Source organism: Dokdonella sp. (assembly GCF_044227025.1).
GTDB lineage: Bacteria > Pseudomonadota > Gammaproteobacteria > Xanthomonadales > Rhodanobacteraceae > Dokdonella_A.
In genome coordinates this window covers 115344-346029 of the sequence record NZ_JBGAFX010000002.1, presented here as the reverse complement: position 1 = coordinate 346029, position 230686 = coordinate 115344, and the positions used below count along the sequence as shown (strand labels likewise).

At 66.3% G+C, this 230686-nt stretch carries 201 protein-coding genes, 4 tRNA genes, 1 pseudogene and 2 riboswitches (2 of these 208 only partly in view); of the genes and pseudogenes, 75 read left to right on the top strand and 131 right to left on the bottom strand.

The window, feature by feature from the left end:
• From moeB to ndk, 10 genes are all read right to left on the bottom strand, one after another.
• A protein-coding gene (gene moeB / locus ACILRJ_RS05835; RefSeq protein ID WP_395681316.1) for a molybdopterin-synthase adenylyltransferase MoeB crosses the window boundary here: on the bottom strand, positions 1–142 show its start. 989 nt of this gene lie to the left of the window's left edge; 142 of the gene's 1131 nt are visible here — the first part of the coding sequence; the start codon lies at positions 140–142; its stop codon lies off the left edge, out of view.
• 13 nt (positions 143–155) lie between these two features.
• Positions 156–1418, bottom strand: coding sequence for a gephyrin-like molybdotransferase Glp (gene glp / locus ACILRJ_RS05830; RefSeq protein WP_395681314.1), 1263 nt, complete (start codon positions 1416–1418; stop codon positions 156–158).
• On the bottom strand, positions 1390–1977 hold the full coding sequence (gene mobA / locus ACILRJ_RS05825) for a molybdenum cofactor guanylyltransferase MobA (protein ID WP_395681312.1): 588 nt from the start codon (positions 1975–1977) through the stop codon (positions 1390–1392). Before mobA ends, glp begins: the two co-directional genes overlap by 29 nt.
• Before the next feature lie 38 nt (positions 1978–2015).
• On the bottom strand, positions 2016–3416 hold the full coding sequence (gene der / locus ACILRJ_RS05820; protein WP_395681310.1) for a ribosome biogenesis GTPase Der: 1401 nt from the start codon (positions 3414–3416) through the stop codon (positions 2016–2018).
• A gap of 86 nt (positions 3417–3502) precedes the next feature.
• A complete protein-coding gene (gene bamB / locus ACILRJ_RS05815) occupies positions 3503–4699 on the bottom strand; it encodes an outer membrane protein assembly factor BamB (protein ID WP_395681308.1) in 1197 nt (398 codons plus the stop codon).
• Positions 4696–5391, bottom strand: a complete 696-nt coding sequence (locus tag ACILRJ_RS05810; RefSeq protein WP_395681306.1) for a YfgM family protein — start codon at positions 5389–5391, stop codon at positions 4696–4698. The genes bamB and ACILRJ_RS05810 overlap by 4 nt, the downstream gene beginning before the upstream one ends.
• A 132-nt stretch (positions 5392–5523) precedes the next feature.
• A complete protein-coding gene (locus tag ACILRJ_RS05805; protein WP_395681304.1) occupies positions 5524–6501 on the bottom strand; it encodes a helix-turn-helix domain-containing protein in 978 nt (325 codons plus the stop codon).
• Between the two features lie 156 nt (positions 6502–6657).
• Entirely contained in the window at positions 6658–7431 is a 774-nt protein-coding gene (gene pilW / locus ACILRJ_RS05800) for a type IV pilus biogenesis/stability protein PilW (protein WP_395681302.1), read from the bottom strand.
• Positions 7421–8533, bottom strand: a complete 1113-nt coding sequence (rlmN, locus tag ACILRJ_RS05795) for a 23S rRNA (adenine(2503)-C(2))-methyltransferase RlmN (protein WP_395681300.1) — start codon at positions 8531–8533, stop codon at positions 7421–7423. Before rlmN ends, pilW begins: the two co-directional genes overlap by 11 nt.
• Positions 8534–8543: 10 nt before the next feature.
• Positions 8544–8969, bottom strand: coding sequence for a nucleoside-diphosphate kinase (gene ndk / locus ACILRJ_RS05790; RefSeq protein ID WP_395681298.1), 426 nt, complete (start codon positions 8967–8969; stop codon positions 8544–8546).
• Between the two features lie 196 nt (positions 8970–9165).
• Here ndk and ACILRJ_RS05785 point away from each other — a divergent pair, with 196 nt between their 5' ends.
• From ACILRJ_RS05785 to ACILRJ_RS05775, 3 genes are all read left to right on the top strand, one after another.
• Positions 9166–9813 carry a TetR/AcrR family transcriptional regulator gene (locus ACILRJ_RS05785; protein ID WP_395681296.1) on the top strand — a complete coding sequence of 216 codons (648 nt, stop codon included), beginning with the start codon at positions 9166–9168 and terminating at the stop codon, positions 9811–9813.
• A 59-nt stretch (positions 9814–9872) separates the two neighbouring features.
• Entirely contained in the window at positions 9873–12248 is a 2376-nt protein-coding gene (locus tag ACILRJ_RS05780) for a 3-hydroxyacyl-CoA dehydrogenase/enoyl-CoA hydratase family protein (RefSeq protein WP_395681294.1), read from the top strand.
• 142 nt (positions 12249–12390) lie between these two features.
• Complete coding sequence (locus ACILRJ_RS05775) at positions 12391–13587, top strand: acetyl-CoA C-acyltransferase (RefSeq protein ID WP_395681292.1); 1197 nt, start codon at positions 12391–12393, stop codon at positions 13585–13587.
• Positions 13588–13706: 119 nt separating this feature from the next.
• Here the strand turns inward: ACILRJ_RS05775 and ACILRJ_RS05770 are convergent, their stop codons facing one another.
• On the bottom strand, positions 13707–14609 hold the full coding sequence (locus ACILRJ_RS05770; RefSeq protein ID WP_395681290.1) for a hypothetical protein: 903 nt from the start codon (positions 14607–14609) through the stop codon (positions 13707–13709).
• Positions 14610–14726: 117 nt separating this feature from the next.
• On the opposite strand from ACILRJ_RS05770, the gene ACILRJ_RS05765 reads away from it, so the two are divergent.
• The gene (locus tag ACILRJ_RS05765) at positions 14727–15152 is read left to right on the top strand and encodes a hypothetical protein (protein ID WP_395681288.1); all 426 of its coding nucleotides are present in this window, start codon (positions 14727–14729) and stop codon (positions 15150–15152) included.
• Here the strand turns inward: ACILRJ_RS05765 and ACILRJ_RS05760 are convergent, their stop codons facing one another.
• The 16 genes from ACILRJ_RS05760 to ACILRJ_RS05685 form a co-directional block, all read right to left on the bottom strand.
• Positions 15153–16355 (bottom strand): trans-sulfuration enzyme family protein, encoded by a 1203-nt coding sequence (locus ACILRJ_RS05760; protein WP_395681286.1) that lies wholly within the window; start codon positions 16353–16355, stop codon positions 15153–15155.
• Entirely contained in the window at positions 16352–16711 is a 360-nt protein-coding gene (locus ACILRJ_RS05755) for a hypothetical protein (RefSeq protein WP_395681284.1), read from the bottom strand. Before ACILRJ_RS05755 ends, ACILRJ_RS05760 begins: the two co-directional genes overlap by 4 nt.
• Positions 16711–17586, bottom strand: coding sequence for a UTP--glucose-1-phosphate uridylyltransferase GalU (gene galU / locus ACILRJ_RS05750; RefSeq protein ID WP_395681282.1), 876 nt, complete (start codon positions 17584–17586; stop codon positions 16711–16713). Before galU ends, ACILRJ_RS05755 begins: the two co-directional genes overlap by 1 nt.
• Entirely contained in the window at positions 17583–19466 is a 1884-nt protein-coding gene (locus ACILRJ_RS05745; protein WP_395681280.1) for a polysaccharide biosynthesis protein, read from the bottom strand. The genes galU and ACILRJ_RS05745 overlap by 4 nt, the downstream gene beginning before the upstream one ends.
• A complete protein-coding gene (locus tag ACILRJ_RS05740; protein WP_395681278.1) occupies positions 19456–20529 on the bottom strand; it encodes a glycosyltransferase family 4 protein in 1074 nt (357 codons plus the stop codon). Before ACILRJ_RS05740 ends, ACILRJ_RS05745 begins: the two co-directional genes overlap by 11 nt.
• A gap of 14 nt (positions 20530–20543) precedes the next feature.
• The gene (gene lapB, locus ACILRJ_RS05735) at positions 20544–21719 is read right to left on the bottom strand and encodes a lipopolysaccharide assembly protein LapB (protein WP_395681276.1); all 1176 of its coding nucleotides are present in this window, start codon (positions 21717–21719) and stop codon (positions 20544–20546) included.
• Positions 21716–21991, bottom strand: a complete 276-nt coding sequence (locus ACILRJ_RS05730) for a lipopolysaccharide assembly protein LapA domain-containing protein (RefSeq protein ID WP_395681274.1) — start codon at positions 21989–21991, stop codon at positions 21716–21718. Before ACILRJ_RS05730 ends, lapB begins: the two co-directional genes overlap by 4 nt.
• Positions 21992–22082: 91 nt before the next feature.
• Positions 22083–22388: an integration host factor subunit beta gene (locus ACILRJ_RS05725; protein WP_395681272.1), complete on the bottom strand. Its 306-nt coding sequence runs from the start codon at positions 22386–22388 to the stop codon at positions 22083–22085.
• 99 nt (positions 22389–22487) lie between these two features.
• Positions 22488–24152: a 30S ribosomal protein S1 gene (gene rpsA / locus ACILRJ_RS05720; protein WP_395681270.1), complete on the bottom strand. Its 1665-nt coding sequence runs from the start codon at positions 24150–24152 to the stop codon at positions 22488–22490.
• Positions 24153–24280: 128 nt separating this feature from the next.
• The gene (gene cmk / locus ACILRJ_RS05715) at positions 24281–24967 is read right to left on the bottom strand and encodes a (d)CMP kinase (protein ID WP_395681268.1); all 687 of its coding nucleotides are present in this window, start codon (positions 24965–24967) and stop codon (positions 24281–24283) included.
• 88 nt (positions 24968–25055) lie between these two features.
• The gene (gene aroA / locus ACILRJ_RS05710) at positions 25056–26384 is read right to left on the bottom strand and encodes a 3-phosphoshikimate 1-carboxyvinyltransferase (RefSeq protein ID WP_395681266.1); all 1329 of its coding nucleotides are present in this window, start codon (positions 26382–26384) and stop codon (positions 25056–25058) included.
• 84 nt (positions 26385–26468) lie between these two features.
• Positions 26469–27578, bottom strand: coding sequence for a histidinol-phosphate transaminase (hisC, locus tag ACILRJ_RS05705; protein WP_395681264.1), 1110 nt, complete (start codon positions 27576–27578; stop codon positions 26469–26471).
• Positions 27575–28678 carry a prephenate dehydratase gene (pheA, locus tag ACILRJ_RS05700; protein WP_395681262.1) on the bottom strand — a complete coding sequence of 368 codons (1104 nt, stop codon included), beginning with the start codon at positions 28676–28678 and terminating at the stop codon, positions 27575–27577. The genes hisC and pheA overlap by 4 nt, the downstream gene beginning before the upstream one ends.
• 4 nt (positions 28679–28682) lie before the next feature.
• Positions 28683–29849: a phosphoglycerate dehydrogenase gene (locus ACILRJ_RS05695; protein WP_395681260.1), complete on the bottom strand. Its 1167-nt coding sequence runs from the start codon at positions 29847–29849 to the stop codon at positions 28683–28685.
• Between the two features lie 132 nt (positions 29850–29981).
• Positions 29982–31064: a 3-phosphoserine/phosphohydroxythreonine transaminase gene (serC, locus tag ACILRJ_RS05690; RefSeq protein WP_395681259.1), complete on the bottom strand. Its 1083-nt coding sequence runs from the start codon at positions 31062–31064 to the stop codon at positions 29982–29984.
• A 70-nt stretch (positions 31065–31134) separates the two neighbouring features.
• Positions 31135–31941: an FHA domain-containing protein gene (locus tag ACILRJ_RS05685; protein ID WP_395681257.1), complete on the bottom strand. Its 807-nt coding sequence runs from the start codon at positions 31939–31941 to the stop codon at positions 31135–31137.
• Between the two features lie 130 nt (positions 31942–32071).
• Between ACILRJ_RS05685 and ACILRJ_RS05680 the strand changes: the two genes are divergently transcribed.
• Positions 32072–32347 carry a polyhydroxyalkanoic acid system family protein gene (locus ACILRJ_RS05680; RefSeq protein WP_395681255.1) on the top strand — a complete coding sequence of 92 codons (276 nt, stop codon included), beginning with the start codon at positions 32072–32074 and terminating at the stop codon, positions 32345–32347.
• A gap of 12 nt (positions 32348–32359) precedes the next feature.
• On the top strand, positions 32360–32794 hold the full coding sequence (locus ACILRJ_RS05675; RefSeq protein WP_395681253.1) for a hypothetical protein: 435 nt from the start codon (positions 32360–32362) through the stop codon (positions 32792–32794).
• 7 nt (positions 32795–32801) lie between these two features.
• Here the strand turns inward: ACILRJ_RS05675 and ACILRJ_RS05670 are convergent, their stop codons facing one another.
• Entirely contained in the window at positions 32802–34049 is a 1248-nt protein-coding gene (locus ACILRJ_RS05670) for a winged helix-turn-helix domain-containing protein (protein ID WP_395681251.1), read from the bottom strand.
• 31 nt (positions 34050–34080) lie between these two features.
• Positions 34081–35988: a M61 family metallopeptidase gene (locus tag ACILRJ_RS05665; RefSeq protein WP_395682046.1), complete on the bottom strand. Its 1908-nt coding sequence runs from the start codon at positions 35986–35988 to the stop codon at positions 34081–34083.
• Between the two features lie 163 nt (positions 35989–36151).
• Here ACILRJ_RS05665 and ACILRJ_RS05660 point away from each other — a divergent pair, with 163 nt between their 5' ends.
• Together ACILRJ_RS05660 and ACILRJ_RS05655 are read left to right on the top strand one after the other, a co-directional pair.
• Entirely contained in the window at positions 36152–38893 is a 2742-nt protein-coding gene (locus ACILRJ_RS05660; protein WP_395681249.1) for a WD40/YVTN/BNR-like repeat-containing protein, read from the top strand.
• Positions 38894–38959: 66 nt separating this feature from the next.
• The gene (locus tag ACILRJ_RS05655) at positions 38960–40207 is read left to right on the top strand and encodes a polyhydroxyalkanoate depolymerase (RefSeq protein WP_395681247.1); all 1248 of its coding nucleotides are present in this window, start codon (positions 38960–38962) and stop codon (positions 40205–40207) included.
• Between the two features lie 33 nt (positions 40208–40240).
• Here ACILRJ_RS05655 and ACILRJ_RS05650 read toward each other — a convergent pair whose 3' ends face one another.
• The gene (locus ACILRJ_RS05650) at positions 40241–40654 is read right to left on the bottom strand and encodes a DoxX family protein (protein WP_395681246.1); all 414 of its coding nucleotides are present in this window, start codon (positions 40652–40654) and stop codon (positions 40241–40243) included.
• A gap of 125 nt (positions 40655–40779) precedes the next feature.
• On the opposite strand from ACILRJ_RS05650, the gene ACILRJ_RS05645 reads away from it, so the two are divergent.
• Positions 40780–41697 (top strand): peptidylprolyl isomerase, encoded by a 918-nt coding sequence (locus tag ACILRJ_RS05645; protein WP_395681244.1) that lies wholly within the window; start codon positions 40780–40782, stop codon positions 41695–41697.
• A gap of 103 nt (positions 41698–41800) precedes the next feature.
• On the opposite strand, the gene ACILRJ_RS05640 is transcribed toward ACILRJ_RS05645, so the two are convergent.
• Entirely contained in the window at positions 41801–42676 is an 876-nt protein-coding gene (locus tag ACILRJ_RS05640; RefSeq protein ID WP_395681242.1) for a neutral zinc metallopeptidase, read from the bottom strand.
• A gap of 233 nt (positions 42677–42909) precedes the next feature.
• On the opposite strand from ACILRJ_RS05640, the gene ACILRJ_RS05635 reads away from it, so the two are divergent.
• From ACILRJ_RS05635 to phoU (ACILRJ_RS05595), 9 genes are all read left to right on the top strand, one after another.
• On the top strand, positions 42910–43602 hold the full coding sequence (locus tag ACILRJ_RS05635; protein ID WP_395681240.1) for a DoxX family protein: 693 nt from the start codon (positions 42910–42912) through the stop codon (positions 43600–43602).
• Positions 43603–43797: 195 nt separating this feature from the next.
• Positions 43798–44448, top strand: a complete 651-nt coding sequence (rnt, locus tag ACILRJ_RS05630) for a ribonuclease T (RefSeq protein ID WP_395681238.1) — start codon at positions 43798–43800, stop codon at positions 44446–44448.
• 37 nt (positions 44449–44485) lie between these two features.
• Positions 44486–44905 (top strand): hypothetical protein, encoded by a 420-nt coding sequence (locus ACILRJ_RS05625; protein ID WP_395681236.1) that lies wholly within the window; start codon positions 44486–44488, stop codon positions 44903–44905.
• 70 nt (positions 44906–44975) lie between these two features.
• Positions 44976–45260: a hypothetical protein gene (locus ACILRJ_RS05620; RefSeq protein ID WP_395681234.1), complete on the top strand. Its 285-nt coding sequence runs from the start codon at positions 44976–44978 to the stop codon at positions 45258–45260.
• A 213-nt stretch (positions 45261–45473) separates the two neighbouring features.
• Positions 45474–46484 (top strand): phosphate ABC transporter substrate-binding protein PstS, encoded by a 1011-nt coding sequence (pstS, locus tag ACILRJ_RS05615; protein WP_395682044.1) that lies wholly within the window; start codon positions 45474–45476, stop codon positions 46482–46484.
• A gap of 121 nt (positions 46485–46605) precedes the next feature.
• Complete coding sequence (gene pstC, locus ACILRJ_RS05610; RefSeq protein ID WP_395681232.1) at positions 46606–47604, top strand: phosphate ABC transporter permease subunit PstC; 999 nt, start codon at positions 46606–46608, stop codon at positions 47602–47604.
• Entirely contained in the window at positions 47601–48461 is an 861-nt protein-coding gene (gene pstA / locus ACILRJ_RS05605; RefSeq protein ID WP_395681230.1) for a phosphate ABC transporter permease PstA, read from the top strand. The genes pstC and pstA overlap by 4 nt, the downstream gene beginning before the upstream one ends.
• Positions 48454–49278, top strand: a complete 825-nt coding sequence (pstB, locus tag ACILRJ_RS05600) for a phosphate ABC transporter ATP-binding protein PstB (protein ID WP_395681228.1) — start codon at positions 48454–48456, stop codon at positions 49276–49278. Before pstA ends, pstB (ACILRJ_RS05600) begins: the two co-directional genes overlap by 8 nt.
• 36 nt (positions 49279–49314) lie before the next feature.
• Positions 49315–50043: a phosphate signaling complex protein PhoU gene (phoU, locus tag ACILRJ_RS05595; protein WP_395681226.1), complete on the top strand. Its 729-nt coding sequence runs from the start codon at positions 49315–49317 to the stop codon at positions 50041–50043.
• A 27-nt stretch (positions 50044–50070) separates the two neighbouring features.
• Here the strand turns inward: phoU (ACILRJ_RS05595) and rlmB are convergent, their stop codons facing one another.
• Positions 50071–50832 (bottom strand): 23S rRNA (guanosine(2251)-2'-O)-methyltransferase RlmB, encoded by a 762-nt coding sequence (rlmB, locus tag ACILRJ_RS05590; RefSeq protein WP_395681224.1) that lies wholly within the window; start codon positions 50830–50832, stop codon positions 50071–50073.
• Between the two features lie 199 nt (positions 50833–51031).
• Positions 51032–53413, bottom strand: a pseudogene (gene rnr, locus ACILRJ_RS05585) (ribonuclease R); the annotation flags it as partial.
• A 126-nt stretch (positions 53414–53539) separates the two neighbouring features.
• Here rnr and ACILRJ_RS05580 point away from each other — a divergent pair.
• The 3 genes from ACILRJ_RS05580 to ACILRJ_RS05570 all read left to right on the top strand — a co-directional run bounded on the left by ACILRJ_RS05580 (position 53540) and on the right by ACILRJ_RS05570 (position 58196).
• Positions 53540–53624 (top strand) — tRNA-Leu (locus ACILRJ_RS05580).
• Positions 53625–53752: 128 nt separating this feature from the next.
• Positions 53753–53840: riboswitch (glycine riboswitch) on the top strand.
• A gap of 1 nt (position 53841) precedes the next feature.
• Positions 53842–53948: riboswitch (glycine riboswitch) on the top strand.
• A gap of 47 nt (positions 53949–53995) precedes the next feature.
• Positions 53996–56893 carry an aminomethyl-transferring glycine dehydrogenase gene (gene gcvP / locus ACILRJ_RS05575; RefSeq protein WP_395681223.1) on the top strand — a complete coding sequence of 966 codons (2898 nt, stop codon included), beginning with the start codon at positions 53996–53998 and terminating at the stop codon, positions 56891–56893.
• Between the two features lie 121 nt (positions 56894–57014).
• Complete coding sequence (locus ACILRJ_RS05570) at positions 57015–58196, top strand: FG-GAP repeat protein (protein ID WP_395681221.1); 1182 nt, start codon at positions 57015–57017, stop codon at positions 58194–58196.
• Here the strand turns inward: ACILRJ_RS05570 and ACILRJ_RS05565 are convergent.
• Both ACILRJ_RS05565 and ACILRJ_RS05560 read right to left on the bottom strand, forming a co-directional pair.
• Positions 58169–58876, bottom strand: a complete 708-nt coding sequence (locus ACILRJ_RS05565; protein ID WP_395681219.1) for an alpha/beta family hydrolase — start codon at positions 58874–58876, stop codon at positions 58169–58171. The two genes, ACILRJ_RS05570 and ACILRJ_RS05565, sit on opposite strands and share 28 nt — an antisense overlap.
• A 5-nt stretch (positions 58877–58881) precedes the next feature.
• Positions 58882–59586: a DUF72 domain-containing protein gene (locus ACILRJ_RS05560; protein WP_395681217.1), complete on the bottom strand. Its 705-nt coding sequence runs from the start codon at positions 59584–59586 to the stop codon at positions 58882–58884.
• A gap of 24 nt (positions 59587–59610) precedes the next feature.
• Between ACILRJ_RS05560 and ligD the strand changes: the two genes are divergently transcribed.
• From ligD to ACILRJ_RS05545, 3 genes are read left to right on the top strand one after another with little or no spacing between them, the layout of a single operon-like run.
• On the top strand, positions 59611–62370 hold the full coding sequence (gene ligD, locus ACILRJ_RS05555; RefSeq protein ID WP_395681215.1) for a non-homologous end-joining DNA ligase: 2760 nt from the start codon (positions 59611–59613) through the stop codon (positions 62368–62370).
• Between the two features lie 55 nt (positions 62371–62425).
• The gene (locus ACILRJ_RS05550; RefSeq protein ID WP_395681213.1) at positions 62426–63331 is read left to right on the top strand and encodes a Ku protein; all 906 of its coding nucleotides are present in this window, start codon (positions 62426–62428) and stop codon (positions 63329–63331) included.
• A 6-nt stretch (positions 63332–63337) separates the two neighbouring features.
• Positions 63338–64147, top strand: coding sequence for a tetratricopeptide repeat protein (locus ACILRJ_RS05545; RefSeq protein WP_395681211.1), 810 nt, complete (start codon positions 63338–63340; stop codon positions 64145–64147).
• A gap of 11 nt (positions 64148–64158) precedes the next feature.
• Here ACILRJ_RS05545 and ACILRJ_RS05540 read toward each other — a convergent pair whose 3' ends face one another.
• The 6 genes from ACILRJ_RS05540 to ACILRJ_RS05515 all read right to left on the bottom strand — a co-directional run bounded on the left by ACILRJ_RS05540 (position 64159) and on the right by ACILRJ_RS05515 (position 76071).
• The gene (locus tag ACILRJ_RS05540; protein ID WP_395681209.1) at positions 64159–66540 is read right to left on the bottom strand and encodes a heavy metal translocating P-type ATPase; all 2382 of its coding nucleotides are present in this window, start codon (positions 66538–66540) and stop codon (positions 64159–64161) included.
• Positions 66537–66947, bottom strand: a complete 411-nt coding sequence (locus ACILRJ_RS05535; RefSeq protein ID WP_395681207.1) for a heavy metal-responsive transcriptional regulator — start codon at positions 66945–66947, stop codon at positions 66537–66539. Before ACILRJ_RS05535 ends, ACILRJ_RS05540 begins: the two co-directional genes overlap by 4 nt.
• 97 nt (positions 66948–67044) lie before the next feature.
• Entirely contained in the window at positions 67045–68796 is a 1752-nt protein-coding gene (locus tag ACILRJ_RS05530; protein ID WP_395681205.1) for a response regulator, read from the bottom strand.
• 9 nt (positions 68797–68805) lie between these two features.
• Entirely contained in the window at positions 68806–74505 is a 5700-nt protein-coding gene (locus tag ACILRJ_RS05525) for a HAMP domain-containing protein (protein WP_395681203.1), read from the bottom strand.
• Positions 74506–75278: 773 nt separating this feature from the next.
• Entirely contained in the window at positions 75279–75584 is a 306-nt protein-coding gene (locus tag ACILRJ_RS05520) for a hypothetical protein (protein ID WP_395681201.1), read from the bottom strand.
• 67 nt (positions 75585–75651) lie between these two features.
• Positions 75652–76071 (bottom strand): hypothetical protein, encoded by a 420-nt coding sequence (locus ACILRJ_RS05515; protein WP_395681199.1) that lies wholly within the window; start codon positions 76069–76071, stop codon positions 75652–75654.
• A gap of 200 nt (positions 76072–76271) precedes the next feature.
• On the opposite strand from ACILRJ_RS05515, the gene ACILRJ_RS05510 reads away from it, so the two are divergent.
• Positions 76272–77657 carry a sigma-54-dependent transcriptional regulator gene (locus ACILRJ_RS05510; RefSeq protein WP_395681197.1) on the top strand — a complete coding sequence of 462 codons (1386 nt, stop codon included), beginning with the start codon at positions 76272–76274 and terminating at the stop codon, positions 77655–77657.
• Between the two features lie 10 nt (positions 77658–77667).
• Here the strand turns inward: ACILRJ_RS05510 and ACILRJ_RS05505 are convergent, their stop codons facing one another.
• The 3 genes from ACILRJ_RS05505 to ACILRJ_RS05495 all read right to left on the bottom strand — a co-directional run bounded on the left by ACILRJ_RS05505 (position 77668) and on the right by ACILRJ_RS05495 (position 80761).
• Positions 77668–78402 carry a hypothetical protein gene (locus tag ACILRJ_RS05505; protein ID WP_395681195.1) on the bottom strand — a complete coding sequence of 245 codons (735 nt, stop codon included), beginning with the start codon at positions 78400–78402 and terminating at the stop codon, positions 77668–77670.
• 98 nt (positions 78403–78500) lie between these two features.
• Positions 78501–79766 carry a DUF3182 family protein gene (locus ACILRJ_RS05500; RefSeq protein ID WP_395681193.1) on the bottom strand — a complete coding sequence of 422 codons (1266 nt, stop codon included), beginning with the start codon at positions 79764–79766 and terminating at the stop codon, positions 78501–78503.
• 53 nt (positions 79767–79819) lie between these two features.
• Positions 79820–80761 (bottom strand): diguanylate cyclase domain-containing protein, encoded by a 942-nt coding sequence (locus ACILRJ_RS05495; protein WP_395681191.1) that lies wholly within the window; start codon positions 80759–80761, stop codon positions 79820–79822.
• Between the two features lie 273 nt (positions 80762–81034).
• Between ACILRJ_RS05495 and ACILRJ_RS05490 the strand changes: the two genes are divergently transcribed.
• The gene (locus ACILRJ_RS05490; RefSeq protein ID WP_395681189.1) at positions 81035–81268 is read left to right on the top strand and encodes a hypothetical protein; all 234 of its coding nucleotides are present in this window, start codon (positions 81035–81037) and stop codon (positions 81266–81268) included.
• 94 nt (positions 81269–81362) lie between these two features.
• Here ACILRJ_RS05490 and ACILRJ_RS05485 read toward each other — a convergent pair whose 3' ends face one another.
• The 6 genes from ACILRJ_RS05485 to ACILRJ_RS05460 all read right to left on the bottom strand — a co-directional run bounded on the left by ACILRJ_RS05485 (position 81363) and on the right by ACILRJ_RS05460 (position 88068).
• Positions 81363–82325 (bottom strand): hypothetical protein, encoded by a 963-nt coding sequence (locus ACILRJ_RS05485; protein WP_395681187.1) that lies wholly within the window; start codon positions 82323–82325, stop codon positions 81363–81365.
• A 455-nt stretch (positions 82326–82780) separates the two neighbouring features.
• Entirely contained in the window at positions 82781–84343 is a 1563-nt protein-coding gene (locus tag ACILRJ_RS05480) for a choice-of-anchor Q domain-containing protein (protein ID WP_395681185.1), read from the bottom strand.
• A gap of 81 nt (positions 84344–84424) precedes the next feature.
• Positions 84425–85426 (bottom strand): HEAT repeat domain-containing protein, encoded by a 1002-nt coding sequence (locus ACILRJ_RS05475; RefSeq protein ID WP_395681183.1) that lies wholly within the window; start codon positions 85424–85426, stop codon positions 84425–84427.
• A complete protein-coding gene (locus ACILRJ_RS05470; RefSeq protein WP_395681181.1) occupies positions 85426–86661 on the bottom strand; it encodes a HEAT repeat domain-containing protein in 1236 nt (411 codons plus the stop codon). The genes ACILRJ_RS05475 and ACILRJ_RS05470 overlap by 1 nt, the downstream gene beginning before the upstream one ends.
• Before the next feature lie 19 nt (positions 86662–86680).
• A complete protein-coding gene (locus ACILRJ_RS05465; protein WP_395681179.1) occupies positions 86681–87442 on the bottom strand; it encodes a hypothetical protein in 762 nt (253 codons plus the stop codon).
• 5 nt (positions 87443–87447) lie between these two features.
• The gene (locus ACILRJ_RS05460) at positions 87448–88068 is read right to left on the bottom strand and encodes an RNA polymerase sigma factor (protein WP_395681177.1); all 621 of its coding nucleotides are present in this window, start codon (positions 88066–88068) and stop codon (positions 87448–87450) included.
• Positions 88069–88134: 66 nt separating this feature from the next.
• Between ACILRJ_RS05460 and ACILRJ_RS05455 the strand changes: the two genes are divergently transcribed.
• Genes ACILRJ_RS05455 through ACILRJ_RS05440 form a run of 4 tightly spaced genes read left to right on the top strand, consistent with a single transcriptional unit; the run spans position 88135 to position 91961 of the window.
• The gene (locus ACILRJ_RS05455) at positions 88135–88686 is read left to right on the top strand and encodes an RNA polymerase sigma factor (protein ID WP_395682042.1); all 552 of its coding nucleotides are present in this window, start codon (positions 88135–88137) and stop codon (positions 88684–88686) included.
• The gene (locus ACILRJ_RS05450; protein WP_395681175.1) at positions 88683–89546 is read left to right on the top strand and encodes a hypothetical protein; all 864 of its coding nucleotides are present in this window, start codon (positions 88683–88685) and stop codon (positions 89544–89546) included. The genes ACILRJ_RS05455 and ACILRJ_RS05450 overlap by 4 nt, the downstream gene beginning before the upstream one ends.
• Before the next feature lie 5 nt (positions 89547–89551).
• On the top strand, positions 89552–90145 hold the full coding sequence (locus ACILRJ_RS05445; protein ID WP_395681173.1) for an IMPACT family protein: 594 nt from the start codon (positions 89552–89554) through the stop codon (positions 90143–90145).
• A gap of 52 nt (positions 90146–90197) precedes the next feature.
• Positions 90198–91961 carry an ABC transporter transmembrane domain-containing protein gene (locus ACILRJ_RS05440; RefSeq protein WP_395681171.1) on the top strand — a complete coding sequence of 588 codons (1764 nt, stop codon included), beginning with the start codon at positions 90198–90200 and terminating at the stop codon, positions 91959–91961.
• A 46-nt stretch (positions 91962–92007) separates the two neighbouring features.
• Here the strand turns inward: ACILRJ_RS05440 and ACILRJ_RS05435 are convergent, their stop codons facing one another.
• From ACILRJ_RS05435 to ACILRJ_RS05400, 8 genes are all read right to left on the bottom strand, one after another.
• The gene (locus tag ACILRJ_RS05435; RefSeq protein ID WP_395681169.1) at positions 92008–92868 is read right to left on the bottom strand and encodes an alpha/beta hydrolase family esterase; all 861 of its coding nucleotides are present in this window, start codon (positions 92866–92868) and stop codon (positions 92008–92010) included.
• A gap of 310 nt (positions 92869–93178) precedes the next feature.
• Positions 93179–93925, bottom strand: coding sequence for an S-methyl-5'-thioinosine phosphorylase (locus tag ACILRJ_RS05430; protein WP_395681167.1), 747 nt, complete (start codon positions 93923–93925; stop codon positions 93179–93181).
• Positions 93922–94464 (bottom strand): hypoxanthine-guanine phosphoribosyltransferase, encoded by a 543-nt coding sequence (locus ACILRJ_RS05425; RefSeq protein ID WP_395681165.1) that lies wholly within the window; start codon positions 94462–94464, stop codon positions 93922–93924. The genes ACILRJ_RS05430 and ACILRJ_RS05425 overlap by 4 nt, the downstream gene beginning before the upstream one ends.
• A gap of 1 nt (position 94465) precedes the next feature.
• The gene (nagZ, locus tag ACILRJ_RS05420; protein ID WP_395681163.1) at positions 94466–95485 is read right to left on the bottom strand and encodes a beta-N-acetylhexosaminidase; all 1020 of its coding nucleotides are present in this window, start codon (positions 95483–95485) and stop codon (positions 94466–94468) included.
• A 12-nt stretch (positions 95486–95497) separates the two neighbouring features.
• Positions 95498–95998 (bottom strand): CYTH domain-containing protein, encoded by a 501-nt coding sequence (locus ACILRJ_RS05415; protein WP_395682040.1) that lies wholly within the window; start codon positions 95996–95998, stop codon positions 95498–95500.
• 130 nt (positions 95999–96128) lie between these two features.
• Complete coding sequence (rlmD, locus tag ACILRJ_RS05410) at positions 96129–97424, bottom strand: 23S rRNA (uracil(1939)-C(5))-methyltransferase RlmD (RefSeq protein WP_395681161.1); 1296 nt, start codon at positions 97422–97424, stop codon at positions 96129–96131.
• 117 nt (positions 97425–97541) lie between these two features.
• Entirely contained in the window at positions 97542–98135 is a 594-nt protein-coding gene (locus ACILRJ_RS05405) for a YdbL family protein (protein ID WP_395681159.1), read from the bottom strand.
• A 20-nt stretch (positions 98136–98155) separates the two neighbouring features.
• Positions 98156–100906 (bottom strand): hypothetical protein, encoded by a 2751-nt coding sequence (locus ACILRJ_RS05400; protein WP_395681157.1) that lies wholly within the window; start codon positions 100904–100906, stop codon positions 98156–98158.
• Between ACILRJ_RS05400 and ACILRJ_RS05395 the strand changes: the two genes are divergently transcribed.
• Positions 100905–101714, top strand: coding sequence for a response regulator (locus ACILRJ_RS05395; protein ID WP_395681155.1), 810 nt, complete (start codon positions 100905–100907; stop codon positions 101712–101714). The genes ACILRJ_RS05400 and ACILRJ_RS05395 overlap by 2 nt on opposite strands.
• Here the strand turns inward: ACILRJ_RS05395 and recO are convergent.
• From recO to ACILRJ_RS05335, 12 genes are all read right to left on the bottom strand, one after another.
• Positions 101706–102425, bottom strand: a complete 720-nt coding sequence (gene recO, locus ACILRJ_RS05390; protein WP_395681153.1) for a DNA repair protein RecO — start codon at positions 102423–102425, stop codon at positions 101706–101708. The genes ACILRJ_RS05395 and recO overlap by 9 nt on opposite strands.
• A 15-nt stretch (positions 102426–102440) precedes the next feature.
• Entirely contained in the window at positions 102441–103343 is a 903-nt protein-coding gene (gene era, locus ACILRJ_RS05385) for a GTPase Era (RefSeq protein ID WP_395681151.1), read from the bottom strand.
• The gene (rnc, locus tag ACILRJ_RS05380; RefSeq protein WP_395681149.1) at positions 103340–104005 is read right to left on the bottom strand and encodes a ribonuclease III; all 666 of its coding nucleotides are present in this window, start codon (positions 104003–104005) and stop codon (positions 103340–103342) included. The genes era and rnc overlap by 4 nt, the downstream gene beginning before the upstream one ends.
• The gene (locus ACILRJ_RS05375; RefSeq protein WP_395681147.1) at positions 103998–104384 is read right to left on the bottom strand and encodes a DUF4845 domain-containing protein; all 387 of its coding nucleotides are present in this window, start codon (positions 104382–104384) and stop codon (positions 103998–104000) included. Before ACILRJ_RS05375 ends, rnc begins: the two co-directional genes overlap by 8 nt.
• Before the next feature lie 35 nt (positions 104385–104419).
• Positions 104420–105253: a signal peptidase I gene (gene lepB / locus ACILRJ_RS05370; protein ID WP_395681145.1), complete on the bottom strand. Its 834-nt coding sequence runs from the start codon at positions 105251–105253 to the stop codon at positions 104420–104422.
• Between the two features lie 108 nt (positions 105254–105361).
• Positions 105362–107152 carry a translation elongation factor 4 gene (gene lepA, locus ACILRJ_RS05365; RefSeq protein ID WP_395681143.1) on the bottom strand — a complete coding sequence of 597 codons (1791 nt, stop codon included), beginning with the start codon at positions 107150–107152 and terminating at the stop codon, positions 105362–105364.
• 137 nt (positions 107153–107289) lie between these two features.
• Positions 107290–108723: a DegQ family serine endoprotease gene (locus tag ACILRJ_RS05360; RefSeq protein ID WP_395681141.1), complete on the bottom strand. Its 1434-nt coding sequence runs from the start codon at positions 108721–108723 to the stop codon at positions 107290–107292.
• A gap of 117 nt (positions 108724–108840) precedes the next feature.
• The gene (locus ACILRJ_RS05355) at positions 108841–109803 is read right to left on the bottom strand and encodes a MucB/RseB C-terminal domain-containing protein (protein ID WP_395681139.1); all 963 of its coding nucleotides are present in this window, start codon (positions 109801–109803) and stop codon (positions 108841–108843) included.
• Positions 109804–109834: 31 nt separating this feature from the next.
• A complete protein-coding gene (locus ACILRJ_RS05350; protein ID WP_395681136.1) occupies positions 109835–110497 on the bottom strand; it encodes a sigma-E factor negative regulatory protein in 663 nt (220 codons plus the stop codon).
• Positions 110494–111087, bottom strand: a complete 594-nt coding sequence (gene rpoE, locus ACILRJ_RS05345) for an RNA polymerase sigma factor RpoE (protein ID WP_395681134.1) — start codon at positions 111085–111087, stop codon at positions 110494–110496. Before rpoE ends, ACILRJ_RS05350 begins: the two co-directional genes overlap by 4 nt.
• 63 nt (positions 111088–111150) lie before the next feature.
• Positions 111151–113754: an EAL domain-containing protein gene (locus tag ACILRJ_RS05340; RefSeq protein WP_395681133.1), complete on the bottom strand. Its 2604-nt coding sequence runs from the start codon at positions 113752–113754 to the stop codon at positions 111151–111153.
• Complete coding sequence (locus ACILRJ_RS05335; RefSeq protein WP_395681131.1) at positions 113751–114239, bottom strand: hypothetical protein; 489 nt, start codon at positions 114237–114239, stop codon at positions 113751–113753. Before ACILRJ_RS05335 ends, ACILRJ_RS05340 begins: the two co-directional genes overlap by 4 nt.
• A 179-nt stretch (positions 114240–114418) precedes the next feature.
• Between ACILRJ_RS05335 and ACILRJ_RS05330 the strand changes: the two genes are divergently transcribed.
• The gene (locus tag ACILRJ_RS05330) at positions 114419–116476 is read left to right on the top strand and encodes a 3-hydroxyacyl-CoA dehydrogenase NAD-binding domain-containing protein (protein WP_395681129.1); all 2058 of its coding nucleotides are present in this window, start codon (positions 114419–114421) and stop codon (positions 116474–116476) included.
• 16 nt (positions 116477–116492) lie between these two features.
• Positions 116493–117413 carry a sterol desaturase family protein gene (locus tag ACILRJ_RS05325; RefSeq protein ID WP_395681127.1) on the top strand — a complete coding sequence of 307 codons (921 nt, stop codon included), beginning with the start codon at positions 116493–116495 and terminating at the stop codon, positions 117411–117413.
• Here ACILRJ_RS05325 and phoU (ACILRJ_RS05320) read toward each other — a convergent pair whose 3' ends face one another.
• From phoU (ACILRJ_RS05320) to ACILRJ_RS05305, 4 genes are all read right to left on the bottom strand, one after another.
• Positions 117414–118127 (bottom strand): phosphate signaling complex protein PhoU, encoded by a 714-nt coding sequence (gene phoU / locus ACILRJ_RS05320; protein ID WP_395681125.1) that lies wholly within the window; start codon positions 118125–118127, stop codon positions 117414–117416. It abuts the gene before it with no gap.
• 72 nt (positions 118128–118199) lie between these two features.
• A complete protein-coding gene (pstB, locus tag ACILRJ_RS05315; RefSeq protein WP_395681123.1) occupies positions 118200–119015 on the bottom strand; it encodes a phosphate ABC transporter ATP-binding protein PstB in 816 nt (271 codons plus the stop codon).
• Positions 119012–120253 (bottom strand): PstA family ABC transporter permease, encoded by a 1242-nt coding sequence (locus ACILRJ_RS05310; RefSeq protein WP_395681121.1) that lies wholly within the window; start codon positions 120251–120253, stop codon positions 119012–119014. The genes pstB (ACILRJ_RS05315) and ACILRJ_RS05310 overlap by 4 nt, the downstream gene beginning before the upstream one ends.
• A complete protein-coding gene (locus ACILRJ_RS05305) occupies positions 120250–121323 on the bottom strand; it encodes a hypothetical protein (RefSeq protein ID WP_395681119.1) in 1074 nt (357 codons plus the stop codon). Before ACILRJ_RS05305 ends, ACILRJ_RS05310 begins: the two co-directional genes overlap by 4 nt.
• A 132-nt stretch (positions 121324–121455) precedes the next feature.
• Here ACILRJ_RS05305 and ACILRJ_RS05300 point away from each other — a divergent pair, with 132 nt between their 5' ends.
• Positions 121456–122598: a glycosyltransferase family 4 protein gene (locus ACILRJ_RS05300; protein WP_395681117.1), complete on the top strand. Its 1143-nt coding sequence runs from the start codon at positions 121456–121458 to the stop codon at positions 122596–122598.
• Entirely contained in the window at positions 122595–123137 is a 543-nt protein-coding gene (locus tag ACILRJ_RS05295) for a phosphatase PAP2 family protein (protein ID WP_395681115.1), read from the top strand. The genes ACILRJ_RS05300 and ACILRJ_RS05295 overlap by 4 nt, the downstream gene beginning before the upstream one ends.
• A 3-nt stretch (positions 123138–123140) precedes the next feature.
• On the opposite strand, the gene ACILRJ_RS05290 is transcribed toward ACILRJ_RS05295, so the two are convergent.
• The 10 genes from ACILRJ_RS05290 to ald all read right to left on the bottom strand — a co-directional run bounded on the left by ACILRJ_RS05290 (position 123141) and on the right by ald (position 132458).
• Positions 123141–124022: a carbon-nitrogen hydrolase family protein gene (locus ACILRJ_RS05290; RefSeq protein WP_395682038.1), complete on the bottom strand. Its 882-nt coding sequence runs from the start codon at positions 124020–124022 to the stop codon at positions 123141–123143.
• A 2-nt stretch (positions 124023–124024) separates the two neighbouring features.
• Positions 124025–124621 (bottom strand): GNAT family N-acetyltransferase, encoded by a 597-nt coding sequence (locus ACILRJ_RS05285; protein WP_395681113.1) that lies wholly within the window; start codon positions 124619–124621, stop codon positions 124025–124027.
• Positions 124618–125877, bottom strand: coding sequence for a TIGR03862 family flavoprotein (locus ACILRJ_RS05280; RefSeq protein ID WP_395681111.1), 1260 nt, complete (start codon positions 125875–125877; stop codon positions 124618–124620). The genes ACILRJ_RS05285 and ACILRJ_RS05280 overlap by 4 nt, the downstream gene beginning before the upstream one ends.
• A gap of 1 nt (position 125878) precedes the next feature.
• Positions 125879–126295 carry a ketosteroid isomerase-related protein gene (locus tag ACILRJ_RS05275; RefSeq protein WP_395681109.1) on the bottom strand — a complete coding sequence of 139 codons (417 nt, stop codon included), beginning with the start codon at positions 126293–126295 and terminating at the stop codon, positions 125879–125881.
• Positions 126296–126367: 72 nt separating this feature from the next.
• Positions 126368–126547 (bottom strand): hypothetical protein, encoded by a 180-nt coding sequence (locus ACILRJ_RS05270; protein ID WP_395681107.1) that lies wholly within the window; start codon positions 126545–126547, stop codon positions 126368–126370.
• Positions 126548–126653: 106 nt separating this feature from the next.
• Positions 126654–127286 (bottom strand): outer membrane lipoprotein chaperone LolA, encoded by a 633-nt coding sequence (gene lolA / locus ACILRJ_RS05265; RefSeq protein ID WP_395681105.1) that lies wholly within the window; start codon positions 127284–127286, stop codon positions 126654–126656.
• 144 nt (positions 127287–127430) lie between these two features.
• Entirely contained in the window at positions 127431–127847 is a 417-nt protein-coding gene (locus ACILRJ_RS05260) for a CBS domain-containing protein (protein ID WP_395681103.1), read from the bottom strand.
• 39 nt (positions 127848–127886) lie between these two features.
• The gene (locus ACILRJ_RS05255) at positions 127887–128948 is read right to left on the bottom strand and encodes a hypothetical protein (RefSeq protein ID WP_395681101.1); all 1062 of its coding nucleotides are present in this window, start codon (positions 128946–128948) and stop codon (positions 127887–127889) included.
• A gap of 14 nt (positions 128949–128962) precedes the next feature.
• Positions 128963–131290, bottom strand: a complete 2328-nt coding sequence (locus tag ACILRJ_RS05250; protein ID WP_395681099.1) for a DNA translocase FtsK — start codon at positions 131288–131290, stop codon at positions 128963–128965.
• A 106-nt stretch (positions 131291–131396) separates the two neighbouring features.
• The gene (ald, locus tag ACILRJ_RS05245; RefSeq protein ID WP_395681097.1) at positions 131397–132458 is read right to left on the bottom strand and encodes an alanine dehydrogenase; all 1062 of its coding nucleotides are present in this window, start codon (positions 132456–132458) and stop codon (positions 131397–131399) included.
• A gap of 213 nt (positions 132459–132671) precedes the next feature.
• Here ald and trxB point away from each other — a divergent pair, with 213 nt between their 5' ends.
• The 4 genes from trxB (at position 132672) to infA (ending at position 136106) form a co-directional block, all read left to right on the top strand.
• Positions 132672–133622 (top strand): thioredoxin-disulfide reductase, encoded by a 951-nt coding sequence (gene trxB, locus ACILRJ_RS05240; RefSeq protein ID WP_395681095.1) that lies wholly within the window; start codon positions 132672–132674, stop codon positions 133620–133622.
• Between the two features lie 172 nt (positions 133623–133794).
• A complete protein-coding gene (locus ACILRJ_RS05235; RefSeq protein ID WP_395681093.1) occupies positions 133795–134949 on the top strand; it encodes a GNAT family N-acetyltransferase in 1155 nt (384 codons plus the stop codon).
• 108 nt (positions 134950–135057) lie between these two features.
• On the top strand, positions 135058–135780 hold the full coding sequence (aat, locus tag ACILRJ_RS05230; protein WP_395681091.1) for a leucyl/phenylalanyl-tRNA--protein transferase: 723 nt from the start codon (positions 135058–135060) through the stop codon (positions 135778–135780).
• A 107-nt stretch (positions 135781–135887) separates the two neighbouring features.
• Entirely contained in the window at positions 135888–136106 is a 219-nt protein-coding gene (infA, locus tag ACILRJ_RS05225; protein ID WP_395681089.1) for a translation initiation factor IF-1, read from the top strand.
• Between the two features lie 178 nt (positions 136107–136284).
• Here infA and clpA read toward each other — a convergent pair whose 3' ends face one another.
• The gene (gene clpA, locus ACILRJ_RS05220; RefSeq protein WP_395681087.1) at positions 136285–138564 is read right to left on the bottom strand and encodes an ATP-dependent Clp protease ATP-binding subunit ClpA; all 2280 of its coding nucleotides are present in this window, start codon (positions 138562–138564) and stop codon (positions 136285–136287) included.
• 99 nt (positions 138565–138663) lie between these two features.
• Entirely contained in the window at positions 138664–138990 is a 327-nt protein-coding gene (gene clpS / locus ACILRJ_RS05215; RefSeq protein WP_395681085.1) for an ATP-dependent Clp protease adapter ClpS, read from the bottom strand.
• A gap of 120 nt (positions 138991–139110) precedes the next feature.
• On the opposite strand from clpS, the gene ACILRJ_RS05210 reads away from it, so the two are divergent.
• The 4 genes from ACILRJ_RS05210 (at position 139111) to acnA (ending at position 144354) form a co-directional block, all read left to right on the top strand.
• A complete protein-coding gene (locus ACILRJ_RS05210) occupies positions 139111–139602 on the top strand; it encodes an NUDIX hydrolase (RefSeq protein ID WP_395681083.1) in 492 nt (163 codons plus the stop codon).
• Between the two features lie 64 nt (positions 139603–139666).
• Positions 139667–140779 carry a tRNA 2-thiouridine(34) synthase MnmA gene (gene mnmA, locus ACILRJ_RS05205; protein ID WP_395681081.1) on the top strand — a complete coding sequence of 371 codons (1113 nt, stop codon included), beginning with the start codon at positions 139667–139669 and terminating at the stop codon, positions 140777–140779.
• Positions 140772–141395, top strand: a complete 624-nt coding sequence (gene hflD / locus ACILRJ_RS05200; RefSeq protein ID WP_395681079.1) for a high frequency lysogenization protein HflD — start codon at positions 140772–140774, stop codon at positions 141393–141395. Before mnmA ends, hflD begins: the two co-directional genes overlap by 8 nt.
• A gap of 208 nt (positions 141396–141603) precedes the next feature.
• Positions 141604–144354, top strand: coding sequence for an aconitate hydratase AcnA (acnA, locus tag ACILRJ_RS05195; RefSeq protein ID WP_395681077.1), 2751 nt, complete (start codon positions 141604–141606; stop codon positions 144352–144354).
• Positions 144355–144540: 186 nt separating this feature from the next.
• On the opposite strand, the gene ACILRJ_RS05190 is transcribed toward acnA, so the two are convergent.
• Positions 144541–144960 (bottom strand): hypothetical protein, encoded by a 420-nt coding sequence (locus tag ACILRJ_RS05190; RefSeq protein ID WP_395681075.1) that lies wholly within the window; start codon positions 144958–144960, stop codon positions 144541–144543.
• 155 nt (positions 144961–145115) lie between these two features.
• Here ACILRJ_RS05190 and ACILRJ_RS05185 point away from each other — a divergent pair, with 155 nt between their 5' ends.
• The gene (locus tag ACILRJ_RS05185) at positions 145116–146804 is read left to right on the top strand and encodes a long-chain-fatty-acid--CoA ligase (protein WP_395681073.1); all 1689 of its coding nucleotides are present in this window, start codon (positions 145116–145118) and stop codon (positions 146802–146804) included.
• Positions 146805–146908: 104 nt separating this feature from the next.
• Here ACILRJ_RS05185 and ACILRJ_RS05180 read toward each other — a convergent pair whose 3' ends face one another.
• Positions 146909–147256: a PilZ domain-containing protein gene (locus ACILRJ_RS05180; protein WP_395681071.1), complete on the bottom strand. Its 348-nt coding sequence runs from the start codon at positions 147254–147256 to the stop codon at positions 146909–146911.
• 303 nt (positions 147257–147559) lie between these two features.
• Between ACILRJ_RS05180 and ACILRJ_RS05175 the strand changes: the two genes are divergently transcribed.
• Positions 147560–148477 carry a crotonase/enoyl-CoA hydratase family protein gene (locus ACILRJ_RS05175; protein ID WP_395682036.1) on the top strand — a complete coding sequence of 306 codons (918 nt, stop codon included), beginning with the start codon at positions 147560–147562 and terminating at the stop codon, positions 148475–148477.
• Positions 148478–148512: 35 nt separating this feature from the next.
• On the opposite strand, the gene ACILRJ_RS05170 is transcribed toward ACILRJ_RS05175, so the two are convergent.
• From ACILRJ_RS05170 to carA, 11 genes are all read right to left on the bottom strand, one after another.
• Positions 148513–150654: an ATP-binding protein gene (locus ACILRJ_RS05170; RefSeq protein WP_395681069.1), complete on the bottom strand. Its 2142-nt coding sequence runs from the start codon at positions 150652–150654 to the stop codon at positions 148513–148515.
• 41 nt (positions 150655–150695) lie between these two features.
• The gene (locus tag ACILRJ_RS05165; RefSeq protein WP_395681067.1) at positions 150696–151784 is read right to left on the bottom strand and encodes an HD domain-containing phosphohydrolase; all 1089 of its coding nucleotides are present in this window, start codon (positions 151782–151784) and stop codon (positions 150696–150698) included.
• A gap of 94 nt (positions 151785–151878) precedes the next feature.
• Positions 151879–153405, bottom strand: coding sequence for a lysine--tRNA ligase (gene lysS / locus ACILRJ_RS05160; protein WP_395681065.1), 1527 nt, complete (start codon positions 153403–153405; stop codon positions 151879–151881).
• Between the two features lie 28 nt (positions 153406–153433).
• Entirely contained in the window at positions 153434–153826 is a 393-nt protein-coding gene (locus ACILRJ_RS05155; RefSeq protein WP_395681063.1) for a hypothetical protein, read from the bottom strand.
• Position 153827: 1 nt separating this feature from the next.
• Positions 153828–154953 (bottom strand): peptide chain release factor 2 gene (prfB, locus tag ACILRJ_RS05150; RefSeq protein WP_395681061.1). Its coding sequence is split into 2 segments (ribosomal slippage): positions 153828–154877 and positions 154879–154953, totalling 1125 coding nucleotides; the frame shifts between segments, so codons are not numbered across the junction.
• Positions 154954–155023: 70 nt separating this feature from the next.
• Complete coding sequence (locus ACILRJ_RS05145) at positions 155024–155545, bottom strand: hypothetical protein (protein WP_395681059.1); 522 nt, start codon at positions 155543–155545, stop codon at positions 155024–155026.
• 59 nt (positions 155546–155604) lie between these two features.
• Positions 155605–157380 carry a single-stranded-DNA-specific exonuclease RecJ gene (gene recJ / locus ACILRJ_RS05140; RefSeq protein ID WP_395681057.1) on the bottom strand — a complete coding sequence of 592 codons (1776 nt, stop codon included), beginning with the start codon at positions 157378–157380 and terminating at the stop codon, positions 155605–155607.
• Positions 157381–157423: 43 nt separating this feature from the next.
• Positions 157424–157903, bottom strand: coding sequence for a transcription elongation factor GreA (greA, locus tag ACILRJ_RS05135; RefSeq protein ID WP_395681055.1), 480 nt, complete (start codon positions 157901–157903; stop codon positions 157424–157426).
• Positions 157900–161139: a carbamoyl-phosphate synthase large subunit gene (carB, locus tag ACILRJ_RS05130; protein ID WP_395681053.1), complete on the bottom strand. Its 3240-nt coding sequence runs from the start codon at positions 161137–161139 to the stop codon at positions 157900–157902. The genes greA and carB overlap by 4 nt, the downstream gene beginning before the upstream one ends.
• On the bottom strand, positions 161123–161584 hold the full coding sequence (locus ACILRJ_RS05125; RefSeq protein ID WP_395681051.1) for a hypothetical protein: 462 nt from the start codon (positions 161582–161584) through the stop codon (positions 161123–161125). The genes carB and ACILRJ_RS05125 overlap by 17 nt, the downstream gene beginning before the upstream one ends.
• Before the next feature lie 5 nt (positions 161585–161589).
• A complete protein-coding gene (gene carA, locus ACILRJ_RS05120) occupies positions 161590–162729 on the bottom strand; it encodes a glutamine-hydrolyzing carbamoyl-phosphate synthase small subunit (protein WP_395681049.1) in 1140 nt (379 codons plus the stop codon).
• 204 nt (positions 162730–162933) lie between these two features.
• Between carA and ACILRJ_RS05115 the strand changes: the two genes are divergently transcribed.
• The 6 genes from ACILRJ_RS05115 to ACILRJ_RS05090 all read left to right on the top strand — a co-directional run bounded on the left by ACILRJ_RS05115 (position 162934) and on the right by ACILRJ_RS05090 (position 168527).
• Positions 162934–163656 (top strand): 2OG-Fe(II) oxygenase, encoded by a 723-nt coding sequence (locus ACILRJ_RS05115; RefSeq protein ID WP_395681047.1) that lies wholly within the window; start codon positions 162934–162936, stop codon positions 163654–163656.
• 7 nt (positions 163657–163663) lie between these two features.
• Entirely contained in the window at positions 163664–164395 is a 732-nt protein-coding gene (locus ACILRJ_RS05110; RefSeq protein WP_395681045.1) for a prolipoprotein diacylglyceryl transferase, read from the top strand.
• Positions 164380–165798, top strand: coding sequence for a radical SAM protein (locus ACILRJ_RS05105; RefSeq protein WP_395681043.1), 1419 nt, complete (start codon positions 164380–164382; stop codon positions 165796–165798). Before ACILRJ_RS05110 ends, ACILRJ_RS05105 begins: the two co-directional genes overlap by 16 nt.
• A 13-nt stretch (positions 165799–165811) precedes the next feature.
• Positions 165812–166138 (top strand): hypothetical protein, encoded by a 327-nt coding sequence (locus ACILRJ_RS05100; protein ID WP_395681041.1) that lies wholly within the window; start codon positions 165812–165814, stop codon positions 166136–166138.
• 95 nt (positions 166139–166233) lie between these two features.
• Positions 166234–167772 carry a trypsin-like peptidase domain-containing protein gene (locus ACILRJ_RS05095; RefSeq protein ID WP_395681039.1) on the top strand — a complete coding sequence of 513 codons (1539 nt, stop codon included), beginning with the start codon at positions 166234–166236 and terminating at the stop codon, positions 167770–167772.
• A complete protein-coding gene (locus ACILRJ_RS05090) occupies positions 167760–168527 on the top strand; it encodes a TatD family hydrolase (protein ID WP_395682034.1) in 768 nt (255 codons plus the stop codon). Before ACILRJ_RS05095 ends, ACILRJ_RS05090 begins: the two co-directional genes overlap by 13 nt.
• Before the next feature lie 94 nt (positions 168528–168621).
• Here the strand turns inward: ACILRJ_RS05090 and tcdA are convergent, their stop codons facing one another.
• Positions 168622–169407 carry a tRNA cyclic N6-threonylcarbamoyladenosine(37) synthase TcdA gene (tcdA, locus tag ACILRJ_RS05085; RefSeq protein ID WP_395681037.1) on the bottom strand — a complete coding sequence of 262 codons (786 nt, stop codon included), beginning with the start codon at positions 169405–169407 and terminating at the stop codon, positions 168622–168624.
• Between the two features lie 61 nt (positions 169408–169468).
• Here tcdA and ACILRJ_RS05080 point away from each other — a divergent pair, with 61 nt between their 5' ends.
• The 5 genes from ACILRJ_RS05080 (at position 169469) to ACILRJ_RS05060 (ending at position 174432) form a co-directional block, all read left to right on the top strand.
• Entirely contained in the window at positions 169469–169669 is a 201-nt protein-coding gene (locus ACILRJ_RS05080) for a DUF6116 family protein (RefSeq protein ID WP_395681035.1), read from the top strand.
• Between the two features lies 1 nt (position 169670).
• The gene (locus tag ACILRJ_RS05075) at positions 169671–170063 is read left to right on the top strand and encodes a hypothetical protein (RefSeq protein ID WP_395681033.1); all 393 of its coding nucleotides are present in this window, start codon (positions 169671–169673) and stop codon (positions 170061–170063) included.
• A 144-nt stretch (positions 170064–170207) separates the two neighbouring features.
• Positions 170208–171683, top strand: coding sequence for an efflux transporter outer membrane subunit (locus tag ACILRJ_RS05070; protein ID WP_395681031.1), 1476 nt, complete (start codon positions 170208–170210; stop codon positions 171681–171683).
• Complete coding sequence (locus ACILRJ_RS05065) at positions 171680–172867, top strand: HlyD family efflux transporter periplasmic adaptor subunit (protein ID WP_395681029.1); 1188 nt, start codon at positions 171680–171682, stop codon at positions 172865–172867. The genes ACILRJ_RS05070 and ACILRJ_RS05065 overlap by 4 nt, the downstream gene beginning before the upstream one ends.
• Positions 172868–172878: 11 nt before the next feature.
• Positions 172879–174432, top strand: coding sequence for a DHA2 family efflux MFS transporter permease subunit (locus tag ACILRJ_RS05060; protein WP_395681027.1), 1554 nt, complete (start codon positions 172879–172881; stop codon positions 174430–174432).
• A gap of 135 nt (positions 174433–174567) precedes the next feature.
• Here ACILRJ_RS05060 and ACILRJ_RS05055 read toward each other — a convergent pair whose 3' ends face one another.
• The 6 genes from ACILRJ_RS05055 to ACILRJ_RS05030 all read right to left on the bottom strand — a co-directional run bounded on the left by ACILRJ_RS05055 (position 174568) and on the right by ACILRJ_RS05030 (position 182250).
• Positions 174568–177777: a WD40/YVTN/BNR-like repeat-containing protein gene (locus ACILRJ_RS05055; protein ID WP_395681025.1), complete on the bottom strand. Its 3210-nt coding sequence runs from the start codon at positions 177775–177777 to the stop codon at positions 174568–174570.
• A complete protein-coding gene (locus ACILRJ_RS05050; RefSeq protein WP_395681023.1) occupies positions 177774–178526 on the bottom strand; it encodes a hypothetical protein in 753 nt (250 codons plus the stop codon). Before ACILRJ_RS05050 ends, ACILRJ_RS05055 begins: the two co-directional genes overlap by 4 nt.
• 132 nt (positions 178527–178658) lie before the next feature.
• Positions 178659–179765 (bottom strand): acyltransferase family protein, encoded by a 1107-nt coding sequence (locus tag ACILRJ_RS05045; RefSeq protein ID WP_395681021.1) that lies wholly within the window; start codon positions 179763–179765, stop codon positions 178659–178661.
• Positions 179766–179790: 25 nt separating this feature from the next.
• Entirely contained in the window at positions 179791–180093 is a 303-nt protein-coding gene (locus ACILRJ_RS05040; protein ID WP_395681019.1) for an Mpo1-like protein, read from the bottom strand.
• A 1-nt stretch (position 180094) separates the two neighbouring features.
• Positions 180095–180970 carry a pirin family protein gene (locus ACILRJ_RS05035; RefSeq protein ID WP_395681017.1) on the bottom strand — a complete coding sequence of 292 codons (876 nt, stop codon included), beginning with the start codon at positions 180968–180970 and terminating at the stop codon, positions 180095–180097.
• A gap of 128 nt (positions 180971–181098) precedes the next feature.
• Entirely contained in the window at positions 181099–182250 is a 1152-nt protein-coding gene (locus ACILRJ_RS05030) for a DUF4124 domain-containing protein (RefSeq protein ID WP_395681015.1), read from the bottom strand.
• A gap of 146 nt (positions 182251–182396) precedes the next feature.
• Here ACILRJ_RS05030 and ACILRJ_RS05025 point away from each other — a divergent pair, with 146 nt between their 5' ends.
• Positions 182397–182702: a hypothetical protein gene (locus ACILRJ_RS05025; RefSeq protein ID WP_395681013.1), complete on the top strand. Its 306-nt coding sequence runs from the start codon at positions 182397–182399 to the stop codon at positions 182700–182702.
• 43 nt (positions 182703–182745) lie between these two features.
• Here the strand turns inward: ACILRJ_RS05025 and ACILRJ_RS05020 are convergent, their stop codons facing one another.
• The 4 genes from ACILRJ_RS05020 to ACILRJ_RS05005 all read right to left on the bottom strand — a co-directional run bounded on the left by ACILRJ_RS05020 (position 182746) and on the right by ACILRJ_RS05005 (position 190201).
• A complete protein-coding gene (locus tag ACILRJ_RS05020) occupies positions 182746–183060 on the bottom strand; it encodes a YXWGXW repeat-containing protein (RefSeq protein ID WP_395681011.1) in 315 nt (104 codons plus the stop codon).
• Between the two features lie 197 nt (positions 183061–183257).
• Positions 183258–184304 (bottom strand): aminopeptidase, encoded by a 1047-nt coding sequence (locus tag ACILRJ_RS05015; RefSeq protein WP_395681009.1) that lies wholly within the window; start codon positions 184302–184304, stop codon positions 183258–183260.
• 6 nt (positions 184305–184310) lie between these two features.
• Entirely contained in the window at positions 184311–185075 is a 765-nt protein-coding gene (locus ACILRJ_RS05010; RefSeq protein ID WP_395681007.1) for an NAD kinase, read from the bottom strand.
• 185 nt (positions 185076–185260) lie between these two features.
• Entirely contained in the window at positions 185261–190201 is a 4941-nt protein-coding gene (locus tag ACILRJ_RS05005) for an NAD-glutamate dehydrogenase (RefSeq protein WP_395681005.1), read from the bottom strand.
• A 433-nt stretch (positions 190202–190634) separates the two neighbouring features.
• Here ACILRJ_RS05005 and ACILRJ_RS05000 point away from each other — a divergent pair, with 433 nt between their 5' ends.
• Genes ACILRJ_RS05000 through ACILRJ_RS04990 form a run of 3 tightly spaced genes read left to right on the top strand, consistent with a single transcriptional unit; the run spans position 190635 to position 196022 of the window.
• Complete coding sequence (locus ACILRJ_RS05000; protein ID WP_395681003.1) at positions 190635–191822, top strand: efflux RND transporter periplasmic adaptor subunit; 1188 nt, start codon at positions 190635–190637, stop codon at positions 191820–191822.
• 50 nt (positions 191823–191872) lie between these two features.
• On the top strand, positions 191873–195043 hold the full coding sequence (locus ACILRJ_RS04995; protein WP_395681001.1) for an efflux RND transporter permease subunit: 3171 nt from the start codon (positions 191873–191875) through the stop codon (positions 195041–195043).
• On the top strand, positions 195036–196022 hold the full coding sequence (locus tag ACILRJ_RS04990; RefSeq protein ID WP_395680999.1) for a DUF3187 family protein: 987 nt from the start codon (positions 195036–195038) through the stop codon (positions 196020–196022). Before ACILRJ_RS04995 ends, ACILRJ_RS04990 begins: the two co-directional genes overlap by 8 nt.
• A gap of 54 nt (positions 196023–196076) precedes the next feature.
• Here the strand turns inward: ACILRJ_RS04990 and ACILRJ_RS04985 are convergent, their stop codons facing one another.
• Both ACILRJ_RS04985 and ACILRJ_RS04980 read right to left on the bottom strand, forming a co-directional pair.
• A complete protein-coding gene (locus tag ACILRJ_RS04985; RefSeq protein ID WP_395680997.1) occupies positions 196077–196985 on the bottom strand; it encodes an adenylate/guanylate cyclase domain-containing protein in 909 nt (302 codons plus the stop codon).
• A gap of 86 nt (positions 196986–197071) precedes the next feature.
• Positions 197072–199336, bottom strand: coding sequence for a thiamine pyrophosphate-dependent enzyme (locus tag ACILRJ_RS04980; RefSeq protein WP_395680995.1), 2265 nt, complete (start codon positions 199334–199336; stop codon positions 197072–197074).
• Positions 199337–199629: 293 nt separating this feature from the next.
• Here ACILRJ_RS04980 and ACILRJ_RS04975 point away from each other — a divergent pair, with 293 nt between their 5' ends.
• Positions 199630–200094: an RDD family protein gene (locus tag ACILRJ_RS04975; RefSeq protein WP_395680993.1), complete on the top strand. Its 465-nt coding sequence runs from the start codon at positions 199630–199632 to the stop codon at positions 200092–200094.
• Positions 200095–200101: 7 nt separating this feature from the next.
• Here the strand turns inward: ACILRJ_RS04975 and ACILRJ_RS04970 are convergent, their stop codons facing one another.
• Genes ACILRJ_RS04970 through ACILRJ_RS04955 form a run of 4 tightly spaced genes read right to left on the bottom strand, consistent with a single transcriptional unit; the run spans position 200102 to position 203118 of the window.
• Positions 200102–200755 (bottom strand): glutathione S-transferase family protein, encoded by a 654-nt coding sequence (locus ACILRJ_RS04970; protein ID WP_395680991.1) that lies wholly within the window; start codon positions 200753–200755, stop codon positions 200102–200104.
• Positions 200752–201300, bottom strand: a complete 549-nt coding sequence (locus ACILRJ_RS04965; RefSeq protein WP_395680989.1) for a GNAT family N-acetyltransferase — start codon at positions 201298–201300, stop codon at positions 200752–200754. The genes ACILRJ_RS04970 and ACILRJ_RS04965 overlap by 4 nt, the downstream gene beginning before the upstream one ends.
• Before the next feature lie 5 nt (positions 201301–201305).
• Positions 201306–201926 carry a pilin gene (locus ACILRJ_RS04960; protein ID WP_395680987.1) on the bottom strand — a complete coding sequence of 207 codons (621 nt, stop codon included), beginning with the start codon at positions 201924–201926 and terminating at the stop codon, positions 201306–201308.
• 19 nt (positions 201927–201945) lie between these two features.
• Entirely contained in the window at positions 201946–203118 is a 1173-nt protein-coding gene (locus tag ACILRJ_RS04955) for an acyl-CoA dehydrogenase family protein (protein WP_395680985.1), read from the bottom strand.
• A 141-nt stretch (positions 203119–203259) separates the two neighbouring features.
• On the opposite strand from ACILRJ_RS04955, the gene ACILRJ_RS04950 reads away from it, so the two are divergent.
• Positions 203260–204093, top strand: a complete 834-nt coding sequence (locus ACILRJ_RS04950) for a polysaccharide deacetylase family protein (protein ID WP_395680983.1) — start codon at positions 203260–203262, stop codon at positions 204091–204093.
• On the opposite strand, the gene ACILRJ_RS04945 is transcribed toward ACILRJ_RS04950, so the two are convergent.
• Positions 204090–204590, bottom strand: a complete 501-nt coding sequence (locus ACILRJ_RS04945; protein WP_395680981.1) for a hypothetical protein — start codon at positions 204588–204590, stop codon at positions 204090–204092. The genes ACILRJ_RS04950 and ACILRJ_RS04945 overlap by 4 nt on opposite strands.
• Before the next feature lie 139 nt (positions 204591–204729).
• On the opposite strand from ACILRJ_RS04945, the gene ACILRJ_RS04940 reads away from it, so the two are divergent.
• Complete coding sequence (locus ACILRJ_RS04940; RefSeq protein WP_395680979.1) at positions 204730–205254, top strand: hypothetical protein; 525 nt, start codon at positions 204730–204732, stop codon at positions 205252–205254.
• Between the two features lie 5 nt (positions 205255–205259).
• Here the strand turns inward: ACILRJ_RS04940 and ACILRJ_RS04935 are convergent, their stop codons facing one another.
• A complete protein-coding gene (locus ACILRJ_RS04935) occupies positions 205260–206150 on the bottom strand; it encodes a 5'-nucleotidase (RefSeq protein WP_395680978.1) in 891 nt (296 codons plus the stop codon).
• A 63-nt stretch (positions 206151–206213) separates the two neighbouring features.
• Complete coding sequence (locus tag ACILRJ_RS04930) at positions 206214–206837, bottom strand: rhomboid family intramembrane serine protease (protein WP_395680976.1); 624 nt, start codon at positions 206835–206837, stop codon at positions 206214–206216.
• A gap of 200 nt (positions 206838–207037) precedes the next feature.
• On the opposite strand from ACILRJ_RS04930, the gene ACILRJ_RS04925 reads away from it, so the two are divergent.
• Entirely contained in the window at positions 207038–207910 is an 873-nt protein-coding gene (locus ACILRJ_RS04925) for a PhzF family phenazine biosynthesis protein (RefSeq protein ID WP_395680974.1), read from the top strand.
• A gap of 301 nt (positions 207911–208211) precedes the next feature.
• On the opposite strand, the gene ACILRJ_RS04920 is transcribed toward ACILRJ_RS04925, so the two are convergent.
• From ACILRJ_RS04920 to ACILRJ_RS04900, 5 genes are all read right to left on the bottom strand, one after another.
• Positions 208212–208421: a cold-shock protein gene (locus tag ACILRJ_RS04920; protein WP_395680972.1), complete on the bottom strand. Its 210-nt coding sequence runs from the start codon at positions 208419–208421 to the stop codon at positions 208212–208214.
• A gap of 288 nt (positions 208422–208709) precedes the next feature.
• On the bottom strand, positions 208710–209348 hold the full coding sequence (locus ACILRJ_RS04915; RefSeq protein ID WP_395680970.1) for a DUF1345 domain-containing protein: 639 nt from the start codon (positions 209346–209348) through the stop codon (positions 208710–208712).
• Between the two features lie 73 nt (positions 209349–209421).
• Positions 209422–209601, bottom strand: a complete 180-nt coding sequence (locus tag ACILRJ_RS04910; RefSeq protein ID WP_395680968.1) for a 30S ribosomal protein THX — start codon at positions 209599–209601, stop codon at positions 209422–209424.
• 95 nt (positions 209602–209696) lie between these two features.
• Complete coding sequence (locus tag ACILRJ_RS04905; protein WP_395680966.1) at positions 209697–210623, bottom strand: cation diffusion facilitator family transporter; 927 nt, start codon at positions 210621–210623, stop codon at positions 209697–209699.
• Positions 210624–210689: 66 nt separating this feature from the next.
• Entirely contained in the window at positions 210690–211079 is a 390-nt protein-coding gene (locus ACILRJ_RS04900) for a MerC domain-containing protein (protein ID WP_395680964.1), read from the bottom strand.
• 188 nt (positions 211080–211267) lie between these two features.
• Here ACILRJ_RS04900 and ACILRJ_RS04895 point away from each other — a divergent pair, with 188 nt between their 5' ends.
• Positions 211268–212284, top strand: a complete 1017-nt coding sequence (locus ACILRJ_RS04895; RefSeq protein WP_395680962.1) for a LacI family DNA-binding transcriptional regulator — start codon at positions 211268–211270, stop codon at positions 212282–212284.
• A gap of 3 nt (positions 212285–212287) precedes the next feature.
• Here ACILRJ_RS04895 and glk read toward each other — a convergent pair whose 3' ends face one another.
• The 4 genes from glk to gltX all read right to left on the bottom strand — a co-directional run bounded on the left by glk (position 212288) and on the right by gltX (position 215796).
• Positions 212288–213286: a glucokinase gene (glk, locus tag ACILRJ_RS04890; protein ID WP_395680960.1), complete on the bottom strand. Its 999-nt coding sequence runs from the start codon at positions 213284–213286 to the stop codon at positions 212288–212290.
• 15 nt (positions 213287–213301) lie between these two features.
• Positions 213302–213814 (bottom strand): transcriptional repressor, encoded by a 513-nt coding sequence (locus tag ACILRJ_RS04885; RefSeq protein WP_395680958.1) that lies wholly within the window; start codon positions 213812–213814, stop codon positions 213302–213304.
• 172 nt (positions 213815–213986) lie between these two features.
• Positions 213987–214385, bottom strand: coding sequence for a hypothetical protein (locus ACILRJ_RS04880; RefSeq protein ID WP_395680956.1), 399 nt, complete (start codon positions 214383–214385; stop codon positions 213987–213989).
• A gap of 10 nt (positions 214386–214395) precedes the next feature.
• Complete coding sequence (gene gltX, locus ACILRJ_RS04875; protein WP_395680954.1) at positions 214396–215796, bottom strand: glutamate--tRNA ligase; 1401 nt, start codon at positions 215794–215796, stop codon at positions 214396–214398.
• 121 nt (positions 215797–215917) lie between these two features.
• On the opposite strand from gltX, the gene ACILRJ_RS04870 reads away from it, so the two are divergent.
• Together ACILRJ_RS04870 and ACILRJ_RS04865 are read left to right on the top strand one after the other, a co-directional pair.
• The gene (locus tag ACILRJ_RS04870; protein ID WP_395680952.1) at positions 215918–217933 is read left to right on the top strand and encodes a bifunctional 2',3'-cyclic-nucleotide 2'-phosphodiesterase/3'-nucleotidase; all 2016 of its coding nucleotides are present in this window, start codon (positions 215918–215920) and stop codon (positions 217931–217933) included.
• Positions 217934–218169: 236 nt separating this feature from the next.
• The gene (locus ACILRJ_RS04865; RefSeq protein WP_395680950.1) at positions 218170–219975 is read left to right on the top strand and encodes a DUF885 domain-containing protein; all 1806 of its coding nucleotides are present in this window, start codon (positions 218170–218172) and stop codon (positions 219973–219975) included.
• Between the two features lie 131 nt (positions 219976–220106).
• Here the strand turns inward: ACILRJ_RS04865 and ACILRJ_RS04860 are convergent, their stop codons facing one another.
• Positions 220107–220544, bottom strand: coding sequence for a DUF4399 domain-containing protein (locus tag ACILRJ_RS04860; protein WP_395680948.1), 438 nt, complete (start codon positions 220542–220544; stop codon positions 220107–220109).
• A gap of 112 nt (positions 220545–220656) precedes the next feature.
• Between ACILRJ_RS04860 and ACILRJ_RS04855 the strand changes: the two genes are divergently transcribed.
• From ACILRJ_RS04855 to ACILRJ_RS04835, 5 genes are all read left to right on the top strand, one after another.
• The gene (locus ACILRJ_RS04855; protein ID WP_395680946.1) at positions 220657–222450 is read left to right on the top strand and encodes an ABCB family ABC transporter ATP-binding protein/permease; all 1794 of its coding nucleotides are present in this window, start codon (positions 220657–220659) and stop codon (positions 222448–222450) included.
• A gap of 126 nt (positions 222451–222576) precedes the next feature.
• A complete protein-coding gene (locus ACILRJ_RS04850; RefSeq protein WP_395680944.1) occupies positions 222577–223629 on the top strand; it encodes a hypothetical protein in 1053 nt (350 codons plus the stop codon).
• A 40-nt stretch (positions 223630–223669) separates the two neighbouring features.
• A tRNA-Ala gene (locus tag ACILRJ_RS04845) sits at positions 223670–223745 on the top strand.
• A 19-nt stretch (positions 223746–223764) separates the two neighbouring features.
• Positions 223765–223840: transfer RNA gene (locus ACILRJ_RS04840), tRNA-Glu, on the top strand.
• 51 nt (positions 223841–223891) lie between these two features.
• A tRNA-Asp gene (locus tag ACILRJ_RS04835) sits at positions 223892–223968 on the top strand.
• A gap of 209 nt (positions 223969–224177) precedes the next feature.
• Here ACILRJ_RS04835 and ACILRJ_RS04830 read toward each other — a convergent pair.
• Both ACILRJ_RS04830 and ACILRJ_RS04825 read right to left on the bottom strand, forming a co-directional pair.
• Entirely contained in the window at positions 224178–224654 is a 477-nt protein-coding gene (locus tag ACILRJ_RS04830) for a DUF1249 domain-containing protein (RefSeq protein ID WP_395680942.1), read from the bottom strand.
• A 201-nt stretch (positions 224655–224855) separates the two neighbouring features.
• Positions 224856–225671: a pyruvate, water dikinase regulatory protein gene (locus tag ACILRJ_RS04825; protein WP_395680940.1), complete on the bottom strand. Its 816-nt coding sequence runs from the start codon at positions 225669–225671 to the stop codon at positions 224856–224858.
• A gap of 247 nt (positions 225672–225918) precedes the next feature.
• On the opposite strand from ACILRJ_RS04825, the gene ppsA reads away from it, so the two are divergent.
• From ppsA to ACILRJ_RS04810, 3 genes are all read left to right on the top strand, one after another.
• Complete coding sequence (gene ppsA / locus ACILRJ_RS04820) at positions 225919–228291, top strand: phosphoenolpyruvate synthase (RefSeq protein ID WP_395680939.1); 2373 nt, start codon at positions 225919–225921, stop codon at positions 228289–228291.
• 145 nt (positions 228292–228436) lie between these two features.
• On the top strand, positions 228437–229285 hold the full coding sequence (locus tag ACILRJ_RS04815) for a hypothetical protein (RefSeq protein ID WP_395680937.1): 849 nt from the start codon (positions 228437–228439) through the stop codon (positions 229283–229285).
• Between the two features lie 352 nt (positions 229286–229637).
• On the top strand, positions 229638–230686 hold the beginning of the coding sequence (locus ACILRJ_RS04810; RefSeq protein ID WP_395680935.1) for a M4 family metallopeptidase. Its footprint extends 1180 nt past the window's final position; only the first 1049 of its 2229 coding nucleotides appear in the window; its start codon is at positions 229638–229640; the stop codon falls past the right edge of the window.

Genomic DNA, 230686 nt, shown 5'->3' with positions numbered 1-230686 from the left:
CTCGCGGCAGACCGATCGACCCACGCGCGTAGCCGGCGGCGCGCTCGAGATCTTCGCGCACGTCGAGCAGCAGGGCGCCGCGACGCTGATGCTCCAGCGCCATGCCCGGTTCGATCTCCAGTGAATCGACGGATTCGTGCATTCGATTGAACCCCTCAGCCTCCGACACATAGGCCAGGCAACGGAAGCATGTCCACGATGGTACCGGCTTCGAGTTCGCATGCGCCTTCGGGCAACGCGACGAGCACCTCGGCGTCGGCGACGCCGCGCAGCATGCCCGATCCCTGCTTCTCCACAGGCGTCGCCCAGCAGGTACCGTCGTCGCGCCACTCGACGCGCGCGCGCAGGAATTCCGCGCGCTCGTGCCGCTTGACGTGGCGCGCGGCGAGCCGTCCCTTCCATGGCGGAGCATCGGCCGCGCGCGCACCCTGGAGCGCGAGCAATGCCGGTCGCACCAGCAGCTGGAACGTCGCAAGCGTCGACACCGGGTTGCCTGGCAGCGCGAACACGAGCGCGTCGCCGATCCCGCCGCACAGGAACGGCATGCCCGGTTTCATGCGCACCTTCCAGAAATGGACGCGACCGAGCTCGGCGACGAGCTGCGGCATGTAGTCGGCCTCGCCGGCCGATACGCCGCCACTGCTGATGACGAGATCACAGCGCGACGCGGCATCGAGCAGCGCAGCGCGCAGCGTTGCCGGATCGTCGCGCAGGTGTTGCACGGGTTCCGGCTCGATGCCGAGTGCGCGCAGCATGCCGCCGAGGCTGTAGCGGTTGCTGTCGTGGATCTGGCCATAGCCGAGCGCCTGCTCCGGCGGCACGAGCTCGTCGCCCGTCACGAACAGGGCGACTCGCGGTCGTCGCGCGACGCGCGCAAACGCGTGACCGCAGGCCGCGAGCACGCCGAGGCGCGCGGGCGTCAGGGCGTCGCCGGCGCTCAGCGCGCACTCGCCGGCACGGATGTCCTCGCCGGCCGGACGCACGTTCGCACCGGCCTGCTCGCCTGCGGTGACGACGACGAAATCGCCGTCGACGCGTACGTTCTCCTTGATCACGACGGTATCGGCATCGCGCGGCAGCGGCGCACCCGTGGTGATGCGCACGCACTCGCCGGGGCCGAAGCGGACATCCGCGATGGCGCCTGCGAGCATCTGCGCGGCGACGCGAAAACGGCGCTCGCCGGCGGCCGGAAGCTCCGTTCCGCGCAGCGCGTAGCCATCCATCGCGGAGTTCGCGAACGGCGGCTGGTCGTGCGGAGCGAAGAGGTCGGTGGCAAGGATCCGCCCGAGCGCGTGTTCGAGCGCGACGTCGTCAGTGGCGCGCCGTCGCCCGGCGCACAATGCGAGCACGTGCGCCCGCGCCTGCGCGACGGACAGCCGGGTCGGGAACTCAGCCTGCGGTGCGGGACGTTGCGACATGTTTGGCGAAATCGTCCGGCGTGTTGAGGTTGTGGAATTGCTGCCGGCGGTCGCTGAAATCAAGTTCGCGCGCGCCGATCGCATCCTGCCACGCCCATACCCCCTGCCCCATGCTGGCGCCCTGCTCGGCGGAATCGGCGAGCTCGCGCCGGTACAACGCGAACAGCGGCTGCCGCGTCGCGCCGTCGTGCGCGACGACGGCTGCTGCGGTGCCCGCGAGCGCCGCCTGGAGCAGGCGCGCGGCGAGATCGGCGGGCGGCTGCGGACAATCGACCGGCACCGTCAGCAGCCACGGCGTCCCACAGGCGGCACACGCGACGGCGATGCCGGCGAGCGGCCCGTGCCGCTTGCCTGTCGCATCGGAGATCGTGCGCGCATGGCGCGCGTACGCGTCGTGGTTGCGATTGGCAACGATGAGCAGCGCATCGACGTCGCGCAACGCGGCGATGACGTGTTCGACCAACGGCTTGCCGCCGAGCGGTTCGAGGCCCTTGTCGCGGCCTCCGAGACGCGTACCGGCGCCGCCGGCGAGGATTGCTGCAGTGATCGGCAGCGTCATGACGATGGCCCGGCGCAGCGCGTTTCCGATCCCGGCGCCTAGCGCTTGCCGCGCTTGGCGTTGCGGATCATGCGCGTGCGCCGGCGCTGCTGGCCTTCGGTCAGTTCGTTGCGCTTGCCGGCGTACGGATTCTCGCCGTCCTTGAACACGATCTGGATCGGTGTGCCTTCGAGGCGGTAGCGCTTGCGGAAGAAGTTCTCGAGGTAACGCCGATAGCCATCGGCGATCTGCTTCGTGCGCGAGCCGTGGATGATGATCGTTGGCGGATTGCTGCCGCCGGGGTGCGCGTACTTGAGTTTCGGCGTGTGCCCGCGCACCAGCGGCGGCTGGTACGCCTGGTAGGCCGCCTCGACCGCGCGGGTCAGCTCGGACGATGTGAATACGTGGTTCGCCGAGGCGTATGCGCGGTTGATCGCCTTCATCAATTCCGCGATTCCGCTGCCATGCAGGGCCGATATGTACACCTGCCGGGCCCACGCGGCGAAGTCGAGCTTGCGCGCGAGCGACGTGGTGCATTGCTCGCGCTGGTACTTGTCGAGTCCGTCCCACTTGTTGACCGCGACGACGAGCGCGCGGCCGGATTCGAGCACGTGGCCGATCAGCGTTGCATCCTGTTCCGAGACACCCTCACGCGCATCCAGCATCAACACCGTCACATGCGCCGCTTCGACCGATTGCAGCGACTTGATCACGCTGAACTTCTCCAGCGCATCCTCGACGCGCGCACGCCGGCGGATGCCGGCGGTGTCGATCAGCGTGTAGCGCTTGCCGTCGCGCTCGAGCGCGATGCGGATCGAATCACGCGTCGTGCCCGGCACGTCGGAGGCGATCACGCGCTCCTCGCCGAGCAGGCGATTGACGAGGGTCGACTTGCCAGCGTTCGGGCGACCGACGATCGCGACGCGGATGCCGTCGTCTTCGCTCTCGGCGAGCGGGTCGGTCTCCACGGCGGGCAGCAACGACTGCACCGTGGCGAGCAGAGGAGTGAGACCGCGCGAATGCGCGGCCGAGGTCGGGAACACGTCGGCGATGCCGAGTGCCGAGAACTCGGCCAGCACGGTGTGCTCGTCGAGGCCGTCGACCTTGTTGACGACCAGCAGCATCGGCTTGCCGGCGCGACGCAGGCGATCGAGGATCGCGCGGTCGGTCGGCAGCAGGCCATCCCGTGCGTCGACCGTCAGCAGCACCACGTCCGCCTCGTCGATTGCGAACTCGGCCTGGCGTGCAGTCTGGCTGTCGAGCCCTTCGGCGTTCTCGATGAATCCGCCGGTGTCGACCACTACGAACGGCAGGGTCGCGCTGCGGCACACGCCGTAATGGCGATCGCGCGTGACGCCCGGAAGATCGTGCACGAGCGCGTCCCTGCTGCGTGTCAGCACATTGAACAGGGTCGACTTGCCGACATTCGGGCGCCCGACCAGGGCTACAACGGGAAGCATCGCGCGCTCCAGAGAAACGAACCCCCGCGTCGGTCAATCCGCGCGGGGGCATCAAAACTACCTGCGACGTCGCCGCCGCGCGGGAATCACTGCCGGACGCGATAGGCGCCGATGTGTCCCTTCACATCCTCGACATAGACGAGGTCGCCGCCGACGAGTGGCGCACCTTCGATCGGTTGCTTGCCGAGGCGTTCGCGCGCGGCGAACTTGCCGTCGTCGAGACCGAGCCAATGCACGAACCCTTCGCTGTCACCGACGACGACGTAATTGCCCTGGATAACCGGCGCGCTCAGCCAACGGTACTTGAGCTGGTCCTGCTTCCACAGGTTCACGCCGGTCTCGCGATCGAATGCCCAGACGTTGCCGTCGGCATCGGCCACCACCACCTTGTTTCCACCGACCGCCGCACCGGCATAGCTGGACAGGTCGCGCTGCCAGAGCGGACGACCGCTGTCGAGCGCAAGCGCCATGAACTGGCCGCGATAGCCGCCCGCGAAGATCGCCTGGCCGTCGGAGACGATATTGCCGTCGACGTCGGCGAGGCGCTCGACTTCGCTGCGGCCTTCGCCGCCTGACAAGGTTTGCAGCCACAGTTCGTTGCCGTCGTCGACACGGATGGCGATGACGCGCCCATTGTCGTGTCCGTCGTAGACCACGCCGTTGACGATCAACGGCGCGGAGTTGCCGCGCAGACTCAGCGCAGGCACCGCCTGGTCGAAGATCCACTTGCGGCTACCGTCGGCGGCGCTGAGGCCGACGAGGCGACCGTCATTGGTGCGCACGACTATGGTGCCGCCGGATATCGCCGGTGCAGCGATGACTTCCGAGCTCAGCTGGACATTCCAGCGCTCGCTGCCATCCTGCGTCGAAAGTGCGTAAACCTGGCCATCCAGTCCGCCCACGACGAGCAGATCGCCTTCGACGGCTGGACCACCTGACCAGCGGACCGTGTTGTCGGTGCGCGACCACAACATGCCGTGGCGCTCGCCGATGTGCTTCTGCCAGAGCGTGCGACCGGTGGCCGCGTCCATCGCTTCGAGCGTGCCATCGATCGCCGCGGAATACAGGCGGCCGTCTGCAACGATCGGCGCGAGGCGCGCACCGCTCGCACGGGCGCCCGAACCCACGCCCTCGCTCCATGCCTTCTCGACCTGTGCTGTCGGCACCAGTTCGGTAAGCGGCGTCGGGGGCTCGACGTTGTCCTTCTTGCCGAGACTCTTGATCCAGTTGCAACCGGTCAGCGATACCGCCAGCGCGGCGAGCAGCAATGCGGAATGCTTCATGATGCCGGCTTCTCCGCGCTCGGCGCCGGGGGCACGGCGACGCTGGCGGCCGCAGCCGGGCCACCCAGATCGTCCAGCTTCATCTGCAGCACGCCACGGCCCTGGGCTGCTGCATCGGAAACCTGCGAAAGTGCTTCCTGATAAGCCGTGCGTGCCTCGTCGGTCCGACCGAGCTTGAGCAGCGCGTCGCCGCGCAATTCGCCGGCGAGTGCGGCGTAGTCGCCCTTCGGCAATGCATCAATGAGCTTGAGCGCGGCATCGGCATCGCCCTGCGCCAGCTTCACGCGCGCGCTGCGCAGGTCGAGCAGCGCCTTCAGGCTGTCCAGCCCGGCGTTCTGGCGGGCCCAGTCGAGTGCGGACGCCGCCGTGGCGAGATCGTTCTTGCCGATCGCGATATCGGCCTGCTGCAGGGCAGCCAGCACCGCGTAGGTCGAGGAGGGGAATTCCTTGCGCAGGCTGTCAGCGACCTTCAATGCCTCGTCGGGCTTCTTCGCCTCGACCGCGTCGGTCAGTGCCTGGTATTGCGCAGCCGCCGCAGCGCCTTGACCCGCGCGGTGCACCTTCCATTGCTGCCAACCGAAAATCAGCACCAGGCCGAGGGCGATTCCGGTTGCGATGGCCATCGCGTTCTCGCGCAGCCATTTCTGGACCAGTTCCCCTTGCTCGTGTTCGTCAAGAACGTCGAAAGACATGCATTCACCCGAAAGGACATCAATACGGGAAGCCGACCGCACTGCGGCCGGTCCAAAGGCTTGCAAGGTTAGCAGGAAACCACCCGGCCGCGACCTGCGCGCGGACCGGGCGGCGGCTGGTTCAGCGCCCGCTTACTGTTCGACGCGACTCGGGCGGGCGATGCTGCCGTCGGCGAGAAGCTTGAAATGCGCGACATTGCCGCGTTGGTACGCCGTAAGGTCGAAGGCGGTGCCGTCGACGTCCAGTTCCGCACCCTGCACATTGCCGATGCGGACCGTCACCGCGCTGTCGCTGAGGTAGACGCGTTCGCTGCCTGCCGGAAGCGTGCTGTATTCGAGCTTGCGGCCATCGGCCGCGATGATTTCGACCCAGCTTTGCTGCGCCAGCTTCAGTTTGACCCGATGCTCGCCCTCGCCCGCCGCGGGTGCAGCGGGCACCGGTTCCGGCGCGCTGGCCGGCGCGCTCGGAAACGGTGCCATCGACGCGATGATCGGCGCCTGTTCGGGGGGCGATGGCGGCGCGGCCGTGGCAGGAACGTCACGCGCCTGGGTCTCGACTGCGATCGGCTGTTCCGGCACGTCGAGGTTGGTCGTGGTCGGCGACGACGCGACATGCGCGGGCGGATCCAGCGGGGTCGTGCGGACCAGGTTCTGCTCGAGGCCACCGTGCGTTGCCAGCCAAACCGCCGGCACCACGATGATCGCGGTCAACGCAAGGTAGGTCGCGCTGACCGAATACCTCTCGAACAAGTAGCGGGTTCGCGAGATCGTTCCAGTCGCGACGAGCGGCACGGCGCGCGCATGCGTCTGCGCAACGCGCGTGGCCTGCTCTACCGGCACGCCCACGAGGCGCGCATAGCTCGCAAGATAGCCGCGCAGGAATACGCCGTCACTCATGCCGGTGTAGTCGTCGCATTCCAGGCGCTCGATCAGCTTGACCGGCAACCGGAGGCGCGAGGCGACTTCGGCGCGTGTCCAGCCGTGCAGCTCGCGCGCGGCGGCGAGGTGTTGTCCCAGCTCCACGTCCACGCGCTCACGCAGGTCCAGCGAGCGATCGTCGTCGACGGTCGTTGCCGGGTGATTCAATTGGCTGGCCTCTTCGGCTCTCATCGTTCGGCTTCCTCTGGGCAGGGGCAGCGCCATCTGGCCGCCCGGCTCGTCGCCCGTATCGTCGATTCCACGCGTCCCGCGCGGAAGTTCACCCATGTCCGCGTCGACCACCACAACCGGTGGCGACATCGGCTTTTCCTCGCTGCCGTTCACCGCTCAACCCTGCCCATTCAGCGAACGCGCCTCCGCCGATTCGGGAAATGCACGCAGCAGCTTGCGCGAGTACTCGCTCGCCCCGCTGGCATTGCCCAGGCGCAGTTCGATGTTGCGGCCGAGCATCAGCGCATCCGCGCGCGGATGCGACAGCGACTCGAAGCGTTGCACGAACGCACGCGCCTTGAAGTATTCACCCTTGTCATACAGCACGGCGCCGAGCGAAAGCAGCGCTTCCGAGTCGTTCTCATTCAGTGTCAGCGCCTGGCGCAGCAGTTTTTCCGCCTCCTCGCGCTTGCCGTCCTTGAGCAGGCAGGTGCCGTAGTTCGCCATCGCCAGCGCCGGCGTCTGGTAGAACGGATCGGCCAATGCGCGCTTGAAATACTCCCCGCCTTCGGCGTAGCGGCCCTGGTTGCAAAGGAACCGGCCGTAGTTGTTGCTCTCGGCGCCACCCTTCGGCTTCAGCTGTGCCGCGCGCCGGTAGTGTTCCTCGGCCTTCGGCAGGTCGTTGATGCTCTCGTAGAGCACCGCGATCACGGTGTGGGCGTCGACATAGTCGGGATTGAACTCGAGCGCCTTGTTGAGCTTTTCGAGCGCGACTTCCAGCTTGCCCTGTTGCAGATACTTCTGGCCGAGCTCGGTGTGCACGCGCGCGGCATCGTCCCGCTGCGTCGCGGCGTCTTCCTTCCTGACCGTATGAGCCGGCCCGCTCTGGCAACCGGCGAGCGCGCCCAGCGCGATCGACAGCAACACCGTCGAAGCCCATTCACGCCGCATCGGCCACGCTCCCTTCGAGTTTGCGGCGGAATTCCGCCTGGCGACGCGTCCGATCCATCACCTGCCCCTTGAGCTGGCCGCAGGCAGCGTCGATGTCGTCGCCGCGCGTGCGGCGAACCATCGTCAGTACGTCGGCATCGAGAAGGATCTTCTGGAAAGCGCGGATGACGTCCTCGTCGGAACGCTCGAAGCGCGTGCCGTGGAACGGGTTGAACGGGATCAGGTTGACCTTCGCCGGCAGGCGGCGCATGAGCTTGATCAGCTGGCGCGCATGTTCGGGCTGGTCGTTGACGCCTTTCAGCATCGTGTACTCGAACGTGATCGTCGTGCGCGGTCGGCGCGCGGCGTAGCGCGCGCAGGCGGCGAGTAGTTCATCGATCGGATACTTCTTGTTGAGCGGCACGAGTTCCGTGCGCAGTTCGTTGTTCGGTGCATGCAGCGAGACCGCGAGCGACACGTCACTCGACTCCGACAACTTGTCGATCATCGGCACCAGGCCGGCGGTCGACAGCGTCACGCGCTTGTTGGCAAGACCGAAACCTAGGTCGTCGCGCATCACGCTCATCGCGGTGACGACGTTGTCGAAATTCAGCAGCGGTTCGCCCATGCCCATCATGACGACATTGGTGAGCTTGCGCTGGTGGTGCGGCACGTTGCCGAGATGCTTCGCCGCGACCCATACCTGGCCGATGATCTCGGCCGCGGAAAGGTTGCGGTTGAAGCCCTGGGTGCCGGTCGAACAGAACTGGCAGTTGAGTCCGCAACCGATCTGCGAGGACACGCACAGCGTGCCGCGCGAGGTCTCCGGGATGAACACTGCCTCGATCGCGTTGCGGCCGTCCATGCCGAGCAGCCACTTGTATGTGCCGTCGCTCGCCTGCTTCTCGAGCAGCGTGTTCGGTGGCGTGATCTCGATCGCGTCGCTGAGCTTGTCGCGCAGCGCCTTGCCGACGTCGGTCATCTGCGCGAAGTCGGTGACGTGGCGGTGATAGACCCACTTCATGACCTGGTCGGCACGATACGGCTTCTCGCCGAGCTGCGCGAACAGGTCGCGCAGCCCCTTGCGGTCGTAGTCGAGCAGGTTGGCTTTCACCGTCGTCAACGCAGGTTCCTCAGCGTGCGCAGACTTCAGTGTCTGCGAAGAAGTAGGCGATTTCCACCTTTGCGGTTTCCGGCGCGTCGGAACCGTGCACGGCATTGGCGTCGATGGAGCTTGCGAAGTCCGCGCGGATCGTGCCCGGGGCCGCGTCCTTCGGATTCGTCGCACCCATGAGGTCGCGGTTCTTCAGCACCGCGCCTTCGCCCTCGAGCGCCTGGATCATCACCGGGCCGGAGATCATGAACTCGACCAGCGCATTGAAGAACGGACGCTCGCGATGCACGGCGTAGAAGCCTTCTGCTTCCTTGCGCGACAGATGCTTCATCTTCGCGGCAATGATCCTGAGACCGGCCTTCTCGAAGCGCGTGTAGATTTCGCCGATGACGTTCTTCGCGACCGCGTCGGGTTTGATGATGGAAAGGGTGCGCTCCAGCGCCATGAGCCGGTATCTCCGTGGATGAGTTGTTCAGGGGAACGGTCCGGATGGACCGTTTTATAACGCCAAACCCGCGCCAATCCGCGGGCTTAGCTCACATTATCGCGCAGGATTCTAGCTAATTGCGGGCGAGTTGGACACTGCCGCGACAATCCGGTTTGACCGATCGAGCGGTGTATCCTAACATTCAAACGATCGTTTGACCGATGAACCGCCCGCCGTGCGCATCGCATCACCCAGCTTTTCGACCAGGGAACGCATCCTCGGCGTGGCCGAGACGCTGTTCGCCCGCCACGGTTTTGCCGGTGCATCGCTGCGCCAGGTCACGGCGGCCGCAAAAGTAAACCTCGCTGCGGTGAACTACCACTTCGGTTCGAAGGAAAGCCTGATCGAGGAGGTATTCCGCCGCCGTCTCGACGAGCTCAACCGGCAACGCCTCGCCTCGCTGGCGGTCGTGCAGGCCGGCGAACCAGCGCTCGAGGATGTACTCGACGCCTTCATCCGTCCGGCGCTCGAGCAATCGATGGACGCGGCCGGGGGCACTGCATTCGTGCGCGTCCTGGCCCGCGCCTATGCCGAACACGACGAACGCCTGCGCAAGTTCCTGTCCGACAATTACGGCCATGTCCTGCGCGAATTCGCTACCGCTTTCGCTCGCTTGCTGCCGCATCTGGACAAGGAAGAGCTGTACTGGCGGCTCGACATCGTGGCAGGTGCACTTACGTATGCGATGGCCGATTTCGGCATGATCAAGCGAAAGGGCGATGTCACCGAACGCAGCCACCGCGAGCTTGCCGCCGCGCACCTGATCCGCTTTGCGGCCGCCGGCCTGCGGGCTGGAAGCTGAGGCGCGAAGTCCTGCAACCCTTGCCCGACCCAACAGAATTCCCGCCTGGAGCCTACCCGATGACCTCCCCTACTCCCCTTCGCATCCGCAAGGCGGCCGTGCTCGGCGCTGGCGTGATGGGCGCGCAGATCGCCGCCCATCTCGCGAATGCCGACGTCGAGACCCTGCTGTTCGACCTGCCGGCGAAGGATGGCGACAAGAACGGCATCGCCGCCAAGGCGATTGCGAACCTCGCCAAGCTGTCGCCTGCGCCGCTCGCGGAGAAATCGAAGGTCGTCGGAATCACGCCAGCGAACTACGACGAGCATCTCGAGGTGCTGCGTGGCTGCGACCTGATCATTGAAGCGATCGCGGAACGGCTCGACTGGAAGCTCGACCTCTACAAGAGGATTACGCCATATCTATCTGATTCTTCTGTTGTTGCGAGCAATACGTCGGGCTTGTCGATCAATGCGCTTGCCGAAGGACTGCCACCCGGCCTGCGCCCGCGCTTCAGCGGCATCCACTTCTTCAACCCGCCTCGCTACATGCATCTGGTCGAGCTGATCCCGGACCGCCAGACCGACCGCGGCGTGCTGGCCGGACTCGAGGCCTTCCTGACCACGACGCTCGGCAAGGGGGTGGTGCATGCCAAGGACACGCCTAACTTCATCGGCAACCGCATCGGCGTGTTCTCGATCCTCGCCACGATGCACCACACCGCGCAGTCCGGCCTCGGCTTCGATCTCGTCGATGCGTTGACCGGTCCCGCCATCGGCCGGCCGAAGAGCGCCACCTACCGCACCGCGGACGTGGTCGGCCTCGACACGATGGCGCACGTGATCAAGACGATGGCGGACACGCTGCCTAACGATCCCTGGCACGCGTACTTCCAGTCGCCGGAATGGCTGTCCGCGCTGATCGCCAAGGGTGCGCTCGGCCAGAAAACCGGCACTGGCATCTTCACCAAGCGCGGCAAGGACATCGTGGTGCTCGATCTCGCCCGGCAGGACTACGTTCCGGCCAGTGCGAAACCATCCGACGAAGTCGCTGCAATCCTCGCGATCAAGAATCCCGCCGAAAAATTCGGCAAGCTGCGCGCATCCGCCGACCCGCAGGCACAGTTCCTCTGGGCCGTGTTCCGCGACCTGTTCCACTACACGGCGTATCACCTCGCCGACATCGCCAACACCGCGCGCGATGTCGATTTCGCAATCCGCTGGGGCTACGGGTGGAGGCTCGGTCCGTTCGAGACCTGGCAGTCCGCCGGCTGGGCCGACGTCGCGAAATGGATCGCCGAGGACATCGCGTCCGGCAAGGCGATGAGCAAGGCGCCGCTGCCCGATTGGGTCGGCAAGGTCGACGGCGTTCATCACGCCGAAGGCTCGTATGCGCCACGTACGGGCAAGTACGAACCGCGCTCGACGCACCCGGTCTACGCGCGCCAGCTGTTCCCGGACGCACTGCTCGGCGAGAAGTTCGACACGGGCAAGACGCTGTGGGAAAACGACGGCGTGCGCCTGTGGCAGCTCGGCAATGACGGCGTCGGCATCGTTTCGTTCAAGACCAAGATGAACACGGTCAACGACGCCGTTCTCGACGGAATCCAGCAGGCTATCGACTACGCCGAGAAGAACCTCAAGGCGCTGGTGATCTGGCAGAGCGGCGATGCGTTCTCCGCCGGCGCCGATCTCAAGGGCATGCTCGGCTTCGTGCAGGCTGGCGAGATCGCGCGGCTCGAGGCGATGATCGCGAATTTCCAGAAGACCAGCATGCGGATCAAATACGCGCTGGTGCCTGTCGTCGCGGCCGTGCGGGGCCTCGCGCTCGGCGGCGGCTGCGAGTTCCAGATGCACTGCGCACGCACGGTCGCCGCCCTCGAGAGCTACGTCGGGCTGGTCGAAGCCGGTGTCGGACTGCTGCCCGCGGGCGGCGGCCTGAAGGAAATCGCGGTACGAGCTTCGCAACGAGCCGGTGACGGCGACGTGTTCCCGGAGATCAAGCGCATGTTCGAGGCGGTCGCGCAGGCGAAGCTTTCCGGGAGTGCGCTCGAAGCGAAGCAGCTCGGCGTGTTGCGTCCCGATGATGTGGTTGTCTTCAACGCGTTCGAATTGCTGCATGTGGCCAAGCAGGTCGCGGCAGCGATGGCCGAAACCGGATACCGTCCTGCCCTGCCCGCCAACAGCGTGACGATTGCCGGCGATGTCGGCCTCGCGACGCTCAAGATGGCACTGGTCAACATGCTCGAAGGGCGCTTCATCTCCGAACACGACAACGTGATCGCGACGCGCATCGGCGACGTGCTCTGCGGCGGCGCGATCGAACGCGGCTCGCAGGTCGACGAACAATGGCTGCTCGACCTCGAGCGCCGTCACTTCTTCGAACTCGCGCAGATGCCGAAGACGCAGGAGCGCATCGCGCACACGCTGACCACGGGCAAGCCACTGCGGAATTGAGCACGCGCACAAACCCAACGACTCCGTCGTCGCGGCGAACGCCGGGATCCAGCGTCTTCGAGGCACTGGGCCCCGGCGTTCGCCGGAGCGACGAAAATTCCCAATCGCGCCGGAGACTGTGCCGGCGCACAGGAGAATCACCATGACCCGCGAAATCCAGGACGCCTACATCGTCTCCGCCGTGCGCACGCCCGTCGGCAAGGCGCCGCGCGGCGTGTTCCGCAATACCCGCCCCGATGACCTGGTCGCGCACGTCCTGCGTGCCGCGATCGCCAAGGCGCCCGGCATCGACCCTGCCCTGATCGGGGACGCCATCATCGGTTGTGCGATGCCGGAGGCCGAGCAAGGCATGAACGTTGCGCGCATCGGTGTGCTGCTCGCCGGCCTGCCCGACACCGTGCCTGGTGTCACGATCAACCGCTTCTGTTCGTCCGGCTTGCAGGCGATCGCGATGGCTGCCGACCGCATTCGCCTCGGCGAGGCCGACCTCATGCTCGCCGGTGGCACCGAGAGCATGAGCATGGTGCCGATGATGGGGCACAAGATCGCGATGAACCCGGCCGCATTCAGCGACGACAACGTCGCCATCGCTTACGGCATGGGCATGACCGCCGAGAAGGTCGCCGAGCAGTGGAAGGTCAGTCGCGAGGATCAGGACGCGTTCGCGCTCGCCTCGCATCAGAAAGCGCTCGCCGCAATCGCAGCGGGCGAGTTCGCCGACGAGATCGCGCCGTTTGCGCTGGATGACCACTACCCCGACCTCGCCGCACACGCGATCCGCACCGACGCGCGCGTGATCGCAACGGACGAGGGCCCGCGCAAGGACACCAGTCTCGAAGGTCTGGCGAAGCTCAAGCCCGTATTCCGCATGGGCGGAAGCGTGACCGCCGGCAACTCCTCGCAGATGTCGGATGGCGCCGGCGCGCTGCTGCTCGCCAGCGGGAAGGCGATCAAGGACTACAACCTCACGCCGATCGCGCGTTTCGTCGGCTTCTCGGTGGCCGGTGTGAAGCCCGAGGTCATGGGCATCGGACCGATCGCCGCGATCCCGAAGGCGCTGGCGCAGGCAGGACTCAGGAAGGAACAGCTCGACTGGATCGAACTCAACGAGGCGTTCGCGGCGCAGGCACTCGCGGTGATCCGCGACGTCGGCCTCGATCCGACGAAGGTGAATCCGCTTGGCGGCGCGATCGCCCTCGGTCACCCGCTCGGAGCGACCGGCGCGGTGCGTGCCGCGACCCTGCTGCATGGCCTGCGTCGGCGCAAGCAGAAATACGGCATGGTCACGATGTGCATCGGCACCGGCATGGGCGCCGCCGGCATCTTCGAGGCGCTCTGAGTTGCGAGTGCGGCCGAACGTATTCGTCAGGTCGCACGTTTCGCCTTTACCCAGCAGGGCCCAGGCAGGGAGTGGCCGACGCGCGCGGCCCGGCGTGTGAGTTTCCGGAAGCTTCCGGACTACCCCGCAGGAACTGCCGCGCGATCGAGACCGACCTGCACCCAGCCGAGGCTGAGTCCGATGCGTGTCGCTTCCGGATTCGCCCACGCGTACGCGAGCGTGCGGCCGCTGCGATCGTCGACGATGGAAAGCTTGAGCACCGGCACGTTGCCTTCGCGGTAGGTGAGTCGTTCAAGCAACAGGGAATAACCCGACGGATTGCCGTCGCGGAATGCGAGTGTATAACGTCCACCCTCGCTGCCAAGGCGGACCTTGCGGTCCATGTGCCAGTCGTTGCTGTCGGCGGCCGCGTCCGGCCCTGCTCCGTTCACCGCGGCCCAGCCACCGAACACCTGAAGCCGGCGCAAGTCCTCGCGCGCATCCGCGCCACGCGCCTGGTCGACGTACAACCGCAGATGCAGCCATTCGCCCGTGCGATCGATCGTCAGCGGCAGCAACGCAGCCTGCGCACCGATGCCCGGCGCGAGCACCGCGCAGGCCTCGCCATTCGCGGAAAGACTGAGGCCGTTCGCGTCGACGCTGCCGTGCAACGCGCAGGCATCGAGCGGCACCCACTCTTTCGCGTCGAAGGCCTTCCCCAGCGCCGGATTCGCAACCGACGCGCGATGCGGCAGCATGATGACAGAGCCATCGGCGGCCACGCTGCGATGCAGCGCCCAGGTCGCCTCCAGCGGCGTGGTCGCGTCGAGCCGCACATGCCAGATCGACCAGTCGCCTGCCGGCAGCTCCTCGATCGAGACGACGAGGTGAGGCGCCACGATCGGCGTCGCGTTCTCGCGCCCGCCCCACACTTGCTCATGGTTGTCGTATTCCCCGCTGAGCACGGGGTTCGCCGGGAACGGCGCGGTGTGCGGCCCCAGGCGCCCGATGGTCTGGCAAGCCGCGAGCGTCAGCACGAGCATCACAACAATCAGGATTCGATTCATTCCCGAAGCATACCAGCGCGGCGATTCGGCGACGGGCGGCGCATCGGAGCGCGCCCCCGCTCGCTATAGTGCGCGCAGTTCCGGGGAGACTGCATGCATATCGAAATCCAGCGTGCCGACACGCGCCTGCGCCGGGTGACCATCGTCGTGCTTTTGCTGGCGGCCATCGCCGCCGCCGGCGTGATCCTGTTCGCGCACGACTGGATGATGCGGCAGGCGCTGGCGTCGACGCCGGAACAACTGGTTGCGCAGATGCGCCGCTGGCTGGGCTGGGCAAGCATTGGCTGCGGTGCATGCCTGCTCGCACTCGCGACGCACGCGTGGCGTCGTGGCCGCGCAGCCATCGCGCAACGCCGCTGGCCGGTCGCGAACGCGCGCGTGCTGCGGGACACGCCGGTAAAACACGGCGATGCAGCGCTCGGCGTCGCGCGCCTGCTGAACCTGGTGGCGTTGATGCTGCTTGCGTTCGCGGTTGCGATGGTCGCGCTGAGCTGGCGCCTGTTCTTGGTGGCCCACTGATCAGGCGCGCAACTTTTCCAGCGCCTGGTAAAGGTCCGCGATCAGCACGCTGGCATCTTCCAGTCCGATCGAAAGCCGCACCCGGTTGAGCAATGTTCCTGGCGTCGGTTGCAACGGCGCCTCGCGCGGGAAGACCGCGCAGACCGGGAACGCGAGGGATTCATACCCGCCCCACGACACCGTCATCAGGAAACGCCCGAGGCTGTCGCAGAAGCGCTCCACGGCGGCCACCTCGTCGGTATCCAGCTCGATTGTCAGCAGGCCGCTCGCACCGCGCAGCTGGCGTTCGCTCAAGTCCAGCTGCGGATTGTCCGCTGCATGCGGCGAGTACACGCGACGTACGCGTGGATCGCGTTCGAGAAAGGCCAGCACCTGCGCCGTCGTCTCCGCCACGCGCTGCATGCGCAGCGGCAACGTGCGCAGGCCACGGATCATCAGCCAGGCATCATGCGGCGCGAGGATCGCACCGAGCGTCATGTACGGGCCGCGGAATACCTCGCGCATCAGCGCGGAGCTGCCGCAGAGCGCGCCGGCGACGACGTCGCTGTGGCCGTTGAGGTACTTCGTGGCGGAATGCGCAACGAGGTCGATGCCGAGTGCGAGCGGTGACTGGTTCAGCGGCGTCGCATGGCTGTTGTCGCAGATCGTGCGGATGCCGCGCGCCTTCGCCAAGGTCGCGACTGCAGCGAGATCCTGCTGCTCGAACGTCATCGAGTTCGGGCTTTCGAGCACGATCAGGCGCGTGCGCTCGTTCAACGAGGATTCGAAGTTCGCGACATCGGTGCCATCGACGAAGGTCGTTTCGACCCCGAACCGCCCGAGCAGGTCCTTCAGCACCGCGCGCGTCCAGCTGTACGGTTTGGCAACGCAAACCACGTGGTCGCCGCCCGCGACGCAGGCGATCACGCCGGCGGACATCGCGGCGGCGCCGCTGCCGAACATCAGGCAGTCTTCTGCGCCTTCGAGCGCAGCAACCTTCTTGCGCAGGATCCCGACGGTCGGATTGTTGCCGCGTGTGTAGACGTGGTTGCCGAACTCGTCGCGGAATCCCGCGCGCATCGCGTCGACGGTCGGAAACGCGAAGATCGAGGACTGCACGATCGGCGGCGCGACCGCGCCGAAGTAGCTCGCGCGGTCTTCGCCGAGGTGGTTGAGTATGTAGCTGAGGTCGTTCGGCATGTCCTGGACGTCCGCCCTGCTCATCCGACGATCGCGCCAAGCTGGAAGATGGGCATGTACAACGAATAGATGCCTGCACACCAGAGCACTGCGGCGAGAACTACGCCGAAAACGAGCGCGGCGAGGCCACGACTCTCCTCGCGCGGCCATATCCACCATGCGACGACGACCAGCAGTGCCAGCAGGAACGCAAAATCATAGTAGTGCAGGATGAAGCGGGTGGCCCACGGCAGCTCAGTACCAAAGGAAACGAGCAGCGTCGCGAAATTCGGAATCAGCAGCTGCGCCAATACCCAGGAGACCAGGACTGGCGCCATGCCACCCATGATCAGGCCCGCATCCTTGTCCAACGAGTGCCTGCGGTGATCCGTGTCGGCCATCAGCGCAGCGACGCCATGAATTCGCGCGTAGCCTCCGCAAGCGCCGGATCCTCCAGCGCCATCGCCAGCGTCGCCTTGACGAGGCCGAGCTTGTTGCCGCAGTCGAAGCGAGTGCCTTCGAAGCGGTATGCGAGCACCTTGTTTTTTCCGAGCAGGGCCTCGATCGCATCGGTCAGCTGGATCTCGCCGCCGGCGCCCGGTTTGGTCTGCTCGAGCAATTCGAAAATGCGGCCCGGCAGCACGTAGCGGCCGACGATCGCGAGATTGGACGGCGCGACTTCGGGTTTCGGCTTCTCGACGACGTGCCGCATGCGCGCCGCACGACTGGCGTCGCCACCGGTGTCGACGATGCCGTACTTGTTGGTCTGGTCGCGCGGCACTTCCTCGACGGCGACGGCACCGGCGACGTCGCCGTCGAGGAGTGCGGTCATCTGGCGCAAGGCTCCGGGCTGCTTGCCGTTCCAGATCAGGTCGTCGGCCAGAACCACGCCGAACGGCTCGTCTCCGACCACAGGTCTTGCGCACAACACCGCATGGCCGAGACCGAGCGCTTCCGGCTGGGTCACGAACACGCAGCGCACATGCTTGGGCAATGTCCCCTGCACGATCGCGAGCAGGTCGTTCTTGCCCGACTGCGCGAGCTTGCTCTCGAGTTCGTATGCCTTATCGAAATAGTCCGCGATCGCGTGCTTGTAGCGGTTGGTGACGAACACGAGCGTGTCGGCGCCGGCGTCGACCGCTTCGTCGACCGCGTACTGGATCAGCGGTCGATCGAGCACCGGCAGCATTTCCTTCGCGACGACCTTGGTCGCTGGCAGGAAACGCGTGCCGAGACCAGCAACGGGAAAGACGACTTTGCGCAAACGCTGGCTCATGCGATGTCCTTCTTGATGGCGATGACGTTGTCGGTCGCGATATCCGGGTTGGCGAATTCGGGCAGCAGATGATCGAGGATGGCGCGCAGGGCCACTTCGTCGAACTCGCGCACGGCCGCCTCGGCCTTGCCCAGTTGCGCGATCAGCAGTGACCAGGCCATCGCGCGCGGTTGGGCCAGGAAGATCTTCGCGTGCGCGGTGTCGGTGTAGCGCTCGAGCGGGTGGAACAGTTCCTCGAACAACTTTTCGCCCGGTCGCAGGCCGGTGTAGACGATCGCGATGTCGCTGCCTTCGTGCTTGCCGGCAAGACGGATCATCTGCTCGGCGAGGTCGCGGATGCGCAACGGCTCGCCCATGTCGAGCGCGAAGATCTCGCCACCGTTGCCGAGCACGGCCGCCTGCAGGATCAGCTGGCAGGCTTCCGGGATGGTCATGAAATAGCGGGTGATCTCCGGATGCGTCACCGTGACCGGACCGCCGTTCCGTATCTGTTCGCGGAAACGCGGCACCACCGAACCGGCCGAATCGAGCACATTGCCGAACCGCACCGTGATGAAGCGGGTATGCGAGGTCTGCGCAAAGTTCTGGCAGAACAGTTCCGCCACGCGCTTGCACGCGCCCATCACACTGGTCGGATTGACCGCCTTGTCGGTGGAGATCAGCACGAAACAGTCGGTGCCGTGGCGGTCGGCCGCCTCCGCCACGACGCGAGTTCCGAGCACGTTGTTGCGAAATGCCTCGCGCACTTGCCCCTGCAGCATCGGCACGTGCTTGTAGGCGGCCGCATGGAATACGACTTCCGGATGGGCTTCGGCGAACACGCGCTCGCAAGCCACCGGGTCGCCGCAATGCCCGAGCCACGCATTCAGCAGCAGATCCGGGTGGTCGCGCCGCAGCTCCTGTTCGATCGTGTACAGGTTGTACTCGGACTGGTCGAGCACGCTGAGCGATTCGACGCCGAGGCGCGCGACCTGGCGGCACAACTCCGATCCGATCGAGCCGCCACCGCCCGTGACGAGGACACGCCGTCCCGCGAGCCGCGTGCGGATCGCGGTCCAGTCGAGCTGCACCGGTTCGCGTCCGAGCAGATCCTCGATCGCGACCTCCTTGAGTTCGTTGAAGCTGGAGCGGCCTGCGACGACATCCTCCAGGCGCGGCACGGTTCGGAACGGCACGCCGGTCTCTTCGCACAGGTCGACCGCGCGGCGCATCTGCGTCTTGTTGGCGGCCGGCATCGCGATGACCAGCATTTCTGCTGCAGTTTCGCGCGCGAGCTGCGGCAGTTGATCGAGCGTTCCAAGCACGGGCACGCCATGCACGCGCGCGCCGCGCAATTGCGTGTTGTCGTCGAGGAAGCCGACCGGTGAGTAGCGATTCTCGCGGCGCAGATCGCGCACCAGCGCCTCTCCGGCCTTGCCGGCGCCGAGAACGAGCACGCGCTGACTTGGTGCCCGCGCGACGAAATCGAGGCGACTGTCCTTCCAGTAGCGGTACAGCAGGCGCGGCGTGCCGAGCAGTACCGACAGCACCAGCGGATAAACGACCAGCACCGTGCGCGGCACGGTCTCAAGGCGGTTGTAGATCGCCAGGGTCATCGCGATCGCGAGCGCGCCGAGCACCGCCGCCTTTGCGATGTTCCACAAATCCGGCAGGCTCGCGAAGCGCCACAGTCCCTTGTACAACCCGGTCCACCAGAAGATCGCGCCCTGCGCGCCCAGCACCAGCCAGACCTCGGTGCCGAACAGCGCCACCGGCGACGGATTCGGCGCCAGCGACCAGCGCATCATGCTGACCGCGGTCCAGGCGAGCCAGACCATCAGCATGTCGTTGCCGACAACGGCGAGGCGTGGATGGATGGCGGCGACTAACTTACGCGGCATTTCGGCTCCGTTCGCACGCGCGCCGCAGGCACCAGCGCTTGCCGAACCACCAGGTGGCGGTCGCGAGTGCGTACACGGTGACAGCGGGAGCGAGTCCGGTGGGCATCGGGTAATCCGGCACGAGATTCATCCAGCCAACGACAGGCAATGCCACCAGCAAGTTCCAACCCATGTACAACGCGACGACCCGGGCATGCGGGAAACCGCTGCGGACGAGCCACTGGTACAGGTGTTCGCGGTGCGCACTATACCAACGCCGCCCGCGGAACATGCGCAACAACAACGTGCAGGTTGCGTCGGTGACGAAGGCGGAACATGCGACGAGGGCAGAGGCGATGGTGAGACTGCCGTATGCGATGCCGAGCCAGGCCACGGCAGCGATGAGGAACCCGAGTGAGCCGGAACCGACGTCGCCCATGAAGATCGCCGCACGCGGTGCATTCGAAGGCAGGAATCCCGCCACTGCCGCCGCGACGACGATCGCCAGCGCGAAACCGCCGCCATCGCCGGCCAACGCAATCGCTGCGAAGGTCAGCAGCACGAACAAGGCCTGGCTCGCGAGCAGGCCGTCGATGCCGTCCATGAAGTTGTGCAGGTTGATGGACCAGACAACACTGAGCGCGATCGCCACGCCGATTCCAGCGAGCGACCACGACCACGGCATTCCGGGGCGGAGCACGATCGCCGCGGAAAGCAGCAGCGCCGCCAACAGGTGCGCGGCCAGCCGCGGCAAAACACCCAGCGGGCGATGGTCGTCGAGCCAACCCGCGCAGGCGACGACGAGCGTGCCGGCCAGAAGACTCGCGAGGATGCGCTGGTCCCCCCGCGATTGCGCGGTGGCGAGCGCGACCGCCAACGCCAGTGCCAACGGGACTATCACGGCGACGACGATGCCGATGCCGCCGCCACGCGGAGTCGGCACCTCATGCGAGCGCCGCTGCCCGGGTTGATCGATCAACTGGCGTCGATGGGCGTAGCGGATTGCCAGACGTGTCGCGATCAGCGACAACAGGAAGACGATTCCGGGAATGATCAGGAACGCTGGATCGAACGTCGCCGTCATGCGCCGGCTCCGTCCTACTCGCCGACCACGCCGTGGATCGGTCGCACCGTACCCCAGCTCTTGCAGCTCGGGCACTGCCAGTGGTGCGCCTTGGCGCCGAAGCCGCAGCGGTTGCAGCGGTACATCGCCTTGCCCTCGACCAGCTGGCGCGTGAGGTCGCGCAACGTCAGGAAGTTCTCGCGCGCCTCGCCACTGGCGATGTGCAGGTTGACGTCGATCAAGGCCATCAGCGCGCGCACCGACGGGCGTTGGCGCAGGACGCGATTGAGGAAGTCGACGGCGGTACTCTCGCCGCGCGTGGTCGCGTAGAGCTTGGCCAGCGCCAGCACCGGCGACACGCCCTGATAGCGCTCGGTGATGCCCTGCAGGAACTCCTCGGCGCGCTGCATGCGTTGCGCGCGCGCATAACAGTCGAGCAGCGGGGATAGGATTTCCGGCACATAGTCGATGTCGAGATCGGCGACCCGTTCGAACGCGTGGATCGCGGCATCCAGATCGCCCGAGGCGGCCTCGATATGACCGAGGATCATGCTCGCGCGCACGCAGGTCGGTTCGACCGCGAAGGCATCCGCGACATGCGCGCGTGCGTCGTCGCGAACGCCCTGCGCGCGCGCCTGGTCGGCGAGCTCGCAGTGAAACTGCGCGATCACGGCGCCTTGCGACTCGCCGGTTGCGCGCTCCAGTCGCTGCGCGTGCTCGATCGCCTTGTCCCAGTCGCGCTCATGCTGGTAGATCGCGATCAGGTGCTTCAGTGCGGATGGCGCCAGCGCGTCCATCGCGACGAGGTCGGCGAACAGCGTCTCTGCCCGATCGAGCAGGCCGGCGCGCATGTAGTCCTCGCCGAGTTCGAGCAGGGCGACGGTCTTCTCTTCCTGGCTGAGGCTCGGCCTGGCGATCAGGTTCTGGTGCACGCGGATCGCACGATCGACCTCGCCGCGCCGGCGGAACAGGTTGCCGAGGGCGAGGTGCGTCTCGACCGTGTCGCGGTTGATGTCGGCGAGCTTGAGGAACACCTCGATCGCCTTGTCCTGCTGCTCGTTGAGCAGGTAGTTGAGGCCACGGAAGTAGCTGGTCGACAACTCGCTCACGCGCGCGCCGGACTTGCGTTCGCTGCGACGGCGACCGAGCACCCAGCCGGAAAACGCCGCGATCGGCAGCAGGAAGAACAGCAAGGCGACGACGTTGTTCATGTTTCGTCGCTTCCGCGCAAGCCGTTGCCCGTGCGTGCCCGCATCTCGCCGAGCGCACGCGTCTGGCGGCGCATGCGCGGCAGCTGGCCGAGCCACGCGACGAGTCCGCCGAGCAGCCAACCGATCAGCAAAGCGCACAACAACGCGCCGCCCAATGGCACCTCGACCTGCACGAAATGGAAATCGATGGCGACATGCGCGCCGTTGAGTGCACCGAACAAGGCGCCGAGTGCGATGACGCAGAGGAACAGGACGATCAGGATCGGGCGCATGGCGTCGAGCGATGTTCGGACCGGAGGATGATATCGGGTCCGCAGCCCTGGCCGCTCAGCGGGATCCCGCGTCGCCCTGGCCGGACACGTTTCAGGCCGGCTCGACGGCGCTATCGCCGTTGCCGTTGACACGCTCGCGCAGTTCCTTGCCGGGCTTGAAATGCGGCACATGCTTGCCCGGGAGGGCGACCGAGTCGCCGGTCTTCGGGTTGCGACCCATGCGTGGCGGACGGTAGTGCAGCGAAAAACTGCCGAAGCCGCGAATCTCGATGCGCTCGCCGTTCGACAATGAATGGCTCATCTGCTCCAGCACGCTCTTGACGGCGAGTTCGACGTCGTTCGCGGCGAGATGCTTCTGGCGTAGTGCGAGGGATTCGATCAGTTCGGACTTGGTCATCGCTGTCGGGAAAGTTGCCGGTCCAAAAAAACGCGCACCGTCGCCGGTGCGCGCATGTTGCAGCAGCGCGCGGGAATGTACCGCGCGCCGATTCCTGCATCAGCGGTTCAGCTGTTCCTTCAGCAACGCGCCGAGCTTGGTCGTGCCGCCGGTCGCACTCTGGTATTCCTCCAGCGTGGTGGCGAGCTCTTCCTCGTCCTTCGCGCGGATCGAGAGCTGCAGGCTGCGGCCCTTGCGATCCATGCCGGTGAACTTCGCCTCGACCGTATCGCCGACCTTGAGGTGCTGGGTCGCGTCGTCCACGCGTTCCTTGGCGATGTCGTTCGCGCGCAGGTAACCCTCGATACCTTCGGCGATGTCGATGGTCGCGCCCTTGGCGTCGACTTCGCGCACCGTGCCGGTGAGGATGCTGCCACGCGGATGCGCCGCCATGAACTGACCGAACGGATCCTGCTCGAGCTGCTTGATACCGAGCGAGATGCGCTCGCGCTCCGGATCGACTGCAAGCACGACCGCTTCGATCTCGTCGCCCTTCTTGAAGTTGCGCACGAGGTCTTCGCCAGTGGTCTGCCACGAGATGTCGGACAGGTGCACGAGGCCGTCGATGCCGCCGTCGAGACCGACGAAGATGCCGAAGTCGGTGATCGACTTGATCGTGCCCGAAACCTTGTCGTTCTTCTTGTGGATCGCGGCGAACGCTTCCCACGGGTTGGCACGGGTCTGCTTCATGCCGAGCGAGATGCGGCGACGCTCTTCATCGACGTCCAGCACCATGACTTCGACTTCGTCACCGACCTGCACGACCTTGGCCGGGTTGACGTTCTTGTTGGTCCAGTCCATCTCGGAGACGTGCACGAGTCCCTCGACGCCCGGCTCCAGCTCGACGAAGCAGCCGTAGTCGGTGACGTTGGAGACCTTGCCCAGCAGACGCGTATTGCTCGGGTAGCGACGCGCGATGGCAACCCACGGATCTTCGCCGAGCTGCTTGAGGCCGAGCGAGACGCGGTTGCGCTCGCGATCGAACTTCAGCACGCGCACGTCCAGTTCGTCGCCGACATTGACGACTTCGGACGGGTGTCGGACGCGCTTCCACGCCATGTCGGTGATGTGCAGCAGGCCATCGATGCCGCCGAGGTCGACGAACGCACCGTAATCGGTGAGGTTCTTGACCACGCCCTTGACGACCGCGCCCTCGACCAGCTTGTCGAGCAGCTGTTCGCGCTCGGCGCTGAATTCGCTCTCGACGACGGCGCGGCGCGAGACCACGACGTTGTTGCGCTTGCGGTCGAGCTTGATGATCTTGAACTCGAGTTCCTTGCCCTCGAGGTACGACGGGTCGCGCACCGGGCGCACGTCGACCAGCGAGCCCGGCAGGAATGCGCGGACGTCCTTGATATCGACCGTGAAACCACCCTTGACCTTGCCGGAAATGCGGCCGGTGATGGCGGCATTGGCGGTCTGCGCTTCTTCGAGCTCGTCCCACACCAGCGAGCGCTTGGCCTTCTCGCGCGAGAGCATGGTCTCGCCGAAGCCATTCTCGATCGCATCGAGCGCGACCTTCACGTCGTCGCCCACGCGGATTTCGAGCTCACCCCGCTCGTTCTTGAACTGTTCGATCGGGATGATGCCTTCGGACTTGAGGCCGGCGTTCACGACGACCACGTCGGAACGGATCTCGACCACGGTACCGGTGACGATCGCGCCATTGCGCAGCTTGGCGAGCGATTGGCTCTGCTCGAACAGTTCGGCGAAACTTTCAGTCATGTTGATTCCAGTTGGGAACAGGCCACCGCCCCGACCGGGGTCGACAACCCACCTTCAGAAGATGCGTTGAACGCCGCATCATTGCGCTGCCGGCAGATTGCCGGCGATCCCTTTTGCGGCGATGAACCTCAGCCGGGACGCACCACCGCAAGCACGCGCGCGATCACCTGATCGATCGGGATCGCGGTACTGTCGATGATCACTGCCCCTGCCGCCGGCTTCAACGGCGCCACCTTGCGGGTCGCGTCGCGTTCGTCGCGGGCTTCGATCTCGCGCAAAAGGGATGCGAGTGTAACAGTCAACCCCTTTTCCTTCAACTGCTTATAGCGCCTGCGTGCACGCTCCTCGGCGCTCGCGGTAAGGAAGATCTTGTGTTCGGCGTCGCTGAACACGACCGTGCCCATGTCGCGCCCGTCCGCGACCAGGCCCGGCGCCCGGCGGAATGAGCGCTGCTTGTCGAACAGGGCGGCCCGAACAGCGGGAATTGCGGCAATCGCCGAGGCAGCTGCGCCGCAGGTCTCGGTGCGCAGTTCGTCGGTCGCATCGTGCCCATTGACGACGACGCGCGTCTCGCCGCCGTCCTTCGGATCGCGAAACCCGATCTTTGTCGTTTCCGCACAACGGGTTACGGCAGCCGCATCGGACAGGTCAATGCCCGCCATGCCGGCGGCATAGCCGACCGCCCGGTAGATCGCGCCGGAATCGAGGAGGTGCCAGCCGAGCGCGTCGGCGACCGCACGACTGATCGTGCCCTTGCCGGAGCCGGATGGGCCGTCGATGGTGAGGACGGGAACGGGTTTGTCGGTCCGATTCATGCGGCTGGGCGTGGCGCCGGGAGGGTCGCGGATTCTAGCCCGGACGCCGCGCGCCTGCCGATGGGCGAGCGATCGAACGCCCCTGGCGCTACGTCGTCGAGGGCGCGTTCGCCGTCAGGGCGAAGCCGCAGCCATTGGCCAATTCCGTGAATCCCGGGAACGAGGTTGCGACGTTGGCGCAATCGGCGATGCGCACGGCGCCGCGTGCCACGAGGCCCGCAACGGCAAAGCCCATCGCGATGCGGTGGTCGCCGCCGCTGTCGACGTCGCCCCCACCCACCGCGCCACCGTGGATGGCGGCGCCGTCCGGCGTTTCGTCGATCGCGACGCCGAGCCTGCGCAGGCCTTGCGCCATGACCGCGATGCGATCCGACTCCTTCACGCGCAGTTCGGCCGCACCGCTCACGCGGGTTGCGCCTTGGGCAACCGATGCGGCGACGAACAGTGCCGGGAACTCGTCGATCATGTCCGGCACGAAGTCGACCGGCACGTCGATGCCGTGCAGCGGCGCATGGCGTACTTCGAGGTCGGCCACGCGCTCGCCGCCCTGTTCGCGCGCCGCATGCTCGCGGATGTCGGCGCCCATCAGGCGCAGTACCTGCAGCAGGCCGGTGCGACGTGGATTGAGGCCGACCGCGCGCAACAGCAGGCGCGAACCCGGAACGATGCTCGCGGCGACGAGGAAGAATGCGGCCGACGAGAAATCGGAAGGGACGACCACTTCGGTCGCTCGCAGGCGATGCCCGCCCGACAGGCGCGCCCTGCCCGGTTCGAATGCGATCGGCCAACCGAACGCGGCGAGCATGCGTTCGGTGTAGTCGCGCGTGGGATGCGCTTCGCGCACTTCGGTTTCGCCGGATGCGTAGAGGCCGGCGAGCAGGATCGCGGATTTCACCTGCGCACTCGCGACCGGCAATTCGTAATCGATGCCGCGCAGGTTCGCTCCGCCGCGGATGTGCAGCGGCGGCAAGCCACCCGCTCCGGATTCGATCGTGGCACCCATCGCCGAAAGCGGCTCGATCACGCGCCGCATCGGACGCTTCGACAGCGACTCGTCGCCGCTCAACGTGCTGTCGAACGCCTGCCCGGCGAGCAGGCCGGTGAGCAGGCGCATGCCGGTGCCGGCGTTGCCGCAGTCGAGCGACGCGCGCGGTGCGTGCAGTCCATGAAGGCCTACGCCGTGAACGACGCGCCGCGACGCCGACGGCGCCTCGATGCGCACGCCCATGTCGGTGAAGATGCGTGCGGTCGCCCGCGTGTCCTCGCCTTCGAGGAAGCCTTCGATGTTGGACGTTCCCTCGGCGAGCGCGGCGAGCATGATCGCGCGGTGCGAGATCGACTTGTCGCCAGGCACCGTCAGCTCGCCGCCCAGAGGGCCGGCCGGATGGCTGATCCAGTCGATGCGTTCGGTCGTCATTTCGTCCAGCTCGCCTGGCAACTGAGCGGAGCGCCTTCGCGAGCAGGGCCAAAAAAGCAGCTGTGCACCGGCATCGGCGCCCGACTAGTCATCCAAAGCTCCGAGCAGGCGTTCGTTCTCGGTGCGGCTGCCGACGCTGATGCGCAGTGTGTGACCCAACCCATAGCCGCCCATCGGACGCACGATCACTCCGCGTTCGAACAGCTGGCGTTCGAAGTCCGTGGCATCGCGGCCAAGATCGACCAGCAGGAAGTTCGTCTGCGAGGGAAATACCGCGTGGCCGCGTGCGGCGAGTTCCTCGCGCAACCAGTTGCGCTCGTCGCGGTTGAACGCGCGCACGTGCTCGAGGTGATCATCATCCTCCAGTGCCGCTACGGCGCCGGCCAGTGCGACGTGGTTGACGTTGAACGACTCGCGCAGGCGCTCGAGCACGCCAACGACACTTGCATGCGCGACGAGGTAGCCGACGCGCAAACCGGCGAGCGCGTACGCTTTCGAAAACGTGCGCGTCACGACAAGGTTCGCATGGCGCTCCACGAGACGCAGTGCGCTCGTCAAGCCCGGCACGCCGACGTACTCGTGATAGGCCTCGTCGACGACGACCAGGACATTGCCGGGCACGCGAGCGAGGAATCGCTCGAGTGCTGCGTCGTCGAACCAGGTGCCGGTGGGGTTGTTCGGATTGGCAAGATAGACGATGCGCGTGTCGGCACGCACTGCGGCCGCGAGCGCATCGAGATCATGGCCATACGGCGCGCTTGCGTGCGCACGCGGCAAAGCCGGTACGCGGATCGGCTGCGCCGCGGCTGCGGCGGTGGCGATCGGGAACACCGCGAAACCGTATTGCGAGAACACGATCGAATGCGCGGGGTCCGCAAAGCACTGCGCCAGCAGCATCAGGAGTTCATGCGAGCCGTTGCCGAGCGCGATGCGCTCCGCGCCAACTCCAAGGTGCGCGGACAACGCGGCCTTCAGAGCGGCGCCGCGCGGATCGGGATAACGCCAGCTGTGGGCGAGCGCCGCATGCATCGCCTCCAGCGCACGAGGGCTCGGCCCGAGCGGATTCTCGTTCGAGCCTAGCTCGGCAATCGCGGCACCGAAGCGCTTGCGCAATGCCGGCAGGTCGTGGCCGGGATCATAGGCACGCAGCGCTGACGTCGCCGCGTTGGCGAGATGCGCTGCGTCGAACGTCACGGCACGGCAACCGGGTAGGAGCCGAGCACCTTGATCTCCGACGCGTGCGCGTCGAGTTCGGCCAATGCCTGCTTCATTGCCTCGTCCTCGACGTGACCGGCGAGGTCGATGAAGAAGCCGTACTCCCACTTCGCCTGGTGCGACGGCCGCGATTCGATCCGGTTCATGCTGATGCCATGCCGCGCGAAAGGACTCAGCACGTTGAACAGGGCGCCGGGCTGGTCCTTGATGAACACGAGTACGGACGTGCGATCGTGGCCCGAGGTCGGGAAGATCTGCCGGCCGAGCACGAGGAAACGCGTGGTGTTGTCGGCGTGATCCTCGATCGACTTCATGATGACTTTCTTGAGTCCGTAGACGTGGCCAGCCGACTCGCCGCCGATCGCTGCCGCGTCATCGGCATTGCGCGCACGCCGCGCGCCTTCCGCGTTGCTCGAAACCGGCACCTTCTCGACCTCCGGCAGGTTCGAGCGCAGCCAGCCCGCTGTCTGGGCGAACGATTGCGGATGCGCGTAGATACGCTCGATGTCCTCGATGCGCCCGGAGCGCGACAGCAGGAACTGATGCACGCGCAGCTCGACTTCGCCGCAGATCTTGAGATTCGAGGTCAGGAACATGTCGAGCGTGACCTGGATCGTGCCCTGCCCCGAATTCTCGACCGGCACCACGCCGAAATCGGCATTGCCCGCTTCAACTTCCTGGAATACTTCCTCGATGCTCGCCATCGGCAGGCCGTGCGCGGATCGACCGAAGTGCTTCTGCACGGCCTGCTGGCTGAAGGTGCCTTCCGGTCCGAGATACCCGACCTTTAGCGGTTCCTGCTGCGCGAGGCAGGCGGACATGATCTCGCGGAACACGTGCACCAGCAGTTCGTCGCTGAGCGGTCCCTCGTTACGATCGACCACCATGCGCAGGACCTGCGCTTCACGCTCCGGCCGGTAGTAGTCGACCGCGGCCGCGAGTTTGCCCTTGGCCTTGCCGACCTGGTGCGCGAAGTTCGCGCGCTCGGCGATCAGCGCCTGGATCTGCCGATCGATACCGTCGATGCGCGCGCGCACCTCGACGAGATTCGGCGCGGGCGTCGCGGCATCGGCACTCATGGCATCAGCTCTCTATGACACGGACGGAAAGAATGCCGTCGATCGCGGCGATCTGCGCAACCAGGGTGTCGGGTACCGGTGAATCGGCATCGATCAGGCTGTACGCCAGCTCGCCGCGCGAGGCGTTGTGCATCTGCGCGATGTTGACGCCCGCCTCTCCCAGCACATGCGATAGCTGGCCGATCATGTTCGGCCGGTTGCTGTTGGCGATGCAGATGCGCGCGCTGCCGGTGCGTGGCATGCGCGTCTCCGGGAAGTTGACTGCATTGCGCACGTTGCCGTGCTCGAGGAAATCGCGCAGCTGTTCGACCACCATCAACGCGCAGTTTTCCTCCGCCTCGCCGGTCGATGCACCAAGGTGCGGCAGCGAAATCACTCGCGCATCCCCGAGCAGGTCCGCCTCCGGGAAGTCCGACACGTAGCGGCCGATGCGACCGTCCGCGAGTCCCCTGCGCAGCGCCGCGGGATCGACGATGCCCTCGCGCGCGAAGTTCAGCACGACGATGCCGGGTCGCACGACCTCCAGCGCCTGCGCACCGAACACGCCGCGCGTCTTGTCGTTGAGGGGGACGTGGAACGTCAGGTAGTCGGAAGCGGCGAACAATTCGTTCAGCGAACCCGCCTTCGCGACTTCGGCCGAAAGCTGCCATGCGCCGTCGACCGTCATGTGCGGGTCGAAACCGACAACGCGCATGCCGAGCGCATACGCGGCATTGGCGACCTTGACGCCGATCGCACCAAGGCCGACCACGCCGAGCGTCTTGCCGGCGAGTTCGGTGCCGACGAAGCGCTTCTTCTCGGCTTCGACCTTGTGATGCAGGTCGCCCGACGCATCGAGCCCGCGCACGAAGGCGAGTGCGTCGGCGATGTTGCGCGCCGCCAGCAGCATGCCGGCGACGACCAGTTCCTTGACCGCGTTCGCGTTCGCGCCCGGTGCGTTGAATACGGGTACGCCACGAGCGGACAGGTCGGCCACCGGGATGTTGTTGGTGCCCGCGCCCGCCCGCGCGATCGCCTTGACGCTCGTCGCGATCGGCGTCTTGTGCATGTCCGCGGAGCGCACCAGCACGGCGTCCGGCTCTGCGACTTCGTTGGCGACGCTGTAGAGGTTCGCCGGCAGGCGATCGAGGCCATTGCGCGAGATGTTGTTGAGCGTCTGGATCTTGAACATTGTCGGGGCCGGGATTCGAATTTGGAGGGACCAACTTCCGTCATTCCGGAAACCCGGAATCCAGCTCCGGGTTCGTTGCGCGGGAACTGGAGCCCGGCATTCGCCGGGATGACGGTGCTCTGACGGGGTTTCCTAGCCGTTGCGCGCGGCAAAGTCCTTCATGAAGTTGACGAGCGCCTGTACGCCTTCGAGCGGCATCGCGTTGTAGATCGACGCGCGCATGCCGCCGACGGCGCGGTGTCCCTTCAATGCGAGCAGGCCCGCGGCTTCGGATTCCTTCAGGAACGCAGCGTCCAGTTCTTCGCGCGGCAGCGTGAACGGCACGTTCATCCACGAACGCGCGGATTTCTCGACCGGGTTCGCGTAGTAGCCGGAGCCGTCGATGTAGCCGTAAAGCAGTTCCGCCTTGGCGCGATTGCGCTCGGCCATCGCGGCAACGCCACCGTTCGCCTTGACCGATTTGAACACCAGTCCCGCGAGGTACCAGCCCCACGTATTCGGCGTGTTCAGCATCGAGCCCTGCGCCGCGTGCTCGGCATAGTTGAAGATCTTCGGAATGTCCTTCGGGCAACGTTCGAGCAGGTCATCGCGCACGATCACGACTACGAGTCCGGACGGGCCGATGTTCTTCTGCGCGCCGGCGTAGAGCAGCGCATACCGGGAGACATCGAGCGGTCGCGACAGGATCGTCGAAGAGATGTCGCCGATCAGCGGAACGTTGCCGACATCGGGAACGTCGTGGAATTCGACACCGCGAATCGTCTCATTCGGCGTCACGTGCACGTAGGCGGCAGATGCATTCAGCGACCAGCCCGCGCGCGCCGGGATGCGGTCGTAGTTGGTGTCCGCCGAGGACGCCGCGATGCGCACGTCGACGAGCGCTTTCGCTTCCTTGGCCGCCTTCTCGCTCCAGTCGCCGGTCAGCACGTAGTCGACGGTCTGGTCGCGACGGGCGAAATTCAGCGGAATCTGCGCAAAATGTTGCGTTGCTCCGCCCTGCAGGAACAGCACCTTGTAGTTTGCGGGCACCGCCAGCAGATCGCGCAGGTCGCGCTCGGCCTGCTCCGCCAGCGCGATGAAATCCTTGCCGCGGTGACTGATTTCCATCACCGAAGCGCGCGCCGTGCCCCATTCGAGCATTTCCGCCTGCGCCTGGCGCAAGACGTCTTCCGGCAGCGCCGCAGGGCCGGCGCTGAAGTTGTATCCGCGACTCACAGGAAACTCCGGGTTCGGATCGAACGCCATTCGTACCGCATTTTGCGGCGTCGCAGCAAGCCCCCGTTCGTTATATGCCGCGATGGACCAGCAGCAGCAGGCCGAGTCCGATCAGCGCAGCGGCTCCGATCAACCACCAGATGCTGCCTTGTGCCGGGGACCCAACGGTGTCGCCGCCTCCCTCCTCCGGCTCCCTGACGTGCTCCTGCGCCAAGGTCCCGCCGGTATCGCCGCGCAGCGGCAGCCCGGGCGCTTCCACCACGAATTGACTGCGATCGAAGCCGAGTTGGTCGCCGGGATGCACGGCAGCGTTGCGCACGCGCACGCCGTTGACGAGGGTTCCCTCGAACGAGTCGATGTCGCGCAGCCAGATCCGCTCGCCCTCGCATTCGAGCGTGGCGTGGCGAGCGGCAATGCGTGGATCGTCAAGCACGAGGTCCGCGCCGGCGCCACTGCCGACCACGAGGCGCGGATTGACCGCGATCGCCTTGCCGAAATGCCGGCCCGAGACGCCGCGCAGCACGACGCGAGCGGGTTGGGAGGGTGTCGCCGAGCCCGGCGTGGCCGACGGTATGGCGACCGAAATCGCGTCGTCGCTGTCGACCTTCAACGCAATCGTCGTCTGGCCAAGGCAAACCACGTCGCCACAGCGAAGCAGGGCCTTCTCGCGCACCGGGCGGGCGTTGACGTGTGTGCGAGCGGCCGGATCCATGATTTCGAGCACGATACCGCGTGCGTCGACCAGCACGCGCGCGTGCCATGGCGCCACGTCCTTGCCGGCCAGCACCAGCCCATTGCCAGCGGCGCTGCCGAGGTTGACCACACCACCGTCCATGATGAAGTCGGCGCGCTCGCCGTTGGCAAAACTGAGTCGCATGCTTCGAATTCGCGGACCGATTGCGCACTCTAGCACAAGCCCTGCGGCGCTCCGGACCCCCGGGAGGCTGCCTTTCGCACGATCCGTACGGCATCATGGCGGCCTTCCGCAACGGACCGCGAGGCAACCCATGGCCGTGATCGACATCAAGCGCTCGCACAAGAAAAGCATCAAGACCGCGAAGGCAGCGGTGGAACGCGTCGCCACCGCGATCGCCAAGGAATACGGCATCGATCATCACTGGGATTCGGATACCCTGCACTTCGACCGCAGCGGTGTGAAAGGCCGCATCGCAGTGACGAAGAACGAGCTGCACGTGCGGGTCGAACTCGGCTTCCTGATGAGCGCGATGAAGCCGGTCATCGAACGCGAGATCGCGGCCAAGCTCGACGAAAATCTCGCCTAGCGGGAGCAGGCCGTGAACCCCGATGCGCTGCACATCGAGACCCTGATCACGGCCCTGTATGCCTGCATTTCGGGGCCGGCCGGCGCGCCGCGCGACTGGACGCGTTTCCGCTCCCTGCACCGGCCGGAGGCGCTGTCCCTGCGCACGGTCATCGACGGCGACGGGCCACGCGCCGAAGTTTTCGACATCGATCGCTACATCGCGAACGTCGAACCGTTCTTCGCGCGCAATGATTTCTTCGAAGTCGAGATCGACCAGCGCATCGAGCGCTTCGGCCAGGTGGCGCACGTGTGGAGTCGCTACGAAGCGCGGCCGGCGCCCGATTCCCCGGTGCTGCTCAAGCGCGGCGCGAACAGCATCCAGCTGTTCAATGATGGCGAACGCTGGTGGATCGTCAGCACGATCTGGGACAACGAGCGCGAAGATGTGACATTCGATCTCTGGTAGCGCCTGCTCATGCCGCCAGCACGGCGAGCAGTTCGCGCCGCAGAAGCTTCGGCTCGCAACGTCCGATCCGCACCTGCGGCGTCCCATGCCAGTGCGCGCAGCGGCGGACTGCCTCGGCAATCTCCCGCACCAGCGCAGCCGCCGGTGGGGCGGCGCCCTCCAGGTGCAGGGCCTTCACCTCGAACACGCCATCGGCTCGATGCGCCTTGGCGTCAAGGCGACCGACGAGTCTTCCACGATGCAGGATCGGCAACACGTAATAGCCGTACTGGCGTTTATGCGCGGGCGTGTAGCACTCGATGCGATAGTCGAAACCGAACATTGCCGATGCCCGCTCGCGGTCCCACACCACCGGATCGAACGGCGACAGCAGTGCGGTATGCGTCGCGCGCAGGCGGCCGGCGGCAGCGGCGATGAACAGATCGGCGTGCTCGCGATGCACATAGGCGGGGCTGCTCCAGCCATCCACGTCGACCCGCAGCAGTTCGCCGCTCGCGACTAACTCGTCCAGCGCCGCATCCTTGAGCTTGCCGCCGCTGCGGAAATAGTCGTTGATCCAGCGCGCCTGCGCGATGCCCAGAGCGTGCACGGCACCGAGGACGAAGCGGCGACGCATCGCCGGTGCATCGACCACCGGCTCGGCCGGCCCGTGCCGACGCGCCTTCGCCAGCACGCGTTCGCTGAGATCATAGACTCGCTGGAAATTCTCGCGACGGGTGATCATCAGCTCGCCGTGCGCGAACAACGCTTCGAGCCAGCGCTTCTCGTCCTTCCAGCCCCACCAGCCGCCACCGGTCTCGCCATCAGCGCGCTCGAACTCCGAGGCCTTCACCGCGCCGTGTGCGCGGATGTGCTCCAGCAGACCGGCCATGCTGGCGGCGTGGGCACCGCGCGTGCGCTGTGCGCTTTTCATCGACCAATGGCCGCCACGCCCTTCCTCGGCATGGCGGCGATGCAACTCGTGATCCGCGAACGGCGCGAAACACGCCTCGTGCGCCCAACATTCGAACACCTGCCCTTCTTCGAGCAGTTCGTCCAGCCAGTGCGGCTCGTACGCCCCGAGACGCGAGAACAGCACGAGATAAGGGCTGCGCGCGACGACATGGATCGTGTCGATCTGCAATACGCGCATGCGTTCGATCGCAGCCAGCACGTCAGCCTTGCACGCACGCCGCCGCGGCCGCGCCAGCAACCCCTGCGCCGCAAGGTGCAGATTGCGGGCCTGCTGCGCGGTCAGTCGGGTCGGCGTGGTCACGTCGTTCAGGCTCGTGCCGATTCGCGCGAGATCAACGCCGCGGTTCGAGGATCGACGACAGGCGATCGGGCGTGCCGGCGATGCGCTCCAGGTGCGGGTACTTCAAGCCCTCGCGATAGTCGACGTGCACCGTCCTGTACAGGTCGCCGTCCTTGACCAGCAACTCGATAGGCGCGTGGCCGCCCTTCGCCGCCACGATCGCGTCCTTGAGTCGATCCGGAGTGAATGACCGCGAATTGACCGCGACAAGGCTGCCGCTCGCGCCGAGGCCAGCTTTGAACGCAGGGCCGTTCCAGCGAACGTCCGAGATCTTCCCGTCCTTGGTCGCCACCGTGATGCCGAGCGAGCTGGAAAAGTCAACGACCTTGCGCTCAGCCTCGACGCTGCGCTGGTACGCACTCGGCTTGTCGGTATACGCCAGTCTCCAGCCGCTCGCCGCCAACCCGTCCAGTGGCGCGGCCAGCGCGTCGACGCGCGTACGCAGGAACGCAGCCCAGTCATGCGGCGCGACTGCATTCAATGCGTGCGCCACGTCATCGAACGTGTAGGTCCTCACCGCGTAGCTGCCGTCGTCCACGCCGAAAAAAGCCCGCGCGAAATCATCGAGCGAGCGTCGCTCATGGCTGAGCTCGCGCAACTTCGCATCGACTGCGAGCCAGACGAGCTGTCCGGCGCTGTAGTAGTCCTCGTTCATCTGGAAGCTGCGATACGGCTGCGGGCGTCGAGCCGAGAGGATCGGATCGTTGGTGGTGTCCTGCACGTCTCGCCAGGCGAAACCGGGACGGTTGTGGGTGTAGGTCTGTGCGACCAGCGCGAGCGCATCGCGTGCCTGTTCAACACTCCACAGGCCCGAGCGTGCGGCGAGCACGTAGCCCCAGTACTGCGTCTGTCCCTCGTACACCCACAGCAGGCTGCCCTGCATCGGCACGTTGAAGTTCGGCGTGGCGAGATCGGCGGGGCGGCGGAACTTGCCGTTCCACGAATGCGTGTATTCGTGCGGCAGCAGGTCGCGTCCGGGCGCCTGCTTGTCCCAGTCGGTGAAATACGCAGGATCGGCACTGTTCTCGCTGGAACGATGGTGCTCGAGCCCGATGCCGCCAAGCTCGTCACTGAGGGCGAGCAGGAAATCGTAGTGATCGTAATGCTGTGACCCGTAGAGGCGGCGGGCCTGTTCGACCAGGTTGCGATGCAGGCGCAGTTGCCCGGGGCTGGCTTCGAGGTTCTTCGCCTCGTCGGCGAACAGGTTCAGGCGCACCGGCACGCTCGCGCCTGGCGCAAGGTCCGTGCGCTTGTAGTAGCGCCCTGCATACAGCGGCGAGTCGACCAGGGTGTCGAGCGGGACCGGCTTGAAGCCGACCTGACCGTCCGCACCCGGCGTATTGGCCAAGCCGCTGGCCGCGTCCAGCGCGGTGGCGTAATTCCAGCCGGAAGGCAGCTTCACGCTCGCTTCGACCGTGATCGCGTGCGCCACCATACCCGCCGGGTAGAGGACGACCGTGTCCCATTGCAGGTTGAGCATCGCCGGGGTCATGACGACGCGTCCCTGCGCCGGATCCTGCGATGACAGGAAATCGAACTCGACCAGCAGCTTGCTTGCACCCGCGGGGACGTCGAGATGGAACGCGTAGACATCCAGCGCATCGCGCTTCCATTCAAGCGCCTTGCCGTCCGCGCTGATGTGGAGGCCGGCAAGCTTGTCGATCTGTCCGCGCGGCGCGTGCTTGCCCGGCAGCCATTGCGGATACAGCAGGGTCAACGGCCCGCCGACGACGGATATCTGTTCGCGCACGCGGAAGATGCGGTGGTCGATGTCGGTTGCGTCGACGTCGACCCTGACGACGCCCGGCCACGCGTCAGCGGATGGCGATGCGATTTCGACGGCGAATGATGCATGGGTGCAAACGAGGCATAGCGAGGCAAAGGCAGCGATGCGGAAGATCGACACGTCCGAGGTTCCTGCTGGCGGCGGCGATCGCCGATTGTTGCACGATCACAGGTTGCGCCACGTGCCGTTTGGCATGCCACGACCCGAGCACTTGCCATCTACGAAGGACTTCGTTAAAACGCGTATGTCGGCGGTACGTGGCTCGGGAGCAGAGGGCATGAGACGGCTCGCAGTGGTGTCGGCGCTCGCGGCAATCACGGGTATCGCATGGCATGCGCGCCATGGCGAAGAATCGCCTGTCGACGCCTCCAGACCGAGCGGACACCGGAGCGAGCAGGCCGAACGCGAAGCGCCGGGCGACACTCCATTCTGGGAATGGCGCCTGAGCTACCCGACCGGGCACTACAGCGCGCGCTGGTATCTCGATGCGCGCGCTGGCCATGAAGCCATCGCGAAGTCCGCACCGCGCAACGCGCCGGGAGGCAAGGCCGCGCAAGGCGTCCTAGCCAGCGAGCGCGCGACTGCGCTCGGCCCTTCGCCACTGCGCAACAGCAGCTACGGCCTGGTCGGCGGCCGCGTGACCGCGATGGTCACCCATCCATCGCAACCGAACGTCGCCTGGTTCGGCTCCGACGGCGGCGGCGTGTGGAAGACGATCAACTGCTGCGACGCGAACACGAGCTGGAGCGCGAAGACCGATGCAGCAGCCATCGCCGACATCGCGATCGGAACCCTCGCGCTCGATCCGACCAATCCGGACGTGATCTACGCCGGCACCGGCGACTTCCGCCGCAACCGGCCGTTCGTGTTCGGCGCCGGCGGCCTGCTGAAGAGCATCGACGGCGGCGAGAGCTGGCGCCTGCTCGCTGCAGACACGTTCAATCCGGTGTATTCGCAGGCCGCCGGCGCGTTTCCGCAGTACCGCGCGATGAGCGCGATCGTGGTCGATCGGCACAATCCGTCGCGGCTCGCCGTCGGCACCAATCAGGGCCTCTATTTCAGCCACGATGGCGGCGAGCACTTCGATGGTCCCTGCTACACCAATGGCTACTCCAGCCAGCGCCAGGACGTCACCAGCATGGTTGCGCTCGATGGTGGCAATCGCACCGACCTGCTGGTCGCGATCGGTGCAATCGGTCGCGTTTCCGACGTGCGCGCGGACCTGCGCGAGAACGGCGCGAACGGCGTGTACCGCGCGCCGATGCCGGCGAGTGGCTGCGCGACCGCCTGGACGACCGTGTCTCGCCCCGACAATGGCTGGCCCGCCGGCAGCGCCAATGGACTTCCTTCGTATGGCGGCGGGGGCAATCCGCTGCAACGCATCGACCTTGCCGTCGCGCCGTCCAACCCAGCGGTGGTGTATGCGCAGGTCATGGGGCGCGGCGTCTATCGCTCGCGCGACGGCGGTGCGAACTGGACCAACAGTGCGACGCCGCCCGCCGATTTCGCCAGCGGTTGCGTCAACGACGCGTACGGCAACGGGTTCCTGTTCGAGGACTACAACGCCGGCCTGCTTGTGGATCCGACCGATCCGCAGAATGTGTTCCTCAGTTCGACCGACCTGTGGCGTTCAACCGACGGGGCCGACACGTTTTCCGACCTCACCTGCGGTTACGACGAAACGACTCCGGGACATCCCGGTACCGTGCACGTCGACAACCATGTGCGCGCATTCGTCGCGAACAACCCGGATCGGCTGCTGATCGGCAATGACGGCGGCGTCTACTACAGCGCCGACCCGCGCGCGCCTCGCCCGACCTTCGTCGCGATGAACGGCGGCACCAACACGATCGAGTTCTACACCGGCGACATCACCGCGAACTTCAACGATCCGGCCGCGCCATGGCGCGGCATCAGCGCAGGCGCGCAGGACAACACCTCGTCGAACCAGACATGGACCGCGGGAACGCCGCCCGCACTCGCGCACTGGAACTCGCGCCTGGATGGCGACGGCACCTGCACGAAGATCGAACCCGTGCTCGGCCAGCGCTGGTACTACAGCTCGCAATTCGGCTTCGTGATGGCCTCCACCACGGGTCCCGACGGCGATGTCGACCAGATGGTCGCTCCCTACGATGAAGCGACCGGCAACGTCTGGAACGGCGACCGTGCGGGTTTCCTCATGTACTACGACCTGTACAAGTTCGGCGGCGACGACACCTGCCCGCCGACGACCGGCTGCCAACGCATGCTGGCCGGAACCTATCGCGTGTGGGAGTCGCTCAGCGGCGGTCTGCCGAACACCTCGTGGTACATCAACAGTCCCGACCTGACCAAGCGCCTGACCACTACGCCGAACCTGTCGATCATCAATCGCGTCAAGTTTGCCCATTCCGACCCGCGCCGCGCGCTCGCCGGGACCAACGACGGCAACGTCTGGGCCGGCCTCGACCTTGGCGGCGGCCGCACGAACTCGGCGCGCTGGGTCAACCTGACCGGCGGCAACGCCACGCTGCCGAATCGGCCGGTGATGGATGTCGCCAGCGATCCCCTGGCACCTGAAGTCGGCTACGCCGCGCTCGCGGGCTTCGACCAGAACACGCCCACCACACCGGGTCACGTCTATCGCGTCGATTGCAGTGCGGGCTGCACGGGTTTCCAGTGGACCAATCGCAGCGGCAACCTGCCGAACATTCCGGTGAACGCGATCCTGCTCAACCCGAACGTGCCCGGCCAGGCCTTCGCGGGCACCGACTGGGGCCTCTATTACACCGACCACATCGACGCCGACGTTCCTGTATGGTCCCGCTTCGATGCCGGCCTGCCTACGGCGATGGTGTGGGATCTGGTGATCGATCGGGGCGCGACCACGCTCGCGGTCTTCACGCGTTCACGCGGCGCCTGGGTCTGGCCGTTGCCGCAGGCGGCGACCGGCGCCGCAGCGCCCGGGCACAGCCGGCACGCGCGTCCGGCGATCAGCCCGCCGCCACCCGACGAGGGGCAGCGTCACCGACGTTGACGAACCGCACATGGCCGGTTGATGGCTGGCTGCTATGATCGGCTGTCGCGTTGAGCCGGACCATCGATGCTGTATCACCTGAACGAAATCAACCGCAGCCTGCTGAATCCGCTGGTCGCCTGGTCAGGCGCCGCTTCCGAAGTGCTGTCCTCTCCGGACAACTGGCTTTCGCGGATGCCGGGCATCGATCGCGTCGCCGCGGGCTACGAATTGTTCTTCCGGCTTGGCAAGGACTACGAAAAACCGGCGTTCGGCATCACCTCGGTGCTCGCACACGGGCGCGAAGCCGCGGTGATCGAGGAACGCGCGCTTGAGCTGCCGTTCTGCAACCTGCTGCACTTCAAGCGCTGCAGCGACGACGTTCCGTCGTTGACGCGCCTGCGCGAGGACCCGGTGGTGCTGGTGGTTGCGCCGATGTCAGGCCACCACGCGACCTTGCTGCGTGACACCGTGCGCACATTGCTGCGCGACCACGACGTCTACATCACCGACTGGGTCGACGCGCGCATGGTACCGCTCGAAAAGGGCCCGTTCGGCCTCGACGAGTACATCGCATACGTCCGCCGCTTCATCGGTCATCTCGGCGCGGCCAAATTGCATGTGATGTCGGTGTGCCAACCGACCGTGCCGGTGCTCGCCGCGGTCTCGCTGATGGCGTCGGCCGGCGAGGCGACCCCGCTGAGCCTGACCATGATGGGCGGCCCGATCGACCCGCGGCGCTGTCCGACCCAGGTCAACGACCTCGCGACGCACAAGCCGTTCGCGTGGTTCGAAACCAATGTCGTGTTCGACGTGCCGCCGAACTACCCGGGCAAGGGACGCCGGGTCTATCCCGGCTTCATGCAACATGCCGGCTTTGTCGCGATGAACCCGAGTCGTCATTTCAACGCGCACTGGGACCTCTACCAGAACCTGCTGCGCGGCGATCTCGACGACGCGGATGCGCATCGGCGCTTCTACGACGAATACAACGCCGTGCTCGACCTGCCGGGAGAGTTCTACCTTGACACGATCCGCATCGTGTTCCAGGAGCATCGCCTGCCGCTCGGCACCTGGCACGTCGACGGCGAACGCGTCGCGCCGGAAGCGATCAAGCGCTCTGCGTTGCTGACCATCGAGGGCGAACTCGACGACATCTCCGGGCTCGGACAGACCCGCGCCGCGCACGACCTGTGCACCGGCATCCCGGCGAAGAACCGCGCCCACCTCGAAGTGAAAGGCGCCGGCCACTACGGCATCTTCAGCGGCCGCCGCTGGCGCGATACCGTCTATCCGGACGTGCGCGCCTTCATCCGCCGCTTTCACAAGGCCTGACCAGCATCCCGATCAGGCCTCGCGGGGCATGGCCTACGCCTTCGTCAATGCGAAGCGTCCGCCGCCCGTGATTGCCAGCAGCAGGAGGCCGCCCATGATCGACATGTCCTTGAGGAAATGCGTCAAGTTGAGGGCCCGCTCCGCTCCGATCATCGACCAGAACGGATGACCGATGAGCGCGGCGCCTGCGACGAAAATCGCGAGCGCCAGCGAGAGCGGCCGGACCCAGACCCCTGCCAGCAATGCGATGCCGACACCGACCTCCATGGCAACCGCGATGCCGGCGGCTACCGACGGCATCGGCGTCTTCAGATATTCCATGTAGGCGACGGTTCCCGCGAAATCCGTCAGTTTGCTCCACCCGGAGATGACGAACAGCGCCATCAGCAGGACGCGCGCGAGCAGGATGACTACATCGCGATGGCGGTCGAGCAGTTTGTCGATCATGTCTCCCCTCCTTCGTCCCGTACCTGTCCCGCATCATACGGCAGCCATCGCCGCGGGTCGCGTCGCCGGCCTGACCGGCCAGCGGCTGCTTCCCGTAGACTGGACGCCCCATTGGAGAACCGCGCATGTCCGCCATTCTTCGCTGTCTCGCCGCCTCCCTCGCACTCGCCTGCGCTCCCGCGCAGGCCGATGCTCCGGCGAAAGGTCGGACCATGCAGCAGGTGCTGGATGCGTCGACGCCCACCGACTGGCGCACGCCCGCTGCCGAGAACACGCTCTACCTCGATCTCGCCGACGGTCGGGTCGTGATCGAGCTGGCGCCGGCGTACGCGCCACTGCATGCGGCAAACCTGCGCACGATGGCGCATGAGCGCTATTTCGACGGCCTCGCGATCCTGCGCGTGCAGGACAATTTCGTCACGCAGTGGGGTGATCCGAACGCGGAGGAGAAGGACAAGGCCCGCGCACTCGGCAAGGCATCGAAAACGGTCGCGCCGGAATTCGAGCGTGGCATCGACAAGGAACTGCCGTTCACGCGCCTGCCCGATGGAGATGTGTACGCGCCCGAAGTCGGGTTCAGCGACGGCATGCCGGTAGCGCGCGATCCGAAATCCGGCAAGACCTGGCTCGCGCATTGCTACGGCATGGTCGGTGCCGGACGCGACAACAGCGTGGACAGTGGCAGTGGCGCCGAACTGTACGTCGTGATCGGCGAGGCTCCGCGCCAGCTCGACCGCAATATCGCGCTCGTCGGCCGTGTGGTCCAGGGCATGGAACTGCTCGCAAGCCTGCCGCGCGGAACCGCTGCGCTCGGCTTCTACGACAAACCGGAACAGCGCGTCACGATCAAGTCGCTGCGCCTTGCTGTGGACGTGCCGGAATCCGAACGCACGCCGCTGCAACTGCTGCGCACCGACACCGAGACCTTCAGCGCGCTGGTCGAATCACGCCGAAATCGCCGCGACGACTGGTACAAGCAGCCCGCTGGCAAGATCGGGCTGTGCAATGTGCCGTTGCCGGCCCGCAAGCCGCCGACTCATTGATATACCTGCTCCTGTGGGAGCGGCGGAAGCCGCGATGCTCATGCCGATCCGGCGAGCATCGCGGCTTCCGCCGATCCCACAAGGAAAGGTAGCTCGCTCGCGGTCAGAGCTGCGTGGCGGCGAACGTATCGCAACTCTTGATGCTGCCCGAGGAGAATCCGCTGCGGAACCAGCGCACGCGCTCCGCCGAGCTGCCGTGGGTGAACGAATCCGGCACTGCGTAGCCGCGCGCCTGCTTCTGCAGGGTGTCGTCACCGATCTGGTTCGCTGCATTCAAGGCGGCCTCGACGTCGCCGTCCTCGAGCCAGTTGAGCTTCTGCTGGGCGTGGTTCGCCCACACGCCGGCGAAGCAGTCGGCTTGCAATTCCTGGCGCACCGACAAACCGTCCGCTCCCTGCATCGGCTGGCCGCCCTGGGCTGCGCGTTCGACCTGTTCCATTACGCCGGTGAGATTCTGGATGTGGTGGCCGACCTCGTGCGCGACCACGTACGCACGCGCGAAATCACCGGCCGCGTGGAAGCGCTGCTGCATTTCCTGGAAGAAGTCGAGGTCGAGATAGACCTGGCGATCGCCGGGGCAATAGAACGGTCCCATCGCTGCCGATGCCGCGCCACAGGCCGACTGCACACCGCCATGGAACAGCACGAGGCGCGGCGCGGGATAGCGTTGTCCGCTGGCCTGGAACATCTCGCCCCAAACATCTTCCGTGCTGCCGAGTACGGCCTTGACGAAGTCGGTCTGCTGGTCGTTTCCGGCCGGCACCGTCTGCTGCGTGCTGCCTGCATCCTCGCCGCCGCCGATGCCGCCGAGCAGTTGCAGGATCTCGAGCGGATTCTTGTGGAAGATCAGGCTGGCGATCACGACCAGGATGATGCCGCCGAGGCCCAGACCGCGACCGCCGCCGAAACCGCCGCCGCCACCGCCGCCACCTTCGTCCTCGACCACGTTGTCGCTGCGCCGCGCTTTCTGCCAGAGCATGGATCCCTCTCCAATCTCGCGCCGGGAACGGCGATCGAGGGCGACACTACTCTGCCCGTGGCGAGCCTCGCAAGCGGTTCGCCGACCGCGGCGCGCACACGCGCAGGGAGGATTCAGCAATGTTCACGGTCGCCACGGCATCGCCTGGCACGTCGGGGGTTCTTGCAAGCAATCCTCCGTGCCGCCGGTCATTGGCGCCATCGCCCGATCGCCACCGACCACCGGAGCCTCTGATGAGCGCCATCGCCTCGCTGTCCGCCAACTGGAACCTCGTCACGGCACGCCTGCGCGGCGCCGGCGAAACGCTGCCGCCGCTCGTGCTTCGCCTGATCATGGGCTGGGAGTTCTGGGAGTCGGGGCTGGAGAAGTTGCACGGCGAAAACTGGTTCGCCGATATCCAGCAACGTTTTCCATTCCCGTTCGACCAGCTTCCGGCAGGCTTCAGCTGGACGCTGTCGACGTGGACCGAAATCATCGGTGCGCTGCTGATCTGGTTCGGCCTCGGCACGCGCATTGCCGCGTTCTCGTTGCTGTTCGTGACCTTCGTCGCGACCGCAGCGGTGCATTGGCCGGATATGTGGTCGATGTGGAGCGATCTTGCCAAGGGCTACGCGATCAAGGACATGGGACACGGGAATTTCAAGCTGCCGCTGCTGTTCGCGGTGATGTTGCTGCCGTTGATCTTCAATGGTGCCGGCAAGTTCAGTCTCGACCATTGGTTGTCGCGTGTGCTTCGCACGCGCGACACGCGACCCGCGATCGACGATCCGCTCGCGTGGTCGCTCGCCTGCGCAGTCGTCGGCATTCCGTTCCTGATGCTGCTGCCGAAATTCGGCGCCACCCTGCTCGTGCTCGGCGTCGTGCTGGCGTGGTTCGGTTGGCGTGCCACGAACGCGCGCCGCGCGGCCCAACACCCGGTCCGTTGACCCTGGGCGCAGGCGCGCGGGGCCCGGAGTCGAAAGGTCGCGTTGGGTGTTTCGACTCCGCTTCGCCGCGCTCAACACGAAAGGCAAGAAATCCGTGGTTGCCGACACTCGCTGTACTCGACGCGACCGGATGCAAGCCTACCGAGACAGGTCGGCACTGCGGCACGGTTCGGCGCGGCTTGCTATGCTCGCGGGATGACCAGCAGTTCTTCCACCGCGATGCGCATGGCGCAGCGCTTTCGTGGCTTCCTTCCCGTGATCGTCGACGTCGAGACCGGCGGTTTCGATTGCGAACGCCATGCGCTGCTCGAGATCGCGATCTCCACCGTGCGCATGGACGACTCCGGCATCGTCCACGCCGATCCGGTCGTGTCGACCCACGTCGAGCCGTTCGCGGGTTCCGAACTGGATCCCAAATCGCTTGAGATCACCGGCATCGACCCGACTCATCCGCTGCGTGGCGCGCTGCCGGAGAAGGAAGCGCTCGACCTGGTCTTCCGACCGATCCGTGCCGCGATGCGCGAGAGCGATTGCCAGCGCGCGGTGCTGGTCGGGCACAACGCGGCGTTCGATCTCGGCTTCCTCAACGCCGCAATCCGCCGCACCGAGCACAAGCGCAGTCCGTTCCATCCGTTCAGCTGCTTCGACACCGTCTCGCTGGCCGGCCTCGCCTATGGCCAGACCGTGCTGAGTCGTGCGGTTGAGGCCTCGGGACGAGCATGGGACCCCCGCGAGGCGCATTCGGCCGTGTACGACACCGAGCGCACGGCCGAACTGTTCTGCGATATCGTCAACCGTTGGCGGCATCTGGAAACGAGCAATCGCCCGCTGGCGATGCCCGCGTGATGTCCGCATTGCATCTGTTTTTTGATTGGAGGATTGCGTGAACCCATTCAAGCAGCCACGCGCCGTGCGCGCCATCGCCCTGCTGCTGGCAACTGCCCTCGCCGGATTGCCGGCATTGGCGAGTGCCGCGCCGGCGCCGCAGGCAATCACGTTCGCCAAGGGATCCGACCACGCGTCGACCAAAGGCAAGCTGAAGGGCCCGGCCGACATCGTGCGCGAGTACACCGTCGACCTCGCCGCCGGACAAACGCTCCTCGTCGAAGTCAAGGACAAGAAGGAGACCACGTTCTTCAACGTGTTCCCGCCGGGCGCGCCTCACAGGGAAGGCGAAGGCAGGAGCAAGCTCGAAGTCAAGGCGCGCGTAGACGGCACCTACACCATTCGCCTGTTCCTCACCAATGGCGCGGCGATCAAGGGCGCCTCCGCCGCCTACGAGTTGACCGTCAAGAAGAGCTGAGCGGGCGCGCCGGGAAGTTGGATTCCCGGTCTCGCTTGATACAGCGACTCGTCGCGCGCATCTTTCCACCATGCCTATCCAGGAATACATCCCGCTCGATCCCCCTGGCTGCGCGCTGTGCTGCTACGGTTTCGAACGCCTGGAACGCGTCGCGGACCCGGTCCTGACCCACTGCACCGCATGCGGCCAGCCGGTGCGGCGCGTAGTGCATGCAGCGGCAGTGGTCAGCGGCCAGGCACATGTCCTGCGTGACGACCATGTCGCCAGGCACGGCTTCACGAAGTACCGACGCACGCAGAAGGGCCGCTACGAAAAGGTCGCCGGCGAGGGACCCGACACGATCGGGAGCGACTGATTGCAAGTTTCGGTCACATTCGCGTAGCCCAAAGCCGCCACCCAGTCGTTTGATTTCCCTTGATTTATGGCGATCCCCGGGATCCGGGAAGACGCCGTGAAACCTTTCTGTCACAAAACTCTCATCGTTCTGCAACTGCGCGGGCCTACAAAGCGCGGCATCGGCGAAAGCCGGTCCGCCTTTCCATGTGAGGAGTCCCGCGTGTCCAACTCGATCAAGTACCGCTTCATCGCGGCCGGTCTGGCGACCGTCATCGGCGCCGCGTCCGCGCAGGCCGCCGACATCACCGGTGCCGGTGCGACTTTCATCTATCCGATCCTGTCCAAGTGGTCGGACAGCTACAACAACGCCACCGGCAACAAGATCAACTACCAGTCAATCGGTTCCGGCGGCGGCATCGCGCAGATCAAGGCCGGCACGGTCGTGTTCGGTTCGTCGGACAAGCCGCTTTCGCCGAAGGAACTCGACGATGCCGGTCTCGCCCAGTTCCCGTCGGTGATCGGCGGCGTCGTGCCGGTCGTCAACATCGATGGCGTCGACGCCGGCAAGATCCGTTTCACCGGCCCGCTGCTCGCCGACATCTACCAGGGCAAGGTCACCAAGTGGAACGACCCGGCGATCACGCAGATCAATCCGGACCTCAAGCTCTCCGATGGGGCGATCACGATCGTGCATCGCTCGGACGGCTCGGGCACCACATTCAACTTCGTCAACTACCTGTCCAAGGTTTCGCCGGAATGGAAGTCGAAGGTCGGTGAAGGCACGGCGGTGTCATGGCCGGTCGGCGTCGGCGGCAAGGGCAACGAAGGCGTTGCCGCCTACGTCAAGCAGATCAAGGGTTCGATCGGCTACGTCGAACTCGCCTACGCGCTGCAGAACAAGATGACCTACGCCTCGGTGCAGAACGCCGCCGGCCAGTTCGTGCAGCCGAGCCTGACCAGCTTCCAGGCCGCCGCCGCGAGTGCCGACTGGAAGAACGCGCAGGACTTCTTCCTCGTGATCACCAACGCGCCGGGCGAGAACTCCTGGCCGATCACCGCGACGAACTTCATCCTCGTCTACAAGCAGCCGAAGAACAGCGCCGGCACCAAGGCCGCGCTCGATTTCTTCAAGTGGGCGTACGAGAACGGCGCGAGCCAGGCCGAGGAACTCGACTACGTGCCGCTGCCGAAGGCGCTGACCGAGCAGATCGAATCGTACTGGCAGGCACAGGTCAAGCTCTGAAAGTTTGACGTTCAGCAAGGCAGGTGCGGATGGGGATGGTGTTCCGCGGCCCACGTCACCGCGGGCACCATCCCTCTCTGCGACTTGCGACTGCGCCTATCCGAACCGCGACGACGACGCCATGGCCGCCAACAGCAACGCAATCACCGCTGCAACGAACGGCGCATTCGTCGACGCGGGTCGGCGCGATGTGCGTGATGCACGCGCCGACGCCATCTTCCGCTGGATCGTGGCCGCCGCGGGCATGCTCGTGCTCGCGGCGCTTGTCGGCACCGCGTTGTCGATGCTGTGGGGTGGTCGCGAAGCGTTCAGCACGTTCGGCTTGGGCTTTCTGTTCTCGACCGAATGGGATGCGGTCAACCACCAGTTCGGGGCGCTCGTGCCGATCTACGGCACGATCGTCACGGCACTCATCGCGATGCTGATCGCGGTGCCGGTCAGCTTCGGTATCGCGCTGTTCCTGACCGAGGTCGCGCCGAGCTGGTTGCGCGGACCGGTGTCCGCGGCGATCGAGCTGCTCGCCGGCATTCCTTCGATCATCTACGGCATGTGGGGCCTGTTCGTGTTCGTGCCGATCATGGGCGAATACGTGACGCCGTGGCTCAACGACCACCTCGGCCACTGGCCGTTGATCGGCGCGCTGTTCACCGGACCGCCGCTCGGCATCGGCATGCTGACCGCGGGCATCGTGCTCGCGATCATGGTGATCCCGTTCATCTCGTCGGTCATGCGCGAGGTATTCCTGACCGTGCCGACGCGCCTGAAGGAGTCCGCCTACGCGCTGGGCTCGACCACCTGGGAAGTCGTGTGGGACATCGTGCTGCCGTACACACGCTCGGCGGTGATCGGCGGCGTCTTCCTCGGCCTCGGGCGTGCGCTCGGCGAGACGATGGCGGTTACGTTCGTGCTCGGCAATGCACATCGATTGTCCGCGTCATTGCTCGAACCTGGCAACTCGATCGCGGCGACGATCGCCAACGAATTCACCGAAGCCGATTCCGAAATCTACCGCTCGTCGCTGATCGCCCTCGGGTTCCTGCTGTTCATCGTCACCTTCGTCGTGCTTGCCGCCGCGAAGCTCATGCTGCGCCGGCTGTCGCGACAGGAGGGCACGAAATGAGTGCCGTCGCCGATCGCCTCTATCGCAAGCGCCGTCTCGTCAACGGCTTCAACCTGATCGTGTCGGGCCTGTGCGCGGCATTCGGCCTGTTCTGGCTGGTGTGGATCCTGTGGACCACGCTGCGCCACGGCATCGCCGCGATGAAGCCCGGCCTGTTCACCCAGATGACGCCGCCGCCGGGTGCAGAAGGCGGTCTCGCGAATGCCTTGTTCGGCAGTCTCGTGATGAGCATTGCGGCGATCCTCATCGGCACGCCGATCGGTGTCGCCGCCGGCACCTGGCTGGCCGAGTTCGCGAAGAAGAAGGCGCTCGGAGAAACGGTCCGGTTCCTCAACGACATCCTGCTGTCGGCGCCGTCGATCGTGCTTGGCCTGTTCGTCTACACCCTGGTCGTGCGGCCGCTCGGCCACTTCTCCGGCTGGGCCGGCGCGATCGCGCTGGCGCTGATCGTGATTCCGGTGGTCGTGCGCACCACCGATGAAATGCTGCAACTGGTCCCGAGCACGATGCGCGAAGCCGCCCTTTCGCTCGGCATCCCGCAGTGGAAGGTGACGTTGCAGGTGCTGTACCGCTCCGCCCTGCCCGGCATCGTCACCGGGATCCTGCTCGCGCTCGCACGCATCAGCGGCGAAACCGCTCCCCTGCTCTTCACCGCGCTCAACAACCAGTACTGGAGCCACGACATGAGCGCGCCGATGGCGAGCATGCCGGTGGTGATCTTCCAGTACGCGATGAGCCCGTACGAATCTTGGCAGGCGCTCGCCTGGGCGGGCGCGTTCGTGGTCACCGTGTTCGTCCTGCTCCTCAGCATCCTCTCCCGCGCGATCCTGCTGCGCAACAAGGTCTCCCATGACTGACGCCCACTTCGCCGTATCGTCCACGGCCGCGCCGGCCGGCGCCGTCGCATCCGTGCAGGCGGTGCGCCCCAAGATGGCTGCGCGCAACCTCGAGTTTTACTACGACGGCTTCCGCGCGTTGAAGGATGTCAACTTCGACATCGCCGAGAAGCGCGTGACGGCACTGATCGGGCCATCCGGTTGCGGCAAGTCGACGTTGCTGCGCGTGTTCAACCGGATCTACTCGATCTACCCGAAGCTCGTGGCGAAGGGCGAAGTGCTGCTCGATGGCGAGAACGTCCTCGATCCGAAGTTCCCCCTGAACCGGCTGCGCTCGAAGGTCGGCATGGTGTTCCAGAAGCCGGTGCCGTTCCCGATGTCGATCTACGACAACATCGCCTACGGCATCCGCCACCACGAGAAGCTGTCGAAGAGCGAGATGGACGTGCGCGTAGAGCAGGCGCTGACCCAGGGCGCGCTGTGGGGCGAGGTCAAGGACAAGCTCAAGCAGAGCGCGCTCGGTCTCTCCGGCGGCCAGCAGCAGAGACTTTGCATCGCGCGCGCGATCGCGCTGCGTCCCGAGGTGTTGCTGCTCGACGAGCCGACTTCGGCGCTGGATCCGATCGCGACGGGCAAGATCGAGCAACTGATCTCCGAACTAAAGGAGCACTTCACGATCGCGATCGTCACACACAACATGCAGCAGGCCGCGCGCTGCTCCGACTTCACCGCATTCATGTATCTCGGCGAATTGGTCGAGTTCGGCGACACCGAACTGCTGTTCACCAAGCCTGCGAAAAAGCAGACCGAGGACTACATCACCGGCCGCTTCGGCTGACAGCGCGTCCCACCGCCCATCGCTCACAGGTTCTCCATGAACGCCCCCACGCAATCGCACGACCATATCGTCAAGAGCTACGACGACGAGCTAAAGCGCCTAACCGGCGAGTTGCAGCGCATGGGTCGGCTCGCGCTCGACCAACTGGACGCGGCGATCGACGCCGTGATGGCGCGTGACAGCCACGTCGCGATGAAGATCGTGCACAACGACGCGACCATCGACGCACTCGAACACGAGATCAGCCACGACGTCGTGCGCCTGCTCGCGCTGCGCCAACCGATGGCTCGCGACCTGCGCGACATCCTCGCCGCGTTGCGCATCGCTGCCGACATCGAACGCATCGGCGACTACGCGGCCAATGTCGCCAAGCGCTCGCTGATCCTGAATCAGTCCGCCCCGGTGCAACTCGCCAGCGCGTTGCCGCGTCTCGCACGCATCGCGCAGGGACTGGTCGAGGACGTCCTCGTCGCCTATCGCGAGAGCGACGCTGACAAGGCCCTCGAGGCGTGGGCGCGCGACGAGGAACTCGATGAGCAGTACACCGGCCTGTTCCGCGAGCTGTTGACCTACATGATGGAAGACCCGCGCAACATCACGCCGTGCACGCACCTGCTGTTCATGGCGAAGAACCTAGAGCGCATCGGCGACCACGCGACCAACATCGCCGAGAGCGTGTACTTCCTCGTGCACGGCGCACAGATCACCCAGACGCGTCGCAAGGGCGACGCCACCACGGTACTGCCGCTCGACGATCCGCGCTGAGGCTTGCGCGTCCGCGAATGGCCCGCGTCAACGGGAGGGCCTGGCCTGTTTCGCCTTGCGCTGGCGCAAGGTTTCGAACAGCACGATACCGGTCGCGACCGAAACATTGAGGCTTTCGATGTCGCCCTGCATCGGAATCTTCGCGACGAAATCGCAGTTCTCGCGCGTCAGGCGGCGCATGCCCTCGCCTTCGCCGCCGAGGACCACGGCGATCGGGCCATCCAGATCGACCGCATAGACCGACTGCTCCGTGTCGCCGGCAAGGCCGACCAGCCACACGCCGGCATCCTTGAGCGCCTTGAGCGCACGCGCGAGGTTGGTCGCCGCGACGATCGGCACGCGATCGGCCGCACCCGCCGACGCACGCCTGACCGTTGGCGTCACGCCCACCGCGCGGTCCTTCGGCACCACGACCGCGGTCACGCCGGCCGCCTCGGCACTGCGCAGGCACGCACCGAAGTTGTGCGGATCGGTCACGCCATCGAGCACGAGCACCAGCGCATCGCGCCCCGCGGCCTCGACCAGGCCGGCCAGTGCCGAGTCCGGCAGCGCGGCCGGCGCGTTGTAGCGCGCGACCACGCCCTGGTGGCGACCGCCGCCGGTCATCTTGTCGAGCGCGGCACGATCGCGCGCATGCGGTTTCACGCCAAGCTCGCGGGCGCGCTCACCGAGTTCCTTCACGCGCGCATTCTGCGTGCCGTTTTCGATGTACAGCTCGACGAGGTTGCCGACGTCGTGGTTCAACGCGGCTTCGACCGCGTGGATACCGATAAGGAGTTCATTGCTCATTGACGGCTTGGGGCTTGTGACTGAGGTCGGGGAGTGTAGGAGCCCGCCCTGCGGGCGACCAGAGGAACGTCGAATCCGGACTCGCAAGTCGGGCTTGGCGTGGGAGCGGCGGGAGCCGCGATGCTCTTCGTCCGGCGGGCGGAAGAAAAAGCATCGCGGCTTCCGCCGCTCCCACACAAGACGCCTAGCGCCCGCTGACGAGCCGGAAGTCGATCTTGCGATCCTCCAGGCTTGCGCGCAGCACCTGCACGCGCACCTCGTCGCCGAGGCGGAACTTCAGGCCGCGCCGCTCGCCGGTGAGCAGGCGCCGCGTCGCGTCGAAATGGTAGTAGTCGTTCGGCAGCTGGGTGATGTGCACGAGACCGCTGATCTTCGATTCCGTCAATTCCACGAACAGGCCGAACGATGCGACGCCGGAGACGATGCCGGCGAACTCGCTGCCGACATGCTTCTCCATCCATGCGCACTTGTACCGCTCATCGACATCCCGCTGGGCTTCGTCGGCGCGTCGCTCGTTGTGCGAGCAGTGCACGCACTGGCTCGCCATGTTGCTCGGGCTGTACTCGTATGCGGACGGCTTGCCGCCTCCGAGTGCGTAGCGGATTGCACGGTGCACGAGCAGGTCCGGATAGCGACGGATCGGCGAAGTGAAATGCGTGTAGGACGACAAACCGAGACCGAAATGCCCCGGATGTTCCGGTTGGTAGACCGCGAGGCTCTGCGACCGCAACAGCACCGATTCGATCAGGCTCGCGTCCGGGCGCTTGCGCACCTTCTTCAGCAAGGCGGAGAAATCGCCCGGCGTCACCTGCTCGATCGGCGGCAGGGTCAGCTTGAACTCACGCAGGAATTCGAGCAGGTCGTCGTACTTGGAGGCCGGCGGCGGCGCATGCACGCGATAAGGCGCTGGAATCTGGCGCTTCTGCAGGTACTTCGCGGCCTCGACGTTTGCCGCGATCATGCACTCCTCGATCAACTTGTGCGCGTCGTTGCGCTCATAGGAGCCGAGCTGCACGACTTCGCCGCCAACCCCGAGCCGGAACGAAACCTCGCGGCTTTCGAAATCGATCGCGCCGCGGCGCTGGCGCGCTTTCGCGAACAACTTGTACAACTGGTGCAGATGCTTGAGCTGCGGCAGCACGTCGGCAAGCTCGGCGCGCGCATCGGCATCCTTCTCGCCGATCGCCTGCCACACGCGGGTGTAGGTCAGGCGTGCACGCGAACGCATCACCGCCGTGTAGAACTTCGAGCGCGTCACCTCGCCCTCGTGGTCGACCTGCATCTCGCACGCCATGCAAAGGCGCTCGACCTTCGGCTTGAGCGAGCAGATGCCGTTCGACAGCGTCTCCGGAAGCATCGGCACAACGAAGCCCGGGAAATACACCGAGGTTGAGCGGTTGTACGCCTCGGCGTCGAGCGGCGTGCCGGGAATGACGTAGTGCGAGACGTCCGCGATCGCGACGATCAGGCGGAAACCGTGCTCGTTCGGCTCGGCCCATACCGCGTCGTCAAAATCCTTCGCATCCTCGCCATCGATGGTGACCAGCGGCACATTGCGCAGATCGACGCGTCCGGCGATCTCGGCTGCCGAAACTTCCGGCTCGACCTGCGCCGCATCGCGCAGGGCCGCGGCGGGCCATTCATGCGGCAGGTCGTGGCTGGCGATCGCCATCTCGACCACCAGTGAAGGCGTCAGGCGTTCGCCGAGCACACTGAGGATGCGCCCCATCGGCCCACGCTGGCTGGTCGGCTGGTCGGTGATTTCGACCACCACGATCTGGCCGGAACGCGCGCCCCGCTCCTTGCCCGGCGTGATCAGGATGTCCTGATGCAGACGGCGATCATCCGGCGCGACGAGCACGAGGCCGTTCTCCTCGACGACCCGACCGACCAGACGCGGCGACCGACGTTCGAGCACCTCGACGATCGCACCCTGGCTGCGCCCGCGGCGGTCGACACCGACCACGCTCGCGAGCACGCGGTCGCCGTGCAGCACCTTGCGCATCTCGGCCGGCGACAGGTACAGGTCTTCACCGCCCTCTTCCGGACGCAGGAAGCCGAAACCCTCGGCATTCGCGATCACGCTGCCGCGGATGAGGTCGAGCTTGGTGGCGACGCCGTAGCCGCCACGACGGTTCTGGATCAGCTGGCCGTCGCGCAACATCGCGCCCAGCCGGCGCGAGAGCGCGTCGAGATCCGGCGGAGCGGAAAGATGCAGCGCGCGGGCGAGTGTTTCGATCGTCATCAACTCGCCCTGCTTTTCGAGCAGCGCGAGGATCGCTTCGCGACTGGCGATCGGCCGCTCGTAGCGACTCGCCTCGCGATCGGCATACGGATCATGCACCTTCGGCCCCGACCGACGCGGCAGCGGCGGCAACTGCTCCGGCATGAACGTCGGCAGCGGCGCCTTCCTGCCCGGCATGCGGGCGTCGCGCGCGGTGCCGGCGGATGCGGAGCCGCCCTTGGCGCTGCCCGAGGCTGTGCGCTGCGGCGTGGATTTCGGAGCGCCGGATCGCTTGCCCGGGCCGCGCTTGTTGCGTGCCTGCGGATCGCCCGAACCCGTTGTCTTTCTCCTTTTCAAATCAAATTCCCTCTCGTGGATCGCCAGCGTCGCCGAGTGCTCCCATGATTGCAAGCAACATGCGTTGACAGCCCGCGGCGCGGCCAGTATCGTTCGCGCCCCCGGCAGGCCCTGCCCGTCGGGTTGGCCCAGGTGGCGGAATTGGTAGACGCACTAGTTTCAGGTACTAGCGGGTAAAACCGTGGAGGTTCGAGTCCTCTCCTGGGCACCAACGAATGCATGAACGAAGCCCGCCCTGCGCGGGCTTCTTTCGTTTGCGCGCGCGGACGGGCGAACACGGCCACGATGCGACGGGATCGCGGAACGCCACCGGCGCGACTGCTATACTTCCAAGGTCCACGGTTCGCGGTGGGAGAAGCGGTCCCCCGGGACCGCTGCCGAAGGCGCAACGCCCGTAATCGCTCAGGCCCTGTACCACCGCGCACGGACACTCTGGAGAGACCGGCTGCCGAGATCGGCACGAACCGGCGCCGAAGGGGCAAGAGGCAGAGCCGGCAAGGCCTGTCTCCAAACTCTCAGGCAAAAGGACAGAGGGGCGCCCGGCGTGCGGCCTCGCACGCGCCACAGCGGACGCCTTTGCCCATGAACCAGACCAACTCGTCTTCCCTGCGCCACCTCGAACACCACGCCTCGTTCCTGGAGCGGCACATCGGGCCTAACGACGCCGAGATCGCGCGCATGCTCCGCACGATCGGCCATGCCTCGCTCGACGCAATGACCGATGCGATCGTGCCCGGCAGCATCAAGTCGGCCAGTCCGCTCGCGCTGCCCGCGCCGATCAGCGAAGTCGAGGCGATCACGAAGATCCGCGCGATCGCCGACAAGAACCAGGTGTTCAAGTCGTTCATCGGCCAGGGCTACTACGGCACCCACACGCCGAACGTCATCCTGCGCAACATCCTCGAGAACCCGGCCTGGTACACCGCGTACACGCCGTACCAGGCGGAGATCTCGCAAGGGCGCATGGAAGCCTTGATCAACTTCCAGACGATGTGCGCGGACCTGACCGGCATGGAGATCGCGAACGCGTCCCTGCTCGACGAGGCGACCGCCTGCGCAGAGGCGATGACGCTCGCCAAGCGTTCCTGCAAGTCGAAGTCGAACACGTTCTTCGTTTCGTCCGGCGTGCATCCGCAATCGATCGAGCTGATCCGCACCCGCGCCGAGCCGCTCGGCATCGACGTCGTGGTCGGCAACGACGCCGCGGCGCGCGATACCGATGCGTTCGGCGTGTTGCTCCAGTATCCCGATACCTTCGGCCAGGTAGGCGACTACAAGGCGGTCGCCGACGCCGTGCACGCGCGAGGCGGACTCGTCGCGGTCGCAACCGACCTGCTCGCGCTGACCCTGCTCGCCGCGCCCGGCGAATGGGGCGCGGACATCGTTGTCGGCAATTCGCAGCGCTTTGGCGTGCCGTTCGGTTACGGGGGGCCGCACGCAGCGTTCATGGCCTGTCGTGACGCATACAAGCGCTCGATGCCGGGCCGCCTGATCGGCGTGTCGATCGACGCCGAAGGAAACCCTGCCTACCGCCTCACGTTGCAGACGCGCGAACAGCACATCCGGCGCGAGAAGGCGACTTCGAACATCTGCACCGCACAAGTGCTGCTCGCGGTGATGGCCAGCATGTACGCGGTCTACCACGGCCCGGATGGCCTCGTCCGCATTGCGCGCCGCGTGCATCGCCTAGCCGCGATCCTCGCCGCGGCTCTGCGCAAGGCCGGCGTCAACGTCGCGGGCGACCACTTCGACACGCTGCATGTGACCCAGGTAGATGCCGCGGCGATCCATGCAAAAGCCGCCGCGGCGCGCATCAACCTGCGCGCCATCGATGCCGGCAGCGTCGGCATCAGCCTCGACGAGACGACCACGCGCGCCGACGTTGCCGCCATCGCGGCGCTGTTCGGCGCCACCGCGGTCGACATCGACGCCCTCGATGCAGCCACGCCGGATGCGTTGCCCTCGACGCTGAAGCGCACGTCCGGGTTCCTCCTGCATCCGGTGTTCAACACGCATCACAGCGAGCACGAGTTGCTGCGTTACATGCGCGCGCTCGCCGACAAGGACCTCGCGATGGATCGCACGATGATTCCGCTCGGCTCCTGCACGATGAAGCTCAACGCAACGGCCGAGATGATCCCGGTCACGTGGCCGGAGTTCGGCGGCATCCATCCACTCGCGCCCGCAACACAGGCGCAGGGCTACAAGGAACTCATCGACGGTCTGGAGGCGATGCTGGTCGAATGCACCGGCTACGACGCGGTCAGCCTGCAGCCGAACTCCGGCGCGCAGGGCGAATATGCCGGCCTTCTGGCGATCCGCGCGTACCACCGCTCGCGCGGCGAGGCGCACCGCGATATCTGCCTGATCCCCGATTCCGCACACGGCACCAACCCGGCTTCGGCGCAGATGTGCGGCATGACCGTCGTCGTCACCAAGACCGACAGCAACGGCAACGTCGATGTCGAGGACATCCGCCGCAACGCCGAGAAGTACAGCGACCGCCTCGCCGCGATCATGATGACCTACCCGTCCACGCACGGCGTGTTCGAGGAGGAAGTCGTCGAGATCTGCGAAATCATCCACCAGCACGGCGGCCAGGTGTACACCGACGGCGCGAACATGAACGCGCTGGTCGGCGTCGCCAAGCCCGGCAAGTGGGGATCGGACGTCTCGCACCTCAACCTGCACAAGACGTTCTGCATCCCGCATGGCGGCGGCGGCCCCGGCGTCGGTCCGTGCGCCGTGAAATCCCACCTGGCGCCGTTCCTGCCGAGGGCGCTGGCAAACGACGGCCTGCGCACGCAAGGCGTGGGCAATGGCGACGTCGGCATGGTCAGCGCGGCGACCTTCGGCTCCGCCTCGATCCTGCCGATCAGCTGGATGTATGTCGTGATGATGGGCGCCGAAGGCCTGCGCAAGGCAACCCAGGTCGCGTTGCTCAACGCGAACTACATCGCGAAGCGCCTCGCGCCGCACTATGAAACGCTCTACACAGGACGCAACGGACTCGTCGCGCACGAATGCATCCTCGACCTGCGCCCGATCAAGGACGCGACCGGTGTCAGCGCCGAAGACGTCGCCAAGCGCCTCATCGACTTCGGTTTCCACGCGCCGACGCTGAGCTTCCCGGTCGCGGGCACGCTGATGGTCGAGCCGACCGAAAGCGAATCACTGCATGAACTCGACCGTTTCATCGACGCGATGATCCAGATCCGCGACGAGATCCGCGCGATCGAGGACGGTCGTCTCGACCGCGAAGACAACCCGCTGAAGAACGCGCCGCACACGGCGACGATGGTCGCGGGCAGCGAGTGGACCCACCCCTATCCGCGTGAGCTGGCCGTGTTCCCGCTTGCCGTGCTGAAACGGCAGAAATACTGGCCACCGGTCGCACGCGTCGACAATGTGCATGGCGACAAGAACGTGATGTGCGCCTGCATCCCGGTGGATGCGTACAAGGAAGACGCCGAGGCCTGACGGCGGCTGACCGCGGATGCCCTTGCTCGGGCGTCCGCGTGCCCCGCGCGCGGAAACGATGCACTCGTGCATACTTGCCGGGTCGTCCACTTTTGCGGGACCCGGCGAGGAGCGCACGAGCATGTGGAGTGAGCAGAAGATCGTTGCCGACGACGGTGGTCCGAAGTCCTGGTTCGGTTCGTGGGTAACCGTTTCCGACACGATGGCGCTGGTCGGCGCGCGTGCGGCCAGCGTGGATGGACGCGCCAACCAGGGCGCTGTCTACGTCCTGCGCAAGGCCAATGGCAAGTGGAGCCAGGTGCAGAAGCTGGTCGCGAGCGATGGCGCGGCCGGTGACCAGTTCGGCGCTGCCATCGCGTTGCATGGCTCCCTCGCAGTCATCACGGCACCCTTCGCGCGAGTGAACGGACGCACCTGGCAGGGGGCGGCGTACCTGTTCGCGTTGGTTGGCGGCACATGGACGGAACGCCAGAAGCTGGTGAGCGCCAGCGGCATCTCCCTCGACACGCTTGGCACCGCGGTCGCATTCAATGCCTCGACCATATTCATCGGCGCCGGTGGCGCCAACACTGGCGGCCAGATCGTTCCGCGCAAGGTATACACGTTCGAGGCGCCGCTGACCCGCAATGGTCCATGGATCGAAGGCCCGACCCTGCCCTCCCCCGATCCCGTCGACGTGAATGATTCGTTCGGGGCTTCCATCGCGGTCTCCGCCGACGTGGCACTCATCGGTGCGCGTGCATCGACGATCGGGGCGAACATCGGACAAGGCAGGGTCTACGTCTACGAACGATCGCACGGAGCGTGGACCTCGGTGCAGAAGCTGGTCGCGACTGACGGCGGCACGCGCGACAATTTCGGTGTTTCGCTGGCGATCGACGGCACCACCGCGATGATCGGCGCGCCGGGCGTCGTGATCAACGGACAGGTGAGTACCGGGGCCGTGTACTGCTGGGAACGCACGCACGGCGCATGGGCGCAGACGAGCCGGCTCATTGCCGCCGACGGCGCGGCAATCAACCTTTTCGGCGGCTCCGTCAGCCTGTCGGGCAACACGATGCTCGTGGGTGCATATGGCGCGAATGCCTATCGAGGCGCCGCCTATCTGTTCCGGCGCATCGCCGGCAGCTGGAAGCAGGTCGAGAAACTCACGGCGGGCGATGCGGCGCCGGGCAACGTCTTCGGCTACTACACCGCCGTGGATGCGCGAACCGCGTTGGTCGGTTCCTACACCGCCAAGGTCGGCAGCAATGTCCAGCAAGGCGCGGCCTACTTCTACACCGACCCGGCAACTGACACCTGAGTGGATTCGATGCAGCGGTCGAACCATGCGACGCAGGCATCGAGCGCTTCGCAGAGCACCTCGGCATTCGTTCGGACACCGCGCGCCAGCACGTGGAAAGAATGATCAGCGCCATCGAGCTTGTGCAAGCTCGCACGCGGGCCAAGGCGGTCGATCACCGGCAGCAACAGTTCGGGGGCCGCAAGTTTGTCGCGCGTGCCCTGCACGAACAACATCGGCACGCGCACCCGGGACAGGTGCGCCGCGCGCGAATCCGACGGCTTGCCGGCCGGATGCAACGGGAAGCCGAAAAACACGAGCCCGCATACGCCAGGCAGCGGATCGAGCGCCTGCGCCTGCGAGGTCATGCGCCCGCCGAACGACTTGCCGCCGGCGAAGAGCGGCAGGCGCGGCCATCGTCGTGCGGCCTCGGCGACCGCCGCGCGGATGGTCGCGTCCGCGATCATGGGCGTGTCGGGGCGCTTCGAACCGCGTTCCATGTATGGAAACTGGAAGCGCAGCGTGGCAATGCCGCGTTTCGCCAGTCCATCCGAGACGGCCGCCATGAACGGATGCGACATGCCAGCACCGGCGCCGTGGGCGAGTACGCAACAGGCGTGGGCAACATCCGGCACACGCTGCAAACCGGAAACACGATCATTGCCGTCGATCGTGATCGTAATCCGTTCGGTTGTATCCATGCCACCTACCCCGGTGTACGCAGCAGGGTCGCAGCATAATCGGGCGCGGCAGGCTCGTGCATGAAGTACGCGTACGCATCCTTCCACGACGTTGCGCGCAGGCGTTGCGCCCATTGCGCGAGTTCGGTGTCCGAATATTCCTCCAGGCGAAGCCGCACGTAGCCCCATGACGCGGTTTCGACCAGCGGCGGCGGCGCATTGTCCTCGCGCTCGGACAGGCACAGCGCGGCTCCGGCATCCCCCAGTGCGCCGTACACCGCATCGTCGAACCAGCTTTCGTGGCGGAATTCGAACGCGGCAAGATGATCCGGCGGCAGCACCGCGAGGAATTCCCTGAGGCGCGCCACGTCCTTCTTGAGGAACGGCGGCAACTGGAACAGCACCGGGCCGCGCTTGGCACCCAGCGATTCGAGCATGCGATACAGGTGCGCGATCGAATCCGCTGCTGCGTCGGCCTTGAGGCGAGCGTCGTGGCTGATGCGCCGCGACGCCTTGATCGCGAAGCGGAAGTCCGCTGGCGTCGCGGCCGCCCAGTTTTCCAGCACCGCTGCCTTCGGCATCTGGTAGAAGGTATTGTTGATCTCGACCGTGGGCAACCGTTCGGCGTACCAGGCCAGCATCGCGTCCGGTTTCATCTTCTCCGGGTAGAAGGAACCCTTCCACTCCTTGAAGGAATAGCCGCTCGCACCCGCCCACAGTCGCGCACTCATGCCCGGCCCCGTCGAAGACCACCAATGGCGAAACTCGGCGAATATTCCGCGAAGCGTCGCTTCGAAGCCACCCCCGAACCGGCACCCAGCGTGGCGGAGTCGGGTACGGGCCCGTTGCTGTTCGTCGTGCAGCAGCATTCGGCGCGCCAGTTGCACTACGACTTCCGTCTCGAATGCGATGGCGTGCTGCTGTCGTGGGCGGTGCCGAAGGGACCGTCGCTCGACCCGAACGACAAGCGCCTCGCGGTGTTCGTCGAGGACCACCCGTACGACTACGGCTCGTTCGAGGGCGTGATCCCGCCGGGCCAGTACGGCGCCGGCGAAGTGATCGTGTGGGATTGCGGCGTGTACAGCCCGGACGAAGGCGGCACGTCGTTCCACGACCGCGCCGACGCACAGCGCCGCGTGCGCGAAGGACTCGTTTCCGGGAAGCTGAGCATCCAGTTGCGTGGCGAGAAGCTGAAGGGATCGTTCGCGCTCGTGCGCACGAAGGACGCGAAGACCTGGTTGCTGATCAAGCACAAGGATCGCTACGCCGGTCCGCGCGACCTCGACGTGCAGTCGCGGTCCGTGCTTTCCGGCGTCGAAGTTGAGGACCTCAAGGTCATGCCGGTGCAACGCATGCCGGCTTCGCGGCTGGTGCCGGCGGGACCGGCCACGCGCATGCCGGCGAAGGCGTCGCCGATGCTTGCCGATGCGGCGGATGCGCCATTCCGCGACGCCGACTGGTCGTGGGAACCCAAGCTTGATGGTTACCGCGTGCTCGTGGCAATCGACGCGAACGGTGTGCGGCTGCGTTCGCGTCGCGGCATCGATCTAACCGGCGCGTTTCCCGCGCTCGCCGCCGAGCTGGCGCAGCAAGGCCCCGACGGCGTGCTGCTCGACGGCGAGATCGTCGCATTCGGCACGGACGGCAAGCCGTCATTCAATGCCCTGCAGAACCGCGTGCAACTGAAAACGGCGCGCCAACTCGCGGGTGCCGACCGCAACACGCCGGTGGTTCTGTTCTGCTTCGACCTGCTCTGGTTCGCCGGCATCGATGTGCGCGAGATGCCGTACCGCGACCGCCGCCGTTACCTCGCGCAATGCCTGTTGCCCAGCGCGCACGTGCAACTCGTGCACGCGATCGACGATGGTGAAGCACTCATGCAGGCCGCGCTCGCGAGCGGATTCGAGGGCGCAATGGGCAAACGCAAGGACAGCCGCTACCTCGCCGGCCAGCGCTCATCCTCGTGGCTCAAGGTCAAGCCGACGCACTCGACGGATCTCGTAATCGGCGGCTATACGACTGGCAAGGGCGCGCGCGCGACGCTTGGCGCACTGCTCGTTGGTTACTGGGAACACGGCAGGCTGCGCTACGCCTCGCACGTCGGTTCGGGTTTCGACGAGCGTTCGCTCGCTCAGGTGCAGGCGCGCCTCGCTCCACTGCATCGCCGTACCTGTCCGTTCAGCGAGAAACCGGTCGTTAACGGCCCGGTCACTTGGGTCCAACCAGAATCGGTCGCGGAATTGGAGTTCCAGAGCTGGACCGAGGATGGCCATCTGCGCGCGCCGGTCTTCCTCAGGTTGAGAGACGACGTCGACCCGAAGACCGTGCATCGCACCGAACCCTCCCACGCCGCATCGCCGCGCAAGCGGGCTTCCGCCGGTCCGACCGCATACTCCAGGCCTCGCGTTCGTGGCGAGGACGCGAACCCGGCTGGCGCCAATGCAGCGAATGTCGCGGATGTGCTCGAACAGCTCGAAAGCACCCGCAACGGTTTCGAACTCGCGATCGGCAGCGAACGCATCCGCCTGACCCACCTCGACCGTGTCTACTGGCCCGCGGACGACGCGCTCAAGCAACGCGCGCTGACCAAACGCGACCTGCTGCGCTACCTCGCGCAGGTGTCGCCGCTGATGCTGCCGCACCTTGCCGACCGGCCGCTGACGATGATCCGCATGCCGGACGGCATCGGCGGGCAGCGGTTCTTCCAGAAACACTGGGAGCAGGCGCGCCCGGCGTTCACGCGCTCCGTCACGGTGTTCTCCGAACATCGCGACGAACGGCACGACTATCTCCTCTGCAACGATCTCGCCACCCTGCTCTGGCTCGCCCAGTCCGGCACGCTCGAATTCCACGTCTGGCATTCGCGAGCGATGGTCGGCGCCGATTCGCTGTCGAAGTCGACCGACTATTCGAGCTCGCTGGAAGCGCTCGAAGCGTCGGTGCTGAACTACCCCGATTATGTCGTGTTCGACATCGACCCGTACATCTACTCGGGCAAGGAAGCGAAGGGCGCCGAGCCCGAGCTCAACACGATCGCGTTCGAGAAGGGCAAGGAGGTCGCGTTCGCGCTGCGCGAACTGCTCGGGGAAATGAAGCTCGAGCCGATCGTGAAGACCTCCGGCAAGACCGGCTTGCACGTGTTCGTGCCGATCCGGCGCACGCTCGACTTCGATGCCGCGCGCGAGGTGTCCGAACTGGTCAGCCGTCACCTCATGCGGCGGCGTCCGAAGGACATCACGATGGAATGGAGCGTGCAGAAGCGCACCGGCAGGATCTTCATGGACCACAACATGAACGTGCGCGGCAAGACCCTCAATGTCGCCTATTCGCCGCGGGGCGTAGCCGGTGCGCCGATGTCCATGCCACTCGGCTGGGACGAGCTGCAACGCGCCCATCCCCTCGACTTCACCCTAACAAGTGTGGTAAAGACGTTGATTCAAAAGGGAGATCGCTGGCGCAACGTGCTCGAACGCAAGCAGGATCTGGAGCGCGCGCTGGGATCGACCAAGGTTTGACGCTGTTTTCCCCGATGGGACAAGCGGCGTACACGCGGAGAATCCGGAGACCATCATGGCTGCCCGTTCCATCGCGTCACTGAGCATTTCCTTCGGCCTCGTGTCGATCCCGGTGAAGCTGTACACCGCGACCGAATCGAGCCAGAAGATTTCGTTCAACATGCTGCACAAGGGCTGCGGCTCTCGCCTGAAGCAGCAGATGATCTGCGCGCTCGAAGGCGTGCCGGTTGCGCGCGAGGACACGGTCAAGGGCTACGAGTTCGCCAAGGACCAGTACGTCGAATTCACTCCGGACGAACTCAAGGCGCTCGAGGAAGCCGGCACCCATGCGGCCGACATCTCCGAGTTCGTCCCGATCTCCGCAGTCGACCCGGTCTACTTCGACAAGGCCTATTACCTCGCGCCCGACAAGGGCGGCACCAAACCCTACGCGTTGTTCGCGAAGGCGCTGCGCACATCCAAGCGCTGCGCGATCGGCCGCTGGGCGACGCGCGGCAAGCAGTACATCGTAATGATCCGCCCGATCGAGGACGGCCTCGTCATGCAGCAGTTGCTGTATGCCAGCGAGGTCCGTTCGATCAACGACATCGACATCGCCACGACCGACGTCAAGGATGCCGAACTCAAACTCGCTCAGCAGCTCATCGACCAGCAGAGTTCCAGCACCTGGGACCCGCGCGAGTACAAGGATGAGGTCAGCGAGCGCATCGAGGCGGCGATCCAGAAGAAGGTCGACGGCCATCAGATCACCCTCGCCGAAGAACCCGAGCACGGCGGCGCGCAGATCATCGACCTCATGGAAGCGTTGCGCGCGAGCCTCGAAAAGAAGGGCGCACCGAAGGGCGGTGGTACGGCGACCAGGGCGGACGAGAAGCCTGCGCGAAAACCGGCAAAACGCGCGGCGCCCGTGGAACCGGCCGCCGAACCGGCCCGGCGCAAGGCGACGCGCAAGGCGAAGTAGGCAGCGATGCATTCGTACGGCGTCCGTGACGTCGAAAGACTGCTCCGCCTGCCCTACAGCACGATCCGTGCGCTGGTCGGCGCCGGCTTCGTGACACCGACGCGCGGTGTGCGCAACGCGTGGCAGTTCTCGTTCCAGGACCTCATCGTGCTGCGCACTGCGCAGGCACTCGCGGCCGCGCACATCCCGCAACGGCGCATCCTGCGCGCGCTGCGGGACCTGCGCGCGCGCCTGCCCGACCAGATGCCTCTGTCCGGCCTCAGCATCGGCGCACTCGCCGACCAGGTCATCGTGCGCGAAGGCGGTACCCGCTGGCAGGCAGAAACGGGGCAATACCTGCTCGCATTCGAGGGCGATCCCGCCGCGGGCGCATTGCGCGTGATCGAACCGCAACCGGCGCCGACACCGGAAACCGGCACCGCACTCGAAGGCAGCGTGCTGGAGCACCAAGACAGCGCCGCGGCGCTGCGCGCCTACGATGCCGCAATCGCCGTTGATCCCGCGCGCATCGACGCCCGCGTGAACAAGGGCCGTCTCCTGCACGAACTCGGCCGCCTCGACGAAGCCGCGCAAACCTACGCCGACGCGATCCGCTCCGGCGGGCACGATGCCCTGCTGTTCTACAACCTCGGGGTGCTGCTCGATGATCGCGATCAGAAACGCGAGGCGATGCAGGCCTATGAAGCCGCGCTGGCCGAGGACCCGCAGCTCGCCGACGCGCACTACAACCTCGCCCTCTTGTGCGAAGCGCTCGACCAGCCGCGCGAGGCGATTCGCCACATGGCACGCTACCGCCGCCTCGTCCAGGGCGAGTAGAAGCGGCCTGCCTACAGCCGGATTCGATGCAGGCGCAACGCGTTGGAGATGACCGAGACCGAACTGAGGCTCATCGCGGCCGCCGCAACGACCGGGCTCAGCAGCCAACCGAACGCGGGATACAGCAAGCCCGCGGCGATCGGGACGCCGAGGCTGTTGTAGAGGAAGGCGAACCCGAGGTTCTGGTGGATGTTGCGCACGCTGGCCTGCGACAGCCGTCGCGCGCGCAGGATGCCGGCAAGCTCGCCTTTCACGAGCGTGACCTGCGCGCTTTCCATCGCGATGTCGGTGCCATTGCCCATCGCGATGCCGACGTCGGCGGCGGCCAGCGCCGGCGCATCGTTGATGCCATCCCCGGCCATCGCGACGTGTCCGCCTGCCCGCTGCGCGTCCACGATCCATGCCGCCTTGGTCTCGGGCGTCTGTACCGCGTGGACTTCGTCCAGACCGATTGCGCGTGTCACGGCGCGCGCGGTCGCCTCGCTGTCGCCGGTGAGCATGACGACCCGCAGGCCTTGGGCGCGCAGGGACGCAAGCGTGTCCCTCGCGCCGGCCTTGAGCGGATCCTGCATCGCGATGAAACCCGCCAGGCGCTCCTGCAGCGCGAGGAACATGATCGTCTTCGCGTCGGCGCGCAGCGCCTCGGCATGTGCGGCAAGCGCTGCCGTATCGGCGTTCGCTGCATGCATCAGCGCCTCGTTGCCCAGGGCGACCTGCTCGCCGTCGATCTCGCCACGCACGCCCTGCCCCGTGATGGCCGCGAAAGCCCGCACCGGGCGCGCAACGATCGAGCGCGCCTTTGCGCCTTCGATCACCGCGTGTGCGAGCGGATGTTCGCTGGCCGCTTCGAGGCTGGCGGCGAGCTGCAGCACACGCGATTCGTCAAACCCCGGCGTTCCGACGACGTCGGTCAGCTTCGGCTTTCCTTCCGTGAGCGTGCCCGTCTTGTCGACGACCAGCGTATCGACCCGCGCGAGCCGCTCGATCGCGGCTGCGTCACGGAACAACACGCCCGATTCGGCGCCACGACCGCTCGCCACCATGATCGAAATCGGGGTGGCCAGGCCCAGCGCGCACGGGCACGCGATGATCAGCACCGCAACCGCATTGACGATCGCAAACGACAGCCGCGGCTCCGGTCCGAACAGCCACCAGCCGAAGAAGGTGAGCACCGAAATCAGCACGACGGCCGGCACGAAATACACCGATACACGGTCCGCCAGGCGCTGCAGCGGCGCCTTCGAGCGCTGCGCGCGCGCCACAAGCTCGACGATGCGAGCAAGCACCGTGTCGCGACCGACACGATCCGCACGCAGCTGCAACGAGCCCGTGCCGTTGATCGTTCCGCCGGTCACGCGATCACCGGCGACCTTCTCCACCGGAATCGGCTCGCCGCTGAGCATCGATTCGTCGACGCTGCTGCGACCATCGACGACTTCGCCATCGACCGGCACCTTCTCGCCCGGTCGTACGCGCAGCAGATCGCCGATCCGGACGGTCTCCAGCGGCACATCATGCTCGCTGCCATCCGCTTCGATGCGCCGCGCCTGCTTGGGGGCGAGGTCGAGCAGACGACGGATTGCCGCCGAGGTCTTGCCGCGCGCGCGCAGTTCAAGCCACTCGCCGAGCAGCACGAGGGCTATGATGACGCCCGCCGCTTCGAAATACACACCCACCATGCCGTGGTCCTGCTTCATCGGCTCGGGAAACAGCGACGGCGCGAACGTCGCCACCACGCTGTAGGCGAACGCCACCAGCACGCCGAGCCCGATCAGCGTGTACATGTTCGGCGAGCGGTGCACCACGCCAAGCCAGCCACGACGGTAGTAGTCGAGTCCCGCCCACAGGACGAGCGGTGCCGAAAGCAGAAGCTCGGCCCAGCGCAACGTGCGTGACGTGGTCTCGCTGACGTGGATTCCGAACAGGTGCGGCCCCATCGCGATGACCAGCAGGGGCAATGCCAGTGCCGCCGAAATCCCGAAGCGGCGGCGGACAGCCAGCAGCTCGCTGTCGTCTTGTTCGGCGCTGGGCATCATCGGTTCCAGGGCCATGCCGCACTTGGGGCAAGTGCCCGGGCCGACCTGCTGGACCTCCGGGTGCATCGGGCAGGTGTACAGCGTGCCTTGCGGCACCGGCGCCGCGGCCGCCGGATCGGAAAGATGACGCGTGGGTTCCGCCAGGAACTCCTCGCGACAATGCGCCGAGCAGAAGTACCAGGTGCGCCCCCGGTATTCGGCGCGATGCTGCGCGGTATGCGGATCCACGCTCATGCCGCACACGGGGTCCCTGACGCTGTCGGCGACCTGCGCCTCATCGTGCCTGGCGCAACAACTGCCGGTTTTGGCGGCGGCGGGAACCGGCGATGATGAATCGTGATGGTCGTGGTGATTCATGTCGTGGTCTCCTCGCCGAGGGCCGCGAGAATCGGACACCGATCCAGCGAGCCATGTCCCGGACATGCTGCAACGAGATGCTTCAGGCCGCGCCGTACCCGTTGCAGCTCGCGAATGCGCTGGTCGACTTCCGCCAACCGGATTTCCGCGCGCGCCTTGACCCCGCGTACGCCGCGCTTCCGGTCGGTGGAGAGTGCAAGCAACTCGCGGATTTCCGCCAGCGTGAAGCCGAGATCCTTCGCACGCCGGATGAAGCGCAGGCGCGCCACGTCGTCATCGCCGTACTCGCGGTAACCGGACAGGCGACGTTGCGCTTGCGGCAGAAGCCGGTTGCGTTCGTAGTAGCGCACGGTATCGATGCCGACGCCCGCGCGGCGCGCCACCTGCCCGATGGTGAAGTTCTGCATGTCCGCGCTCCAGGCAGCGAAGGCCGTCAGTCTAGACCCTGGACCATGGTCCAGAGTCAAGCGTCTGATGCGGAGAGCCGTCCCCCAGCCCGCGCCGCTACTGCGACAGTTTCGAATGTCGCTCGCGCTCGTCGGTCGACGAGGTCGCGCACAGGCGTTCGACCTGTTCCAGGTCGATCGGCTTGACGAAGTGGAAATCGAAACCGGCATCGCTGGAACGTGCGCGATCGGCGGGCTGGCCCCAGCCCGTCAACGCCACCAGCCGGATGTGGCTTCCGTGGCGCGCACGGATCATCCGCGCCAGCTCGAGGCCATCCAGTTTCGGCATGCCGATGTCGACGAAGGCGATGTCCGGCGCGAACGCATCGATGACGTCGAGAGCGAGCAACGGGTCGTACACCGTCCTCACGTCATGGCCGAGCATCCGCACGGTCAACGCAAGCATGTCGGCGGCGTCGCGGTTGTCGTCGATGACCGCAACGTGGCGGCGAACCGACACGCTCGGGCCCTCCGCAATCGACGTCCCGGCGGGCGCCACCAGCGTTCTCGGCAACTCGACGACGAAGCGCGAACCATGTCCGAGCCCCTCGCTGTGCGCGGTGACGCTGCCGCCATGCATTTCGACCAGACGTTTCACCAGCGTCAAGCCGATCCCGAGGCCACCCTGCGCGTGCTCACGCGACGCATCGACCTGCACGAACAGATCGAACACCGAATCCAGCTCGGTGGGGCAAATGCCGATGCCATTGTCGCTGACCGACACGATCACGCGATCATCCATGGCTACGCTCGACAGGCCAATCGTGCCGCCAGGGCGGGTGTACTTGCTGGCATTGTTGAGCAGATTGCCGAATACCTGGATGAGGCGCTGCGGATCGCCGTGTACATCGATCGCCGTCGCCGCAATGTCCAGTTCCAGCGTCTGCTGTCGTTGTTCGATGGCAGGCGAGATCATCTCGCGCGCGGCGGCGAGAATCGTCGCGAGGTCGACGTGCTCGCGCTTGAGCTCGATGCGGTCGTAGGTGATGCGTGAGACGTCCAGCAGGTCGTCGACCAGGCGTACGAGCTGCTTGAGCTGTCGCTCGATCACGTCGAGCGTATGCGCGGTCGCTTCAGGCTGCAGACGCGCATCGCGCAGCACCGAAACCGCACTGCGGATCGGCGCAAGAGGATTTCGAAGTTCGTGCGCGAGCGTGGCGAGGAACTCGTCCTTGCGTCGATCCAGCGCGCGCAGGTTTTCCGCGAGCTGTGACGCGACGCCCTCGGCGCGACGCCGTTCGGCGACTTCGATCTCCAGGGCCGCGTTCGTCGACGACAGCTTGGCATTCGCCGTCGCAAGCGTTTCCGACAGCGCCTGGAACTCGCGTGCGCGTTCGGTCTGCAACGCGAGGTTCGCCTGCGCAAGGCTCTCGTTCTCTCCCGCCAGGCTGAGATTGAGCGCGCTCAACTCGAGTCGCTTCCGATACAGCTCCACCAGCACGGCTACCTTGCTGCGCAGGATGTCCGGCACCAACGGGATCTGCACGTAATCGATCGCACCGAGCCGGTAACCCTGCAGACGATCGAGCTCGCTGACATGCACACCGGTAACGAAGATGATCGGTGTCTTCTCGAAGCGCGGATGCGCATGGATGAGATTCGCGGTCTCGAATCCGTCCATGCCCGGCATGCTCACGTCAAGCAGGATGACTGCATACTCGTCGGTCATGAGGTGCCGCAGCGCTTCCTCGCCGGACTGTGCCGTCACGAGTTCCTCGCCGAGCGACGCGAGGATCGCCTCGTACGTGAGCAGCCTCGACGGCTGGTCGTCGACGAGGAGGATTCTTGCCTTCTTGTCTGCCATGCTCATGCCGCAGGATCAGCGATGCAGCCACTGGCGCAACACCGACAACAGCTGATCGGTGTTGACGGGCTTGGCCAGGTAATCCGACGCGCCAGCCTCGAGGCACTTTTCGCGATCGCCCTTCATCGCCTTCGCGGTCAGCGCCACGATCGGCAGCGAACGGAAGCGCGGATCCTTGCGGATCGCGCGCGTCGTCTCGTAGCCGTCCATGACAGGCATCATGATGTCCATGAGGATCAGTGCGACGTCTGGTGTTTCCTGCAACAAGTCGATCGCCTCCTGCCCGGTATTTGCGGTCACCACCTGCATGCCGTGCCGTTCGAGCACGCTCGACAACGCGAAGATGTTCCGCACGTCGTCGTCGACGACGAGCGCGCGCTTGCCCACCAGCACCTCGTCGGTGTCGTGCAGGCTCTCCAGCATGCGCCGCTTCGAGGCCGGCAGGTCCGCGATCACGCGATGCAGGAACAATGCGGTCTCGTCGAGCAGCCTTTCCGGCGACTGCACGCCCTTGATCACGACGCTCTTCGCCACCCGCTTGAGCATCACGCTCTCGCGATCGTCCAGTTCCTTCCCGGTGAACACGACTACGGGCACGTCGCACAACTCGGCATCTGCGTGCAGTTCGTTGAGAAGATCGAAACCCGAGACGTCGGGCAGCCGCAAATCCAGCACGACGCAATCGAAGCGTGCCGCGCGCATGCTGGCGAGTGCCGCCGCGCCGCTCGCCACGCTCGTGATGTCCACGTCGGTGTGCGCGATCAACTCGACGATGCTCATGCGTTCGGCGTCGTTGTCCTCGACCACGAGCAGCTTCTTCGGTCGCGGCGCGACGAAATCCTTGATTCGCGCAAGCGCTGAATTCAGGCCCTCTGTCGTTACCGGCTTGTTGATGAACGAGAATGCCCCTCGCTCCAGACCTTGCTGGCGCTCGTCCTCGATGGTGACGACCTGCACCGGGATGTGCCGCGTCGCGGAATCCTGCTTGAGGCGACTCAGCACGGTCCAGCCCAGCACGTCGGGCAGGAAGATGTCGAGCGAGATTGCTGTCGGCTGGTATTTGCGCGCGAGTGCAATCGCCTCGATCCCGCGCATCGCGACTATGCCCTTGAACCCATGTTCCCGCGCGAGATCGAGCATGACCTTGGCGTAGTGCGGATCGTCCTCGACGATCAGCAGGACGGCGTCGCCGGGCTCGATCGATTCCCGGTCATCGGCTACCTCTTCGGCGCGGGCGACCGGAAGCTGCGGCGACGAACTCGCCACGGTTCCCATCGCGCTGTCGCCGGCGACGTTACCCATGTAGCGCAACGGTACATACAGCGTGAAGGTGCTGCCCTCCCCGACCGTGCTGCGCAACTGGATTTCCCCACCAAGCAGACTCGCGAGTTCGCGGCTGATCGCAAGACCGAGACCAGTGCCTCCGTATTTGCGCGAGGTGCCCGCATCGGCCTGCTGGAACGCCTCGAAAATGATGCGCTGCTTCTCCACCGGAATGCCGATGCCGGAATCGCGCACCGTGAACGACACGACGATCGGGGCGCGGCTCAGGACCGGATGATCCGCTGACCAGCCGGATTCGGCCGCCTTGACCTCGAACGTCACCGTGCCGCGCTCGGTGAACTTGAAGGCGTTCGAGAGCAGGTTCTTGAGCACCTGCAGCAGCCGCTTGGGATCGGTCAGGATGGCATCGCCGAGGGTCGGATCGATGTTCGTGACGAAACGCAACTTGCGCCGCTCCGCCTCGTGGGCGAAATTCCGCTCCACCATGTCGCGCAGGTGGGAGAACGCAATCTCCTCTGCTTCGACGGTGACGGTGCCGGATTCGATCTTCGACAGGTTGAGGATGTCGCTGATCAGGTTGAGCAGATCGGTGCCGGCGCCGTGGATCGTGCGCGCGAACTCGATCTGTCTCCCGCTCAGGTTGCCTTCGATGTTGTCGGCCAGTTGCTGTCCCAGGATCAGGATGCTGTTCAGTGGCGTCCGCAGCTCATGCGACATGTTGGCCAGGAACTCCGACTTGTAGCGCGAAGCCAGCGCGAGCTCCGCGGCTTTTTCCTCCAGCGCGCGCCGGGCCTGCTCGATTTCGCGGTTCTTGCGCTCGACCTCCGCGTTCTGCTGCGCCAGCAGCTTGGCCTTGAGGCCGAGCTCGTCGTTCGTCTGCTGCAACTCCTTCTGTTGCGTCTGCAACTCGACAGCGAGCTGTTGCGACTGCGAAAGCAGGCCTTCCGTGCGCATCGTCGCCTCGATGGTATTGAGCACGATGCCGATGCTGCCGGTCAGCTGTTCGAGGAACGCCAGATGCGACGGCGTGAACTGGCCGAGACTGGCGAGCTCGATCACCGCCTTGACCTGGTCCTCGAACAGCACCGGGATGACGATCACGCTGCGCGGCGCTGCTTCCAGCAGCCCCGAGGCGACCCGGATGCGCTCGTCGGGAATGTCGGTCAACAACATGCTGCGACGCAGCTGGGCGGTTTGCCCGACCAGGCCCTGCCCCTTCAGAAAACGCCGTGGCGCGCCTTGTGGCGCGTCATCGGCGTAGCCGTATATCTGCTCCAGGCAGAGTTCGTCGCCCTCGCCACGCATCACGTACATCACGCCCTGATGTGCTCCGACCAGCGGCGCCAGTTCGGACAGCAGCATGCGCGCGACTTCCAGCAGGTCGCGCTGGCCCTGCATCATTCCGTTGAAGCGCGCGAGGTTCGTCTTCAGCCAGTCCTGCTCGGTATTGCGCTCGGTCGTCGCGCGCAGATTGCCGATCATCGCGTTGATGTTGTCCTTGAGTTCCGCCACTTCGCCGCGTGCGTCAACCTGGATCGAGCGCGTCAGGTTGCCTTGCGTCACCGACGTGGCGACCTCTGCGATTGCACGCACCTGATTGGTCAGGTTCTCGGCGAGCAGGTTCACGTTGGCGGTCAGGTCCTTCCAGGTTCCCGCCGTTCCGGGCACGTAGGCCTGGCCTCCGAGACGCCCTTCGACGCCGACCTCGCGCGCGACGGTGGTCACCTGTTCGGCGAAGATCGCCAGCGTCTCGGTCATGCCGTTGATCGTTTCGGCGAGCGCAGCCACTTCGCCCTTTGCCTCGACCGTCAGCTTCTGGCGCAGATCGCCATTGGCGACGGCGGTGACGACCTTGACGATGCCGCGCACCTGGTCGGTGAGGTTCGCCGCCATCACGTTGACGTTGTCGGTCAGGTCCTTCCACGTTCCAGCGACGCCGGGCACGATCGCCTGGCCGCCCAGCTTGCCCTCGGTGCCGACCTCGCGCGCGACGCGGGTGACTTCCGCCGCGAAACCGTTGAGCTGGTCGACCATCGTGTTGAGCGTGTTCTTCAGCTCGAGGATCTCGCCTTGCGCGTTCACCGCGATCTTGCGCGAAAGGTCGCCCCGCGCAACCGCGGTCGCCACCTCGGCGATGTTGCGTACCTGCGTCGTCAGGTTCGATGCCATCGAGTTGACGTTGTCAGTCAGGTCCTTCCAGGTACCGGCGACGCCGGGTACGGTCGCCTGACCGCCAAGGTTGCCCTCGGTGCCGACTTCGCGCGCGACGCGCGTGACCTCCGCGGCAAATCCGTTGAGCTGGTCGACCATCGTGTTGATGGTGTTCTTGAGCTCCAGAATTTCGCCACGCACATCGACTGCAATCTTGCGCGAAAGGTCACCGCGCGCGACCGCGGTGGTCACCTCGGCGATGTTACGCACCTGCGTGGTGAGGTTGGACGCCATGGAATTGACGTTGTCGGTGAGGTCCTTCCAGACGCCGGATACTCCCTCCACCTGGGCCTGACCGCCGAGATTGCCCTCGGTGCCGACCTCGCGCGCCACGCGCGTGACCTCCGCGGCGAATCCGTTGAGCTGGTCGACCATGGTGTTCATGGTGTTCTTCAGCTCGAGGATCTCGCCCTTGACGTCGACGACGATCTTGCGGGACAGGTCACCGAGCGCGACCGCGGTGGTCACCTCGGCAATGTTGCGCACCTGCACGGTCAGGTTCGTGGCCATCGCATTGACCGAGTCGGTCAGGTCCTTCCAGGTGCCGGCGACGCCCGGCACGGTTGCCTGACCGCCCAGCTTGCCTTCGGTGCCGACTTCGCGCGCCACGCGCGTGACCTCCGCGGCAAAACCGTTGAGCTGATCGACCATCGTGTTGATGGTGTCCTTCAGCTCGAGGATCTCGCCACGGACATCCACGGTGATCTTGCGTGAAAGATCGCCGCGAGCGACCGCGGTGGTCACCTCGGCGATGTTGCGAACCTGCGCGGTCAGGTTCGACGCCATCGAATTGACGTTGTCGGTGAGGTCCTTCCACGTGCCGGCGACCCCCGGAACCTGCGCCTGGCCGCCGAGCTTGCCTTCGGTACCTACCTCGCGCGCGACGCGCGTTACTTCCGATGCGAACGAGCGCAGCTGCTCAATCATCGTGTTCAGCGTTTGCTTGAGATCGAGGATCTCGCCGCGCACGTCGACGGTGATCTTGCGCGACAGGTCACCGTTCGCGATCGCAGTCGCGACCTCGACAATGTTGCGCACCTGGCCAGTCAGGTTCGAGGCCATGGAGTTGACGTTGTCGGTCAGGTCCTTCCAGGTGCCAGCGACGCCTGGGACTGCAGCCTGGCCGCCGAGCTTGCCTTCGGTGCCAACCTCGCGCGCGACGCGCGTCACCTCCGACGCGAAGCCGCGCAACTGGTCGACCATCGTGTTGATGGTGTCCTTCAACTCGAGGATCTCGCCCTTGACGTCGACCGTGATCTTGCGGGAGAGGTCGCCGCGCGCGACTGCAGTGGTCACTTCGGCGATGTTGCGCACCTGCGAGGTGAGGTTGGTCGCCATCGCGTTGACCGAGTCGGTCAGGTCCTTCCACGTGCCCGCGACACCGGGCACGATCGCCTGACCGCCGAGCTTGCCATCGGTACCGACCTCGCGCGCGACACGCGTCACTTCCGAGGCGAACCCGCGCAGCTGGTCGACCATCGTGTTGATCGCTTCCTTGAGCTGCAGGATCTCGCCGCGCACGTCGACGGTGATCTTGCGCGACAGGTCACCGCTCGCGACCGCGATCGTTACTTCGGAGATGTTGCGCACCTGTGCGGTCAGGTTCGACGCCATCTGGTTCACCGAGTCGGTGAGATCCTTCCACACGCCGTAAACGCCCTTTACCTGCGCCTGGCCGCCGAGGCGGCCGGCGGTGCCGACTTCGATCGCAACGCGCGTGACCTCCGAGCTGAACACGCTCAGTTGCTCGATCATCTTGTTCACGATCTGCGCCGAGCGCAGGAATTCCCCCCGCAACGGGCGACCATCGACCTGCAGGTCAATGACGCGCGTGAGATCCCCGCGCGCGACCGCGGAGATCGCGAGCGTCATGCGGTCGGTCGGCCAGAGCAGGTCGTCGATGAGGGTATTGACCGATCCCTCCATCGCACGCCATGCGCCGCGTCGGCTCGCGCCGACCAGACGCTCACTGGTCTTGCCGCGCTTGCCGACGACATCGCCGACGCGCTCGAGCTCGTCGGCAAGCCTGCGGTTGTTGAACACGATCTCGTTCAGTGTGTCGGCGAGCTTGCCGGCCGTGCCCGACCAGTCGCCCGGCATGGTCACGCTGAAGTCGCCGTCGCGCACTGCCTGCATGACGCGCAGCAGTTCGCGCAGGATCTTGTCGCTCGCTTCCGCTGGCGGCGCCGACGCAGACGGCCTCGTTGGCGGCGGCGACATTCCTGCAGGTTTCGCCTTCGAGCGTGTTGCCGTCGCCGATCCCGAGTCCACGACCCTGCGTCGCGTCGCCATTGCCTGTTCTCCGTTCTCGCCGAGGCAAGCTCGACCGAACACGGCGCACATTCGGGCGCCGCCCCTGTCCACCGCACGCACCCGGCGCGATGTCGTCACCACCCTCGCGCCACCCGTCGCGATTGCCGCGCGCGGGATGGCTCGATGTGATGGCGCAAGCGTACACATTCGCGGCGTTCGCGGCATCGCGCAAATATTTTCACGGTGTGGATAAAATTTTCCCGCCGGTTGTGCCATGCACGCGACCCTGTGGACATTTCGTTTGATCCGCAGCGCTATCGCACCAGCGTGTTTTGCGCGCGCTTGCCGACTCGTCGGAAGGCCGCGCCTGGATACGGAGCGCTGGCACGGGCCGTGCTAAGGATCAGTCAGGGGCCACCCACTCCACCCAGCTTGGCTGTATCCACGCTTCAATCATCCGAGGTTCCTGCCAACCCTCCCACCCAAGATGCCCGGGTCCTGTCTCCAGCGCAGCACCCCGCATATCAGGCCTCGGATTTTCGGACTGCCTCGGGGCAGTCCTTTTTTTTTCGAGGGGAGCCGGGTGCTGTGAACGCGAGCGCGGCATGCGGCACTGGAAGTCGCGTACAAGGGAGGTGGTCGATCCGGTTTGCAACGCACACTTGTTGCATGCGGGCGGTTCGCCACCGCTTTTCCATCGAGGAGTACACCGGGGGCCGCAAGCGGCGTCGCCACGCCGCTCACGAAGGGCGCGGGGCTTCCAGGAAATCCAGGGGCATCGCCAGCTGCGCATTGGCCAGTTGCAACCATTCGAGCCCGCTGACGAGCCGAAACGCGCCGATGTCGCCGTCCCTGGAGGAATGCTCGAGCGAAGCAATCAACGCCTGCGTGATGCGTACGGCGCGACGCTCACCAACGGTGAAGTCGACCGCGATGTCGAACCAGCGGCGTCCGGCGGGCGACTCCCAGGTGGGAACAATCCGGTAGATGTCGGCCGGTTCCGACATGATGGCCAGCGCGTACAGCGTCGAAGCGGCATTGTCCACTTCGAAAGTCGCGACGGTCTGCCACCTGCCGGTCGGATTGATTGGAATGGTCATGCTTGGCCTCGCGTCAATCGAGTATCCAGTCCTTCTTGCGCGCGTCCCGCAGGCACTTGAGATCCTCGACAAGCGATTCGAAAGGTTGTCCGAGGCGGAATGTGCCGGCAATCCAGTGCAGCGGGATGTCGGTCGCTGCCTCCGGAGACTCCGCATAGATCTTTCCGTCGTCCGCCGCGTAGACAAGGCGATCGCCCTCGATCAACAGCGCGTGCACACCCGCGGCGAGAATGCTCAGTTCGCCTGAAAGGGCGCCGATGGGACGGGGTCGGGAGCGATTCGGCATGACGATGTCCATGGCGGTCGGAATTGATTCACTGTCCTGAATGCGAGAGGTGTGCCAGCCATTCAGGTTAGGAATTCCCCGCGCAAGCAGGCCATTTGGCACCGATTGGCGAGGAAGTTTTTCCCACTCGGCGAAATGTTTGCGCACGCTGCAACAGCGCTTCCGCGCGACCATGCGGCCAGAGCACGCGAGCGGACGTATCGTCTTCGACCGCGGGTCCGAACGCGTGAGGAATTGACCACGTCGATCGATGGCCCGCGGTGCGGAATGAGGTATCGTCGCGTGATCACGGCAGGAATCGTGGCGCAATCCGCGCGCGTTCCGATGACGGTAACAAGAGGTGCTTCATGGGATCTTCGCAGGACCTCGGTCGGGTACTCGTGGTCGACGACAATGCCGCGTTCCGCGCGCTGGTTGCCGAACTTGCGAGTCTCTCGGACTGCCGCGTCACCTCGGTGGAAACGCTTGCCGAAGCGCGCCATGCAAGCATGGAGCACGAGTTTGACCTGTTGCTCGTCGACCTGGTGCTGCCGGATGGCAATGGCCTTGACCTGATCGACGACCTCGACCTCGCCGCGCACGGCAGCATCGCGATCGTCACCGGTCATCCCTCGATCGAAAGCGCGGTACGCGCCGTGCGCAAGCCGGTGGTCGAGTACCTGGTCAAGCCGGTGTCGATGGAAGTTCTCGGCCGACTCATGTCTGACGCGCATGCCCGCGCGCGGGCCCGCATCTCGCGTAGCGGCGCAACGATCAGCGGCATGGTCGGCGAAAGCGCGGCAATGCGGACACTGTTCGAACAGATCCGCCGCGTCGCTCCGCTCGACGTGGCTGTGTTCGTGCAGGGCGAAAGCGGCACGGGCAAGGAACTGGTCGCCAATGCCCTGCACGAACTGAGCGGCCGCAAGGGCCGATTCATCGCGGTCAATTGCGGGGCGATCGCACCGGACCTGCTCAGCAGCCAGTTGTTCGGCCACGAGCGCGGCTCGTTCACCGGGGCCTCGCAGTCGCACACCGGCTACTTCGAACAGGCCCAAGGTGGCACCCTGTTCCTTGACGAAATCACCGAGATGCCGCTGAACCTGCAGGTGTACCTGCTGCGCGTGCTGGAGACGCGCGCGCTAACGCGCGTCGGCGGTACGCGCGAGATTCCCGTCGACGTGCGCATCGTCGCGGCGTCCAACCGCGATCCGCAATTCGCAGTCCAAAATGGCAACCTGCGAGCCGACCTCTACTATCGGCTCGGGGAATTCCCGCTGGCGCTGCCGCCGCTGCGCGGGCGACGCGAAGACATCGCGCCGCTGGCCCGCCATTTTCTCGAACGCCTCAACCAGCGCTACGGCAGCGAACGCGTATTCGACGGCGCCGCCTTGCGGCGTTTGTCCGAACGCAACTGGCCCGGCAACGTGCGTGAATTGCGCCACGCCGTGCAGCGGCACTACATTCTGTCCGACAGTCAGGTCATCGCAATCGCGGACGACGCCGCGCCGCGCGCGGTGACCGAAAGCGATGGATCGGTTCGCTTCGCCGTCGGCATGAGTTTCGAGGACATCGAGCGCGAAATGCTGCTCAAGACACTCGCCGCCAGCGGCAACAACAAACGGCGAGCGGCCCGCTCGCTCGGCATCACCACCAAGACCATCTACAACCGGCTGCTGCGCTACCGCTCGCAGGGGCTCATCGACGACGATTTGCTCGGTAGCCCGCCGGAGGAAGGCGAGAAAGCCGACTGATACGCTGCCTTCAATCGGCGGTATGGAATGCGGCGAGCGGCAGCGCGAGGCGCAGCGCAAGACCACCATGGGCCATTCGTTCGAGCGTCGCATTGCCGCCCGCGCGCCGCGCCGTGTCGCTGATCTGCGCCAAGCCAAGCCCGCCGCTGCGATCCGACTCGGAGAACAGCGCGAACGCATGTTCCGGACTCTCCGGTGCATTCACGCCGGATGGTCGCGCGATCAGGACCAGATGATCCTGCCGTTCGCGATCGTGGCGCGTCGATGGTCCATTGCTCGTCTCGATCGTCAGCGCATCGCCAGGCTGGTCGCAATGCGCCTGCGCCACCATGTGGGCGAATGCGTCGAGCAGGAACGTCGGGTCGCACAACACGATCGCATCGCGCGCCAATGGTTCGACCGTCAAGGTCGTCGCACCGAGCCGCCCTTCCAGCACACTGCGCGCGGATTTCAACAGCGCGTGAACGTCGATGCGCTGCGGGCTCGCACAGGCGGCAGATGCGGTCGCCATCGCTTCGAGCAGGACCCGCTGGCGCTCGATCGCCGCCACCGCGCCGGCAAGCAATTCGCGCGCCTTTGTGCGGTCATCAACGCGCGCCGCGAGCTCCACGGATGCGAGCACCACCGCAAGCTGGTTGTTGATGTCGTGCGCGAACTGGCCGACCAGCTGACCGAGCGTCTCGGCACTGGCGACCAGGGGCGGTCGGGATACCCTGTCTTGCAGCGTCTGCTTCGTTGCCACCATGGCCACCGCATGTCTCCAAGGGGATGTCGCTGTGCAGGTTGCGACCCGGAAACGTGCGTGCCGTTGCCAGGAGGGACTTCCATTGGCGGCTGCGTGCATCAGCAACCGTGCACGTCGATCGTGCAGTACCTGGTCAGCGTCTCGCCGTCTGCGCCGCCACTTCGATAATAGACCATTGCGTCCGACGGCACATCCCGCACTTCGCCGAGCGCTTCGTAGGTAGATGCGCGCAGGCAACGCAACCCCGGCACATCGCGGAACGCGGCCATCGCGGCAACTTCCGCAGGGCTTTCCGCAGCAACACTCCACGACGGTCCACGCACGCCCATGCGCGCGCTTCCGTGCCTGTCGTGGCCCAGCACGACGTCGTAGCTGCGGCGCGAAGCAAACGATGAACGATACGCGTGCGAGATCGCCAGGTCGTAACGTGCAGCCGCGAGCACCGCATGGCGCGCTTCGGTGGACAGACCGACGCTGTCGAGCGCGGAGAAATCGCCCGCCACGACGGCAAGATCGCAGCCCGAGTGGATCGGGCGTCCGGATTCGATTCGCGCTGCGCGTCGCGTGCCGACATAGCTCACGCATTCATTGGCGACGCGCGCGCGACCGACCACGTAGGTCGTCTGTTCCGCCAGCGCTTGCTCCACAACCACGCCTTGGGTGGCGAAGTCGACAACGGCAATCCCGTTCAAAGCCTCGTCGAATTCGTCCATGTTGCAAAGAATGTCGTGTGACGCTCCGCTGCCGCCGCAATCGAGCCGAATCGGCCCCGTGCGCAGGAGCCGTTGGGCCGCGAGCCGCGCATCGGCGTGCGAGAAGGCGCTGAAGCCGCGCAAAACGCAACCGGAAATGATGCGTGCGAGTGCATACGACCAATTCTGAGGCACCTGGGCATCTGCCGAAACAGGTGGATGCGTCGCGGCGCGCGTGGCGACGAAAGCATGCGGCACGACGCCGCCAAACAGGTCGCTATCGGAGCACACGCCGAGTCGCCCTGCCTCGACCGCGGTCAGCGGGTGATCGGGCACGAAATAGACGCGCTGTTGCGTGTCGGTGGCGGGGTTCCCCGCGCGGCCGTAATCATATCGGAGCAAACGCGCGATGCGCTCCGCCGTGTGGCTCAGGCACGCCGCATCGGCGCCAGCGATGTGCTTCGCGCGCGTCACCGGCTCGACCCGACCAATGCTCCTGAAACACGACTCCTGAACAGTCATATCGTTCTCTGGGCAGCTTCCTCCCGCTTCCTGTGCAGATCGCGTGCCAGATACGCGCACAGAGGAAAACGGCCTCACCAGAGAACAAGGGCTGAAACCGATCGGAAAAAATTTCACGTCCCATGCAATTCGTACCGGGCCGCATTGCATGCTGGCCGACCAATCGAGCCTGCAGCGCGATCCAAAACCATCGCATCGAATGCTCAGGCTTCCGTGACGATCCGGTCGCGACCCTGCTGCTTGGCAAGATAGAGGCGCCGGTCAACCAGGTCGATGAACGCCATCGCGTCCTCGTCGTCCTTCGGAGTCGTCGTTCCAACGCCGAGGCTGATCGTGAGGTTCTCGCCGATCGAAGACCCTGCATGGGCGATGCGCGCCCGCGCGACCGCGTCACGACAGCGCCATGCGATCTTGCGTGCCGGCTCGGAGCCGGTGCCCGGCAGCACGAGAGCGAATTCCTCGCCGCCGAAGCGCGCGAGGAAATCGTGCGCGCCCTTCGACGCGCTGAACAACAGGTCGGCGACCTGCTTCAGGCAGGCGTCGCCCTGCAGGTGCCCATAGTGGTCGTTGTATTGCTTGAAGTAGTCGATGTCGATCATCACCAGCGAGAGCGGCTGGCGATTCGCCTTCGCTTCGGTCCACTCACGTTCCATCACGTGGTCGAAGCGGCGCCGGTTGGCGAGACCGGTCAGCGCGTCCTTGAAGGACAGGTCCTGCAGCTCCGCCTGCAAGCCAAGCAGTTGTTCCTCGTTCTGCTTGCGCTCGCTGATGTCGAACATGAAGCCGACGAGCGCCTCGACGGCGAGGTTCTCGTCGCGCACCACGTGCACGACGTCGCGCATCCACACGTAACCGCCGTCGCGCGTCAACGCCCGATAGTCCGCTTCGTGGTCGACACCCGCCTGCGACTGCGCAACACAGAACGACACGACCCGCTCGCGGTCCTCCGGATGGATGCGTTCGGCCCAGTCCTGCACCGTGATCCAGCTTTCCGGCGTCCATCCGAGCAGCTTCTCGATCTGCGGCCCGATGTAGGCGAATTTCATGCTGCTCCAGTCGATCTTCCAGGGAATCGCCTTGGTCGATTCGAGCAAGGTCTTGTAGACCTCGGGATCGATTCTGGTGCTGGAGCCGGAACCCGCCATGCCTGCCACCTCGAAGGAGCGGTCCGATCGACCGGACCCCGCGCGAAGTGTGCCATGCCTTGCAGCATGGCTTGATGCTGCCGCCTCGATCGGAGCTGCGTCCGTCGCCCCGCCACCACCGCTCGTGCCACCTGAATCGGTTCCCGTGGCCGCCGTCACAGTCCCCGTCTCGATGTTTGGCCACATTGGCGCCGTGCCGAAGGCGAACGCACGGTTTCGATCTGCCATGCGGGCAGCGATCAAGGCGGGCCGTACAGGCAGAGGAAGGAAGCGATGACGGCGAAGTTCGATGCGAATGACTGGACCTCGGCGCTGGTCCAATTGAAGTCCGAACCCGCGGCCTCCCATCCCGCGCCGGAGGATGCCGTCTCCGTGCGCGAGCGCGAGGCCTTCAGGGTGAAGGTGATTGAAGCACGCGTGAAGCTGAAATTGATGCGCGACCGCACCGATGCGTTGAAGGAAGCCCTTGCGCGTTTCCGCTCTCGCCAGGACGCAATGCGCGCCTGAGTCCTTGCGCGGTTCGACGCGATGCCGAGCCCGCCGCGCGGCCACTCTTGTCGCGACGATGCCCAACGCGCCTAGGGAAACGGGTTCCCAGGCGTCAAAACGCGCAATCCGTTGGCGCCCGTGCAACGCGTGACAGGTGCAGCGTGCCGCTGCGACCTTCGAGGTCGCCGCCGGTGAACGTGTAGTCGAAGTCCGCGCTCGTGCACGAGGTGTACGTCAGGTTCGCGCTGCCGACTGGCACGGTCTGCGTGGACGCGTTCTGGTCGAACACGCCGCCGGTCGTCTGGTAGATGTCCAGAACGATGCTGCGATCACCCACCGTGTACGGGTGCTGCGCGGTGAACCAGCGTTGGCCGCTGGCGTCGCGCGGACCACCCGCGACATACGTGTACCAGCCGAGGAACACATTGGCGCTGCGCGGGTTCACTTCGATGACCATGCCCTGCGCGCTCGTCGACATGTCGGCCCAGGTTCCCGACAGTCCGAAGTCCCCGTTGATCGAGGGCGGCGGATCGACGGCACTCTCGCAAGCCGCGTTCATCATCAGTCGACCGAGTGGAATCGTGCCGCGCCGCCCGTCGTCGAAGACATAACTGAAAGTGCCGCTCGTGCACGAGTCGAACGCGATGGTGCCGGTGCCTACCGCTGTCGTGGTCGTGCCGCCGAGCGTGGCGAAGCTGCCGCCCGTGCTCCGGTAGATGATCACGTCAGCCTGCGACGACCCCTCCAACACCTCGGCCTGGTAGGTGTACCAGCGCCCATGGTCCGCGCCGCCAGCAGTAGCATCGAAGGTGTACCACGAGCCGAAGATGTAACCGTTGCCGACCGAAAGAAGGTCGGGAAACAGTTCGATCACCATGCCCTGCCCGCTCGTCGCAGGATTGGCCCATGCGCCGGTGAGACCCTGCTGATTGATATTGACTGCGGCGTGCGCGCTTGCGATCAAGCCGAGCGCGGCGACAGCGCCAACCAAGGTTCGGACGAACCCGTGCAATGCGACGGGTCGCTGGCGATGGCAGGAACCCACGCGGCGAATGGAAGGCGGATGCTGTGTCATGGCGGATGTTCTCCCGTAGGTGAACGCTGGAGCGGGCTCGGACCGCCGCGCATGGAATGGATGCGCAGCGAGCGCGAATTCAGGCGGGTGATTCCCCGCCAGCGCGCAGTGCGGACACCAGCACGCTGTCTCAGCTATAGACCCCAGTGACGAAAGATGCGATGAACGAGCGCTTTCCCCGTTCAGCGCGGGTCTAGTCCGTCGTGCGACGCCCCGGAAGGACTACGCGACCTACGGGCGAGAGTGATCTGCGCGACGACCTGGGCGAATCGCACTCACTGAAACCGGCACAGCCGGAGCATGGCGTGCTGATGCAAGCGGGCTGTGCCGGGCGCCCTCCGCTACAACTCTCGTCATCGCCTCGAACGCCGGGGATCCAGCGACTTCGCACCATTGAGAGAACCGGGTTTCCGCTTTCGCGCGGGTGACGGGCACACGCAGTTGTTCAGTGGTCTCTAGGTTCCCTGGTCGAAACCGTTGCGGAAGATCAGGTCACCCTGCCATTCGTACGCGCCGATATCCACCGCGCCGAATCGCGATGCGCCACGCTGGTCGTGCGCAGGCGCGCCAGAAGCCGCCCCTGCGTCGATCCCGGGACTGCCCGGCGGCAATGCCATCGTCTCGGTCAGTCCCCCATTCGTGGCGGGATCGGCGAGGTTCGCGTTTGCGAACAGGGTCCCGGGCGCTACGGCGCTTTCCTGCTGACCGCCGGAACCGGGCCGTGTCTGCGGCCACTGCAGGTTGCCGGCGCCGTTCGCGGCCGCATGCAGCATCGCCCATGGATTGAATGCGTTGCCGCCCGTGTTGTCCTCGAACAGCGCGTTGCGCAAGGTCAGCGCGGCGCCGCTGTCGTTGGCGATGCCCCCGGCAAAACAGACACCGCACGGTGCGCGGTTGTGCGCGATCGTCAGGTTCTGCAATGTCAGCGCGGTCGCGCCGGAGATCGACATCGCACCGCCCAGACCGTTGTTGGCGACGTTGCCGACGAAGGTCGAATTGATGATGCTGCCCTGGAGCACGCCACCCGCACCGAACAAGGCGAGGCCGGCATAGCCGCTTGCGCTGTTGTCGCGGAACGTGCTGCCACTGATCGCGATCGGACTGCCCTGGATGTAGGCGCCGCCGGCGAGCTTGTCGCTCGCGCTGCTCGCGTTGCCCTGCATGGTTGAATCCTGCAGGCGCGTGAACGAGGCGCCGCTGTAGGTCACGGTGTACAAGCCACCGCCGTAAGCGTTTGCGACATTCGAGACGAGGCGTACGCGACAAAGATTGACGAAACGCGCGTCGCCGTCGACACCGATCGCGCCACCGTTGCCACCATTGCCCGGGTTGCCACCGCTGCCCGTCGCCGTGTTGCCGGTGAACGTGCTGTCATACAGGTTCACGCGCTGCGAGCCGAGCGAGTACAACGCGCCGCCATTCGAACCGCTGTTGCCGATGAAGTCCGAACGTACGATCGCAAGCTCGGCCGCACCAACGACGTAGAGCGCGCCACCACCGTCGTCCTGGGCGCTTGCGATTGCATGGTTGTTGCTGAAGTGCAGGTCGAACAACTGGATCGTGACTGCCTGCCACGGCCCTCCGGTCGCCTTGAACAGACCCGCACCGCTACCGGATGGCGTGCTGCCGGATGTGACCGACCCGTTCTTCATGGCGAACGTGTAAGACAGATTCGATGGGTTCTGCACCTCGATCACGCGCCGCGCATTGCCGCCCGAAAGCGTCCCGCCGGCAAGGTCGAGCACGCTTGCACGCGTGACCGTCAGGGTCGGATTCACGACCAGCGTCGAGGCACCGATGTTCAGGCGGATCGATCCGCCCGCATCGAGCGCCTGTTGCAACTGCGCAGTCGTGACGCTGCCGGCATTGCCGTTTCCAAGCACGACCGGCGCAATCAGCGGCGGCGATGATGGCGCGACGCAATCGAAGATCTGCTGCGCGAGCGCCGAGCACGGCGCGGCCAGCGCGACCCACGGAATCAACGACGCGCGCCCGCTGACGATGATCGTCCTGTGCATGACGGCCTCCGCTTCGACGCAGATCGTACTCCGACCGCACCGTGGAGGACGTGACGGCTTCGGCAGCCCGGCGTTGCACGCCTACCGTGCAGGCGTGCGTTCGGCGAGTACCTCGTCGAGCGCCTGGATCGCGCGCGGCGAGCCCGACTCGCCGAGCCAGAACAACGCCTGCTTCTTCGTCTCGCGTGGATAGTCGCCGCGCACGACCGCCGTCAGCGCATCCTCGGCCTGCCCTTCCTTGAGCTGGGACAACGCAAACACCGCCTGCTCGCGCACATCGTCCGACGTTTCGCCTGCCAGTGCCGCCGTGATGTCCGTCAGTGCGCGTGCATCCTCCATCTGCGCCATCCAGAACAGGGCCTGGCTGCGAACGTGCCCGCTTCGATCGCTGCGCGAGATCGCGCGGATGCGCGCGTACGGATCGCCTGCGTGCGACTGCGACAATGCGAACACCGCCTTTTCGCGCACGTCCGGATCGGCGTCTGTCCTGGCGTAGTGCTCGACGATGTCCACGCCATCGACTCCGCGGGTCTGGCCAAGCCAGAACAGCGCCTGCTCGCGCTCTTCCCCTGCATGGCCAGGCTCCGCACGCGTCGCGATCGCGCGCGTCGCCGAGGCGTCCGCGTGATAGGCGAGCGCGGCAAGCGCGGAGTCATCGTCATTGCGCGCGGCATCGGTGTCGGCGAGCCAGTCGGCCAGCAACGCGACGCTTTGCGCCGGCATCACCGCGTCGAGTCGACGAATCGCACCAGCGCTCTCGACGCGACAGGCCGAGGCAACCGCACGCACGCGGTCGATGCGCCCCTTGGCGACGTGCGCATACACCGCGAGCGTAGAGTCGTGCAGCGGATGCTTGCTGTCGGTGCCGAAATTCCAGTCGCGCGCGTCGAGATCACACCCGTTCTCCGCAGGCCTCCCGCGGCGCCAACTGAAGCAGGACGGTGCGCCGGCGTCGGCGACCATCGGCACCTGCCACGCGACCCAACCGTCCGCCTGCGCCACCTGAGCCTGCAGCGCACTCCCGCCGGACGCATCCGCCATGCCCAGTGCCGCGAACGCGACACCCATCATCCACGGTTTCATCAAGGCTTCTCCGGCTGGTCGAGTTGGGTTTCGATCGCGTCGATCGCCGCGTCGCCACCCATGCTCGTCAGCGTGCGCAGCAGCGCCTTCTTCTCGTCGACGCCCTTCGCATCACGGTACAGCTTCAGCACCGCGTCGCTGTCGCCGGATACGAGCAGACCCTGCAGCACCGCATCACGCAGCGTCGGCGTGTTCGCCTGCGCGTACAGCTTGACGAGTGCCTCGCCGCCGCCACGATCGCCGGCTACGCCGAGCGCCTGCAACGCGGCAATGCGGATGTCCTCCGGCTGCCGGGCGTTGCCGGCGATCGCCGCCAGGGCAGTGGAATTGCCGGCCACGCCGAGCGCTTCGATGATCGCGCGACGGTTGGCGTCGTCCGTCGTCACGTCGAACAGCTGCTTGAGTTCCTCCGAGGCATCCAGCGCGCCAAGCGTCTGGATCGCGTGCGCGCGAACGCCCGGGTCGGCTTCGCCGCGCGCGGCCGCGAGGACCAGGTCCTTGCGATCGGCGACGAGATACGCCTCGATGATCTGCCGCTTCTCGTGTGCGTCCTTGCTTGAGGCATAGATCTCGCGCAGGCGTTCGATCGCGCGATCCTCGCCGCTGATGCCGAGGATGCGGATCGCCTCCCCGCGCAATTCGGGGTCGGTCGTGCCCTTCGCCGCGTCGACGACGAGATCGAGGCCGGCGCTGTCGTCCAGCTGGCTCAGCACGAACAGCGCGCGCTTCTTGATCTTGAGAGAATGGTTGCCCTGCATGACCTTCTTCAGCAGCGGCAACGCACGTTCGGGTGGCGCGCTCATCAATCCCTCGAGCGCAACCTCGGCCAGGTCCTCGTCGTCGCCGGAAACGCTTCCTGGCGGTGACGGCGCCGCTTGCTGCGCGAGCGCATCGGCATCCTTGTTCCAGCGGCTGTCAGGGAACTCGCGGTGCAACTTGTCGAGCGCGGCTTTCGCCTCCGCGGTGCGCCGTGCATGGGTCAGCGCATACGCTTCCCAGTACAGCGCGGCATCGGCGCTGTGCGGCTCCTTTTCGCGCAGCAGGCGTTCCAGTTCGGTGAAACGCTTCAGCGCGGTCGGCCAATCGGATATCTTCAGGGCCGCCTGACCCTGCCAATAGAGCTGGTTGGCTGCCTTGTCGGCAGGTGCCATGTCGCCTTCGCTCGCCGCGCGCGCAGCGTTCGAGGCGAACGCGAGAGCGAGGGCGGCAGCAAGCACGGTCGGAATGATCTTCATCGTGAACGTTCTCCCGGAATCAGGTGCGGCGATTGCCGTTGCCATCGAGACGCGCCTTGGTTGCTCGCACCTGGAACAGCAGGTCGGTTGCATGCAGGTAGTCGCGCAACCCTTCATTGCGTTGGATGCCGGTCGACACCGGCGGGTTAGCCAGCGAGATCAGCACCGGTTCGAGTTGGCGCAGGAAATCGGCAAGTTGCGTGTTGCCGGCGCGCGTCGCCGCGCGTGCGTACAGGCGGTTGGCATCGACCAGCGATGCGGCGAGCTCGCGGTTGCCGGTGAGCAGTTCGGCGCTGTCGCTGTTGCTTGCGGTCAGCAGCACGCCCTCGGTCGCACGCAGGTGCGCCGAGACGTAGGCGTCGAGCACGCGCATCGCACTCTCGTCGGCGCGCGCCTGCGCGACCACATCGGGTTCCGGTGCCGTTTGCCGCCCCGCCAGGAAACCGAGGCCGACCGCAAGCGCGATCACGCTGGCACCGGCCCACGCCAGCATCGGCGGCGCGAGCCATGCGCGCAGGCGCTCACTCCATGCGCTGCGTGGCTGCACGGCGGGGCGCACGATGTGCGGCTCGATCCTGCGCCACAGACGCACCTCGAAACCGGCAGCCGGCTCCGGCACGGGCGCCGCATCGACGGCGGCAAGCATGCGCAACAAGGCATCACGGCGCGCGCGCAACTCGGCCGACGCAGAAAGTGCTGCATCGATGCGCGCGATCTCCCGTGGTTCGAGGCCGTCGCGGTAGTGATGGAGGACGAGGTCGTCGTCGCTGATCGGATTCATGTTCGTTACCCAAGGGGTTCGAGTGCGAGGCGCAATTTGCGCACCGCGCGGAAGATCGCCTGCTTGCAGGCACCGACATTCAATGAGAGGACCGCCGAGATGTCCTCCAGCGACTGACCCTCGTGATGGCGCAGCACGAAGGCGGTACGCTCGAGCACGCTCATGCGCGCCAGTTCGGCTTCGACATCACGGCGGATCTCGGCGCTGCGCGCGTGCCGTTCCGGGCCGGCGGCGCTCTCGGCCACGGCGGCGACGGGGTCGTCCTCGTTGTCGCCTTCCGGCAAAGCCAGTTCCCCGCGGCCGCGCCGACGCAACTGCTCGAGCGCCGCGTTGATGCCGATCCGGTGCAGCCAGGTCGAAAATGCCGCGCGGCGATCGAAGTCCTTAAGGTGGCGCCAGGCGTTCACGAGCGCCTCCTGCACGGCGTCCTCGGCGATCGCCTTGTCGCCGGTAATGCGCGCGCAGACGCGGTAGAGCGCGCCCGCGTGCACCTCGACCAGGCGCCGGAATGCGACCGCATCGCCCTCGCCTGCCCTGGCTATCCAGCGCGCTTCGTCGTCAGTCATGGGGCCTTGGATGCACGCTGGCGGCTTCCGGTTAGCAAACCCCGCCGGGTGCCCCGGCACGTTGCACAGGCTACCTTCCCACCCGAGGTCGTGACGTTGCCCATCGCTATGCCGTACCCTCGGCAGATGGGGGACCCGAGACCTGACGAGGAGCTGATGCTCGCATACGCCGGAGGCGATCTGCTCGCCTTCGAGACGCTCTATCGGCGCCACCGCGGCACGCTGTACCGCTTCCTGCTGCGCACGCTGCGCCACCGCGCCGATGCCGACGAGCTGTTCCAGGAGACCTGGAGCCGCCTCATCGTCGCGCGCGAGCGCTATCGCCCCGAAGCCAAGTTCACGACCTGGCTGCTGCAGATCGCCCACAACCTCGTCATCGACCGCTTCCGCCGCCAGCGCCCGCAGGCTTCGGAAGAGGAAACCGATGCGATCATGCGCAACCTGGACGCCCCCGAGTCCGAGCAACCCGAGCGCGCCCTGAGCGAATTCGAGCAGCGGCGGCGTCTGCAGCTTGCGCTGGAAGAGCTGCCCGAGGAGCAGCGCGTGGCCTTCCTGCTGCGCATCGAGGGCGGCCTTGGGCTCGACGAGATCGGCGAGATCACCGGGGCTGGTCGCGAAACCGTGAAGTCGCGCCTGCGCTATGCGCTCGCGCGCATCCGTGCGAGGTTCCAGGCATGAGCACGCACGATCCGGATCGCGAACTCGAGCGCCTGCTCGCCGACGACGGCGGCGAATTCGGCGCGTTGTACCGGCGCCTGCCGAAGGCCGAACCGCCGCGGCGACTTGATCGCAGCGTGCTCGGCGAAGCCGCGCGCGCGGTGCACGGCTACACGCCGCGGCGCCAGCGCTGGCTGTTCGGAATCGGCTCGGCCGCTGGCGTCGTGCTCGCCGCCGGCCTCGCCTGGCATGTCGGCCAGGATGCGCTGCGGCAGGACAGCCGGTTGCCATCGCCCGCCGCGACCGCGCCGGCGGCTGCGCGTCCTAGCTTCGTCCCGGTGGCGCCGATCACCGAATCGACGCGCCAGCGTGCGCACGAGGAAACCGCGCCGATGCAGGACGCGGCGGTTGCGCCCGCCCCTGCACCCGCTGCGAAACCCGCGCCGCCGCTAGCCAAAGGGGTGGCGAAACCGAAAGCCATCACACCGGTGACGACGCAACCCGCACCCGCCGCGCCACCGCCACCGCCCGCTCCCGCGGCAGCGCCCGCAGAGGCGCCGGAAGCATTTCCCGCGTCCGCAGCAGAACGCGACCAGCGCGATACCGGCGAAACACGCGCCGGCGGCAGCGTCGGCATCACCGCGAAGGATTCCGCGGCGGACAAGCTCGAACCGCAGCGCCGCGCGAACGCAGCACCGTCACCGAGCAGCTCGGTCGAACTGCGCCGGGACATGCAGCTCGACCCGGATACCTGGCTGGCACACATCGAACAGTTGCTGCGACAGGGACGGCGACAGCAGGCGATCGAAAGCCTGCGCCTGTTCCACAATGCGCATCCGCGCCATGCGCTGCCGGACAAGTTGCGCGCGCTGCTCGATTGATCCCGATGAACGTGACATCCACCCTGCGCGGCGATGCCAGCCTGCAGCAGGAGATCAGGAAAAGCCGATTCCTCGCGCAGGCGGCCATGGTCGACTCGGCGGACGCCGCGATGGCGCATGTCGCGCGCGTCGCGAGCCGCGAGGCGACCCACAATTGCTGGGCGTGGCGCGTCGGCGCCCTGTACCGGTTCAGCGACGACGGTGAGCCAGGCGGCAGTGCCGGGCGACCGATCCTCGCCGCGATCGACGGTCAAGGCCTCGATCGCGTCGCGGTGGTGGTGACGCGCTGGTACGGCGGCATCAAGCTCGGCGTCGGCGGCCTCGCACGTGCCTACGGCGGCTGTGCGGCGGAATGTCTGCGTGTGGCCGAGCGCATGGAAATCATCGAGCGTGTGCGGGCGCGGATCACATGCGCATTCGCCGATGCTCCTCTGCTGTATGCGCGCCTGCGCGACTTCGATGCGCGCCGCATCGACGAACACGGCTCGGCCGAGGGTGTCTCGCTGGCGGTCGAGGTCGCGCGCAGCCGCTTCGACGCGCTCGCAGCCTTCGTCAGCGACCTGACCCGCGGGCGCGGAAGCTGCGAGATCTCGCCTTGAACTTGGCCCGGCGAGCCGCATCTCTCGGCCATCCCTTGCGCCTGCCTGCCCGATGACCGACACCACCGCCGATCCACCGCGCAAGCTCCGCTCGCTGACCCGCCTGCTGCCGTTCCTCAAGCCCTACCGCGGCCTGATCGCGGGCTGGCTCGGCTTCCTCGCCCTGTCCTCGACCGCGACGCTGACCCTGCCGCAAGCGGTGCGGGTGATGATCGACCACGGCTTCACCCAGGCGAACACCGCCGCGATCAACGCGAGCTTCCTCGGCCTGTTCGTCGTCTCCGCCGTGCTCGCGGTCGCAACCGCGGCCCGTTTCTTCTTCGTCAGCCTGCTCGGAGAGCGCGTTGCCGCCGACTTGCGTCGACGCCTGTACGACCATCTGTTGACGCTCGACCAGACCTTCTACGAAAGCACGCGCACCGGCGAACTGGTGTCACGCCTCGCCGCCGACACCGAGCTGGTGCAGACCGTGGTCGGCTCGACGCTGTCGGTCGCGTTGCGCAGCGTGATCACCCTGATCGGCGGCGCGGCGGCGATGGTCTGGACCAGCCCGCGACTCGCCGGTTTCACGGTGCTGGTGATCCCGGCAGTGGTGCTGCCGATCGTGGTTTTCGGCCGCCGCGTGTCGAAACTCTCGCGCGAAAGCCAGGACCGCATCGCGGACTCCGCAGCGATCGCCAGCGAAGCCCTGAATGCCGTGCACACGGTGCAGGCCTACACGCGCGAGCCGGAGGAGTCGCATCGCTACGCGAACGCGGTGTCGCGTGCACTCGGTGTCGCGCGTCGGCGCATCGCGATGACGGGTTCGTTGACCGCGATGGTCATCCTGCTGGTGTTCGGCGCGATCACGCTCGTGCTGTGGGCCGGCGCGAAGGCGGTCATGGCCGGCACGATGGCGCCCGGCGTGCTGAGCCAGTTCGTGCTGTACGCGGTATTCGCTGCCGGTTCGGTCGGCGCGTTGAGCGAAGTGTGGGGCCAGGTGTTGCGCGCTGCGGGTGCGCTCGGCCGCATCGGCGACCTGTTCGACACGCGCGCGGCGATCACCTCGCCGTCGCAGGCGCAGGCAATCGCGCGACCTGCTCGCGGTGCGATCCGCTTCGAGCAAGTCGAGTTCCGTTACCCGTCGCGACCCGATCGTGCGGCACTGCATGACTTTTCGCTCGACATAGAACCCGGCCAGACCGTCGCGCTGGTCGGTCCGTCCGGCGCCGGCAAGACCACCGTTTTCCAGTTGCTGCTGCGCTTTTACGATCCGCTCGACGGGCGCATCACGCTCGACGGCCACGACCTGCGCGCGCTGGCCCTGCCCGAACTGCGCGGCAGTTTCGCACTGGTGCCGCAGGACGCCGTGCTGTTCGGTGCGAGCGCCACCGACAACATCGCCTTCGGGCGCACCGGCGCAGGCGATGAGCAGGTGGTCGGCGCGGCGCGTGCGGCGGAAGCGCACCAATTCATCGAGGCACTGCCGGATCGCTATGCGACCTATCTCGGCGAGCGCGGCGTGCGCCTGTCCGGCGGCCAGCAGCAGCGCATCGCGATCGCACGTGCGTTGCTGCGCGATGCGCCGGTGCTGCTGCTCGACGAGGCGACCTCGAGCCTCGACGCGCAGTCGGAGCACCTGATCCAACAGGCGCTCGAACGCCTCAAGCAGGGGCGGACGACGCTGGTGATCGCGCATCGCCTCGCGACCGTGCAGCGTGCCGATCGCATCGTCGTGATGGATGGCGGGCGCATCGTCGCGCAGGGAACTCATGCGGAGCTGGTCCGTGCGGGCGGCCTCTACGCGGAACTCGCGCGCCTGCAATTCGCGGCGTAGGCCGCACCGCGCGTGCCGCGGTCCGCGGCGATCCTGCCCGCGCGCATCACCCCCCTGCGCGGCAGTAGCCCTTGAGGAACGACCAGATGCGCTGGTACTGGCCACCGATCACATGCCCGCCATCCTCGACCAGGATCAGCTGGTAGCGACTGCATGCCTCGCCCCAACCCGTGAGATCGTACCGGCGCGCCGGATGCGTGTTCGCGGTGTAGGTCTCCTGCAGCACGCCGTCGTCCTGTCCGGTGGAATTGTCGCCGCCGAAGCAGCCATGTTGGGTCGCCCACAACTTCATCGGGAAGAACACGCGCCAATCGTCGTTCCAATCGATCGGGTTGTGGAACAGGGCGGTCGGTGGCGGCTCGACCGCGGTGTCGTTGGTGCCGTGCAGATGCAGGATCGGCGTCGCGGCGGCGTGATTGGTCGGCATCGAGTTGTCGACTTCGCAGTCGGCATCGCCCGCCTGGCAGTAGAGCAGGCCCGCATTCACCGCAACGGCGGCGAATCGCAACATCGTCGACGGACGTTGCAGCAGGTAGTACGGCATGTAGGCGCCACGCGACTCGCCGCCGACGTAGATGCGGTCGGGATCGATTGGCTGTCCGGCGACGCCGTTCGCGATCATTGCGTCTATGAGGCGACTGATGAATTGCGAATCCTGCGGCTGGCCGGCGAGGTCACCTGCCGCATGGGTCCAGGTCTGGTTGGCACCGCTCGGCGTCACGAGGATCGCCGCGTCCGCATCGGTGTACGGGTAGAAGCCGCTGCCGTAGCCGTTGCCGGTGCCACCATCGCCATGCAGCCAGATCAGCACCGGATGTCCGTGCGGCGGCGCGGCGTGCGCAGGAATGCGGTAATACCAGACGTGCGTCGCGCCATCGCTGGTCTGGATCGTGCCGGAGCCGGACACGGGCGCAGCGGCAGCTCCTGCGTCGAATCCGTCGGCGAACACATCTTCGCATTGTGCCTGCGCCGGCGACGCGCAGGCGCAGGCGCAGGCAAGCGAGAATGCGAGCGACCACAGGCCTGCAGGCAACCCGGGACGTCGAACCCGCGTAGTCGAAGCGACGATACGACACATGGCGATCCCCTCCCCGGGAATTCGCCCGGAGCATACGCGCCATGCGCTCCGATGTCGCGCCTGCGGAAGGTTGTTCCGAATTCAACCCTCTCCGTGTTGAGCGCAGCGGAACGCCCACCGCGAAGCGGTGCGAATCAGCTCAACCGAGCAGCGCGGTGACAATGCGCGGAACCTGGGCGGTCACCGCCTCCAGATTCGCGAAGATCTCGGGCAGGCTGATCTCTGCTTCGTCGCCGCAGCCGGCAGCCCAGTTCGCGACGAGCGCGATGCAGGCGTAGTCGAGTTCGAGTTCGCGCGCGAGCGCGGCCTCCGGCATGCCGGTCATGCCGACCAGGTCGCAGCCATCGCGGCGCATGCGTGCGATTTCAGCGCGCGTCTCGAGGCGTGGGCCCTGCGTCGCACCGTAGCAGCCGCCATCGACGACCTCGATGCCGGCACGCGCAGCGGCCGCGAGCAGGTCGCGCCGGAGGGCACCCGAATACGGCTCGCTGAAATCGATGTGCTTGACCTCCGCACCGGCAACGTCGCAGAAACTGGTCAGTCGTTCGCTCGTGTAGTCGATGAGCTGGTCGGGGATGGCGAGCACGCGCGGGCCCATGTCGTCGCGGATGCCACCAACGGCATTGACGCCGACCACGCGGCGCGCGCCGAGGTGGTGCAGCGCCCACACGTTGGCGCGGTAGTTGACCCGGTGTGGCGGAATCGTGTGCGATTCGCCATGACGGGCGAGAAACGCCAGGCGGCGCTTGCCGAGCTTGCCGACCACGACACTGTCGGACGGATGGCCGTACGGCGTGTCGACCGCATGGCGCTCCGCGCCTTCGAAACCCGGGAACTTGTACAGTCCGGTGCCGCCAATGAGAGCGAGGTCGATATGTCGGCTCATGCGTCCACCGCGTAGATCGCCGCGAGATTTCGGCCCTGCTCGTGATAGTCCATGCCGAAGCCGAACACGTAGCGGTCGGGCACTTCGACGCCGACAAAGTCGGCCTTCAGACCTGCGCCGCGACCGTGGCGCTTCTCGCACAACACTACCAGCAGCACGCGCGCCGCACCCTGCTCCAGGCAGAAGTCACGGATCGCCTTGAGCGTGTGGCCTTCGTCGAGGATGTCGTCGACCAGCAGCACGGTCGCGCCGGCGAGCGAGATCGCCGGCTGTTTGATCCATAGAAGTTCGCCACCGCTGGTCGCGCCGCGATAGCGCGTCGCATGCACGTAGTCGAACGTCAGCGGTGCGCGAATCGCCGTCGCAAGCGGCCCGGCGAACGCGAGCGCTCCCTGCATGACGGTCAGGAACACCGCGGGCGTGCCCGCCAGCAGCGCATCGATCTCACCGCCGATGCGTTCGATCGCGCTCTCCAGCACCGCGCGATCGTGGACGAGGTCGGCACGCGCAAGCGCGTCTTCGAGTTTCGGTGTGCCCATGTCAGGTCCGTGCTGCGTTGTCATGATCGAGCTCGGCAAGCCGCGCGATGAACCGGTCGCGTTGTGGATTGTCCGTCAGCGCGTCCCACGTCTGCGCCACCGTGCCCTGCAACAGGGCGAGGCGCTCGTCTTCGCATGGCGGCGCATGCGCGCTCGCCAGGATCGCCTCGTCGACGATCGCCGGACTGCACGCGAGCAGCAGATCGCAGCCGGCCAGAAGATGCGCAGCGATGCGCGCACCAATGCCGCCGACGTGCTCGGCCGCGGCCATGCCGATGTCGTCGCCGATCACGAGTCCGCGAAAACCAAGTTCGCCGCGAAGCACATCCTCGATCCAGCGACGCGAATAGCCCGCCGCGAGCGCGTCCACGGCGGGATACGTGACATGCGCCATCATCACCGCTTCCGCACCGCTGGCGACCGCATCGGCGAATGGAACGAGATCGCTTGCGCGCAATTCGTCGAGTGGGCGCGGGTCGATCGCCATGTCGAAATGGGTGTCCTCGGCTACCGTGCCGTGGCCGGGAAAGTGCTTGATGGTCGCCGCCATGCCGGCAAGGCGCATGCCGCGCAGATACGCCTGCGAAAGCTCCGACGTGATCTGCGGATCCGCATGGAACGCGCGTTCGCCAACGGCGCGGTTGCCGCAGGCGAGATCGACGACCGGCGCAAAACTGATGTCGATGCCGATCGCACGCATTTCGCTCGCCATCACCCAAGCGTGTTCTTCGGCGGCGCGGATCGCCGCCGGCTCGTCGCGTTCGTAAAGCTCGCCGATGCGCGCGAGCGCCGGGAGCCGGGTGAATCCTTCGCGAAAACGTTGCACCGGGCCGCCTTCCTGGTCGACACACACGAGGAATGGCTCGGGACGCGCGACGCGGATGTCGTCGATCAGTGCGGTGACCTGGTCGCGGCTGTCGAAATTGCGCGAGAACAGGATCACGCCGCTGACCTGCGGCGCAGCGAGCTGGCGCCGGTCCGCGTCGGTGAGGGTCTTGCCGGGAATTCCGATGATCAGCATGGCGGGATCGTATCAGGCGTCGTCTGCATTGCGCTCGGCCGGACTCCAGCGAGCGTAGGGATGGGTCGCAAGGTGGAGATTGTAGTAGCGCTCGAGATGGCTGACCTGACGGCCAAGCCATACCGGTCGCGGAAACGCGGCATCGACGGCGACGAGCTCGATCTCGGCAACGACCAAGCCGGCGTTCTCGGCGCCGAACTCGTCGACTTCGAACCGGTGCCCGTCGACATCGACGTGATGGCGAACCTTCGCCACGACGTTGCCCGCCAGCGTATCGAGCATGCGTCGCGCATCCACGGACGGTATCGCGTACTCGTATTCGTCGCGCACCACCCCCGGCGTCGCCGACTTGATGTTGAGGAACGCGACGTCGCCGGCGAGGCGCACACGCACCGAGCAGCGCGCCGCCGGCGGTCCGGCAAGATAGCCCTGCACCATCGACTCGCTGCGCGAGACCTGCGCGCGCCATGAGTCGCCGGTGACGAGGAATTTTCGTTCGATTTCGATCGCCATCATTTTAGAACCGGAAGGATTGAAGACACGAAGCAAACAGGGCACAGAAAGAAAATGCCGGAAAATACTCTACGCCTTCCCTTCGTGTGCACTGTGTGCGCGGGTGTTCCAGGTTCTCGGCTTTCCAACATCAACGCTCGAACAAGCCAATGGATTCGACGTGGGCGGTGTGCGGAAACATGTCCATGACGCCGGCGGCGACGAGGCGAAAGCCGTGTTGCGCGACGAGCGTGCCGGCGTCGCGCGCGAGCGAGCCCGGGTGGCAGGACACGTAGACGATGCGGCCGGTGCCCTTGCGTGGCAGGTAGTCGAGCACGGCGGCGGCACCGGAACGTGGCGGGTCGAGAAGCAGCTTGTCGCAGCGCGCCTGCGCCCATGCGGTCGAGCGCTGGTCGGCGGCCAGGTCGGCGGCGTGGAATTCCGCATTGACGATGCCATTGCGCGCCGCATTCTCGCGCGAGCGCGCGACCAGCGCGGCCTCGCCCTCGACGCCAGTGACCTGTGCGACCTTGCGCGCAATTGGCAGGGTGAAATTGCCGAGTCCGCAGAACAGATCCAGCACGTGGTCATCCGGCCTCAGGTCGAGCAGCGCGAGCGCGCGAGCGATCATCAGCTGGTTCATGCCAGCGTTGACCTGGATGAAGTCGAGCGGGCGGAATGCGATGTCGATGTCGTGTTCCGGGATGCGGAACGACAACGCCACCTCGGCCGGCCACAGCGGCGTCACGCTGTCCGGTCCGCCCGGCTGCAACAGGATCGCCAGACGATGACGCTGGCCGAACGCGATCAGTGCCTCTCGGTCGCCGTCAGACAGCGCGCGCAGGTTGCGGAACGTCAGTGCCACCGTGTCGTCACCGGCGGCGATTTCGATCTGCGCGATTTCCGCGCGCGCTTCCAGGCCGCCGATGAGCGTGCCGAGATCGGCGAGCCGCTCGCCGACTTCGGGCAGCAGGGTATGGCAGTGCTCCAGGTCGGCGACGAAGCGCGGGTTTTCCTCGCGGAAGCCGACCAGCACCTTGTCCTTCTTGGCAACCCATTTCACCGACAGGCGACCCTTGCGGCGATAGCCCCATGGCTCGCCGGTCAGCGGTTCGAGCCAGCGTTCCGGCTCGACCTTGCCGATTCGCTCGAAATTCTCCGCCAGCACGTGTTGTTTCGCGGCAATCTGTGCCTCGGATGAGAGGTGTTGCAGGCTGCAACCGCTGCAGGTGCCGAAGTGCGCGCAGCGCGGTTCCACGCGCTGCGGTGAACGGACAAGAATTTCCTCCGCCTTCGACTCATCGTAGTTGCGGTGACGCTGCACGCGGCCGAGGCGCACGCGCTCGCCCGGCAGGGCGCCAGCGACGAACACGGTCTTGCCTTCGATGCGCGCGACGCCGCGTCCGTCATGGGAAAGGTCGGTAATGTCGACTTCGATGGTTTGCATGGAATCCAAAAGAGAAAGCGCCCGCTGGCTAGGCGGGCGCGGGGTTACGACGACGACTGAATTTCCCTGGCCTGGAGCGGCGATCCATAAACTGCACGGCATGACGGCATCCCGCCGTCACTTCTGCTTCCAGGCGCCGCTCGCGTCCTGATAATACCAGCCCGGGTGCGCCTGCTGGATCCATTGCGCGGCGAACGTGCCCTGGATCTGCTTTTCCCATTCCGCATGCCCGTTCGCGAGCGCGATCTCGCGATAGACCGCCTGGCGATCGCGGTTCTCGTCGGCGACGGCGGCGTTGACCCCGGCACGATCCGCCAGCGGCACCTTCGCCGCATCGCGCACCGCGACGAGACCATCGCGCGTGAAACCGACCGCGCCACTCGCGCAATACTTCGCAAGCACGTTCGCGAATCGATCGCGCATGCGCGACTGGATCGCCTGGATCTGCGGCGTCTGGATGTTGATGTCGGCCGATTGCGCATAGGCACTCGGAATCACCAGATCGAGCAGCATCGCGCCCGGCGACGTGCCCAGTGGTGGCTGTTCGACCGGTGGCGCCACATCCTTCGCCTGGCTGCCGATGACCTTGTCGACGAACTGCTCGGCGGCCTTCTGCGCGGCCGCTTCGGGGAAATAGACGTTGATCGTGACGCAGGCGACCGGCAATGCGAGCAGGGCGGCGAGCGTGATCCACTTCAGCGGTTTGCGCATGGCTGTTCCTCGTACGATGGTCATTCGATCACCGGCCCCTGCCCCTGCGTCGCCTCCTGCAGGCGGCGCACGAGGGTGGGCCAGTCCACACGGCGGCGATGGCCGACGATGCTGATGCGCGGAACGCCCGAGCCTTCGACGATAGTGTAGCCGGCTGCGGATGAATCGACGCCGGTACCCGCGACCGGCAGCGGATCGATGCCGCCCATGGCGCAGACTTCGTCGCGCAAGCGGCAGCGGATGCCGAGGCGGCGGTAGCCGAAAGTGTCGAAGATCTTCAGCGCCATCGTCTGCAGGCTCGCCGACAGGCCGCCACCGCCACCGATGGCGGTGAGATCGTTGACCGCCTTGTAGCTCATGCGCCCGCCGCCATCCGTGCGCAGCCATGCATCGAACGCAACCGGACCCCAATCGACCAGTCGCAGGGCGCCGATCGTGCCGAACAGGCGACCGCTCATGCCGCCGAACGAGAACGCGCTGGTCACCTGCTGCAGGTCGAGATTCTCGAAATGCACATCCCCCGCGACCGACGGCGCGACACCGAACGGCCGCTCGAGCGCGAGTCCGCTGACGCCGAGATGGCCATCGAAGACGTACAGGTCGAGGCCACCATGGAACTCGATGCGATCGCCGGCGAACTCGATTTCCGGGATGCCACCGGAAAGCTTGCCAGGAAAGCTCGGCCAGCCGAATGCGTTGGAAATCTGCGCCATCTCGATGCCTGCCAGCGCGAAGGATCCCGCATAGCGATCGCCGCGTGGCGAACGCGGTTGCGCGCTGAAACGCTCGAGCTTTGCCTGCCCGCCGAGCACGTCCACCGCGAGTGGCTCGGCCAGCGTGATCGCGCCAGCCAGCGATTGCAGGTGTGCGCGGGCTGCCCCCAGTGGAATGCGGAACAATTCGGCAGCGCGCCAGCCGAGCGTCGTTGCCGGACGTTCCGAGGCGAGATCCCAGTCGATTCCGCCGTCGAGGCCATCGAGCGCAAAACGACCGCGACCGTCGTGCACGGCAACCTCGTCCGCGTGCAGTTCGAATCGCTGCGGCTTGCCCTCGCTCAGCGTCAGCGTGCCGCCGATCGAACCCTGCGCCGTGAGTTCGGCGTAACCCTTGGTCGAAAGCCAGCTGGATGCATAACGCGGCAGCGCGGTCGCGAGCTGCGCCCGACGCAGATCGAGTTGCAGCGATTGCACGGCGGTCGCCTGCGCAAGCCATTCGCCGCTCGCGGTCAGTTCCAGCACGCCGGGGTCATCCCAGTCGAAGCGTGCGATGCGCCAGCGATCGCCGACGATGGCGAGGTCGAGCGCGGTACCGATCCCGCTGGCCGGGAACTTCGCGTACACCGGCCCGACCAGTGCCTCGCCGGCCTCCACCCTCGCCTCCATCCGGATGCGCGGACCGTCAGCAGCTGCATCCAGCTGCAACTCGCCGCGTGCTGCAACGTGCGCCGCAGCGAGCGAGCCGTCGCTGCTGTCATGGCCAAGATCGTGCAGCACGAACTTGCTGGTCGCATGCGCGCCTCCGCTCGCGAACGGAGCCAGCAGCGTGTCACGCAACTCGATGCTGCCACCGAAGGCAGGCAGGCGCAGCGCAGAGCGCAATCGCAGCGCGCCGTCGTGCGACTGCCATTGCGAACTGCTGGCCCCGATCGTGACGCCGGCGATGTTCGCCTTGCGCCAGCCAATCCGCGTCACCTCGCCCTCGCCCGTCGCCGCCCAGTCGAGGCCACCCGCAAGCGCCTGCACTGAAACCGAACGCGCGGCATCCCGCAATTCCAGCCCTGGAGTTTGCAGTGCGAGACGACGCAAGCCGTTCACATCGACCTCGGCGCTGCCGTCGAGGCGACCACTCACGCTCAGGTCGGCGAGCCCATGCGCGGCGAACAGGGGGGCGGCATAGCGCTGCGTCGCGAGTGGAAAAACCAGGCTCGCCTTTGCAACCGTGAGGGATCGCAGCGGTGCCACGGCAGCGGTATCAAGCACGCCGCTCGATTCGAATTCCAGCGCACCCGGATCGCGCCACCCGAAGCGTTCGACGTCCCAGCGGCCATCGGCCGCGGTACGCGCATCCAGATCCACGTCCACGCCTTCCAGCGGGAACTCGATCCGCAGGGCGCCAGCCCGCAACACGCCCGCGCCGATGCGCGCGTTCGCGCGCACCCGCGTCGCGACATCGACCATCGATGTCGCCACCTGTCCGCGCAACGAGACGCCCACACCGGAAACGGCGCCGTCGTTCGTGTTGAACACGAGATCCTCGCCAGAGAACTGCGCATCCATTCCGCCGGCGCCCGGCAACGACGCGGTCAGGTCGATCGTGCCCGCGCGCAGCTCGCCTCCGGGCCAGAACTCATCCAGCGGACGCGCCAGCCATGCCGCCGGAACATGCTGCAGGCCGGCGTTGACCGGCGCGGTCGGGTCGAGCGGCAGGCTCAGCGTCACATGGGCGCCATCACGGGTCAGCGACAGGTCGATCCTGCCGTTGGCAATGCGCGCCGCCAGTTCGGCGACGTTCTCGGTTTCCCCATCGCGCAGGCGCGCCGGCCCGCTGCAAGCGAGCGCGCCTGCCTGCTGCTGCAGGCGACAGGACCAGTCGACGCGCCCGGACAACCCCAGTTGCTTGCTGGCGGCATGATCGGCCGAAATTGCAAGCGTCGGGCTCGTGCCGTCGGCCAACTCCAGATGCAGCTGCTCGACCGAGACGCGTGGGTCGATCACGCGCTCCACCTGCAGCGCCAGCGTTCGCGCCCCAGCATTGCCCGCGATGGCCAGCATGAAGATTGCCGCCACGAACCGGGCAACCAATCTTGAAGTGGTCGGCATTGACGAAGTCGGCATCGGCGCCCATTCTGCCTCATCGTCCTTGTTGCGCGTGTGTCGCGTGAACCAAGCCCTGATCCTGATCGCCGACGATAATCCGCTGAGCCTGCGGTTCCTCGTCGAAGCACTCGCTGCAGGCGGCTACGACTGCGTCGCCGCGGAGGACGGGAACGCCGCGTTGCGCCATGGTCGAACCTCCGCGTTCGACCTGCTGCTGCTGGATGCACGCATGCCGGGCCTGGACGGCTGCGAGGTGCTCGCCCAGTTGCGCGCGCAGCCGGGTCCCTCGCGCTCCGCGATTGCACTCGCGACCACCGCAGCAGACGATGCCGCTGCGATCGCGCGGCTGCGTGCGGCAGGATTCGCCGACGTGCTGCCGAAGCCGATCGGCGCGGATGCGTTGCGCAAGGCACTCGCGCATCACCTGCGCGAACCGGTTCCGGCGCCTGATCTCGATGACGCGCAGGCGCTGCGAGCGGCCGGCGGCGATGAAGGTATCGTCGCTTCGCTGCGCGGCCTGTTCTCGGCGGAGCTCGAAGGATTGCCCGCACAGATCGCCGCGTTCACCGCCGGCAACGACAAGGCCGCACTGTGCGAGCGGCTGCATCGCCTCGAAGCATCCGCTGGCTTCTGCGGCGCGCCCGCACTTTTGCGCGCCATATCTGCGGTGCGCACCCTGCTGGATGGAGCGGAATGGCCGGCGACGGCGGTCGCGACCTTGCTCGAAGTCAGCGCGCGGACCCGCCAGCGCCTTTCAGGTTGACGATCGCGACCCACCCGCGGCAGCCGCAGTCATCGACCACGCATTCAGCTCGCCGCCAAGATGGTGGCGGATCAGGCTGCGCATAAGCCGCCGCAGCTGCGCAAGCTGCTCTGCCGCCGGTGCCTCGTCGCGATCGAGCGCGAGCAACGCGCTGCCACGGATGCGCTGCATCTTGGATCCGGCGCGCCATTCGACCGGACCCGCTTCCGCATCGTAGCCATAGTCTGCGTGCGGCTCGATCGCGTCACCCGTCGCGCAGCGGTCCAGCAGCAGCGCGTACCCGAGATCCGCCAGCAGGTCACGTTCGAAGCGGCGCAAGGTCCAGCCGATCCCCGTCCCGGTTGCGAGACGAGCGAGGCAGTCGGCATACGCGCCGAACGCGGCGGGGTGCGGATCGCCACGCCCGCTGAGCCGCAGCACGAGTTCATTGAGATAGATTGCCGAAAGCAAGGCTTCGCCGGATAGCGCGAACGGCGTGCTGGCCGCCTCGGCGCCAATCAGGGTGCCGAGCTCGCCAGATGCGCTCCAGTCGAGCAGCAGCGGCTGCAACGGCTGCAGCACGCCGCGCGGTATCCGGCTGCGCTCGCGTCGCACGCCTCGCGCGACGACGCCCACGCGCCCGTGGTCGCGCGTGAACAGTTCGAGCAAGAGCGAGGTTTCGCGGTACGCGCGCGCATGCAGGACATAGGCCGGCTGCTGCTCGATGCGCATCGACGCCGCCGGACGCTACTCGCTGTAGCCGAACTGCTTCAGCGCGGCCGCGTCGTCGCTCCACGACTCGCGCACGCGCACCCACAGCTCGAGGAATACACGGCGGTCGAAAACGCGCTCCATTGAGCGTCGTGCCGAGCTGCCGATCTTCTTGAGCTGGGCCCCACCGGCACCGATGACGATGCCCTTCTGTCCTTCGCGCTCGACCCACACGACCGCACCGATGCGCGTGATGTCCGGCGCATCCTCGAAGCGTTCGATTTCCACCGCGGCCGCATACGGCAATTCCGCTCCGAGCTGCAGCATCAGCTGTTCACGCACCAGTTCCGCCGCCAGAAAGCGTTCGCTGCGGTCGGTGAATTCGTCCTCGCCGAACTGTGCCGGGCCCTCCGGCAGGAAACCGATGATGTCGTCGAGCAGTGCCGGCACGCCGTCACCACGGCGCGCGACCAGGAAATGCACCGCCGCATACGGCCGCTCGCGAGTGATCTCCGCCGCGAACGGCAGCAATGCCTTCTTGTCGGCGAGCTTGTCGACCTTGTTGACCACGAGCAGGCGCGGAACCGATTGCTTCGCGATCAGCTGCCACACGTCTTCGTCTTCATCGCGCCAGCGCGCTCCATCGATGACATGCACGAGCAGATCGGCCTCTTCCGGAACCTGGCGGGCGACACGGTTGAGCTGGCGATTCAACGCGTACTTGCCGCCCTGGTGCAGACCGGGCGTATCGATGAAGGCGATCTGCGCGTCTGCACGCGTCTCGATGCCGATGATGCGATGGCGCGTCGTCTGCGGCTTCGGCGTGACGATGCTCAGCTTGGTGCCGAGGATGGCATTGAGCAGGGTCGACTTGCCGACGTTCGGCCGTCCGACGAGGGCGACGCGACCGAAGCGGTGCGCCGCGGATTCAGTTTTCATCGTTCGAGCCTCTGCATCGCCAGTTCCAGCACTTGTTCGGCGGCGACCTGTTCCGCCGCCCGCCGGCTGCTTGCATGCCCGTGCGCGCGGATATCGAGACTCTCGATGCTGCAGGTCACCTCGAACACGCGCGCATGGTCCTCACCACCCGCCCCCACCAGCTCGTACATCGGCAGTGGCAGGTTGCGCCCCTGCAGCAGCTCCTGCAGACGCGTCTTCGCATCCTTCGGCGTATTCGCACCAGTCGCGACCCGTGCATCGAACAGGCGCCGGATCGCGTCGCGGCAGACATTCCATCCTGCATCGAGGTAGATCGCGGCAACCAGTGCCTCGAACGCGTCGGCAAGGATGGAATCGCGGCGGAATCCGCCGCTCTTCAACTCGCCCGGCCCGAGATTGAGCCGGTCGCCGAGGTCCTCCGCACGCGCCAGCTCGGCCAGCGCGCCGCCGTTGACGAGCGCCGCGCGCAGACGCGTCATCTCGCCTTCGGTCGCGCGAGGGTGGCTTTCGTAGACCAATTCGGCGACGAACAGGTTCAGCAGCGCGTCGCCGAGGAACTCCAGACGCTCGTTGTTCTGGTGGCTGGCACTGCGATGCGTCAGCGCGCGCTGCAGCAGCGTCGCGTCCGCGAAGGCGTGCCCGAGGAACGCTTGGCTACTCACCCGCCCCCGTCAAGCTGACCGACTTGTCGAATGTCGCCAGCAACTCGATGTTGTACATGAACGGGATGCGCCGTTCGTAGCTCACACGCAGCGTGGACGCGCCGCCTTCGCGCTTGAGCGTGATCGACTGCGGCGGCACGTTCGCTTCGTCGACATACTGGGTGCTGAATTTGAAAGCGAGATCGCGGCGGAGAATGTCGAGCGACTTCGATGCCGCGCCGGCCTCGCTTCGCTCCTGCTCCATCGACTTGACCACGCCGTAGTACTCCGTGTACGCCGGAATCAGGCGCATCGCCAGATACCCGAAGAAACCCAGCACGACGAGCACGATGACGAAACCGATCAGCGTGATGCCCTTCACCTTGCCATGCATGTTCATGCGCACACCCCTCCCGTCAGTCGAATTGCGGAATGTCAGCGGATCACGGTACCGATGCGGCTGAAATCGATGCCGCCGTCCCAGTTCATCCAGATCACGAACGCCCTGCCGACCAGGTTCTTCTCCGGGACAAAACCCCAGAAGCGGCTGTCGGCGCTGTTGTCACGATTGTCGCCCATTGCGAAATAGTTTCCAGCGGGAACCGTCCAGGTGCCCTCGTGACCAACCCACACCTGCGGGTTTTCGAGGATCCGGTGTTCGACCCCTTCCAGATCCTCGCGCTTGACCTGCGCCCCGTCCATCCGGTGTCCCGGCTCGCTGGCGCCGGTGTAGGCACCCAGGTCGACTTCCCCGACCTGCTTGCCGTTCACGGACAAGGTCTTGTTCCGATAGGTGATTTCGTCGCCCGGCAGGCCGATCACGCGCTTGATGTAGTCCTCCTTCGGGTTCTGCGGGTAGCGGAACACGAACACGTCGCCGCGCTTGGGTTCGCCGACGGCGAGGATCTTCGTATTCAACACCGGAAGACGCAAGCCATAGGCGAACTTGTTGACGAGGATGAAGTCACCGACCAGCAGGGTAGGCATCATCGAACCGGACGGAATCTTGAACGGCTCCGCAATGAACGAACGGAACAGCAGGATCACCAGCAGGACGGGAAAGAACGAGCGCGCGTACTCGATCGGCACTGGCTCCTGCAGCGCCGCGCGCGCACGCGCCTCGCGCTCCGGCTCGCTCAGCGCGGTCATCGTCTTGATCGATTCGGCGTGGCGCGTGCGCAAGCGGGCAAGAAGCAGCCAGTCGAACAGCCAGACCACGCCGGAAACGCCAGTCAGCACGACGAGCAGCAATGCGAAATCGAAATCCATCTTTGTTTTCCCTCGGAAAACGGCAATCGGGAACCGGGAATGGGGAATCGTCAGGAGAGCCGGATGCCGACTTCCCGCGATTCCCCATTCTCCACTCCCGATTCCCGGCTATTTGTCCATCTGCAGTACCGCAAGGAAGGCTTCCTGCGGAATCTCGACGCTACCCACCTGCTTCATGCGCTTCTTGCCCTCTTTCTGCTTCTCCAGCAGCTTGCGCTTGCGCGAGACGTCGCCGCCGTAGCACTTGGCAAGGACGTTCTTGCGCAGCGCCTTGACGCTCGAGCGCGCGATGATCTGCGAGCCGATCGCGGCCTGGATCGCCACGTCGAACTGCTGGCGAGGGATCAGTTCCTTCATCTTCTCGACCAGATCGCGTCCGCGCCGATCGGCACTCGTCCGATGCAGGATCAGACTCAGCGCATCGACACGATCGCCGTTGATGAGGATATCCACGCGCACCAGCGGTCCGGACTGGAAGCGTTCGAAGTGGTAGTCCATCGAGGCATAGCCGCGCGACACCGACTTCAGCTTGTCGAAGAAATCCAGCACGACTTCGGCCAGTGGCAGCTCGTAGCTGATCTGCACCTGGCTCGCCATGTAGTTGATCGAGCGCTGCACGCCACGCTTCTCCTCGCACAGCTTGATCACGTTGCCGATGTAGTCGGGCGGCGTCAGGATGTTCGCGACGATGATCGGTTCGCGCACTTCCTCGACGTTCTGCGCAGGCGGCAGCTTGGCCGGGTTGTCGAGCGTGATGACCTTGCCATCCGTCAGCAACACCTCGTAGACGACGGTCGGCGCCGTGGTGATCAGGTCGAGGTCGTATTCCCGCTCCAGCCGCTCCTGGATGATCTCCATGTGCAACAGGCCGAGGAACCCGCAGCGGAAACCGAAGCCCATCGCCTCGGAGGTTTCCGGCTCGAAGTTCAGGGCCGCATCGTTGAGCTTGAGTTTCTCCAGCGCCTCGCGCAGCGCCGGGTAGTCGTCGGCGGCGGTCGGGAACAAGCCTGCGAACACGCGCGGCTGCATCTTCTGGAAGCCCGGCAATGGCGCCGGCGCCGGCTCGCGCGCGAGGGTCAGGGTGTCGCCGACCGGAGCGCCGTGCACGTCCTTGATCGACGCCGTGACCCAGCCGACTTCACCCGCGCGCAAGGCGTCCTTGGCGAAACGCTTGGGCGTGAATACGCCGACCGATTCCACTTCATGGGTCCGGCCGGTCGACATCACCAGCAGCTTGTCTTTCGGCTTGATCTCACCCTGCATCACCCGCACCAGCGAGACCACGCCGAGGTAATTGTCGAACCACGAATCGATGATCAGCGCCTGCAGGCGGTTGGTGTCGCGCGGTTTCGGCGGCGGGATGCGCGCGACGATCGCTTCCAGCACGGCTTCGACGTTCTGGCCGGTCTTGGCGCTGATCGCGATAGCGTCGTCGGCATGGATGCCGATCACCGCCTCGATCTCGGCCTTGGCGCGATCGACGTCGGCGGTCGGCAGGTCGATCTTGTTCAGCACCGGCACCACTTCGAGGCCGAGCTCGACTGCGGTGTAGCAATTGGCGACCGACTGCGCTTCCACGCCCTGTGCCGCATCGACGACGAGCAACGCGCCTTCGCAAGCCGAAAGCGAACGACTGACTTCGTAGCTGAAGTCGACGTGCCCTGGCGTGTCGATGAAGTTGAACTGGTAGGTCTTGCCGTCTTTCGCGGTGTACGGCAACGAAACGGACTGAGCCTTGATCGTGATGCCGCGCTCGCGCTCGATCGGGTTGTTGTCGAGCACCTGCGCTTCCATCTCGCGCTCGCTCAACCCTCCACAGATCTGGATGATGCGGTCAGCCAGCGTGGATTTGCCGTGGTCGACATGGGCGATGATCGAGAAATTGCGGATGTGTTGCATCTGGATTGCGGGCAGGGCATGCGGTCGGCACAAGAGCCGGATTATCGCAGAATCCGGCGGCTGGCGTCGCCGTCATGTACGCATGAAGCGGAACGGGGCCATTGCGGCCCCGTCCGCATGCGCGTTCGCGCGGCTTTTCAGTCCTTGCCGGGAGCGGGCACGGTGAGCGCGAGGAACTGCGTCTGCTCGTCTCGACGCACCAGCAGCATGACGGAATCGCCGGGCTTTGCTTCCTTGAGGGTCGCGTTGAAATCAGCGACCGACTTCACCGGCTTGCGCCCGACCATCAGGATCACGTCGCCGGGTTCGAGCGCGGCTCGCCGTGCGGCCGCGCCGGTGACCTGGGTGACGACGACGCCTTGGCCATCGGTGATCCCGAGTTGCTTGCGCTGGTCGGCACCGAGGTCCTCGGCGACGATGCCGAGCGCGTTGCCCGCGACCGCCTTCGGCGCCACGCCGCGCGCGCCGGCCAGCGCATCCTTGTCGGCGGGAAGCTCGCCCACGACCACCGGGATGGTCAGGGTCTTGCCGTCACGCCAGACGGAGAGGTCCGCCTTGCTGCCCGGGCGGCTCGAACCAACCAATGGTGGCAAATCGGCCGACATCGCGATCTCGTGACCGGCAAATCCGAGGATGACGTCACCGAGTTGCACGCCGGCCTTGTCGGCCGCGCTGCCCGGGGTGACCTTGTTGACCAGGGCACCACCGCTGCGCGGCAGGCCGAGCGCCTTCGCCTGTTCGCGATCGACGTTCTGGATCTGCACTCCGATCATGCCGCGGCTGACGCGGCCATTGCTCTTGATCTGCTCGACCGCGCTCATCGCGATGTCGATCGGGATCGCGAACGACACGCCCATGAAACCGCCAGTATTCGAGAAGATCTGCGAGTTGATGCCGACGACCTGGCCATTGAGGTTGAACAGCGGGCCACCGGAGTTGCCGCGGTTGATCGGCACGTCGGTCTGGATGAATGGCACGTACTGCTGGTCGGCACCGCCGAAATTGCGGCCGACCGCACTGATGATGCCGGCGGTGACCGAATGGTCGAAACCGAACGGAGAACCGATCGCCACCACCCACTGGCCGGCCTTGACGACCTTCGAGTCGCCGAGGCTGACGACCGGCAGATCGGTCGCACTGAGCTTGAGCAAGGCGATGTCGTACTGCGCGTCGGTGCCGACCACCTTGGCGTCGAGTTCACGACGATCGGACAGGCGCACGGTGACGTTGTCGGCACCGTCGACGACGTGGTTGTTGGTCAGCACGTAGCCATCGGCCGATATGATGAAACCGGAACCCATCGACATGCGCATGCCCCGGTCGCGCGGCTGCGGCATCGGGCCGAAGAAGCGCCGGAAGATTTCCGGCACCTCTTGCTGGTCGCCCGGATTCTGCGCTTGCGCGTCGGGATTGCCGGTGGCCTGCACGTTCACCACGGCCGGGCCGTAGCGGTCGACCAGTCCGCTGAAATCGGGAAGGTCCACGGCCATCGCCTGGGCCGTCATCGCCAACGCCATCACTGGCGCAAGCATCCAGCGGGCAAGTGATCCGCTGTGCGAAATCATCGTCATGGCTACCTCTCGTGGTTGCATTGTCGGATTGGCGGAGTCGCGCTCGCCTGGGCACGACTCCGAATCTCGCTATGGACGAAGATCAGCCGCCGAAGTTCCATCCTCGGGCGCACGCCTTCAGTCGTGCTTCAGCGCGGCAGGAAGTGGACGCATCGATCCGAGCATGCGCTCCAGCGTTCCGCGCGGAACGTCGCCGATCGCCGCCACGCGCCAACCGCCGGCCTCGCGCGTGAGCATGTTCAACATGCCGCGCGCAAATCCTCGATCGGCGCCATTCGCCCCGCTGTGCGGCTCCACGTAGATGGAAACGCTGGCCAATCCGTCGGTATAGATCTGATGTTCGCTGCGCTCGTCGCCAAGTGCGGGCTTCTGCGTGCGCGTGAGCACGAAGCCCGGCGGCGGATCGGCGATTTGCCAGCGCGGCTCGACGAGAGTTTCCCCGGCGGCTTCGGCCACGCCCGCATTCGTGCTCGGTGCCAAGTCGCTGTCGCGCGGACGCGCCCCGATGTCCAGCGTGACGAACATGTACTCCTCGAGGATCCGGCCCGACGCGTCGACGATCGAGGAGCGCAGCGGAAGCCCACTGTGGTCCTCCATCCACAACCGATATCCGTACCGATAGCCATCCCGCGCAACGATATCGATCCGGCGCGCCCGGTATCCGGCAACCCGTTCCTCGTCCCCCGCACTGACCGCGTAGTACGCGGCGACCGAGCCACCGCGCAGGTCCGGCAACAGCGGCAACAGGCGTACGCCCGGCGTGTCGAACAACTTCGATGGCGCGTCGCCACTCACGCAGGTGACGACACCGCCTTCGCGCGCGATCTCGGTGCGTGCCCCATTCAGTCCGACCAGGCGTTCGCGCTCCGGGCTGCCGCCCGCATGGAAGATGCGCATGGCTTCCGCCTTGCCGCCGCGCAGGTAGACGAACGAACCCTGGAAGTCGAGTTGACGGATCGCCGCATACATCCGGGCGAGAGGATCGCTCGTGGCGGTCGGTTCGGCGCGGGAAGGCGCGCTCGCGACCGCGAGCGCCAGCACCATCCACAGAACCGCGATCCGGTCAGGCCGCAATGCCATTCGTGCTGCTCAAGGGCGGCGGCGCGCGATGTCAGCGATTGCGCGGCGCGGCGGAACCCGCGTGTGCGGTTTCCACCGGGCGCTGCGGAGCCGTCAGCAGCACATAGGGCATGAAGCCGGACTGGCCGTTGCCGCCGACCGCCTGATAGTGGCGCACGACATACGACTGCAGGCGCGGATCGAGTACCGCGGTCGACCCGATTTCGGTGCCGAAACTGGCCGGCGAGGCATCCAGGGGAGCATTCGGCAGCAGCAGCGGCGGGCGAATTTCGACCGGCGCCGGGGTTACCGTCGTGGTCGCCGACGCCGGTGCGGCGGCAATCGTGATGGAGGGTGCGGCCAGCGGGCTGCGCGTCGCCACCGCCGTCGGGACCTCCGCCGGGCGCGTCAGCACCAGCGCAGCGACGGCAACGGATGCCGCGATCGCGCCGCCAGCCCCCCAACGCAGCCACTGTCCGCCGCGAGCACGCAGCGCAGGCTCCTGTGCCAGCTGCTCCATCACCGCCGCGGCGAAACCCGGGCGCAACACGAAGGTCTGCTGCCGACGCAAGGCCTGGCGTGCGACCTGATAGCGCTCCCATCGCAACGGCAGCGCCGGATCCGCGGCGACGCGACGCAGCAGGAAACGCGTCTGGTCGCGTTCCAGTTCGCCATCCACCAGGGCTGACAGTTGTTCGTCGATCTGTTCGTTCATGGCTTCTCGTCTTCCTCCGACAACAGCGGGCGCAACTGCTCGTCGATCGCCTCGCGCGCGCGGAAGATGCGTGACCTGACCGTACCAATGGGGCAGTTCATCGCTTCCGCGATTTCCTCGTAGCTCAGGCCGTCGACTTCCCGCAGGGTGATCGCGACCTTGAGCTCCTCGGGCAGTGCTTCGACCGTGGCGAACACGGTTCGTTCAATTTCCTCGCGCATGAGTTCGCGCTCGGGGGTCGCCGATTCATGCAGGCGCGTGGCGCCGTCGAACTGGACCGCATCCTCGACGGCCACGTCCTCGGTCGGCGGCCGGCGCCCCTGCGAGACCAGCCAGTTCTTGGCGGTGTTGATCGCGATCCGGTAGATCCACGTGTAGAACTGCGCGTCGCCGCGGAAGGAGCCGATCGCCCGGTACGCGCGCACGAACGCCTCCTGCGCCACGTCCTGGCATTCGCTCCAGTCGTTGACGTAACGGGAAATGACGCTGACCAGCTTGTGCTGGTATTTCCTGACCAACAAGTCGAACGCGTGCTTGTCGCCATTCTGCACGCGCTCGACGAGCGCCTGATCCGAGTCGCTTTCGCCCATCCGGGCCGTTCTCCCTGTTTGCCGACACGGTCAGGCATGCCACCTTGACCGCACCCGGCTGGATTAGTTCCGCTTCAGTCCCGCATCGCCGGGAGAGGCCACCCGCCCCAGCAGGCGCCCGCGCTCCTGCAGCAATGCCTCGAAGGTCGCCGCAGGCAACGGGCGACAGAACAGGAAACCCTGCAGGACCTCGCACCCCTCGGCACGAAGGAAATCGAGGTGCTGCTCGATCTCCACGCCTTCGGCGACGACTTCGCGGTTGAGATTGTGCGCCATCGAGATGGTCGCGCGCACGATCGCCTCGTCGTCGGGGTCGACCCCGATGTTGCGCACGAATGCCTGGTCGATCTTGATCCGGTCGGCCGGGAAGCGCTTGATGTAGTCGAGGGACGACTGGCCGGTGCCGAAGTCGTCGATCGAGATGCCGCAACCGAGCTCGCGCAGGCCGTGCAGCGTTTCGAGCAGGTTCGGGATCGACTTCACGTTGATGCTTTCGGTAACTTCGAGATCGAGCAGTTGCGCGTCGAGCCCGGTTTCCTTGAGCACCTCGGCAACCACCTGCACGAGGTTCGGCTGGCGCAACTGCAACGGCGACAGGTTCACGCCGATGCGCAACGGCAAACCGTAGGTGACCTGCCAGCGTCGCGTGTCGCGGCAGGCCGCGCGCAGGATCCATTCGCCGATCGGGATGATCAGGCCCGACTCCTCCGCCAGCGGAATGAAGAACCCCGGACTGATCATGCCAAGCTCTGGATGCTCCCAGCGGATCAGCGCCTCCATGCCGACGATGTCCTCGCTCTTGCCGTCGATCTGCGGCTGGTAGAACACGCGCAGTTCACCGTTGCGCTCGGCCAGGCGCAGCTTCGCCTCCAGCGCGAGGCGCTGCTGGTGCGATTCCTCCGGCACGGCGACGTAGGCCTGGAAGTTGTTGCGCCCCATGCCCTTGGCCGAGTACATCGCGACGTCGGCATGCTTGAGCAGGCGCTCCGCATCGGTGGCGTCGTCCGGATAGAAGCTGAGGCCGAGCGAGGCGGTCATGTTGAGTTCGAGGCCACCCGCAAGCTGCAACGGCGCCTCCATCGCGCGCACGATCTTTTCGGCGATGCGCACGACGTCCTCGCGCTGGACGATATGGCGCAGGATCAGCGTGAACTCGTCGCCGGCATAGCGCGCAACCGTGTCGGAGCCGCGCACGCTCGCGCGCAGGCGCTTGGCCACCGCGGCGAGCACCTGGTCGCCAACCGCGTGGCCGAGCGAATCGTTGATGTTCTTGAAACGATCGAGGTCGACGAACAGTACCGCGAACAGTTCGCTGGTGCGATGCGCCTCGGTTATCGCCGAGTTCAGTCGGTCGTTGAACAACAGGCGATTCGGCAGCCCGGTGAGAGGATCACGCAGACCGATCGCACGACCCTGCGCGCGTGCGTTGCGCAGGTCGAGCTCGCTCGCGAGCGCACGGGCGATCACGCGAACTCCGGCGATCACTGCGGCGTCGACCACCAGCGGATCCAGCCGCGCGATCATCAACGCGCCGAGGCAGGTCTGGCGTTCGCCGTACAGTGGCAGCCCGATCACGCACTCGTAGCGGTGCTCGCGCACCGACGCATCCGCACCCGGCGCGCGCCACGCGCCGGACGCCTGCAGGATCTCATTGCCGTCGAGCACGTGGCGCAGGTTCACTTCGCGCAACGGATCGGGTCCCTCGCCGCCCTCGCGCCGGTTGAATACCGCGAGCGCGTGTGGTTCGGTCGAGTGCTCCGCGGGTGCCTCGACGAAAACGGCGTAGTCGAGCACGAGCCAGTCGACCAGGCAGCGCAAGGTCGCCTCCGCCGGATCGTGGGCACCAGCCTGCGCCATGCGCAACAACGCGACGAGAGCCTCCTGGTGCCGGCTCAGTTCCTCGATCTCGCGGAACAGGTAGAAATGCACCACCCGCCCTTCCTGCACCGCGAGTCGCACGTGCAGGTCGACCGGGTAGGTGCCGCCATCGGCGCGCGGCTTGCGCGCACGCACGTGCACGGCGCCATCGCGCTCGAGCTTGCGCTCGATCTCTTCGCGCCTGTCTGGCGTCAGCACGAGGTCGAAGCCATCGATGCGCCCGGCGAGGATCTGCGCGCGCGGATAGCCGGAACGCTGCACGAACATGCCGTTGATCTCCAGCACGCGACCGCTCGCCGGGTCGACGATCGCCAGTTCGTCGAGGCTGCCGTCGAACGCGAACTGGTAGCGGTCGCCGGCACTGGCAGCGTGCGGACTGCGCACAGTGCCGGCACTGTGCGCCGCGAGCGCGACCTTGATGCGTGCCTGCGCATCGTCGGCCTTGACCGGACGCGCAATCCACTCGACCAGCCCGGCCGGCAGGCGCCCGTCGCGCCAGCTGCCGCCACGGCTGCCGAGGATGCCGATCACCGGCAGGTCGCGCCGCGACTGCTTGCGCAACTCCTCGCAGAACGCGAGCGCTTCGTCCGGCTGCTCGTCGAATTCGAGCAGGACGACGTCGATGTCGAGGTCGGGCCCGAGGAAACTGCGCGCCTGCGAAATGTCCTTCGCCGAATAGATCTCCTCGAACGCCTGTGCATCGAGCGCGTCGAACAGCACGCGGCGATCCTCCCGATCGGCCGCGACGATCAGGGCGGCACCGCGCGCCTCGGCCGCCGGCACGCTCATGTGAGCCACCGTCCGTCGCGCAGGCGCAGTTGCCGATGCATCTCGCTCTCGACCGCGATGCGCTCGTACATTCCCTCGAGTTCTTCCGGCAGTTCGGTACCGGCTGCGGCGAACACCAGCTTGCGTTCGTTGCTGGTCGGCGTGCGCGAGATGCGCCGCAACAGCAACACGTCGGCCGGCTTCAGGTGCGCCTCGAAGTCGACGAACAGGTAGACGCCGAACTGCATGCTCTGCAAGACGTAGCGCAGCGCATCCGACATGCGCTTGGTGCCCGGCACGTGCATGCCGCTCTCGCGCAGCGAGGCCACGCCGCCGTCCGGATCCCACGCATAGATCGAGGCGCCGCTGCGCATCGCCAGCACGCGCATCTGCGCGATCGTGTCGCCGACGCTGGAGGTCTGCAGGGCCACGATATGCTGGGACGATTGCACGATGCGGTCCAGCAGCTTCTGGACGACCGGCAGCTCGGCTTTGGTTTCGACCACGCGTTCCCCTGACCCGTGCCACGGATGCGGACCACCCGGTCCTCCATCGGCCTGCATTCGATCCTTCTTTCGATCGGACTGCAAGAGTGTTTCCCAAGCCCTTGGCGTCGCTGGATTGACCCGACGCAGGGCTTGCCGGGATTATAGCCGTCCCTACGCCCGCTTCCCGGAGCCCGCTCATGTTCGAGGGCCTGCGTTTCCAGCATTGGCAACCCGCGCGCGACGCCGATGGCATCGTCGTGCTGACGCTCGACCGCGCCGGCAGTTCGGTCAACGCCCTTTCGCGTGCCGTGCTGGACGAGTTGTCGGAGATCGTCGAACGTCTGTCGTTCGAGCCGCCGAAAGGGGTGGTCGTGCGTTCCGGCAAGAACAGCGGCTTCATCGTCGGCGCCGACATCAAGGAATTCGAGAGCTTCGAGAAGAACGGTACGGTGCAGGACGCGCTCGAGAATGGGCAGCGCATCTTCCTGCGCCTCGGCCGCCTGCCCTGTCCTACCGTCGCCGCAATCCACGGCGTGTGCATGGGCGGCGGCACCGAGCTGGCGCTCGCCTGCCGCTTCCGCGTCGCTTCGCGCGATGCGTCGACGCGCATCGCCCTGCCCGAGGTCAAGCTCGGCATCTTCCCGGGCTGGGGCGGATCGGCACGCCTGCCGCGCCTGATCGGCGCGCCGGCCGCGCTCGAACTCATGCTGACCGGCCGGAACGCATCGGCCGAGAACGCGAAATCGCTCGGCCTCGTCGACGTGCTGACTTCGCCGGAACTCCTGGTCGAGGCAGCGAAGGAACTCATCCGGCATCCGCGCAGCCGCCCGCTGCAGCAGCGCGCGATGGCCTGGGTGACCAACCTGTGGCCGGTGCGCCAGGTGCTCGCACCGATCATGGTCAAGCAGACCGCGACCAAGGCGCGCAAGGAGCAGTACCCGGCACCGTTCGCGCTGATCGAAACATGGCGCCGCGGCGGCCCGAGCCTCGCCCAGCGCCTGAAGCTGGAAGCGCGCGCGGTGGCGAAGCTCGCCGCGACGCCGACCGCACACAACCTGATCCGCGTGTTCTTCCTGCAGGAACGTCTCAAGGGGCTCGCGGGCGGCGCCGAACATGGTGTCAAGCACGTGCACGTCGTCGGCGCCGGCGTCATGGGTGGCGACATCGCGGCGTGGTGCGCGTTGCGCGGTTTCGAGGTGACTCTGCAGGATCGCGAGATGAAATTCGTGCAGCCGGCGCTCGACCGCGCGAAGGACATGTTCACGAAGAAGCTCAAGACACCCGAGCGCATCGCGCCCGCGCTCGCGCGCCTCAAGGCCGACGTCGAAGGCAACGGCATTGCGGACGCCGACCTGACCATCGAGGCGATCTACGAGAACGCAGAGGCGAAGGAGACGCTGTATCGCAACACCGAGCCGAAGATGAAGGCGGATGCCCTGCTCGCGACGAACACTTCGAGCATTCCGCTGAACGAACTGCGCAAGACGGTGGACAAGCCCGCGCGCTTCCTCGGCCTGCACTATTTCAACCCGGTCGCGCTGATGCCGCTGGTCGAGATCGTGCGCCACGACGAACTCGACCCCGCCTGCGAGAAACGCGCGCTCGCGTTCTGCAAGGCGCTCGACAAGTTGCCGGTGCCGGTCGCCGGCACGCCCGGCTTCCTCGTCAACCGCATCCTCATGCCGTACATGCTCGAAGCCGCGCGCGCGTACAGCGAAGGCGTGCCCGGCCCGGTCATCGACAAGGCGGCGAAGAGATTCGGCATGCCGATGGGGCCGATCGAGCTGATCGACACGGTCGGCCTCGATGTCGCCGCGTCGGTCGGCGCCGAACTCGGCCCATTCCTCGGCCTCGACATCCCGCCGAGCCTGGAAGAGCTGGTCAAGGGCGGCAAGCGCGGCAAGAAGGACGGCGAGGGTTTCTACAAGTGGCAGGATGGCAGGCCGCAGAAGCCAGAGGTCGATCCAACCTACGCGGCACCCGATGACCTCGAGGACCGCCTGATCCTGCCCCTGCTCAACGAGGCAGTCGCCTGTCTCGCCGACAAGGTCGTCGACGATGCCGACCTGCTCGACGCGGGCGTGATCTTCGGCACCGGCTTCGCGCCGTTCCGCGGCGGCCCGATCCAGCACATTCGCGATACCGGCGCGCCTGCTTTGAAGGCACGCCTCGAAACGCTGGTGCAGAAATACGGCACACGTTTCACGCCGCGGCCAGGCTGGGACAGCACCGCGCTCGCGGCGCCGGCGAACTGAACCACGAGCGCGCGGCATGGCGTCAGTCACGCAAGCAGCAAGCCGATCCTCGAACCCGCTCTCGTGGCTGCTGTGGCCGCTGCTCTACGGCAGCGGCCTGCTTGGCGCGCACGAGGCACTCACCAGCAGCCACCCCGTGCTGTGGTTCAACGTGGTCTATGTCTCGCTCGCGCTCGTGATCGGCATGCTGGAACGATGGATGCCGCACGAACGGCAATGGCTGGAAGCCGACGGCGAGACCGCGACGAACCTGGCCCACACCTTGCTGACCAAGGGACTGGTCCAACTCGCGGTCGTGACTGTCACCAGCGCGACGATGCTGACCGCCACCGCCGTCGATCCGGCCAATCGCGGCCTGCCGCAACTGTGGCCGGAGCATTGGCCGCTCGCCGCGCAGGTGGTCCTCGCACTCGCGATCGCCGAGCTTGGCCTGTACGCGGCACATCGCATCGCGCACGAGTGGCCGGCGTTCTGGCGCTTCCACGCGCTGCACCACAGTGTGACGCGCCTGTGGGTGGTCAACACCGGGCGCTTCCACATCGTCGATACCTGCTTCAAGGCCGCGCTCGGCCAGCTGCCGCTGTACCTGCTCGGCGCGCCGCTGCCGGTGTTCCTGTGGATCAGCGCCGTCACCGCGATCACCGGCCTGCTCACCCACTGCAACGTGGTCATGCGCACCGGCCCGCTCGACTACGTGTTCAGCACGCCTGCGCTGCACCGCTGGCACCACTCGCGCATCCCGGCCGAAGGCAACCGCAACTACGGCGAAAACTTCGTGCTGTGGGACCAGCTGTTCGGCACGTACTTCAATCCACCACGTCGCCCGCCCGCAGACATCGGCATCGACGGCGCCATCGCCAAGGGCTTCCTGCCGCAGCTTGCGCAACCGTTCAGTGCTGCCGGCGCGCGCGCGCTCATGGATCCCGCCTCGCGCTGATCAGGACGCCGACGCGCCACCGTCCTTGGCCAGGCCGGAATGGCGCACGTCCTTGCCGCGCACCAGGTACAGCACGAACTCGCAAAGGTTCTTGCAGCGGTCGCCGATGCGCTCGAACGAGCGCGCGCACCACAGGCGGTCAAGTTCGATCGGGATCTGCTCCGGGTCGCGCTGCATGCGCGCGACCAGCGTTTCGGTGACCACGCGGTAGCTGCCATCGAGGCGGCGGTCACGGTGCATGACGTCGAGCGCCAGCTTCTCGTCGAGGCGCGCGAATGCATCCAGCGCGCCTCGCAGCATGTCGCGCGCGCAATGCCCGAGGTCGGCAAGCGCCGCAGTCACCTCCGCGCCACCTTCCTCGTGCAACAGCCGCTCGCCGAGTCGCGCGATGCGCTTGGCCTCGTCGCCAATGCGTTCGAGATCGGCCAGCATCTTCATCACCGCGAGCACGAGGCGCAGATCCGACGCCGCCGGCTGGCGCCGCGCGAGGATGAACGCGCATTGCTCGTCGATCGCGAGCTCGGCCGCGTTGATGCGTTGCTCGCGCTCGCGGATATCGCCGAGCGCGCCGGCCTCGCGCGCGACCAGCACGCGCACTGCCGCGGAGATCTGTTCCTCGACGATACCGCCCATCGCCAGCACCTGGCGGCGGACGTCCTCTATCTCGCTGTTGAACTGGCGGGAAATGTGTTGGGAAAGATGCAGGCGGTCCATTGGTCAGGGGCTAGTGGCTAGGGGCGGGGGCCAGGAATTCCGGATCGAGAGGAACCGCGTCGACCGCGGCCTTCAGCCATATCGCCCGGTAATGAAGTCTTCGGTCTGGCGTTCGCGCGGGTTCGTGAACAGCGCGTCGGTTTCGCCGAACTCGACCAGGCGACCTTCGTGCATGAAGGCTGTGAAGTCGGAAACGCGCGCGGCTTGCTGCATGTTGTGGGTGACCAGCAGCAGGGTATAGCGCCGCGCGAGCTCGTGCAGCAGTTCCTCGAACCGCAGCGTCGCGGCGGGATCGAGCGCGGACGCGGGTTCGTCGAGCAGCAGCACCTCGGGATCGACCGCGACCGCGCGTGCGATCACCAGACGCTGCTGCTGGCCGAGCGAAAGCCCGAGCGCGCTGTCGTCGAGGCGATTGGCCACCTCGTCCCACAGCGCGACCGCCTTGAGTGCAACCTCGATGCGCTCGTCGAGTTCGCGCCGGCGACGCACGCCGAGCAGGCGCAGGCCGTAGGCGACATTGTCATGCACCGACATCGGAAACGGATTGGGTCGCTGGAACACGATGCCGACGCGGCGGCGCACCTCGTGCACCACCACGTCCCTGGCATAGACGTCGGCGCCGCCGAGCAGCACCGTGCCGGCGACGCGACTTCCCTCGATCTCGTCATTGAGGCGGTTCAAGCATCGCAGCAGGCTCGACTTGCCGCAGCCGCTCGGGCCGATCAACGCGGTGATGCGGCGCGTCGGCACGTCGAGATCGACCTCGTTGAGCACCTGGCGGGAACCGTACCAGAGGCACAGTCCGCGCGTGCTCAATGTCGCGACATCACCGGTCCCGGTCGGGTCTGTGCCAGCAAAGGGAGACACGCTGTTCAACATGCGCCTCATGATTCCAGTGCGCGGTAGCGGTCGCGCAGGCGGTTGCGCAACACGATCGCCGACAGGTTCAGTACGATCACCACGCCGACCAGCAGCATCGCACAGGCGTACGCGCGCGGCACGCCGCGAATCGCGTCCGGACTCGCCAGCGCGGCATCGTAGACCGCGAAGCCCAGATGCATGAACTGGCGCGACGGATGCAGGTAGGGGAACGCGCCATCGAGCGGACTCGCGGGCGCGAGCTTGACCATGCCGACCAGCATCAGCGGCGCCACCGAGCCGGCGGCGCGAGAAATCGCCAGGATCAAGCCGGTCAGCACCGCCGGGCGCGCAGCCGGCAGCAGCAGGCGCCACATCGTCTCCTCGCGCGTCGCGCCGAGGGCGAGCGACCCCGCACGCAGGCTCGCGGGGATCCGCGCAAGGCCCTGCTCCACGCTGACCACGACGACCGGCAAGGTCAGCAGCGCCAGCGTCAACGCCGCCCACAGCAATCCACCGCTGCCGAAGGTCGGAACCGGCAGGCGCTCCGCATGGAACCAGCGATCGACGCTGCCGCCGATCCCGTGCACGAACAGGCCCAGGCCGAGCACGCCGTATACGATCGCAGGCACACCTGCAAGCGTATCGATCGCCACGCGCACGACGCGCATGCCGGGGCCGCGCCGCTGGTGCAGGTAGACCGCGGTCGCGATGCCGAACGGCATCACCAGCACGCTCATCAACAGGACCAGGGTCACCGTGCCGACCAGCGCCGGCAGCACGCCGCCGGAAAGATTCGACGCGTCCGGCGATGTCGTCACGAACGCGAACAGATCACGCAGGAACACGCCCGTGCGATCGAGCGGGCCCATCGCGTTCGGCCGCACCACATCGACCGCGGCCGAGGCAGGATCCGGCGCCGCATCGCCGCGCGCGAAGCGTCGTCGACCATCGTCGAAGCGGAGCACAACCGCATCCCTCGGCACGTCACGCGTGCCGATGTCGGCGCGCTGCACGCGCCGGTAGCCCTCGCCGACACGCTCGACCTCGCTGCCGCGCACCACCAGCGAGCTTGCATCCGAGGCCACGACCTCACCGAGCAGGACGGTTCCATCGCGCAGTTCGATGCGCTCCACCTGCGCCGGCCACAACGACGCCAGCCCCGAGCCCAGCGTGAAGGCGAGCAAGCCGAGCATGATCGCGATGCACGCCGCGGTGATCCCGGCAAGCAGCCAGATCCCGGCCCCCGCGCTGCGCGTGACGCTCATGTCGCCCGCTCCGCCGGCAGGCGCCGGCGCAGGCGCTCGCGCGCGAGCTGTGCGGTGACGCCGAACAGCACGTTCATGGCCAGCAACAGCAGCGCGGCAATCAGCAGGTCGCGCCACGCCGCGCTGGCCGGCGCTGCATCCGGCATGCCGAGCGCGATGTCGGCGCCGAGCGAACGCAATCCGCCGAGCGGATCGATGCCGGCGATCGCGGTGTTGCCGCTCGCCATGAGCACGATCATCGTCTCGCCGAAGCAACGCATGAAACCGAGCAAGGCGGCTGCAAACAGACCCGATCCCGTGGCCGGCAACACAATGGTCGTCAGCGCCTGCCAACGTGTCGCGCCAAGCGCGAACGCTGCCTGAGCATGCGCGCGCGGCACCAGGAACAAGGCGTCCTCCGCCACCGAGAACACCAGCGGCAACGCCGCGACACCGAGCGCGAGGCCGACCAGCAACGCATTCCACGGGCTGGAGGGTGGCAGCATCGGAGCCGCGTGCCGCGATGCGAGTCCGAACACCAGGGCAGCCGTCGCGACCAGCAGCGGCAGCAACCACAGCGGCAACCAGCCCTCACGGCGCGATGAAGCCCCGAACGCGAAGCCACCGGCGAGCAGCACGCAGGGAATGATTACGACCAGCGCGAGCACCGATGCGACGTGCCCCTTCAGCCACGGCGCGAACGACACCGCAGCGATCAGACCGAGCACGACCGTCGGAATCGCATCGAGGACTTCCAGCGCCGGCTTGAGCCACGCACGCAGGCGCGGCGCACAGAAGTGCGCGCTGAACATCGCGGTCGCGATGCCGAGCGGCACGGCCACTGCCACCGCACAGATCGTCGCGCGCAGGCTGCCCGCGAACAATACTCCGAGCCGTTCCCATTCGATCGGCGCCGCCGCTTGCGAGGACGCCAGCGCGACCAGCAGGTAGGACGGGATCGCAAGCAGGCCGAGCAGGACGAGCGCCGTGCCGGCACCGACGAACAGGTTCGCCGCGCGCGCATGACGACGCCGGCGACGCATGAGGTCGAAACTCGGGATCGAGTCGCAAGTCACTGGATTAACGGGCATTCGTGCACGCTAGGCGCTCGATGTGACAGGGTTGTTACACACATCGGGCACTGTCATGGATCTGCCATCGCGATGCAATACGCGGGTCAAGCCTGCGCGCAAGTCTTGGTCATACCCGAGACGGACCTGCGCATGCGCGTTGCGATCATCACCGAGACCTGGCCACCGGAGATCAACGGGGTCGCGCTGACCGTGCAATCGCTGGCGCGCGGCCTCACCACGCTCGGCCATGCAGTCGAGCTGGTGCGCCCGCGCCAGGAATCCGAGCCGCATGCTCCAGCAGACGAGTTCGAGCAGGTGCTGCTGCCGGGCGCCGCGTTGCCACGCTATCCGGGCCTGCGCTTCGGCCTGCCGGCGCAGCGTCACCTGCACCGGCACTGGTCGGGGCGTCGACCGGACGCGCTGTACATCGCGACCGAGGGACCGCTCGGATTCTCTGCGCTCGGCGCCGCTCGTCGGCTCGGCATCCCCGCCTGCACCGGCTTCCACACGCGCTTCGACGATTTCGCCAACCACTACGGACTCGGCCTGTTGACGCCGCTCGTGTTCGCCTACCTGCGCCGCTTCCACAACCGCGCGGCGGCGACCCTCGTGCCGACCGCGGAACTGGTCGAGTTCCTCGGTTCGAACGGATTCCGCAACGTGCGCCTGCTCAGCCGCGCGGTCGACACGACGCTGTTCCATCCGCGCCATCGCGATGCGCAGTTGCGCGCGCGCTGGGGACTCGACGCGAACGACCTCGCGATCGTCCACGTCGGTCGCCTCGCCGCCGAGAAGAACCTCGGTCTCGCGGTGCGCGCGTTCGAGGCAATCCAGGCGCGCCATCCGCGTGCGCGCTTCGTGATCGTCGGCGATGGCCCGGCACGCGCGACGCTCGCGGCGCAGCACCCGCAGATCCTGTTCGCCGGCATGCTGCGAGGCGAGGATCTCGCGCGCCACTACGCCAGCGGCGACCTGTTCCTGTTCCCGAGTCGCAGCGAGACGTTCGGCAACGTCACCCTCGAAGCACTCGCCAGCGGCGTGCCGGTGGTCGCGTTCGACTACGGTGCCGCGCGCGAACACATCCGCAGCGAACGCGCCGGTGCACGCATCGAGCTCGGCAACGACGACCGGTTCGTCGAAGCCGCGCTTGGCATGGCCGACCGCATCGCAAATCCCCGCCCCGCACACGTGTCCGATGCCGCGCGCGCCAGCGTGTCCGCGCTGAGTCCGGCCAGCGTCGCCGAACATTTCGCCGACCTGCTCGGCTCCCTCGGCAGGAGGACGGCGGCATGACCACTTGGCAACGACTGGAGATCGGCAGCGGCGAACGCCGCCTGTGCCTGGCGATGAACCGCTGGGGCGCGCGGCGCGCATGGATGCGACTGTTCCGCCTGGTCAGCCGCCTCGGCGACGGGGTTTTCTGGTACGCGCTGATACTGCTGCTGGCCGTGCTCGGCGGCCACCGCGGCCTGCAGGCGGCCCTGCAAATGTCCGTCGTCGGCCTCGTCGCGTCCGTGCTCTACCGCTCGCTCAAGCACTGGACCAAGCGACCACGACCGTTTCGCGCGCACGCGGAAATCACTCCCTACATCGCCCCGCTCGACGAATTCAGCTTTCCGTCGGGACACACGCTGCACGCCGTCAGTTTCAGCCTGATCGCGCTCGCCTGGTTCCCGTGGCTCGCGCCCTTGCTGGTCCCGTTCACCCTGCTCGTCGCGATGTCGCGCGTCGTGCTCGGCATGCACTACCCGAGCGACGTGCTTGCCGCAACGCTGATCGGCGGCGTACTCGCGGGCGGTTCGTTCCTGTTGCTGCCGAACGGCGGATACTGAAGCTCAGAGCCGTTCGACGCGGGCGTGCGCGAGCGCACTGCGCCGCTGTCGTGGCCAATCGGCGAAATTCGAGACCTGGCCGTCGCGACGTCCGTGTTCGAGCGCATCGAGATCGACATCGGCGATCGCCCAGTCTGCGTCGGGCGACGCTTGCGCGGCAATGCCGTCGGATGGAAAGCCGCGATCAACCGGGGTGAAGATCGCCGCACTGCCGGTATTGGTGTCGAGCGCAGGGCTCCATGCCGCGTCGCCGGCGGTTACCGCGCAGGCGACGTAGAGCTGGTTTTCGAGTGCGCGCGCCTGACAGCCGATGCGCACGCGGTTCGCGCCGGCGATCGTGTCGGTGCAGCTCGGCACAAGCAGCAGGCGCGCGCCCGCTTCGGCCTGCGCGCGTGCGTGGAGCGGAAACTCGATGTCGTAGCAGATGTCGATCGCGATGCGCCCGAAGTCGGTCTCGAACACCTTGATTGCATCGCCCGGCTCGATCACGCCGCTCGCGCGCTCGAAGCCGGTCAGCGTGAGCTTGTCCTGGAACGCAAGTGCCCCGCCCGGCGTCGCGAGCCACGCGCGATTGCGGAAGCGACCCGAGCCGACTTCGGCGAGGAACGTGCCCGCAACGAGATGGATGGAATGGCGCATCGCCAGCTCGCGCGCGAGCGCGGGGTAGTCGTCGCGAATCGCCTGCAACGCGTGCAGCGAGCGCACGAAGTCCGCGCGGATCGGCGCCGCCTGGATCGCGGCGGCCTCCAGCGCGAGGTATTCCGGCAGCACCACGCAGCGGGCACCGGCTTGCACCGCCGCAGCGACGCGTTCGGCGACGCGATCGGCGAACGCGGCGAAATCCACCGGTGCGCCGATCGCATACTGCGCCGCGGCGACGCGCAGCATCATGCGCGCTCCAGCGGCCGCAGCCAGTAGCGCAAACGGTGAGACGTCGCTTCCGTCGCGCCCGTCTCGCGCCAGTCGATGCGGCAGAACATGTCAGGCTGGCGCTGGTAGCCGCGCTTGGTCCAGAACAACTCGTTGCCGCGATAGTCGGGCGGGCGCCGCGGGTCATCCTCGTCGCGCTCGACCGTGCAGAACGCGGTCATCGCAAAGGAGCCGTTGCGCCGCGCATGCGCCTCGCGCTCGTCGAAGAACCGGTGGCCGATGCCGCGGTTGCGGTACGCGGCCAGCAGCACCGACTCGCCGAAATAGAACACCTCCGCATACGGGATCGAACGGGCGAAGAACGCCTGCTTGAACGCCGACGTCTCGTGCTCCAGCGGAATGCCGGTCGAAGCGCCCACCACCTTGTCGCCATCGAGCGCGAGCACGAACAGGCTTGCGTCGGACGCCGCATAGGTCGCGAGATACTTGGTCTCGTAGTCGACGTCGCCGTCGTACAGGTACGGCCACTCGCGGAACACCGCGATGCGCAAGGCCGCGAGCGCTGGCAGCCACGGCTCCACTTCCGCACCGATGAAGGTCTCGATGGCCGTCATGCGCCCACGGTAGCGGCAAGCGCGTGGCCTCGCCAGTCGGCGGCGGCACTGCCGGCGAGGCGTCCGCTGGCGAAGCAGGCGGTCAAGAGATAACCGCCGGTCGGCGCTTCCCAGTCGATCATTTCGCCAGCACAGAACACGCCGGGCACGGCGCGCAACATGAGCTGGTCGTCGAGCGCGTCGAAGCGCACGCCGCCCGCCGAGCTGATCGCTTCCTCGATCGGCCGTGCGCGCAGCAAGGTCAGCGGCAAGGCCTTCAGCGTCGCCGCGACCCGCCCCGGGTCGGACAACGCCTCTTTCGGCAGGACCTCGTACAACAGGCCCGCCTTGACGCCGTCGATGCCCGCGACGCGCCGCAGGTGCTCGCTGACCGAGCGCGTTCCGCGCGGTCGTGCAAGCTCGCTGGCGAGACGCGCCTGATCGCGCCCAGGAACGAGGTCGAGGCGGATCACGGCGCGGCCGGAGCGGGCGATCTCGTCGCGCAATGCGGCGCTGCACGCGTACACGAGGCTGCCTTCGATGCCGTAGGCGCTGGCGATGAATTCACCTTGGCGACGCTGCGTTCCTCCGCGGCCATCGCCGCACTCGATCACGACCGGCTTCAGCGCATGACCTGCGTGTTTCGCCGCGAAATGTGCACTCCATTCCACCTCGAAGCCGCAGTTCGACGGTTGCAGGGGTGCGACGCCCACCCCGCGCTGCGCGAGCGCTTCGATCCAGGCGCCGTTGGAGCCGAGCACCGGCCAGCTGGCGCCACCGAGCGCAAGGACGGTCGCATCGGCTTCGACGCGCACGCTGCCGCCCTCGGTTTCGAACCGCAGCGCCTGCGCGCCGTCCCAGCCTTGCCAGTTGTGGTTCATGTGGAAGCGCACGCCACTCGCACGCAGGCGACGCACCCATGCGCGCAACAGCGGCGCTGCCTTCAGGTCCAGCGGAAAGACCCGGCCGGAACTGCCGACGAACGTCTGGACACCGAGACCGCGCGCCCATTCGCGCAACGCATCCGCGTCGAAACCGCGCAACCACGCAGTGATTTCGTCGCGCCGATCGCCGTAGCGCGCGACGAAGGTTTCGAAAGGATCGGAATGGGTCAGGTTGAGGCCGCCCTTGCCTGCGACGAGGAACTTGCGACCGACCGAGCCCATGCGATCGTGGACATCCACCTGCGCGCCGTACGCACGCGCTGTCTCGGCTGCCATCAATCCGGCCGGGCCACCGCCAATCACCGCGACCCGTGTCGCCGTGCCGGTCGCCATATCAGACCGCCACGCCAACCTGACGCAGCCAGTCCTGCAGGTTGTAGTAGTTCGTCACGCGCGCGATGCGCCCGTCGCGGATATCGAAGAATGCCCCGCCGGGCAGTACATAGACCTGTCCGGACGCCGCCGGCAAGCCTTCGTCCGTCGCCTTGTAGCGACCGTGCACGACGTACTCCGCCCCTGCGCGCGCGCCTCCTGCACCGGACAGCACCACGATGTCACGCAACTGCTCGGCATAGCAGCGATCCATCCGCGCGAGGAACGCGCGGAATGTCTCGCGTCCATGTTCGCGCGCGCCCTGGTTGAGATCGTGCACGACATCGTCGCTAAGGCAGTCGAGCATCGCGCTCCAGTCGCCGCGGTTGAAGGCGGCGTAATAGCGTTCGATCAGCGCATGGGTGTCGCGGTCGGTCATGGTGGGCTTCCGAGGTCCGGAGCGTCATCCTAACCGCCGCACGCGCAAACGAGAACGATGTCGAATGCCGCGTTACAGCCAGTGCAGCAGGCCGCTCGCACGCAGCGCCCAGAACATCCCGAACAGGCTCCAGAACGACTTGCGCAAGCCGCGTGCGGCGAGCCAGCCGACCGCGACGATCAGCAGCAGCGGCAGGTACTTCTCCAGCGTTTCGCGCTGGCCGGCGGAAAGATTCGGAAGCGGGACGTTCATCGCGATCTCCTTGGCACCTTCGGCGGTGCGGGAGCATCATCGCGGCCCGTCGACCTCGATGGCAGCCGCAGGCGTCAGCGATCGCGGGTGACGGCTGTCACCTCGGTCATTCCTTGACCGGAAACACTTCGGCGTCCGGCATGACATCACCGACGACATCGACGCCCTTTGGCGGGGTGAACGTGAACGTGCCGATAGGCATCGGCGGATTGCGCTTCCAGTCGGCGAAGCGGATCTCGGTCGTGTTGCCAAGCTGGTCCTTGAACACCATGCGCTGCAACGACGCATGGTCGAGCCCCAGTTCGGCGTACTCGAACTCCGGTTCCTTCGCCTTCGAGACGAGGCGCAGCCAGGCGAGGCCGTCATGTTCGCCTGCCTCGCTCGTGCCGAACTGGTGGTCGAGCTGCGACAGATCGGTCAGTACGGTCAGCGGACTATGCGCCTCCGCAGCGCTCTGGCTGCGCACCGAAACCTGTTCCAGATCCGGTTCGTAGACCCACACGCGCGCACCGTCGGCGACGATCGTCTGCTGGTAGGGCGCGGTCGTCTCCCAGCGGAACTGGCGTGGCGCCTCAAGCGCGAGCGTGCCGCGCGATTCGTCACCGCGATGGCCATTCGCGTCGGTGACGGATTGGCTGAAGTTCGCGCTAACGGATTTCAATGAATTGGAGAACGCCTCCATGCGCCCGCGCGCGGTGCCGTTCCCGAATGCCGGCTGGATGCAAAGCAGGAGGATCAAGATTGACGCGGCGGTCAGGCGCATGGGGTCGGAGGTGGCGTTGGCGGACGTGCATTGTCCATGTTCGGCCAGGAATCGCCAGTGGGTCGGCGAGCCGGGAGCGGCACGGCGCCGGGATTTGCACGGCGCCGCAGTCCGGGTGCGTCAGTGAGGCTGCGCAACGCCGTCGAGCAGGGAATTTGCCGCCTTGCTGTCGCCCGATTGCGCGATGTTGCTCAGCGCGACAATGCCGACCAGGCGTTTTTCGCGGTCCACGACCGGCAGGCGCCGCACGCCAAGCTCGGCCATGTTCTGCGCGACCTTCTCGACATCCTCATGGTCATGGCAATACTTGATCGCGGTGGTCATCACGTCGCGCACGGGCGTGTCGTGGCCGAGGCCGTGCGCAAGCGCGCGCAGAGCGAGGTCGCGGTCGGTCACCATGCCGACAAGGCGGTCGTTCTCGCGGACCGGCAGGCTGCCGATGTCGGCGCTCGCCATCAACTGGGCGGCTTCACGGATGGTCTGGCCGGGTTCGACGAGCTTCACATCGCCGGTCATCACGTCGCGGATCGTCTTCATGGCCACTCCTTTGCTTGCGGACGACGCACCATGCCTGCATCAAGCTGAACGCTCGGCGACGCCCGACCCGACGGGCTGCGACCGCTCGAGCCCGGCGATCAATCGCGCCGGCTCGTCGACGCCGAGGTAGAGCGTGCCGATCCGGCGCGAGCCGCCGAGCCATCCCGGCACTTCGATCGCGGGCGCGAGCTCGATACGCACGTTCGGCGCACCGGCGTCGCAGTACCGCACTACGCCCGGCGCACGGCGACGCACTGGCCGATCGTGCGCGCATGCCACGGCGATGCGTTCGCGCGGAACACGCAGTTCCGCCGACAGACCGTAGCGCACGTAGAGGGCATCCGCATCGAGGGAAATCGGGCGGCGCAACGTCGCGCGGTATTCGGCCAGCAGGAAGCACAGTCCCCACGCCGACAACAGGCTGACGATCCAGGCCACGCGCGCGCTGCCGAACAGCGTCAGCAAGACGTGCAGCAACGGCAACTCGATCGCGACCAGCAGCATGAAGCCCTGCAGGTTCGACGCATGCCCGTCCTTGCGCGCATAGCCGAAATGCTCGTCGCCGGCGAAACACAATGGACGCCGTCCCGCGAACAGCGCGTAGAACCACAGGCGCACCTCGAATGCGAGCAGCGGCACCACCGGCGAGTCGCCGAGGCGCGCACGCAGGCTGGCGGCAATCGCCTGTTCGGGGTCTCTTTCGGTGCGCAGGCCGTGCAGGACCAGGCGAACCAGTCCGACCGCCAGCGCGATCTCGCCGAGCACGAGCAACACCGCGAGGAAATTACGCAGCAGTCGCAGCGATCCGAGCCATTGCTGGCTGTCTGCCGGCACGATCCAGCCGGCCAGCGTGATGCCACTGACCGCCAGCAGCGCCGCACCGATCCACGCACGCCGTCCGTCGCGGCGAAACACGACGAGGTACGCCAGCGGCAAGGCCAGCAGCAGGTCGACCAGCACCGGCCATTCGGGTGGCGTGGTCGCCGGCGCCATCAGCCAGCCCGGCGCATGTCGCGCGAGCCAGGCGTTGGCGACGCAGACGGCGCCCGCGAAAAGCAGGAACACTGCTTTTCGATTCGCCTTCGAGGTCTGCGTCGACATGCGCGCGTCCTTCTTCAATCTTCCGGCGGCGGCGGCGCCAGCACGGTGCGGTTGCCGTTGTGCTCCGGCGAACTGACCACGCCGTCGCGCTCCATCTGCTCGATCAGGCGCGCGGCGCGGTTGTAGCCGATGCGCAGGTGGCGCTGCACGCCGGAGATCGACGCGCGGCGTGTCTTGGTCACGATCGCCACGGCCTTGTCGTAGAGCTGGGCGTCCTCGCCGCCTTCGCCGTCGCCGGCGTCCTGCGGCAAGCCGGTTTCGCTGATGACCTGGCCGTTGCCGAGCGACTGCACTTCCTCGAGCACGCCTTCGATGTAGTCCGGCGCGCCCTGCTCGCGCAACCAGTGCACGACCTTGTGCACCTCGTGGTCGTCGACGAACGCGCCGTGCACCCGCTCGGGCATCGCGGTACCCGGCGGCAGATACAGCATGTCGCCATGGCCGAGCAGCGTCTCAGCGCCGGATTGGTCGAGGATCGTGCGCGAGTCGATCTTGGACGACACCTGGAACGCGATGCGCGTCGGGATGTTCGCCTTGATCAGGCCGGTGATGACGTCGACCGACGGACGCTGCGTGGCAAGGATCAGGTGCACGCCCGCCGCGCGCGCCTTTTGCGCGAGGCGCGCGATGAGTTCCTCGACCTTCTTGCCGACGATCATCATCATGTCGGCGAATTCGTCGATGATGACGACGATGTACGGCAATGGCTGCAGCGGTTCGGCCACGCGCGACGGTTGCGACGCGTCGGGGCGGAACAGCGGATCGAGCAGCGGATGGCCCGCGTCTTCGGCGTCCTTGACCTTCTTGTTGAAGCCGGCGAGGTTGCGCACGCCGACCGCCGACATCACCTTGTAGCGGCGCTCCATCTCGGCGACGCACCACCGCAGTGCGTTCGCCGCTTCCTTCATGTCGGTGACGACCGGCGCGAGCAGGTGCGGGATGCCCTGATAGACCGAGAGCTCGAGCATCTTCGGGTCGATCATGATCATGCGCACGTCTTTCGCGCTCGACTTGTACAACAGGCTCAGCACCATCGCGTTGACCGCGACCGACTTGCCCGAACCGGTGGTTCCGGCAACCAGCAGGTGCGGCATCTTGGCGAGGTCGACCACCACGGGTTTTCCGCCGATGTCCTTGCCGAGCGCGAGCGCGAGCGGCGACTTCAGCGTGTCGTACTTGTCCGAGCGCAGGATCTCGGAAAGGTAGACGATCTCGCGGTTCGAATTCGGGATCTCGAGGCCGATCACCGACTTGCCCGGGATAACGTCGACCACGCGCACGCTCGTCACCGACAGGCCGCGCGCGATGTCCTTGTCGAGCGTCGAGATCTGGCTGCCCTTGATGCCGGGCGCCGGCTGCATCTCGAAGCGCGTGATCACCGGCCCCGGGAACACGCCGACGACCTGCGCCTCGATGCGGAAATCCTTGAGCTTGAGTTCGACCTGGCGTGACAGCGCCTCCAGCGTTTCTTCCGAATAGCCCTTGACCTGCTGCCTCGGCTCGTCGAGCAGGGACAACGGCGGCAATTCGCCCTCGCCCGACGCGCCGGAAAACAGCGGAATCTGCGTCTCGCGCCGCGCGCGGTCGCTCTTCTCGATCGGCGCGACGACCGGCTCGATCCTGATCGGTTCGCGCTTGGACTGCTTGACGGTGTCGATCTTGCGCACGACCTCGCGCTCGGCGCGCGCCTCGCGCGCGGCGTTCCAGTCCTCGGCACGCTTCATGCGGTCGGCGACGCCGGCGCCTGCGCCCAGCAGGAAGCGACCGATACCGTCCATGAGCTTGAACCACGACAAGCTCGTCGCGAGCGTGATCGCCACCAGCAGCAACGCGAGCAGGAACAGGCCGGCACCGAGCGGCCCGAAACTGTGCATGAGGCTGCCGCCGACCAGCTGGCCGAGGATGCCTCCGCGACCGGCGGGGAGGATTGTCGGCCCGCTCGCCTGCAGGAAAGCGAGACCAGGACCCGCGATGAAGAATGCGACGAAACCGACCAGGCGCAAGGTCGGTTCCAGCGGTGAGCGCTCCTCGCGGCTGGCGCCACGCAGCACGACCGCGCCAACGACGAGCAGCAACAACGGCAGCGCGTAGGCAACCAGGCCGATCAAGTAGAAGACGAGGTCGGCGATCCAGGCGCCAAACGCGCCGCCGAAATTGTGGATGCCATGCGATGGATCGCCCGCGTGCGACCAGCCCGGGTCGTTCTGGCTGTAGCTGGCGAAGCACGCAAACAGGTAGATCGCAAGCGGGAGCAGCAGCAGGAAGCCGGCCTCGCGCAGGCGCTTGTGCCAGTGCTCGTCGAGCCGGGGAATGGGTTTTTCCGCTTTCTGGACGCGCGCCACCAGGAGAATTTACCTGAAATCCCTACAGTAGATCACTGTATTGGTTTAATAATTGTGGCGAAAGTCCGCGCGAAGCTTCGCGCGGACCCATGGACCAAGCGGCTTCTCAGCCCTTCAGCGCCGGATGGACGATCTTGCCGCCTTCGACGTTGATACCGACCTTGAGCGGCTCGAACTTGCGCCAGTTCTTGTCGGTCGCGAGGCGCTGCACGTAGGGCAGGATCGCGGCGCAGATCGCCTGCGACGATGTCTGCGGCACCGCACCCGGCATGTTCGTCACGCAGAAATGGGTGACGCCGTCGACAAGGTAGGTCGGGTCCTTGTAGGTGGTCGGCTTGGAAGTCTCGAAGCAGCCGCCCTGGTCGATCGAGATGTCGACCAGCACGGAACCCGGCTCCATCGACTTCACCATCGCGCGCGTTACCACGTGTGGCGCCTTCGCGCTCGGGATCAGCACCGCGCCGATCACGAGGTCGGCATCGCGCACTTCGCGTGCGACGTATTCCTCGTAGGGGTACAGCGCCGTCACGTTGCTGCCGAGCGCCATCATCTGGGCGAGGCGGTCCGGGCGCTTGTCGAACACGACGACGTTGGCCCCCATCGCAGCCGCGAGCGCCGCCGAGTTGCCGCCCGCCGCACCTGCGCCGAGCACGACGACCTTGCCGCGTTCGGTCGAAGGCAGGCCGCCGAGCAGCTTGCCCTTGCCGCCCGCCGGCTGGTGCAGCAGATGCGTGCCGATCTGTGTCGCGATGCGGCCCGCGATGATCGACATCGGCGCCAGCAGCGGCAGCGAACCGTCGCTTTCAGTCACGCTCTCGAACGCGACGCCGGTCAGGCCGATGTCGAGCAGCTGCCTGGTCAACTTCGGTTCGGCCGCCAAATGCAGGTAGCAGAACAGCAGGTGGTCCTTGCGCAGGTGCTTGAGATCGCCCGCGATCGGCTCCTTGACCTTCACGATCAGTTCGCCGATCTCGTACAGCTTCTTCGCGGTCGGCACCAGCTTGACGCCGATGCGCGCGTAGTCCTCGTCCTTGAAACCGCTCTTCAGGCCGGCACCGGCCTGCACGTAGACGTCATGGCCACGGCGCACGAGATCGGCGCAGGCGGCGGGCACGAGCGCGACGCGCCCTTCCAGGGTCTTGGTTTCCGAAGGCACACCGATACGCATTGCTGGTTCCTCGAAAGAGTGACTGCGAATCACGGACGGCGCCTTGAATCGTGCGAGCGTTCCCTCCATTCTCCGGTCTCCCGCACGCCCGCCTGCCGTGGTTCGACAGGCCGGGAACGCCAAGGGAATCGGAATCGCCGGCGCAATCCTCGCAGCACCGGTGTCGGAAAAAACGCCACGAGATGGTCGCCTCGAAAGCGGCCCGGATTATACATGAGCACTGCCAAGCACTCGCGACTGATCATCCTCGGCTCCGGCCCGGCCGGCTACACCGCTGCGGTTTATGCCGCGCGCGCCAACCTCAAGCCGACCCTCATCACCGGCCTTGCGCAAGGCGGCCAGCTGATGACCACCACCGATGTGGACAACTGGCCCGGCGACGTCGAGGGCCTGCAGGGGCCGCAGCTCATGCAGCGCATGGCCGAGCATGCCGAGCGCTTCAACACCGAGATGGTGTTCGACCACATCCACAGCACCGACCTGTTGCAGCGCCCGTTCCGCCTCAAGGGAGACAGCGGGGAATACACCTGCGACGCGCTGATCATCGCGACCGGTGCGACCGCGAAATACCTCGGCATCCGCTCCGAGGAACACTACAAGGGCAAGGGCGTGTCGGCCTGCGCGACCTGCGACGGCTTCTTCTTCCGCGAGCAGGACGTCGCGGTGATCGGCGGCGGCAACACCGCAGTCGAGGAAGCGCTGTACCTGTCCAACATCTGCCGCAAGGTCACGCTCGTGCATCGGCGCGACAAGCTGCGCGCCGAGAAGATCATGCAGGACAAGCTGTTCGAGAAGCAGCGCGCCGGCAAGATCGACATCGTCTGGAACCACGCCGTCGATGAGGTGCTGGGCGACGACAGCGGCGTCAGCGGCCTGCGCCTGCGCAGCACCACCGACAACGCGACGCGCGAGATCGCGGTGACCGGCGCGTTCATCGCGATCGGCCACACGCCGAACACCTCGATCTTCGAGGGCCAACTCGACATGAAGAACGGCTACATCACGATCCGCACCGGCCTCGATGGCGGCGCCACCGCGACCAGCGTGGCGGGCGTATTCGCCGCCGGTGACGTTGCCGACCAGGTCTACCGACAGGCCGTCACATCAGCCGGCTTCGGCTGCATGGCCGCGCTCGACGCCGAGAAATTCCTCGACAAGGGCTGAAAAGCAGGCGCGCGGAAGCAGCCTGAAACACCCAAGCACACACGGCATGCAAAGAATGCAGGACAACCGCTTTCCCCCTGCTTGCCCTGTGCGCTTCGTGTTCCCATCTCGGTCTTGACATTCACTGGGCGCCCTTCGTGCTCCAATTCCCCGCCCGCTCGATCCGGCGTTCGTGAAAGCGCGCTTCCACCCCAGGCTGAAGGACATTCCGGCGGCGCACTGGGATGCGCTGCGCGGCGACGACAGCCCGTTCCTCGCGCATGCATTCCTTTCCGGCCTCGAGGAACACGATTGCGCGACCCTGCGCAATGGCTGGCAGGCGCATCACCTCGGCCTGTACGACGGAGTGCGCCTGGTGGCTGCGGCGCCGCTGTACCTCAAGCACGACTCGCACGGCGAGTTCGTGTTCGACTGGAGCTGGGCGCATGCCTATGCCGAACACGGACTGGACTACTACCCGAAGCTGCTGTGCGCGGTGCCGTATTCGCCGGTCGGCGGAGCGCGCCTGCTGGCGGGCCGCGCCGATGATGCGCCGATGCTGCATGCCGCACTCGTCGACGCGATGCGTGCCGAAGCCACGCGGCTCGGACTCTCATCGGCACACCTCAATTTCGCCGCAGCAAGCGACATCGCTGCAATCGCCGGCAGCGAATGGCTGCCGCGCTTCGACTGGCAGTTCCATTGGCACAACGCACCTGGCTGGCGCGATTTCGACGACTTCCTCGCAGCACTCAGCCACAAGAAACGCAAGAACATCCGCCACGAACGCGCGCAGGTTGCGCGCGCGGGCATCACCTGCCAGGTCCGCCACGGCGACGAACTCGAGGACACCGAGTGGAGGGCGCTGCACGATTTCTATCTCGCGACGTTCGAGGACAAGGGCAATTACCCTGCCCTTACGCTCGCATTCTTCCGCCACCTTGGCGCGGAGATGCCGCGCAACGTCGTCGCGGTACTGTGCAGGCGCGGCGATCGGCTCGTCGCCGGCAGCCTCATGTTGCGAAGTTCAGACACGCTGTACGGACGCTACTGGGGCTGCCGCGAGCAGGTGCCGGGGCTGCACTTCGAAGCCTGCTACTACCAGGGCATCGACTATTGCCTGCGCGAGGGCCTGTGCACTTTCGAGCCCGGCGCGCAGGGAGAACACAAGGTTGCGCGCGGCTTCCTGCCGGAACGCACGCACTCCTTCCACTGGATCGCCGATCCGCGCTTCCGCCGCGCGATCCTGCACGCGCTGCGCGCGGAGAACGTCGCCCTGGAAAACTATCGCAACGAGCTTCTCGCGCATTCACCCTTCGTGGCAGCGCCAGCAAAGCAGGAAGACTGATCGCCGTCGGCGCGTGGTTGTACATTGGAACCCCGAGCGGCCGAAGCTGGCACACGTGTCCGCGATTGAACCACGCCACATTTCGATGCAGCCCGGCGGCGAAACGGCATGCGAATCCACTGGTTGAACGCCGGCGTCACGACATTCCCGCCGGTCGACCGCGCGCTGGCCGAACCCGATGGCCTGCTCGCGGCCGGCGGTGACCTCGCGCCCGCCCGCCTGCTCTCGGCCTATCGTCACGGCATCTTCCCGTGGTACTCCGACGGCCAGCCGATCCTGTGGTGGTCGCCATCGCAGCGCACGGTGTTCGATACCGGCGCTGTGCATGTCCCGCGCCGGCTCGCGCGTTGGCTGCGCGGCTGCGACTGGCGCATCCGCGCTGATACCTCATTCTCGGACGTCATCCGTGCCTGCGCCGCGCCGCGCCGCCACGAACGCGGCACCTGGATCACCGATGACATGCTCGCCGCGTACGCCGAACTGCACGCCCTCGGTCATGCGCACTCGGTCGAAGCCTGGAATGGCGACCACCTCGTCGGCGGCATCTACGGCATCGCGGTAGGCCGGATGTTCTTCGGCGAGTCGATGTTCAGCGGAGCGACGAACGGATCGAAGGTGGCCCTGCTTGCGTTGTGCCGCGCGATGCGCGACTGGGGCTGGCCGCTGCTCGATGCGCAGGTCGCCTCCGACCACCTGTTCACGCTTGGCGCGCGTGAAATGCCACGTGCGGAGTTCTGCGCCGAAGTGGGCAAGCTGGTCCGCCTGTCCGGCCACGAAGGCCCGTGGACAAGGCAGTTTCCGGCACTCGATCCGGCGGATCTGGCGTCCTGATCAGGGCCGTTGTGGCGGATTCACGACGTTTTCGCTTCCAGCGGCCGCCCGATCGTGGCAGAATCGCGCGCCTTTCCGGGCCTGACGCCCGGCCATATCGGGAAACAATGTCCAAAGATGATGTCATCGAAATGGAAGGCTCGATCCTCGAGACGCTTCCGAACACGATGTTCCGCGTGAAGCTGGAGAACGGTCACGTCGTGATCGCGCATATCTCCGGGCGCATGCGCAAGAACTACATCCGCATCCTCACCGGCGACAAGGTCAAGGTCGAAATGACCCCATACGACCTCACGAAGGGCCGCATCACCTATCGCATGAAGTGAGCGCAGGATGCGCCCAACCCACGAAGTACACGGATGTACGCTGACGCGCTATCCAGCGCCTTCGAGCCCTTGCAGTAGCGGCGGGTGCGGTTACATCCGGACGGCTACTCTGCACCGCACATGACAAAAAGGCCGCGCACCGCGCGGCCTTTCGTCCATGGCACCGGCTGCTCTGCCGCTATTCGACCACCGCCGGCAGTTTCTCCGCGGCCTCGGTGTCGACGGCCAGCTTGCCGTCCTTGAGCGAGAGGACAACCTTGCCGCCGTCGGCGAGCTTGCCGAACAGCAGCTCGTCGGCGAGCAGGCGCTTGACGTTCTCCTGGATCACGCGCGCCATCGGCCGCGCGCCCATCTGCGGGTCGAAGCCGTGCTCGGCCAGCCAACGCCGCGCATCCGCGTCGACGTGCAACGCGACATGCTTCTCCTGCAGCTGCGCCTCGAGCTCAATCAGGAACTTGTCGACCACGCGCAGGATGTGCTCGAAGTCGAGGGCGTTGAACTGCACGATCGCATCGAGACGGTTGCGGAACTCGGGCGTGAATGCGCGCTTGAGCGCTTCCATCGCGTCGGTCGTGTGGTTCTGCTCGACGAAGCCGATCGTGCGGCGAGCAGCGGCCTGGGCGCCGATGTTCGTCGTCATCACCACGATCACATTCTTGAAGTTCGCCTCGCGACCGTTGGTGTCTGTCAGCGCGCCACGATCCATGATCTGCAACAGCACGTTGTAGACATCCGGGTGCGCCTTCTCGATCTCGTCGAGCAGGAGCACGCAATGCGGGTGCTTGACGATCTGCTCGGTGAGCAGGCCGCCCTGGTCGAAGCCGACGTAACCCGGAGGCGCACCAATCAGGCGCGACACCGAATGCGCCTCCATGTATTCGGACATGTCGAAGCGGACCAGCTCGATGCCGAGCTGCATCGCAAGCTGGCGGGTGACTTCGGTCTTGCCGACGCCGGTCGGCCCGGTGAGCAGGAAGCAGCCGATCGGCTTGGCCGGGTTGCCGAGGCCCGAACGCGCCATCTTGATCGACGCGGCGAGCTGGTCGATCGCATCGTCCTGGCCGAACACGACCATCTTGAGGTTGCGGTCGAGGTTGCGCAGCACGTCGCGGTCGGACGCCGACACCTGCTTGGGCGGAATGCGCGCCATGCGCGCGACGATGAACTCGATGTCAGGCACGTCGACTCGACCGCTGCGATCCTTCTCCGGCAACAGATGCTGGCGTGCGCCGGCCTCGTCGATCACGTCGATCGCCTTGTCCGGCAGCAGGCGGTCGGCGATGTGCTTGACCGACAGATCCACCGCCGCCTTCAACGCGTCGTTGGTGTATTCGACCTTGTGATGCTCCTCGAAGCGCGTCTTCAGGCCCTTGAGGATCTCGAAGCTGTCGGCGATCGAGGGTTCGACCACGTCGATCTTCTGGAAGCGCCGCGCCAGCGCGCGGTCCTTCTCGAACACTCCACGGTATTCCTGGAACGTGGTCGAGCCGATGCAGCGCAGCTCGCCGCTGGCAAGCACGGGCTTGATCAGGTTCGACGCGTCCATGGTGCCGCCGGACGCGGAACCCGCGCCGATGATCGTGTGGATTTCGTCGATGAACAGGATCGCACCCGGCTCCTTCTTGAGCTGAGCGATGACGCCCTTGAGGCGCTTCTCGAAATCTCCGCGGTACTTGGTGCCGGCGACGAGCGCGCCGAGGTCGAGCGCCCAGATCGTGCAGTCGGCCAGCACGTCGGGGACTTCGCCCTCGACGATGCGCTTGGCCAGGCCCTCGGCGAGCGCTGTCTTGCCGACGCCGGCTTCGCCGACGTAGAGCGGGTTGTTCTTGCGACGGCGGCACAGCACCTGGATCGTGCGCTCGATCTCCTCGTTGCGGCCGATCAGCGGATCGATCTTGCCCTGACGAGCGAGTTCGTTGAGGTTGTTGGCGAATTCGGCCAACGGATTGCCGCGAGCCTCCTCGCCGCCCTCGGCCTCGCGCCCGGGCTCGCCGCCTGCGGGCTGGGGACCGGCCGAATCGTGGCCTATCTTGGCAATGCCATGCGAAATGTAGTTGACGACGTCAAGACGCGACACGTCCTGCTGGCCGAGGAAGTACACCGCGTGCGAATCCTTCTCGCCGAAGATCGCGACCAGCACGTTCGCGCCGGTGACTTCCTTCCGGCCCGACGACTGCACATGGTAGACCGCACGCTGCAACACGCGCTGGAAGCCCAGCGTCGGCTGGGTGTCGCGCTCGTCGTTCTGCGGCAGCACCGGTACCGTCTCGGTGATGATCGAACGCAGGTCGCGGGCAAGCTTGGCGGTGTCCGCGCCACAGGCGCGCAGCACGGCGATCGCCGACGCGTTGTCGAGCAAGGCGAGCAGAAGGTGCTCGACCGTCATGAACTCGTGCCGTTGCTCGCGCGCCTCCTTGTAGCATTGGCCGATGGTTACCTCGAGATCCTTGCTGAACATTCAGGTGCTCCGGACTGCCGTGCTGTTGGTTAGCATGCAATATATGGACCTGCAAGGTGTATTCAATCCGGCAATCGTGACCGGACATTCAACGAAAACTCAGGCCTTCTCCATCGTGCACAGCAGCGGGTGCTGGTGACTGCGCGAGAACTCGTTGACCTGGGTGACCTTGGTCTCGGCTACTTCGCGCGTGAAAACGCCGCAGACACCCTTGCCGCGGGTGTGGACGTGCAACATGACCTGGGTCGCGCGCTCGCGATCGAGATTGAAGAACGTCTCGAGCACGACGATCACGAAATCCATCGGGGTGAAATCGTCGTTGAGCAGGACCACCTGGTACAGCGGCGGACGCACGACTTCGGGACGCGCCTCCTCCACGGTCAGGCCGGGGCCGTGCTCGGTGTGTTGGTCGGGTCGTTGCGCCATCTTCAGCCATCATCCTCCGTTGCACCGAGTATAACGCCGCATGGCGACGTCCAGCGTGTTGCAGATGGTGTCGAACCGGCGTCGCGCAAGGCCGCTTCTGCCCCCTGTTACACTGCCGCGATGAGCCTGATTTCGAATGCTGCCGCCGAGCTGGACGAAGACGTCTGGCGGCCCCATGTGACCGTCGCAACGGTCGTCCCGCGCGACGGGCGCTTCCTGCTCGTCGAGGAAGATGTGCGCGGAAAGGTCGTGCTCAACCAGCCCGCCGGGCACCTTGAACCGGACGAATCCCTGCATCACGCCGCGGTACGCGAAACGTTCGAGGAAACGGGCTGGAAGGTCGCGCTGACCTGTCTGCTCGGCGTGCAGCAATGGTGTTCGCCATCCGGGCGCCAGTTCGTGCGCTTCACCTTCGGCGCCGAGGCGCTGCGGCACGATCCGGCGCATCCACTCGACCACGGCATCCTGCGCGCGCTCTGGCTCGATCGCGGCGAGATTGCCGCAGCCGGCGAACGCCTGCGCAGCCCGATGGTGCTGGCCAGCGTCGACGACTGGATCGACGGACGGCGCCTGCCGCTCGATGCGGTACGGCATTTTTGCGCCTACCCATGAGCGCGGGAGCAGGAGCGGCCATGCATGGCCGTAATCTTCACGAACAGCCGACGCAAACGGCGTCATGACGGCTCGGACCATCGTCGGCATGTCCGGCGGCGTCGACTCGTCGGTCGCCGCATTGCTGTTGCAGCGTGCGGGCGCATCCATCGCCGGCCTGTTCATGCAGAACTGGGAAGAGGACGAACGCAACGGCCCCTGCCATGCCGACGAGGACCGCAAGGACGCCGTCGCGGTCTGCGCGCGCCTCGGCATTCCGCTGTACCTGCGCAACTTCGCCGACGAGTACTGGGACCAGGTGTTCGAGCACTTCATCGCCGAGTACCGGCGCGGCCGCACGCCGAATCCGGACGTGCTGTGCAATCGCGAGATCAAGTTCAAGACCTTCCTCGATCATGCCCGCGCACTCGGCGCGGAGACGATCGCGACCGGTCACTATGCCCGCGTCGATTGCGTCGACGGACGCTGGCGCCTGCTGCGCGCCCACGACGCCGGCAAGGACCAGACCTACTTCCTGCATGCGCTCGGGCAGCAGGCGCTGGCGGCGACGCTGTTTCCGCTCGGCGGCGTCGACAAGACCGAGGTGCGCCGGCTCGCCCGCGAAGCCGGCCTCGCCACTCACGACAAGAAGGACTCGACCGGCATCTGCTTCATCGGCGAACGCGACTTCCGCAGTTTCCTGTCGGCGTACATCCCGTCGCAACCGGGCGTGATGCGCACCCCGGACGGAACCGCCGTCGGTGAGCACCCGGGCGTGTTCTACTACACGCTCGGCCAACGCAGTGGCCTCGGCATTGGTGGCCGCCGCGGTGCCGAGGGCGAACCCTGGTATGTCATCGGCAAGGACGTGGTGAACAACGTGTTGCATGTCGCACAGGGAAATGCCAACCACTGGCTGCAATCGCGGCGCCTGCGCGCGAGTGCGCCGACCTGGATCGCGGGCGCGCCACCGGCTGCCCCCTTCCGCTGCGCGGCGATGACGCGCTACCGCCAGGCGCCGCAGGATTGTCTGGTGGAACTCGACGGCGATACGTGCACCGTCGTCTTCGACGAGCCGCAACGCGCAGTCACTCCCGGGCAATCGGTCGTTTTCTACGCCAGCGACGAATGCCTCGGTGGCGGCGTGATCGAGTGCAGCGACGCGCCGTACGGCGGCTGGGACGGCGCGAATGCGTGAAGCTCGCGTTATCGCGCTCGCCGGCGTGTTGCAGGGTTGCCGGCTCGTGCATGAAATCGCCACCAGCGGCCGCGCCGACGCGGGCAGCATCGAGGCGAGCCTCGCGAGCGTGTTCCGCATCGATGCGGACAGCGCCGCCGACGTGTTCGGCGGCCTGACCGGCGTGCGCCTCGGGCTTGAGACGCTGGTCGCGCAGTTCGACGGCGCCGAGCGCAACCTGCCACTGACCCGCCTCGTGCTCGGCGTACTGCGGCTGCAGCGCCGTCTCGCGCGCAACCCGCGCATGCTGCGCGCGTTGAGCGAGGGCATCGGCGCGATCAAGCACCAGGCCGATCATTACGGCCTGGCGCACCCGACCGTGCAAAACCGCCTGGCCGAACTTTACGTCTCGACTTTGTCGCAACTGCGCCCGCGCGTGATCGTGCACGGCGCCCCGACCCAGCTGTCCAACCCGCAGGCGGTTGCGCAGATCCGCTCCCTGCTGCTCGCTGCCGTGCGCGCCGCGGTGCTCTGGCGCCAGGTCGGCGGCGGCCAACTGCGCCTGCTGCTGCGACGGCGCGAATACGCGATGCTCGCCCGCGGCCTGCTCACCCGAAGCACCCTCGACCGCGGCTAGCCCGAAATTCGGGTCAAGGCAGAGCGCTTCGCTTCGTACCCCTGGATGCCGCTGCTTTGGCCTCTGTCGCGGTTTGCGCGATAATGGCGGGCCCAGTCGCCGGCCCGTCCCCCGGGCCGCGCCCGCGGAGCCCGCAGTCGCCAGCCCGTTCGAGCGAACGTGCCGGCCAGCGCAAGCACGCGAGACGCCAGTCAGCCAGGAGATGCAGATGACAGATTCCTTCTCGACCCGGGATGTGCTCGAGGTCAACGGCAAGCGCTATCACTATTCCAGCCTGGTCAAGCTCGGCCAGCGCTTCGACCTCAAGCGCCTGCCCTACTCGATGAAGATCCTGCTCGAAAACCTGTTGCGCCACGAGGACGGCCTCAACGTCACGGCGAAGGAAATCGAGGCGGTCGCGAACTGGGACGCGAAGAAGGAGCCGGATACGGAAATCTCCTTCATGCCCGCGCGCGTTGTGCTGCAGGACTTCACCGGCGTGCCGTGTGTGGTCGATCTCGCGGCGATGCGTGACGCGGTGGTCAAGCTCGGTGGTGACGCGACCCAGATCAACCCGCTGGCGCCGGCGGAACTCGTCATCGACCACTCGGTGCAGGTCGACGCCTTCGGTTCGTCCAGCGCGCTGGAAACGAACGTCGAAATCGAGTTCGAGCGCAACCAGGAACGTTATTCTTTCCTGCGCTGGGGCCAGAAGGCGTTCAACAACTTCAAGGTGGTGCCGCCGCGTACCGGCATCGTGCACCAGGTGAACCTCGAGCACCTCGCACGCGTCGTGTTCACCGCAGACAAGGATGGCGAGAGCTGGGCCTATCCGGACACCGTTTTCGGTACCGACTCGCACACGACGATGATCAACGGCATCGGCGTGCTCGGCTGGGGCGTCGGCGGCATCGAGGCGGAGGCCGCGATGCTCGGTCAGCCCTCGTCGATGCTGATCCCCCAGGTGGTCGGCTTCAGGCTGAGCGGCAAAATGGCGGAGGGCGTCACTGCGACCGACCTCGTGCTGACCGTGACGCAGATGCTGCGCAAGCTCGGGGTGGTCGGCAAGTTCGTCGAGTTCTTCGGCCCCGGCCTTGCCAACCTCGCCCTCGCCGATCGCGCCACGATAGCCAACATGGCGCCGGAGTACGGCGCGACATGCGGCATTTTCCCGATCGACGCCGAGGCGCTGAGATACATGCGCCTGTCCGGTCGCGACGAAACGCAGATCCGCCTGGTCGAGGCGTATGCGAAGGCGCAGGGCCTGTGGCACGACGATACCTCGGCGCATCCCGAATTCAGTGCGACGCTGGAATTGAATCTCGCCGACGTGAAACCGTCGATGGCCGGCCCCAAGCGCCCGCAGGATCGCGTCCTTCTCGAAGGTGTGCGCAAGAGCTTCCAGGATGCGATCGGCCCGCTGACGGCGAACCGCAAGCCGCGCACCGAGGCGACTTCGGATTTCGTCAATGAAGGCGGCTCGGCAGCGATCGGCAACCCTGCCAATGCGATCGTCAATGGCGGCGTTCGCGTGGAGAGGAATGGTGAGACCTTCGCGCTGCGCGATGGCTCGGTGGTGATCGCGGCGATCACCTCGTGCACGAATACCTCGAACCCAGCGGTGATGCTCGGCGCCGGACTGCTGGCGAAGAAGGCCGCGGCGAAGGGCTTGACGTCGAAGCCGTGGGTCAAACCCTCGCTCGGACCAGGCTCGCTGGTGGTCACCGACTACCTGGAGAAGACCGGCCTGCTGAAGGAGCTGGAAAAAGTCGGCTTCTACCTGGTCGGCTACGGCTGCACCACCTGCATCGGCAATTCCGGTCCGCTGCCGATCGAGATCAGCAAGGGCATCTCCGAGGGCGACCTCGCCGTTGCCTCCGTGCTTTCCGGCAATCGCAACTTCGAGGGCCGCGTGCACCCCGAAGTGAAGATGAATTACCTCGCCTCACCACCCCTGGTGGTCGCCTACGCGCTCGCCGGTACGCTCGACATCGACCTCACGACGGAACCTCTCGGCATCGGCAACGACGGCCAGCCGGTATTCCTCAAGGACATCTGGCCGAGCAACAAGGAAATCTCCGACACCATCGCCGGTGCGATCAATCCGGCGATGTTCACCAAGAACTACGCCGACGTGTTCAAGGGCGACAGCCGCTGGAACCGGATCGCGTCGCCGGACGGTGCCTTGTTCAAGTGGGACGACTCGACCTACATCAAGAACCCGCCCTATTTCGACGGCATGAGTGCGAGCGCGGGCACGATCGACGATATCCACGGCGCACGCGCACTCGGCGTGTTCGGCGACTCGATCACGACCGACCACATTTCGCCGGCGGGTTCGATCAAGAAGGACAGCCCGGCGGGGCGCTTCCTGATCTCGAAGGGCGTCGATCCGAAGGACTTCAATTCCTACGGCTCGCGTCGCGGCAACGACGACGTGATGGTGCGCGGCACGTTCGCGAACATCCGCATCAGGAACCTCATGCTCGACGGCGTCGAGGGCGGCTACACGCTGCACGTGCCCAGCGGCGAACAGCTCGCGATCTACGACGCCGCAATGAAGTACAAGGCGGAGAAGACGCCGCTGGTCGTGCTCGCCGGCAAGGAGTACGGCACCGGCTCGTCGCGCGACTGGGCCGCGAAGGGCACCCTGCTGCTCGGCGTGAAGGCGGTCATTGCGGAAAGCTTCGAGCGCATCCACCGTTCGAACCTCGTCGGCATGGGCGTGCTGCCGTGCCAGTTCATGGACGGCGAGAACGCGCAGACGCTCGGCCTTACCGGCAAGGAGACGTTCGACATCACCGGCCTCAGGGACGGCGATTCGAAGGAAGCCGACGTGGTCGCAATCGCCGACGACGGCCACAAGACCCGATTCAAGGTCCGGGTCCTGCTGCTTACACCGAAGGAACGCGAGTTCTTCCGCCACGGCGGCATCCTGCAGTACGTGCTGCGCCAGCTCGCGGCGAAGAAGGCGGCGTAACGTTCCGGCAAGATCTCCGACCGATGCATGGAGGCGGCGCGGGACATCCGCGCCGTTTTCATTTCCGGCCCTTTGTCAGGCGCGCGCCAAGGTGACGCGGCCTTCCATCGCGCGGCCGCAACGATCCGCCCGGCACGAATGAGCTTGCACGCGGGTCGTGGCGAGCCTGGTTGCGATGCGCGCGGTTCAGTCCTGCGTCCATTTGGCGTTGTAGCAACGCCATTCCCGGCCTTCGCGGCGCCAGCCGGTCTCGACATGCAGGGTCGTCGCGCGGTCGGCGATCCAGCGACCACTGGAATCGGAGATGTCGGCGTCGAAGCGCGCGATGGCGCGATCGCCATGCAGTTCCACCTCGATCGAGCCGATGCGCACGCCGATCGCGTTCGCGCCGAGCGCTTGCGCGCGCAGCAGGTTGCCGAGTTCGACGCGATCGACGCCGTCGTTGCCGATGAAATCGTCGGTGACCAGCTCGAGCACGTCCTTGCCGCGGTGCGCTTCCATCGCGACGGCGCCTGCAGAAATCGCCGTGCGGATCGCCTCGTCGTCCGGGGTGCGCGAACAGGCCACGCCGAGCAGGCACAGCAATGCGATTCCGGCAATGCGCATGCAGTCATCCCTCCGATCCGACGAATCCACGTTGCATTGCGGCTTGCCGCCTGTTCCGGGCTTGTGCTGCAATCGAACATACCCCCGCGGATTGACGCAGGGTAACGAAACCGAGCCGCCAGCGCGAACGCCGCAGCGGCCACAGGGGAACTTGCATGGCGAATACACAACGTCCTTGGCTGGCCAGCTATCCGGCGGGAACTCCGGTCGAAATCGATCCGGAGCAATATCGCTCGGTGGTTGCCCTGCTGGAGGAATGCTGCGACCGCTTCCGCCATCGCCCTGCCTTCACCAACATGGGTCGCAGCATCACCTACGGCGACCTCGACCGGCTCAGCGCGACATTCGCGGCGTTCCTGGTCAACGACCTCAAGCTCGCCAAGGGTGATCGCATCGCGATCATGCTGCCGAACCTGCTGCAGTATCCGATCGCGATCATGGCGGCCCTGCGCGCCGGCCTGACCGTGGTGAACACGAATCCCATGTACACCCCGCGCGAGCTCAAGCACCAGCTCGACGATTCCGGCGCCAGCGCGATCATCGTGCTGGACAATTTCGCCAGGACCGTGGCCGAAGTCGTCGGCAGCACGCAATGCAAGCACGTCATCTGCACCGGCATCGGCGACCTGCTTGGGTTCCCGAAATCGGCGATCACGAATTTCGTCGTGCGCCACGTCAAGAAGATGGTGCCGGCGTACTCGCTGCCGAACTCGATCCGCTTCAACGAAGCGCTGGGGCGCGGCCTGCGCAGCAAGCTCGGCAAGATCGACATCAGCCCGGACGACCTTGCGTTCCTGCAATACACCGGCGGCACCACCGGCGTTGCCAAGGGCGCGATGCTGACCCATCGCAACATGGTATCCAACATGTTGCAGGCCTACGCCTGGATCGGCTCGAACATGCGCGAAGGCGAGGAAGTCGTCATCACCGCGCTGCCGCTGTACCACATCTTCGCGTTGACGGCGAATTTCCTCGTGTTCGCGCGCGTCGGTGGCTTCAACCACCTGATCACCAATCCGCGCGACATGCCCGGCTTCGTCAAGACGATCCGCTCGATCGGCTTCACCTCGCTGACCGGCGTCAACACCCTCTTCGCCGGGCTGCTGAACACGCCCGGGTTCGACCAGGTCGATTTTTCCAAGCTGCGCATGACCCTTGGCGGCGGCATGGCGGTACAGCGTGCGGTGGCCGAACGCTGGAAGAAAGTGACCGGATGCGCGCTCGCCGAAGCGTACGGGCTGACCGAGACGAGCCCCGCGGCGTGCATCAACCCGCTCGACATCCAGGAATACAACGGTTCGATCGGACTGCCGATTCCGTCGACCGACGTCAACATCCAGGACGACGATGGCAAGGTGCTGCCGCTCGGCGAAACCGGCGAGTTGTGCATCCATGGCCCGCAGGTCATGAAGGGCTACTGGAACCGCCCGGAGGAGACCGCCAAGGTCCTGTCAGCCGATGGCTGGCTGCGCACGGGCGACATCGCGCGCATCGACGAAAAGGGCTACGTCTACATCGTCGATCGCAAGAAGGACATGATCCTGGTGTCCGGCTTCAACGTCTATCCGAACGAGATCGAGGACATCGTGGCCCAGTTGCCGGGCGTGCTCGAGGTAGCTGCGGTCGGTGTTCCGGACGAGAAGTCCGGTGAGGCAGTGAAGCTGGTCATCGTGAAGAAGGACCCGGGGCTGACCGAGGAAGCCGTGCGCGCGCACTGCAAGGCCAACCTGACCGGCTACAAGCTGCCCCGGCTCATCGAATTCCGCGACTCGCTGCCGAAAACCAATGTCGGCAAGATCCTGCGGCGCGAGTTGCGCGACGCAGCCCCCGCAGGGGCTCACTGAGCGCGTATGGTCGCCGCTGGCCCCTGGTAACCGGGCACCGTGCCGCGATTCGGTGCAGTGCCCGAGTTTTCCCGGTTACCCGAGGCCTCGCATGTCCGCTTGCGTCAGCTCGAATACGGTTCGAGCCGGTCGGCGTAGCCGCCGAGCAGGTTCCACAGCGGTGTTTCCTTGTTCTCGGGGATCCGCTCGTAGGCGAAGCCGAGTTGCGTGTCGGTGACGCGCGCCAGGCGGGCATCGACATGGATGTCGAGCGCTTCCCCGATCAGCATGTCGAGCACGAAGACGTCGTCGATCCTGCCGCGCCAGTTGTCCGGCTTGGAGACGAGCACGCCGGTAGCGGAGATATCCTCGATCTCGCTGCTCCACGCGTTCAGGCCACTGCTGATCAGCACAGCGGAGCGGATCGACATGCGTGCCGGCCGCAACCCCTTTTTTTCCCCTTCGTTGGTCATGCTCCCTCGTGCGTGCATGCAGTCCGTGAATCCCTTTAATTATCCAGCAAGAAGCGCGCCAGTGCGGATCGACCCAAGGGCAGCGATCCGCCAGCCGTGATCGCCGGTCGGAGCCATCACGATGCGTCTTGCGTGAAGGGATCGACGAATTGCTGCGAATTGTCACATCCAGCCCTCGTTGTCAATGTTTTTGCTTGCGCCTATCCTCGATCGGGATCGCCGAAGTGGGCACCGGGACGTGCAACTTTTCCTGGCCGTTCGGTTCGCGGTCACCAGCGGCCTCTTTCTCTAGGGGTGCCCCGAATGAGCGTCGAACTATTGCAACGTGACAACGATTTTCGGCTCCTGCGCACGCAGGACGATCCAACCGCCAACGCAAGCTGGTGCTTCATGCATGCCAGTCGATTTCCCCGTGAAATCGGCTATCGCCCTTGCTTCAGCACATTGCTGATCAAGGAAATCCGTGACTTCCAGAAACGCCTCGGCGATCGACTGACGCTACAGGCCACCAATGGCGATGAGCGCCTCGCGCACATCGTGCTCGCCTCCGATGCCGATGTTTTCAATCTCGGCGGCGACCTGGACCTGTTCGGACGCCTCATAAGGGCGCGCAACCGCGAACACCTGCTCGCCTACGCGCGCCAGTGCGTCGAGGGCGTGTACGGATTCCATGCGCAGCTCAATCGCAACGTGCACAGCGTCGCGCTGGTGCAGGGCGATGCGCTCGGCGGCGGCTTCGAGGCGGCCCTTTCCTGCCATTCGATCGTCGCCGAGAGCGGCGTCGGCATGGGCTTCCCCGAGGTCCTGTTCGACCTTTTCCCGGGCATGGGTGCGTATTCGTTCCTGTGCCAGCGCGTGAGTCCGCGCTTCGCCGAAGAAATGATGCTCAACGGCACGATCTATTCGAGCGATGAACTGCATCGCCTGGGTGTCGTCGACGTGCTCGTGCCCAAAGGGGAAGGAGCGCAGGCCGTGCACGAGCTGATCCGGCGCAACCAGCGGATAGCGCATGCGCGTACGGCGATGAACCGCGTGCGCCAGATGCGCGACACCGCCAGCCTCGCCGAACTCATGCAGATCACGGAAATCTGGGTCGACACGGCGATGCAACTGGGGGACAAGTCGCTGAGGACGATGGAGCGCCTGGTGCGCGCGCAGGGCAAGCGACCAACGGAACCTGGTTCCGTGCCAGCAGAACCCGCACAGGCCGCAGCGCGCTGAGAGCTGTTGGCTTACCGGCCCGGGCGACCGTCACATCATGAGGGCCGCTCGGCGCTGGCATCCGCGGCGACGCCGTCGTTCAGCGCAGCGCGGGCACTTTCGAGCTGTTCGCGCAGGCGGCGCACGCGTTCGCGCCATTCGCGCGGCAGCTGCCAGTTGCCGATGCGCATCGCTTCGGATGCCGAGGCCGCAAGTTGCACCGCTCCCATGTTGCTGGCGACGCCCTTGAGTGCATGGCAGGCGTCGCGGTAGGCATCCCAGCGGCCGGCTGCACCGCTCTTTTCGAGTTCGCCGATGATCGCGAGCGCATCACGCAGGCATTCGGCGACGAACAGCGCTAGGAAATCCGTGCCCAGCTGCAATTCGCCGAGCTCCCGCAACACATCCGGCGCGATCACTGCGGAGACCTCTTCGCGATGCACGGCCGCCTGGATGGCCATGCCAACGCGCTCCTGACCTGCGGCGCCGGCAATCTCGGCGAGAGTATCGAGCAGTCGGGCGATCGAGATCGGCTTGGTCAGGAATGCACGTGCGCCGGCCTGCTCGCACTGGCGCATGGTCGTGGTCGTCGCATCGGCACTCAGCACGATGAAAGGCGTAAGCGTCCTTCCCGCCTGCATCACGCGAACCTGTTTGAGTACGTCGAGTCCGCTGACACCCGGCATGTGCAGGTCGACGATCACCGCATCGAAGTCGCCCTGCTCGATCGCGTCCAGCACGCCCTCGCCGCTGGCGACCGCGATCGGCTGATGACCAGCCTTCTCCAACAGTCGCTGCAGCACGGTTATGTTCGCCGGCTGGTCGTCCGCGATCAGCACCTGCAGAGAACGCGTTCGCGCGCGGTGGCGCACGAACGGGTCGCCGAATTCGATGACATTCGGCGTGGCGGTCTCGATTTCCGCTTCCGACCTGGCCCGAACCACTCCGAAAGGAAGCTCGACCCAGAAATGCGAACCCTCGCCCTCGACGCTATCGAATCCGATGCGTCCGTCAAGCAGGTCCGTCAGCGATCGTGCGATCGTCGTACCGAGGCCGGTTCCCCCGAAACGGCGACCGTGGCCGCCTTCAGCCTGTTCGAACGCATCGAAGATGCGCGCCTTGGCACTCGTCGGGATGCCAATGCCGGTGTCGCGCACCGAGAACGTGAGGCGTGTTTCCGTCGCATCCGCGGGCTCGGTCGGGGTCGTCCGTTCGACGTTGATCAGGACGCTGCCGTGCTCGGTGAACTTGATCGCGTTTGAGACGAGGTTCACGAGAATCTGGCGAAGGTGGTTGCCGTCGCCGTGCAGGTGCATGGGCGTGCCTGCCGCGGTGCGGATGTCGAAGGCGATGCCCTTGCCCGTCGCCATCGGTTGCATCATCACGCGAAGGCTATCGAGCAGTTCGTCCAGGTGGAAATCGGCGTCGACGCGCCGCAGTTTTCCGGCCTCGATCGCCGAAATGTCGAGCACGTCCTCGATGAGCAGGAGCAGGCTTCGCGCGGACGTCTGGATCACGGTCGCACATTCGCGTTGCTCGTTGCTCAGGCGCGTGGTCATCAGCAGTTCCGACATGCCGGCGATGCCGTTCAGCGGAGTGCGGAACTCATGGCTCATGTTGGCGAGAAACGTGCTCTTCGCCATATTCGCACGGTGCGCCTCGCCGGTCGCACGCGTCAATGCGCGCAGCAGTGAGGAAAGGTACGCCGGGATGGCGACCAGGCCCGTCAGCAATCCCCACGAGAGTGCCTGGTTGTGCTGCCAGAACGGCGTGGTCAGTATCACGCCGAGGAACGACATGCAGGCCAGGGCCATCCCGCCCAGCAGGTATTTCGGCCCGTAGCGCAGGCCGTTTCCGATCGTCACCCACAGGATGATGACGTAGAGCGGCGCGAGCTCCTGCCCGGACAGCGTCATGATGATGCCCATCGCGCCGTAGTCGACCAGCATGCCGAGCACGCGCCGCGGATGAGAAATACCCGGCTTCCAGATCAACCAGGCGAGGATCGCCGCGCCCACGATCGCATCGAGCAGCACGTACCACAGCGCGGTATGCACCGTGGCCGCGTGCGAACCCGACACCGAAACGAGTCCGAACAGGTAGACGAGGAACACGCTGACGATCGCGAGCCGCACGATCGCCTGCTCATGCTCACTGTCCGGACGCTTCTCGAAACGGGATCTGAGGCTCGCCAGCAACGGATCGTGCTCCTTCGTTCGCGGCGGCCACCCGCCTGAGCTTACCCTCCGGGCGCCGGCGGTCCGAGGCGCGCGTCGAGGATTGCGAGGATACGCGCCTGATGGGCCAGCAACGCATCCACGCAAGATGGATCAAAAAGCGTGCCACGGTGCGTGTTCATGTATTCGAACGCATCTTCGGGCTTCCAGGCATGCTTGCAGGTGAGCGCGTCGAACACGTCGGCCACCGCGACGATGCGCGCCGTCAGCGGGATTTGCTCCCCCTTGAGCCCGTCCGGATAACCGCTGCCATCCCAGCGTTCATGGTGGCGCAAGGCGATGGTCGCGCCCATCTGAACAAAGCGGCTGTCACTGTCGCGCAGGATGTCGTATCCGATCAGCGGATGGCGGCGTTTGACTGCGGTCTCTTCCGCGCTCAGCTCGCCGCGCTTGAGCAGGACTGCATCCGGGATGCCGATCTTGCCGATGTCATGCAGCGGCGCGGCCGAGGTCAGGATGCCGACATCCTCTTCGCTCATGCCAAGCGCTTCCGCCAGGATCTCGGCGTAGTGGGACATCCGCAGCAGATGAATCCCCGTGCCGGAGTCGCGATACTCGATAGCGCGCGCGAGCCGGTACAAGGTTTCGCGTTCGCGCGATTCCACCTCGCGCAAGCCTTCCAGCACGCGTTCCTCGAGCGAACGCGCGCGCTCCTTGACCGATTCGCCCTGCTGGCGCAACTGCAGGAGGTTCTTGCAGCGTGTGCGCAGCTCGCGCGGGCGTACCGGCTTGACCAGGAAATCGATGACCCCCGCTTCAAGCGCCGCCTGGCGCACGGGCTCGTCGCCGACCACGCTGATCAACACGATCGGCACGTCGCGCTTGGACAGCGAGCGACGGAAGCGCCGCGCGAACTCGAGCCCGTCCATGTCGGGCATGCGGTAGTCGAGCAGCACGAGATCTGCCGCATGCGCTTCCGACCAGCGCAATGCCTCGACCGGGCTGCCGAAGTCGGTGGTGTGCACGCCGGGGCCGATCGCCTCGACGACATGCCGCAGCATCGTGCGAGCCGAGGACTGGTCGTCGACGATCAGTACATTCACGCGACTCTCCGCAGGCACATTGCCGGATGACGTGGGAACAGCGAGCACCCGCTAACCCCATGCGAGCGCGCACCACGACGTTAGGTTAGCACACGCTTCCCCCGCGTCTATCCACTTGTCCCGATCCCGGGCGATTTCAAGCTCATGCTTCCGGTCGCATGTACGGGAACAGCAGTACGTCGCGGATCGACGGCACGTCGGCGAAGCACATAACGAGGCGGTCGATGCCGACGCCGAGGCCGCCCGCTGGCGGCATGCCGTATTCGAGCGCACGGATGTAGTCGGCATCGAAATGCATCGCCTCGTCGTCGCCGGCATCCTTTGCCGCGACCTGGGCGCGGAAGCGCGCGGCCTGGTCCTCCGGGTCGTTCAGCTCGGAAAAGCCATTGGCCATTTCCTTCGCGCCGATGAACAGTTCGAAGCGGTCGGTCACTTCGGCGTCACGGTCACTGGCACGCGCCAGCGGTGACACTTCGGTCGGGTACTCCGTGATGAAGGTCGGCTGCACCAGCGTGCCTTCGACCGTCGCCTCGAAAATCTCCAGCAGCAGCTTGCCCCAGCCGTAGTCCTTCTTGACGTGGATGCCGAGCCGCGCGCAATGGCGCGCGAGCGCGTCGCGATCGCGCAGTTCCTGCTGCGCGATTTCCGGGTTGTGATGGCGCACCGCCTCGGCCATCGCCCAGCGCCGGAACGGTGCGCCGACGTCGATGTCGCGGCCTTCCCACGTCAGTGCAGTGCGGCCGAGCGTTGCCTGCGCGGTCTCGCGGATCATCGCTTCGGTGAGATCCATCACATCGGTGTAGGTCGCGTAGGCCTGGTACAACTCGAGCATCGTGAACTCGGGATTGTGCCGCGTCGACACACCCTCGTTGCGGAAATTGCGGTTGATCTCGTAGACGCGCTCGAACCCGCCGACGACGAGGCGCTTCAGATACAGCTCCGGCGCGACGCGCAGGTACATCGTGAGGTCGAGCGCATTGTGGTGCGTGACGAACGGCTTCGCCGTCGCGCCACCCGGGATCGGATGCATCATCGGCGTTTCGACTTCCATGAAACGCCGCGGCGACGCCTCGAGCCATTGCCGCATGAAGCGGATCACCGCCGAACGCAACTCGAATACGCGGCGCGATTCGCTCGTCACGATGAGGTCGACGTAGCGCTGGCGATAGCGCTGCTCGACGTCGGCGAGGCCGTGGAACTTGTCCGGCAGCGGGCGCAGCGACTTGGTCAGCAGACGCAACGCATCGACCTTGACGGAAAGCTCGCCGGTCCTGGTGCGCATGAGCTGGCCTTCGGCGCCGACGATGTCGCCGATGTCCCAGCCCTTGAAGTCGTCGTACACCTCGCCGATCGCGTTCGCCTGCACGAACAACTGGACGCGCCCGCTGACATCCTGGATCTGCACGAAGCTGACCTTGCCCTGCCCGCGCTTGAGCATGATGCGACCGGCGACCGCGACGCGACGGGCGATGCCTTCGAGCGCTTCCGCGTTCCAGCGATCGACGTCGGCGAACTCCGCCTGCAAATCGCCGGCAAAGGCGTCGACGCGGAAGTCGTTCGGGAACGCGACTCCTTGCGATCGCAATGCGCGCAGTTTTTCGCGCCGCTCGGCGATCAACTTGTTCTCATCTTGCTGCGGTTCCGCCGCCGGACGATCTTCAGTGCTCATCCCTTCCGTTCCTGTTTCGCCAATGCCTTCAATTGACATAGCCCGCCACGTTCGATACACGACCCGCTGCGTCGAATTCAACGGACAGCAGAGCCCCGACGTCGATCATGCACGCCAGGAAACGCAATCGCCCCAACTCGTATTCATAGCGAGCCGGTATGTCGCGGAAAACCCGGCGCGGAGGGCCGAGCAACGATTCAACCTGCGCCTGCGACGCGCCCAGCAATTGCCGACGGATCGTCGCGACCTGTCGTTCGCGATGGTCATTCCGCTCCCAACCACTCCGATTGAACTTCTCGGCCTGGGGCTGCCAATCCGATTCCTCGCAGCCGCTGATCCGGTTGCGCTGCGAATACTCGAAAGCCGCGCAAGCTGAGACCACGACGCCCAATACGACCGCCACGCGGCGACCTGGCGTCATGTCACGCATCCGCGCGCTTGGCACCGGCTTCCAGTCCCGCTTTGAGGCTGCCCTCGATGAAATCGTCGAGGTCGCCGTCGAGCACCTTCTGCGTGTCGCTGCGCTCGATGCCGGTGCGCAGGTCCTTGATGCGGCTCTGGTCGAGCACGTAGTTGCGGATCTGGCTGCCCCAGCCGATGTCGGACTTGGTCGCTTCCAGGGCGTCCTTCTCGGCGTTGCGCTTCTGCACTTCGAGCTCGTACAGCTTCGCCTTCAGCATCTTCATCGCGCGGTCGCGGTTCGCATGCTGGCTTCGCTCGGTCTGGCACGCGACCACCGTGTTCGTCGGGACATGCGTGATACGCACCGCCGACTCGGTCTTGTTGACGTGCTGGCCGCCGGCGCCGGACGAGCGATAGACGTCGGTCCTCAGGTCGGCCGGGTTGATCTCGATATCGATGTCGTCATCGACTTCGGGCGACACGAACACCGAAGTGAAACTGGTGTGGCGGCGATTGTCCGAGTCGAACGGCGACTTGCGCACGAGACGGTGCACGCCGATCTCCGTCTTCAACCAGCCATAGGCGTAGTCACCCTCGACGCGGAACGTCGCGCTCTTGATGCCCGCGACTTCGCCCGCCGACGCTTCCAGCAGTTCGGTCTTCCAGCCGCGCGATTCGGCCCAGCGCAGGTACATGCGCAGCAGCATCTCGGCCCAGTCCTGCGCCTCGGTACCGCCGGCACCGGCCTGGATGTCGACGAATGCATTCGCGCTGTCCATCTCGCCCGAGAACATGCGCTGGAATTCAAGCTTGTCGACCTTCGCGGCCAGCGTCTCGACGTCCTCGGAAACGGCGATCGCGGTGCCTTCGTCGCTTTCGGCGATCGCGAGGTCGAGCAGGTCACCGGCCTCGCCGAGGCTCTCGGTCAGGCTGCGGATGCCGCCGACGATGCGGTCGAGGCTCGCGCGTTCCTTGCCGAGGTCCTGCGCGCGCTGCGGATTGTTCCAGACGTCCGGACTTTCGAGTTCGCGTGTTACTTCTTCGAGGCGCTCGGCCTTGGCGTCGAAGTCAAAGATACCCCCTGAGCGACGCCACGCGATCCTTGAGATCGGCGATGCGCGCATGGATCGGATTGGTCTCGATCATGGAATGCTGCTGGCGATGGATTAATCGCACATCGTATCAAAACACGGGCGGCAAAAGCGCTGCACGCGGCTCAGCCGCGATCCGGTCCCGGCAATCGCTCGAGGAAGGCCACGCTCCAGCATGCTGCCGCCCCTGGCACCGCCAGCAGCACGACCAACGGCAAGCCCACCACGACAAGGAACAGCCAGAGGATGGGCGACAACTCCGGCGCGGGCGCGGCCCATCCAGGCGCCCAAGGCACGTAGTACACATCGACCTCTTTCGGCGGCGGGCCCTCGCAGCCGCTCCAATCCACCGGGGCATCAAGGTGGATTCTCGTCGCTTCGAACACTGCTCCACCGACGATGTAGCGATACCGGTCGGCGAGGACGCAAAGGCGCGTCGCTGGAACGCGAAATCCTTTCCCGCGTACCGATGCGATCGTGTGTTCGGCGAGGTCATCCCGGACACCGGTCGCCGTGCCACGCGTCGACGGCAGGAATCTCGCGGCGAACTGGAACGCCTGATGCAACATGCAAGCGAGGATGATCAACGCGAGCGCGGACGCGGCACCCAGCCGCAACCATCGCATCAAGGCTTCGATGCCTGCCATTCGTCGCATCCATCGAATCTAGCATGCAGGGACGGAAGGGGCGGCGAATGTCGTCCGCCCTACGCTGGCTCGATGTGGCGCACGAGGAGCTGCAGGCGCTCGCGACCGTTCCAGTCGTTGAGATCGAGCTGGAACAATGCGCGCACGCGCGCAGGCGGCGGCATCACTTCGACCGCGTCGAACAGGATCGCCTCGAGCGCATCACCACCGAGCTCGTGGCGGAGTTGCATGCGCAGGTGCTTTTCGCCGACCGCGCGCCAGGATTCGACCGCGAACACGTTGTCGAACGCGGGTTCGGGAAACGCCTGGCCCCATGGCGCCGCATAGCGCAGTGCGCGCGCGTTGTCGGCCGTGATTTCGTGCGGAGCGAGTTCGCCATCGCTCCACAGGCTTCGCTCGAGCTGCGCGGGATCGAGTCGTCGACGCGCCACGGCGTCGAACTCGGCGGCGAACGCCGCCAGGTTGGCCGCAGGCAGGCTCAGCCCCGCAGCCATCGCGTGTCCGCCGAAGCGCCCAATGAGCCCAGGATGCGCGGCATCCACCTCGGCCAGCGCGTCGCGAAGATGGAAGCCGGCAATCGAGCGCGCGGAGCCGCGCAATTCGACGCCACCCTCGTCCGCGCATGCGAATGCGACCACGGGTCGATTCAGCCGCTCCTTGAGCTTGGACGCAACGAGCCCGACCACGCCGGGATGCCAGTCGGGTTCATGCAAGACGACTCCGCACGGCAGTGCGTCCTCGCGATAGCGCTCGACGAAACGCGCGAGCAACGCTTCGCCCTGCTCGACCATCGCCGCCTGCAGTTCGCGCCGCTCGGCATTGATCGCCGACAAGCGCTCGGCCAGTACATCGGCCGCTCCGGCGTCGTCGCTGAGCAGGCACTCGATGCCGAGACTCATGTCCTCGAGCCGACCCGCTGCATTGATGCGTGGCCCGAGTGCGTAGCCGAGATCGGCGGCGACGGCGCGGCGTGGATCACGGCCCGACGCGCGGTACAGCGCCGCGATGCCGGCCGATGCGCGGTCGCTGCGGATACGCTGCAGTCCCGCCGCGACGAGTATGCGGTTGTTCGCGTCGAGTGGCACGAGATCGGCTACCGTACCGAGCGCGACGAGGTCGAGCAGCGAGGCGAGGTCCGGGCGCGCGCTTGCAGCGTCCGGGAACAATCGCGCGCGCAACGCGAGCAGCAGGTAGAACATCACGCCGACGCCGGCGAGATGGCCGAGCTGGCCCTGTGCACTTGTTGAAGAGTGCGGGCACGGATGCCCGCTTTGCGCTTCTTGCGCGCTGGACGCGCGCACCAGCAACGGATTGACGATCGCGTCCGCTGGCGGCAGCGTCGGTCCAGGCAGGTGATGGTCGGTCACGATCACGCGCATGCCGCGCGCACGCGCCGCGGCGACGCCCGCATGGCTGGCGATTCCGTTGTCGACCGTGACGACGAGGTCGGGCCGGATATCGGCAAGCGATTCCACGAGCCCGACGCCGAGACCGTAGCCGTCGACCATGCGATTGGGAACGCGGTAGCAGACATTGCGCGCGCCGAGCAGGCGCAGGCCGCGCACGGCGACCGCGGTGCCGGTGGCGCCGTCCGCATCGAAGTCGCCGACGATGCAGATGCGACTATCGCGCGCGATGGCTTCGGCGAGCAATTCGCACGCCTCGGGCACGCCGCCGAGCAACGCTGGCGCGAGCAGGTCGGCGAGGCGCAGCGGTCGCGCTTCGTCGGTCGCCATGCCGCGTGCGGCGTACACGCGGGCGACCAGCGGATGCAGCTCGAGGGGCCAGTCCGCAGAGGTTGTCGCTTCGCGGCGGCGGATGGCGACAGCCTTCATGGAGTCACACCCGTTGAACGAAGCAACCAGCAGAGGGAATGTTTCAAGTCTCGTAACGGACGCCGGTGATCTCGTAGTTGCGCGTGCCGTTCGGCGCGTTGAACTCGAAGCTGTCCCCCTGGCTCTTGCCGATCAGCGCGCGCGCGAATGGCGAGGACACCGAGATGAGGCGCTGCTTTATGTCGGCTTCGAGGTCACCGACGATCTGGTAGGTGATTTCCTCGCCCGAGTCCTCGTCGGAGAGATCAACGGTGGCGCCAAACACGATGCGCGTGCCCGCATTGAGGCGGGTCACGTCGATGACTTCGGCGTGCGAAAGGGTCGCTTCCAGTTCCTGGATGCGGCCTTCGATGAAGCCCTGCATCTCGCGCGCGGCGTGATACTCGGCGTTCTCCTTGAGATCGCCGTGCGCACGTGCTTCGGCGATCGCGGCGATGATGCGCGGGCGATCCTCGCTCTTCAGGCGGTCGAGTTCGCCGCGCAGGCGCTCCGAGCCCTTCTTGGTCATCGGGGGTCGCTTCACGCTAGTTCCTTGTGCAGTTCCTGCAGGCTGTTGACGTCGGTGCTGTCGCGGAAGTCGAGCGAATGCAGCAACGCCTTCGCGCCGCTGACTGTGGTCGAGTAGGTCACGCGCTGCTGCAACGCCTCGCGCCGGATCGAGAAGGAGTCGGCGATCGCCTGCTTGCCTTCGGTGGTGTTGACGATGAACGCGATCTCGCCGTTCTTGATCAGGTCGACGACGTGCGGTCGGCCTTCGAGCACCTTGTTGATGCGCTCGCAGTCGACCCCGTGCTCCGCAAGATAGGCATGCGTACCTCCGGTCGCCACCAGCCCGAAGCCGCGTCGGACCAGATCGCGCGCGACATCCAGCAGGCGCGTCTTGTCTGCATCGCGCACCGACAGGAACGCCTTGCCGCCCTGCGGCGCGGCGATCCCGGCGGCCTCGTGCGCACGCGCGAACGCTGCGCCGAAGTTGCGGCCGACGCCCATGACTTCACCGGTCGAGCGCATCTCGGGACCAAGGATCGGATCGACGTTCTGGAATTTCAGGAACGGGAAGATCGCTTCCTTGACCGAGTAGTAGTCGGGCACGACTTCGCGTGTCGCGCCTTGCGCCGCGAGCGACTGGCCGACCATGCAACGCGCCGCGATCTTTGCCAGCGCGACGCCGGTCGCCTTGGCCACGAACGGCACCGTGCGCGATGCGCGCGGATTCACTTCGAGGATGTAGATCGTGTCGCCGCCGTTGCCGTCGGACTGGATCGCGAACTGCGTGTTCATCAGGCCGATGACCTTCAGTTCGCGTGCGAGCAGGCCGACCTGGCGGCGCAATTCATCCTGCGTACCGGGCGAGAGCGAATACGGCGGCAGCGAGCACGACGAGTCGCCCGAATGCACGCCGGCTTCCTCGATGTGCTCCATCACGCCGCCGATCAGCACGTTGCCTTCGGCATCGGCGACGATGTCGACATCGACTTCACCGGCATGGTCGAGGAAGCGGTCGAGCAGCACGGGCGAATCGTTCGACACGCGCACGGCGTCGCGAATGTAGCGCGACAGGTCGGCGTCGTCATGCACGATCTCCATCGCGCGGCCACCGAGCACGTAACTCGGGCGCACGACCAACGGATAGCCGATCTCGCGTGCGAGAGCGAGCGCTTCGTCGGCGTTGCGCGCGGTGCGATTCGGCGGCTGGCGCAGGCCGAGCTTCTCGATCAGCTTCTGGAACCGCTCGCGATCCTCGGCGAGATCGATGCTGTCCGGGCTCGTGCCGATGATCGGCACGCCGGCGGCTTCGAGCGCGCGCGCGAGCTTGAGCGGGGTCTGCCCGCCGTACTGCACGATCACGCCCTTCGGCTTTTCCTTGTCGACGATCTCGAGCACGTCCTCGAGCGTCAGGGGTTCGAAGTACAGGCGGTCGGAGGTGTCGTAGTCGGTCGACACCGTCTCCGGATTGCAGTTGACCATGATCGTTTCATAGCCGTCCTCGCGCAGTGCGAGGGCGGCATGCACGCAGCAGTAGTCGAACTCGATGCCCTGGCCGATGCGATTCGGTCCGCCGCCGAGCACGATGACCTTGTCGCGTGCGGTCGGTTCGGCCTCGCACTCTTCCTCGTAGGTCGAGTACATGTACGCCGTGGTCGTGGCGAATTCGGCTGCACACGAGTCGACGCGCTTGTATACCGGGCGCACGTTGAACGCACGCCGCAGCGCGCGCACCGCGTTCTCGTCGGTGCCGACCAGTTCCGCCAGGCGCGCATCGGAAAAGCCCTTGCGCTTGAGGCTGCGCATGCGCGCCGCGTCCAGCGCGGCCAATCCGCCGGCCTTGATCGCCGATTCGTGCCGCACCAGGTCCTCGATCTGCACGAGGAACCACGGATCGATGTGCGTCAGCGCGAACACGTCAACCTGCGTCAGCCCCGCGCGGAAGGCGTCGGCGACGTAGAACACGCGATCGGGACCGGGCTCCTTCAGCTCGCGCTTGAGGACCGCGAGTCCTTCCGGAGTGGACGCATCGACCTTGCTGGGATTGAGGCCGTTCTTGCCGGTTTCGAGCCCGCGCAGGGCCTTCTGCAGCGACTCCTGGAACGTGCGTCCGATCGCCATCACCTCGCCGACCGACTTCATCTGCGTGGTGAGGCGCGCGTCCGCGGCCGGGAACTTCTCGAACGCGAAACGCGGGATCTTCGTCACGACATAGTCGATCGCCGGCTCGAACGAGGCCGGCGTCCTGCCACCCGTTATGTCGTTCCTGAGCTCGTCGAGGGTGTAGCCGACCGCGAGCTTCGCCGCGACCTTGGCGATCGGGAACCCCGTCGCCTTCGAGGCGAGCGCGGAGGAGCGCGACACGCGCGGATTCATCTCGATGACGACGACGCGGCCGTCCTGCGCGTTGATGCCGAACTGCACGTTCGAGCCGCCGGTATCGACGCCGATCTTGCGCAGCACCGCGATCGAGGCGTCGCGCAGGCGCTGGTATTCCTTGTCGGTGAGCGTCTGCGCCGGCGCGACCGTGATCGAGTCGCCGGTGTGCACGCCCATCGGATCGAAATTCTCGATCGAGCAGACGATGATGCAGTTGTCCGCGGTGTCGCGGACCACTTCCATCTCGAACTCCTTCCAGCCGAGCACGGACTCCTCGACCAGGACCTCATGCACGGGCGATAGCTCAAGGCCGCGCTTGACGATTTCCTCGAATTCCTCTTTGTTGTAGGCGATGCCGCCGCCGCTGCCGCCGAGCGTGAAGCTCGGGCGGATGATGGTCGGATAGCCGACGTCGGCCTGCGCCTCGACCGCCTGCTCGAACGTGCGCACGACGCGCGCACGCGGGCATTCGAGGCCGATGTCCTTCATCGCGACGCGGAACAGCTCGCGATCCTCGGCCATGCGGATCGCATCGCGCGAGGCGCCGATCAGCTGGACGCCGTATTTCTCCAGCACGCCGTGGTCGGCGAGGTCGAGCGCGCAGTTGAGCGCGGTCTGTCCGCCCATCGTCGGCAGCAGCGCGTCGGGGCGCTCCTTGGCGATGATCTTCTCGACCGTGGTCCAGTTGATCGGCTCGATGTAGACCGCATCGGCCGTACCCGGGTCGGTCATGATCGTCGCCGGGTTCGAGTTGACGAGGACGACGCGATAGCCCTCTTCCTTCAGCGCCTTGCAAGCCTGCGCGCCCGAATAGTCGAACTCGCAGGCCTGCCCGATCACGATCGGGCCGGCACCGATGATGAGGATCGTGCGCAGATCAGTTCTTTTTGGCACTGCTTGCACCTGGTTGCGTCTTCGCGGGCGCCGGCGTCGTTGCGGGCGGCGGCGCGGTCGCGGCGGCTGGCGCGGCTTCCTGCGCCGGCGGCAGCACCACGCTGACGTTGCGGATGGTCTCGCGCGGAACCGTCAGCTCGACCGAACCGTGCTCAGGGCCGAGCTGGATCGTCAGCCCCGGGTTCGTGTACTTGATCAGCTTGCCGCGACGGACCGTGTCGAACGTGGTTTCGATCACGAGATCGCTGCCGACACGCTGTTCGAGTTCGGTGTATTCGACCAGTTTGCCGATCGGCTGCGACGCCTTGGTCTCGACTGCAGGCGCAACCGCTTCCGCCGGTTTCTGCGCGGCGGCATGGTGGTGCTTGCGCGCGAGCGCGCTGTCGGCTGCGGAGAGCGCGAACAGGCCGGCAATGGCGAGAGTGAGGGTACGTTGCTTGATCATGTCGTTTACGCCGCGGCAGCCGCGCGCGCCTCCATCAGGTGGATGAACCGATCGAACAAACCGGCCACGTCGTGCGGGCCGGGACTCGCTTCCGGGTGACCCTGGAAGCCGAACGCCGGCGCATCCGCCAGCGCAATGCCTTGCAGCGAGCCGTCGAACAGCGAGCGATGGGTCGCGCGCGCATTCACGGGCAAGCTCGCTTCGTCGACCGCGAAGCCGTGGTTCTGGCTCGAGATCATCACGCGGCCGCTGTCGAGGTCGATGACCGGGTGGTTTGCGCCGTGATGGCCAAACTTCATCTTGAGCGTGCGCGCGCCGACGGCGAGTCCCAGCAGCTGGTGGCCGAGGCAGATGCCGAAGGTCGGCACCTTGGCGCGGATGAACTCGCGGATCGCCGCGATCGCGTAGTCGCACGGCTCCGGATCGCCCGGACCGTTGGAAAGGAACACGCCGTCCGGGCGCAGCGCGAACACCTCGCTCGCCGGTGTCTGCGCCGGCACGACGGTGACCTCGCAGCCGCGGTCGGCCAATATGCGCAGGATGTTCTGCTTCACGCCGAAATCGTACGCGACGACGCGGAAGCGCGCAGCCGGCAGGGTGAAGGCGGCATGGTCGAGGTCGTAGCTGCCTTCGCGCCAGACGTGCCGTTCGCGCACCGATACGACCTTGGCCAGATCCATGCCCTTGAGGCCCGGGAACGCGCGCGCGGCGCCGAGCGCGGATTGTTCCGAAACCTCGGCGCCGGCGACGATGCAGCCGTTCTGCGCTCCGGTGTCGCGCAGGATGCGGGTCAGGCGGCGCGTGTCGATGTCGGCGATCGCGACGATGCCGTTGCGCTTCAGGTACGCGTCGAGCGTTTCCTGCGAACGCCAGTTGCTCGCCGCGAGCGGCAGGTCGCGAATCACGAGGCCGGCCGCGTGCACTCGCGACGATTCGGCGTCCTCGGCGTTGCATCCGGTGTTGCCGATATGCGGATAGGTCAGGGTGACGATCTGCTGCGCGTAGGACGGATCGGTGAGGATCTCCTGGTAGCCGGTCATCGCCGTGTTGAACACGACTTCACCGCTGGTCTGCCCGTCCGCGCCAATGGAGGTGCCGCGGAAAACGCTGCCGTCGGCAAGTGCGAGGAGAGCTGGAGTCGTCATGCGTTCGCCCATGCTGGTCGTGGAGGCACCGGAACCGCGTCGATCCGGGTGCGACAGTACCCGCGGGCGGGCGCGAGCCAGTCCGTGGGGCTGAAAAGGAATCAAGGCGAGCGCAAATTCTAGGGGTCGCGTCGGCTCGTGTCCACCCGCAATGCCCCCGCCTCGCGGCTACAATCGCGCGTCCGTTCAGGGTTCGCTCTCGCAATGCACGCTGTTGCCCCTCCTATCGACGCCGCGCCGGCGGGCCTTCTCGATCCCGCCCGCCTCGATCGTCCCGACACCCTGGTTTGCGAGCAGCCGTTCGCATTCCTGATCGCCCGCGAACAGTTGCCCGCGACAGCGGCCGCCGATCTGGCCCGGGATTTTCCGCGCTATGGCAACGCGGGTTTCTTCCCGCACGAAGCCGCCGATTGCGGCATCTCGGTGAATCGACTCGTCGACGAGCTGACCTCGCCGGCATTCGCCGACGCGATCGGCGCGCGCCTCGGCATCCCACAGCTTGGCCGGCATCCGAGTCTGGTCACGCTTTGCCGGTCGCTGAATCTGCGTCACGGCACCATCCACACGGACAGCAAATCGAAGATCGCCACCGCCCTCGTCTACCTGAACGAAAGTTGGCCCGACATCAGCGAAGGCTGCCTGCGTTTCCTCAACCGCTTCGACGACATCGACGACCTCGCCGTGCCCGAGGTGCGTCCGCTCTACGGCACGCTCGTTGCGTTCCGCCGCGCCGACAACTCGTTCCATGGCCACCTGCCGCACGCAGGCGAACGGCGCGTGATCCAGGTCGCGTGGCTCACGAGCGAGGACGAGAAGTTGCGCAAGACCCGACGCGGCAAGCTGTCGCGCCTGTTCAAGAAGCTGTTCGGCGGCATCGACCGGCGGCTCGGAGCCGGTCGCGACCGCAACGCCGCGCACCGCGACTGAGCGCCGGATGACGCCGGTTGCGCTGCATTCACTGATCGAAGTCCTCGCCTACTTTGTCGGCTTCCGCCTGTTCCTGCGCGAGCGGCGGCGCCTGGCGCTGCCGGTGCTCGAGGATCGCGACCGCAGCGTGTGGATCGGTTTCGGCGCCATCCTCGGCGCAGCACTGGGCGCGAAACTCGGCTTCTGGATCGAGGATCCGCTATCGGCGTTCGCACAATTCCCGGACTGGCGCCACCTGCTCGAGGGCAAGACGATCGTGGGTGCGCTGCTCGGTGGCCTCGCCGGCGTCGAGATTGCCAAGCGCGCGATCGGAGCGCGCGGTTCCAGCGGCGACGCGTTCGCGCTGCCACTGATTGTCGGCATCGCGATCGGACGCGTCGGCTGCTTCCTTGCCGGACTCGCCGATCACACCTTCGGCAATCCGACCGTCCTGCCGTGGGGCATCGATTTCGGCGACGGCATCGCTCGCCATCCGACCCAGCTCTACGAAATCGTGTTCCTTGCCGCGCTCGCGCTGCTGCTGCATCGACGCCGCGATGCGTTCGCGCAAAGCGGCGACCGCTTCCGGGCCTTCATGGTCGCCTACCTCGCGTTCCGCCTGCTGGTCGATGCAATCAAGCCGGTGCCGTATGCGTATTTCGGCTTCCTCTCCGGCATCCAGCTGCTGTGCATCGCCGGGCTGTGCTACTACTGTCGCGACCTGCCTCGTCTGGGGAGAGCCATGTGGGCGCGAAGGTAAGGCCGTACCTGTTCTATGACAGCGCCGTGTCGATCTGCTCGACCTGCCTCGCGCGGGTCGAGGCGAAGATCCTGCTCAAGGACGACAGGGTCTTCCTCGAGAAATGGTGCCCCGAACACGGCCGCGAGCGCGTGCTGATCGCCGATGACGCCGCGTACTACCGCAAGGCACGCGAAGTATTCATCAAGGCGCCCGAATTGCCGCGGCGCTTCAACACCGAACAGCGCTGGGGCTGTCCCTACGACTGCGGCCTGTGTCCGGAACACATGCAGCACAGTTGCCTGTCGCTGGTCGAGATCACCGACCACTGCAACCTGCGCTGCCCGATCTGCTACGCCGACTCCGGCCCGCACCGGCCGGGTTATCGCGACCTTGCCACGGTCGAGCGCATGCTCGACGCGGTCGTCGCCAACGAGGGCGAACCCGATGTCGTGCAGATTTCGGGCGGCGAGCCGACCCTGCACCCGGATTTTTTCGCGATCCTCGATGCCGCAAAGCAACGTCCGATCCGGCATCTTATGGTCAATACCAATGGCCTGCGCATCGCGAAGGAGCCTGACTTCGCCGCGCGCCTGAAACAATACGAGCCGGGTTTCGAGTTGTACCTGCAGTTCGATTCTCTGCGCGACGAGGTACACCAGGACCTTCGCGGCGCGAAGCTGTCGGAAGTCCGCCGCCGCGCACTCGATCGGCTCAACGAACACGACATATCGACGACTCTCGTCGTCACCGTCAAGAAGGGCCTCAACGACGGCGAGCTCGGCGAGATCATCGAGTTCGCGCTGAAACAACCCTGCGTGCGCGGCGTGACGTTCCAGCCGATCCAGGCTGCAGGGAGGCTCGAGAACTACGATCCCGCGCGCGACCGCCTGACGCTCACCGAAGTACGCCGGCGCATCCTCGAACAGACGCAGGTGTTCGAGCCGGACGACCTGATCCCGGTGCCGTGCAATCCCGACTGCCTCGCGATGGCCTACGCGCTCAAACTCGGCGATGCGACCGTGCCGCTGACGCGTTTCGTGTCGCCGGAAACGCTGATCGCGAAGGGTCGCAACACCATCGTGGTGGAGCGGGACGAGGCGCTGCGCGCGCACGTGTTCGAACTGTTCGCGACGAACCATTCGCCGGAGTCGCAGGCGTGCTCGCTGTCCGACCTGCTGTGCTGCCTGCCGCAGGTGCAGGCGCCGCAGGACTGGGGCTATCGCAACGTGTTCCGCGTGCTGATCATGCAGTTCATCGACGCGCATTCGTTCGACCTGCGCGCGGTGAAGAAGTCGTGCGTGCACATCGCGCAGCCGGACGGCCGCCTGATTCCATTCGACACCTTCAACCTGTTCTACCGCGATGATCGCGTGCAGCAATTGGATGCACTGCGCCGTCGTGCCGAACGCAGCTATCCATGAACGGGAGTGCCGCATGAATGATCGAGACGTCGTGGCCCGGCCACCAGCCCAGGGCGGACAAGGTTCCCTGCTGCTCGGCGTGGCCTGCGCATGGGGCATGCTGATCGGCGGCTACGCGCTGGTCGTCGGGCTGCTCGGCATCGGCAACAACCAGAACGACGCCGCGATCATGCTGCTGCTCGCCCTGCCCTGGCTCGGCATGCTCGCGCTGATCGTGTGGTTCGCGGCCACCGGCAGGCCACGCAGCGCGCTCGGCATCGTGGTTGGCATCGGCACGATCATCGGTGTGGCGATGCTGCTCGTCGCAGCGTGCTTCGGACTGCTCGCTGGCTGGCACTGACGAGGCTTGCTGAACCGCCGCACAGCTGGCACTGCGAGGGACTCGCTCCGCGCGCCTGCACGGCCTATGCTTCCGTCGACGCCAAGGAGGCTGCCATGCATCGAATCTTCCGTTCCACTGCCGCCCTTGCCTGCGCGCTCGGCGTTGCCGCCGCATTCGTGGTGCTGCCCGCATCCGCGCGCCACGGCGAGCCCCCCTACAGCCTTGCAAATCCGGCCAAGGCCGGCGTCGACGTTCCGATCGAAGATGCCGGAGCGGTGGACGCCGCGCAGCTTCGACGCGACGCCGACCGCATGCAAAGTACCCATGGCGTGCGCGACAAGCGGCAGAAGGTGGCCGCGTCGAACCGCGTTTCGATCACGCCCGATGCGCAAGGGCGCTGGGACACGCTCGATGACGGCTCGCGACTCTGGCGCGTGCGCGTGCGCGCAACCGGCGCGACCGACCTGCGCCTCGCATTCGCGCACTTCGCGCTGCCGCGCGGGGCAACGCTGTATCTGATCGGCGCCGATGATTTCTACCAGGGTCCGTACACGAGCGCGGATGCGCTCGATGGCACCTTCCATTCCGCGGTCGTGCCCGGCGATACCGCCACGGTCGAACTGCGCGTGCCGCCACGCGCATCGGTCGGTGCGGCGCAGCTGGAGATCAGCCGCGTCGGCGCCGGATTCCGCGACCTGTTCAAGCGCAGCAAGGCGGTGTCGGACGTGGGCGATTCCGGCGCCTGCAACATCAACGTCGCCTGCCCGCTCGGCCAGCCCTACCCGAACGAGATCCGCGCGGTCGGCCACTACGAATTCGACGCCGACGACGGCAGCGGCACCTACATCTGCACCGGCACGCTCGTCGCCGACGTGCCGCACGACCGCCGCAACTGGTTCCTGACCGCGCACCATTGCATGTCGACGGCTTCGGAGCCGCAATCGATGGTCGTCTACTGGAACTACCAGTCGACCCAGTGCGGCAGCAACGTCGCGCCATCGGGCGGTTACTTCAACGACGACCAGCACGGCGCGACCCTGCGCGCGACGCGCGCCGATACCGATTTCACCCTGGTCGAACTCGCCGGAACGCCGGATACCGACTGGAACCTCTACTACGCCGGCTGGGACGCCAGCGGCAACGCGCCCGGCGGCACCATCGGCATCCACCACCCGTCCGGCGACGTCAAGAAGGTCACCTCCGGCCCGCGACCGACGACGATGGACGGTTGCATCTCCTCCACCAATGGCAGCTCGACCCACTGGCATGCGGGTCCCTACAGCCAGGGCACGACCGAGGGCGGTTCGTCCGGCTCGGGCCTGTTCAGCGCGGCCGGCAGCCTCTCGCCGGACCGGCGCCTGATCGGCACGCTCTCCGGCGGCAGCGCCCTGTGCAGCGACGTCTCGCCGAGCCAGCCGAACAACGGCTACGACTGCTACGGCAAGCTGTCGGTCGGCTGGACCGGGTCGAGTGCCGCGGCGCGCCTGCGCGACTGGCTCGATCCGGACAACACCGGCGCGACCGCCACGGCGGGCATCGACCAGAATGCAACGACGTCCACCGACACCCGCGGCCACTCGACCCACGCGCTGCCGGAGATCCTGCGCAATCTTCCACCGCCAAACAGCGGAGCACACCGATCCGTCCGCTGATCGACTCGCACTGTCACCTCGACGCGGCCGAGTTCGATCAGGACCGCGACGCGGTCATTGCTCGCGCGCGGGCCGCCGGCGTAACGGCACAGGTCATCCCCGCAGTCGCATGCGCCGGATTCGACAAGCTGCGCGCGTTGTGCGCGGCGCACGAAGGCCTGCATCCGGCATGGGGACTGCATCCGATGTTCCTCGCCGAGCATCGGCCCGGACACCTCGATGCGCTGCGCGACTGGCTCGAACGCGAACGCCCGGTTGCCGTCGGCGAATGCGGCCTCGATTTCTTCGTCGAAGGCCTCGACCCCGACCAGCAGCGGCTGTACTTCCTGCGCCAGCTCGAACTCGCGCGCGAATTCGGCCTGCCGCTTATCCTGCACGCGCGCCGCGCGGTCGACGAGGTCATCGCCACGCTGCGCCGCGTCGGCGGACTGCGTGGCGTCGTGCACAGTTTTTCCGGCAGCGAAGAACAGGCGCGCCAACTGTGGAAGCTAGGCTTCCTGATCGGTCTCGGAGGCCCGATCACCTACGAGCGCGCGAACAAGTTGCGCGGCCTCGTCGCGACCATGCCGCTGGAATTCCTGCTGCTGGAAACCGATGCGCCCGACCAGCCGCTGGCGACGCATCGCGGCGAGCGCAACGAGCCGTCGCACTTGTCCGAAGTGCTGGCCACGGTCGCGACTTTGCGCCGCGAAGACCCGCAAGCGATCGCACGGGCGACCACGCACAACGCCCGCAATCTGTTCGGCCTGCAGTAGGGCGGGTCGAGCTGCGCAGCGGCGAGTCCCGCCGCACCCCTGCCCCGGACGTTCGCGCGCAAGCGGCGGCGGCACGCGCTTTGCGCGTACCGCCCTACGCCACCTTCAGCAGCCTGGCCAGAGCCCGCGACACCGCCGCGAACGCGAACGCCGCGGTAACGTGCGTCGCCGCACCGAGGCCACCGCCGCAATCGAGCTTCATCGAATCGCTACTCTCAGGCCGCGTGCCGCAGACGCTGCCGTCGGCCTGCGGATAGCGCACGTTCTCGCGCGAATAGACCGCCTGCACACCGAAGTAGCGCTTGGGCCCGCGCGGGAAGTTGAATTCCTCACGCAGCTTCTTGCGCACCAGCGCCAGCATCGCATCATGTTCGGTCTTCGACAGGTCGCGCACGTTGACGAGCGTGGGATCGGTACGACCACCGGCCGAACCGATCGTGATCAACGGCAACTTGCGCCGCCGGCACCAGGCAATCATCTCGACCTTGACGCGGAATGCGTCGCAGGCGTCGATGACGAGGTCGTATCCACGGTCGAGCAGTGTGGGGAGATTGGCCGGCGTGAGGAACTGCCCGATCGCGTCGATGGTGATCGCCGGATTGATCGCGCGCGCGCGATCGGCCATCACCGCAACCTTGGCCTTGCCGTACTCGCCGTCGAGCGCGTGCAGCTGGCGGTTCGTGTTGCTGACGCAGACTTCGTCGGCATCGATGAGGGCGAGGCGACCGACGCCACTGCGTGCGAGCGCCTCGACCGCCCACGAACCGACTCCGCCGATGCCGACGATGCACACGTGCGCCTGCGCGAGGCGCTCGATGCTGCCGGCACCGTAGAGGCGGTCGATTCCGCGGAAGCGTTCAGCGTGGGTCGGGGTATCCATGCGGCGCGCAGCGTATCATCGCCACGCGCCGTTGCACCGGGCGCGATCAGGAGACACGACGATGGCGAACCCGCTGACGCGACCGCTGCTGCGCTGGGCCGAAGGTCTGCGCTTCCCGCGCCTGGCGATGATCACGGCCGTCCTGTTCTTCGTCGACCTGCTGATTCCGGATTTCATTCCCTTCATCGACGAGATCCTGCTTGGCCTTGGCACCCTGCTGCTGGCGAACCTCAAGCGACGCAAGCAGGACGGCCCGGCCTGACATGCGCTATCTCGTCTGCCTGGTCGTCGGCGCCGTCATCGGTGGCCTGTTCGCGATGACGCTCGCGAACGCGTTGCAGCGGCGCAATGCGTGGCCGCGCGCGCTGATGAACGTGATGCAGCACGAACTCGGCGATGCACGCAACGCGGCGAAGGGCGGAACGTGCCCGTCGCCCGTGCTGCAGCGGGCATCGGAGCATCTGCGCCTGCTCGCCGGCGACCTCGAACCGGCCCTGCTCGCTACCGGCAGCAGGGACCGCGTGCTGAGCCAGTACATGCGCGATTTCGGCAAGGTGGTCACCGCCTGGGAGCCAGGCGCGGACTGCCTGCGCCAGGCCGAGGCGCTGACCACGATCACGAACGCCTGCGAGGCGTGCCACCGCGACTATCGCTGACTCCTCCATCACCGCGGCGGGCGCGAAAACCGAGTGGAGACAAATACAGAACTGTCTGGTATTGTTTTAGGACAGGCCGCGCAATCGCCTGCAGCGCCACGTCAGCGGCGCAATGCCCTCAACGTACCCAGCAACGTGGATTCAATGGCCGCACCCGCCCGCCGCCTCATGCTCGTCGCCGCCTGCGTTGTTGCGCTGGCGGCTTGCTCGATTCCCCCGAAGCCGGATCGTCCGGCCCTGCGCGACGAAGCGCCGCTCGCCGGCGTGTCCGTGCCTGACAATGGCACATGGCCGGATGCTCAGTGGTGGAAACGCTACGCCGACCCGCAACTTGATCGCCTCGTCGAACAGGCGCTGGCCGGTGCACCGACGCTCGACGAAGCGCACAAGCGCCTGACGGTTGCATTGAGCGCGGTCGAAATCGCGCGCGCCCAGGGCGGCCTCTCGTCGCAGGCGAATGGGCAGGTGCAACGCCAGCGCCTGAGCGAGAACGGCCTGATTCCACCGCGCTTCCTCGGTTTCACCTGGTACAACCAGGGCGACCTGAGCCTGCAGTTCCAGTACGACTTCGATTTCTGGGGCAAGACGCGCGCGGCGGTCGCCGCCGCCGTCGACGAAGCGCGCGCAGCACAAGCCGAGCGCAGCGCGGCGAGCCTCATGCTGACCAGCGCGATCGCCGACACCTATTTCGGCTGGCAATCCGACCAGGCGCACCTCGCACTCGCCGGCGACTCGATCGTCGTGCTGCAGCGCTATCGCGCGCTGTCGGTCAAGCGCGTGGACCGTGGCATCGACCAGCCCGATCTGGTGCACCAGGCCGATGCGCGCCTCGCTGGCGCGCGCGAAATGCAGGCGGGTTACGCCGGCGCCGCGAAAATTCGCCTCGCCGCGCTCGCGGGACTCCTCGGCGTCGCCCCGGCCGACCTGCCGAAACTTGAAGCACGCCCATTGCCCGCCGTCGACGCGGCACTGCCCGGCAGCGTCGGTCTCGACCTGCTCGCGCGCCGCCCCGACATCGCGGCGAGTCGCTGGCGGGTGGAAGCCGCAATGCGTCGCGTCGACCAGGCGCGTGCGCAGTTCTACCCCGACATCAGCCTCGGCGCGATGGTCGGCCTGCAGTCGGTCGATCTCGACAAGCTGCTCACTGCCGGCAGCCGCATGGGCGGCATCGGCCCGGCCGTTCACCTGCCGATCTTCGGCCGAGGACAGCTCAAGGCGAACTACGCCGTTTCGCAGGCACAGCTCGATGCCGCTGCCTCGCAATACGATGCAACCGTCGTCGATGCCGCGCGCGATGTCGCGACACAGGCGCTGAGTCTTGCGCAGATCGACGCGCGCAGGCGCGAACGTCAAGGCCAAATCGGCGCCATACGCGCGCTCGAAGGCAGCGCCGCCGCGCGCGTGCGCCAGGGCGTCGCCGACGACCGCAGCGTGCTCGCCGCGCAGGCGCAGGTGATCGAGCAACGTGACGCCGCGATCACGCTCGACGCACAGGCCATCTCGACCCAGATCGCCTTGACCAAGGCGCTCGGCGGCGGCTACCACGTCGACGCCGATCCGCTCGCAGCCGATGCGAACTCACTCTCCCCGATTCAATCCGAACGAGCCGACGCACGATGAGCGCTTCCACCCCTCTTACCGCCGACACGCAGGACGGCGCAACGAACGGCAATGGCAAGCGGCGCGCCATCCTTTTCGTCATCGCGCTGGTGTTCGTGCTGGCCGGCATCGCCTGGTACCTTCTGTGGCTGTTCATCTGGTCGCAACGTGAAGTCACCGACGACGCCTATGTCAGCGGCAACCAGGTGGTCCTTTCCGCGCAGGTACCGGGCACCGTCGTCGCGGTGCTCGTCGACGACACCCAGCGCGTCGAGGCCGGCCAGGCACTGGTCAAGCTCGATCCGACCGATGCCGACGTGGCTCTCGCGAAGGCGAAGAGCGCGCTCGCGAGCGCGGTCCGCCAGGTGCGCCAGCAGACCGCGATGGCCTCGCAGTACGACGCCGCGATCGACGCGCGACGACTCGACCTGTCGCGCGCGCAGGCGGACCTGCAACGTCGCCAGCCACTGCTCGCCGACAAGGCGATCGCGACGGAGGAAGTCGCGCATGCGCGCGAGGCCGTCGAGACCGCCAAGACCGCACTCGATCTCGCCACGCGCCAATCGGCCGCCTCGCATGCACTGGTCGACGGCACCGATGTCGCCCGCAACGCATCCGTGATGCAGGCGAAGGCTGCGTTTCGCGAGGCGTGGATCAATGCCGAGCGCAACGCGATCGTCGCGCCGATCGGAGGCTACGTCGCGCAGCGCAGCGTGCAGGTCGGCAGCCGCGTGCAGCCTGGCCAGTCGTTGCTGACGATCATCCCGCTGCACGACCTGTGGGTCGATGCGAACTTCAAGGAAAGCCAGCTCGCGCATATCCGCATCGGCCAGCCGGCAAAGGTGGAGAGCGACCTGTACGGCGGCGCGGTGGAGTTCGAAGGCAAGGTCGTCGGTCTCGCTGCCGGCACCGGTTCCGCGTTCGCGCTGCTGCCGCCGCAGAACGCGTCCGGCAACTGGATAAAGGTGGTGCAACGCGTGCCTGTGCGCATCTCGATCGATCCGAAGCAACTGGAGAAGACGCCGTTGCGTATCGGCCTGTCGACATCGGTCAAGGTCGACACGCACGAACGCTCCGGGCGCATGCTCGCCGATACCGGCAACAGTGCCGCGGTTGCGCAAACCGACGTCTACGCGCGCGACATCGCCAAGGCCGACGCCGAAGCCGACGCGATCGTCGCCGCGAACCTTCCCGGCGCGCACTGAGGAACGCCCCGATGGCTGCCTCCCCGGAGCAGCGCACGCCGTTGCCGCCCCTGCACGGCGCGCCACTCGCGCTGCTGACCGTGGCGATTGCGTTCGCGACGTTCATGGAAGTGCTCGACATCACGATCGTCAACGTGTCGGTGCCGCACATCGCCGGCAGCCTCGGCGTGAGTCCGCAGGAAGGCACCTGGGCGATCAGTTCGTACTCGCTCGCCAGCGCGATCATGCAACCGGTCAGCGGCTGGATCGGGCGCCAGTTCGGCGAGGTGCGCGCGTTCTGCGTGTCGGCATTGCTGTTCGTGCTGTGCTCGACCCTGTGCGGCATGGCGACCAGCATGCCGATGCTGGTGGTAGGCCGCCTGTTGCAGGGTGCCGGTTCCGGTCCGATGGTCGCGCTCAGCCTGAGCCTGCTGCTCAACAATTATCCGATCGACAAGAAGGGTCTCGCGCTCGCGCTGTGGGCGATGACGGTGGTGGTTGCGCCGATTTTCGGCCCGATCCTCGGCGGCTACCTCACCGACAATTTCTCGTGGCCGTGGATCTTCTACATCAACGTGCCGGTAGGCCTGCTCGCGATCGCGATCACCTGGACCCTGTTGCACAAGCGCGAGTCGGTGATCGTGAAGACGCCGGTCGACACGGTCGGCCTGGTGCTGCTCGTCATCGGCGTCGGCTGCCTGCAGTTCATGCTCGACAACGGCAACGACAAGGACTGGTTCTCCTCGCAGCTGATCGTCGCACTCGCGATCATCGCGGTGGTCTGCATCACGTTCTTCATCGCCTGGGAGCTGACCGACAAGCATCCGGTGGTCGACCTGTCGTTGTTCAGGAAGCGCAACTTCCTGGTCGGCGTCGCCGCGATGTCGTTCGGCATGTTCGGCTTCTTCGGCATCAACGTGGTCTACCCGCTGTGGCTGCAGACCGTGCTCGGCTATACCGCGTCGTGGGCCGGCCTCGCGACCGCGCCGGTCGGCATCCTCGCGTTTCTCGTCTCGCCGATCATCGGCAAGAACATCCAGAAGCTCGAGTTGCGCTCGGTCGTCACGTTCGCGTTCATCGTGTTCGCGGTCAGCTCGTACTGGTTCGCGACCTTCCCGGACAATGCCGCGTTCAACCAGCTGCTTTGGCCGCGCTTCATCATGGGCATCGGCATCCCGTGCTTCTTCATCCCGCTGAACCAGATCTTCCTGTCGGGACTGGAACCGCACCAGATCGCCTCGGCGTCAGGACTGGCGAACTTCTCGCGCACGATCGCGGCAAGCATCTCGACCGCCGTTTCGGTCACGCTGTGGCAGCATCGCGGCGAATACCACCACGCCCAGCTCGCCGAACACATCAACAGCGCCAGCCCTGCGGCGATGGATTACCTCAACGGCCTGAGTGCACTCGGCGTTCCCGCCGCGCGCAGCTGGAGCATCATCGAAGCGGTCGTCACGCGGCAGGCGTTCACGCTTGGCGTCAACGACGTGTTCCTGGTGTGCACCGCACTGTTCCTCGCGATGATTCCGGTCGTCTGGTTCGCCAAGCCGCCGTTCGGCAATGTCGCGGCGGGTGCGGGGCACTGATCGCTGCGGAGGACCGAGGGCCGAACAGCGCCTGCGTATCCCCATACCACTCTTCCGGGGGATCGCCCCGGTGCGCGACCGATGCCGGCGGGCGGGACGCGGTCGCGCAGCGACGCGCCCCGCCACCAGGCAAACTCAATCGCGCTCCCAAGGCGCGTGCGCCTCGACCTGCGATGGACTGGTCAGCGATTGCGCCACCGGCACATCGGTCGGCACCTTAATCTCGGGCAGCTTGCCTTCGCGCAGCTTTGCGTTGGTCGTGGCGAGTTGGCCATTCTGCAGACCGGCGAACTGTTTCTCGACGTCACCGAGTTCGCTCTCAAGCGCGTCGATGCGCGCGAGCTGGTAGTCGGTCGGCTTCCCGTCCCAGGACGTGATCGCGCCGTACAGCGTGTCCATGTGCTCGCGCAGGCGTTCCTCGCCGGTAATCGCACCACCCTCCTTGGTCGCGACGATCTTCTTGCGGATCGTGTCGGCCTGGTCCGAGAGCGCCGCGAGTTGCTTGCGCGTGGCGTCGCCGGCGGGCAATTTCGCCGCGCTCGCATCGGCCTGCGCACGCACCGCGTTGATCCGATACACGAGATCGGTCATCTTGCCGAACAGGCCGCTCACGCGCATTGCGGCGTCGAATTGCGCGCGATGGTCGGCCACCGAATAGGTCGCACGACGATCGAGTGCGACGTCGATCTTCGTCTCGTAGACTTCCTTGCCCTTGGTCATGCGCACCGTGTACGTGCCGGGCGGGACGCGCGGCCCCTGGGTCGAGTTGAACGCGACCTGCGCCGCCGATGGCACGCGCGGCGGCTTCGCGCGCATCTGCCAGCTGACGCGATTGATGCCACGACGCACGCTCGCCGGAATCGTGTCGAGCACCACGCCCTTGTCGTCGAGCACCTCGATCTTCAGCTTGCCGAACAGGTGGCGGCTCTTCTGGTAATAGGTGATCTCGGCGCCATTCGGCGGATTCGGTCCGCTGAAGGCCGCATCGCCTTCGGACCAGCCACCGAATGCGTTGATGCGCTGCTGCACCGGACGCGTGGCGAGGAAACCGGCCTCGCGCGCGAGCATCGCGTCGTCGAGCGCGCGCAGCGGCGTGAGGTCGTCGATGATCCAGATGCCGCGTCCATGCGTGGCCAGTGCGAGCGAGGCGTCGCGCTGCTGGAACGCGAGATCGCGCACCGCGACCGCGGGGAAATCGGCGCCCTTGAACGCGGCCCACTCGCGTCCGCCGTCGGGCGATATCCACAGTCCAAACTCGGTGCCGAGGTAGAGCAGGCCCTGCTTGTGCGGGTCTTCCTTGATCACGTGCGCGTAGCCACGCACGCCCTTGTCGGCCTTCGGCGCCAGCAGCGCGGTCCAGCTGCGACCATAGTCGCGCGTCTGGTAGACGTACGGCGCCATGTCGCCGAACGTGTGGCGATCGAACGCGACCAGTGCTGAGCCGGGGTCGAAGCCACTCGCCTGCACCCACGACACCCACGAATTCGCCGGCACGCCCTTGATGTTCGCACCGACATTGCTCCAGCTCTTGCCATCGTCGCGGGTCAGCTGAACGTTGCCGTCATCGGTGCCGACCCAGATCGTGCCGGCCGCCTTCGGCGATTCGCTGATCGAGTAGATCGTCGTGTGCATCTCGGCGGCGGAGTTGTCGACCGTGATGCCGCCCGATTCTTCCTGCTTCTGCTTGGCGGGATCGTTGCTCGTGAGATCGGGGGAAATGCGGTCCCAGCTCTGGCCGTGGTCGCGCGAACGGAACAGGAACTGCGCGCCAACGTATAGCGTGCCCTTCTCGTTCGGACTCAGCGCGATCGGCGTGTTCCAGTTCCAGCGCAGCTTCTCGCCCTTGCCGGCCAATGGCTGGATCGAGCGGACCTCATGCGTGTGACGGTTGATGCGCCCGATCGTTCCGCCCTGCGCCTCCGCATACAGGTAGTCGGCATCGGACGGATCCTCCCACACCCAGAAGCCGTCGCCGCCGTACATGTTTTCCCAGCGCTGGTTGGTGATGCCGCCGGGATACGCGCTGTCGCCGACCCACGCACTGTTGTCCTGCAGGCCGCCGTACACATGGAATGGATCGGAGCTGTCGACGCTGACATGGTAGAACTGCGACACCGGCAGGTTGTTCTGCTTCCACCACTTGTTGCCGCCATCGTACGACTGCCAGAGGCCACCGTCGTCACCGCTGATGACGTGCTGCACGTCGGTCGGATCGATCCAGATCGCGTGGTGGTCGCCATGCGTGCCGCCGCCGACATTGGCGAAGCTCTTGCCGCCGTCCTGGCTCTGGATCAACGCGAGATCCGGCTTGAACAGGCGCTCCGGGTTGGTCGGATCGACGACCAGGTTGGCGAAATAGAACGGACGCCACACCATCATCTGGCTCTTGTCGCGCTTGTCCCAGGTCTTGCCGCCGTCATCCGAGCGATACAACGCCGAGTCGGTCGATTCGACCAGTGCGTAGACGATGTTCGATGCCGACGGCGCCACCGCGACCGCGATGCGGCCGTATGGCTTCTTCGGGAAACCCTTGTTCGCCGCATCGGTGGTTTCGGTCCAGCTGCGACCGCCATCGGTGGAGCGGAACAGGCCGCTGCCGGATTCGGCCGTCGCCGACTCGCCGCCGGAACGGAACGTCCAGGCCTTGCGGCGGAAATCCCACAGGCCGGCGAACACGACGTCGGGGTTCTTCGGATCGAGGCTGATCGAGGAGCAGCCGGTCGAGAGGTTGCGCCCCTTCAACAACAGCTGCCAGCTCTTGCCGCCGTCGCTGGTCTTGTACAGGCCGCGATCGCTCGAATCGCTCCACAGTTTGCCCGGCACGCACGCATAAACGACGCTGCCGTTGCGCGGATCGACGATCAGCTTGGCGATGCGCTCGGAAGCGTCGAGACCCATGTGCGTCCACGTCTCGCCGCCGTCGGTCGACTTGTAGATGCCATTGCCGATCGACACCGAATTGCGCGTCCACGATTCGCCCGTGCCGACCCAGATCGTGTCGTGGTGGGATGGATCGATCGCGATCGCGCCGATCGACTGCACCGGCTGCTTGTCGAACACCGGTTTGAACGTGGTGCCGCCATCGGTAGACTTCCACACGCCGCCGGAGGCTGCACCGACGAACAACGTGGTCTTGCCGTCCTTGCCCGGCACCGCGTCGAGCGCGGCGATGCGACCGCTCATCTGGGCAGAACCGATGTTGCGTGCACCGAGGCCGGAAATGACGCCGGCATCGAAGCGCGGCGCGCTCGCCGCGGGAGGGTTGGCGGCCATGGCGCTGCCACCGACAACCGTGGCGAGTGTGACCGCGGCCACCCGCGCGGATTGCTTGCTGGAATGCCTCATTGGCCTGCTCCCTTGGCGGCGACCGCAGCCGGGAACGCGAACAACGCGTCGTCCAGCGGCACGTTCGCCTCCATCTTTTCGATCGTTACCTGCTGGTTGCTGCCGTCGGCCTTGTTGACCGTCGAAATCGAGAATGGGAAATACACGCCCGCGACTTCCTCGTAGTCGCCGTAGTCGCTGCTGCTCTCGACCTGCGTGCCGCGCACCATGCGTTGCGCGACGACGCGGATTTCCAGCCAGTGGTCCGGATCGAGATAGACGTAGTCGACGTCGCCGTTCTTCAGGGTGACCTTGAGCTTGTGCGCCTCGGTGCCGTCGACGTCCTCGCTGCCGAGGTATTCGACCTTGCTGCCGCGCGCTTGCCAGTCGAACAGCGGACCGCCGATCGGCGCGTCGTCGGCGAACGCCTTGGCGTCGTCGGGCGTCATCTTCTCGGGATCCTTGCGGCCCTGGAACGGCGAAATCTGCCAACCGTCCTTGCCATCCCAGGCCTGCACCGCGGTGAGGCCCTGCAGGCTCGCCTCGTTGCGGATGGACTCGGGCGCCTTCTGGTATTGCGCGAGGCCGAGCTCGAACTGGCCGCCGAACAGCAACTTGCCTTCGGCCTTTAGCGTCCTGATCGCCTGCAGGCGGGCAACGCCGCCGCGGGCTTCGAGGTTCTTCGCGACAAGTTCGTCGACGCTTGCCGCCTGCGCGCCTGCGCAAGCCAGCATCAACGCGAACAGCGCACCCTTCGTTCGCACGATCATGCAGTCCTCCTGGTCGTGCCGGCCCGCGCGATCGCAGGTGCGGCGATGGCAACAAGACCAGCTTAGCGCTTCGACCTCATTCCCGGGATGGGCTGGAAGTCATTCGACGGACCGATATCGGCCTGCCTCCGCTCAGGGTTTTTGCTGCGTTCGCGCAACCCAGCGCGCGGCACGGCGACCGAGTTCGATGCCGGGGCGTTCGAAGAAGCGGTACACGAGCGTCGCGAGTGCCGCGGTGATCAGCGCATTCACGAGCAGGTAGACGCCAAGATGCTGCGCTCGCAACGCCGACTGCGGCGGCAGCCGCTGCAGGGCCCAGAGCAGCAGCATGAAGACGACCGGATGGAACAGGTAGATCGAGTAGCTGATGCGACCGAGCCAGTCGGTCACGCGCGAGCGGATCTGCACGAAGCTGACCCCGACGACGAACACCAGCAGCCCGAGCGCATACGGGATGGTCGCATTCCCGGCAAACCCGATCGCGAGGGTCGCGCCGAGCGGAAGGATCAGAAGATGCCACGCCAACAGCCCGTACACGCCGTTGCGCAGCCATCGATCGCCACGACCGCGCTCTTCCACCAGCGATTGGCGATACAACGCACCGAGCAGCATCAGTGACAGATTCAGCAAACCGAACGCGGTCGCCGAACCGATGGTCGACCGTCCGGTCAGCCAGTGCACGAACATCTCCGCCGAATGGACAAGAGTGAATGCGACCGCGAGCAGCAGCCACCGGCGCGGTTTGTCGAAACTGCGAAACACGAGCAGCAGCACGCACAACAGGTAAAACGCCCACTCGACCAACAAGGTCCAGTACAGCCCGAGCGCACTGCGCGCACCGAGGAAATCCTGCAACAGCGTCAGCCCGATGAGAAAATCACGCACGCCGAACGGCAGGCCCCAGATCCAGCAGGTCGCGAACGCACCGAGCGGTATCGACAGCCAGTACGCCGGGTAGATGCGGAAGAAGCGCCGGATCAGGAAGGTGCCTATCGGCGCGGGCCGCTCGGGGTGAATGCTGAACGGGATCACGTAGCCGCTGACGAGGAAGAACGTGACGACGCCGATGCGCCCGAAATCGAGCGCGGCGCTCCACTCGACCATCCAGTGCCCGGACACGCCAGCGCCAAGGCCCACGAACGCATCGGCGACGTGACGCCAGAGCACGAGCAGCGCCGCGATCGCGCGCAAGGCATCGATGTGGCGCAGGCGATGATCGCCCGCCGCCGAATCGTCCACGATGGCTTCCCTCATGCGCGACGCATCACAGCGAAACCCGCCCGCGCAGGATGTCCGCGTACATCACCCAGTCGCCGGCCAGGCTGTAGAGCGGATGGCTGAACGTCGCCGGCCGGTTCTTCTCGAACACGAAGTGGCCGATCCACGCGAAGCCGTAGCCGCACGGCGGCGCCAGCCACAACCAGCGTGCATCGCGCGTGGCCACCGCGACGGCGCACAACATCAGCACGAGTGTCGTGCCGACGAAGTGCATGCGCCTACACATCGCGTTCGCGTGCTCGGACAGGTAGTACGGATAGAACTCGCGGAAATTCGCGTAGTGCGCCATGTCAGTGCTCGGGCAGCGGGATGAATTCGCTTTCGCCGGGGACCTGGCCCATGCCCTGCGCCTGCCACGCCGCCTTGGCGCGCTCGATGCGCGCCTTGTCGGACGCAACGAAGTTCCACCACAGCGTGCGCTCGCCATCGAGCGGCGCGCCGCCGCACAACAGCACCTGCGCGTCGGTGGAAGCGACGAGCGCGACGTCGGCATCACCGGCAAGCACCACCATGCGTTCGGGCGCGACCGGCATGCCGTCGACACGCACCTCGCCCGCGATCACGTACAGCGCGCGTTCGGCGTGCTCGGGCGGGATGTGCAGGGTCGCACCGGCCGCGAGCCGTGCATCCGCGTACAACGTCGGCGTATAGACGCGCACCGGCGACTGCATCCCGAACGATTCGCCCGCGATCACGCACAGGCGCACGCCATCGCGCTCCGATTGCGGCAAGCTGCCCGCACCGTGATGGAAGAATCCCGGATCGGCCTCCTCGTGATCGCGCGGCAGCGCAATCCAGGTCTGGATGCCGTGCAGGCGATGGCCGGCCGCGCGCTCGGGCGCGGGCGTGCGTTCCGAATGCACGATGCCGCGCCCGGCGGTCATCCAGTTGACGTCGCCCGGTCGGATCACCTGCTCGAGGCCGAGGCTGTCGCGATGGGTCAATGCACCCTCGAACAGGTACGTCACGGTGGCGAGGCCGATGTGCGGATGCGGACGCACGTCGACGCCGCGTCCCGGCGCGAAATCGACCGGCCCCATGTGGTCGAAGAACACGAACGGGCCGACGTGCCGGCGCAGGCGGAACGGCAACAGCCGACGCACCACGAAGCCGTCGCCGAGATCGTGCAGGCGTGGTTCAATCAGCAGGGAGGTCGCGTCGCTCATTCCGTCTCCGGCACGGAAAAGGCGATCATGCCAGTTTCGCGCCGCGCCGTGCTCGCGTCGATTGCAGCGACGCCAGCGAACACGGATGGAGCGCCCGCGACCACCAAACCATCGCAGGCTCCACCTCGTCAATAGGCGCGGATATCGCGTGGCGGATCACGCATGAACGCGGTCCACTGGCGCGCCAGTCCCGACAGGCCGCCGGGATAACCGGCATCGAATACCTTCTCGGCCAATACCGGCTCGCACGGCGACATCGCCTGCGCCGCAAGCACCCCGGCCAGCGAGGACTGGCCCGCGCGGTCGCGCATCAGCAGCGCGATCAACGCATACGCACGCAGGTAGCGGCGCTCGCGTTCGCCAGCGGCGGTAGTCTCGGCATAGAAATCCGACCCCTCACGCGACAAAAGGTCGACCAGCGCTTCGCTGCCGTCGCCACCAGGGGCCGCGCCGATCAGGCCGGTGCGCTGCGCGCCGACATCGATCTGACCACCCATGCCTTCGGTCCGATAGCGCCCGAAGTATTCGGCCATGCCTTCGTTGAGCGACACCGGCAGGTTGCCGATCGACTCATGCACGAGCGCATGGGTGATCTCATGGCGCAGCACGGCGAAATTGATCTCCTCCGCCTCCTGCATGCGCACGTGGATCGTGCGATCGGCGGTCGAATAGGCACCGCTCGATTTCGCCAGCGCCGGCTCGCCGACCACGCGTGCGTACGCCTGCTCCGAGCGCACGAACACGATCTTCAAGGTCATTCCGACCGGAACCGGAACGCCGAGCGCGTCATGCATCAGGCGTTGCACGCCGAGCGCATCGGCGACGGCGCGTTGCTGCAACTGGTTCGGCAGGTCGACGTCGTAGCCGCTGGCCTGCACCACGATCACCGGCGCGGCAACCATCGCGATGACGCGCTGGTCCCTCGCGTTCGCGGGCGGTGCCTGGTCCGAGTAGTGGGTGATGCCGGCGGCGTCGACCCATCGATGTACCGCGACCGGAGCGTGTGGTTTCGAAGATTGCGTATGCGCGAGGCAAGCAGCCGATTGCAGCGGCAGTGCCGCCTCGATCGCACGCCGCAGTACATCCGCCGGAGCCGGCGTCGGCGCCGGCGCCGAAATTTCAGGCGTGGCCTCGCGCGTGACCACGGCCGGCCCGGTTTCGACACCTGGTGATGCCTGGACGACCGGCTCCGCAGGCACCCGGCGGTCGTTGCAGGAGCAAAGCAACGAAGCGGCCAGCGCGACGACGAGCGACGATGAGCGGAAATGGACGGGCGGCATGTCCCATTGTTCCCGATTGCGGTCCGCTTGTCCGCGCGTCGTGTCCGGTTCGTTGCGGTTAAGACGCACTGTCCGACGATCGGCGGAGGCCCAACGGCGTCCAGCGCCGGTGTCGCCACCCCGCCCAACCCGTTCGGAGGACTGACATGAGCCGCTACATCGCCACCATCGCCGCACTCCTGCTCGCCAGCGCGACTGCGCAAGCGCAGGACCAAAGCACGACCTACCAGACCCCGCGGGGCGAAGTCACCGTCAACTCGGGCCAGCCGCAGCCCCGGGACTACGGGCCCGCGCCGTCGTTCGCCCAACTCGATCGCAACGGCAACGGGTACATCGGAAGCGATCAGGCGGACGCCTATCCGCCGCTGGCGAACGATTTCATCCATGCCGACGGCAATCGCGACGGCCGCATCAGCCGCGCCGAATACGAACGCTGGGCAGCGCACCGGTAATCGATGGGCGGGTGCCGTCCTCCCCACGGGCGGCACCCGCGGTTCAGTACCGCACCCAGCGGGCCCGGCGGAAGCGCCAGTCCGCCCCGATCCGCACCCAGCCTGCGCCCACGTAGCGATAACCCGCACGCGCCGGCACCCAGTAGCCATCGACCCAGACATGGCGATGACCGTTCCAGCGCCAGTATCCGGGCGCCCATACCTGGCCGACACGCACGCCGACACGCTCGACCCGCAACGGCGGTGGCGCGACACCGATTGATACGCCAACCACCGCACGCGCCTGCGCCGGCGACGGCGCAATGGCCCCGCCCGCAACAACGATCGCCAAGGCTGCCCACAATATCCCGCTGCGCACGATCCGCTCTCCTTCCTCGTTCGGGCGATATTGCCCTTGCGCGTCAAGAACGCGCGCACTGGCGGAGAGTTGACCGCGCTCGCACGCGACATTCAGTTGCGATCAAGCGGCAACCCGCGGTACGCACCGTGTTTCGGCTTCGCAGGATCTCGTTCCGCTGCGCTCAACATGCGGTTCGCAAGCAGGGTTCCGGCCGTTCAGTCCGGCTTCGCACCGGACAGCTCGGCAAGACGGCGCGCGCGTTGCGGCGCCGGCAAGCGCGCGAGCGCGCGCACGTCCTCGTGGAACAGGGCCCAGTCGGCGCCATCGCGCGCAAACAACGCTGCGAATGCATCCGTCCAGCGATCATACAAGCCGAACGGGACCAGGCTTGCGTTGTTGATCGGCGCCGCGACGAAGGCATCATAGGCATCATCGCCATTCCATTCCTGATCACGCAGGTGTGCGTAGCGTTCGCGGAACGCATCGATCTCCTCGTGCTTGCGACGACGCAGCACTGCATCGGCCTGCCCGGTTGCATACAGCGCGCGCAGCCGCTCGCGCAGGTCCAGCACCAGATGCGTGAATGCGCGGTCCTGCCCGCTGGTCGAAACCGGTGCCGGCAGGTGGTTCGCAGCATGCCAGTCACGCAAACCCTGCATGGCCACGAAGCTCGCGTACGACTCGTTGAACGCGCTGTCGTCGCGCAGGTACACCTTCTGATGCGCTAGCTCGTGGAAGACCACGCCATCAAGTTCATCATCGCCACCCCGCAGCATGCTCGAAACAATCGGATCGGCGAACCAGCCAAGCGTCGAGAACGCGGCGACACCGCGCACCGCGGTGTCATCGCCCTGCTCCGCAAGACGCTTCGCCTCGCGCTCGGCCAGCGTCCTGTCGAAATAGCCAAGATAGGCAACGCAACCGGCGATCGGAAAGCAATGCGTGACCGGTTCGACCGAGAACTCCTTCGCCGCGAACACGCTCCACGTCACGAACGGCCGGTCGAGCTGCACGTAACTCGTATAGCTTCGATTGTCCGGCAAATCGAGCCGCTCGCTGGCGAAGCGCCGTGCGGCCTGCACCCGGCGCAAGCGCTCGCGCACGCCGGCTTCGATCCGCTCGTCGACGATCGCGCGCGCGATCGGTTCACGCCGCGCTAGCAGCGACAACTGGCCGTGGCCGACATGCGCGTAGTAGCGCAGCGGCGCGCAGCCGCACAGGCCGACGAGGGCGAGCAACCCGGCGACGCGCGTCAGGCGCATGCGTTGCTACAACTCGAACTGCTCGTTGAGGATGCGCTCTTCGAGGTTGTGCTCGGGATCGAACAGCAGGGTCACGGTCTGCTCATGCGATTCACGGATGCTGACCTCGATCACGTCGCGCACTTCATGCGAGTCCGCCGTCGCACTGACCGGGCGCTTGTACGGGTCGAGGATCTCGAACTTCACCTCGGTGATCGCGGGCAGGATCGCGCCACGCCAGCGCCGCGGCCGGAACGGACTGATCGGCGTCAACGCGAGCAGGTGCGAACCGAGCGGCAGGATCGGCCCGTGTGCCGACAGGTTGTATGCGGTCGATCCCGCGGTCGTGGACACCAGCACGCCGTCGCACACCAGTTCCTCGATTTTCGCGACCCCGTTCAGCAGCACGCGCACGTGCGCGGCCTGCTTGGTCTGGCGCAGCAGCGACACCTCGTTGAATGCGAGCGAGCTCGTGCTGTTGCCGGCTTCGGTCACGGCTTCCATCTGCAAGGGGCGAAGGATCGTCGGCTGCGCCTGCGCGATGCGCGCCTCGAGGTCGTCGAGGCTGAGCTGGTTCATGAGGAACCCGACCGTGCCGAGCTTCATCCCGTATACCGGCAACGCACGCGCCCGATGACGATGCAGGGTGCGCAACATGAATCCGTCGCCACCGAGCGCGACGATCACGTCGGCGTCGTCGAGCGGGACCTCCCCGTAGCGCGCCACCAGAGCGACGCGCGCCTCGGCGGCTTCCTTGGTCTGCGCGGCGACGAAAACTATGCGTCCGGACATGCGGGCAACCAGGAAGGGGCGTCAACCCTGATTCTCGGCTGCGCGGCGCGCCATGTGCAACCGCGAATGCAGGGTGGGCCAAGGCCCACCGCTCCTCGATATCCGCAAGGCCAGTCGCGGCTCATCGGCCAACCATCCTTCCGTATCGCCAAAAGGCGTGGGCCAAAGCCCACGCCCGGCACACCCTACGCCGCCTTCGTGGCGGCCTGCACCAGTTGCGCAAAGCGACGCAGCGCGACCGAGGCGATCGGGTAGTCGACCGTCTGCGACCGGATTTCCTCCAGCAGGCCAAGCGTGAACTTCAACGTCGGATCGTCGCGTTCGAGCCAGCGCGCAACCGGGTGGGCTTCGGACGGAGCAGCGGCGGCGAGGACCTGCCGGGTCAGCGCGCGATGCTGCGAAGCGAGTTCGTCACGCAGCGAGCCACGTGCCTGCGCATGCCAGCGGCTTTCGACCGGCAGGTTCTCGATCTGGCGGCGCAGGCCGTCGATGTCGAGCGCCTGGCCGAGTTCGTAGAACACCGAGGCCACGCGCTCGACCTTCTGGCCGCTTTCCAGCGCGATCTCGACGATGTCGAACGCCGCGCCGAGTTCGGCGATCCTGGCGAGGCGGTGCGCGAGTTCGCCGGGCACGTCCATGCCTTCCCACTTCTCGACGTCGACGTCGTAGTCGGCGCGGCTGTTCGCGGTCAGCACTCCGGGCAGCGCCGCCGAAAGTTGCGCGACACCCGGCGAATAGCGTTCGACGATACCGGCGATGTCGAGGTTGGAGCCGCGCTGGTTGAGCAGCCAGCGGGTCAGGTTGCGCAGCAGGTCCCACAGCTTGAGCAATGCATCGATCTGCACACTCTCGGCAATCTTGCCGTCGAGCGCCTCGATGCCGGCCCATACGCTGCGCGCATCGACGATCTCGCGCGCGGCCGAGTACGCCTTGGCGATCGCCGCCGGCCCCTGCCCGGTGTCTTCCTGCATGCGCAACACGAAGGTCGCGTCCATGCGGTTGACCATCGAGTTGGTGACGACGGTGGCGATGATCTCGCGCTTCAGACGATGCCGCTGCATGTGCGAGGCATATTGCTCGCGCAACGGCTCCGGGAAATAGCGCACGAGTTCCTTCGACAGGAACGGATCCTCCGGCACGTCGGAATCGAGCAGTTGCTGGAACAGCTTGATCTTCGAATACGACAGCAGGACCGACAGTTCGGGGCGCGTCAGGCCCTGGTGGCGCGCCTTGCGTTCCGCGAGTTCGGCATCCGAGGGCAGGAATTCGATCTGCCGGTCGAGCAGCCCCTCCGCCTCGAGCGTGCGGATGAAATGCGCGTTCGATCCGAGGCGATGCGCCGACATGTGCTCCATCACGCTGATCGCCTGGTTCTGCCGGTAGTTGTCCGACAGCACGAGGCGCGCGACTTCGTCGGTCATTGCCGCGAGTTGGGCGTTGCGCTGATCGACGCTCAGTTCACCGCGTTGTACCGCGTCGTTGAGCAGGATCTTGATGTTCACCTCGTGGTCGGACGTGTCGACACCAGCCGAGTTGTCGATGAAGTCGGTGTTGAGCAACACGCCGTGCTGGGCCGCCTCGATGCGGCCGCGCTGGGTGAAGCCGAGGTTGCCGCCTTCGCCGACGACCTTGCAGCGCAGCTCGCGTCCGTTGATGCGCAACGCGTTGTTGGCGCGATCGCCTACGTCCGCATTGGTTTCGGCCTCGGCCTTGACATAGGTGCCGATGCCGCCGTTCCAGAGCAGATCGACCGGCGCTTTCAGGATCGCGCTCATGAGTTCGGTAGGCGTCAGCTGCGCGGTTCCGTCGGCGATGCCAAGCACGCGGCAGATCTCCGGCGACAACGGGATCGTCTTCGCGCTGCGCGCGAACACGCCGCCACCTGCGGAGATCAGCGACTTGTCGTAGTCGTCCCACGACGAGCGCGGCAACGCGAACAGGCGCTCGCGCTCCTTGAACGAGACGGCGGCATCCGGGTTCGGATCGAGGAAGATGTGGCGGTGGTCGAATGCGGCGACCAGGCGTATGTGCTTCGACAACAGCATGCCGTTGCCGAACACGTCGCCCGACATGTCGCCGACGCCGACGCAGGTGAAGTCCTCGCTCTGGCTGTCGCGGTTCAATGCACGGAAATGGCGCTTGACCGACTCCCAACCGCCCTTCGCGGTGATGCCCATCTTCTTGTGGTCGTAGCCGACCGAGCCACCGGACGCGAACGCATCGCCGAGCCAGTAGCCATGCTCCGCGCTGACGCTGTTGGCGATGTCCGAGAACGTGGCGGTGCCCTTGTCCGCGGCAACGACCAGGTAAGGATCGTCGGCATCGTGACGCACCACGTCGTGCGGATGCGCGACCTTGCCATCGACGAGGTTGTCGGTGATGTCGAGCAGGCCGTTGATGAACATCTTGTAGCAGGCGACGCCTTCGGCGAGCACCGCATCGCGATCGCCACCGGCGGGCGGATGCTTGACGAAGAAACCGCCCTTCGAGCCGACCGGCACGATGACGGTGTTCTTGACCATCTGCGCCTTGACCAGGCCGAGCACTTCGGTGCGGAAATCCTCGCGCCGGTCAGACCAGCGCAAGCCGCCACGCGCGACCGGTCCGAAGCGCAGGTGCACGCCCTCGACGCGCGGGCCGTACACGAAGATCTCGCGGTACGGTCGCGGTTTGGGCAGGTCCGGCACCTTCGACGAATCGAACTTGAAGCTGATGTACGGGCGTGGCGCGCCGTCGCGACGCTGGAAATAGTTCGTGCGCAGGGTCGCGCCGATCACGCCGAGGTAGGCGCGCAGGATGCGGTCCTCGTCAAGGCTCGACACATGCTCCAGCAGCGCCTTGATCGCACCGATCAGGGTCGTGATCTGCTGCACGCGCGGCATCGCGCGCACGCCCGCGAGATCCTCGACGAAGCGCGGCAGCTTCTTCAGCACGTCGGCGGGAACCAGCGCGGACAGCTCGCCGCCAAGGCGCGCCGCCGCATCCTGCTTCGCCGCGGCATCACCGCTTTCGCGCGCCGGATCGAAACCGGCCTCGAACAGCTCGACCAGCAGTCCGGCGATGGCCGGATAGCGGTTGAGCGTCTCTTCCATGTAGCTCTGCGAAAACGTCACGCCGGTCTGCAACAGGTACTTGCAGTAACCGCGCAACACGCTGACCTGGCGCCAGTCGAGGCGCGCACCGAGGATCAGCTTGTTGAACGCATCGTTCTCCGCGTCGCCGCGCCAGATGCTCGCGAACGCGTTCTCGAACGCGTCGCCGACCTGGTCGATGTCGAATGCGCAACGCGTCGCCGCCTGCACCGCGATGTCCTGCACGTAGACCGGCGCGTCCGCGAGCCTGAACTCGCTGAGTTGTTCGGTCAGCACCTTGAGGCCCATGTTCTCCAGAAGCGGAATCACCTCGGACAGCGCGATCGCCCCGCCCTGGCGGAACACCTTGAACTGCAGGATGCCGGGTTTGTGCAGCGAGGGAGCGAGGCTGAGCTTGATGTCGCCGGCGCCATTCAGGCTCGCCGCCAGCGCGAGGTCTTCGGCGGCGACGCGCGGCGTCGCCGCCTCGATGTAGGCCGGCGACAGCGCGCGCGCGTGGCGCGCGAGGGCAAGGCCGTCGCTCTCGCCGTACACGGCGGCGAGCGCGTCGCGCAGTTCATCGTGCCAGTTGCGGACGATCTTGCCGACCTCGGCCTCGAGCGCCGCGACGTCGTACTCGACCAGATCGCCCGGTTTCGGCCGGACCACCAGATGCAGTTGCGCCAGCGGTGACTCGCCGAGCTGGATGGTGGAATCGACGCGCTCGCCGTGCAGCGCGTCCTTCAGCAACGCCTCGATCCGCTCGCGCACTTCGGTGTTGAACCGGTCGCGCGGCAGGAACACGAGGCAGGAATGGAAGCGTCCGTACTTGTCGCGGCGCATGAACACGCGAGTGCGCGGGCGCTCGCCGAGCGCGAGGATGCCAGTCGCGGTAGTGAACAGTTCGTCTTCGCTCGCCTGCAGCAGTTCATCGCGCGGCAGCAGCTCGAGCACGTGGCGCAGCGCCTTGCCCGAGTGCGATTCACGACGCAGGCCGGAGCGCTGCATCACCGTCTCGACCTTGCGACGCACCAGCGGCACGTCCTGCGGACGCGCCATGTACGCATTGGTGGTGAACAGGCCTAGGAACCGCTGCTCCACCACCGGCACGCCGCTCTTGTCGAAACCGAGCACGCCGATGTAGTCCATGTAGCCCGGACGATGCACGTGCGAACGCGCGTTCGTCTTGGTCAGGATGATCGCGTCCATTGAACCGGACTGCGGCAGCGCCGTCGCGACCAGCGTGCGCAGCGAGCGCGGCGCGAGCGAACGTTCGGAGCCATGCAGGATGCCGAGGCCGGAACCGTCGACCGCCTGCAGCACTTCGTCGCCGCCAACCTTGCCGACCGCGTATTCGCGGCAACCGAGGAAGGTGAAATTGTCGTTTGCCGCCCAGCGCAGGAAATCCTGTGCCTCGGCGACGCCGGCGGCATCCACCGGCATCGGCTTGCCCGGCAGCGAGTCAGCCAGTTCGAGCATGCGCGTGCGCATGGCCTGCCAGTCGACGACGCTGGCGCGCACGTCATCGAGGGCGGCGGCGATCGCGCCGTGCAGGCGTTCGAGCTCGGCGTTGTCGCTGGTACGGTCGATCTCGAAGTGCATGACCGACTCGGCCATACCCTCGTCCGCCTGCGCCGGAGCGACCGATTGCAGGCGCCCGGCCGCGTCGCGTCCGATGCGATAGACCGGATGGATCACCGCGTGGATGCCGAGCCCGGCATCGGCAATCGCCATCCCGACCGAATCCACCAGGAACGGCATGTCGTCGGTGACCACGTCGATCACGGTGCGCGCGCGGCCGGTGCCGATCATCGGATTCGAGACGCGCACCTTGGCCGTTCCAGCCTCCCGCTCGCGCATGAAATCGAGCGACCCCTGCACCAGCGCGGACCACTCCGCCGGGGTGCGCTGCGCGATCTCGTCGGACGGGACGCGCTGCATGAACTCGCGCGTGAACGCCTGTGCCTGTTGCAGCGCATCGCCAGTCAGCTTGCTGGAGAGATGGGTGAGGATCGGATCGACGTGCGTGCCGGACACGGCGTCTGGAGAGGTCATGAAGGGGTCCGAAAGTGGGGAAATTCGCGGGTCCGCAAGGATACGCCGCACTACGCGGCGAATCCACACAGGCGCACGGAACACGAGAGCGCGATGGCGCGGGTTCTTGACAGCGCGATGACGCGCGTTTGGTGCGCGCAATGCCGGATTGCGCGATGCCCGGCTCGTACATCGTTCCTATACGCGAGCTGAAGCATGGGACGCGCATGCGAGCTCGACATGCATCGCGCCTCGGGTGCAACGCAGCGCGCCCACGCCGCGGGTGATCATGACAGTGCCGTTAGGCCTGGACGAAAACCCCCATATCGAGGGTGCATGTTCCTGTACCGGGCGGTATAGTCACGTCGCTGCCGACGCGTCCGCGCGAGGCGCGCTCGCCCGCCGTCGTCGACCGGCCGCTGCCCCTACGCAATCGAGAACAGGAAGCTCCACGATGAAGTTTCATCGCGCATTGACCCCTGTCGCCATCGCAACGCTCGCCGCACTGGCCGCCGGTTGCGGCAAGCAGGCGCCCCAACAACAACAGATGCCACCGCCGGAAGTCGACGTCACCGTCGTCAACGGGACCGCCGTGCCGGTCGTCCAGGACCTGGTCGGGCGCCTTAGTGCCGTGCGCACCGCGGACGTTCGCGCACGCGTCGCGGGCGTGCTGCAGAAGCGCGTCTACACCGAAGGCACGGACGTCAAGGAAGGCCAGGTGCTGTTCCAGATCGACCCGGCGCCCTTGCGCGCGACGCTCAATGCACAGCTCGCCAATCTCGCGGCCGCGCAGGCGACCTACCAGAACAACCATGTCGCCGCCGAGCGTGCGCGTTCGGTCGCCGAGAAGGGCCTGCTGTCCAAGGCCGACGTCGATGCCGCGAACGCGGCCGAGCGCACCGGTGCCGCCGCCGTCAAGCAGGCGCAGGCGACGGTCGAAATGGCGAAGATCAACCTCGGCTACGCCGAAGTGACCGCGCCGATCGACGGCCGCGCCGGCAAGCAGCAGGTGACCGAAGGCGCCCTCGTCGGCCAGGGCGAGGCGACCCTGCTCACCACGGTCGAACAGATCGACACGATGTACGTCAACTTCACCCAGGCCGTCGGTACACTCGACGAACTGCGCCGCGCCGCGGCGAGCGGTGACGTGCAGCTCTACGAACAGGACAAGGCGAAGATCGACGTCACGATGCCCGACGGCAGCGCCTACGACTCGGCGGGCACGCTCGACTTCTCCGACACCGCCGTCGACGCATCGACTGGCGCGGTCACCCTGCGCGGCATCGTGCCGAACCCGCAGCATCGCCTGCTGCCCGGCATGTACGTCAACGTCCGCCTCAACCTCGGGCAACTCAAGCATGCGTGGCTTGTGCCGCAGACCGCGATCCAGCGGGATGCCGAAGGCGCCTTCGTCTACGTGCTCGGCGGCGACGGCAACGTGGTGCGCAAGACCCTCGACGTATATGGCACCCGCGGCGCCGACACCATCGTCCGGAAAGGCCTTGCCGACGGCGACCAGATCATCGTTTCGGGACTCATGAAGGTCCGCGCCGGCGCCCCGGCCAAGGTCGCCGCGCCGAAGGCCGCGCAGCCGCCGGCCGCCGGCGGCGCCGCCCCGGCCAAACCCGACGACAAGCACTGATCGCCCCGCCGCGCCCTGCGCGGCGGCCGCGACGACCAAGGAAGCCGTCCATGTTTTCGAATTTCTTCATCGAACGACCGATCTTCGCGTGGGTGCTCGCGTTGATGATCACGCTCGGCGGCGCGCTGGCGATCACGACACTCGGCATCGAGTCGTATCCGCCGATCGCCCCGACGCAGGTGGCGGTCAACGCGCGCTATCCCGGCGCGGACGCCGAGACGGTCGAACGCGCCGTCACCCAGGTGATCGAGCAGCAGCTCGCCGGCATCGATCACCTGATGTACTTCAGCTCGAATTCGAACGCCAACGGTTCGGCGAGCATCAACCTCACCTTCGAGCCGGGAACCGATCCGGACATCGCGCAGGTGCAGACGCAGAACAAGGTCACGCTCGCGTCGCCACGCCTGCCGACCGAAGTGAACCAGCAGGGCATCGTCGTCGCGAAGCAGAATCCCGACTTCCTGATGTTCGTTTCGATCCGGTCGGACGACGCCAAATACGACTCGTACGCCCTCGACAACCTGCTCGCGACGCGCGTAATCGACCAGATCGGGCGCATCCCGGGCGTCGGCAGCACGTTCCAGCTCGGCTCCGAATACGCGATGCGCATCTGGCTGGATGCCGACAAGCTGCACGGCTACGGCATGTCCGCGGCGCAGGCGCTCGCCGCCGTGCGCGCGCAGAACGTGCAGGTCGCAGCCGGCTCGATCGGTGCCGAGCCCGCGATCGACGGCACCGCCTTCACCGCGACGGTGGTCGGCGAGGGGCGCTTCACGACCGTCGAGCAGTTCGAGAACGTGATCCTGCGCGCGAACAGCGACGGCACCACGGTGCGCCTCAAGGACGTTGCGCGCGTCGGCCTCGGCGCCGGCGGCTACGGCCAGCGCGTCGTCTACAACGGCCAGGCCGTTTCCGGTTTCGGCGTGCAGCTGCTGTCGGGCGCAAACGCGCTCAACGTCGCCGACCTCGTCAAAGCGAAAATGTCGGAACTGCAGCGCACCTTCCCCGCCGGCGTGAGCTGGTTCGTGCCGTACGACACCACGCAGTTCATCAAGATCTCGATCGAGGAAGTGGTGATGACGCTCGCGATCGCGATCGTCCTCGTGTTCCTCGTCATGCTGCTGTTCCTGCAGAACTTCCGCGCCACGATCATCGCGACGCTGGTGATCCCGGTCGCGCTGATGGGCGGCTTCCTCGGCATGTGGGCCGTCGGCTTCACCATCAACCAGCTCAGCCTGTTCGGCATGGTGCTGGCGATCGGCATCGTCGTCGACGACGCCATCGTCGTGATCGAGAACGTCGAGCGCATCATGCACGAGGAAGGCCTGAACGCGGTCGAGGCGACGCGCAAGGCGATGCTGCAGATCCAGGCGCCGGTCGTCGCGATCGCGATCGTGCTGATGGCCGTGTTCATCCCGAGCGCGCTGCAAACGGGCTCGGTCGGCGCCATCTACCGCCAGTTCGCGTTGACGATCGCGCTGTCGACCGGCTTCTCAGCGATGCTCGCCCTGGTGTTCACGCCGGCCTTGTGCGCGACGATCATCAAGCCGCAGACCGGCGAGCGCAACGCGTTCTTCCGCCGCTTCAACAAGCTGTTCGACTGGGCGCGCGACACCTACACCGGCCACATCCGCGGCGCGGTGCGTGCGGTGCCGATCTGGATGGCGCTGTTCGCGGGCGTCGCGGTGGCGTGCTACTTCGGCTTCGCGCACCTGCCCAGGAGCTTCGTCCCGGAAGAAGACCAGGGCTACGCCCTCACCATCGTCGGCCTCCCGTCCGGCGCGACGATCAAGCGCACCAACGAGGTCATGGACCAGGTGTCGCAGACCATCCGCGCCAATCCGGAAGTCGAGGGCGTGTTCGCGATCTCCGGCTTCAGCTTCGTCGGCAGCGCCGAGAACGTCGGCATGGCGTTCATCCGCTTCAAGCCGTGGGACGAGCGCAAGGCCACCGCGATGGAGCTGATCCAGAAGATCCAGGGACAGCTCTTCCAGGGTGTCGATGCGATGGCGTTCGTCGTCAACCTGCCGACGATCCGCGGCCTCGGCCAGTTCGGTGGATTCGACCTGTATCTGCAGGACCGCTCGGGCGCGGGCCACGACGCGCTCATGCAGGCCGGTGGCGCCGTGATGGCGAAGGCCGGACAGATGCAGGACATGTTCACCGGCGTGCGGCCGAACACGCTGCCCGACACCTCGCAGCTCAAGCTCAGCATCGATCGCGCGCAGACGCAATCGATGGGGCTCGCGCTCAGCGACGTGTACACGGCGATCCAGCTCATGCTCGCGCCGGTCTACGTCAACGACTTCATCGCGGGCGGTCGCGTGCAGCGCGTCACGATGCAGGCCGACGCGCCGTTCCGCAGCAGTCCCGATGCGCTGCAGCACTTCTACGTGCCGAGCACGATCACGCCCGCGGGCGGCACGTCGCCGACCAGCACGCCGCCGATGGTGCCGATTTCCAATGTCGTGAAGGCGCAATGGCAAGTCGGTCCGCCGACGCTCGTGCGCTACAACGGTTACGAGGCGATGGAGATCGTCGGCCAGCCCGGGCCCGGCCGAAGCAGCGGCGAGGCGATGGCCGCGATGACGGAAATCATCAAGAACGACGTGCCGCCAGGCTTCGGTTTCGACTGGACCGGCCAGTCGCTGCAGGAAATCATCTCCGGCAACCAGGCACCGCTGCTGATCGGCCTGTCGATCTTCGTCGTGTTCCTGTGCCTCGCGGCGCTGTACGAGAGCTGGTCGATCCCGGTCGCGGTCATGATGGTGATCCCGCTTGGCATCACCGGCATGGTGGTGGCGACGTGGGCGCGCGGCTTGTCCAACGACGTGTACCTGATGGTCGGACTGCTCACGATCGTCGGCTTGGCCGCGAAGAACGCGATCCTGATCGTCGAGTTCGCGGTCTCGGAGCAACGTGCGGGACGCCCGTTGGCCACCGCGGTCATCGATGCCGCGCGCCTGCGCCTGCGCCCGATCCTCATGACCTCGTTCGCATTCATCCTCGGCGTACTGCCGCTGGCGATCTCCAGCGGCGCCGGTGCGAACGCGCGCCACGCGATCGGCACGGGCGTGATCGGCGGCATGATCTTCGCGACGTTCCTCGGCGTGCTGTTCATTCCGATCTTCTACGTCGCGGTGCGGCGCTTGCTTGGTGACAAGATGGAGTCGGCCGAGGAGACGCTCGAAGCGACCCGGGATCCGCACAAGCATGCGTGATCGGCTGCACGTCACGACGGTCGCAAGGATCCTGACCGTCGCGACGATCGCGTACGCGCCCTGCTCGCTCGCGGCCGACGCGGCACCGTGGCTGCTTTACCGCGACGCCAATCCGTTCGTCGCCGCCAGCGGCCTGCCGTTCGCGCCGCCCGTTGCGGCGGAGGGCTGGAGCGTCGAGGCGTTGGTCGACGCGAGCAACACCGAGGTCGCCTTCGAACGCGGCGGCGAACGCCTCACGTACGACGCGGAAATCCACGCAGCGCGCATCGCCGTCACGCGCGCATTCGGCCCGCACTGGCTGGTGCGCGCGACGCTCGCCGAACTCGACATCGGCAGCGGGTTCCTCGACGGCTTCCTGGAGGACTACCACCGCATGTTCGGCTTCAGCAACGGCGACCGCGGCCGGCTCGTCACAGACGGTCACACGATCCGCTATGACGACGGCAACGTCGCCAACACGGTCGCATTCGATCGCCGGCTGCACGCACTCTCGCCGCTGCTGGTGGATCTCGCGTTCCGCGGCGACGCGAGCGAGCGCGCCGAATGGATGGCCGGCGCGACCGTTAAGGTCCCGACCTCGCATGCGAGCGCGCTGGTCGACGACCGCAGCACCGACCTCAGCCTGTGGCTCGCGTTGCAATCGACCGACGCACAGGCGCGCTGGCCGTGGGGCGCACGCGTCGGCCTGATGCAACGCGGCAACACTCAGCTGCTCGCGGACCGCGCGAACGATCAGGTTCCGTTCGCCGATGCAATGATCGGCTACCGCCTGACGCCCCACTGGGACGTCGCCGCGCAGTTGCAGTGGCATGCCGCGCTGTACGACAGCAGGGTTCCGCTGCTCCAGGACGCCGCCACGCTCGCGCTGTCGTCCGCATGGCACGCAGACGCAGGCTGGACGTTCCGTGCGGGATTGGTCGAGGACGCGATCCCGCGCCACGCGCAGGATGTGACGTTCTTCCTCGCGCTGTCGCTGTAGTTGCGTGCGGCAACGCACTCCCTGGAAGACAGTTGCCTTTGATGAAAGGCAGCGTCAGTCAATACACTGGAAGTAGACGAGGTCGGAGTCGTCGAGCTGGTGCGCCTGGCCAAGGCTGATCGAACCGCCACGGCGCAGGTGGGTCTCGTCGCGATGCACGAAGATCTCGTCGTCATCGCCGATCTTGAGCCAGCTGCCATTGGTCGAACGGTCGGCGAGCATGAAGTAGCCCTTCTTCCATTCGATCAGCGCGTGGTTGCGCGAGACCCATTCGGTCTCGACCACGAGGCTACTGGCAGGGTCGCGGCCGATCGAGAACGGCGTCCCTTCGTCGATCTCGAAGGCCTGGCTGCGATGGCGCACCATCAGGCGCGGCCGCTCGGTCGTCACGGTCGCATCGATCGCCTGCATCACGCGCTGCACGGTCGTGACGTGCGCGATGTCTTCCTGCCAGAGCACGTCGACGATGTCGATCGGCGCCTGCTTGCCGAGCACCCACGCGGACCCGAGCGGTCGCACGCGCAAGCCGGTCGTGTTGGTGATGCCGAACACGGTACTGGCGGTCGTCACGATCTGGTCGCGGCGCGCGAGGCTCTTGTCGGCCATGCGCGCGGCGGTGTTGACGGCATCGCCAAACACGTCCTCGTTCTCGACCAGCGCCTCGCCATGATGCAGGCCGATGCGGATGGCGAGGTTGTCGCGCTGGAACTCGGGGTCGTTCTTGATGCGCCGGTGCATGTCGGTCGCCGCCAACAGGCCGTGCAGCGGTCCCGGGAACGTGCACATGATCTCGTCGCCGATCGTCTTCACGACGCGCCCGCCGTGACGCCCGGCCACCTCGGCCAGCGCGATCAGCACGTTCGCGACGATCCGCCGCGCGATTTCGTCGCCGCGCGACTCGAACAGCCGCGTACTGCCGGAGACATCGGCGAACAGGATCGTGAGGGGGCGGCGCTCGGTCATTGCGGGGATGATAGCGAATCCATGCGGCGCCGGCATTTCCGGTGGCACGGCGCCGCGATCTCGCGGCGGCCGTTCCGACGCAGCTGTTATGCGATCTCGCTCGCCGCGGCGACGATATCCGCATCGCCCGGCAGCACGAGGAACGCGGCCCCCGCGAGCGGCGTGTAGGTATCGGTGCCGACCACGCGGCGCAGCGGTTTCGCGCCCTGCCCCGCTTCGACGATCGCAGTGATCACCCCTTCGCCGACACCGGCCGAGTGGCGGCCCTCGTCGACGACGAGGATGCGTTTCGCGGTCTTCGCCTGTGCGCCGATGAACGCGTCGTTGAGCGGCACCAGCCAGCGCAGGTCGACCGTGCGCACCTTCCAGCCGCGCGTCTTCTCGATCTCGCGCGCGGCGCGCAGGCTCATCGGCACGCCGTTGCCGTAGGTGAAGATGACGAGGTCGTTTGCGCCCTCGCCGTAGATGCGGCCTTCACCAAGCGGCATGGCCTGGTCCAGCGGCGGGTAGCTGGTCAGCCACTGGCCGTCGCCGGGCTCGTACAGGTCCTTGGTCATGTACAGCGCGATCGGTTCGAGGAACACGCTGACGCGTCCGTCCACCTTGGCCAGCGCAGCCAGCGTGCGCAGCATCGTCGCGGCGTCGTCGCCACGGCTGGCGCAGCCGACCACGAGGCCGGGGATGTCGCGCAGCGCGGCAATCGAGTTGTCGTTGTGGAAATGTCCGCCGAAGCCGCGCTGGTAGCCGAGGCCGGCGATGCGCACGACCATCGGGTTCCTGTACTGGTCGTTGGAGAAGAACTGCAGCGACGCCGCCTCGCCGCGGATCTGGTCGCAGGCATTGTGGAAGTAGGCGAGGTACTGGATCTCCGGTATCGGCAGCATTCCCATGTTCGCGTAACCCTGGGCGAGGCCGAGGATCATCGTCTCGTCGAGCAGGGTGTTGAACACGCGCGCGTTCTTGAACGCCTTGTGCAGGCCCTTGGTCACCGTGTAGACACCGCCCTTCTGCGCGACGTCCTCGCCGAACAGCAGGGTCTCGGGGTACTTGCAGAACAGGTCGTGCAGCGCGTTGTTGATCTGGATCGCGAGATGCCGCGGCGCGAGCTTCTCCGGCAGCTTGTCGGCATTGCCGAATACCGCGAGCCGCTTGTCGGCGTAGTCGGCGCGCTTCGCCTCCGCATCCACCTTGTCCTTCGTGTATGGCGCCAGAGGTGCGATGACGTCGTCGAGGCGATCGAGTTTCGGGCGCCGGTCGGCCTCGTCGGCGGCCGCAAAACACTTCTTGCGGATGTCCTCGTATGTCGCGAGCAGCGACTCCTTCGTGTACAAGCCCGACTCGAGCGCGATCGCCGCACTGCGCAGCAGCGGATCGGTTGCCTCGACCGCCATCAGTTCCTCGACGCTGCGCCACTCGATCTCGAAGTCGGTGCCGGCGTGACCCATGATGCGCGTCGTGCGCAGGTGAAGGAATGTCGGGCGGCGCGTCGTGCGGCAATGGTAGACCGCGCGCGCAACCTGTTCGTAGCCCTCGGCGAGGTCGAGGCCATCGGCATGGAAGTAGTCGAGTCCGTCGCGATGACGGAACGCATTGCCGATCCAACCACCTGGCGTCTTCACCGAGATGCCGATGCCGTTGTCCTCGCACACGAACAACACCGGCGCCGGCAGCTTCTGGTACGCGGTCCACTGCGCGGTGTTGAAGGCGGTCTGCGCGGTCGCATGGTTCGACGAGGCGTCGCCGAACGAGCAGATCGCAATCGAGTCGTCGGGAATCGGCAAGGCGTGGCCGATGCGGCGCGCCTGTTCGATCGCGACCGCGGTGCCGAGGGCCTTCGGCAGGTGCGAGGCAATCGTGGAGGTCTGCGGCAGCACCCACAACGGCTTGGAACCCCACACCTTGTGGCGGCCGCCCGATGCCGGATCGTCCTTGCTCGCGGCAAAGCTCAGCGCCGAATCCATGATCGGATCCATGCCCGGCAGCTTGCGAAAGCGCTCGGCCATCAACGCGCCACTGCGGTAGTGCAGGAACGCCGGATCGGTGTGACGAGTCAGGCGCGCGACCATCGCGTTGCCTTCGTGGCCGGACGAACCGATCGTGTAGAACACCTTGTTCTGCACGCGCAGCACGCGCGCCATCAAGTCGAGGTGGCGCGAGATCAGTTGCGACTCGAACAGCTCGATGAAGTCGTGCGCGGTGCACAGGCTTCCAGGCAGCACTGCCTCGTCGGCGCGCGGCGCGCGGCGCGGTGTGCCGCTCCAGTTCTGCACGAATTCGACGAAGTTCTGATCACAGACTTCGGCGCGGTTGACGTTCTTGTGGCGGGCGGGGATCGGGGCAACGGCGGACATGGGATCGAGCCTGGTCGTTCGTGGAAAGCGGCGTGGCACGCCGACGGATACGGGACCGCGAAGGATACCCTCCGGGACGTGCCGCGAGAATGCCGGATGGCGCCCTTGCGCGGAAATCCGCTGGCGAGGCACCTCGACGGTTAGCCGGCACCTGCTGCGCCCCGCCACCGCATGGCGAAGCCAGCGCGAGCGCAAGCCGAGGCGGCAACGAACGACGCAGCGCATTGCAGCGGGCACCGAATCCTGCGAGATTGCCGCCTTCCATGACCACTTCTTTTGGGGAGAGAGGCACGATGGATTCGACGATCAATCCGTACAAGGCACCCACCAGCCGCGTCGCGGAGCAGTCCGCTGACGCCGGCATGGTCCCCGCCGAACGCTGGCGGCGCTTCGTGAACCTGCTCGTCGACTACTTCGGGTTCATGGCGCTGGCCTTCGTCGTGGGCATCGTGATCGGCATCGTCGGCGGCAACAGCGCGGTCGAAGCGATGCAGAACATCGGCGTGCAATACCTGTTCGGCTTTCTCGTCATGTTCGCGTACTACGTGCCGCTCGAACTGTTCTTCGGCCGCACCCTTGGCAAGCTCGTGACCGGTACCCGCGTCGTCGACGAAAACGGCGAACCGCCAAGCGCCGGCAAGGTGATCGGCCGCACGCTGTGCCGGTTCATTCCGTTCGAGGCGTTCTCGTTCTTCGCATCCGACGCGCGCGGCTGGCACGACTCGATTCCGAAGACGTATGTCGTGAAGATTCGCTGACTCGAACTCAGCGCGACGCGGGCACCAGCGCGGCGTTCACCACCGCAATCGGCGGCATCGGCACGAAGCCCGACTGCGTCTCGATGCGCGCGAGCCACGCGCGCAGCGCGGGATACGCGGCGAGTGCGATGCCGCCGTCCTCGGCGCAGTGCGTATAGGCGTACAGCGCGATGTCGGCGATTCCGTAGCCGGTCGCCGTGAACCAGTCGTTCGTCGCCAGGTGTCTTTCCATTACCGCAAGCGCCTGGTGGCCGCGTTCGCGCAAGCGCGGCAGGTCCGCGCGACGCGGGGAATCGATCGGCGTCCAGCCGCAGATGAAGCGTGCGACGGCGACGAACGGCTCGTGGCTGTACTGCTCGAAGAACATCCATGCGAGCGTCTGCGCGCGCTGCCAGGTGTCGCCCGCAAAGTACGGTGTCCCATCGGCAAGCCAGTACAGGATCGCATTCGACTCGACCATGATGCGGCCGTCATCGATTTCGATCATCGGCACGCGGCCGTTCGGATTCTTGGCGAGATACTCCGGCGTGCGCGTGGCGCCGTGCGCGCTGTCGGTCTCGATCCAGCGGTAGTCGCGTCCTTCGACGCGACCGAGGTGGCCGAGCAGCATGCGCAGCTTGTGGCAGTTGCCCGATGGCGAGTAGCCGTGGACGGTGATCATGGGCTGGCACCGTTGCGTCGAGCGAGCCAGTCCTCGCGCGACTGGCCCCAGATGTCGATGCGCACGTCCTCGTGCGGTGGCGGCAATCGGCCCGGACCACGATTGATCGAGCCGAGGCGACGCGCGAGCGCCTGCGAGGCAAGGTTCTCGGGAGCGATCGAATGAATCACTTCGCTCCACCCGAGATGCGAGAACGACCAGTCGATCGCAGCAATCGCGGCTTCGGTCGCATACCCCTTGCCCCACGACGAACGATGGAACGCCCAGCCGACTTCGGTGCCTGGCCAGCCTTCGGGTTGCCACGGTCCGGCCTGGCCGATCCAAAGCCCGCTCGCCTTCTCGACCACCGAAAACATCGCATATCCCTGCACCGCCCATGCACCGGGCATCTGCAGGAACTTGCGCCATGCCGGAGCGCGCAGGAGCGCGCCGCCGATGTGTCGCGCAGCTTCTTCGTCCGCATGCAGTTCGGCGTAGGCATCGAAGTCCTCGAGACGCGGCAGGCGCAGAATCAGCCGCTCGGTTTCGATATGCGTATCACTCACTTGGCTCAACTCCCGCTCGGTGCGTGCACGGCCGGTTGCGTCGATGCATCTGCTCCAGCACCTGTATACGAACACGAAGGCAGCATGCGCTGGATCTGCGGATAGTCATCACTTTCGCAACGCCACTGGATGCCCATTGCATCCGCGTGTTCGAGTCGCGGAGTCAGGCGGATACGCCCGCCGTCGACGCCGGATGAGGCGTCGAATACCAGCTGTATCGCACCATCCTGCACGCTCGCGGCGCGCAGGGACTTGCCCCGGTACTCGTTCGGTGCCGGCAGGCCGGCTTCGGCATTCGAGGCAGGCAATTTCGACGTGGTCATGTAGTACTCGGCGATCGCCGTTCGCATCGCGGAAGCGACGACGAAATCGCTGCGCATGTCGACGTACGCTTCGCGCTCCGCCGCGTCCGCCTCGGCTTGCGCCTTCGTGTCGTCAAGCGTCTTGCGGATCTGCTCCTGCTGCTTCGCGACCTGCTGCACCTGTCGGCGCGTTGCTTCGCTCTCGGCGCGCACGTGCGAGAGCAGGGCATCCTGTTCCTTGCGTATCACCAGTTGGTGATACGCAACCAGCGCCGCCACTACCGCGAGCAGCGTGCTCGCGAACACCACCACCGCATTGCGCATGCGACCCCCGACGCGACAATCAGAACGCGTTGATACCCGTCACTTCGCGCCCCACCACCAGCTGGTGCACCGTCTCGGTGCCTTCATAGGTGATGACCGACTCGAGGTTCAGCGCGTGGCGGATCGGGCAATGCTCGGTGGTGATGCCCGCGCCACCGAGAAGGTCGCGGCATTCGCGCGCGATGTCGATCGCCATGCGGCAATTGTTCCACTTCGCGAGGCTGACCTGGGTCGGCTGCATCGTGCCGGCGTCCTTCAGGCGACCGAGCTGCAGCGAGAGCAACTGCGCCATCGTGATCCGGCGCGCCATGTCGGCGAGCTTGACCTGCACCGCCTGGTTCGCGGCGAGCGGACGCTGGAACAGGATGCGGTTCTTGGCGTACTCGGTCGTTTCCGTGAAGCAGGCGATCGCGGCGCCGATCGGGCCCCAGGTGATGCCGTAGCGCGCCTGCGTCAGGCAACCGAGCGGGCCCTTGAGGCCTTTCACGTTCGGCAGGCGGTTCGCTTCCGGCACGCGCACGTTGTCGAAGAACAGCGCCGACGTCACCGACGCGCGCAGGCTCATCTTCTTGTGGATTTCCTGCGCGCTGAAGCCGGGCATGCCCTTCTCGACGACGAAGCCCTGGATCCCTTCGTCGGTCTGCGCCCAGACGATCGCAATGTGCGCCAGATTGCCGTTGGTGATCCACATCTTGGCGCCGTTCAAGATCCAGTCGGCTCCATCCTTCTTCGCATTCGTCTTCATGTTGGCCGGGTCGGAGCCGCCATGCGGCTCGGTCAGGCCGAAGCAGCCGATCACCTTGCCGGCGGCCATGTCCGGCAGCCAGCGCTTGCGCTGTTCCTCGCTGCCGTACGCGTAGATCGGATACATGCACAGCGAGCTTTGCACGGAGGCGAAGCTGCGGATGCCGGAATCGCCACGCTCCAGTTCCTGGCAGACCAAGCCATAGCTGACGCCGTTCATGCCGGCGCAACCGTATTCGACCGGCAACGAAGAGCCGAGCAGGCCGAGTTCAGCCATCTCGGGGATGAGCTCGGCCGGGAAGCGGCCCTTGTCGAAGCAATCGCCGATGATCGGCAGCACGCGCTCGTCGGTGAAACGGGCGACGGTGTCCTGCACCATGCGCTCCTCATCGGAGAGCAGCGAGCGGACGTCATAGAGATCGGTCGGGTTGAGCGGCGTGGCGGGCATGGCGTTCGGGTCCGGGCGCAGGCAAAGATCGCCATTGTACCGCCCCGACGAAGGCCCGGCCACGACGCAGGCGCATGCGCCCTCAGCGGATTCGGTATCCTGCGCCCCACCCTGCCGAACGCGTTTGCGTCGATCCCCCACATGCGCGCCACGATTCTCGCTTATCACGCCGTCAACATCGCCGGCAACGACTACGACAGCAACGACCACGTCGCCTTCGCGGCCGATCTGGAAACCATCCACCGCCTCGGTTTGCGCATCGTCCCGCTCGCCTGGGTCGTGGATGCCCTGCTTGGACGCACCGATCGCGACCTTTCCGACGCGGTGGCACTCACCTGCGACGACGGTTCGGATTTCGACTATTTCGACCTCGACCACCCGCAGCACGGCCGCCAGCGCAGCCTGTTCAACACGCTGATCGACTTTCGCCGCCGCCACGGCATCGACGCCCAACCTCACCTGCACCTGACCAGTTTCGTGATCGCCTCCCCGGTGGCTCGCGAAACGCTCGACCGCCGCTGCCTGGCCGGCCGCAACTGGATGCGCGACAGCTGGTGGCGCGCCGCCCACGCATCCGGACTGGTGGCGATCGAGAACCACAGCTGGGACCACAACCACGCCGAACTGCCGCAAACCGTGCAGCGCGCGCAGGCGAAGGGCACGTTCCGCACGATCGACACGCATGCCGATGCCGATGCGGAGATCCGCCAGGCCAGTGACTGGCTGGACAAGCACTGTCCGGCGCGGGCTACTTCGCTGTTCGCCTACCCCTACGGCGAAACCAACGATTACCTGACCGGGGAATACTTCCCGCAGCACGGGCACGAGCATCGCCTGCGCGCGGCAGTGGGTACCGAACCTGCGCCCGTCGATGGCAACAGCGATGTCTGGCACCTGCCGAGATATGTCTGCGGACCCCACTGGTCCGCGCCCGAAGGCCTGGAAGGAATCCTGCGCGACGCGCGCGACCGCTAGAACGGTGCGTACGCTGCCGCCTTCTCGATCAACTCGCATTTGCGCTCTTCATCCAGCGCACGCGACCAGCGCGCGATCAGGTGCGGTTCGCGGACGCGCTCGAACCCGAGGCCTGAAAGAATGCCCCACGAGCGCTCGTCGCCGCAGTTGCCGAAGACGGCGTCGCAGCGCGGCGCGAAGCGCGCAAGGCTGTATTGGGTCACGGCGCGGTTGATGCCACCCACCGCGTCGATCGCCGCCCGCTCGGGCTCGCTCATCGTGCGCAGGATATCGCCGTCGGTGCAGGCCCCGCCAATCGCCATGATGTCGTGCCAGTCGGTGAAGTGCACGTAGCTCACCGGAACGAAACCACCGTCGCCGCGGCGCCAGAACGCCACCACATGATGGCGGAAGTCGGGCACGCGGGCGCGGTACTTGCGCTGGAAGATCTCCGCGGCGAATGCCGGGCCGCGATCCACTTCGGTGATGATGATGAAATCATCGATTGGGCTGGTCATGGCATGCGCGTTCCGTTCGTGAAGTGGCGCAGCCGCCATCCCGGCTGCGCCGGGGCATGGTGTAGCGATTCGCATGGCGACTGCAAGCGCAGGCCCGGACGCGCTACGCTTGCCGCTTCGGAACGCAGGCGTCCCCTTCATGCAACACACTGCCATCGAGACGATCCCGCCCGAGCTGCGGCGGTTTCTCACGATCACCGAAATCGACGATGCCGACTTCATCGCCGGGGCGCTGTTCCAGCGCAAGTTCGGCACGCCGCCGCCGGAGCTCGGACACCATATCGTCGCCTTATATCGCGATGCCGACGCGCGCTTGCAGCTGGCCGGCTATTCGCACATGTGGGCGTTCGGCGACGTGTACCTGTCCGGTGGTTCGTGCAGCAACGGCGAGACGATCCGGACGATGGCCTCGGCGCACCGTGAGGCGATCCAGGCCGCGGGCGGGATCTGGTATCTCATCCTCAAGTACGCCTTTGCGCGCTACGCCGACCACTGCGACGCCTTTTTCGGCCATTGCGGTGATCGCCGCGCACTGGAAGTGGCGACCGCCGCCGGCTTCGTTTCGGCCGGCCACGAACACCTGATCGCGCACTGGCACAAACCGCTGCACGAAAACATCCGCCGCGCCCTCGTCGCGAAGGTGCACGCGCTCGGACCGTTCTGACCTGGTCAGCCGCGCGGCACGTGTCCGGTCGCGACATGTTGGCGCGCCGATTCGACGTTCGCGGGCGAATCGTCGAAGAAGATGTCGGCACCGAAGGCTTCGAGGAACGGGCCTTTCGGGCGCCCGCCGAGGAACAGCGCCTCGTCGATACGAACGCCCCACTTGCGCAGGGTCAGGATCACGCGCTTGTGCGCCGGCGCGGAGCGCGCGGTGACCAAGGCGGTGCGGATCGGCGCATCCTCGCTCGGAAACGCTTCCTGCAGGCGATGCAGCGCATCGAGGAAGCCGCGGAAGGGGCCGCCAGACAGCGGTTCTCCGGCGCGCTCGGTCTCATGGCGATGGAACGCGTCGATTCCGCCCTGTTCGCTGACCTGCTCCGATTCGTCGCCGAACAGTACCGCGTCGCCATCGAACGCGATGCGCAGCTGGTCCGACTGCCGCTGTGGCGCCTTCGAGGGGAGGATCGTCGCCGCGGCGACCCCGGAGCGAAGCGCCTGCGCCACGCTCTCGGGATTCGCCGACAGGAACAGGTCTGCGTCGAACGCGTGCACATACGGCGATGTCGGCGCGCCGCGCGTGAACGCGGCGCGCACGATGTCGAGGCCGTAGTGTTCGATCGAGTTGAAGATGCGCAGGCCGGTGTCGGCGGAGTTGCGCGACAGCAGGATCACCTCGACCCGCGGTGCCTGCGGGTTCGCGCGATTGAGATGAAGCAGCTTCTGCACCAGCGGAAACGCGATACCCGGAGCCAGCAACTGGTCCTCGCGCGCGATCTGGTGGCGCGCGAACGCATCGACGCCCTCGCGCTCGAACAACTCGTGGCTATCGCCGAGATCGAACAGCGCGCGCGACGAGATGGCGACGACGAGTGCCTTGTCGTTGTCATTTGCTTCCATCGAAACCGTGCTCGATTGGTGCGACGACGCACACTACAACAAACCCCCGGCAAGGCGAAGGCGTCACATCGAAACCATCGGCCGCAGCAATTGGCGCGCAAATGCGCCGAGCACGCTCGGCTCGATCAGGCCGGTGACGACGATGCCGTACACGGCGCCCCAAAGGTGCGCGCTGTGGTTGATGCGATCGCTGCGCTGGCGGTCCATGTAGATCGTGTAGCCCAGATACAGCACCGCATAGATCACTGCCGGTACCGGCAGCACGATCACGTAGATCGTTGCCCAGGGCATCAGCAGGATGAATGCGAACAGCACCGCAGAAACCGCGCCGGATGCGCCGAGGCTGCGGTAGCCGGCATCCGTTCGATGCTCGTACCAGCTCGGCAGCGACGAGGCGACGAGGCCGCCAACGTAGAACAGCAGGTAGCCGATCTCGCCGATGCGCGGGACGAAAAACGATTCCATCAGGCGACCGAAGAAGTACAGCGTGATCATGTTGAACAGCAGGTGCGGCGGGTCGGCGTGGATCAGTCCGCAGCTCGCCAGGCGCCAGTATTCGCGGCCGCGCGTGATCGCCGGCGGCCACAGGATCAAGCGATCGATCAGGCGCGGATTGGAGAACCCGGCGAAAGACACCACGCAGGTCACGATGATGATGGCCAGGTTGACGACGGCGTTGGAAAGCATTGCGGTTCCGGCAATCGGTGGAGCTGTGAACGATATGCTGCGGGAGCAACGCAGGACAAGCACAGGACAGCCTCCCTGTCCGCTCGCGCCGAACGCGGCGAGCGCAAGCGAGCGGCGTCGAAACGCCAGCGGCTGTCCATGCCGCGACGTGCAGCGCACGCGGGTATCATCGCCGGCCATTCCCGCGTCGCGCCGTGCCAATGACCCAGCCATCCCGATTCCTGCAGCTCGACGTTTTCCCGGCGCGTCCGGGGGGCGGCAACCCGCTAGGCGTCGTGCTCGACGCCCACGATTGGAGCGATGCACGCATGCAGCGGTTTGCGACGTGGACCGACCTCGTCGAAACCACCTTCGTGCTGCCACCGAGCGTGCCCGCAGCGAGCTATCGCCTGCGCATCTTCACGCCGCAGCGGGAAATCCCGTTCGCCGGGCATCCGACCATCGGCAGCGCGCATGCAGTACTCGATTGCGGCATCGCCATGCCGCGCGCGGGAATGCTGGTGCAGGAATGCGCGGCCGGCCTGCTGCCGATACGCGTCGACGATGGCTCACCACGCGAGTTGTACGTGCGCGCCCCGCCCGCGCGCGTAGTGCGCGAAGGCAGCGCCGAGCTGGCGTCGATCCTGCGCGGGATCGCGCTCGGTGCGCTGCAACCGGCGTTCGTCGAGGGCGGCCGTCGCTGGTGGGTCGCCGAATTCGCCAGCGAAGCGGCGCTGCGGGGATGGCATCCGGATCATGCCGCGATCGCCGCGCTCGCCCATGCAACCGACAGCCTTGGACTGTGCATCTTCGCGCGCTGCCAGCTACGCGACTACGACCTCGCGGTGCGCGCGTTCCCCGCCGGCGTCGGCATCGTCGAAGACCCCGCTTCCGGCGCCGCCAACGGTCTCATCGCGGCGTTGATCGCGCAGCGCGAACCCGCCGGCGAGTTGGCACGAGGCTATCGTGTCAGCCAGGGGCGCGAGATCGGCCGCGACGCCGCGCTGCTGGTGCGGATCGAGCAAGGCGAGGTCTGGGTGGGTGGCGCCACCGACACGGTGGTGTCGGGCGAGCTGCGCTGGGTGGATGGTTGAGAGCGCTCCGCCAAACCTGGCCAGCAGCGCGAGATGTGGGGAGTGTTCGCGAATGGCATTCCGTCCATCCGTGGACATGCCGACAATTGCTCCTGCATTTCCGACCCACAGGGATGTGGGGAGTGTTCGCGGATGTCTGGAACATCCGCGAACCGGCATTCCGTCCATCCATGGACAGTGAGGCAGCGTGGCGGACACCGGAATTTGCTCCTGCAATTCCGGTGTTCAGGCCATCCTGGCCATAAAAAACCCCGGGTGTTTCCACCCGGGGTTTGAGATCACTTCGCGGCTGCGAGCGTGATCAGATCACCTGGACCTGATCGGCCTGCATGCCCTTCTGACCCTGCACGGCAACGAAGCTGACGCGCTGGCCTTCCTGCAGCGACTTGAAGCCGGTGCCCTGGATCGCGCGGAAGTGCACGAACAGGTCCGGGCCGCTCTCCGGGGTAATGAAACCGAAACCCTTGGCATCATTGAACCACTTGACGGTACCGGTCTGACGATTCGACATCTGATAACTCCTGAAAACACTTGGTGAACATCACGGCGGTGGAACATTCCATCCGTCCGAGACTGGGTTGCTGGGAGCTAGCGAGGCGAAACGATGAGCGGATCGTCTGAGGATCAACTGCATCAAGGCCACGATTCAAAGTGACCCTAGCAAACACAGTGCGAACTACTATACGCGCAATTGTACGTAAACGCTAATTTCCCGTTACCTGGCCGTTTTTGCCCTCGCCGGCCCGCCCGCCCCCGCCTGGCAGCGTCGAATCAATCGGCTTGCATCACCTGGCCGGCGCTAAAGCCGGCCCGCCACCACGTTCACGCTGAGGGCAAGGATGACCATGTTGAACACGAACGCCACCAGGGCGTGGACGAGGACGGTGCGGCGGATCGAGCGGCTCGTGATCTGCACGTCCGAGACCTGGAAGGTCATGCCGACGACGATCGCGAAATAGACGAAATCCCAGTAATCGGGATCACCGCCGCCGGGAAACTCGAGCCCGCCGTTGCGCCGGCGATGTGCGTCGTCGCCGTAGAACTGGTGCGCATAGTGGAGCGCGAAAAGCGTGTTCATGAACAGCCAGGACAGCAGCAGCGCGCCTGCGCACAGCGCGAGGTCGAGCAGTCCGCCGTTCCTGCCGGCATGCAATTCGAGGCCGAGCGCGACCAGCGTCACGATCGAAACGGAAACGCCGCTCCACAGGCGAAGGCGCCGCCCGGGGTCTTCGCTGCGTGCGCGCGTGCGGATCGATTCGCTGCCGCCGGTTCGTGCGAACAGGTAGCTGACTGCCGCGAGAAACGCGACCGCCGCGGGCGTGAACGCGTACACGATCGAGCGGACAAGGCCGAGCCCGGAAGCCAGGCACGCGGCCATACCGGCGAGGAACAACAAGGCCGACAGGATGAAACGGGGTTGACCGCCGAAGCGTCGCATCAGGAGACCGCCATGCGATGCCCTCGCTGCCTGCTTGGCCAATGCCGCCCGGATGGTCCGGGCGGCGCGATTCTCAGGCGGTCTTCTTGGCCGCGGCCTTCTTGGCCGGTGCTGCCTTCTTCACCGCCGGCTTGGCAGCGGTCTTTGCGGCCGGCTTGGCACCCGCTGCAGCCTTTTCCGCATGCGGACGCGCGTTGCCGTAACTGCGGATCGCGATCTTGCCCTTGCGGGTCTTGCGGTCGCCCTTGCCCATGATGACTCCTGTAACGATTCGGTAAACGGGCGCGCAGGATAGCAGTCCGCGCCCGGCGCGCAAGCGCGCGGCCTGACAGTCGTCCGTCCGGGCCCTCAGTGGCGATGCTCCGGACAGGGCGCCGATGCGCAATCGCCGGCCTCGATCTGCACGGTTGCGTGGATGACTCCGAAGTGTTCGCGCAGCACGCGCTGCACGGAAGCAATCGCGGCATCCGCCTCCACTCCGGCGTCGAGGCGGGCATGCAAGGTCGCCATTGCGCTGCCGCCGGCGAGTTCCCACACATGCACGTGATGCACGCCGGCCACGCCGATTCCGGCCTGCTCCAGCGTGCTGGCGACGATGGCCATGTCCACTCCGCTCGGCGCGCCTTCGAGCAGGATGTGGCCGGACCTGCGCAGCAGCTGCCATGCGTTGCCGAGGATCAGCAGCGAAACGAACACCGAAATCAATGCATCGGACCAGTTCCAGCCAAACTGGCGGATAAGCAGCGCGGCCACCACCGCGCCGACCGAACCGAGCAGGTCGCCGAGCACATGCAGACGCGCGCTCGCGGAGTTGACGTCGTGCTCGTCGTGATCATGGAGCACGCGCAGCACGAGCAAGTTGACCAGCAGTCCCGCCAGCGCGACCGCCAGCATCATGCCGCCGAGGATCTCGCCCGGCGCCATGAAGCGGCCGATCGCCTCGAACACGATCCAGCCGACCAGGACGAACTGCGCCAACGCATTGGTGTAGCCGACCAGCACTTCGAGACGCGCATAGCCGAAACTGCGGCGCGCGTCGGCCGGTCGTCGCGCAAAGCGTGCACCGAGCCAGGCGAACAGCAAGGCGAGCGCATCGACCAGCATGTGGCCGGCATCCGCAAGCAAGGCCAGCGAACCCGACAACCATCCGCCGACTGCTTCCGCGAACAGCGTGCAGAGGGTGAGGCCAAACGCGATCAGCAGGCGCCGCTCGCGCACGGAGGCGGTCGATGCGTGCGCGACATGTGCGTGCGAGTGGTGGTGGTCGTGATTCATGGCAAGCGCGGTCGAGCGACCGATCCTAGGCGTTGGCGGCGCGGTTACACAATCACCGCGACGCGCTCAATGACCGCAGGCCGCATCGTGCACGTGACCGTGCGCGAGGCGCAGGTTCGTCAGGTGCGAAAGCGCGACCAGTGTTCCGCCCAGGCTGACCAGCACGGCATGCGTGAGCGGCTGGCCGTCGATGTCGATCACGATGCCGAGCAGCAGCAGTACGACACCTGGAACAAGGAACCAGAACGCACGGACACGCCGATGACGGCGGAAGCCGATGGCCAGCGACGCGAGCGCGAGCACGCTCGCGAAGGCAATGAACGCACGCTCGAACTCGTGGTTCGCGAGAAAGCCGAGCCCGAGCGCCGGCAGCACCGCCATCAGCAGCGGCAACGCCGCGCAATGCAGTGCGCACAGGAACGATGCGGTTGCGCCAAAGCGATCCGCAAGACGCATGGGAAACGGGTGGGAGTTGCGTTCAGACAACGGGATGCGACTCGCAGGCTGGCATGTGGAGGAGATCATGTTGGTTATACTATAACATGATGGACGACCGCCGGACAGCTACGGTGCGTCGCATGCTGCTGTAGCGCAACGTGACAGGTCCGCGTCCCGCAACGCATGCTGTAAACGATTACATCTCGATGCGGGAACCGATGGCGGTCACCATCAAGGACGTCGCAAAAGCCGCGGGCGTATCGGTCGCATCGGTATCGCGCGCGCTCAACGGGCACGAGAACGTCACGGACGCCACGCGCGCGCGGATCGTCGACATCGCCTCACGCCTGCGCTACCGACCGAACGATGCCGCGCGAAGCCTGATCACCCGGCGCACGCGCACGATCGGCGCGATCCTGCCGGCGCTGCAGGGCGATTTCTTTTCCGAACTGATCCGCGGCATCGACCTTGCCGCACGAACGCGCGGCTTGCACCTGCTGGTGTCGAGTTCGCATGCCGATGCCGACGAGACGGCCGCGGCGCTGCGTTCGATGCAGGGTCGGGTCGACGGCTTGCTGGTCATGTCGCCGCACGTCGATCCCGGACTGCTCGACGCAAACCTGCCGGACGCCCTGCCCGCCGTGATCATGAATGCGCGCATCGGTCATTCACGCCATCCCACGCTCGCCATCGACGATCACGGCGGCGCGCTGGCGATGACCCGTCATCTCTTCTCCGTCGGGCATCGGCGCATCGCGTTCATTGCAGGCCCCACCGGAAACTTCGCTGCCGACGAGCGCCTGCGTGGCTACCGCGATGCGTTCGCCGCAGCGGGCATCGAACGCGAGGCCATCGTGCTTGCCGGCGACTTCAGCGAGCAATCGGGCAGGACCGCCGGGCATGCAATGGCCGACGATCCGCAGCGACCCGACGCGGTGTTTGCGGCCAACGACCTGATGGCCATTGGCTGCCTGCTCGCGCTGGCCGGACGCGGCTTCACCATCCCGACCGAAATCGCGATCGCCGGCTTCGACGACGTTCCGGCCGCGCGTTACGTGACGCCTGCGCTCACCACGGTGCGCGCGCGCATCGCGGAACTCGGTCGCAACGCCGTCGCATGTCTTGCCGCCGAGATGGAAGCGCTTGGCTCGTCTTCCTCGACGCCGCAGGTGCTTCCTTGCGAACTCGTGGTGCGCGCGTCGTGCGGGCGATCGAGCCGCTGACGCTCACGCGGATCGAATCTGCAACGAACGTCCCGCATCCAGAACCGCGAGCGCGGCGGCGCCGAGCAGGCCGGGCTCCGCATGCAGGATCGCGATGGTTGGCACTCGCGCCAACACGTCCGCGTAGCGTCCCTTCGCCTCGAAACGCGCGCGAAACGCGCCACCAGACAGCGTTTCTAGCAACCTCGGCGTCAGTCCACCCGCGAGATACACGCCATCCCAGGCGCCGTAGGCGAGCGCGAAATCGCCGACGATCGAGCCGAGCATCGCGCAGAAGCGTTCGATCGTTTCGCGGCAGGCCGGATCGGTCGCCGCAGCGGCCGTGATCCGCTCCGGCGTATCCTCCGATGCCTGCGGATGCAGCGCATGATGCAGGTTCACCAGGCCGCTGCCGCACAACAGGCGTTCCGCCGATACGCGCCCGAAGCGCGGCATCAGCCGATTCAGCACCGAAACCTCGACCTCGTCGCCCGGCGCGAAACCGACGTGCCCCCCTTCGCTGTGCAGACCGACGAAACGCCCGCCATCGACCAGCAGCGCGCCGACTCCGAGTCCGGTCCCGGGGCCGATGACCGCGAAGGTCTGGCGCCGACCGAGGTCGATGCCGGTTGCCGCCAAGCCGCCGATCGTCCGCACATCGGCCGGCGTGAGCAGCGGCAAGCAATGGCTCATCGCCGCGAAATCGTTGACGACATGCAGCGCGTCCAGCCCGAGTTCCGTGCGCAGGTGCGTGCGTGACAACACCCACGGATGATTGGTCATTCGCACTTCGTCGCCGGTGACCGGACCGGCGACGGCAAACACGCCGCGTCGCGGATGCACGCTGACTTCACCGAGATAGGCGCGCGCGCAATCGGAAAACGCCGACCATTCGGCGACGCGATGGCGACGGATCGAGTCGACCAGCAAGGGTGCAGCGGCGGCGGTGTCAGCCAGCGCGAAACGAACATGGGTGCCGCCGACATCGGCGAGCAATACCGGTTCCCCGGCGACGGGCGGCATCGGGCTGCTCCGGCGCTACTTGAGCAAACCAGCCACGCGCGGCGATTCCTGCTGCGCCAGGCACGCCGCGCACACGCCGTGCACCTCCAGCGTCTGCATGCTCGGGCGGAAGCCGCGCTCGCGCGCCTGTTCCGTCAGCAGGCGCGAGACGCGCTCGTCGCACACCTCCATCGCCGCCGAACACGTGTCGCAGATCAGGAATGGAACCTGGTGCGCCTCGCTCGGATGGTGACAACCGACGTAGGCATTGATCGATTCGAGCTTGTGGATGAAACGGTGTTCGAGCAGGAAGTCCAGAGCGCGATACACCGTCGGCGGTGCGGCGCCGGCATGCTCGCCCTTGAGCCGATCGAGCAGGTCGTACGCCTTGACCGGCTTCGACTCGCCGGCGATGAGTTCCAGCACGCGCAGGCGCAACGGCGTCAGTCGCAAACCACGCAACTCGCACGCGCTCGCGACCGCGCCAACGAACGCATCGGCGTCGTGCGGGTGGTCGTGATGACTATGGCGATGGCTGGCGTGGGACATTGTGGTTGAGGATCAGGGCTGGGGCGGCTTGAAGCCTACACCTTGCGCGGTTGGTTTCCTGTGCGCTCCTGCAGCGCCGCCACCGATTCCTTGTGGGAGTCCCCTTCAGTGGCGATGCATTTCAAGCCCTCAGCCCTCACGAGCATCGGGATGCTCCGCACGTCTGGTCACATCACCAGCCGCGGCCTCGATCCACCCGCTTCAGCGAGGAACGTTGCGAACGCGTCGCAGCCGCCTGCAGGTTGACGCCGCAGTGGCGGCAGGCTTTCGCGCGCGGGACATTGCCGCGCCCGCAATCGGGGCATTCAATCAGGCCCGACTTCGACAACAGCACGATCGCCCAGCCGATCGGGCCGAGCGCTGCGCCCCAGACGAGTCCGGCCAACCAGCGGCCGCGGATATAGCCGATCACGAGGCCGACCAGCGCGCAGATCAGCGTGAGGCCGAGTGCCCATTCCCACACAAGCGGATCGAGCAGGACACGCGTGCAGGTCTGCAAGGCCGCCTGCGTGGCGTCCGGGTCCGCGGAATCGAGGCGGCCATAGGCCTGGATGCAATCGTCGAGGGACATCCGCTTGGGCTCAGCCGGTCTTGCCTACGGCCGCATCGATGCGGCGCAATGCTTCCTCGCGTCCGGCGAGGAAGACCGTGTGGTCGATCGATGGTGAAACCTGCGTGCCGGTCAGTGCGACACGCAATGGCTGCGCGATCTTGCCCATGCCCTCGCCGATCGACGCTGCGGCGGCTTCGATCGCGGCGTGGATCGCCTCGACCTTCCAGTCGGCGAGCGCGGCAAACTGCGCATGCGCGGCCTCGAGCGCGGCGCGCGCGGTCGGGGTCTTCAGGTGCTTGGCGACCGCCTGCTCGTCGTAGGTCGCGAGCGGCTCGTACCAGACCTTGGCCTTCTCGGCCATTTCCTTCAGCGTCTTCGCGCGATCGCGCAGTGCGATGATCACGTCGACCGGATCGGGACCCTGCTGCGGATCAATCCCGGCCGCGCGCAGCTGCCACTCGAAGTGCGGCGCGAGTTCGAGCGGATCGTCGTTCTTCAGGTACTGCTGGTTCAGCCACGACAGCTTCTCGAGATCGAAGCGCGATGCCGACTTGTTGACGTCCGACGCGTCGAACAACTCGATCATCTGCTCGCGCGAGAAGATCTCCTGGTCTCCGTGCGACCAGCCGAGGCGCACGAGATAGTTCAGCAGCGCGTGCGGCAGGAAGCCGTCGTCGCGATACTGCATCACGCTGACCGCGCCATGGCGCTTGCTGAGCTTCTGCCCGTCCGGGCCGAGGATCATCGGCAGGTGCGCGAAGCTTGGCACCGGCGCGCCGAGCGCGTGGTAGATGTTGACCTGGCGCGGCGTGTTGTTGACGTGGTCGTCGCCACGGATCACGTCGGTGATCCTCATGTCGATGTCGTCGACCACGACCGCGAAATTGTAGGTCGGGAATCCGTCCGAGCGGATCAGCACCAGATCGTCGAGTTCCTCGTTCGACCACTCGATGCGACCCTTGACCTTGTCTTCGAACACGACGCTGCCCGAGGTCGGGTTCTTGAAGCGCAGCACGCGGTTCGGATCGTCGCGGTACGGCAGGTTCTGATCGCGCGCGCGCCCGTCGTAACGCGGTTTGGTGCCGGCGGCCATCGCCGCGTTGCGCATCGCCTCGATCTCTTCCTTCGATTCGTAGGCGTAGTACGCCTTGCCGGCCTTCAACAGGTCTTCGGCGACCGCGCGATAGCGGTCCATGCGCAGGGTCTGGTAGTACGGCCCCTCGTCGTGCGCCAGGCCGAGCCAGGCCATGCCGTCGAGGATCGCCTGCACGGCGGCCTCGGTCGAACGCTCGCGATCGGTGTCCTCGATGCGCAGGATGAACTCGCCGCCACGATGGCGCGCGTCCAGCCAGCAGTACAGCGCGGTGCGCGCGCCGCCGATGTGCAGGTAACCGGTGGGACTCGGGGCGAAGCGGGTGCGGACGGTCATCGTGTGGCGAAGGCTCGGGGGTCGGCGCGCAAGTTTACCGGAGTAAAGGCACGCCCTGCGGCAACACCGGTGCAGTCGTTTGCGGGCAGAATGGCCTTTTCCATTCCCCCCAGCTCCCATCATGCCGACCCTGCGCGCCTCGCTTCTGATCCCGTTGCTGCTCGCTACTGCCTGCTCGTCGCTGCCGGGGCGGCATCCTGCCGATGTTGTGGACGGCACGCGTGCGCGGCTCGCGATCCTCGAATCGACCGACCTGCACGCGAACGCACTCAGCTATGACTACTACCGGCTCGCCGAGGACAAGTCGCTCGGTTTCGAGCGCATGGCGACACTGGTGATGCAGGCGCGTGCGGAGTTTCCGAACACGCTGCTGTTCGACGCCGGCGACACCATCCAGGGTACCGCGCTGGCGGACTACCAGGCGCTGGTGACCCCGATCGGCTGCGACGAGGAGCTCGCGATCTATCGCGCGATGGACGCGCTCGGCTACGACGGTGGCACCATCGGCAACCACGAGTTCAACTACGGGCTGCCGTTCCTCGCGCAGGTGACCGGCCATCCGATCGACGCGCAAGGTGTCCCGGCGAAGACCTGCGCAGGCCCGCACTTCCCGCTCGTCCTCTCGAACGCCGAGTCGACCCGCGACGGCAAGCCGATCTATCCGCCTTACGCAGTGCTCGACCGCGTCTTGAAGCTGACCGACGCGCAGGGCCGCGGGACGTCCGCGCCGATCCGCATCGGCATCATCGGCTTCACGCCGCCGCCAATCGTCGAATGGGACCGGCGCAATCTCGAAGGCAAGGTGACGACGACCGGCGTGGTCGAAGCCGCGCGCCGCTGGCTGCCGGAGCTGCGCGCCAAAGGCGTCGATCTCTTGATCGCGATCTCGCATGGCGGCCTCGACGCCTCGCCGTACGGACCGGCGATGGAAAACGCGAACTGGCATCTCGCACGGGAAGCGGGCATCGATGCGCTGCTGCTCGGCCACTCGCACACGTCGTTCCCCGACCCGGGCAATGCGCAGTCGCGCTTCGCCTCGATGGCGGACGTCGACAACGAACGCGGCTTCGTGCACGGCAAGCCGGCCGTGATGGCGAACTTCTTCGGCAAGAGCCTCGGCGTGCTCGACCTCGCGCTGGTGCGCACGAACGGACGCTGGACGATCGACGCGACGCAATCGCATGCGGAAGTGCGCAACGTGCGCGGCAAGGACGGAACCCCGGTCGCGGCCGACCCGCGCATCGCTCCGCTCGTCGAGGCCGTGCACAAGGCGACGATCGACTACGTCTCCGAGCCGATCGGCGACACCGATTTCGCGATGACCAGCCAGTTCGTGGAACTTGGCAACATCAGCGCGTTGCAGGTCATCAATGACGCGCAGCGCGACTACGCCGAGCGCTACCTCGCGGCGAACCTGCCGCAATACGCCGGAATCCCCGTGTTGTCCGCGGCGGCGCCGTTCAAGACCGGTTTCAGCGCAACCAACGACTACACCGACGTCGAACCCGGCCCGCTGGCGATCCACGACGCCGCCGACCTTTACCTGTATCCGAATACGCTCACCGCGGTGAAGATCGATGGCGCGACGCTCAAGGGCTGGCTCGAACGCTCGGCCGGCCGCTTCCATCGCATCGATCCGGCGAAGAAGGAGGCGCAGGAACTGATCGACCGCAAGTTCTCCGGCTACAACTTCGACGTGATCCAGGGCGGCCTGGCCTACGCGATCGACGTGACGAAAACGCAGGGCGAGCGCATCCGCGACCTGGCCTACAAGGGCAAGCCGGTCGAACCCGCGCAGGCGTTCATCGTCGTCACGAACAACTACCGCGCGAGCGGCGGCGGACACTTCCCGGGGCTGGACGGTTCCAACCTCGTCATTTCCGCGCCGGATGCGAACCGCGATGTCGTGATCGCGTGGATCAAGGCACGCAGGCACCTCACGCGTGCACGCGACGGCAGCGAGCGCAACTGGCATTTCGTGCCGGTGCGAACAGCCGGCCCGGTCGTCGTGACCAGCGAAACCGGCAGGCTCGCGCTGGCGAAGGCCAACGGCATCAACGGCGTTTCGCTCGTGAAGGACAACGGCGATGGTTCGTCGACGTATGCGATCGACCTGTCGGTTTCAGGAAGCCGCTAGAACCTGTCACCCCGTTCGTGTCGAGCGCCCCGGAACGAAGTTCCGCGAAGTCGAAACACCATGATGACGCATCCATGCTCTTGGATCTCGCGCCTTCGGCGCCGCGCTCGGAGAGAACGGGATCTGGATCGACCGCTGCTGCTGCGCGTCACGCGCGGTCGAAGCGCATCCGCTACAGTCGACCGGATGCCGCGTACTGCGCGGCCGCCCGCCCTCGTGTTCAAAAGGAGCCCGCCATGTCGCGCAGCCTGCTCGCCGTTTCGATCTGCCTCGCCCTCGTCGCCTGCGCGCCGCAGTCCGCGCGCCATGACGCTGCCACGGACCCGCCCGCGAAAGCCGCCGCGGTCAGTGCGGACCAGCAATTCGCCGACCTGTCGAGGCGCTGGCTCGACGGCGCCATGGCGATCAGCCCGGTCACCGCGACGACGATCGGCGACCACCGCCACGACAGCGAGCTCGACGACTTGAGTGCGGACGGCGTGCGGCGATCGCTCGAATTCTCGCGCTCGATCCTGGTCGACCTCGACAAAGTCGATCGCGCCGCTCTCTCGCGCGAAAACCAGGTCGACTACGGCATCCTGCGTAATCAGGTGCGCTCCGACGTCTGGAGCAGCGAGACGCTGCAGAGCTGGGCGTGGGACCCGACCTTCTACAGCCAACTCGCAGGCGGCGCGCTGTACGGGCTGATGGCGCGAGAGTTCGCGCCGCTGCCCGATCGCCTGCGTTCGGCGACCGCGCGCATGGAGAAGTTGCCGGCATTGTTCGCGCAGATGCGCACGAACCTCGATCCGAAGCGCGTGCCGAAGATCCACGCGGAAACCGTATCGAAGCAGAACAAGGGCGTGCTCAGCCTCGTCGATGGCTTGATCCTGCCGCATGCGAAGGAACTGCCGGACGCGGATCGCCAGCGTCTCGAAGCCGCCGCGGCGGGCCTGCGCAAGGCCGTCGACGAGCAGCAGCACTGGCTCGACACCGGGCTGGTGCCGAACGCGAAGGGCGATTTCCGCATCGGCGCGAAGTTGTACGACGCCAAGCTCGCGTTCGCGCTGAACTCGCCGTTGACGCGCCAGGAGATCCGCAGCCGCGCCGAAGCCGCGCTGAAGAGTACGCGCGAGGAAATGTACGCGATCGCCCGCACGGTGCTGAAAGGCAAGCGCAATGCGCCCGCGTTGCCGGAGCATCCGACCGAGGAGCAGCAGCAGAAGGCAATCCAGGCGGCGCTCGAACTCGCCTACAAGGAGCGTCCCGCGCGTGGCCAGGTCATCGCGACCGCCGAGGGCGCGCTCGCGCAGGCAACCGCATTCGTGCGCGAGAAGAACCTCGTCACACTGCCCGACGCGCCGGTGAAGATCATCCCGATGCCGGAATTCCAGCGTGGCGTCGCCCTCGCCTATTGCGATCCCCCGGGTCCGCTCGACAAGGGCCTCGACACGTTCTACGCCGTGTCGCCGATCCCGGATGACTGGTCGAAGAAGCAGGTCGACTCGTTCCTGCGCGAGTACAACACGCGCTCGATCAACGAACTGACAATCCACGAGGCGATGCCGGGCCACTACCTGCAGCTGTGGCACGCGAACAAGTATCCGTCCGTGCTGCGCTCGGTCCTGTATTCGGGACCGTTCGTCGAAGGCTGGGCGGTCTATGCCGAGAAGGTCATGGCCGACGAGGGCTATCTAGGCGGCGACCCGCTGTATCGCCTCGTGCACCTCAAGTGGGACCTGCGCGCGATCGCCAACGCGATCCTCGACCAGGCGATCCAGGTCGACGGCATGAGCCGTGACAACGCGATGAAGCTGATGACGGTCGGCACGTTCCAGGAAGAACGCGAGGCCGCCGGCAAGTGGGTGCGCGCGCAACTCACGTCGGCGCAGTTGCCGACCTATTTCGTCGGCTGGCAGGAACACCTCGACCTGCGCAAGGAAGCCGAGCAACGTGCGGGCGCCGCGTTCGACCTGCATGCGTACCACGACAAGCTGCTGTCGTTCGGCTCGCCGCCGGTGCGCTATGCGCGCGAGCTGATGCTCGACTTGCCGATCGATTGAGCCGACGGACCGGTCCTGAACCGTTGGTGTCGAGCGCCGCGGAGCAAAGCTCCGCGGAGTCGAAGCATCGGCATTTTCCCCTGCCCTAGGCTCCAGCGCTGCGCGCCGGCGCCAGGGCGAACGGACTGCCATCACTTCACGTGGATAGTGATCTTCGGCGACACGATCGGCGGGTCGAACTGGACGTGGCGCGCGTCGCCGAGGTCGAGTTGCAGCGTGTGGGTTCCGGGATCGAGGTGAATCGTGTCGCTGGTCTGGGCCGCGCCGTAGTGCTTGTGGTTCGCGTCGTTCGGTATCGGCGCGCCGAGCGGAGGTAGCGACGCGGCGTCGATGAGCAGATGGTGATGGCCGGCCCCGGCCCTGGCGTCGGCGGCAGGCGCGAGCGCGATGCCCTCGACACCGAAAACGACTTCCACGTCACCGCCGACCGTTGCACCATTCGTCGGCGAGACGATGAAGACCTTTGCTCCGGCCGGCGCCTTCTCGCGCGCGAACTCGGGCGCATCCGCCGCGAATGCGCTTGCCGCAACGAGTGCAGACGACAAAAACAGGAATGAGTGCTTCAACATGGTTGCCTCCAGGAGTCGGACGACCCGGCGATCATAGCTGCCCGGACCGATACCGCTGGTAAATGGCAGCAACGTCCCCACTTGTCCCCGGCCCCACCCGACCCGGATCCCCATGAGCGACCCCGCAAGCAACGGCACGATCGCGATCCTGCGACGCCTATGGCCCGAGGTCTGGCGCTATCGCGGGCGTGTCGGTACCGCGCTGGTGCTGCTCGCGGCCGCCAAGCTCGCCAACGTCGGCGTGCCGCTGGTGCTCAAACGCCTGATCGACGCGCTCGACCTAGCGCCGAAACCGCTGCTGATCCCGCTGGCCCTGCTCGTCGTCTACGGCGCCCTGCGCATGTCGACCTCGCTGTTCCAGGAGCTGCGCCAGATCGTGTTTGCGCGCGTGCTAGCGCGTACCTCGCGCAACATCACGCTGCGCGTGTTCGAACACCTGCACCGGCTTTCGCTGCGTTTCCACCTCGACCGCCGCACCGGTGGCGTCGCGCGCGACGTCGAGCGTGGCATGAGCGCGACTTCGGACCTGCTCGACTGGACCATCTACACGATCCTGCCGACCCTGCTCGAAGTGCTGCTGGTCTGCGGCATCCTGATCGCGCGTTTCGACTGGACCTTCACCGCGATCACGCTCGGCACGCTGGTCGCCTACATCGTGTTCACGTTCTCGATCACGGAATGGCGCATGCGCTACTACCGCGCGGCCAATGCCGCGGACACAGAGGCGAACGAACGCGCGGTCGATTCGCTCCTCAACTACGAGACGGTCAAGTATTTCGGCAACGAACACCACGAGCAGGCCCGCTACGACGCCAGCCTCGTCAAGTACGAGGAAGCGACCGTAAGGAGCATGAAGACGCTCGCCGTGCTCAACGTCGGCCAGGCCGCGATCGTCGCGCTCGGCCTGACCCTGCTGCTCTGGCGCGCCTCGATCGGCGTGATCGCCGGCACCATGACGATCGGCGATTTCGTGCTCGTCAATGCGTTCCTGATCCAGCTCGCGATCCCGCTCAACTACCTCGGCATGGTCTATCGCGAGGTCAAGCAGGCGCTGACGAACATCGAACGCATGTTCGTACTGCTCGGCGAGGCGCGCGAAGTGGAGGATGCTGCGGGGGCGCCCGCACTCGCGGTGAACGGCGGCGACGTGCGCTTCGAGGGCGTCGGCTTCCACTACCAGGTCGAGCGGCCGATCCTCGCCGGCATCGATTTCCGCATTCCGGCCGGCCACACGCTCGCGGTCGTCGGCACCACCGGTGCCGGCAAGTCGACCCTCGCGCGCCTGCTGTTCCGGTTCTACGACGTCAACGCGGGGCGCATCACGATCGACGGCCAGGACATCCGCGCCGTCACGCAGCAATCGCTGCGCGCGGCGATCGGAATCGTGCCGCAGGATACCGTGCTGTTCAACGACACGATCTACTACAACATCGCCTACGGCCGCCCCGGTGCGACCCGCGACGAGGTCGTCGCGGCAGCCAAGGCCGCGCATGTGCACGCCTTCATCGAGTCGCTTCCGCAGGGCTACGACACCGGCGTCGGCGAGCGCGGCCTCAAGCTTTCCGGCGGCGAGAAGCAGCGTGTCGCGATCGCGCGCACCCTGCTGAAGAACCCGGCGATCCTCGTCTTCGACGAGGCGACGAGCGCGCTCGACACGCGCACCGAGAAGATCATCCAGGGAGAACTCGAGGGCATCGCGCGCGGGCGTACGACCCTGGTCATCGCGCACCGCCTGTCGACGATCGTCGACTCCGACCAGATCCTCGTGCTCGAACACGGCCGCGTGGTCGAGCGCGGCACCCATGAGGAATTGCTCGCCGAACAGGGGCGATACGCGCAACTGTGGACGATGCAGCAGCGCGAGCGCACCAGCGCAGGCGAGGTCGCGGCACCCGTCCAAGCCTGACACTCAGGGTCACATTCACGCCCCGAAACGAGAACTGGTGCACAATCGTGTTTCAACCGCCAACGCAACGGAGCCGGCATGCTCCTTGCTTCAGGCGCAGTGCTCGCTTTGCCTCTGGAATGCCCCTTGAACGCTCCCAAGACCCACACCCTCCACATCGTCGGCGCGCCCGCCGATGTCGCCGCCCGCATCACGGCATTGCTCGACGAACTGCGCACGCGCTTCGACGCTCGCTGGCGCACCGCCGACTACGCCAGCGCGGAGTTGCTGCTGATCCATACCGATTCCGTCTACGGCCACATGGACTGGCTCAAGGCCGAAGGCAACGGCCGCCTCGTCGCCGCACTGACGTCGACACCGGATGCCTACGCGTTCGGCGTGTCCGCACCGGTCGCGCCGGCCGACCTCGTCTCGATGCTGAACCGCGTCGGCGCGCATCTCGCCGGCGAACCGCTGCCGGCAAAAGCACCGGCCGCGAAGGCTTCCGCTGAAACGCCAACATCCGCACCAGCCGCCACCGCCCGCGTTGCGGAAACCAAGGCAACGGTGCCGATGGCCGCGCCGCCAGCACCTGCGATGGCGTCCACGCACGTGCCCGACAACACCAGCGGCGCGAGCCTGCTCGATCTGATCAATGGCAAGACGCCGATGTACGGACGCCTGCACCTGCAGGCAAGCGGCCTGCCCGAGCTGTACATCGACACGCACGACCAGACCTGGCATTCCGCGGCGAGCCTCAAGGGACTCACGCCATGGTGCACACGCGCATTCGGGCACGGCGAGGTGAAGGTCGTCGGCGAAGCCGACTACACCCGCCAGACCGCCACGCTGCCGTCGCAACCGCTCGCGCGCCTGAAGTGGCTGGCGCATCTCGTGCGCAGCGACGGTGAGCTCGAAGCCGGGCTCGACGCCAATGGACGCTACAAGCTCTCGCGCTGGCCGCAGAGCGAACGCGAGTTCCCCAAGCACTTCCGCATCGCGACCGTGATGCTCAAGCAGGCAGGCACGGTAGATGAAATCGCGGCACAGGGCGGTGCCGGCGCCGCCGATGTCGCCAACTTCATCAACGCCTACAACGCGCTCGGTTACATCGATCGCGAGGACCATTCGACGGCACCGGGCGAGTCGCGTGGCGGCGGTCTGTTCGGCCGGGTAAAAAAAGCGACGGCTGCGAGTTGACGAACGGGCAATCGCCCACTATTCTCTCGCGCTCCCTGACGGGGCCATAGCTCAGCTGGGAGAGCGCTTGCATGGCATGCAAGAGGTCGCCGGTTCGATCCCGGCTGGCTCCACCAAGTTTCGGTTTTCCTAAGCGTCCCCATCGTCTAGAGGCCTAGGACACCGCCCTTTCACGGCAGTAACAGGGGTTCGAATCCCCTTGGGGACGCCAATAGGTGAAGGGCGAAAACGCACAGGACGTGCGTAACAGCAAGTACAACGCGGAGCGGTAGTTCAGCTGGTTAGAATGCTGGCCTGTCACGCCGGAGGTCGCGGGTTCGAGTCCCGTCCGCTCCGCCATATACCCGCCGGTTTGGAGACCTGAAGTCTCCAAACCGGTTTCTTTATGCCTGTCGTACGGCGATTCCGCTGGCCAACGGATTCTGCGCGTTAACCAAATCCGAAGGCGCCCGCGGTTATGGTCACCTTCCCGTGGCGGCCGCGCGCGGGCCCGCTGAGAGAGCGCGCCGGGGACGCGGCGCCGTCGCGGACCACTTTGTCTTTCGCGATCAGCGTGCGTCGCCGGGCGGCGACGGTTCGATCGTACCGATCGAATGCCCCTGCTCGGCGAGGTATTCGAGCCAACGGTTGAGGAACGAGCTCATGCGCACGCGTCGCTGGAAGATGCTGCGCGCGGGATGCAGCGGGCCGATCGCGCGCACGAGCCGGCGATCGGCACAGCAGTCGAGCACTTCCGCCATGTGCGCGTCGTGGTACATGCGCAGTTGCGCAGACGGCGACGGTTCGCCGGTGGCGCCGTCGACGAATTGGTAGGTCAGGTGCAGGTCGAGCGTGTAGCGATGCCGTTCGAGCACGTCGAGGCGCACGTCGAGACCGTCGTCGAGCGACGACACGTAACGGCCGATCGCGAGATCCTGCGGCGCGAAAAGGCGCGCGAGCCGGTGATAGTTCTCCGAATACAGTCCCATCAGCCATGAGAAGCGGCTCGGCAGCAGGGATTGCGGGCGTTCGAGGACGACGGACATGGACCGATCATAGGCGGGGTGGTAGCGAGCGCCTAGTCTTATGCGCGCGCCCGCTGGACGGGTAAGATGGGGTTCCCCGCCGCGCGCGCAAGCCGCCGGTTTTCCTGCGCGAAACGGCACCCTTCCTGCCGGTGCTTCCGCCGAACCTTCCTCGCGTTGGCGCTTATGGCGGGCAAAAGCCGGGTTTGGTCACAGGCTCGCTCAGAACATGTGCTTCTCGATGCCAAGTTCCGAGAGGATCTTGCTGGCGATCTCCTCGATCGACGTGTGCGTGGTGTTCTGCACCGGGATGCCATCGCGGCGGAACAGCTTGTCGGCCTGTTCCAGTTCCCAGCGGCATTGCTTGAGTTCGGCGTACTTGCTGCCCGGGCGACGCGCTTCGCGCACCTGCGCGAGGCGCTGCGGTTCGATCGAAAGACCGTACAGGCGTGCGCGGAACGGCACCAGCCGCTTGGGCAGTTCGAGCCGTTCGAGATCCTCCTCTGTCAGCGGGTAGTTCGCCGCCTTCACGCCATAGTGCAGCGCCATGTACAGGCAGGTCGGCGTCTTGCCGACGCGCGAGACGCCGACCAGGATCAGGTCGGCGTCGGCATAGTTGACGTCGATGCCATCGTCATGGGTCAGTGCGTAGTTCGTCGCGTTGATACGCGCTTCGTACTCGGTGAAATCGGTGAGCCCGTGCGCCTTGCCGACGCGCGGCGAGCGCATCGTGCCGAGTTCGGCCTCGAGCGGACCGAGGAACGGCGCGAACACGTCGATCATCAGCGCGCCACTCTCGGCGACGACGTCGCTGAGCTTCTGGTCCATGATCGTGTTGACCACGATCGGGCGGGCGCCACTTTGCGCGAACGCGGTCTTGATGCGTACCGCCGCCGCGCGCGCCTTGTCCTCGGTGTCGACGAACGGGATGCGGAAGGTGTCGAACTCGATCGAATCGAACTGGGTCAGGACGCTGTGTCCAATCGTCTCGGCGGTGATTCCGGTACCGTCGGAAACGTAGAAGATCGTGCGGCGCATGGGCTCCCCGGGGCGTCATCGGGACTCGAAAACCGATCGTGTCCCGGCTTTCGCCGGGACGACGGAAGGTCTTTCGAGATTCCCTTTCGAGGGCGAGTCTACGGGAAGCCGTCGTATTTCCGCTCCCCCGCGCGGCGCCAGCCCATGCATCGGTCTCTCCACGGCGCTCCAGCTTGCCCGAATCGCCGCAAAGCCCGAAAATTGCGCGCTGCCGCAAAGCGGCCTTCACTTCCCACGGAGTAATCCCTTGAGCGACCTCGTTCTCTGGCTCGAAGACCTGCGCATGACCGACCTCGGCAAGGTCGGCGGCAAGAATGCGTCGCTCGGCGAAATGATCGGCAACCTCGCCAAGCTCGGCGTGTCGGTGCCCGGTGGTTTCGCCACCACCGCGCAGGCGTTCCAGGACTATCTCGAAAAGAGCGGCCTCGCCAGGCGCATCCAGGACCGCCTCGCCACGCTCGACGTCGAAGACGTCGACGCGCTGGTCAAAGCCGGCACGGAGATCCGCGGCTGGATCGTCGAGACCGCCCTGCCCGCGGAGCTCGATGCGGCGATCCGCGGTGCCTACGCGAAGCTCTGCACGGATGCCGGCTCCGCCGACATCGCGGTTGCAGTCAGGTCGTCGGCGACCGCCGAAGACCTGCCGGATGCGTCGTTCGCCGGCCAGCAGGAAACCTTCCTCAACGTCGTCGGCATCGAGGACGTGCTGCACAAGGTCAAGGAAGTGTTCGCCTCGCTCTACAACGATCGCGCGATCGCCTACCGCGTGCATCACGGCTTCAAGCACGAGGACGTGTTCCTCTCCGCCGGCGTGCAGCTGATGGTGCGCTCGGACGTCGGCGCCTCGGGCGTGCTGTTCACGCTCGACACCGAATCGGGCTTCCGCGACGCGGTGTTCATCACCGCGAGCTACGGCCTCGGCGAGATGGTCGTGCAGGGCGCGGTCAACCCCGACGAGTTCTACGTGTACAAGCCGACGCTGCGCGCCGGCAAGCCGGCGATCCTGCGCCGCCAGATCGGCTCCAAACAGCAGCGGATGGTCTATTCGAACAAGCCGGGCGAGCGCGTCACGATCGAGGAGACTCCGGCGACGGATCGCGCGCGCTTCTGCATCAGCGACGCCGACGTGCACGAACTCGCCAAGCAGGCGCTGGTCATCGAGCAGCACTACGACCGCCCGATGGACATCGAGTGGGGCAAGGACGGCAACACCGGCAAGATCTACATCCTGCAGGCGCGACCGGAGACGGTGAAGTCGCGCGCGCGTGCGACGCAGATCGAACGCTTCCAGCTCAAGTCGCGCGGCCCGGTGCTCGCAGAAGGCCGCTCGATCGGCCAGAAGATCGGCGCCGGCAAGGCGCGTGTGATCCGGTCGATCAAGGACATGAACCGGGTCCAGCCGGGCGACGTGCTGGTCGCCGACATGACCGATCCCGACTGGGAACCGGTGATGAAGCGCGCCGCCGCGATCGTGACCAACCGCGGCGGCCGCACCTGCCACGCGGCGATCATCGCACGCGAACTCGGCGTGCCGGCCGTGGTCGGCACCGGCAATGCGCTCGACAGGATCACGGACGGACAGGACGTGACCATCTCCTGCGCCGAAGGCGATACCGGTTTCATCTACGAAGGCCAACTCGCGTTCGAACGCATCACCGCCGATCTCGACTCGATGCCGCCGGCGCCGCTGAAGATCATGATGAACGTGGCGAACCCGGAACGCGCGTTCGACTTCGCGATGCTGCCGAATGCGGGCGTCGGCCTCGCCCGCCTCGAAATGATCATCGCCAGCCACATCGCGGTGCATCCGAAGGCGCTGCTCGAATACGACCTGCAGGATGCAGAAACGAAGCGCCTGATCGACGAGCGCAGCGCCGGCTACGCCAGCCCGGTCGATTTCTACGTCGACCGCCTCGCCGAGGGCATCGCGACGATCACCGCCGCGTTCGCGCCGAATCCGGTCATCGTGCGCCTGTCCGACTTCAAGTCGAACGAGTACGCGAACCTCATCGGCGGCAAGCGCTACGAACCGCACGAGGAGAACCCGATGATCGGCTTCCGCGGCGCGAGCCGCTACGTCGATCCGTCGTTCGCCGACGCGTTCGCGCTCGAATGCCGCGCAATGAAGAAGGTGCGCGAGACGATGGGCCTCGCCAATGCGTGGGTGATGATCCCGTTCGTGCGCACGCTCGGGGAAGGCCGCAAAGTCATCGAGGTGCTGAAGAAGAACGGGCTCGTGCAGGGAGAAAACGGGCTCAAGATCATCATGATGTGCGAGGTGCCGTCGAACGCGCTGCTCGCCAACGAATTCCTCGACATCTTCGACGGCTTCTCGATCGGCTCGAACGACCTGACCCAGCTCACCCTCGGCCTCGACCGCGATTCTTCGATCGTCGCCAACCTGTTCGACGAGCGCGACCCGGCGGTCAAGAAGATGCTGTCGATGGCGATCCAGACCGCGAAGAAGAAAGGCAAGTACATCGGCATCTGCGGCCAGGGTCCGAGCGACCATCCCGACCTTGCCGAGTGGCTGATGGACCAGGGCATCGAGTCGGTGTCGCTCAATCCCGATACCGTGGTCGACACCTGGCTCAAGCTGGCCAGGCACAAGGCGGGTTGAGCGAGAATCCAGCGAGCCGCGCAACCGTCCCGGCGAAAACCGGGACCCAGCGCCTTCCGGACCCCGCATCAGGCATCGGATTTCGGCCTCCCCGCATGGTCCGAATCCGGTAGTCTTCGCCACGCATTCCACAAGGAGACGTGCGATGAAGATGCATCGAACCATGTTCATGGGCCTCGCAGCGCTTGCCGCGAACACGGCCCACCCGCAGATTGCGGCGTCGACCTCCGCCAGCGCGGAATCGGACAAGAAGACGTTCTACGAAATGAGCGCGGACGGTGCGATACAAATCGCACCGGATGGTCACGTCAGCGACTACAAACTGGATGGCACTCTCCAACCCGCTGTCGCCGCTCTCGTCAAGCGAGCCGTCATGGGCTGGCAGTTCGAGCCTATCGTCATCGACGGAAAGGCGGTCGTCGCAAAGACCGCGATGCACCTCAACCTGCGCGCCGAACCGGTGGAAGGCAAGGACGACGAATTCAGCGTGCACGTCGCTTCGATCAACTTTGGAGACCCGGCACGCCGTGGCATCGGCAAGGCCCCGCAATATCCGCGCAATGCGGCCGGGGCACGACTCGGTGCGTACGTCGTCCTGTCGGGGCGCCTGGACGAGAGCGGCAAGGTCGCTGAAATCTATCCGTACCAGACCAGCCTCGATGCGCGAGCCAGCAACGAGAAGCAAGCCGAGAAGTGGCGGCGCGAATTCGAAACGGCAGCGATCAACGCTGCGAAGACATGGCAATACGACCTTACTGAGATCGTCGGCGGCCGCGCAACCGGCGCCTATGTAGTGATCCCGGTGAGATTCTTCATGTCGCCATCTCGGGTTACTCGCGACAGGAATTGGCGCGGTTATGAAGCGGGTCCGATCCATCCCGCGCCATGGGCGAGCTCGCAAGACACCAATCGCATTGCGCAGAACCAGGACGGCGCGATTTCGACGTCTTCGCGCTTCCACCTCAAGGACGACGTGATCGGCAAGGCGCTCTGAGGGCAACGGAGCTCCGCTCGCGATTCCTGTCGGGTCGCGGCCATGTGCATGGCCCTGTTTAATGTCCATGCGAACCGTTCATGAGACTCCGGTCACACCAAATCCGCCTTTCGCTGCCACGCAGCATTACTTTCGTCATGGGCACTGCTACGGTGCCGCCCGCGCCAGAAACCAAGAGAGGGGTTTCACGCGCGATCCGGGGAGGGATCGATGTTGACCGGGAACAGGCGCGGGGGCGCCTGCCCCCACGCCTGCGCCTGGCGCATGCGATGCCGCCCTGGTGACCATGTGGTGACGCCGTCTTCAAACCGCGGCGAACACCACCATCCGTCATCTGCTGGGGAGTCAATCTGTGATCAAGTCAACGCGCCGCCTGACGGCGGCAGTTTCGCTTTCACCGTTGTTTCTTGCGATGTACGCCGCTTCCGCGTCCGCCGCAACCGTGGTCGACGTGCACGGGCACGATACGAAGGTACTGAATTCAACCTATGTCCGCGCAACGGCCGGCATGGGTGCCGCCACCGCCGCGAACGAGCGCCATGCCGAGCTGCTGGGCCTCGAAAGCCAGTCCGCCTTGCAGCAGCTCTCCGTCGTCGATGATGCCGACGGCGTCAGGCACTATCGCTACCAGCAGACTTTCCGCGGCATCCCGGTGTGGGGCGAGCACGTTGTCATCACCGAAAACGCCAGGGGTGAAGTAATGAACCTGTTCGGCCGCCAGATCAACGGCCTCGGCGCCGATCTCGGTTCCGCCAGCGCGACGCTGACCTCGGCAAAGGCCCTCGTGATCGCCAAAGCAGGCCTGAACAAGGCCATGCGCACGGAGCGCGAGGAATCGCGCCAGATGATCTATGTCGACGACGCCGGCAGTGCGCGCCTCGTCTTCGTCGTGTCGTTCTTCGCCGACAAGATCGATGGCGGCCAGCCGAGTCGCCCGATCGTGATCATCGATGCCCAGAGCGGCAACGTGCTCAAGCGTCTGGAAGGACTGACCACCGCACAGGTCGGCACCGGCCCCGGCGGCAACGCGAAAACCGGCCAGTACGAATGGGGATCGGGCGGCAAGTACGGCTTCCTCGACGTCGCGCAGAGTGGCACCACCTGCACGATGAACAACACCGACGTGAAGACGGTGAACCTCAACGGCGGCACCACCAGCACGACCGCGTTCTCGTACACCTGTCCGCGCAACACAGTGAAGTCGATCAACGGTGCGTACTCGCCGCTCAACGACGCGCACTTCTTCGGTGGCGTGATCCAGAACATGTACAGCTCGTACATGGGAGTGAAGGCGCTGACGTTCCAGCTGGTCATGCGCACGCATTACAGCTCGAGCTACGAGAACGCGTTCTGGGACGGCTCGACGATGAGCTTCGGTGACGGCGCCAGCACGTTCTATCC

Excerpts from the sequence above, each read along its gene's own strand:
- ACILRJ_RS05535 (WP_395681207.1), bottom strand. The coding sequence starts at position 66,947 with ATGCAGAACTTCACCATCGGGCAGGTGGCGCGCCGCGCGGGCGTCGGC.
- bamB (WP_395681308.1), bottom strand. The coding sequence starts at position 4,699 with ATGAAGCATTCCGCATTGCTGCTCGCCGCGCTGGCGGTATCGCTGACC.
- ACILRJ_RS05175 (WP_395682036.1), top strand. The coding sequence starts at position 147,560 with ATGAGCGTCGAACTATTGCAACGTGACAACGATTTTCGGCTCCTGCGC.
- ACILRJ_RS05145 (WP_395681059.1), bottom strand. The coding sequence starts at position 155,545 with ATGGCAGGCATCGAAGCCTTGATGCGATGGTTGCGGCTGGGTGCCGCG.
- ACILRJ_RS05755 (WP_395681284.1), bottom strand. The coding sequence starts at position 16,711 with ATGGCCGACACGGATCACCGCAGGCACTCGTTGGACAAGGATGCGGGC.
- ACILRJ_RS05040 (WP_395681019.1), bottom strand. The coding sequence starts at position 180,093 with ATGGCGCACTACGCGAATTTCCGCGAGTTCTATCCGTACTACCTGTCC.
- ACILRJ_RS05725 (WP_395681272.1), bottom strand. The coding sequence starts at position 22,388 with ATGACCAAGTCCGAACTGATCGAATCCCTCGCACTACGCCAGAAGCAT.
- ACILRJ_RS04880 (WP_395680956.1), bottom strand. The coding sequence starts at position 214,385 with ATGTCCCTCGACGATTGCATCCAGGCCTATGGCCGCCTCGATTCCGCG.
- ACILRJ_RS04935 (WP_395680978.1), bottom strand. The coding sequence starts at position 206,150 with ATGGAAGCAAATGACAACGACAAGGCACTCGTCGTCGCCATCTCGTCG.
- pstB (WP_395681228.1), top strand. The coding sequence starts at position 48,454 with ATGACTGACGCCCACTTCGCCGTATCGTCCACGGCCGCGCCGGCCGGC.
- phoU (WP_395681226.1), top strand. The coding sequence starts at position 49,315 with ATGAACGCCCCCACGCAATCGCACGACCATATCGTCAAGAGCTACGAC.
- ACILRJ_RS05560 (WP_395681217.1), bottom strand. The coding sequence starts at position 59,586 with ATGAGTGCGCGACTGTGGGCGGGTGCGAGCGGCTATTCCTTCAAGGAG.
- ACILRJ_RS05760 (WP_395681286.1), bottom strand. The coding sequence starts at position 16,355 with ATGAGCAGGGCGGACGTCCAGGACATGCCGAACGACCTCAGCTACATA.
- ald (WP_395681097.1), bottom strand. The coding sequence starts at position 132,458 with ATGCGTATCGGTGTGCCTTCGGAAACCAAGACCCTGGAAGGGCGCGTC.
- ACILRJ_RS05540 (WP_395681209.1), bottom strand. The coding sequence starts at position 66,540 with ATGAATCACCACGACCATCACGATTCATCATCGCCGGTTCCCGCCGCC.
- ACILRJ_RS05445 (WP_395681173.1), top strand. The coding sequence starts at position 89,552 with ATGAACGTGACATCCACCCTGCGCGGCGATGCCAGCCTGCAGCAGGAG.
- ACILRJ_RS04985 (WP_395680997.1), bottom strand. The coding sequence starts at position 196,985 with ATGACCGAGCGCCGCCCCCTCACGATCCTGTTCGCCGATGTCTCCGGC.
- ACILRJ_RS05285 (WP_395681113.1), bottom strand. The coding sequence starts at position 124,621 with ATGACGGCCATCGAGACCTTCATCGGTGCGGAAGTGGAGCCGTGGCTG.
- ACILRJ_RS05015 (WP_395681009.1), bottom strand. The coding sequence starts at position 184,304 with ATGCGCCTGACGCGCGTCGCCGGGTTGCTCGCCCTCGTCGGCCTGTGC.
- ACILRJ_RS05805 (WP_395681304.1), bottom strand. The coding sequence starts at position 6,501 with ATGAGAGCCGAAGAGGCCAGCCAATTGAATCACCCGGCAACGACCGTC.
- ACILRJ_RS05740 (WP_395681278.1), bottom strand. The coding sequence starts at position 20,529 with ATGACGGCGACGTTCGATCCAGCGTTCCTGATCATTCCCGGAATCGTC.
- ACILRJ_RS05155 (WP_395681063.1), bottom strand. The coding sequence starts at position 153,826 with ATGACGCCAGGTCGCCGCGTGGCGGTCGTATTGGGCGTCGTGGTCTCA.
- rlmB (WP_395681224.1), bottom strand. The coding sequence starts at position 50,832 with ATGAGCAATGAACTCCTTATCGGTATCCACGCGGTCGAAGCCGCGTTG.
- ACILRJ_RS05025 (WP_395681013.1), top strand. The coding sequence starts at position 182,397 with ATGAGCCGCTACATCGCCACCATCGCCGCACTCCTGCTCGCCAGCGCG.
- ACILRJ_RS05115 (WP_395681047.1), top strand. The coding sequence starts at position 162,934 with ATGCACGCTGTTGCCCCTCCTATCGACGCCGCGCCGGCGGGCCTTCTC.
- ACILRJ_RS05620 (WP_395681234.1), top strand. The coding sequence starts at position 44,976 with ATGCCTATCCAGGAATACATCCCGCTCGATCCCCCTGGCTGCGCGCTG.
- ACILRJ_RS04920 (WP_395680972.1), bottom strand. The coding sequence starts at position 208,421 with ATGTCGAATCGTCAGACCGGTACCGTCAAGTGGTTCAATGATGCCAAG.
- ACILRJ_RS04970 (WP_395680991.1), bottom strand. The coding sequence starts at position 200,755 with ATGATCACCGTCCACGGCTACTCGCCATCGGGCAACTGCCACAAGCTG.
- ACILRJ_RS05180 (WP_395681071.1), bottom strand. The coding sequence starts at position 147,256 with ATGACCAACGAAGGGGAAAAAAAGGGGTTGCGGCCGGCACGCATGTCG.
- clpA (WP_395681087.1), bottom strand. The coding sequence starts at position 138,564 with ATGTTCAGCAAGGATCTCGAGGTAACCATCGGCCAATGCTACAAGGAG.
- ACILRJ_RS05545 (WP_395681211.1), top strand. The coding sequence starts at position 63,338 with ATGCATTCGTACGGCGTCCGTGACGTCGAAAGACTGCTCCGCCTGCCC.
- ACILRJ_RS05255 (WP_395681101.1), bottom strand. The coding sequence starts at position 128,948 with ATGTCGACGCAGACCTCGAAGGCGAATCGAAAAGCAGTGTTCCTGCTT.
- ACILRJ_RS04895 (WP_395680962.1), top strand. The coding sequence starts at position 211,268 with ATGCGGGAACCGATGGCGGTCACCATCAAGGACGTCGCAAAAGCCGCG.
- ACILRJ_RS05465 (WP_395681179.1), bottom strand. The coding sequence starts at position 87,442 with ATGAATCCGATCAGCGACGACGACCTCGTCCTCCATCACTACCGCGAC.
- acnA (WP_395681077.1), top strand. The coding sequence starts at position 141,604 with ATGACAGATTCCTTCTCGACCCGGGATGTGCTCGAGGTCAACGGCAAG.
- trxB (WP_395681095.1), top strand. The coding sequence starts at position 132,672 with ATGAGCACTGCCAAGCACTCGCGACTGATCATCCTCGGCTCCGGCCCG.
- ACILRJ_RS05330 (WP_395681129.1), top strand. The coding sequence starts at position 114,419 with ATGTTCGAGGGCCTGCGTTTCCAGCATTGGCAACCCGCGCGCGACGCC.
- ACILRJ_RS05510 (WP_395681197.1), top strand. The coding sequence starts at position 76,272 with ATGGGATCTTCGCAGGACCTCGGTCGGGTACTCGTGGTCGACGACAAT.
- ACILRJ_RS04995 (WP_395681001.1), top strand. The coding sequence starts at position 191,873 with ATGTTTTCGAATTTCTTCATCGAACGACCGATCTTCGCGTGGGTGCTC.
- ACILRJ_RS05455 (WP_395682042.1), top strand. The coding sequence starts at position 88,135 with ATGGGGGACCCGAGACCTGACGAGGAGCTGATGCTCGCATACGCCGGA.
- mobA (WP_395681312.1), bottom strand. The coding sequence starts at position 1,977 with ATGACGCTGCCGATCACTGCAGCAATCCTCGCCGGCGGCGCCGGTACG.
- cmk (WP_395681268.1), bottom strand. The coding sequence starts at position 24,967 with ATGAATCGGACCGACAAACCCGTTCCCGTCCTCACCATCGACGGCCCA.
- ACILRJ_RS05660 (WP_395681249.1), top strand. The coding sequence starts at position 36,152 with ATGAGACGGCTCGCAGTGGTGTCGGCGCTCGCGGCAATCACGGGTATC.
- ACILRJ_RS05640 (WP_395681242.1), bottom strand. The coding sequence starts at position 42,676 with ATGCTCTGGCAGAAAGCGCGGCGCAGCGACAACGTGGTCGAGGACGAA.
- ACILRJ_RS05110 (WP_395681045.1), top strand. The coding sequence starts at position 163,664 with ATGACGCCGGTTGCGCTGCATTCACTGATCGAAGTCCTCGCCTACTTT.
- ACILRJ_RS04860 (WP_395680948.1), bottom strand. The coding sequence starts at position 220,544 with ATGTTGAAGCACTCATTCCTGTTTTTGTCGTCTGCACTCGTTGCGGCA.
- ACILRJ_RS04910 (WP_395680968.1), bottom strand. The coding sequence starts at position 209,601 with ATGGGCAAGGGCGACCGCAAGACCCGCAAGGGCAAGATCGCGATCCGC.
- ACILRJ_RS05185 (WP_395681073.1), top strand. The coding sequence starts at position 145,116 with ATGGCGAATACACAACGTCCTTGGCTGGCCAGCTATCCGGCGGGAACT.
- clpS (WP_395681085.1), bottom strand. The coding sequence starts at position 138,990 with ATGGCGCAACGACCCGACCAACACACCGAGCACGGCCCCGGCCTGACC.
- ligD (WP_395681215.1), top strand. The coding sequence starts at position 59,611 with ATGGCGAAACTCGGCGAATATTCCGCGAAGCGTCGCTTCGAAGCCACC.
- ACILRJ_RS05395 (WP_395681155.1), top strand. The coding sequence starts at position 100,905 with ATGAAGATTGCCGCCACGAACCGGGCAACCAATCTTGAAGTGGTCGGC.
- ACILRJ_RS05035 (WP_395681017.1), bottom strand. The coding sequence starts at position 180,970 with ATGAGCGACGCGACCTCCCTGCTGATTGAACCACGCCTGCACGATCTC.
- ACILRJ_RS05525 (WP_395681203.1), bottom strand. The coding sequence starts at position 74,505 with ATGTCGCCGCCGCCAACGAGGCCGTCTGCGTCGGCGCCGCCAGCGGAA.
- ACILRJ_RS05530 (WP_395681205.1), bottom strand. The coding sequence starts at position 68,796 with ATGAGCATGGCAGACAAGAAGGCAAGAATCCTCCTCGTCGACGACCAG.
- gltX (WP_395680954.1), bottom strand. The coding sequence starts at position 215,796 with ATGACCGTCCGCACCCGCTTCGCCCCGAGTCCCACCGGTTACCTGCAC.
- ACILRJ_RS05495 (WP_395681191.1), bottom strand. The coding sequence starts at position 80,761 with ATGGCGGGTTCCGGCTCCAGCACCAGAATCGATCCCGAGGTCTACAAG.
- ACILRJ_RS04885 (WP_395680958.1), bottom strand. The coding sequence starts at position 213,814 with ATGTCCCACGCCAGCCATCGCCATAGTCATCACGACCACCCGCACGAC.
- ACILRJ_RS05425 (WP_395681165.1), bottom strand. The coding sequence starts at position 94,464 with ATGGGCACACCGAAACTCGAAGACGCGCTTGCGCGTGCCGACCTCGTC.
- pilW (WP_395681302.1), bottom strand. The coding sequence starts at position 7,431 with ATGCGGCGTGAATGGGCTTCGACGGTGTTGCTGTCGATCGCGCTGGGC.
- pstA (WP_395681230.1), top strand. The coding sequence starts at position 47,601 with ATGAGTGCCGTCGCCGATCGCCTCTATCGCAAGCGCCGTCTCGTCAAC.
- ACILRJ_RS05030 (WP_395681015.1), bottom strand. The coding sequence starts at position 182,250 with ATGCCGCCCGTCCATTTCCGCTCATCGTCGCTCGTCGTCGCGCTGGCC.
- galU (WP_395681282.1), bottom strand. The coding sequence starts at position 17,586 with ATGAGCCAGCGTTTGCGCAAAGTCGTCTTTCCCGTTGCTGGTCTCGGC.
- ACILRJ_RS04950 (WP_395680983.1), top strand. The coding sequence starts at position 203,260 with ATGCGCGCCACGATTCTCGCTTATCACGCCGTCAACATCGCCGGCAAC.
- ACILRJ_RS05680 (WP_395681255.1), top strand. The coding sequence starts at position 32,072 with ATGGCCGTGATCGACATCAAGCGCTCGCACAAGAAAAGCATCAAGACC.
- ACILRJ_RS05655 (WP_395681247.1), top strand. The coding sequence starts at position 38,960 with ATGCTGTATCACCTGAACGAAATCAACCGCAGCCTGCTGAATCCGCTG.
- ACILRJ_RS05100 (WP_395681041.1), top strand. The coding sequence starts at position 165,812 with ATGAATGATCGAGACGTCGTGGCCCGGCCACCAGCCCAGGGCGGACAA.
- phoU (WP_395681125.1), bottom strand. The coding sequence starts at position 118,127 with ATGGACCGCCTGCATCTTTCCCAACACATTTCCCGCCAGTTCAACAGC.
- ACILRJ_RS04825 (WP_395680940.1), bottom strand. The coding sequence starts at position 225,671 with ATGCGCCGCACGATCTTCTACGTTTCCGACGGTACCGGAATCACCGCC.
- ACILRJ_RS05430 (WP_395681167.1), bottom strand. The coding sequence starts at position 93,925 with ATGAGCCGACATATCGACCTCGCTCTCATTGGCGGCACCGGACTGTAC.
- ACILRJ_RS05485 (WP_395681187.1), bottom strand. The coding sequence starts at position 82,325 with ATGACACAGCATCCGCCTTCCATTCGCCGCGTGGGTTCCTGCCATCGC.
- ACILRJ_RS05055 (WP_395681025.1), bottom strand. The coding sequence starts at position 177,777 with ATGAGGCATTCCAGCAAGCAATCCGCGCGGGTGGCCGCGGTCACACTC.
- lapB (WP_395681276.1), bottom strand. The coding sequence starts at position 21,719 with ATGAACAACGTCGTCGCCTTGCTGTTCTTCCTGCTGCCGATCGCGGCG.
- lepA (WP_395681143.1), bottom strand. The coding sequence starts at position 107,152 with ATGCAACACATCCGCAATTTCTCGATCATCGCCCATGTCGACCACGGC.
- ACILRJ_RS05400 (WP_395681157.1), bottom strand. The coding sequence starts at position 100,906 with ATGCTGGCCATCGCGGGCAATGCTGGGGCGCGAACGCTGGCGCTGCAG.
- ACILRJ_RS05480 (WP_395681185.1), bottom strand. The coding sequence starts at position 84,343 with ATGCACAGGACGATCATCGTCAGCGGGCGCGCGTCGTTGATTCCGTGG.
- ACILRJ_RS05060 (WP_395681027.1), top strand. The coding sequence starts at position 172,879 with ATGGCTGCCTCCCCGGAGCAGCGCACGCCGTTGCCGCCCCTGCACGGC.
- ACILRJ_RS04865 (WP_395680950.1), top strand. The coding sequence starts at position 218,170 with ATGTCGCGCAGCCTGCTCGCCGTTTCGATCTGCCTCGCCCTCGTCGCC.
- ACILRJ_RS05570 (WP_395681221.1), top strand. The coding sequence starts at position 57,015 with ATGTGGAGTGAGCAGAAGATCGTTGCCGACGACGGTGGTCCGAAGTCC.
- ACILRJ_RS04855 (WP_395680946.1), top strand. The coding sequence starts at position 220,657 with ATGAGCGACCCCGCAAGCAACGGCACGATCGCGATCCTGCGACGCCTA.
- ACILRJ_RS05405 (WP_395681159.1), bottom strand. The coding sequence starts at position 98,135 with ATGCGCAAACCGCTGAAGTGGATCACGCTCGCCGCCCTGCTCGCATTG.
- aat (WP_395681091.1), top strand. The coding sequence starts at position 135,058 with ATGCGAATCCACTGGTTGAACGCCGGCGTCACGACATTCCCGCCGGTC.
- ACILRJ_RS05270 (WP_395681107.1), bottom strand. The coding sequence starts at position 126,547 with ATGAACGTCCCGCTTCCGAATCTTTCCGCCGGCCAGCGCGAAACGCTG.
- pheA (WP_395681262.1), bottom strand. The coding sequence starts at position 28,678 with ATGAGTGCCGATGCCGCGACGCCCGCGCCGAATCTCGTCGAGGTGCGC.
- ACILRJ_RS05295 (WP_395681115.1), top strand. The coding sequence starts at position 122,595 with ATGACCACTTGGCAACGACTGGAGATCGGCAGCGGCGAACGCCGCCTG.
- ACILRJ_RS05070 (WP_395681031.1), top strand. The coding sequence starts at position 170,208 with ATGGCCGCACCCGCCCGCCGCCTCATGCTCGTCGCCGCCTGCGTTGTT.
- lysS (WP_395681065.1), bottom strand. The coding sequence starts at position 153,405 with ATGAGCACTGAAGATCGTCCGGCGGCGGAACCGCAGCAAGATGAGAAC.
- nagZ (WP_395681163.1), bottom strand. The coding sequence starts at position 95,485 with ATGCTGATCATCGGAATTCCCGGCAAGACCCTCACCGACGCGGACCGG.
- ACILRJ_RS05550 (WP_395681213.1), top strand. The coding sequence starts at position 62,426 with ATGGCTGCCCGTTCCATCGCGTCACTGAGCATTTCCTTCGGCCTCGTG.
- ACILRJ_RS05500 (WP_395681193.1), bottom strand. The coding sequence starts at position 79,766 with ATGCAATGCGGCCCGGTACGAATTGCATGGGACGTGAAATTTTTTCCG.
- ACILRJ_RS05280 (WP_395681111.1), bottom strand. The coding sequence starts at position 125,877 with ATGGCGACCGGCACGGCGACACGGGTCGCGGTGATTGGCGGTGGCCCG.
- ACILRJ_RS04955 (WP_395680985.1), bottom strand. The coding sequence starts at position 203,118 with ATGCCCGCCACGCCGCTCAACCCGACCGATCTCTATGACGTCCGCTCG.
- ACILRJ_RS05080 (WP_395681035.1), top strand. The coding sequence starts at position 169,469 with ATGGCGAACCCGCTGACGCGACCGCTGCTGCGCTGGGCCGAAGGTCTG.
- ACILRJ_RS05190 (WP_395681075.1), bottom strand. The coding sequence starts at position 144,960 with ATGCGCATTGCCGGAATCGCATTGCTGTGCCTGCTCGGCGTGGCCTGT.
- ACILRJ_RS05000 (WP_395681003.1), top strand. The coding sequence starts at position 190,635 with ATGAAGTTTCATCGCGCATTGACCCCTGTCGCCATCGCAACGCTCGCC.
- rlmD (WP_395681161.1), bottom strand. The coding sequence starts at position 97,424 with ATGCAAACCATCGAAGTCGACATTACCGACCTTTCCCATGACGGACGC.
- era (WP_395681151.1), bottom strand. The coding sequence starts at position 103,343 with ATGAAAACTGAATCCGCGGCGCACCGCTTCGGTCGCGTCGCCCTCGTC.
- ACILRJ_RS05355 (WP_395681139.1), bottom strand. The coding sequence starts at position 109,803 with ATGGCATTGCGGCCTGACCGGATCGCGGTTCTGTGGATGGTGCTGGCG.
- ndk (WP_395681298.1), bottom strand. The coding sequence starts at position 8,969 with ATGGCGCTGGAGCGCACCCTTTCCATCATCAAACCCGACGCGGTCGCG.
- ACILRJ_RS04980 (WP_395680995.1), bottom strand. The coding sequence starts at position 199,336 with ATGTCCGCCGTTGCCCCGATCCCCGCCCGCCACAAGAACGTCAACCGC.
- ACILRJ_RS04945 (WP_395680981.1), bottom strand. The coding sequence starts at position 204,590 with ATGACCAGCCCAATCGATGATTTCATCATCATCACCGAAGTGGATCGC.
- ACILRJ_RS05450 (WP_395681175.1), top strand. The coding sequence starts at position 88,683 with ATGAGCACGCACGATCCGGATCGCGAACTCGAGCGCCTGCTCGCCGAC.
- ACILRJ_RS04940 (WP_395680979.1), top strand. The coding sequence starts at position 204,730 with ATGCAACACACTGCCATCGAGACGATCCCGCCCGAGCTGCGGCGGTTT.
- ACILRJ_RS05275 (WP_395681109.1), bottom strand. The coding sequence starts at position 126,295 with ATGACCGACCGCGACACCCATGCGCTGATCGAACGCTATTACGCCGCC.
- ACILRJ_RS04905 (WP_395680966.1), bottom strand. The coding sequence starts at position 210,623 with ATGAATCACGACCACCACCACTCGCACGCACATGTCGCGCACGCATCG.
- ACILRJ_RS05125 (WP_395681051.1), bottom strand. The coding sequence starts at position 161,584 with ATGATCAAGCAACGTACCCTCACTCTCGCCATTGCCGGCCTGTTCGCG.
- ACILRJ_RS05260 (WP_395681103.1), bottom strand. The coding sequence starts at position 127,847 with ATGAAGACGATCCGCGACGTGATGACCGGCGATGTGAAGCTCGTCGAA.
- ACILRJ_RS05565 (WP_395681219.1), bottom strand. The coding sequence starts at position 58,876 with ATGGATACAACCGAACGGATTACGATCACGATCGACGGCAATGATCGT.
- ACILRJ_RS05440 (WP_395681171.1), top strand. The coding sequence starts at position 90,198 with ATGACCGACACCACCGCCGATCCACCGCGCAAGCTCCGCTCGCTGACC.
- glk (WP_395680960.1), bottom strand. The coding sequence starts at position 213,286 with ATGCCGCCCGTCGCCGGGGAACCGGTATTGCTCGCCGATGTCGGCGGC.
- ACILRJ_RS05095 (WP_395681039.1), top strand. The coding sequence starts at position 166,234 with ATGCATCGAATCTTCCGTTCCACTGCCGCCCTTGCCTGCGCGCTCGGC.
- ACILRJ_RS04990 (WP_395680999.1), top strand. The coding sequence starts at position 195,036 with ATGCGTGATCGGCTGCACGTCACGACGGTCGCAAGGATCCTGACCGTC.
- ACILRJ_RS04870 (WP_395680952.1), top strand. The coding sequence starts at position 215,918 with ATGCCGACCCTGCGCGCCTCGCTTCTGATCCCGTTGCTGCTCGCTACT.
- lepB (WP_395681145.1), bottom strand. The coding sequence starts at position 105,253 with ATGGATTTCGATTTCGCATTGCTGCTCGTCGTGCTGACTGGCGTTTCC.
- ACILRJ_RS05375 (WP_395681147.1), bottom strand. The coding sequence starts at position 104,384 with ATGAACATGCATGGCAAGGTGAAGGGCATCACGCTGATCGGTTTCGTC.
- ACILRJ_RS05730 (WP_395681274.1), bottom strand. The coding sequence starts at position 21,991 with ATGCGCCCGATCCTGATCGTCCTGTTCCTCTGCGTCATCGCACTCGGC.
- ACILRJ_RS05340 (WP_395681133.1), bottom strand. The coding sequence starts at position 113,754 with ATGAGCGTGCCGGCGGCCGAGGCGCGCGGTGCCGCCCTGATCGTCGCG.
- ACILRJ_RS04830 (WP_395680942.1), bottom strand. The coding sequence starts at position 224,654 with ATGTCCGTCGTCCTCGAACGCCCGCAATCCCTGCTGCCGAGCCGCTTC.
- ACILRJ_RS05635 (WP_395681240.1), top strand. The coding sequence starts at position 42,910 with ATGAGCGCCATCGCCTCGCTGTCCGCCAACTGGAACCTCGTCACGGCA.
- ACILRJ_RS05005 (WP_395681005.1), bottom strand. The coding sequence starts at position 190,201 with ATGACCTCTCCAGACGCCGTGTCCGGCACGCACGTCGATCCGATCCTC.
- ACILRJ_RS05075 (WP_395681033.1), top strand. The coding sequence starts at position 169,671 with ATGCGCTATCTCGTCTGCCTGGTCGTCGGCGCCGTCATCGGTGGCCTG.
- recO (WP_395681153.1), bottom strand. The coding sequence starts at position 102,425 with ATGCGCATCGAGCAGCAGCCGGCCTATGTCCTGCATGCGCGCGCGTAC.
- ACILRJ_RS05685 (WP_395681257.1), bottom strand. The coding sequence starts at position 31,941 with ATGCGACTCAGTTTTGCCAACGGCGAGCGCGCCGACTTCATCATGGAC.
- ACILRJ_RS04900 (WP_395680964.1), bottom strand. The coding sequence starts at position 211,079 with ATGCGTCTTGCGGATCGCTTTGGCGCAACCGCATCGTTCCTGTGCGCA.
- hflD (WP_395681079.1), top strand. The coding sequence starts at position 140,772 with ATGCGTGAAGCTCGCGTTATCGCGCTCGCCGGCGTGTTGCAGGGTTGC.
- ACILRJ_RS05065 (WP_395681029.1), top strand. The coding sequence starts at position 171,680 with ATGAGCGCTTCCACCCCTCTTACCGCCGACACGCAGGACGGCGCAACG.
- ACILRJ_RS05300 (WP_395681117.1), top strand. The coding sequence starts at position 121,456 with ATGCGCGTTGCGATCATCACCGAGACCTGGCCACCGGAGATCAACGGG.
- ACILRJ_RS05775 (WP_395681292.1), top strand. The coding sequence starts at position 12,391 with ATGACCCGCGAAATCCAGGACGCCTACATCGTCTCCGCCGTGCGCACG.
- ACILRJ_RS05010 (WP_395681007.1), bottom strand. The coding sequence starts at position 185,075 with ATGTCCGGACGCATAGTTTTCGTCGCCGCGCAGACCAAGGAAGCCGCC.
- ACILRJ_RS05650 (WP_395681246.1), bottom strand. The coding sequence starts at position 40,654 with ATGATCGACAAACTGCTCGACCGCCATCGCGATGTAGTCATCCTGCTC.
- ACILRJ_RS05505 (WP_395681195.1), bottom strand. The coding sequence starts at position 78,402 with ATGGTGGCAACGAAGCAGACGCTGCAAGACAGGGTATCCCGACCGCCC.
- pstB (WP_395681123.1), bottom strand. The coding sequence starts at position 119,015 with ATGAGGCGCATGTTGAACAGCGTGTCTCCCTTTGCTGGCACAGACCCG.
- rpoE (WP_395681134.1), bottom strand. The coding sequence starts at position 111,087 with ATGGGCGAAAGCGACTCGGATCAGGCGCTCGTCGAGCGCGTGCAGAAT.
- ACILRJ_RS04815 (WP_395680937.1), top strand. The coding sequence starts at position 228,437 with ATGAAGATGCATCGAACCATGTTCATGGGCCTCGCAGCGCTTGCCGCG.
- mnmA (WP_395681081.1), top strand. The coding sequence starts at position 139,667 with ATGACGGCTCGGACCATCGTCGGCATGTCCGGCGGCGTCGACTCGTCG.
- ACILRJ_RS05310 (WP_395681121.1), bottom strand. The coding sequence starts at position 120,253 with ATGAGCGTCACGCGCAGCGCGGGGGCCGGGATCTGGCTGCTTGCCGGG.
- ACILRJ_RS05360 (WP_395681141.1), bottom strand. The coding sequence starts at position 108,723 with ATGACGATGATTTCGCACAGCGGATCACTTGCCCGCTGGATGCTTGCG.
- ACILRJ_RS04975 (WP_395680993.1), top strand. The coding sequence starts at position 199,630 with ATGGATTCGACGATCAATCCGTACAAGGCACCCACCAGCCGCGTCGCG.
- ACILRJ_RS05050 (WP_395681023.1), bottom strand. The coding sequence starts at position 178,526 with ATGATCGTGCGAACGAAGGGTGCGCTGTTCGCGTTGATGCTGGCTTGC.
- ACILRJ_RS04930 (WP_395680976.1), bottom strand. The coding sequence starts at position 206,837 with ATGCTTTCCAACGCCGTCGTCAACCTGGCCATCATCATCGTGACCTGC.
- infA (WP_395681089.1), top strand. The coding sequence starts at position 135,888 with ATGTCCAAAGATGATGTCATCGAAATGGAAGGCTCGATCCTCGAGACG.
- ACILRJ_RS05415 (WP_395682040.1), bottom strand. The coding sequence starts at position 95,998 with ATGGCGATCGAAATCGAACGAAAATTCCTCGTCACCGGCGACTCATGG.
- recJ (WP_395681057.1), bottom strand. The coding sequence starts at position 157,380 with ATGAAGGCTGTCGCCATCCGCCGCCGCGAAGCGACAACCTCTGCGGAC.
- rpsA (WP_395681270.1), bottom strand. The coding sequence starts at position 24,152 with ATGACTGAAAGTTTCGCCGAACTGTTCGAGCAGAGCCAATCGCTCGCC.
- ACILRJ_RS05780 (WP_395681294.1), top strand. The coding sequence starts at position 9,873 with ATGACCTCCCCTACTCCCCTTCGCATCCGCAAGGCGGCCGTGCTCGGC.
- ACILRJ_RS05770 (WP_395681290.1), bottom strand. The coding sequence starts at position 14,609 with ATGCTCGTGCTGACGCTCGCGGCTTGCCAGACCATCGGGCGCCTGGGG.
- ACILRJ_RS05745 (WP_395681280.1), bottom strand. The coding sequence starts at position 19,466 with ATGCCGCGTAAGTTAGTCGCCGCCATCCATCCACGCCTCGCCGTTGTC.
- ACILRJ_RS04915 (WP_395680970.1), bottom strand. The coding sequence starts at position 209,348 with ATGCGACGCTTCGGCGGTCAACCCCGTTTCATCCTGTCGGCCTTGTTG.
- glp (WP_395681314.1), bottom strand. The coding sequence starts at position 1,418 with ATGTCGCAACGTCCCGCACCGCAGGCTGAGTTCCCGACCCGGCTGTCC.
- ACILRJ_RS05765 (WP_395681288.1), top strand. The coding sequence starts at position 14,727 with ATGCATATCGAAATCCAGCGTGCCGACACGCGCCTGCGCCGGGTGACC.
- tcdA (WP_395681037.1), bottom strand. The coding sequence starts at position 169,407 with ATGGATACCCCGACCCACGCTGAACGCTTCCGCGGAATCGACCGCCTC.
- ACILRJ_RS05325 (WP_395681127.1), top strand. The coding sequence starts at position 116,493 with ATGGCGTCAGTCACGCAAGCAGCAAGCCGATCCTCGAACCCGCTCTCG.
- der (WP_395681310.1), bottom strand. The coding sequence starts at position 3,416 with ATGCTTCCCGTTGTAGCCCTGGTCGGGCGCCCGAATGTCGGCAAGTCG.
- ACILRJ_RS05305 (WP_395681119.1), bottom strand. The coding sequence starts at position 121,323 with ATGCCCGTTAATCCAGTGACTTGCGACTCGATCCCGAGTTTCGACCTC.
- pstC (WP_395681232.1), top strand. The coding sequence starts at position 46,606 with ATGGCCGCCAACAGCAACGCAATCACCGCTGCAACGAACGGCGCATTC.
- ACILRJ_RS05475 (WP_395681183.1), bottom strand. The coding sequence starts at position 85,426 with ATGAAACCGTGGATGATGGGTGTCGCGTTCGCGGCACTGGGCATGGCG.
- ACILRJ_RS05470 (WP_395681181.1), bottom strand. The coding sequence starts at position 86,661 with ATGAAGATCATTCCGACCGTGCTTGCTGCCGCCCTCGCTCTCGCGTTC.
- ACILRJ_RS04925 (WP_395680974.1), top strand. The coding sequence starts at position 207,038 with ATGACCCAGCCATCCCGATTCCTGCAGCTCGACGTTTTCCCGGCGCGT.
- ACILRJ_RS05210 (WP_395681083.1), top strand. The coding sequence starts at position 139,111 with ATGAGCCTGATTTCGAATGCTGCCGCCGAGCTGGACGAAGACGTCTGG.
- carA (WP_395681049.1), bottom strand. The coding sequence starts at position 162,729 with ATGACGACTCCAGCTCTCCTCGCACTTGCCGACGGCAGCGTTTTCCGC.
- ACILRJ_RS05695 (WP_395681260.1), bottom strand. The coding sequence starts at position 29,849 with ATGTTCAAGATCCAGACGCTCAACAACATCTCGCGCAATGGCCTCGAT.
- ACILRJ_RS05645 (WP_395681244.1), top strand. The coding sequence starts at position 40,780 with ATGTCCGCCATTCTTCGCTGTCTCGCCGCCTCCCTCGCACTCGCCTGC.
- ACILRJ_RS05350 (WP_395681136.1), bottom strand. The coding sequence starts at position 110,497 with ATGAACGAACAGATCGACGAACAACTGTCAGCCCTGGTGGATGGCGAA.
- ACILRJ_RS05490 (WP_395681189.1), top strand. The coding sequence starts at position 81,035 with ATGACGGCGAAGTTCGATGCGAATGACTGGACCTCGGCGCTGGTCCAA.
- gcvP (WP_395681223.1), top strand. The coding sequence starts at position 53,996 with ATGAACCAGACCAACTCGTCTTCCCTGCGCCACCTCGAACACCACGCC.
- ACILRJ_RS05810 (WP_395681306.1), bottom strand. The coding sequence starts at position 5,391 with ATGTCTTTCGACGTTCTTGACGAACACGAGCAAGGGGAACTGGTCCAG.
- rnt (WP_395681238.1), top strand. The coding sequence starts at position 43,798 with ATGACCAGCAGTTCTTCCACCGCGATGCGCATGGCGCAGCGCTTTCGT.
- aroA (WP_395681266.1), bottom strand. The coding sequence starts at position 26,384 with ATGACGACCGAACGCATCGACTGGATCAGCCATCCGGCCGGCCCTCTG.
- ACILRJ_RS04960 (WP_395680987.1), bottom strand. The coding sequence starts at position 201,926 with ATGCGCAATGCGGTGGTGGTGTTCGCGAGCACGCTGCTCGCGGTAGTG.